The 203,437-nt window shown below is 72.8% G+C and carries 138 protein-coding genes and 3 pseudogenes (1 of these 141 running past the window's edge); 81 read left to right on the forward strand and 60 right to left on the reverse strand.

Annotated features, from left to right (window positions below):
* From V2S66_RS13805 to V2S66_RS13825, 5 genes are all read left to right on the forward strand, one after another.
* On the forward strand, nt 1-635 hold the final stretch of the coding sequence (locus V2S66_RS13805; protein WP_330795119.1) for an SCO2524 family protein. It extends 1,204 nt beyond the left edge of the window; the window shows 635 of its 1,839 coding nt (coding positions 1,205-1,839); its start codon lies beyond the left edge, outside the window; the stop codon is at nt 633-635.
* A 62-nt stretch (nt 636-697) separates the two neighbouring features.
* On the forward strand, nt 698-1,672 hold the full coding sequence (locus tag V2S66_RS13810; protein ID WP_330795121.1) for an SCO2522 family protein: 975 nt from the start codon (nt 698-700) through the stop codon (nt 1,670-1,672).
* Nucleotides 1,672-2,649 (forward strand): SCO2521 family protein, encoded by a 978-nt coding sequence (locus V2S66_RS13815; protein ID WP_330795122.1) that lies wholly within the window; start codon nt 1,672-1,674, stop codon nt 2,647-2,649. The genes V2S66_RS13810 and V2S66_RS13815 overlap by 1 nt, the downstream gene beginning before the upstream one ends.
* Nucleotides 2,650-2,707: 58 nt before the next feature.
* Nucleotides 2,708-3,352, forward strand: a complete 645-nt coding sequence (locus V2S66_RS13820) for a DUF6879 family protein (protein WP_330795124.1) — start codon at nt 2,708-2,710, stop codon at nt 3,350-3,352.
* The gene (locus V2S66_RS13825; protein WP_330795126.1) at nt 3,349-3,831 is read left to right on the forward strand and encodes a GNAT family N-acetyltransferase; all 483 of its coding nucleotides are present in this window, start codon (nt 3,349-3,351) and stop codon (nt 3,829-3,831) included. The genes V2S66_RS13820 and V2S66_RS13825 overlap by 4 nt, the downstream gene beginning before the upstream one ends.
* Here V2S66_RS13825 and V2S66_RS13830 read toward each other — a convergent pair.
* Complete coding sequence (locus V2S66_RS13830; protein ID WP_330795127.1) at nt 3,817-6,171, reverse strand: ATP-binding protein; 2,355 nt, start codon at nt 6,169-6,171, stop codon at nt 3,817-3,819. The genes V2S66_RS13825 and V2S66_RS13830 overlap by 15 nt on opposite strands.
* Before the next feature lie 216 nt (nt 6,172-6,387).
* On the opposite strand from V2S66_RS13830, the gene V2S66_RS13835 reads away from it, so the two are divergent.
* From V2S66_RS13835 to V2S66_RS13845, 3 genes are all read left to right on the forward strand, one after another.
* Nucleotides 6,388-7,344, forward strand: a complete 957-nt coding sequence (locus V2S66_RS13835) for an FAD-dependent oxidoreductase (RefSeq protein WP_330795129.1) — start codon at nt 6,388-6,390, stop codon at nt 7,342-7,344.
* A 13-nt stretch (nt 7,345-7,357) separates the two neighbouring features.
* Nucleotides 7,358-8,287 (forward strand): hypothetical protein, encoded by a 930-nt coding sequence (locus tag V2S66_RS13840; RefSeq protein ID WP_330795131.1) that lies wholly within the window; start codon nt 7,358-7,360, stop codon nt 8,285-8,287.
* A gap of 92 nt (nt 8,288-8,379) precedes the next feature.
* A complete protein-coding gene (locus V2S66_RS13845; RefSeq protein ID WP_330795133.1) occupies nt 8,380-9,405 on the forward strand; it encodes an NAD(P)-dependent oxidoreductase in 1,026 nt (341 codons plus the stop codon).
* A gap of 70 nt (nt 9,406-9,475) precedes the next feature.
* On the opposite strand, the gene V2S66_RS13850 is transcribed toward V2S66_RS13845, so the two are convergent.
* Genes V2S66_RS13850 through V2S66_RS13860 form a run of 3 tightly spaced genes read right to left on the reverse strand, consistent with a single transcriptional unit; the run spans nt 9,476 to nt 11,627 of the window.
* Nucleotides 9,476-10,468: a TauD/TfdA family dioxygenase gene (locus V2S66_RS13850; protein ID WP_330795135.1), complete on the reverse strand. Its 993-nt coding sequence runs from the start codon at nt 10,466-10,468 to the stop codon at nt 9,476-9,478.
* Nucleotides 10,469-10,474: 6 nt separating this feature from the next.
* On the reverse strand, nt 10,475-11,140 hold the full coding sequence (locus V2S66_RS13855; RefSeq protein WP_330795137.1) for a TenA family transcriptional regulator: 666 nt from the start codon (nt 11,138-11,140) through the stop codon (nt 10,475-10,477).
* A gap of 28 nt (nt 11,141-11,168) precedes the next feature.
* Nucleotides 11,169-11,627 carry a hypothetical protein gene (locus V2S66_RS13860; protein ID WP_330795139.1) on the reverse strand — a complete coding sequence of 153 codons (459 nt, stop codon included), beginning with the start codon at nt 11,625-11,627 and terminating at the stop codon, nt 11,169-11,171.
* 414 nt (nt 11,628-12,041) lie between these two features.
* On the opposite strand from V2S66_RS13860, the gene V2S66_RS13865 reads away from it, so the two are divergent.
* On the forward strand, nt 12,042-12,758 hold the full coding sequence (locus tag V2S66_RS13865) for a G1 family glutamic endopeptidase (protein WP_330795141.1): 717 nt from the start codon (nt 12,042-12,044) through the stop codon (nt 12,756-12,758).
* Between the two features lie 285 nt (nt 12,759-13,043).
* Nucleotides 13,044-13,589 carry a hypothetical protein gene (locus V2S66_RS13870; protein ID WP_330795143.1) on the forward strand — a complete coding sequence of 182 codons (546 nt, stop codon included), beginning with the start codon at nt 13,044-13,046 and terminating at the stop codon, nt 13,587-13,589.
* A 17-nt stretch (nt 13,590-13,606) separates the two neighbouring features.
* Here V2S66_RS13870 and V2S66_RS13875 read toward each other — a convergent pair whose 3' ends face one another.
* From V2S66_RS13875 to V2S66_RS13895, 5 genes are all read right to left on the reverse strand, one after another.
* Nucleotides 13,607-15,889 carry an ATP-binding SpoIIE family protein phosphatase gene (locus V2S66_RS13875; protein WP_330795144.1) on the reverse strand — a complete coding sequence of 761 codons (2,283 nt, stop codon included), beginning with the start codon at nt 15,887-15,889 and terminating at the stop codon, nt 13,607-13,609.
* 353 nt (nt 15,890-16,242) lie between these two features.
* Complete coding sequence (locus V2S66_RS13880) at nt 16,243-17,631, reverse strand: glycosyltransferase family 2 protein (RefSeq protein WP_330795356.1); 1,389 nt, start codon at nt 17,629-17,631, stop codon at nt 16,243-16,245.
* 153 nt (nt 17,632-17,784) lie between these two features.
* Entirely contained in the window at nt 17,785-17,961 is a 177-nt protein-coding gene (locus tag V2S66_RS13885; RefSeq protein WP_330795146.1) for a hypothetical protein, read from the reverse strand.
* Nucleotides 17,962-18,031: 70 nt separating this feature from the next.
* Complete coding sequence (wecB, locus tag V2S66_RS13890) at nt 18,032-19,144, reverse strand: non-hydrolyzing UDP-N-acetylglucosamine 2-epimerase (RefSeq protein ID WP_330795147.1); 1,113 nt, start codon at nt 19,142-19,144, stop codon at nt 18,032-18,034.
* Nucleotides 19,145-19,692: 548 nt separating this feature from the next.
* On the reverse strand, nt 19,693-20,073 hold the full coding sequence (locus V2S66_RS13895) for a transposase (RefSeq protein WP_330795148.1): 381 nt from the start codon (nt 20,071-20,073) through the stop codon (nt 19,693-19,695).
* A gap of 216 nt (nt 20,074-20,289) precedes the next feature.
* Here V2S66_RS13895 and V2S66_RS13900 point away from each other — a divergent pair, with 216 nt between their 5' ends.
* From V2S66_RS13900 to V2S66_RS13915, 4 genes are all read left to right on the forward strand, one after another.
* Nucleotides 20,290-21,639, forward strand: a complete 1,350-nt coding sequence (locus tag V2S66_RS13900; RefSeq protein WP_461949945.1) for a nucleotide sugar dehydrogenase — start codon at nt 20,290-20,292, stop codon at nt 21,637-21,639.
* Nucleotides 21,636-23,468, forward strand: a complete 1,833-nt coding sequence (locus tag V2S66_RS13905; protein WP_330795149.1) for a glycosyltransferase family 2 protein — start codon at nt 21,636-21,638, stop codon at nt 23,466-23,468. The genes V2S66_RS13900 and V2S66_RS13905 overlap by 4 nt, the downstream gene beginning before the upstream one ends.
* A gap of 123 nt (nt 23,469-23,591) precedes the next feature.
* Nucleotides 23,592-25,712: a polysaccharide deacetylase family protein gene (locus V2S66_RS13910; RefSeq protein WP_330795151.1), complete on the forward strand. Its 2,121-nt coding sequence runs from the start codon at nt 23,592-23,594 to the stop codon at nt 25,710-25,712.
* A gap of 1 nt (nt 25,713) precedes the next feature.
* Complete coding sequence (locus tag V2S66_RS13915; protein ID WP_330795153.1) at nt 25,714-26,586, forward strand: hypothetical protein; 873 nt, start codon at nt 25,714-25,716, stop codon at nt 26,584-26,586.
* A gap of 52 nt (nt 26,587-26,638) precedes the next feature.
* Here the strand turns inward: V2S66_RS13915 and V2S66_RS13920 are convergent, their stop codons facing one another.
* A complete protein-coding gene (locus tag V2S66_RS13920) occupies nt 26,639-27,202 on the reverse strand; it encodes a TetR/AcrR family transcriptional regulator (RefSeq protein ID WP_330795156.1) in 564 nt (187 codons plus the stop codon).
* A gap of 83 nt (nt 27,203-27,285) precedes the next feature.
* Here V2S66_RS13920 and V2S66_RS13925 point away from each other — a divergent pair, with 83 nt between their 5' ends.
* Both V2S66_RS13925 and V2S66_RS13930 read left to right on the forward strand, forming a co-directional pair.
* Nucleotides 27,286-28,170: an NAD(P)H-binding protein gene (locus tag V2S66_RS13925; RefSeq protein ID WP_330795158.1), complete on the forward strand. Its 885-nt coding sequence runs from the start codon at nt 27,286-27,288 to the stop codon at nt 28,168-28,170.
* A gap of 415 nt (nt 28,171-28,585) precedes the next feature.
* Entirely contained in the window at nt 28,586-28,789 is a 204-nt protein-coding gene (locus V2S66_RS13930) for a cold-shock protein (RefSeq protein ID WP_033176054.1), read from the forward strand.
* An 86-nt stretch (nt 28,790-28,875) separates the two neighbouring features.
* On the opposite strand, the gene V2S66_RS13935 is transcribed toward V2S66_RS13930, so the two are convergent.
* Both V2S66_RS13935 and V2S66_RS13940 read right to left on the reverse strand, forming a co-directional pair.
* The gene (locus V2S66_RS13935) at nt 28,876-31,842 is read right to left on the reverse strand and encodes a CBM35 domain-containing protein (RefSeq protein ID WP_330795166.1); all 2,967 of its coding nucleotides are present in this window, start codon (nt 31,840-31,842) and stop codon (nt 28,876-28,878) included.
* A gap of 306 nt (nt 31,843-32,148) precedes the next feature.
* Nucleotides 32,149-33,192: a LacI family DNA-binding transcriptional regulator gene (locus V2S66_RS13940; protein WP_330795168.1), complete on the reverse strand. Its 1,044-nt coding sequence runs from the start codon at nt 33,190-33,192 to the stop codon at nt 32,149-32,151.
* Between the two features lie 193 nt (nt 33,193-33,385).
* On the opposite strand from V2S66_RS13940, the gene V2S66_RS13945 reads away from it, so the two are divergent.
* The 16 genes from V2S66_RS13945 to fxsT all read left to right on the forward strand — a co-directional run bounded on the left by V2S66_RS13945 (nt 33,386) and on the right by fxsT (nt 56,464).
* Entirely contained in the window at nt 33,386-34,756 is a 1,371-nt protein-coding gene (locus tag V2S66_RS13945) for an ABC transporter substrate-binding protein (protein ID WP_330795170.1), read from the forward strand.
* 88 nt (nt 34,757-34,844) lie between these two features.
* On the forward strand, nt 34,845-35,801 hold the full coding sequence (locus tag V2S66_RS13950; RefSeq protein ID WP_330795172.1) for a carbohydrate ABC transporter permease: 957 nt from the start codon (nt 34,845-34,847) through the stop codon (nt 35,799-35,801).
* A gap of 94 nt (nt 35,802-35,895) precedes the next feature.
* Complete coding sequence (locus V2S66_RS13955; RefSeq protein ID WP_330795174.1) at nt 35,896-36,804, forward strand: carbohydrate ABC transporter permease; 909 nt, start codon at nt 35,896-35,898, stop codon at nt 36,802-36,804.
* 115 nt (nt 36,805-36,919) lie between these two features.
* Nucleotides 36,920-38,584 (forward strand): glycoside hydrolase family 13 protein, encoded by a 1,665-nt coding sequence (locus V2S66_RS13960; RefSeq protein WP_330795176.1) that lies wholly within the window; start codon nt 36,920-36,922, stop codon nt 38,582-38,584.
* 64 nt (nt 38,585-38,648) lie between these two features.
* Nucleotides 38,649-39,863 carry a LacI family DNA-binding transcriptional regulator gene (locus V2S66_RS13965; protein ID WP_330795178.1) on the forward strand — a complete coding sequence of 405 codons (1,215 nt, stop codon included), beginning with the start codon at nt 38,649-38,651 and terminating at the stop codon, nt 39,861-39,863.
* A gap of 67 nt (nt 39,864-39,930) precedes the next feature.
* Complete coding sequence (locus V2S66_RS13970; RefSeq protein WP_330795180.1) at nt 39,931-40,680, forward strand: phosphotransferase family protein; 750 nt, start codon at nt 39,931-39,933, stop codon at nt 40,678-40,680.
* 117 nt (nt 40,681-40,797) lie between these two features.
* Nucleotides 40,798-42,858 carry an iron uptake transporter permease EfeU gene (gene efeU, locus V2S66_RS13975; RefSeq protein WP_330795182.1) on the forward strand — a complete coding sequence of 687 codons (2,061 nt, stop codon included), beginning with the start codon at nt 40,798-40,800 and terminating at the stop codon, nt 42,856-42,858.
* A 71-nt stretch (nt 42,859-42,929) separates the two neighbouring features.
* The gene (gene efeB, locus V2S66_RS13980; protein ID WP_413966389.1) at nt 42,930-44,240 is read left to right on the forward strand and encodes an iron uptake transporter deferrochelatase/peroxidase subunit; all 1,311 of its coding nucleotides are present in this window, start codon (nt 42,930-42,932) and stop codon (nt 44,238-44,240) included.
* A gap of 290 nt (nt 44,241-44,530) precedes the next feature.
* The gene (locus V2S66_RS13985; RefSeq protein WP_330795184.1) at nt 44,531-45,520 is read left to right on the forward strand and encodes a GNAT family N-acetyltransferase; all 990 of its coding nucleotides are present in this window, start codon (nt 44,531-44,533) and stop codon (nt 45,518-45,520) included.
* A gap of 330 nt (nt 45,521-45,850) precedes the next feature.
* Nucleotides 45,851-46,339, forward strand: coding sequence for a CU044_2847 family protein (locus V2S66_RS13990; RefSeq protein ID WP_330795185.1), 489 nt, complete (start codon nt 45,851-45,853; stop codon nt 46,337-46,339).
* A 61-nt stretch (nt 46,340-46,400) separates the two neighbouring features.
* Nucleotides 46,401-48,317 carry a VMAP-C domain-containing protein gene (locus tag V2S66_RS13995; protein ID WP_330795187.1) on the forward strand — a complete coding sequence of 639 codons (1,917 nt, stop codon included), beginning with the start codon at nt 46,401-46,403 and terminating at the stop codon, nt 48,315-48,317.
* A 6-nt stretch (nt 48,318-48,323) separates the two neighbouring features.
* Nucleotides 48,324-49,373 (forward strand): AAA family ATPase, encoded by a 1,050-nt coding sequence (locus V2S66_RS14000; RefSeq protein ID WP_330795189.1) that lies wholly within the window; start codon nt 48,324-48,326, stop codon nt 49,371-49,373.
* Between the two features lie 29 nt (nt 49,374-49,402).
* A complete protein-coding gene (locus V2S66_RS14005; RefSeq protein ID WP_330795191.1) occupies nt 49,403-51,790 on the forward strand; it encodes an SAV_2336 N-terminal domain-related protein in 2,388 nt (795 codons plus the stop codon).
* Nucleotides 51,791-52,064: 274 nt separating this feature from the next.
* Nucleotides 52,065-52,238: a hypothetical protein gene (locus V2S66_RS14010; protein WP_330795193.1), complete on the forward strand. Its 174-nt coding sequence runs from the start codon at nt 52,065-52,067 to the stop codon at nt 52,236-52,238.
* Nucleotides 52,235-53,410 (forward strand): FxsB family cyclophane-forming radical SAM/SPASM peptide maturase, encoded by a 1,176-nt coding sequence (locus V2S66_RS14015; protein ID WP_330795195.1) that lies wholly within the window; start codon nt 52,235-52,237, stop codon nt 53,408-53,410. The genes V2S66_RS14010 and V2S66_RS14015 overlap by 4 nt, the downstream gene beginning before the upstream one ends.
* 24 nt (nt 53,411-53,434) lie before the next feature.
* Nucleotides 53,435-56,464 carry an FxSxx-COOH system tetratricopeptide repeat protein gene (fxsT, locus tag V2S66_RS14020; RefSeq protein ID WP_330795197.1) on the forward strand — a complete coding sequence of 1,010 codons (3,030 nt, stop codon included), beginning with the start codon at nt 53,435-53,437 and terminating at the stop codon, nt 56,462-56,464.
* 53 nt (nt 56,465-56,517) lie between these two features.
* Here fxsT and ypfJ read toward each other — a convergent pair whose 3' ends face one another.
* The 8 genes from ypfJ to V2S66_RS14060 form a co-directional block, all read right to left on the reverse strand.
* Nucleotides 56,518-57,423: a KPN_02809 family neutral zinc metallopeptidase gene (gene ypfJ, locus V2S66_RS14025; RefSeq protein WP_330795198.1), complete on the reverse strand. Its 906-nt coding sequence runs from the start codon at nt 57,421-57,423 to the stop codon at nt 56,518-56,520.
* Nucleotides 57,424-57,541: 118 nt separating this feature from the next.
* Entirely contained in the window at nt 57,542-60,031 is a 2,490-nt protein-coding gene (locus V2S66_RS14030; RefSeq protein ID WP_330795200.1) for a glycoside hydrolase family 2 protein, read from the reverse strand.
* Nucleotides 60,032-60,100: 69 nt separating this feature from the next.
* The gene (locus tag V2S66_RS14035; protein WP_330795202.1) at nt 60,101-60,988 is read right to left on the reverse strand and encodes a carbohydrate ABC transporter permease; all 888 of its coding nucleotides are present in this window, start codon (nt 60,986-60,988) and stop codon (nt 60,101-60,103) included.
* On the reverse strand, nt 60,985-61,902 hold the full coding sequence (locus V2S66_RS14040) for a carbohydrate ABC transporter permease (RefSeq protein ID WP_330795203.1): 918 nt from the start codon (nt 61,900-61,902) through the stop codon (nt 60,985-60,987). Before V2S66_RS14040 ends, V2S66_RS14035 begins: the two co-directional genes overlap by 4 nt.
* Nucleotides 61,899-63,209, reverse strand: coding sequence for an ABC transporter substrate-binding protein (locus V2S66_RS14045; protein WP_330795205.1), 1,311 nt, complete (start codon nt 63,207-63,209; stop codon nt 61,899-61,901). Before V2S66_RS14045 ends, V2S66_RS14040 begins: the two co-directional genes overlap by 4 nt.
* A gap of 292 nt (nt 63,210-63,501) precedes the next feature.
* Nucleotides 63,502-64,923, reverse strand: a complete 1,422-nt coding sequence (locus V2S66_RS14050) for a glycosyl hydrolase (RefSeq protein ID WP_330795207.1) — start codon at nt 64,921-64,923, stop codon at nt 63,502-63,504.
* Nucleotides 64,924-64,992: 69 nt separating this feature from the next.
* On the reverse strand, nt 64,993-66,429 hold the full coding sequence (locus V2S66_RS14055) for a glycosyl hydrolase (RefSeq protein WP_330795208.1): 1,437 nt from the start codon (nt 66,427-66,429) through the stop codon (nt 64,993-64,995).
* A 647-nt stretch (nt 66,430-67,076) separates the two neighbouring features.
* On the reverse strand, nt 67,077-68,078 hold the full coding sequence (locus tag V2S66_RS14060; RefSeq protein WP_330795210.1) for an ROK family protein: 1,002 nt from the start codon (nt 68,076-68,078) through the stop codon (nt 67,077-67,079).
* A 783-nt stretch (nt 68,079-68,861) separates the two neighbouring features.
* Here V2S66_RS14060 and V2S66_RS14065 point away from each other — a divergent pair.
* The gene (locus tag V2S66_RS14065; protein WP_330795211.1) at nt 68,862-69,914 is read left to right on the forward strand and encodes a LacI family DNA-binding transcriptional regulator; all 1,053 of its coding nucleotides are present in this window, start codon (nt 68,862-68,864) and stop codon (nt 69,912-69,914) included.
* 111 nt (nt 69,915-70,025) lie between these two features.
* On the opposite strand, the gene V2S66_RS14070 is transcribed toward V2S66_RS14065, so the two are convergent.
* The gene (locus tag V2S66_RS14070) at nt 70,026-71,465 is read right to left on the reverse strand and encodes an MFS transporter (protein WP_330795213.1); all 1,440 of its coding nucleotides are present in this window, start codon (nt 71,463-71,465) and stop codon (nt 70,026-70,028) included.
* 94 nt (nt 71,466-71,559) lie between these two features.
* Here V2S66_RS14070 and V2S66_RS14075 point away from each other — a divergent pair, with 94 nt between their 5' ends.
* Nucleotides 71,560-72,513 carry a helix-turn-helix transcriptional regulator gene (locus V2S66_RS14075; protein ID WP_330795216.1) on the forward strand — a complete coding sequence of 318 codons (954 nt, stop codon included), beginning with the start codon at nt 71,560-71,562 and terminating at the stop codon, nt 72,511-72,513.
* 64 nt (nt 72,514-72,577) lie between these two features.
* Here the strand turns inward: V2S66_RS14075 and V2S66_RS14080 are convergent, their stop codons facing one another.
* Entirely contained in the window at nt 72,578-73,888 is a 1,311-nt protein-coding gene (locus V2S66_RS14080) for a COG4705 family protein (RefSeq protein ID WP_330795217.1), read from the reverse strand.
* Nucleotides 73,889-73,936: 48 nt separating this feature from the next.
* Between V2S66_RS14080 and V2S66_RS14085 the strand changes: the two genes are divergently transcribed.
* Nucleotides 73,937-75,391 (forward strand): sensor histidine kinase, encoded by a 1,455-nt coding sequence (locus tag V2S66_RS14085; RefSeq protein WP_330795218.1) that lies wholly within the window; start codon nt 73,937-73,939, stop codon nt 75,389-75,391.
* Here V2S66_RS14085 and V2S66_RS14090 read toward each other — a convergent pair.
* Nucleotides 75,373-76,059 (reverse strand): response regulator transcription factor, encoded by a 687-nt coding sequence (locus V2S66_RS14090; protein ID WP_330795220.1) that lies wholly within the window; start codon nt 76,057-76,059, stop codon nt 75,373-75,375. The genes V2S66_RS14085 and V2S66_RS14090 overlap by 19 nt on opposite strands.
* Before the next feature lie 130 nt (nt 76,060-76,189).
* Between V2S66_RS14090 and V2S66_RS14095 the strand changes: the two genes are divergently transcribed.
* The 3 genes from V2S66_RS14095 (at nt 76,190) to V2S66_RS14105 (ending at nt 80,338) form a co-directional block, all read left to right on the forward strand.
* On the forward strand, nt 76,190-77,485 hold the full coding sequence (locus V2S66_RS14095) for a CaiB/BaiF CoA transferase family protein (RefSeq protein ID WP_330795222.1): 1,296 nt from the start codon (nt 76,190-76,192) through the stop codon (nt 77,483-77,485).
* A 118-nt stretch (nt 77,486-77,603) separates the two neighbouring features.
* A complete protein-coding gene (locus V2S66_RS14100; protein WP_413966390.1) occupies nt 77,604-78,542 on the forward strand; it encodes a bile acid:sodium symporter family protein in 939 nt (312 codons plus the stop codon).
* Between the two features lie 188 nt (nt 78,543-78,730).
* Nucleotides 78,731-80,338 carry an MFS transporter gene (locus V2S66_RS14105; protein ID WP_330795224.1) on the forward strand — a complete coding sequence of 536 codons (1,608 nt, stop codon included), beginning with the start codon at nt 78,731-78,733 and terminating at the stop codon, nt 80,336-80,338.
* Here V2S66_RS14105 and V2S66_RS14110 read toward each other — a convergent pair.
* The gene (locus V2S66_RS14110) at nt 80,319-81,200 is read right to left on the reverse strand and encodes an MmyB family transcriptional regulator (RefSeq protein ID WP_330795226.1); all 882 of its coding nucleotides are present in this window, start codon (nt 81,198-81,200) and stop codon (nt 80,319-80,321) included. The two genes, V2S66_RS14105 and V2S66_RS14110, sit on opposite strands and share 20 nt — an antisense overlap.
* Nucleotides 81,201-81,302: 102 nt before the next feature.
* On the opposite strand from V2S66_RS14110, the gene V2S66_RS14115 reads away from it, so the two are divergent.
* From V2S66_RS14115 to V2S66_RS14135, 5 genes are all read left to right on the forward strand, one after another.
* On the forward strand, nt 81,303-82,004 hold the full coding sequence (locus V2S66_RS14115) for an SDR family NAD(P)-dependent oxidoreductase (protein ID WP_330795228.1): 702 nt from the start codon (nt 81,303-81,305) through the stop codon (nt 82,002-82,004).
* A gap of 41 nt (nt 82,005-82,045) precedes the next feature.
* Entirely contained in the window at nt 82,046-82,906 is an 861-nt protein-coding gene (locus V2S66_RS14120) for an NAD(P)H-binding protein (RefSeq protein ID WP_330795230.1), read from the forward strand.
* Between the two features lie 148 nt (nt 82,907-83,054).
* The gene (locus tag V2S66_RS14125) at nt 83,055-83,990 is read left to right on the forward strand and encodes an SDR family NAD(P)-dependent oxidoreductase (protein WP_330795231.1); all 936 of its coding nucleotides are present in this window, start codon (nt 83,055-83,057) and stop codon (nt 83,988-83,990) included.
* A gap of 212 nt (nt 83,991-84,202) precedes the next feature.
* Nucleotides 84,203-84,853 (forward strand): TetR/AcrR family transcriptional regulator, encoded by a 651-nt coding sequence (locus V2S66_RS14130; protein ID WP_330795233.1) that lies wholly within the window; start codon nt 84,203-84,205, stop codon nt 84,851-84,853.
* A gap of 94 nt (nt 84,854-84,947) precedes the next feature.
* A complete protein-coding gene (locus tag V2S66_RS14135; RefSeq protein WP_330795235.1) occupies nt 84,948-87,737 on the forward strand; it encodes an AAA family ATPase in 2,790 nt (929 codons plus the stop codon).
* 376 nt (nt 87,738-88,113) lie between these two features.
* Here the strand turns inward: V2S66_RS14135 and V2S66_RS14140 are convergent, their stop codons facing one another.
* Nucleotides 88,114-88,572, reverse strand: coding sequence for an SsgA family sporulation/cell division regulator (locus V2S66_RS14140; protein ID WP_330795237.1), 459 nt, complete (start codon nt 88,570-88,572; stop codon nt 88,114-88,116).
* 178 nt (nt 88,573-88,750) lie between these two features.
* Between V2S66_RS14140 and V2S66_RS14145 the strand changes: the two genes are divergently transcribed.
* Entirely contained in the window at nt 88,751-89,395 is a 645-nt protein-coding gene (locus tag V2S66_RS14145) for a peptide deformylase (protein ID WP_330795238.1), read from the forward strand.
* A gap of 129 nt (nt 89,396-89,524) precedes the next feature.
* Here the strand turns inward: V2S66_RS14145 and V2S66_RS14150 are convergent, their stop codons facing one another.
* The gene (locus V2S66_RS14150; RefSeq protein ID WP_330795240.1) at nt 89,525-90,313 is read right to left on the reverse strand and encodes a TetR/AcrR family transcriptional regulator; all 789 of its coding nucleotides are present in this window, start codon (nt 90,311-90,313) and stop codon (nt 89,525-89,527) included.
* Between the two features lie 257 nt (nt 90,314-90,570).
* On the opposite strand from V2S66_RS14150, the gene V2S66_RS14155 reads away from it, so the two are divergent.
* On the forward strand, nt 90,571-90,930 hold the full coding sequence (locus V2S66_RS14155) for a hypothetical protein (protein WP_330795242.1): 360 nt from the start codon (nt 90,571-90,573) through the stop codon (nt 90,928-90,930).
* A gap of 218 nt (nt 90,931-91,148) precedes the next feature.
* Here V2S66_RS14155 and V2S66_RS14160 read toward each other — a convergent pair whose 3' ends face one another.
* Nucleotides 91,149-92,714 carry a ricin-type beta-trefoil lectin domain protein gene (locus V2S66_RS14160; protein WP_330795244.1) on the reverse strand — a complete coding sequence of 522 codons (1,566 nt, stop codon included), beginning with the start codon at nt 92,712-92,714 and terminating at the stop codon, nt 91,149-91,151.
* A 964-nt stretch (nt 92,715-93,678) separates the two neighbouring features.
* On the opposite strand from V2S66_RS14160, the gene V2S66_RS14165 reads away from it, so the two are divergent.
* The 14 genes and pseudogenes from V2S66_RS14165 (at nt 93,679) to V2S66_RS14230 (ending at nt 110,657) form a co-directional block, all read left to right on the forward strand.
* Complete coding sequence (locus tag V2S66_RS14165) at nt 93,679-94,818, forward strand: ricin-type beta-trefoil lectin domain protein (protein WP_330795246.1); 1,140 nt, start codon at nt 93,679-93,681, stop codon at nt 94,816-94,818.
* 230 nt (nt 94,819-95,048) lie between these two features.
* Nucleotides 95,049-96,233, forward strand: a pseudogene (locus tag V2S66_RS14170) (glycoside hydrolase family 64 protein); the annotation flags it as partial.
* A gap of 54 nt (nt 96,234-96,287) precedes the next feature.
* Nucleotides 96,288-96,704 carry an RICIN domain-containing protein gene (locus V2S66_RS14175; protein ID WP_413966394.1) on the forward strand — a complete coding sequence of 139 codons (417 nt, stop codon included), beginning with the start codon at nt 96,288-96,290 and terminating at the stop codon, nt 96,702-96,704.
* 316 nt (nt 96,705-97,020) lie between these two features.
* Entirely contained in the window at nt 97,021-98,418 is a 1,398-nt protein-coding gene (locus tag V2S66_RS14180; protein WP_330795247.1) for a ricin-type beta-trefoil lectin domain protein, read from the forward strand.
* A gap of 659 nt (nt 98,419-99,077) precedes the next feature.
* Nucleotides 99,078-99,935 carry a ricin-type beta-trefoil lectin domain protein gene (locus V2S66_RS14185; protein ID WP_330795250.1) on the forward strand — a complete coding sequence of 286 codons (858 nt, stop codon included), beginning with the start codon at nt 99,078-99,080 and terminating at the stop codon, nt 99,933-99,935.
* A gap of 236 nt (nt 99,936-100,171) precedes the next feature.
* Complete coding sequence (locus V2S66_RS14190; protein WP_330795252.1) at nt 100,172-100,636, forward strand: SRPBCC family protein; 465 nt, start codon at nt 100,172-100,174, stop codon at nt 100,634-100,636.
* 280 nt (nt 100,637-100,916) lie between these two features.
* Nucleotides 100,917-101,756, forward strand: coding sequence for an oxidoreductase (locus V2S66_RS14195; RefSeq protein ID WP_330795254.1), 840 nt, complete (start codon nt 100,917-100,919; stop codon nt 101,754-101,756).
* Between the two features lie 103 nt (nt 101,757-101,859).
* A complete protein-coding gene (locus V2S66_RS14200) occupies nt 101,860-102,717 on the forward strand; it encodes an SDR family NAD(P)-dependent oxidoreductase (protein WP_330795256.1) in 858 nt (285 codons plus the stop codon).
* A 198-nt stretch (nt 102,718-102,915) separates the two neighbouring features.
* Complete coding sequence (locus V2S66_RS14205) at nt 102,916-104,331, forward strand: FAD-binding oxidoreductase (RefSeq protein ID WP_330795257.1); 1,416 nt, start codon at nt 102,916-102,918, stop codon at nt 104,329-104,331.
* Nucleotides 104,332-104,478: 147 nt separating this feature from the next.
* Nucleotides 104,479-105,372, forward strand: a complete 894-nt coding sequence (locus V2S66_RS14210; protein WP_330795258.1) for a Bax inhibitor-1/YccA family protein — start codon at nt 104,479-104,481, stop codon at nt 105,370-105,372.
* Nucleotides 105,373-105,375: 3 nt separating this feature from the next.
* Nucleotides 105,376-107,586 carry an FUSC family protein gene (locus V2S66_RS14215; protein WP_330795259.1) on the forward strand — a complete coding sequence of 737 codons (2,211 nt, stop codon included), beginning with the start codon at nt 105,376-105,378 and terminating at the stop codon, nt 107,584-107,586.
* A 323-nt stretch (nt 107,587-107,909) separates the two neighbouring features.
* Nucleotides 107,910-108,887, forward strand: coding sequence for an NAD(P)-dependent oxidoreductase (locus V2S66_RS14220; protein ID WP_330795260.1), 978 nt, complete (start codon nt 107,910-107,912; stop codon nt 108,885-108,887).
* A 4-nt stretch (nt 108,888-108,891) separates the two neighbouring features.
* Complete coding sequence (locus tag V2S66_RS14225) at nt 108,892-109,824, forward strand: hypothetical protein (RefSeq protein WP_330795261.1); 933 nt, start codon at nt 108,892-108,894, stop codon at nt 109,822-109,824.
* Nucleotides 109,821-110,657, forward strand: a complete 837-nt coding sequence (locus tag V2S66_RS14230) for a prephenate dehydratase (protein ID WP_330795263.1) — start codon at nt 109,821-109,823, stop codon at nt 110,655-110,657. The genes V2S66_RS14225 and V2S66_RS14230 overlap by 4 nt, the downstream gene beginning before the upstream one ends.
* A 45-nt stretch (nt 110,658-110,702) precedes the next feature.
* Here the strand turns inward: V2S66_RS14230 and V2S66_RS14235 are convergent, their stop codons facing one another.
* From V2S66_RS14235 to V2S66_RS14245, 3 genes are all read right to left on the reverse strand, one after another.
* On the reverse strand, nt 110,703-111,398 hold the full coding sequence (locus tag V2S66_RS14235) for a hypothetical protein (protein ID WP_330795266.1): 696 nt from the start codon (nt 111,396-111,398) through the stop codon (nt 110,703-110,705).
* A gap of 544 nt (nt 111,399-111,942) precedes the next feature.
* A complete protein-coding gene (locus V2S66_RS14240; RefSeq protein WP_330795267.1) occupies nt 111,943-112,575 on the reverse strand; it encodes a TetR family transcriptional regulator in 633 nt (210 codons plus the stop codon).
* 323 nt (nt 112,576-112,898) lie between these two features.
* Nucleotides 112,899-113,099 carry a hypothetical protein gene (locus V2S66_RS14245; protein WP_330795269.1) on the reverse strand — a complete coding sequence of 67 codons (201 nt, stop codon included), beginning with the start codon at nt 113,097-113,099 and terminating at the stop codon, nt 112,899-112,901.
* 204 nt (nt 113,100-113,303) lie between these two features.
* Between V2S66_RS14245 and V2S66_RS34525 the strand changes: the two are divergent.
* Nucleotides 113,304-113,462 (forward strand): annotated as a pseudogene (locus V2S66_RS34525) (LuxR C-terminal-related transcriptional regulator); the annotation flags it as partial.
* Nucleotides 113,463-113,608: 146 nt separating this feature from the next.
* The gene (locus V2S66_RS14250; protein WP_413966391.1) at nt 113,609-114,631 is read left to right on the forward strand and encodes an ABC transporter ATP-binding protein; all 1,023 of its coding nucleotides are present in this window, start codon (nt 113,609-113,611) and stop codon (nt 114,629-114,631) included.
* A 37-nt stretch (nt 114,632-114,668) separates the two neighbouring features.
* Here the strand turns inward: V2S66_RS14250 and V2S66_RS14255 are convergent, their stop codons facing one another.
* The 3 genes from V2S66_RS14255 to V2S66_RS14265 all read right to left on the reverse strand — a co-directional run bounded on the left by V2S66_RS14255 (nt 114,669) and on the right by V2S66_RS14265 (nt 122,435).
* On the reverse strand, nt 114,669-117,494 hold the full coding sequence (locus V2S66_RS14255) for a hypothetical protein (protein ID WP_330795271.1): 2,826 nt from the start codon (nt 117,492-117,494) through the stop codon (nt 114,669-114,671).
* Between the two features lie 167 nt (nt 117,495-117,661).
* Nucleotides 117,662-121,015, reverse strand: coding sequence for an ABC transporter permease (locus V2S66_RS14260; protein ID WP_330795273.1), 3,354 nt, complete (start codon nt 121,013-121,015; stop codon nt 117,662-117,664).
* 178 nt (nt 121,016-121,193) lie between these two features.
* On the reverse strand, nt 121,194-122,435 hold the full coding sequence (locus tag V2S66_RS14265; RefSeq protein WP_330795275.1) for an ROK family transcriptional regulator: 1,242 nt from the start codon (nt 122,433-122,435) through the stop codon (nt 121,194-121,196).
* A gap of 234 nt (nt 122,436-122,669) precedes the next feature.
* On the opposite strand from V2S66_RS14265, the gene V2S66_RS14270 reads away from it, so the two are divergent.
* The 8 genes from V2S66_RS14270 to V2S66_RS14305 all read left to right on the forward strand — a co-directional run bounded on the left by V2S66_RS14270 (nt 122,670) and on the right by V2S66_RS14305 (nt 132,880).
* A complete protein-coding gene (locus tag V2S66_RS14270) occupies nt 122,670-124,052 on the forward strand; it encodes an extracellular solute-binding protein (protein WP_330795277.1) in 1,383 nt (460 codons plus the stop codon).
* On the forward strand, nt 124,049-125,008 hold the full coding sequence (locus tag V2S66_RS14275) for a carbohydrate ABC transporter permease (protein ID WP_413966392.1): 960 nt from the start codon (nt 124,049-124,051) through the stop codon (nt 125,006-125,008). Before V2S66_RS14270 ends, V2S66_RS14275 begins: the two co-directional genes overlap by 4 nt.
* Nucleotides 125,008-125,904, forward strand: a complete 897-nt coding sequence (locus V2S66_RS14280; RefSeq protein WP_330795278.1) for a carbohydrate ABC transporter permease — start codon at nt 125,008-125,010, stop codon at nt 125,902-125,904. Before V2S66_RS14275 ends, V2S66_RS14280 begins: the two co-directional genes overlap by 1 nt.
* 49 nt (nt 125,905-125,953) lie before the next feature.
* Nucleotides 125,954-129,010 carry an alpha-mannosidase gene (locus V2S66_RS14285; RefSeq protein WP_330795280.1) on the forward strand — a complete coding sequence of 1,019 codons (3,057 nt, stop codon included), beginning with the start codon at nt 125,954-125,956 and terminating at the stop codon, nt 129,008-129,010.
* A gap of 271 nt (nt 129,011-129,281) precedes the next feature.
* On the forward strand, nt 129,282-130,208 hold the full coding sequence (locus tag V2S66_RS14290) for an ABC transporter ATP-binding protein (RefSeq protein WP_330795282.1): 927 nt from the start codon (nt 129,282-129,284) through the stop codon (nt 130,206-130,208).
* Complete coding sequence (locus V2S66_RS14295) at nt 130,205-131,032, forward strand: ABC transporter permease (protein ID WP_330795284.1); 828 nt, start codon at nt 130,205-130,207, stop codon at nt 131,030-131,032. Before V2S66_RS14290 ends, V2S66_RS14295 begins: the two co-directional genes overlap by 4 nt.
* Nucleotides 131,033-131,048: 16 nt before the next feature.
* The gene (locus tag V2S66_RS14300; RefSeq protein ID WP_330795285.1) at nt 131,049-132,215 is read left to right on the forward strand and encodes a sensor histidine kinase; all 1,167 of its coding nucleotides are present in this window, start codon (nt 131,049-131,051) and stop codon (nt 132,213-132,215) included.
* Nucleotides 132,212-132,880: a response regulator transcription factor gene (locus tag V2S66_RS14305; protein WP_330795286.1), complete on the forward strand. Its 669-nt coding sequence runs from the start codon at nt 132,212-132,214 to the stop codon at nt 132,878-132,880. Before V2S66_RS14300 ends, V2S66_RS14305 begins: the two co-directional genes overlap by 4 nt.
* On the opposite strand, the gene V2S66_RS14310 is transcribed toward V2S66_RS14305, so the two are convergent.
* From V2S66_RS14310 to V2S66_RS14350, 9 genes are all read right to left on the reverse strand, one after another.
* On the reverse strand, nt 132,847-133,650 hold the full coding sequence (locus V2S66_RS14310) for an NAD-dependent epimerase/dehydratase family protein (RefSeq protein ID WP_330795287.1): 804 nt from the start codon (nt 133,648-133,650) through the stop codon (nt 132,847-132,849). The genes V2S66_RS14305 and V2S66_RS14310 overlap by 34 nt on opposite strands.
* Before the next feature lie 21 nt (nt 133,651-133,671).
* Nucleotides 133,672-134,547, reverse strand: a complete 876-nt coding sequence (locus V2S66_RS14315) for an ABC transporter permease (RefSeq protein WP_330795288.1) — start codon at nt 134,545-134,547, stop codon at nt 133,672-133,674.
* Nucleotides 134,544-135,470 carry an ABC transporter permease gene (locus V2S66_RS14320; protein WP_330795289.1) on the reverse strand — a complete coding sequence of 309 codons (927 nt, stop codon included), beginning with the start codon at nt 135,468-135,470 and terminating at the stop codon, nt 134,544-134,546. Before V2S66_RS14320 ends, V2S66_RS14315 begins: the two co-directional genes overlap by 4 nt.
* Nucleotides 135,467-136,633, reverse strand: a complete 1,167-nt coding sequence (locus V2S66_RS14325) for an ABC transporter ATP-binding protein (RefSeq protein ID WP_330795290.1) — start codon at nt 136,631-136,633, stop codon at nt 135,467-135,469. Before V2S66_RS14325 ends, V2S66_RS14320 begins: the two co-directional genes overlap by 4 nt.
* Before the next feature lie 14 nt (nt 136,634-136,647).
* Nucleotides 136,648-137,697 carry an extracellular solute-binding protein gene (locus V2S66_RS14330; RefSeq protein ID WP_330795292.1) on the reverse strand — a complete coding sequence of 350 codons (1,050 nt, stop codon included), beginning with the start codon at nt 137,695-137,697 and terminating at the stop codon, nt 136,648-136,650.
* A 275-nt stretch (nt 137,698-137,972) separates the two neighbouring features.
* Entirely contained in the window at nt 137,973-139,757 is a 1,785-nt protein-coding gene (locus tag V2S66_RS14335) for an IlvD/Edd family dehydratase (protein WP_413966393.1), read from the reverse strand.
* Entirely contained in the window at nt 139,754-140,683 is a 930-nt protein-coding gene (locus V2S66_RS14340) for a dihydrodipicolinate synthase family protein (protein WP_330795293.1), read from the reverse strand. The genes V2S66_RS14335 and V2S66_RS14340 overlap by 4 nt, the downstream gene beginning before the upstream one ends.
* Nucleotides 140,684-140,690: 7 nt before the next feature.
* On the reverse strand, nt 140,691-141,362 hold the full coding sequence (locus V2S66_RS14345) for a GntR family transcriptional regulator (protein ID WP_330795295.1): 672 nt from the start codon (nt 141,360-141,362) through the stop codon (nt 140,691-140,693).
* Between the two features lie 79 nt (nt 141,363-141,441).
* Nucleotides 141,442-144,246 (reverse strand): glycoside hydrolase family 2 TIM barrel-domain containing protein, encoded by a 2,805-nt coding sequence (locus tag V2S66_RS14350; protein WP_330795297.1) that lies wholly within the window; start codon nt 144,244-144,246, stop codon nt 141,442-141,444.
* A 397-nt stretch (nt 144,247-144,643) separates the two neighbouring features.
* On the opposite strand from V2S66_RS14350, the gene V2S66_RS14355 reads away from it, so the two are divergent.
* Nucleotides 144,644-147,358, forward strand: a complete 2,715-nt coding sequence (locus V2S66_RS14355) for an NPCBM/NEW2 domain-containing protein (protein ID WP_330795300.1) — start codon at nt 144,644-144,646, stop codon at nt 147,356-147,358.
* A gap of 140 nt (nt 147,359-147,498) precedes the next feature.
* Here the strand turns inward: V2S66_RS14355 and V2S66_RS14360 are convergent, their stop codons facing one another.
* From V2S66_RS14360 to V2S66_RS14375, 4 genes are all read right to left on the reverse strand, one after another.
* Nucleotides 147,499-149,010 (reverse strand): glycoside hydrolase family 28 protein, encoded by a 1,512-nt coding sequence (locus V2S66_RS14360; protein ID WP_330795302.1) that lies wholly within the window; start codon nt 149,008-149,010, stop codon nt 147,499-147,501.
* A gap of 46 nt (nt 149,011-149,056) precedes the next feature.
* Complete coding sequence (locus V2S66_RS14365; protein WP_330795304.1) at nt 149,057-151,150, reverse strand: PQQ-dependent sugar dehydrogenase; 2,094 nt, start codon at nt 151,148-151,150, stop codon at nt 149,057-149,059.
* Between the two features lie 115 nt (nt 151,151-151,265).
* Nucleotides 151,266-152,399 (reverse strand): ricin-type beta-trefoil lectin domain protein, encoded by a 1,134-nt coding sequence (locus V2S66_RS14370; protein WP_330795306.1) that lies wholly within the window; start codon nt 152,397-152,399, stop codon nt 151,266-151,268.
* 891 nt (nt 152,400-153,290) lie between these two features.
* Nucleotides 153,291-154,805, reverse strand: coding sequence for a GMC family oxidoreductase (locus V2S66_RS14375; protein ID WP_330795308.1), 1,515 nt, complete (start codon nt 154,803-154,805; stop codon nt 153,291-153,293).
* Nucleotides 154,806-155,047: 242 nt separating this feature from the next.
* Here V2S66_RS14375 and V2S66_RS14380 point away from each other — a divergent pair, with 242 nt between their 5' ends.
* The 3 genes from V2S66_RS14380 (at nt 155,048) to V2S66_RS14390 (ending at nt 162,041) form a co-directional block, all read left to right on the forward strand.
* The gene (locus tag V2S66_RS14380; protein ID WP_330795310.1) at nt 155,048-155,605 is read left to right on the forward strand and encodes a sigma-70 family RNA polymerase sigma factor; all 558 of its coding nucleotides are present in this window, start codon (nt 155,048-155,050) and stop codon (nt 155,603-155,605) included.
* Between the two features lie 278 nt (nt 155,606-155,883).
* Entirely contained in the window at nt 155,884-157,404 is a 1,521-nt protein-coding gene (locus V2S66_RS14385; protein WP_330795312.1) for a hypothetical protein, read from the forward strand.
* On the forward strand, nt 157,401-162,041 hold the full coding sequence (locus V2S66_RS14390; RefSeq protein ID WP_330795314.1) for an FtsK/SpoIIIE domain-containing protein: 4,641 nt from the start codon (nt 157,401-157,403) through the stop codon (nt 162,039-162,041). The genes V2S66_RS14385 and V2S66_RS14390 overlap by 4 nt, the downstream gene beginning before the upstream one ends.
* Nucleotides 162,042-162,108: 67 nt before the next feature.
* On the opposite strand, the gene V2S66_RS14395 is transcribed toward V2S66_RS14390, so the two are convergent.
* Together V2S66_RS14395 and V2S66_RS14400 are read right to left on the reverse strand one after the other, a co-directional pair.
* Entirely contained in the window at nt 162,109-162,423 is a 315-nt protein-coding gene (locus V2S66_RS14395) for a WXG100 family type VII secretion target (protein WP_330795316.1), read from the reverse strand.
* Nucleotides 162,424-162,467: 44 nt separating this feature from the next.
* Nucleotides 162,468-163,388 carry a hypothetical protein gene (locus V2S66_RS14400; protein WP_330795317.1) on the reverse strand — a complete coding sequence of 307 codons (921 nt, stop codon included), beginning with the start codon at nt 163,386-163,388 and terminating at the stop codon, nt 162,468-162,470.
* 188 nt (nt 163,389-163,576) lie between these two features.
* On the opposite strand from V2S66_RS14400, the gene V2S66_RS14405 reads away from it, so the two are divergent.
* Genes V2S66_RS14405 through V2S66_RS14415 form a run of 3 tightly spaced genes read left to right on the forward strand, consistent with a single transcriptional unit; the run spans nt 163,577 to nt 182,212 of the window.
* Nucleotides 163,577-178,426: a scabin-related ADP-ribosyltransferase gene (locus tag V2S66_RS14405; protein WP_330795319.1), complete on the forward strand. Its 14,850-nt coding sequence runs from the start codon at nt 163,577-163,579 to the stop codon at nt 178,424-178,426.
* Nucleotides 178,423-181,122 carry a right-handed parallel beta-helix repeat-containing protein gene (locus V2S66_RS14410; RefSeq protein ID WP_330795321.1) on the forward strand — a complete coding sequence of 900 codons (2,700 nt, stop codon included), beginning with the start codon at nt 178,423-178,425 and terminating at the stop codon, nt 181,120-181,122. The genes V2S66_RS14405 and V2S66_RS14410 overlap by 4 nt, the downstream gene beginning before the upstream one ends.
* Nucleotides 181,123-181,177: 55 nt before the next feature.
* Entirely contained in the window at nt 181,178-182,212 is a 1,035-nt protein-coding gene (locus V2S66_RS14415; RefSeq protein ID WP_330795323.1) for an RICIN domain-containing protein, read from the forward strand.
* 443 nt (nt 182,213-182,655) lie between these two features.
* Here the strand turns inward: V2S66_RS14415 and rph are convergent, their stop codons facing one another.
* Entirely contained in the window at nt 182,656-185,307 is a 2,652-nt protein-coding gene (gene rph / locus V2S66_RS14420) for a rifamycin-inactivating phosphotransferase (protein ID WP_330795324.1), read from the reverse strand.
* A 371-nt stretch (nt 185,308-185,678) separates the two neighbouring features.
* Here rph and V2S66_RS14425 point away from each other — a divergent pair, with 371 nt between their 5' ends.
* Nucleotides 185,679-186,356, forward strand: coding sequence for a DUF3761 domain-containing protein (locus V2S66_RS14425; RefSeq protein ID WP_330795326.1), 678 nt, complete (start codon nt 185,679-185,681; stop codon nt 186,354-186,356).
* Nucleotides 186,357-186,501: 145 nt separating this feature from the next.
* Here the strand turns inward: V2S66_RS14425 and V2S66_RS14430 are convergent, their stop codons facing one another.
* The 5 genes from V2S66_RS14430 to V2S66_RS14450 all read right to left on the reverse strand — a co-directional run bounded on the left by V2S66_RS14430 (nt 186,502) and on the right by V2S66_RS14450 (nt 193,038).
* Nucleotides 186,502-186,783 carry a hypothetical protein gene (locus V2S66_RS14430; protein WP_330795328.1) on the reverse strand — a complete coding sequence of 94 codons (282 nt, stop codon included), beginning with the start codon at nt 186,781-186,783 and terminating at the stop codon, nt 186,502-186,504.
* A gap of 324 nt (nt 186,784-187,107) precedes the next feature.
* On the reverse strand, nt 187,108-187,689 hold the full coding sequence (locus V2S66_RS14435) for a putative glycolipid-binding domain-containing protein (RefSeq protein WP_330795329.1): 582 nt from the start codon (nt 187,687-187,689) through the stop codon (nt 187,108-187,110).
* Nucleotides 187,690-187,743: 54 nt separating this feature from the next.
* Nucleotides 187,744-188,022 (reverse strand): hypothetical protein, encoded by a 279-nt coding sequence (locus V2S66_RS14440; protein ID WP_330795331.1) that lies wholly within the window; start codon nt 188,020-188,022, stop codon nt 187,744-187,746.
* A gap of 191 nt (nt 188,023-188,213) precedes the next feature.
* On the reverse strand, nt 188,214-189,773 hold the full coding sequence (locus V2S66_RS14445) for a hypothetical protein (RefSeq protein WP_330795333.1): 1,560 nt from the start codon (nt 189,771-189,773) through the stop codon (nt 188,214-188,216).
* 175 nt (nt 189,774-189,948) lie between these two features.
* Nucleotides 189,949-193,038 (reverse strand): AfsR/SARP family transcriptional regulator, encoded by a 3,090-nt coding sequence (locus tag V2S66_RS14450; RefSeq protein WP_330795335.1) that lies wholly within the window; start codon nt 193,036-193,038, stop codon nt 189,949-189,951.
* Nucleotides 193,039-193,244: 206 nt separating this feature from the next.
* Here V2S66_RS14450 and V2S66_RS14455 point away from each other — a divergent pair, with 206 nt between their 5' ends.
* On the forward strand, nt 193,245-194,381 hold the full coding sequence (locus V2S66_RS14455; RefSeq protein WP_330795337.1) for a hypothetical protein: 1,137 nt from the start codon (nt 193,245-193,247) through the stop codon (nt 194,379-194,381).
* A gap of 105 nt (nt 194,382-194,486) precedes the next feature.
* On the opposite strand, the gene V2S66_RS14460 is transcribed toward V2S66_RS14455, so the two are convergent.
* Complete coding sequence (locus V2S66_RS14460; protein ID WP_330795339.1) at nt 194,487-195,770, reverse strand: YhgE/Pip domain-containing protein; 1,284 nt, start codon at nt 195,768-195,770, stop codon at nt 194,487-194,489.
* Nucleotides 195,771-196,107: 337 nt separating this feature from the next.
* Here V2S66_RS14460 and V2S66_RS14465 point away from each other — a divergent pair, with 337 nt between their 5' ends.
* On the forward strand, nt 196,108-198,138 hold the full coding sequence (locus tag V2S66_RS14465; RefSeq protein ID WP_330795341.1) for a lamin tail domain-containing protein: 2,031 nt from the start codon (nt 196,108-196,110) through the stop codon (nt 198,136-198,138).
* Nucleotides 198,139-198,300: 162 nt separating this feature from the next.
* On the opposite strand, the gene V2S66_RS14470 is transcribed toward V2S66_RS14465, so the two are convergent.
* Nucleotides 198,301-198,726: an ester cyclase gene (locus V2S66_RS14470; protein ID WP_330795343.1), complete on the reverse strand. Its 426-nt coding sequence runs from the start codon at nt 198,724-198,726 to the stop codon at nt 198,301-198,303.
* 305 nt (nt 198,727-199,031) lie between these two features.
* Between V2S66_RS14470 and V2S66_RS14475 the strand changes: the two genes are divergently transcribed.
* Nucleotides 199,032-200,018 (forward strand): PLL family lectin, encoded by a 987-nt coding sequence (locus V2S66_RS14475; protein ID WP_330795345.1) that lies wholly within the window; start codon nt 199,032-199,034, stop codon nt 200,016-200,018.
* A 241-nt stretch (nt 200,019-200,259) separates the two neighbouring features.
* Nucleotides 200,260-200,724 carry a phage tail protein gene (locus V2S66_RS14480; protein WP_330795347.1) on the forward strand — a complete coding sequence of 155 codons (465 nt, stop codon included), beginning with the start codon at nt 200,260-200,262 and terminating at the stop codon, nt 200,722-200,724.
* Here the strand turns inward: V2S66_RS14480 and V2S66_RS14485 are convergent.
* From V2S66_RS14485 to V2S66_RS14500, 4 genes and pseudogenes are all read right to left on the reverse strand, one after another.
* On the reverse strand, nt 200,708-201,643 hold the full coding sequence (locus tag V2S66_RS14485) for an alpha/beta fold hydrolase (protein WP_330795349.1): 936 nt from the start codon (nt 201,641-201,643) through the stop codon (nt 200,708-200,710). The genes V2S66_RS14480 and V2S66_RS14485 overlap by 17 nt on opposite strands.
* 94 nt (nt 201,644-201,737) lie before the next feature.
* The gene (locus V2S66_RS14490; protein ID WP_330795351.1) at nt 201,738-202,676 is read right to left on the reverse strand and encodes an RNA polymerase sigma factor; all 939 of its coding nucleotides are present in this window, start codon (nt 202,674-202,676) and stop codon (nt 201,738-201,740) included.
* A gap of 19 nt (nt 202,677-202,695) precedes the next feature.
* Nucleotides 202,696-203,160, reverse strand: coding sequence for an SsgA family sporulation/cell division regulator (locus tag V2S66_RS14495; RefSeq protein ID WP_330795353.1), 465 nt, complete (start codon nt 203,158-203,160; stop codon nt 202,696-202,698).
* Nucleotides 203,161-203,332: 172 nt separating this feature from the next.
* Nucleotides 203,333-203,437, reverse strand: a pseudogene (locus tag V2S66_RS14500) (TetR family transcriptional regulator); the annotation flags it as partial.

Below are 203,437 nucleotides of genomic sequence, written 5' to 3' on the forward strand. Positions count from 1 at the left end.
CGAGTGAAGGGGACACCGCGATCCTGCTGCATGCCCCGGGCGTGGCGTTGCCGCTCATCGGCAGTGGCGACATCGGCCCTGCGATGCAGTGGAGGGTGGCCGACTTCTCCGCCCAGTTGCTCAAACGGACCATCCAGCTCTGCGCGCTGTCGCGGGATCCGTCCGCACATGACCGGCTGCTGAGACTCTCCGAGCAGATCTTCGACCACGTGTGGGAACGGCGCATCCACGACGGCAAGGGCGCGGGCCTGTGGGACGATGTCCGGGCGGTCTTCCCGGGTGCGCCGGCCACGCGCCAGCCGCCGTCCTGGACCTTCACCGCACGCGTCGTCGAGTGCATGGTGGCCGCCCGGAGGATGTACGGCGAGCTGCCGATCGCCGGCGCCGAACTGGGGCGTCTTGCAGCATCGCTGCTCAGCGAGGCGACCCACCTGCTCGGCAGGGAACTGCTCGAACCCGCCTCGGGCCAGGGCACCTCCCGCGGTCTCCGGCTGAAGTCCGTCGAGGCCGGACTGGCGCGGGCACGTGAAGTCCTCGATCGGCAGCCCGGCACCGCGATGACGCTCACCACGGAAGCCCTCGCCGAGCTCGACGGCCTCGCTCGGGGCAGGCGTGCCGCCTGCCCGGAGGAGTGAGCGGTGCTCGTCCATGCCGTCGAGGCCGAGAAGCTCACCGACGACGATGTCCGGAGTATGCCGTGACCGGAGAGCGAACCGGCGGCGTTTTCCGCGAGACGACCGCGGAGCCGCGCACCCGGGCTGTGCCGCTCGCGCATGTGTCCCTGGAACTGGGCCACTTCGCCACGGAGGACTTCAAGGCCGGTCCGGAGCGGCTGCGCGCGCATTTCGCGCGGATCCGCCCGTGGGCCGACGCGGCGCGCGCGGTCGCCGCCGCCGGCGCGCGCAGGCCACGCGTCAGCACCTGCTTGCTGGTGGACGATTACCGCGCCGACCTCTCGCCCCCCGCCGCATTGCTTCCCGTCCTCATCGCCGAGGCCGGACGCGCCGGGCTCGTCATCGACTACCTGGCACGCGAGTCCGGCTGCGCCGTCGCGGACGGCGTGCGTGTCGCCGAAGAGGTCGAGGCCCGCCTCGTCGAGTCGCCGCCGCCCGGCAGCGACGGTTCCCGGCCGCCGGTCGGTCAGACCGGTTGGCTCGCCAACGGCCGCCGAACACCCGGCGTGCGGACGGTGGAGGCGATGGCCGACGCGCCCGGCTGGCGGCCGCCTGCCGAGACCGCCACCCGGCGGCACTCGATTTTTGTCGACGCGGAGCTCTGGGACGAAGAACCCGGCGCCAGGCGCCGCTGGTCGTGCGCGTTCCTGGCCGCGGTCTGGCAGTTGGCCCGGCTCGGCCTTCTGCGCCACTTCGGCGACCCCGTGCTCCAGCCTGTGCCGTGGACGGTGGGCGCGGACTTCCCAGGCGACTGGGACACGCTGCCGCCGCTGATCCGGATCAATCCGTCCGCCGCGCCCTTCTCCGCCTATCGCACCTGCTCCGTCCTGCCGTCCCGGCTCCTGCCGGTCGAGCATGCGGTGCGGGTCGTCCTCGACCAGGTGGACGTCGAGCCGCGGGCTCTCCACCAAGTCGCCGCCCGTGCCCTCGACGAGGGGCTTCCGGTACCCGAAGAGATCTCCGACCGCATCTCCTACGTCTTCCATGAGGGGCCCTGATGGCCGTCGTCCAGGACACCGGCGAGGTCACGGAGCAGAGCGATGAGCCGGTTCTGCTCATAGGTGAGGTGCGCACCTGCCTGTTGCCGCACTCCCAGGCGATGACCACGCGCGGTGCGGCCGACCTGTTGCGGCTGCGGGCAGGTGAGCAGGTCCGGCGTTCCGAAAGGCCCAACTCCTACGTCCGGTCGCCTCCCTTGCTGACCGGCGTGGACTGCCACCTGCCAACCGCCTCCGGCGGCAAGGTCCGCGCCGTCGGCACCGTCACCGCCCACGCCACCCTCACCGAGGGACGGCTGCTCCAGTCCGGCGCCTACTGTGCGGTCACCGCCCACGGCCCGCGCTCACGCCGCCGCTGGGGCCACTATCTGGCTCGTCCCGGCGTGGTCGAGCCGTTCGGCACGCTCTCCGAGCGGGACGTCGCCGACGGAAGTCTGGGCGAGGACCGCCGCCCCGGCGAGCTCGCCCTGGGAGCGATCGTCGACCGTACGCTCAGCCGGGTCCTGCGGGACCGGGCACTCGACCAGCGGCCGCCCTTCACGTCGCAGGCCACTGCGCTGCGTTGGGTGGGGCTGCGGGCCCCTGACGGTGAGGGTGCGTCTCTGACCAGCTTCACCCTGGCCGGGGACGGATGTCGAACGGCGGAACTCCGATTGCCGGCGGGAACCGCGGCAGAGGCTGCCGCCGGACTCTGCCACGACCTCTCCTTGCACGACTGGCTGCTCACGAGCCTCGTCAGAGTGGTCGAGCTCAGCCGGCTCGGTTCCACCGACGGACGGGACTCGCTGGCGGCGCTGAGACCCGCCGTCGATCACCTGATACATCTGTGGCTGCCTGGTTCACGCGTGGCGTCGGCCCTCCTGCCGCTCTGGGAGGCGCTGGAGCGGCACCCCGGATTCACCAGGCAGTGGTCGATCCTGGTGCAACGGATCCGCGACCAGCTTGCCCTGCAGACCGCTGTCCACCTGCTGCCCTGACCGCCCACGGAGGAGGGGTGCGGACGAGCGGTATCCCCCCGGAGGAGACCACGACCCCATGGCCGAATCGTCGAACACCACAGCGTCTTCCGCCCAGCACCGCTCGTCGTCGCCGGACGAGGTGACCGGTGCGGTCCGCGGTGCGACGACCGCCGGGACAGCCGCCCCGGCCGTCGTGCGGGACTTCGCCCGTGCGGAGAACCTACGGCTCACCGCACTGGTGGAGAGCCTCAGTGCGAAGCTCGTCGACTGCGAGGGCGAGGACCACGACTGGATGGTCGCCCTCACCGACCGCGCCGACCTGACCATCGAGGCCACCAGCACCTCGGTCGCCAGCGACCGCTGGTCGAGCGACCCCGGCCGGCGGTACCTGCGGGCGCAGCGCGACGCGGTCGACCGGGGTGTGCGGATCCGGCGGCTGTTCGTCATCGGAGAACCGGGAGACCACACCCCTGAGCTGCACCAGCTCTGCGACGACCAGCAGAGCCTCGGCATAGAGGTGCGGGTACTGGCCCGCACTGAACTGCCGTCCGTCGCCGGCACGGTCGAGATCCGCGATCGCGTCGTCTTCGACGAGGCGCTCTCCTACGAGATCGTCTCCGACCCGCGCCCAGACAACGCCGGCGCGACCATCGACCTGCGCTCGCAACGGGTCTCCCAGCACGTCCGGCAGTTCAGGACGCTCTGGGAGGCCGGCCGGTGACGCGCGCGGCGGCGGACGTACGGCGGGCGGTCGAGGGCGATCTGGCGGCCATCGCGGCTCTGGAGGCATGCGCGTTCCCCGGCCTCAGCTATCCGTACTTCGTCCTGCGCCAGCTCTTCGACGTCCACAGCCACCTGATGCTCGTCACCGCCGGTGCCGAAGGACTCCGTGGGTACGTGCTCCTGGCCGGCGACGGAGGCGGACAGTCGTGGCTCCTGTCGCTCGCGGTCCATCGCTCCCACCGCCGTCAGGGCCACGGGCGTCGCCTGCTCGACGCCGTGCTGGGCCTGGCGGACGACCGGGGGCTCGGGGCGGTCCGGCTGAGCGTGGAGCCGGACAACCACCCCGCTCTGCGGCTGTACCACGCAGCGGGCTTCTGCCTCGTCGAGCGGCGCCCTGGCTACCTGGGGTCGGGCCACGACCGGCTGCTGATGGCCCGTGAGGCGCCCCGCCGGACCCCGTGCTCACCCGGCGGGTAGCCGGGCTGTCACCGTCGCGCACAGCGCCCGCGCCCGGGAGTCGGCGTAGCCTTGCAGGATGCCGATCGCCTCCCTCCGGAGCGACGCCGCCGACGACGGATCGCCGGTCGCGTCCATGGCCGCGGCGAGGTTCTCCAGCGCGCCGGCCACCCGCCACCCGTCGCCGAGTTCCCGGAACTCCGTGACGGCCATGCGGTGGAACTGCACGGCCTCCTGCGTCCGGTCCAGCGCCTGGTACGCCAGCCCGGTCATGTCGAGCGCCGTGCCCTCCATCGCCTGGTCGCCCAGGAGCCGGCCGATCGACGCGGCTCGCTGGAGTGCGGCCAGTCCGTCCTCCGCCCTGCCCGCGGACAGGCAGATCCGCCCGAACTCGGTTTCGCACTGGCCCTGGTAGATGACGTTGCGGGTCTCGTACGCCATGTGGAGGGCCTGGCCGATGTGCCGCTCCGCGTCGGCCAGCAGGCCGGTCTCCCGGTCGATCGTCGCCTCGACCCACAGGCATTCCGATCGGGCGCCGGGACTCTCCCCGTCGTGCAGCTCCCGCAGGGTCGCCGCCACGCACGCGCGGGCCTCGTCGTGGGAGCCGATGTCGACAAGCGCCTCGGCCTGGCCGATGAGCCCCCAGACGATCCACAGTCGCAGCCGCAGACCCCGCGAGATGTCCAGTGCCTCCTGGTACGCATCCAGGGCTTCGTCGAGTCGGCGCCCGAGGCGCAGCGCGTGCCCCAGCATGACCAGGGCGGCGATGGTCTGCCACGCGTCGTCCACCTCCCGGGCGGCGACCAGCGCGGCGCGGCTGTGCTCGACGGCGTCCGCGACGCGATGGGCCTGCCGATGCGCGATGCTCATGCCGAGGCGGGTCACGGCTTGCCCGAGGAGGTCGCCGGATCGCTGAGCGGCCAGCAGCGCCTGGTCGGCCATCGGCAGCCAGCCCTGCACGGGGTGCCGGTCCAGGAAGGGCGTACGCAGCAGGGCCGGGAGCTTCCAGGCCACCTCATGGAGGCCGGCCTCGGCTGCCGTCCTGCTCACCGCCACGAGGTTGTCGGTCTCGACGGTGAACCAGGCCATGGCCCGTTCGTAGTCCGAGACGTCCGGGAGCCCCGGCAGGTCGGCGCGCGCAGGGTGCACGTGCCAGTCGTCGGCGTACTGCGCGTCGTGCACCGCGGCGGCCGCTGCCATCGCCTCCATGTACCACTCGCACAGACGTCGCACCGCGGCTTCGCGGGCTTCCGGTGTCTCGTCGTTCACCGCCTGCTCGAAGGCGAACGCCCTGAGCAGATCGTGGAACTGGAAGCGGTCATAGGCCGAGGCGGAGATCAGGTGGGTGCCGGCCAGGGAGTCCAGCAGCCGCCGCGCGGCGACGGTGGAGACACCCGACAGGGCCGCGGCGGCGTGGACCGAGAAGTCCGGCCCGGGATGCAGCCCCAGCAGCCGGAACATCCGGGCGGCCTCGCTGCCCAAGGCGCGATATGACCAGGCGAAGACGGTGTGCACCGCGTCGCCGTCGTCCTCCTCGTCCGCCGACAGGGCTATCCAGAGGGAGGACTCGTCCTGCAGATCCCTGATCAGCTCGCCGAGCGGCATGTGCGGCCGGGCCGCCGCCCGTTCCGCCGCGATGCGCAGCGCCAGGGGGAGACGCGCACACAGACGGGCCAGCTGGATCAGTTCGGGCTCGGGGTCCGGCCCGCGGTGCCCTCGGGTGCTGTCCCGCAGCAGCCGGACGGCTTCGTCCTCGGCGAGGACATCGAGGTCCAGCCGGTGCGCGCCGTCCCGGGCCACCAGCCCGGACAACCGGTCCCGGCTCGTCACCAGCACCATGCAGGAGGCCGTCCCGGGCAGCAGGAGACGCACTTGGCGCACCGCCGCGGCGTTGTCGAGCACGATGAGCATGCGGCGCCCGGCCAGCAGCGACCGGTAGAGCGCGGCTTTGTCCTCGGGGTCGTCGGGAATCGCTCCCGGAGCGACCCCCAGTGCGCGCAGGAACCGCTCGAGCGCCTGATCCGCGGTGACCGGCGGTCCCGCGTCGTAACCGCGGAGGTTGACGTGCAACTGGCCGTCGGGGAAGCGGTCCTTGACGCGGTGCGCCCAGTGTGTCGCGAGGGAGGTCTTGCCGACGCCCGCGGTCCCGGCGATCGTCGAGATCACGACGGTCTGCGAGCCCTCGGCGCCACCGGCCAGGATGCCGTCGAGGCTGTCGAGCGCCGCCGCCCGCCCGACGAATCCCCTCACGTCCGCGGGGAGTTGCCGTGGACTCGGCCCGAAGGCCGGGTCCGCGTGGTGGAAGTGGATCCCCCCGGTGACGTCGCGCGCCTGGACCACGTCCCCGGCGCTCCCGGACAACTCGGAGCGTGTCGTCCCTGACCGGTCGGAACCGCGATCGTCCCGCCCTTCGGTGCCCCCCATCGGCACGGCCTCTCGGTCGCATGCTGCTGACCACCGCCCATGCGGCGCCCTCCTCCCAGTCAACCAGCTCTCGCGCCTGCCGGCGGCCGACTGGACAGCATTCGGCGAGCCGTCGGTCTGGCTCCGGTTCTGGCCACCCCCTAGTCTGGGGTGGTGGCTGTCTCAGCGGAACCTGAGGTCGTCGTCGTCGGATGCGGGGTGGCGGGGCTGACGACCGCGCTGGTCCTGGCCGAGGAGGGACGAGCGGTCACCGTCGTCTCCGACCGCGGGCCCCAGCGCACGACGTCCGCGGTCGCCGGAGCACTCTGGGGGCCGTACGTCTTCGACGATCCCCGGGTGCTGGAGTGGAGCCTGCACAGTCTGCCGGACCTGGCAGCAGTCGCTGCGGACCCGCGATCGGGTGTCCGCGTCACCCACGGGGTCGAGGCCTCGCGTGAGCCGGCGGAGCCTCCCGCCTGGCTGCGGTCGATGGACGGGTTCGCCACCTGTGGCCGGTCCGAACTGCCACCGGGCTTCGGATGGGGATGGACCTATCGGGCCCCGGTGTTCGACATGCCCGTATACCTGGACTACCTGCAGGGCCGCCTGGCCGCGTCCGGTGTCACCGTGCGGCTGCTGGACAGCCCGCTCCGCGACCTGGAGGAGGTGCAGGGCATCGCGCCGCTGGTCGTCAACTGCACCGGACTCGGAGCCAGGGACCTGGTGGACGATCAGGACGTGACAGCCAGTTGGGGCCAGTTGGTGGTCACCGAGAATCCGGGGATCGAGGGATTCTTCTCGGACTACCCGGAAAGCGAGGACCCGACGTACTGGATCGCCCACCCCGACCACGTCGTGCTGGGCGGGATGGTCCGACCCGGCAGGAGCGACCTGAGGCCGGACCCCGAGGGCGCCGCGCGGATGGTCGCGCGCTGCGCAGCCGTCCTGCCCGCACTCGGCCGGGCCGAAGTCAGGGACGTCCGGGTCGGACTGCGGCCCGCGCGACCGCGTGTACGGCTGGAGCGCGGCAGCCACCACGGCGCTGCGGTGGTCCACAACTACGGTCACGGGGGGTCAGGCGTCACGCTGTCGTGGGGTTGCGCACGGCAGGTCCAGTCCCTGGTCGGTTGAGGAGAGGAGTGCCGTGGCCCTGTCCCTGCCGTTGGACGCCGAGCGCTATCATCCGGACCCGCGCGAGCCCGTGGACCGCTGGTTCCAGGCGGCGAGCGCCTCCAACGTCCGTACGACGACGGCGGTCGTCGCCGACCTCGTGGGTCCTTCCTGCGGCGCCGTCGTCGATCCCTTCGCGGGCGGGGGCAGCTCCGCAGCGGCGGCCCGGCTGATGGGCCTGCCCTTCTTCGGGATCGAGATCGACCCCGTCCTGGCCTGCGTCAGCATGGCCAAGAGCCGGGCCACCGTCCGCCATGCCCGGATGCTCCAGGGCCTGCCGCCGATCCGCGATCTCGACAGCCTGCACCCGGTGCTGGCGATGCTTTCCACGTGCGGTGGCGCCGACGAGGTGACCGTCGCGTCGTGCCTGGCGGTCGTGCTGGCCCTGAGGGCCTCGCGCGGCGCCCCTCTCGGGTACGTGGAGGTCGCCGACGATCTCGCGCGACGGCCGCCCTCCGCCGCGGCCGGCCGGTTGGTCTGCGCCGACGCGACGGCGTCGGAGGGCTGGCGCGACCTGTCGGTCCCGCAGGAGCACGCCGTGCTGTACACCTCGCCGCAGTTCGGGCGACGGTCGCCGCTGCTGGGTGCGCCGGCGGGGCTGACCGTCGCCGCGCGTGGCATCCTCACCACAGCCGGGACCGACCACGACCGGGCTGCTGCCCCGCAGGATGCCGGGTTCGCCGGAACCACGGTGGCCATGCTGCGTCAGGCGGCCTCGCGGATGCGGCGTGCGACGGTCGTCATCGAGCACGAGCCCGACGACGAGGGTCACGACGCGACGCAGGAGGTGCTGGAACAGGCCGCCGCGGCCCTGCCGGGAAGGGTGCACGGCGCACGGGTCATCGCCTGCGGACAGTTCACCTGGCGCGGACCGCTGTCCCTCATCGTCTTCGATCTGCGCTGAGGATGCGATGACGTCCTCGACGGTCGGCGGTTGGCCCCGCCCGCGTTTGAGGCCATGCCGGCCACAAGGCCCGGCATCCCCCAGGAGGACCCATGAATGAGCAGCTCACCGTCCTGGTCACGGGGACGGCCGCGGTGCCGCACGATGCTCGCCGCCTGATCGCCGACCGTGGATTCGCACTGCGGGAGATCGCCGACGACCACGTGAGCGCGGAGGACCTCCATGGGGCGCTGGACGGCGTCGCCGGGTACCTCATCGGCGGATACGAGGAGCCGGAGGCCGCGCACTTCGAACGCGCCGCGGCTCTGGAAGCCGTCGCGTTCGTCGGCACCGACTTCCAGAGCTACGTGCCGGGCTGGCGCCGCGCACACGACCTGGGGATAGCCCTCGCGAACACCCCGGGCGAGAACGCGGCCTCCGTCGCGGAGTTCACCCTGCTGCTCGCGCTGACCCTGGCTCGTCCGTTCACCGCTTCCCTCCTGCACGCCCGGGATGCCGCGGCTGACCCGGTCGTGGCAGTGCCGCCGCCCGAGGGCCGCGAACTCGGCGGTCGCACCCTGGGCGTCATCGGGGCAGGCAGGATCGGGGCGCGCGTCGCCAGGTGCGCTCAGGCATTGGGCATGCGGGTGTTGTACACATCCCCGCGGCGCAACCGGGCGCTGGAGGCCGCTACGGGCATCGCGTACACGGACCTGCGCGGCATCCTCTCCCAGTCCGACGTGATCACCCTGCACCGCCCGGGGCCCACCCCGGACGAACCGGCGACTCTCGGCAGAGAGGAGTTGGCGATCTGCAAGGACGGCGCCCTGCTGGTGAACACCGGGCATCACGGTCTCGTCGATCCTCTGGCGCTCGCCTGGGCCATCGAGCACAGGAACCTGCGGGCGGCGTTCGACGGTCTCGGACCCGGCGACGCGTGGGCCGCACTCACGGCGTTCGGCCCGGAACGCTTCCTCGCCGTCCCCCAGATGGGCTTCCTCACCCGGGACGCGGGGCTGCGCGCCGGCCTGCGCGCCGCCTCCGCCGTGTGCGACGTGCTCTCCGGAGCCAGCTCACCCGACGTCACCAACCCCGGTTTCCGCGAACGTCGGGAAGCCGTGCGGCGCGGCGGCGAGTGAGGCCCAGGGGCTGAGCGAAGTCGAGGGGGCGAGCGAAGCCGGGAGGGCGGGACATACGAACCGGACGCGTTCAGCAGGGCGCGAACGGCTTGGTCTGAAAGTGCCGGGCCGCCCCCGCATCCGGGCGGCCTTCGCGGCCCAGCGGCAAGGACCTCGCGTACGCCCTGTGCAGCCACCGGTCGTGGCCGTCCCAGCGCGGCACGAACGTCGAACGGCCGTGGACGACGCGCGCGTTGTCGAGGATCAGCAGGTCTCCGGGGCGCAGGCGCACCGTTTCGGTGACCGCGTCCAGCGCCGCGGACAGCGCCCCCAGGGCGCGGCGCGCCGCGGGATCCCCCGGCTCCAGTAGATCGCGGTCGAAGGAGAGCCGGGGATCGGCGGGAGCACCCTCGACGACCATGACGTGGGCCTGCGGGCTCGATCCGTCCGCGTGACGGAAGGCCAGATCCGTGCCGCATGCCATACGGGTGCTGCGCAGGATGTCCCGATCGGTGGCGCCGAGCAGAGGCAGCGCGGCTCTGGCCGCGGCCACGGTCGTCCCGGCAGCGCCGTCGTGGTCCGGTCGTGAGCACGCGAGCAGCAGGAAATCGGGCCGCCACCGGTGGTAGAGCATTTCTGAATGCAGGGTCAGCGGAACCGCCGAGCTCTGCGCCGACAGCGGATGAGCGTGCGGCGACGGATAGACATCCTGCAGAAGGCTGCCCGCGTGCAGTTCGCGGTACGCGGTGGGGACGCCCACGGCCGTGCAGATCGCCAGGAGCCAGCCCTCCATGGACAGCAGCGGCCGCTCGGCCGGGGCGGGCCTGCTGTCCGGTGTGTTCGGCAGTGCGTCAGGAGTGTGTGGCAGATCCGTCACCTGCAGATAACCGTAGCCGTCCCGTCCCTCCCTCAGCGCCGCCAGCCGCTCCAGAAGCGGGCTCGGCAGTCGGGCGGCCACGTCCGCCGCCGAGCGGACGAACGCAGTGACGTCGCGACGCGGCACCGCGGGCAGAGCCGTCAGCAGGTCGACGAGACCGTCGTGCCATTCACGGCATGACACGTGTGCGGAAGGCCAGGTGTCCACGGCCCGTCACGCGCCTGTTCGAGGCGCCAGGGCGTCGTAGAAACGGCAGCGGGCATCGAGCGCCGCGCCGACCCCGTACAGGATGTCGGCCCGGTGGGAGGGGACTTCCGCCGCTGCGTCGATCAGGGACTCGAGGAGTTCGGTGTGGCGGGTGTCGGCCTTCATGTTCTCGGTGAAGTACGCGAGGTCCGCCGCCGGGAATTGTGAGCGCACGGCGTCCTCCAGCGGCCGGAATTCGGCGAGCGACAGGTATTCGTTCGCGTAGCAGAAGGCCCCGACGCCGCGCCAGGCGCTCGATGTCGTCAGTTCGCGCTGCGTCCTGAGGAACTCGAGTGTCCCCTCGGTCGGCGGACGATCCAGCCGGTCCTTCGCGACACCCATGGACACGAGCAGGTTGTCCAGCAGCACGGCGTGGGCCTGGTCGGGGTCCCCCTCGCCGAACTCCTCCCACAGGTTCTCGGCCAGGACGGTCCTCATGCGGAAGTCGTCGGAGCACGAGATGAGCAGTCCGATGGACCGCGGAAAGGCATAGGAGACGTGGCGCTCCTGCAGCCCCCAGGCGACGAGCTGCTCCGGCCCGGCCTCACCCGAGGTCACCAGGGCGAGGAACGGGTGCCGCAGCACCCGGTGTTGATCCACGAAGTTGCGCAGATGCTGCGACGTTGCACCCATGGTTCCCCCTCCGCACAATCCGATCGGCTCAGCCTGGTGTGGGCGGCGTCTCCGTCTCGGGAGCCCGTGGCGGCGCAGGCGGCGCGGGGGAGTTGAAGGTCACACCGGAGAAATCCCGACCTTGCACCACGTGCCCGTACTGGTTGCCGCCGCTGACCGTGTTGTGGACGTCGCCGTCGCCGGTCCGTATGTGTTTCGCCTGTTCATGCCACTGCCGCAGGTCTGTGGAGAACTCCGGGTCCGCCGCGGCGCGCATCGCCAGCACGTCGCGCAAGGCACGTGCGCGCACGGTATCCCCGGGCTCCTCCGCAAGCCTCATCAGCTCCGTCTCCCCGGTGCCTGCGGTCGGGGACTGCGCGGACTCGCCGTGGTGTTGCCCGAAGGGCCGGCGCACCAGCGAGGTGAGCCCCGCCCATGCCTGGCGCCCGAGCGCTCCGCCGGCGCCGCCCGCCAACTCCGCGAGCAGTGTCGCCGACACCGGATCCACGCCCCCACCGCCCTCGGCACGTCCTGCCCCACCAGGACTGGACACGTTACCGGCCTGATGGTGCCTCAGGGCGGACAAGTACGGGATTGGCGCATTCTGGGCGCTCCGTCCTGCGGCGGTCCCCAGCACCACGTCCTTGGCGGCTGTCGCCGGCCGGACGTGCGGCCTGGGTGGTCGACGCTCCCCGCGATCGGTCCGTCGGTCGCCAAGCGGGCCGGTCGGCCGTCCGCCCGGCGCGGACGCCGGCGCCCTCCACCAGCCCTTTGTACGGCAGGGACCGGGCGGAGCGGCGGCAGGAAATGCCATATTGACAGGTGCATGACGATCGGTGATTCTGTACTGCCGCCCCAAGTTCCTCACACGGCCCAGGGCCGGCGTATCGAGCATCCTGATCCCCCTCACGAAGGAGCCAGCATGCGCAGATTCCTGACAGGCCTCGCCACCGTCGCGGTAGCGGCGGCGACCCTTGCCGCTCCCGCCGTGCCGGCGGGCGCGGTGGCCGCATCGGGACTGTCCTTCCGCCCTCTGCACTACAACATCAACGGCTACAACTGGGGCGGGTACGCCGCCCAGGGGAGCGGCTTCACCTCGGTCTCGGCGACCTGGACCGAAGCGAACGCGACCTGCAACTCCACCAACGACCTCTACGCCCCCTGGGTCGGCATCGACGGGTACGGCTCGTCCACCGTGGAGCAGACCGGGGTGGCGACCGACTGCTCCAGCGGCAGGGCCGTGCACCAGGCCTGGTACGAGATGTACCCGGCGAACCCGGTCTACCTGAGCACCGGCTCGTACCCCGTCTCGGCCGGCGACCGCATAACCGCCTCGGTGACCTACGCCGGAAGCAGCAAGTACACCCTGAAGCTCACCGACTCCTCGCGTGGCTGGACCTACACCACGACCAAGTCCCTGTCCTCCCAGCGGGCCAGCGCCGAGGTCATCATCGAGTCACCGACCGGGGCGTACCCGAACTTCGGCACCCTCAACTTCACCTCGGCCACGGTCAACGGCAACTCCCTCGGAACCTACGGCCCGGTCGCGCTCGACCCGTCGAACGGCGCCTACGAGGCCCGGACGAGCGCGCTCGGCTCCGGCGGCACCAGCTTCAGCGAGACGTACCTGCGGGAGTAGCCGCACCGGCGCTGGGGCGCTCGCCCGCCCCAGCGCACCCGGGCCCGTGCGGCCCGGGTCGGCTCACGCAGATCGGCTCCGGGGCCCGCGCCGGTCGCCGGTTCACGTCACGGCGTCGAAGCCGGCGGCCGGCCGGCCCCGGCCCTCCCGCCCGGAGCCGGGCCGCTGAGGAAGGACGCCCGCCGCGGCTGTTCCTGTTCCTGCTCCGCGGTCGCGGACTGCTTGTACCGTGAGTGGCTGACCGAGCAGCCCCCGAGGGCGCCCGCCGATTCGCAAGAGGTAGTCGTGGACTCTCAGACCGTCGACCTTTTCGCCCGGCCCCGCTACTGGCTGATGTACGCGCTCCCCTGGCCGGAGCGCGGCGCCTCCGGCGGCATGGCCGAGGCCGCCCACGTGATCGCGCCCCCGACCGTCGACCGGCGCACGCGCGGGGCCATGTCCGGGCATGCGGCCGACATGCTCGACTACGTCGAGCTGTACGCGCGCGAGCACGACGGCCAGCGGCTCATCTGGTTCACCGACGTGACACGGTGGCTGGAGTGGGAGAAAGGCCGCAGTTGGGCCGACCTCGGAGTGGACTGGCAGCAGGCGCTGGGCGGTTTGCAGGGGCAGCCCCTACTCGGGCTGTACATGACGATCAGTCAGCGCGCCCACTTCCACCTCATCAACACCGCCGAGGTGTTCGAGCTGCACAGCCTCGACGGAACGTCGGAGATCCTCACCGACGAGGAGCGGGCCGCCGTCCGGGCGGACTTCACCCGCAAGCTGGACTCCGACTGGCCCCGGTACATACGCGACATGATCGCCCTCGGCCGCCTCCACGTCAGCTGACCGGCGGCACCGGCGGATCAGCGCTCCGCGGAACCGTCGGCCGCGCCGTCCGTTCCGCCGTCCGCGCCGGGTGCGTCCGGCTCCCCGGACCTCAGCTCCATCCACACCGTCTTCCCGCGGCCGTGCGGTGAACTGCCCCAGGTGCTCGCCAGGCTGTCGACGATGACCAGCCCGCGGCCGTGCTCGGCCTGCGCCTGCTCGTCCTCGTCGGAGACCGACATGGCCGAGGGCAGCGGCGGATGGGCGTCGGAGTCGCGGACCTCCAGCCGGACCCGGTCGTCGTACTCGCGCATCCGCACGTCGACGTCGCTGTCGGCGTGGATGAGGGCGTTGGTGACGGCCTCCGAGGTGATCATCTCCAGCGCCTCGGAGATCTCCGGGGTGTCCCACCGCTCCAGGCAGGTGCGGACGAACCTGCGGGCGTCGGCGACTCCGCGCAGGTCGTGGCGGGGGATCTCCAGCTGCTCGATCCGCCGGCTGGCGCCCGCGACGGCGCCTTCGTACCGCGCCAGCAGCAGGGCCAGGTCGTCACGGCCGTCGGCCGCCGCGGCCACCAGGCCGTCGGCGAGCTCCTCCAGGTCGCCGTCGGCGGACGCGAGCAGGCGCAGGGCGGCCGCCGGGACGTCGCCGGTGCCGGGCACGTGGATGCCGTCGGTGTAGAACATCAGGGTGGCGCCCGGCGGCAGGACCGTGGAGGAGTTCGTGCCGGACGCCGGAGTGATGCCCAGGGGCGCGCCGGCGACGACGTCGAGGGGCTCCAGCCGCCCGTCGCAGTGGCGCAGCAGCGGCGCGGGATGCCCGGCGCGCGCGGTCTCCAGGACCCCGTCCTCGACGTTGAGGAAGGCGATGCAGCAGCTGGCGATCAGCTCGGTGTCGAGATCGCCGAGCAGCCGCCCGGCCCGCCCGAGGACGGCGGCCGGATCGTGGCCCTCCTGGGCGTACGCCATGACCGCCGTGCGCAGCTGGCCCATGACGATCGCGCTGTCGGTGCTGTGCCCCTCCACGTCGCCGACGATCAGGCCGATCCTGCCGTCGGGCAGCTCCAGCACGTCGTACCAGTCACCGCCCAGACCGGTGTCGGTGCGCGCCGGGACGTAGCGGGCGGTGGTCACGACGCCGGGCAGCGCGGTCAGCGCCCGCGGCAGCAGCGTCCGCTGCAGGCTCTCCGCCAGCACGTGCTCATACGCCCCGAGCCGGGCCCGCTCCACCGCGCTGGCGAGCAGGTCCGCGAGCATCATCAGGGCGGCCTGCTCCTCGATGTCGAGGGCCCGCTCCTGCGCGAAGGAGAGGCAGCACACGCCCACCGCGCGGCCGCCGACGCTCAGCGGCAGGAACGCCCAGCCGTTCTGTGTGGGGTCGCCGTCGAAGGCGCCGGGGTAGCGGCGGCGCAGTTCGGCGCGGTCGGCGAAGAACCGCGGGAAGTGGGTGAGCGCCGCGTCCGCCCACGCCGTGCCGGGCGTCAGCGCGGCGCCGTGCAGTTCGCGGACGACACCGGAGGGCGCGGCGACGCTCCCGGTGATCCACAGCCGCCCGTCGGTGATCTGCCCGACGACGGCGCACTGCGCCCCGAAGGGCCTCATGATGCGCTCGGCCACCGCGGACGTGATCTCGGCCAGCCCCGTCACCCTGGTGAGCCCGGTGCTGAGCTTGTGGACCTGGTACATCAGCGAGAGCCCGCCCGAAGCGTCCACGCCCGCCACGCCCCAGTCCCGTGCGGCGCCCGCCGTGCCCGCGTCCCCGCGCGAGGAGGTCGGCACCAGGAGCGTGGTCGGGCCCGTCACGATCGCCGTTCCCCGTGCCGCAAGGACGTCCAGCCGGTCGGTGAGCCGCTCGCCGACCGCGCGCAGCCGCGCGCGCCGCGCGGGGCTCAGCGGCCACTCGTCGCCCGGCGCCGACAGCCGGACCAGGGTCAGCGCGCCGTAGCGGCGGTCCTCCCGCACCAGGGGCACGGAGGCCGCCGAGTACGGGAAGGGGATGACGTGGGCGAAGGTCGGGTCGCCGGGCTCCGGTGTGGGCTCGCCCACCACCGTCAGCTCACCGGTGCGCCAAGCCGCCGCGGAGGCGTGCGGGGCGTCGGTGGACATGCTGTCGGGCATGCCGAAGACGAAGGGGACGGAGCCCTGGATGACGGCTGCCCTCAGCCGGGTGCCGCCGGGCTCGGCGAGGTAGACGATGCCCGCCACGGCGTCCGCCGCGGTGACGCACTCCGCGAGCGGCGGCAGGAGCACCTCGGGCAGCCCTTCCTCCATGTCGGCCGCGCTGCCCCGCGGCTCCACTCGGTCGTTCGGAAGGTTTCTCATAGGCCGGGCGCCTTCCGCCCGGGGCGGACGCGCTCCGGCCCGCACCGCGCCGCTGACGTCGCGGATGAGCCGGTGGCCGCCCGGGTAGGGGGGTGGGCCGCCCCGCACGGGTGCGGGGCCGAGACCATCCGAGCGTACCTCCGTGGGGCGGAGGGCGCCGCGCGGAGAAGGCGGTCGCCTCGTACGCGCGCTCCGCCCACAGCGCCAGGTCGCGGGCCGGCGCGCGCGGGGTGAGGACGGGAGGGAGGTGGTCACGGCGGAGGCAGCCGTCTCCGCGGAGCGGCGGCGGGCGGGCCGGGACCGGGTGGGCGTCTCGGGGCGGTCCCGGCCGGTCCCGGGTCGCGCGCCGCGGCTCAGGCTTCCTTCGCCACCGGGCCGGTCGTCCTGCCCTCCGCGTTGCGGCGGGTCTTCGCCCAGCCGTTCCTGCCGGTGACGATGCGGGCGACCGCCCGCCAGGACACCACGTAGAGCGAGAGCAGGTAGAAGGGGTAGGCCAGGCCCCAGCCGATGGACTGCCAGAAGCCGCTGTCGCGCTCGCACTTGCCCCGGTAGATCGGTCCCCACACCACGAACTGGCCGACGGTCATGACGAGATAGGCCGCGATGCCGATCCAGCCGCCCGAGGCGAGGTAGTGCGCGGCCGCGTGCGGATGGCGGGCGTAGGAGGTGGCCAGGACCATCAGCGGCACCGGGTAGAGCAGGGCGCCGATCAGCTGGAGCCACGGCTGGGCGAGGAAGAAGGACAGTTCGAGGAAGCCGGTGTTGGGGATGCGGTCGGAGCGCCAGATCCTGACGATGTAGGTGAAGCACTGCATGACCCCCTGCGCCCAGCGGGTGCGCTGGGTCAGGAAGCGGCGCGGGTCGTACAGCGCCTCCTGCTCCACGTAGGTCTCGGCGCAGAAGCTGTTGATCCAGCCGGCCAGCAGCAGGTGCATGCCGAGTTCGAAGTCCTCCAGCAGCCGGCCCGTCCAGGGGCGGCCGCGTTCGGCGTTCAGATCGTCCAGGGCGGCCAGCCGGACGAACTGGCCGTTGCCGCCGAGGCAGACCGAGCGCGACGCCTTCCGTGCGTGCTGCAGCGCGGCGACCGGCGCACGGAACTCCAGGTCCTGCATGCGGATCAGCAGCCGGTCGGCGAAGTTCCGCAAGGCCCCGGCCTCGGGGTTCGGGTGGCGCTCGGTGCGGTTGAGCATGCGCACCTCGATCTGCACCCCGCCGACCTCCTGGCGTCCGAAGTACCGCCTGGCCGCCACGAAGTCGAGGCAGCCCGGCGCCGGCCGGCCGTCCGCGTCGAAGACGCCGACGATCACCCGGCGGCGGTCCGCCTGCGCGGGCAGCCACGCGCACAGCGCCCGGTAGGCGGCGTTGAGCGCCTCGCCCTTGCCCTGGCGGGCTTCCGGACGGCGCCGCTGCACCAGGTGGACCCCGGGATCGCGGATCGCGAACCGCCGGACGATGTCGCCGGTGCCGTCCTCGGAGTCGTCGTCGACGACCCACAGATGCGCGGTCGGGCAGGAGGCGCGCAGGTAGGCGAGGGTGTCGCCGATGACGGCCTCCTCGTCGCGGCAGGGGACGAAGAGGTGCCAGGCGTAGTCCTCGGCCTTGCCCGGCCGGCGCGTGCGGCGCACCAGGAGCGGGAGGACGAGGAGCAGCAGGTACGCCGGGAAGAGCACGCTGATGACGGCCGAGAACTCCGACAGCGCGTGCAGCAGGCCGGAGTCGTCCGGAGCGTCGGCGAGCAGCATGGTCACGGCCTTCCCTGGCGGTGCGCGGGGTGCGGTGCGGTGCGGTGCGGTGCAGTGCGGTGCGGGCTGAGCCGGCGTGGGCGGCGCGCGGGCCCCCTCAAGTGGCCGCCCGCGGCCGGCGGCGCTCGCCGTCGGCCGGGGGCGGCCTGCGCGTCAGCGCTTGGCGCGTGCCACGCGCGCGGACCGCATCATGAGCAGCCCGCCCATGATCAGCCCCAGCGACAGCACGGCCACCGCGATTCCGGGCAGTCCGAAACCGGTGTGGGCCAGTTGCGCGCCGGCCACCACGGTTCCGGTGGTCACCGCGCCCTTGCCCGCGTTTCCGTACATCCTCGTTCCCTCCCTTCCCTATGGTCCGGCACCGGTTCCGTCTCGCCCGGTGCCCGTCGGTGCCGCCGGCCTACGCCGCGCTGCCGAGCCGGCGGAGGGAGTCCGCCAGTTCCTCGGTGAGCCGGCAGATGCGCTCGGAGGCGGTGCCGTCCCCGTACGGTGAAGGCGTGTCGCGCAGTGCGGCCGCCGCCGAGGGGTCGGCCAGGACGCGCCGTCCCGCGTGCAGCAGCTGCGCGCCGGGCTCGACCAGCCGCGCGAAGCCCGCGTCGACGGCCTCCGGGCGCTCGGTGCTCGTGCGCACCACCAGGAGCGGCTTCTTCAGCACGGTGGTCTCCTCCTGCACGCCGCCGGAGTCCGAGACCAGCAGCCGGGCGCGTGCCGCGAGCCCCAGGAAGGTGCGGTGGTCGACCGGTTCGGCGAGCAGCAGCGGCGCGGCCGCCGCCTCCAGGCCGAACTCGGCGATCCTGCGCCGGGTCCTCGGGTGCAGCGGCAGCAGCACGGGCGGACCCAGAGCCGTCAGGGACTCCAGCAGGCGCGCGAGGCGCACCGGGTCGTCGGAGTTCTCCGGGCGGTGCACCGTGGCCAGGACGAAGTCGCCGGGCACCCCGTACCGCGCTGCCAGTCTCCGCTGCTCCCGCTCGTCCGGCAGCGAGCGGTGAACGGCCTCGACGACGGTGTTGCCGGTGAGGTGGATACGGCCGGCGTCGACGCCGGCGGCTCGCAGGTTGGCCACGGCGGTGGGCGTCGGCGCGCAGTGCAGGTCGGCCAGTGCGCCCACCACCTGGCGGTTGATCTCCTCCGGCATCTTCCGGTCGCCCGAGCGCAGCCCGGCCTCGACGTGGACGACGGGCACCCCGCAGTAGTGCGCCGCCTGGGCGCCCGCCGACGTGCTGTTGGTGTCGCCCTGGACGATCACCGCGGCCGGCGGGCGGGCGGTGAACTCCCTCGCCAGGGTGACGATCAGGCCGCCGATCTGGTGGCCGCGCCCCGCGCTGCCGCTGCCGGCGGCCAGGTGCACGTGCGGGCGCGGCAGGCCGAGGTCGGCCAGCACCGCGCCCGACATCTGCTGGTCGAAGTGCTGCCCGGTGTGCACCAGCCGGGCCCGTCCGGCGAGTTCGTGCGCGATGGCGGCGAGCTTGATGATCTCCGGCCGCGTGCCGAAGACCAGCGCTATGTCGTCCAACGGTCTTCCCCTGGTTCGTCCTGCCCGCTTCTGCCCGGTACCGCGTGCTGTCCCGGGCTGCTGCCGGTGCCGAACACCGTGAGACGCCGTCTGGGGAGCCGTGACCAGCGCACAGTAGACGGGCCGTGCGGGGTTTCCGTCATCGCCGATGGCCGTGTCATCGAATTGTGATGATCAGGTGAAGACGAACCACGCAAATAGGGACGGAGTGCGCGGGAGACGCCGGCGGAGCCGCTCGCCCGTCGCCTGTCAGCGGGTCGCCCGCGGCTGTCGCGCGGGAGGTCCGGAGCGTCGCGCGCGGCGATCGATGCGGCTGGGTTGCCCGGGGCGTATGGGGATATACGCAGGTGGAAGGGCCGGCCGGTCGGTCGGCGCGGCGGCGGGCGGTGGCGCGCGCCGCTCGCGTCCCTGAATTCCCAGCCGTCTCGCCCGGCTCATTACTGGAAACTTAAATCATCACATGTTCGTCACAGTGTGAAGCAAGCCGATCCACTCTTATAATCGGTCAAGTCCTCCTATAAGACGCGTACATACGTCTCGTCGCCGTCTCACGTGGCGGAGCGGCCGACGGCCTCAGCCGATCGCGTGGTCGCCGCGCCGACGATCGCGGCGACCCAGTCCCGGTCCGGCTGCCCCGCGATCCGCCGGTCCAGGGCCGCCCCGCGCAGCCGCTCCCACAGACCGGTCCGGGTCCAGGACGCGTACCGGCGGTGCGCCGTGGCCGCCGACACCCGGAACGAAGCGGGCAGTTGCCGCCACGCGCAGCCGTGCGTCAGGACGTAGACCACGGCGGTGAACGCCGCCCGCTCGTCCAGCGGCGCGCTCCCGCCGCCTTGGCGGCGCGGCTCGAAGCGGGGCAGCAGCGGCTCCACGACCGCCCACAGGGCGTCGGAAACCAGCCGCTGCGCCAGCGGATCCCCCTCGGACACCGTTACCTCGCAACCCCGGCCACATGAGACGCGGCCCCCATGTCGGACATCGGGAGATATTAAGCCATGACCATCGATCTTGACCACGCCGGGGGTCACCCCGGATGCTGACGCGGCCTGGTGGCAGTCGCTCAGGGGGGCGACGGGGGGAACGAGCCGTGTCCTGTTCCTGGAATGCGGCCGGGTTCTCACCACAGTCGTCCGTGCGGAGCATCCATGTCACTGCGCCTTCTTCGTCCTTCCGATGACCCGATAGCCCGGTCCGACGACGTCATGGTCGTCCACCCCGGCGCGCCGGTCGGGGAGGATCCCGCCCTCGGCGCCGTCGCGGTGGTGGGGCTCGGCTACGTCGGCCTGCCCACCGCGCTGGCCCTGCTGGCCGCCGGCAACGAGGTCATCGGGATCGACACCAGCGCCCACCGCCTCGACGCCATCCGCGGCGGGGACGTCGACCTGCTGCCCAGCGACCTGACCCGGCTGGCAGAACACACCGGCGACCCGCGCTTCACGCTCACCGACGACGCGTCGGCGATCGGCCGGGCCGACACCGTGCTGGTGTGCGTGCCCACCCCGGTTGACCGGCACCAGGTGCCCGACCTCACCGCGCTCACCGCGGCCTGCGCGGCCGTCGTGGCGCACGCGGTCCCCGGCCAGCTCCTCATGCTGACCTCCACGACGTACGTCGGCACCACCCGCGACCTGCTCGTGGCGCCGCTGACCGCGCGCGGGTTCACCGTGGGCGACGACATCTTCGTGGCGTTCTCCCCGGAGCGGATCGACCCCGGCAACGCCCACCACACGCAGGAGACCACCCCGCGGGTGGTCGGTGCCGCGGGCGCCGAGGCGGGCCGGCGGGCCGCCGCGCTGCTGATCCGCACGGCGCCGTCGATCCACCTGCTGCCGTCGCCCGAGGCGGCGGAGATGACCAAGCTGTGGGAGAACACCTTCCGCGCGGTCAACATCGCGCTCGCCAACGAGTTCGCGGAGAACTGCCGCACGCTCGGCATCGACCCGATCCCGGTGATCGAGGCCGCGGCGACCAAGCCGTACGGCTTCATGCCGTTCTACCCCGGCCCGGGGGTCGGCGGGCACTGCATCCCCTGCGACCCGCACTACCTGCTCTGGCAGCTGCGTGCCGAGCGCACCGCCTCCCCGCTGGTCGAGGCGGCCATGGCGGGCATCGCCGGCCGGCCCCGCCAGGTGGTCCGCCGGGTGCGGGAACTGCTCGGCGACCGCGGGCACGCGATCGCCGGCGCCCGTGTCCTGGTGGTCGGCGTCGCCTACAAGCCCGGGGTGGCCGACCTGCGGGAGTCGCCCGCGCTGGAGATCATCGAGGAACTCGCCGCGGAGGGCGCGGAGGTGAGCTTCACCGACCCCCTGGTGCCCACCGCGGTGATCGGCGGCGTGGTGCGGGAGAGCGTCACCGACCCGCACGCGCACGCCTGGGACCTGGTGCTGGTCCACACCGTCCAGCCGACCGCCGACCTGGGGTGGCTGGCCTCCCGGCACGACGTGCTGGACGCCACCTACCGGCTGGACACCGTCGCGGCGAAGGCGGTCCTGTGACCGACCCGCACCTCGGGGGCCCGCCACCCGGCACCCCCGACCGGCAGCAGCAGGCGGCCGACGAAGCGCCGTACGCCGACTGGCAGTTCGGCGCCGACCCGCTCTTCGCCCGCAACGACTTCCCCCATGAGTTCCCCCACGGCTTCCCGGCCGCCGACCCGCGGGCCGACGCAGCGCCGCGCGCCTACGACTGGTCGCCGTCCGCGGGCCACGACCTGCCGGCGGAACCGGCGTACGAGTGGCCGGCCTCCACGCCTGCGGCGGAGCCGGCGTACGACCTGCCCTACGGGCACCCCCCGCAGGGCGGTCCGGGAACCCGCACCGCGCGGCAGGAGCACGCGGCGGCCACCGCCGTCCTCGAACCGCCCGCCGCACGGCGGGCCCCGCGCCCGCTGCCGCCGGTGCGCTCGGCCCGGGTCCGGCCGCACGGGCCGCTGCGCCGGGCGCTGGACCGGATGCACCCGGCGGTGCGGCACGGCGTACGGCGCGTGCTGACGCTGCTGTGCCTGCTGCCGCTGCTGCTGATCCTCGCCCGCGAGGCCCCGCGGCTGCTGCAGAGCCCGCTGATCCTCGGCTACGGCTTCACCGTGCTGGTCGGCACGATCGCCATGCTCTTCATCGCCTACAGCCGCTACGACGACCCGTCGCAGCGGATGCTGCGCCGCCGTCCGCGCGACCTGGCCTCCTTCCCGGCCCTGCCGCCCGTCCCGCGGGTGAGCTTCCTGCTGGCGGTCAAGGACGAGGCCGAGTGCATCGAGGACTGCGTCCGCTCGATGGCCGAGAGCGACTACCCCGACCTGCAGATCATCGTGGTCGACGACATGTCGGTGGACGGCACCCGGGAGATCCTCCAGCGGTTGTCGACCGAACTCGGCATCACCGTGATCAACCTGGACAAGAACCTCGGCAAGAAGCACGCCCTGGTCCGGGCCTGCGAGATCGCCGACGGCGACGTCCTCGCCTTCACCGACTCCGACTGCATCATGGCGCCCGACGCGCTGCGGCTGTGCGTGCAGTCCCTCGTGGACCACCCCGAGCTCGGCGCGGTCAGCGGCCACTGCCGCGCGCTGAACGTCGGCGCCTCGATCTTCACCAAGGCCCAGGACGTCTGGTACGAGGGGCAGTTCCGGGTCGCGAAGGCGGCCGAGTCCACCTTCGGCTCGGTCTCCTGCGTCTCCGGCCCGCTCGCCGTCTTCCGCCGGGACGCCGTCTACAACTACATGCCCGCCTGGGCCGGCGACCGCTTCCTCGGCGCCCCCTTCCGCTTCGCCACCGACCGCCAGCTCACCGGTTACGTGCTCGGGCAGCACTGGCGCGGCAAGGCGCTGAAGCGGCGCTACGCCGACTCCCCGTTCGTCACCGCGCAGGACTACCCCGAGCGCAAGTGGCGGATCGGCTACGTGCAGGCGGCCAAGGTGTGGACCAACGTCCCCGAGCACTTCCGGCCGTTCATGAAGCAGCAGATCCGCTGGAAGAAGAGCTTCATCCGGAACATGTTCTTCACCGGGTCGTTCATGTGGCGGCGCGGGCCGGGTCCCGCCTGCCTGTACTACGGGCACGCCCTGTGGGTGGTGGCGGCGCCGTTCATGGCCTTCCGGCACATCATCTGGGCCCCGCTGCACGGCGCGGCGTTCCTGACCCTGCTGTACCTGTGCGGGGTGGTGCTCAAGGGCTGCGTGTGGGGTCTGGCCTTCAAGATCGACAACCCGGGCGACGCGCGCTGGCGCTACCGCCCGGTGATGAGCCTGCTGTCGGCGCTGCTGCTGGCCTGGCTGCTGCCCTACTCCCTCGCCACCATCCGGCGGGGTGTCTGGTCGAGGACGCTGTGACGCCGAGGAGGCCGTGATGAAGAACCTCGTACGCGGGACCGGCCGCCTGGTCGCCGCCCTGCTGTCCGCCGCCGTGGTGTGCGGCGTGTACGCCGTCGTCCTCTCCCGGGGGAGCATCCTGCCGTGACGTCGCTGACCTCCGTCGCCACCCGCCGCCCGCACCGGGGGCGGGGCGCCGGGCACTGGCCGGTGCGCGTGCTGCTGGTGGCACTCGCGCTGGCGGTGATCGCGCTGCCCTTCTACGCCGCAGCCGAGTACTACCAGTACCAGAAGTACATGAGCCCGCAGTCGGCGCTGCCCGCCGAGCACCTCAGCGGCGCCGAGGTCGCCGCGTGGACGCGGTCGGCCAAGGAGCTGCCGGCCACCGGTGCGCCGGTGGTGCTGACCTACCACGACATCAGCCCGCACAGCAGCAGCCCCTACGTCGTCACCCCGGCGGCCTTCGACGCGCAGCTCGCCGCGCTGGAGAAGGCCGGCTACCGCACGCTGACCGCCGAGGAGTTCGCCACCTACCTGCGCGGCGGGGTCGCCCCGCCGCGGTCGGTGCTGATCACCTTCGACGACGGCACCAACGGCCTGTGGGTGTACGGCGACCGCATCCTCGCGCGGCACCACATGCACGCCACGTCGTTCCTGATCACCGGGCGGGTGGACCACGACCGGCCGTACTACCTGACCTGGCACGAGATCAAGCGGATGGCGGACTCGGGGCGGTGGGACTTCCAGGACCACACCCAGGACTCGCACCGGCGCGAACCGGTGGACGCCGCCGGCCACCTCGGCTCCATGCTCGCCAACCGGCTGTGGCTGCCCGAGCAGCACCGGTTGGAGACCGTGACGGAGTACGAGGCCCGGGTCGAGCGCGACATCTCCGGATCGGTCCACGACATCACCGGCCACGGACTGCCCAAGCCGCTGCTGTTCGCCTTCCCGTTCTCCGAGGCGACCGACCGCGCCAACGTCAGCGCACCCGCGCTGACCGCCCAGCAGATGCTGGAGAAGCACTTCCTGGCCACGATGTCGGACGTCTCCAGCCGGCCGCTCACCGCCAGCCGCAGGGCCGCGGCCGCGCACACCGTCCAGCGCCTCGAAGTGCTCAAGAGCACCACCCCCGGCCAGCTGCTCGACCGCATCGCGGCCTGGCTGCAGGTGCCGCCCAGCGCCGCGGACCCGCTCTCGACCCCGACCCAGTGGGTGAACAGCGACCGCAAGCAGGCGACCAGCCTCGACGCCTTCACCGGCCGGGTCACGCCGGCGGCGGGCGCCCAGTACGTGGCGGCCGACTACCGCCCGCTCAACAGCCTTGACTGGACCGGCTACCGGGTCACCGCGACGCTCAACAGCCTCGGCAACGGCACCAACCAGGGCGCGGTCACGGTCAGGACCGGCAGCCTGGAGGCGGTGACCGTCAGCGTCAGCCAGGGCACCCTCAGCCTGCTGATCGGCGACCGGCGGGTGGCCGCCAAGTCCATGCCGGCGGCGCCCACGCACAGCCTCAGCGTCACCGTGAGCGGGAAGACGACCACCGCCACGGTGGACGACACCCACACGGTCAGGTGGACGTCGAAGCTGACCGGCGCCGACCTCACCGGCGGCGTCGGCATCCGGGTGGGCATCAACCGCAGGACGGCGGACTGGCCCTCCTTCGCGTCGCTGCGCATCGCCCCCGCGCAGAGCGACGCGGCGACGACCTGGCCGCGGAGCGCCTCCGGGCAGCAGCCGGTGTCGGACGCCGCGCTGCTGGACCCGGCGGGCACCTGGCTGAGCGCCCCGGGCGTCGCCGCCCCGTTGCGGGTCTCGGACAGCGGCATCGAGCCGCGCAACGGGCTCGACCTGTCCGCGTACGGCGCCTACGAGCCGGACCGGACCGGCGGCTGGACCGGGTACACGGTCAGCGCGACGGTCGGCCGGCTCACCGGCGACGGCGTCAGCGGCGCGGTGTGGGTGCGGGTGGGCAGCCCGCTGGCGATCAGCGTGCAGGTGGCGCGCGACCGGTTGCAGGTCTTCTCCGGCGACGCCGACGAGCAGCAACTCGTCGGCGAGCGGACCCTGCCGGAGGGCTCCGCGCACCGGCTGGCGGTCGAGGTGACCGGCAGCTCGACGGTGATCACCGTCGACGGGCAGCGCAGGATGACGCTGCTGGCCAAGGGGGAGACCGGCGGTGTCGCCTTCTCCGCCTACCGCGACCTGACCCGTCGCAGCTGGCCGGAGCTGACCGACGCGACCGTGTCCGAGAGCGTCTGAGATGGCGCCGGCGGACGTCCCCCGGCCGGACACGGACGGCCCCGGCGCCCGGCGGGCAGCGGCCGCGCGCCGGCCGCTGCCCAGGCGGCTGCTGTTCGCGGCCGGCGGCGTCCTCGCGGTGGCCGGGGGCGGCGCGGCCGTGCTCGGCCTGCGGGGACGCGGCGGCGGGGACCGCGACGACCCGCAGGCGCCGCCCTTCAGCGCGCAGTTCGGCGACTCCGGCCTGGTCACCAACGAGTACGCGTACCGCCATCCCGGCGCCGCCGGAGCCCGGGTCGACGCGGACTGGTCGGTGACCAGCGGCTCGCTCTTCGCCCGCGACGGCGACGGCTGGACCGGCCGGCCCGACACCGGCGAGACCGGCACCGACTCGCGGTCCGCCACCGACTCGGCGGTCTTCCGGCTGGTGACGCGCCGCCGCGACTTCGCCGACGTGACGGTGCGCAGCGCGATCCTGCTGCACCGGCCCGTCAGCACCCCGCGCACCCCGCGCCAGGACTACGACGGCGGTCACATCTGGCTGCGCTACCACAGCCCCGAGGAGCTCTACGCGCTCAGCTTCCGCCGCCGGGACGGCGTGGTCGTCATCAAGCGGAAGGTCCCGGCGAGCGACGCGGCCGCGGCGAACGGCGGTGACTACACCACCGTGGAGGAGGCCAGGCACGCCTTCTCCTACGACGCGTGGCACACCGTCACGGCCACCGCCCGCAACGAACAGCACGGCGTCCGGCTGCGGTTGGAGATCGACCGCCGGACGGTGCTCAGCACACTGGACACCTCGCCGGGCCCGCTGCGCCGCCCGGGCGGCGTCGGCCTGCGGGCGGACAACACCGAGCTGCTCTTCCGCGCCTTCACGGCCACGGCGGCGTCCTGAGCGGCGGTCCGCCGGACGCGGTCGAAGGCGGGGGACCCGCACCCCCGTCGGGTCAGCGTCCGCCCCGGCGGACGCCTTCGAGCACCAGCGTGACGTGTCGGCGCCAGTCGCCGGTGCCGCTCATGTTGGCCATGGCGCCGCGGGTGATGAGGACGAAGTCCGCGGCGTGGAAGTCCGCACGGAGGCGACCCGCGTCGACGGCGCGCAGCACGATGCGTTCGGTGATCGCCGAGAAGTCCGTCTTCTCGGCGGCGATGTCGTTCCAGCGCGGCTCCTGCGGGCCGAGGAGCGCGAAGCGGAAGGCGGCGTCGGCCGCCACGGACTCCAGGTAGCCGTACAGCAGCGTCTCGAACGCCGTCCAGGGGTCCTCGGTCGCGTCGGCGGCGCGGGCGACCGCGGTCATCGCCTCGAACCTGCGGCCGATGATCGCCGCGAGCAGCGCCTGCTTGTCGGCGAAGTGCCGGTAGAGGGTGCCGACGCCCAAGCCGGCGCGCTCGGCGATCTCGTCCATCTGCACGGCGTCGCCGCGCCGGGCGAACAGCTCGCCGGCGGCGTCGAGGACGGCCTCGCGGTTGCGCCGGGCGTCGGCGCGCAGCGGGCGCTCGGGTGCGGTCATGGTGGCACCACTGTAGTTGACGGTGCGCGGTGCCCGCCGTAGATTCGGAACCGGAGTTCAGGTTCATGTTATGGGGAGATCCGATGATCGTCGTCACCACACCGACAGGACAGATCGGCGGCCGGCTGGTCCGGCAGCTGCTCGATCAGGGCGAGGAGGTCCGGGTCGTCGTCCGGGACGCCTCGCGCCTGGACGGCCCGGTCCGCGAACGGGTCGAAGCCGTCACCGGCTCGCACGACGATCCGGCCGTGCTCGACCGGGCGCTGCCCGGCGCCGAGGCGCTGTTCTGGCTCGTCCCGCCGAACCCCGCGGCGCCGAGCGCCGAGACGCACTATCTCCGCTTCGCCCGGGCGGGCGCCGACGCCGTCGCCCGTCACGGCGTCGGCCACGTCGTCGGGGTCTCCAGCGCCGGGCACGGCTGGCCGGCCCCGGCCGGAGTCCTCTCGGCGGCCTTCGCCATGGACGCCGAACTCGGTGCGTCCGGCGCCGCCTACCGGGCCCTGTCCATGCCCTTCTACATGGAGAACCTCCTGCGGCAGCTCGACGCCATCCGCGAGCAGGGCGTGTTCACCCTGACCTGCGCGGGCGACCTGCCGCTCGCGTCGATCGCGACGCGGGACATCGCCGCCGCCGCCGCGGTCCTCCTCACCGATCCGTCCTGGACCGGGCAGCGGAACCTCCCGGTGTTCGGCCCCGACCGGCTGACCCCCGACGGCATGGCCGAGGTGATCGGCCAGGAACTCGGGCGTCCGGTCGCCTACCGCCGCACGAGCATCGAGGCGTACGCGTCGCTGCTCCGCTCCCAGGGCGCGAGCGACCAGGCGGTCGAGGACCTGACCGAGGCGTTCGCCGCGCAGGATCGCGGCATCTACGACGAGGACTGGGGGAGCGCCGAGCCGGCGGCCACCGGCTTCCGGACCTGGTGCAGGGAGGTGCTCAAGCCCGCCGCGGACGCGCGGACGCCGTGAGGGGGGCCGGCTGCCGCTGGACCGGGTGGCGCGGGCCTCACCGTCACACGGACGCGGGGACGGAATGCGGCAGGGCCGTGCCGACGCCCTGATCCGGGCAGCGGCAGGACCGGCGGAGAATCGCGAACGCGACCGCGCATTATCTGCTGCCGCGAGTACAGAATCTCCGTCGGATCGGCTTCAGTCTTTTTGTCTCCGGCGGGTTGACAATCGACGGTTCCGACATAATCGACGGCAGCGTGCTATGGTTTCCAGGAGTTGCAGTTGTGGTTCCCAAAGACTTCAAGTGCCCTCGTCGCCCGTGTGCGGTGGGAGCGCTTTTGTATTTCCGGTGTTTTCCGGACGGGGTAATCATCGCGGCGACGCGGAGCCCGCGCAGTGCGGACTCCGGGCACTGCCCCTGAAGGAGAATGACATGGCATCTGGCACCGTGAAGTGGTTCAACGCGGAAAAGGGCTTCGGCTTCATCGAGCAGGACGGCGGCGGCGCTGACGTCTTCGCCCACTACTCGAACATCGCCGCCTCCGGCTTCCGCGAGCTCCAGGAAGGCCAGAAGGTGAACTTCGACGTCACCCAGGGCCAGAAGGGCCCGCAGGCGGAGAACATCGTTCCCGCCTGACGCTGACGCGTACAGCAGGCCGGGTCCCGCACCGTTCGGTGCGGGACCCGGCCTGCTGCTTTTTCCGGCGAGCACGGATTCCTTTATCAGAATCCGGAGTTGCCCGCCCCCCGGTTGACGGTGTAGCCCCCGGGGTTGTTGAGGCCGCCCGAGGCGGCCCCGCTGACGGTGGTGTTGCTGACCGTCATGCTCCCCGTGACGTTGTTGATGTCGAAACCGTACGTGCCGGCGCCGGTGATCGTGTCGTGGTCGAAGGACAGGTTGCTGATCGTGTGGCCGTAGCTGAGCAGGACGGCCTGGTAGGTGCTGTCCTTGATGGTGTTGCCGGTGACCTTCACCGGCTGGGTGATGTCGCCCTGGTTCGCCGCGTAGATCCACAGCGCGCCGATGTCGGTGGCCCAGTTGGAGTGGTAGGAGCCGGTGCGCAGCAGCAGGTTGTCCCGGACGGTGGTGGGTCCGGAGAAGTTCTGGCCGAAGTAGGTGCTGACCGTGATGCCCGAGCCGAAGGCGACCGTGTCGCTGACCGCGTTGCCGGCCACCGTGTTGCCGCCGCCGCCGTAGACGCCGATGCCGTTGGCCTGGATGGGGCTCTGCGAGGTGTTGTGCGAGACGGTGCAGTCGGTGACGTTGCCGCCCTCGGTGTCCAGGGCGATCGTGTCGTCGCCGGTGTTGCGCACCGAGGACTGCTCCACCGTGGAGCCCGAGGAGCCGCCGTGGAGGTGGACGCCGTCGGCGAAGACGTCGCGCACGCGCAGACCTGCCGCGTCCAGACCGGTGCCGGGCACCGCCCACAGGCCGACCTTGGTGTGCTCCATCCACACGTCGAGGATCAGCGACCCTGAGGTGAAGGCCCCTTCGATCGCGGCCGCGCCCTGGTCGTTGTTGCGGAAGGTCTGGTCACCGGAGACGGTCAGGTCGGCGATCTGGTTGCGGCCGCCGGTCGCGTACAGGCCGCCGGAGCCGTTCTCCGAGGTGGACTGGATCGTGGTGTACCACTGGCCGGCGCCGCGCAGCGAGACGTTGCTCAGCGAGACCCGGCCCGAGACGGAGTAGGTGCCGGCGGGCAGCCACAGGCCCTGCCCGGTGCCGGAGAGCTGGCTGAGCGCGCTGTTCAGGGCCGAGGTGACGTCGCCGCCGCCGGGGGTGACGCCGTAGTTCGCCGCGGAGACGTAGCCGGCGGGCATCGCGTAGGCCGCGTCGACCTGCTCGGTGTCGACGGTGTCGAGGGTGAAGGTGCCGCCGGCGGTGCTGTCCTTCTGCAGCTTCAGCACGGTCCCGGCCGGCCAGGTCGCGGAGTTGCGGAAGCGGACCTCGTCGTAGAAGTGGTGGCCCGAGCCGTCGGCGGGGTTGTTGGTGTCGTAGTAGCCGGCGCCGTAGAGCCACGCGAACTTGTTGGTCAGCGTGAGGTCGGTGACCTTGGCGCCGCCGGCGTACAGGGCGAGCGGGGCGGTGGTGGGCGACCCGTTCGAGGTGTCGGGGATGGAGTAGCGCACGACCAGGGCGTTCGCCGGCTTGGCGAGGGTGACCTGGACGTACTTGCCCGTGCCGGCGAGCTGGACGGCGCTGCGGCCGGTGGCCTCGGAGCTGAGCGAGGGATAGGTGCGGCTGACCGGCAGCACCGTGCCGTTGGTGGCGGCGTCGGCCGCCCGGTACTCGGTGTACGGCGCGGTCGCGCCCTGGGCGGCGAGCGCAGTGCCGCCGGCGACCGACACGCCGTCGACGGCGACGTTGCCGCTGTCGCCCGCGTCGTGCTGCAGGCCGATCAGGTTCAGGCCCGAGCGCAGCGCCACCGTCTTGGACACGGACAGCCAGCCGCCGCCCGCGGGCAGGCTGAGCTGCGCGTTCCTGACGCCGTTGAGGTAGAGGGAGAGCGTCTGGGTGGCGCCGGTGGAGTTGGCGTAGGCGACGGAGACGGCGTAGTTGCCGGCCGCCGGCACCGCGGTGTCCACCTGGGTCTGGGCGCCCTGGGCGGTGAATCCGCTGAGGTAGCCGCTGCCGGCGTAGCCGGAGATCGACGTGCCGACCGAGGGGCCGCCGGTGAAGAAGGCGGTCGCGGCGTCGTAGACCTGGCCGCCGGAGGGCGGGGACGTCGGCGGCGTGGTGGGCGGGGTCGTCGGCGGGGTGGTCGTCGTGGTGCCGACGGTGATGTCGTCGAGGTTGACGTTGCCGTTGTCGGTGCTGTCGAAGCGGTAGGCGACGGTGTTGCTCCCGGCCTTCAGCGTCAGGTTCTCGGTGGTGGTGCCCCAGGTGTTCCAGTCGGCGGTGGCGGGCAGTGAGGTGGTGACCGCCTTCGTGCCGTTGGCGTAGACGGACAGGGTGCGGGTGCTGCCCGTGCCGTTGGCGTAGCGCAGTGTGACCGGCGTGCTCCCGGCGGTGGCGGCGGTCACCGTGAAGGTGGTCGCGGCGGCGCCCTTGGCGGCGTCGGTGTAGCCGCCGACGAAGCCGCTGCCGGTGAAGCCGGTGTGGTCGGAGGCGACGACCGCCCCGCCGGACAGGGCGGCCGACTCGGCTTCGTACTGGCCGCTGGGCGGGGCCGGGGCGGCGGCGAGGGTGATGTCGTCGAGGTTGACGTTGCCGCTGTCGGTGCTGTCGAAGCGGTAGGCGACGGTGTTGCCGCCCGCTTTCAGCGCGACGGCGGTGGCGAGGGTGCTCCAGGTGTTCCAGTCGGCGGTGGCCGGCAGCGAGACCTGGGTGGTCCGCGCGCCGTTGACGTAGACGGAGAGGGTCTGCGTGGCGGTGGTGCCGTTGGCGTAGCGCAGGGTGGAGACGTACGCGCCGGCGGTGGCGGCGTTCACCGTGAAGGTGGTGGCGGCGGCGCCCTTGGCGGCGTCGGTGTAGCCGCCGACGAAGCCGCTGCCGGTGAAGCCGGTGTGGTCGGAGGCGACGACCGCACCGCCGGACAGGGCGGCCGACTCGGCTTCGTAGACGGTGCCGGCGGCCGCGGTGGCGTGCAGCGCGGTCCAGCCGACGAGGGCGGCCAGCAGGGCGAGCAGCGTGAGGACCGCGGCCGGCGCTGTTCTGGGCAGACGGGTACCCCGGGGGGATTCGGGCATGGGTGGGCTCCGCAGCAGGAGGGGGGTGCTTGAGTGAGCGGCACCGTAACGCCGCGTCAATCCCGGTGCAATGCGCGGGGCGATTCCGCGGAAGGCCGCGGTGCCGGCGCGGAATCCGGCTGTCGGCCCCCGTCCGCGGCCTGACCTGCGGGAAAGTTGGCGGCGGCAGGTCAGATCGACGACAGGCTGTGCATGTGTCGAAGCTTTCCCGTCGACTTCTTGCTCGGAATCCGCAAGCCCTCGGGGCCGGTGCGCGATCTTCGCCCGGCCGGCGCGCCACGGCCTCCTGGCGTTGCCGCCCGCCGGCTACTGCCCGGCGCCGGCGCCCGGCGCCGGTGCGGTGGAGTGTCGGACGACGAGTTCGGGTTCGTGGAGGAGTTCTTTGGGGGTGGGGTTGGTGCCGTGGATCTGGTTGGCGAGGAGGGTGACGGCGGCGCGGGACATGGCTTCGATGGGTTGGCGCAGGGTGGTGAGGGGTGGGTCGGTGTAGTTCATGAAGGCGGAGTCGTCGTAGCCGACGACGGACAGGTCGTGGGGGACGGTGAGTCCTTGGCGGCGTGCGGCTCGGATGGCGCCGAGGGCGAGGATGTCGCTGCCGCAGATGAGGGCGGTGATGCCGGTGGTGAGGAGTTCGGTGGCGACGGCTTGGCCGCCTTCGAAGGAGAAGAGGGCGTGGCCGATGGGGTGGGTGCTGGTTCCCGTGCCAGTCGCGGTGGTGTTGCCGGTGGTGGTGTTGCCGGTGGTGGTGTGGCGGGCGAGGGTGGTGAAGGCGGCGGCTTTGCGGCGGGAGGGGGTGTGGTCGGCGGGGCCGACCATGAGGCCGATGCGGGTGTGGCCCAGTGAGGTCAGGTGGGCGTAGGCCTGCTGGACCGCGGCCACGTCATCGGTCGACACCTGGGGAAAACCGCCGTGGTCCACGGCGGCGTTGAGCAGGACGACGGGGACGCCGCGCTCCTTCAGGGTCGCGCTCTCGTCGGGGGTGAGCCCGCCGCAGAAGATGACGCCGGAGACCTGCTGGTCCAGGAGCATCGTGACGTACTCCGCCTCGGTGAGGCCGCCGGCCGACCGGGTGCACAGCACCGGGGTGAAGCCGAGCTGGACCAGCGCGCCGCCGGCGACCTCGGCCAGCGCGGGGAAGATCGGGTTCTGCAACTCGGGCAGCACCAGGCCGACCAACCGCGCCCGCACCCCCCGCAGTTGCGTGGGCCGCTCGTAACCCAGCACGTCAAGTGCCGTCAGCACCGCCTGCCGGGTGCTGTCCGACACCCCCGGCTTGCCGTTCAGCACCCGGCTCACCGTCGCCTCGCTGACGCCCACCTTCTGGGCCACCTGCACGAGTTTGCGCACCATGAGCGCACTATATACGGCATCGCCCGTAGATTTTGTGCGCGATTCTTGCACTCGTTTCGCGATGTGCTGAAGAATACGTGTTGTTTTTGCGTAAATGTGCTTCCGTATTGCATGCCTGGTGAGGGCGACGTAACTTGTGCGTCACCTCGGGGAGCGGCCGCCCCTCCACCACCCCCATGACCAGGGACGATCCATGACCGGTTTCCCGGCGGGCAGCAGAGCCCGCATCTCCCTCATCGTCGCCACGACGGCAGCCCTCGCGCTCACCGCGAGCGCCTGCGGCGGCGGTTCGGGCCCATCGACATCCGCCGACGGCACCGTCACCGTCACGGTGAACGACATGCCTGCCAAGACCGACCCGGTGAACCGGAAGATCTTCCTGCAGGACGTGTCGGCCTTCGAGAAGCTCCACCCGAAGATCAAGGTGGTGCCGCACGAGGGCCAGATGGACCCGCAGACCTTCTCCACCAAGCTGGCCGGCGGCCAGCTGGAGAACGCCTTCTACGTCTACTACACCGACCCCGCGGGTCTGATCGCCAAGCACCAGGCGGCCGACATCTCCCCGTACCTGTCGCAGTTCCCTGCCGTGAACCAGGTCAAGCCGCAGCTCCGCAAGGTGTTCCAGGACGCGAGCGGCCACACCTACGGCCTGCCCGAGGGCAACTACTCGATGGGCCTGGTCTACAACCGCGCGCTGTTCCGGCAGGCCGGACTCGACCCGGCGAGCCCGCCGACCACGTGGGACGAGGTCCGCGCGGACGCGAAGAAGATCGCCGCTCTCGGCCACGGAGTCGTCGGGTACGGCGACTACAGCAAGTCCAACACCGGCGGCTGGCACTTCACCGCGGAGATGTACTCCCGCGGCGGCGACGTCGCCAAGCAGCAGCCGGACGGCTCCTGGAAGGCCGACTTCGACAACGCCACCGGCAAGGCGGTCCTCCGGCAGCTGCACGACATGCGCTGGACCGACGGCTCCATGGGGCAGCGGCAGCTGCTGGAGTGGGCCGACCTGCTGCAGATGATGGGCTCCGGCAAGCTCGGGATGTACCTCGCCACCTCCGACAACATCCCCACCATCGCCGCGCAGTACAAGGGCGACTCCAAGGACTACGGCCTCGGCCCGATCCCCGACGGCAAGGGCACGCTGGCCGGCGGCGGCGGGTTCATGTTCAACCCGAAGGACACCCCCGACCAGATCAAGGCCGCCATGGCCTGGGTGATGTTCAAGTACGAGAACCCCGACCGGATCGAGATGGGGGCCGCGCGCGCTTCCCAGGCCAAGCAGCCGGTCGGCCTGCCGGAGCCGAACATCTGGACCGGCGCCGCCGCGGACGCCAAGGCCGCCGCCGACAAGAAGCACGCGAACGTGCCGGTCGCCAACTACGCGCCCTTCGAGCAGTCCCTGCCCGGCATCCCGCTGGTGCTGGAGCCGCCGAAGGCCCAGCAGATCTACGCCGTGCTGGACACCGCCATGGCCAAGGTGCTCACCCAGAAGGGCGCGGACATCGACGCCCTGCTGTCGGACGCCTCCCAGCAGGTCGACTCCCTGCTCGCGGCGCAGTAGCCGCCCGCCCGGAAGACCACCCTGCACTGCCCGCGGGCCCGTCGTGCCTCCACCGGCCGGCCCGCGGGCGCCGAAGAAGGAGTTCCCCATGGCCACCTCTCTGGCCCCCCGCCGTCCCGGCCCCCCCGCGGCCCCGGCCCGCGACCGTCCGGGCACCCGCACGGCGCGGCACGCGCGGCTGCGCCGCCGGGTCGCCGACAACGCCCTGGCGTACGCCTTCATGGCGGCCGGCATCGTCTGCTTCGCGGTCTTCTCCTGGTATCCACTGGTCCGGGGCATCATCCTGAGCTTCCAGCAGGACAACCTGATCACCGCGCCGCAGTGGGTGGGCCTGGGCAACTACCGCCATCTGTTCGCCGATCCGCTGTTCTGGACCGCGTGGAAGAACACCGCGGAGTTCACCGGCCTCGCCCTGCTCCTGGGCTACGCCGTGCCGTTCGCCATCGCCGTGCTGCTCAACGAACTGCGGCACTTCAAGGCGTACTTCCGCGTCGCGGTGTACCTGCCGGTGATGCTGCCGCCGATCGTCAGCGTGATGCTGTGGCAGTTCTTCTACGACCCCGGTGACGGCCTGTTCAACACCGCGCTGCGCGGCGCCCACCTGCCCACCTCGCAGTGGATCCAGTCGCCGCACACCGCGATGATCTCGCTGGTGCTCGTCTCGACCTGGGCCAACATGGGCGGCGCGACCCTGATGTACCTGGCCGCCCTCCAGGCCATCCCCGGCGAACTGTTCGAGGCGGCGGAGCTGGACGGCGCCGGGATCTGGGCCCGGCTGCGGTACGTCACGCTCCCGCAGATGCGCTTCATCATGCTGGTCCTGCTGCTGCTCCAGATCATCTCGACCATGCAGGTCTTCATCGAGCCGTTCCAGCTCACCGGCTTCACCGACCCGTCGACCATCACCGTGATGACGCTGATCTACCGCTACGCCTTCGCCGTCAACAACGACTTCGGGCTCGCCGCGTCCATGAGCGTGCTGCTGTTCGCCGTGCTCGGCGTCTTCGCCGCGCTGTACCTGCGGCTGACCCGCGAGGCGGACTAGGACGGCGCGCCGAGGACCGCAGGCGACCAGCGAGGACCGCCGGCGCCCGCCGAGCACCGACCGAGGACCACCGAGGACCACCGAGGACACTCCCATGACCGAACCCGCGTCCGCCGCGCCGGCGCCCCGCAGCCTGATCTCCGACCAGGAGCTGGCCAGGCCCCGCTACCGCGCCGTCTACTTCGCCGTACTGACCGCCACCACCGTGCTGTTCGCCGCGGCCTTCCTCTTCCCCTTGTACTGGATGGCGAGTTCGGCGCTGGAGACCCCGCGCGAGTTCGCCGCGCAGACCCCGACGCTGATGCCGAAGTCCGTGCACCTGACCGCGTACCGCGACGCGTGGACCCAGATGGACATCGCGCACTTCTTCCTCAACACCGTCTGGTACGCGGCCGGCGGCTGGCTGATCCAGATCTCGGTGGACGTGTGCGCCGCCTACGCGCTGTCCAAGCTGCGGCCGGTGTTCGGCAAGGCGGTCTTCGCCGGGATGCTGGCCAGCCTGATGCTGCCCGCCGCGGCCCTGCTGGTGCCGGCCTACCTGACCGTCTCCGACCTGCCGCTGCTCCACCTCAACCTGCTGAACACCCCCTGGGCGCTGTGGCTTCCGGGAGCGGCGAACGCCTTCAACATCTACGTGCTGCGGCGGTTCTTCGACCAGATCCCCGGCGAACTCCTCGACGCCGCCAGCATCGACGGCGCCTCCCGGCTGCAGACCCTGCTGCGGGTGGTGCTGCCGCTGTCGCGCCCGGTGCTCTCGGTGATCTCCATCTTCGCGGTGGTGGGGATGTGGAAGGACTTCCTGTGGCCGCTGCTGGTGCTCCAGGACCCCGACAAGCAGACCCTGTCGGTGGCGCTGCACCGGCTGTCGACCTCGACCACGCAGGTCCCGCCGACCGAGATGATCGCCGGCCTGTCGATCGCCGCGGTGCCGATGATCGTGCTCTTCCTCTTCTTCCAGCGGCACATCCTCGGCGGCCTCTCCGCCGGCGCCCTCAAGGGCTGATCCGGCCGCGACCGCCCGCACCGCGCGCGCCGGCCGTCCGCCTGTTCCACCCGTTCGCCCCTTCCCGCTCGCGCCCCCGCGCGACCCTCTCCCACCACACAAGGAGCCCGCCCCCGTGGCCGATCAGCACGTCGCAGCCGAACACGCCGCATGGTGGCGTGACGCCGTCATCTACCAGGTCTACCCGCGCTCCTTCGCCGACGGCGACGGCGACGGGATCGGCGACCTGACCGGCGTCCGTGACCGCCTGCCCTATCTGGCCGACCTCGGCGTGAGCGCCCTGTGGTTCAGCCCCTGGTACGCCTCCCCGCAGGCCGACGCCGGATACGACGTCGCCGACTACCGCCGTATCGACCCCGCCTTCGGCACCCTGGAGCAGGCCGAGGCGCTCATCGCCGAGGCCCACGCGCTGGGCTTGAAGATCATCGTCGACGTGGTGCCGAACCACGTCTCCGACCGGCACGCCTGGTTCCAGGAGGCGCTGGCCGCGCGCCCCGGCGCCGAGGTCCGCGACCTGTTCTGGTTCCGCGCCGGCCGCGGCCCGGACGGCGCACTGCCCCCGAACGACTGGCAGTCGGTGTTCGGAGGACCGGCCTGGACCCGTACGCGCAACCCGGACGGCACCCCCGGCGAGTGGTACCTGCACCTGTTCGCTCCCGAGCAGCCCGACCTGAACTGGAACAACGCCAAGGTCCGCGAGGAGCACGAGAGCGTCCTGCGCTTCTGGTTCGACCGCGGCGCCGACGGGGTGCGGATCGACTCCGCGACGATGCCCGCCAAGGACCCCGACCTGCCCGACTTCGCCCCGGACGCGCCGCCGGCGCCGCACCCGTACATCGACCGCGACGAGGTGCACGAGATCTACCGCGCCTGGCGCGCGGTCGCTGACAGCTACCCCCGGCCGCGGGCGCTGATCGGCGAGGTGTGGCTCGCCGACCCGGAGCGGTTCGCGCACTACCTGCGGCCCGACGAGATGCACAGCGCCTTCAACTTCGACTACCTCAACTGCCCCTGGGACGCCGCGGCCCTGCGCCGCGTCATCGACGAGACGCTGGCCGCGCACGCCTCCGTCGGGGCGCCCGCCACCTGGGTGCTCTCCAACCACGACGTCACCCGGCACGTCACCCGCTACGGCCGGGCCGACACCTCCTTCGGGCTGTCGCTGCGACAGCACAACGCCCCCACCGACCTGGAGCTGGGCGCCCGCAGGGCGCGGGCCGCGCTGCTGCTCGACCTGGCGCTGCCCGGCGCCGTCTACCTCTACCAGGGCGAGGAGCTCGGCCTGTGGGAGGTCGAGGACATCCCCGACGCGCTCCGTCAGGACCCGATCTTCCACCGCACCGGCGGCACGGACATCGGCCGGGACGGCTGCCGGGTGCCGCTGCCCTGGTCGGGCGATGAGCCGCCGTTCGGGTTCAGCCCCGCGGACGCCTCCGCGCCGCCGTGGCTGCCCCAGCCGCCGCAGTGGGCCGCGCACACCGCGCAGGCCCAGGACGGGGAGCCCGGCTCCATGCTCACCTTCTACCGCGACGCCCTGCGCCTGCGCCGCGGCGAACCCGGCCTGGGCGGCGAGGACTTCCGCTGGCTGCCCGGAAACGCTCCCGGCGTCCTGGGCTTCGCCCGCGGTGACGGCTTCTTCTGCCTGGCGAACCTCTCCGGCGCCGCGGTGCCGCTGCCGGCCGGCGCGGACGTCGTCTTCGTCAGCGACCCCGACCCCGGCGCCGGAGCGGCCGCCGGCGAGCTGCCGGCCGACACGACAGCGTGGCTGCGGCAGCGCTGAGCGGCGCGGCGGCCGCCGCGGAGAAGCAGAAGAAGACATCGGGCTAGGGAGCGGACGGCGAGCCATGACTCGGAGACTGGCGGAAGTGGCCAAGCGGGTGGGCGTCAGCGAGGCGACGGTGAGCCGGGTGCTGAACGGCAAGCCGGGGGTGTCGGACAGCACCCGGCAGGCGGTGCTGACGGCACTTGACGTGCTGGGTTACGAGCGGCCCACGCAACTGCGGGGGGTGCGGGCGCGGTTGGTCGGCCTGGTGCTGCCCGAGTTGCAGAACCCGATCTTCCCCGCGCTGGCCGAGGTCGCCGGCGGCGCGCTGGTCCAGCTCGGCTTCACCCCGGTGCTCTGCACGCGCACCGCGGGCGGCCTCACCGAGGCGGAGTACGTCACGATGCTCCTGGACCAGCAGGTCTCCGGCGTCATCTTCTGCGGCGGACTGAGCACCGACGAGTACGGCACGCTGCTCCAGCGCGGCGTACCCGTCGTGCTGCTCAACGCAGCCGTCGACTACGCCGCCGTCCAGGCGGGGCAGTTCGCCGACCGGTCGGCCGCGGCCGCGCCGGAGCAGGGCGTCTGGGACCCGGGCCGCACCCCGGGCCGGCTCGCCGGGCGCCGGCCCGACCAGCGGAGCTTCCGCACCCCGGGTTTTCCCCAGGTGTCGACCGATGACGTGGCCGCGGTCCAGCAGGCCTACGCCCACCTGACCTCACTGGGCCACACCCGCATCGGCCTCATGGTCGGCCCCGCCGACCACACCCCCTCCCGCCGCAAAGCCGCCGCCTTCACCACCCTCGCCCGCCACACCACCACCGGCACCACCACCACCGGCACCAGCACCGCGACCGGCACGGGAACCAGCACCCACCCCATCGGCCACGCCCTCTTCTCCTTCGAAGGCGGCCAAGCCGTCGCCACCGAACTCCTCACCACCGGCATCACCGCCCTCATCTGCGGCAGCGACATCCTCGCCCTCGGCGCCATCCGAGCCGCACGCCGCCAAGGACTCACCGTCCCCCACGACCTGTCCGTCGTCGGCTACGACGACTCCGCCTTCATGAACTACACCGACCCACCCCTCACCACCCTGCGCCAACCCATCGAAGCCATGTCCCGCGCCGCCGTCACCCTCCTCGCCAACCAGATCCACGGCACCAACCCCACCCCCAAAGAACTCCTCCACGAACCCGAACTCGTCGTCCGACACTCCACCGCACCCGCCCGCTCCCGCACCGCGCAGCCCCCCGTGGGCCTGCGCGCCGTCGGCGCCGACCGACCTGCCGGCTGAACCGACCGTGCCGCGGCGGCCGAAAACCCGGCGACGGGGACGGCCGTCCCCGGGATAGTGGTCGCCCATGGATGAGGTCGAAGTCGTCGTCGCCCATGCCGAGCGCGCGACCCTGCGCCTCGGCGACGTGTTCCTGAAGGTGGACGCCGACCAGGCGCGCATCGACGTCGAGGTCGAGGCGATGGCCCTGGCGCCGGTCCCGACCCCGCAGGTCCTGTGGCGCAGGCCGCCCGTGCTGGCGATCGCCGCGGTCCCGGGGACGGCGCTCGGCCGTCTCGGCGAGCCGTCGACCGCGTCGGCGGCGGCGTGGGCCGCGGCGGGCGCCGCCGTCCGGACACTGCACGAGGCGCCGTTGCCGTCCCGGACGGGCCAAGCCGGCCGGGGCCTGGACGAGTTGGCGGCGGATCTCGACGGCGAGTGCGCCCGGCTCGTGGACCACGGCGTCCTGCCCGCCGACCTGGTCGCCCGCAACCGCCGGGTCGCCGAGGCCGCGCTCCGGCCGTGGACGCCGGTGTTCACGCACGGCGACCTGCAGATCACCCACGTGTTCGTCGGCGCGGAGGACGAGGTCACCGGCATCATCGACTGGTCCGAGGCGGGCCGGGGCGACGCCCTGTTCGACCTCGCGGTCCTGACCCTCGGACACGAGGAGCGCCTCGGGGAGGTCGTCTCCGGCTACGGGGACGGTGTCGACCCCGACGTGATCCGCGGGTGGTGGTCGCTGCGGAGCCTGCTGGTGGTCCGCTGGCTGGCCGAGCACGGCTTCGACCCGTTCGCCCCGGGGTGTGAGGTCGACGTGCTGAGATCCCGGATGTGAGGCCGCGCCGGCCGTCTCCCGGCGAGCGTCGAGGCGCCCCGGCGTCGACAACTCTGTAGACCTTCACTAAGGTATGCCTTCGCTAAGTGACGTCGTGCAGAGAGAAGAGCCGGGCACATGTGGGACGACGCGTTTCCGAGCTTTCTGATCGGCCTCAGGGAAGGGCTCGAGGCGGGACTCGTCGTCTCCATCCTGGTCGCCACCCTGGTCCGCGCCGACGCCAGGTCGCGGCTGCCGCAGGTGTGGACGGGCGTCCTGGCGGCCGTCGCGGTCTCCATGAGCTTCGGCGCGGTGCTCACCTTCACCGCCGCCAACCTCTCCGCCACCGCGCAGGAGTCGTTCAGCGGCACGCTGAGCGTGATCGCGGTGGCCTTCGTGACCGCGATGGTCTTCTGGATGCGGCGCTCGGCGCGGAGCATGTCGGGCGAGATCAAGCAGAAGGTCACCGCCGCCCTCGCCATGGGCGGCGGGATGCTCGTGCTGACCTCCTTCCTCGCGGTCGGCCGCGAGGGCCTGGAGACCGCGCTGTTCCTGTGGACGACGGGACGCGCCGCGGGGGAGTCCTCAGGACCGCTGATCGGCGCCGCCGTCGGCCTGGTGCTCGCGGCGGCCCTGTGCTGGGGCCTGTACCGCCGGGTCCTGCGGATCAACCTGACGCGCTTCTTCACCGTCACCGGCATCGTGCTCATCGTCATCGCGGCAGGCGTCCTCGGCTACGGCCTGCGCGACCTCCAGGAAGGTGGCACCTTCCCCGGCAGGACCGCGTACGCCTTCGACCTGGGCGCGCACGTCGACGCCGGCTCCTGGTACGCGGCGCTGCTGCAGGGCGTGCTCAACCTGACCCCGGCCATGACCTGGCTGCAGGTCGCCGCGTACGGCTGCTACCTCGCCGTCGTCATGACGCTCTTCGTCCGCGGCGTCCGCGGTCCCGCCGCCACCGCGCCGAAGGCCGCGCCGCAGACCGCGGCGACGACCGCGGCGCACGAGGGGGCGCCAGACGCCGCGCGCCGCCGAGCCTGGCAGCGCCCCGGCTGGGTCCTGCCGGCCGCGGCGGTCGCGGTGCCCGCGCTCACAGCCGGCCTGGTCGTCGCCTTCAGCGGCGGCAAGCCCGCCGGCGCGCAGACCGTCGCCGTCTCCGAGACCGACTGCGGCAAGGGGTTCACCGCGCCCGCGCCCGGCCGCAGGACCTTCCAGATGCACAACACGGGCGGCAAGGCGTCCGAGGTGTACCTGATCGACCCGGCCACCAACGCCGTCTACGGCGAGATCGAGGGCCTGGCCCCCGGCACCACCCGGGACCTGGTCGCCAGCGTCGGCGACGGCACGTACGCCTGGCGCTGCGTGCCCACCGGCGGCAAGGCGGTCACCTCCGCGCCCGTACGGGTCAGCGGCGGTGGCGCCACCCGGGCGGTGCTGCCGCTCGCCGCGTCCGAACTGGAGCCGCCGCTCGCCGCCTACCGCTCCTACGTCGACCGGGGCCTGGGCACCCTCCAGGGGCAGACCGCCCGGCTGCGCTCCGACCTGGACAGGGGCGACCTGGCCGCGGCCCGCACCGACTGGCTCACCGCCCACCTGACCTACTCCTCGCTGGGGGCCGCCTACGGCACCTTCGCCGACTTCGACAGCCGGATCGACGGCCGCGCGGACGGCCTGCCCGGCGGCGTGCGCGACCCGGGCTTCACCGGCTTCCACCGGATCGAGTACGGCCTGTGGCACGGCGGGTCCGCGGCCGCCCTGCGGCCCTGGGCCGACCGGCTGGCACGCGACGTGACCGGACTGCGCAAGGCGTTCCCCACCCAGGACTTCGACCCCTCGGACCTGCCGCTGCGCAGCCACGAGATCCTCGAGAACACCCTCCAGTTCGAGCTGACCGGCGACACCGACGAGGGCAGCGGCAGCAACCTGGCCACCGCGCAGGCCAACCTCGCCGGCACCCGCGAACTGCTCACCGTGCTGCGCCCGCTGATCGACCGGCGCGCGCCGCGGCAACTGGCCGCGATCGACGCCGACGCCGCCCGCCTGGGACGCCTGCTGGACGGCGCGCACAGGGGCGCCGCCTGGACGCCGGTCGGCGCCCTCGGCGCGACCGACAGGGCCAGGATCGACGGCGCCGCGGGACAACTGCTGGAGGACCTCGCGCCGATCCCCGACCTGCTCGAGATCCGGAAGTCCGCCTGATGAGCACCCGCGACCAGGCCCCGTACCCCCGCACACCCGCCGCACCGCAGCACACCGAAGGGACCCCGCCCATGCCCGCCGACCTCCCCCGCGCCGAAGACCCCCGCAGCGCGCAGGGCAGTTGCCCGATGGGCCACGGCCGCAGGTCGTTCGTGAAGAGCGCCCTCGGGGCGGGCGCCGGCGCGGCCGCACTGGCCGGCGGCGGCTTCGCCCTCACCAGCGCGGCCGGCGGCGGCGCGGCGCAGGCGTCGGACAGCGCGGCGCCCGGACAGGCCCCGGCGGTGCGCTTCCACGGCGCGCACCAGGCGGGCGTCACGACCGCGCCTCCCGCCGCCGCGACCTTCGTCTCCTTCGACGTCATCGCCGACACCAGGGCCGAACTCGCCGACCTGTTCAAGACCCTGACCGAGCGGGTCCGGTTCCTCACCGCCGGCGGCGCCCCCGTCGACCTCGGCGTCGGCGCCCCGCCGTCAGACAACGGCATCCTCGGCCCGGTCGTGCCCGCCGACGCGCTGACGGTGACGGTCGGCGTCGGGGCCTCGCTCTTCGACGACCGGTACGGACTGGCCGCCGCCAAGCCGCGGCGCCTCGCGCCGATGCGCACCTTCCCCAACGACAACCTGCGGGCGCCCGAGTGCCACGGCGACCTGAGCCTGCAGATCTGCGCCGGCAGCACCGACACCGTGCTGCACGCGCTGCGCGACATCGCCCGGCACACCCGCGGCGGCATGCAGATCAAGTGGCGGATCGACGGCTTCCAGAACGCCCCGCGGCCCATCGGAGCGCAGCGCAACCTGCTCGGCTTCAAGGACGGGATCGTCAACCCCGACGTCGGCTCGGGCCGCGAGATGGACCGCCTGGTGTGGGTCACCGACGCGCTCGGCGAGCCGGCCTGGGCCACCGGCGGCAGCTACCAGGTGATCAGGATCATCCGGATGCTGGTGGAGTTCTGGGACCGGGTCTCGCTGACCGAGCAGGAGAAGATGTTCGGCCGCCGCAAGGACACCGGCGCCCCGCTGGACGGCGCGGCGGAGACCGACGCGCCGGACTACGCCAGGGACCCGCACGGCGAGGCGATCCCGCTGGACGCGCACATCCGGCTGGCCAACCCGCGCACCGCCAGGACCGACGACTCCCGCATCCTGCGCCGCGGCTACAACTACGACCGCGGCGTCGACGCGGTCGGCAACCTCGACCTCGGCCTGGTCTTCTGCTGCTACCAGCAGGACGTGGTACGGCAGTTCGAGGCCACCCAGACCCGCCTGATCGACGAACCGCTGGTCGACTACATCTCCCCGACCGGCGGCGGCTACTTCTTCACCCTGCCCGGCGTGCGCGACGCCGCGGACCACTACGGCCGGGGCCTGCTGGCGGCGGTGTGAGGCGGGCGCCCGGCGCGATGACGCAGCCGCGGGGCGGTCTCCTCCCCCTGGAGCCGGCGGCGGCCGGCGGGCGTCCAGCCGACGAGCCGGCGCAGCGCGGTGTGCCGGGGCGTGCCGGGCGCTCCGCGGCGGCGCACCATCGCGTCGACGGCGCGAAGCGGTTCCAGACGGCCGGCGCTTCGTTCACGGCCGCGGCGTCGGCCGTCCGGCTGACGCCCGCTCACGAGGCACCGTGGTGCGGCGGGCGGCCCGGACGGTATGTTCGGCGCGCCGAGGGCAGGGGGACGCACATGGCCGGGGTACCACCGCGGGTCGAGATCGCGCGGGCGGGCGAGGAACACGTGGAGCAGATCGCCCGGCTCGCCGAGTCACGGAGTCTGACCGGGCCGGACGGCGCCCGCAGGCGGGTGGCGGGCGGCTTTCTGGTCTCGGCGTACGCGGAGGCCGACTACCGCGCCCGGGTGGAGACCGCCGAGCACTTCTATGTCGCGGTCAAGGGCGGGCGGGTGTCGGCGTTCCTGATGGCCTACAGCTCCGACCGGGTCGAGCCGGACGAATGGCTGAACCGCCGGATCAAGACGGCGCTCGGCAGCTTCCTGGTGGTCAAGCAGATCTGTGTGGCCCGGGAGGAGGCGCGGACCGGGTTGGCCTCGATGCTCTACTACCACGTCCTCGATCAGTGGGACGAGAGTCCTGTGATCGCCGCCGTGGTCAACGAGCCCCCCAACGACGCGTCCGCGCGCTTCCACCGCAAGCTCGGCTTCCAGCAGCTGACCCGGCTGACCCCGCCCGACGGGATGCCCCGGGTGGTGTGGGTGTGGCGCAAACCGCGCGAGCCGATTCTGCATGCCCAGTACCAGGTCGCGGTGGACCTCTACAAGCACGAGGACAACCTCAACTGGCAGAAGCTGAACAACTTCTTCTACATCACCGCGGGCCTCGCCGCGGCCACCGCCTTCTTCCTCGGCAAGGAGGGCGCGGGCGGCACCCTGGGCAAGGGGCTGTCGATCATCGTCGCGATCATCGGCGTCGGGGTGTCGCTCGGCTTCTCACTGATGCTGCGCTTCGGCCGCCAGTACCTGCTGGCGCGCAAGGAGGCGGTGATCGAGCTCGAGGAGTACATGGCCTGGCACGGCGGCGAGCGGATAGTGAACCGCCGCACCGAAGACCCCGGCTCCGCCTATCTCAAGGTCTCGCCGACCGGCGCGATCATGGTCCTCCTGCCCGTGCTGGTGGCGGTGTGCTGGCTCGCCGTGCTCGGGGTGCTGATCGCCGACTGAGCGGCCGCACGTCTACCGGACGGCTTCCCGCAGCCGGCGAGGAGATCGCGGCCGTCGCCTGGTGGGATCTCCGGGAAGCCCTGCCCGGATACGTCCAGCCGCTGGACGCCCGTCTCGCCGCGCTCACCCGATAGCGCGGTGGGTCCAGCTCGCGCGGTGCGTCCGGCTCGCGCGGTGGAGGACGAGGCGGCCGGCACGTAGGAGTCCGGGGCTGGTCCCGGTTCGACCAGGCCGGCGCCCGCCCCCGCAGAAGCGGCGAATCCGTTCCCACGGGTGGCGCGGCCCTTGTATGTTGGAGCCCGATCGGGACGGCATTCGCCTGGGGGGGCCATGAACGAGTCGCGTCGGGATTTCGTCAAAGCGGAGTTACCCACCGGCGAGACGATCTGGGTGAGGGTGGCGGTCCCGCGGGGCGGCGACGGCAGCGGTCTCGCCCGGGACACCGGTGGCCTCACCGACCGGCTCCGGCGCCGCGCGGACCCGGACGCCCCCGTTCCGCTGACCGGATTCACCGAGGCCATCCACGGCATCGCCCGTAGCGTGCACCGGGGGCTGCAGTCCATCGCTCCGGACACCGTCGAGATCGAATTCGGATTGGACGTCGAGTTCGCCTCCGGGGAACTGGTCAGCATGCTCGCCGACGTGCACGCGACGTCGTCCATCCGGGTCACCATCGGCTGGGAGCACCACTCCTCCACCACGGGAACGACAGCGGGCGACACCGTCCCCGCAGACGCCGAGGGCCCGGCGGACGCCGTCGGAGCGAGCGATGGCGGCGTCAGCGCCGGCGGCTCCGACGGGAGGGCGGATGACCTCTAGCGCGCCAGGTTCCCTCGGGGACGACGTGCAGGCCCGCGCGATGGCAGCGAGCGTCCCCCTGATGACCGACGAGGAGGACGCATACGGGCAGTTGCTCGGCTCGGGATTCTTCGTCGCGCCCGGCAAGGTGCTGACCTGCGCGCACGTGGTGGGGGGCCTGGAGCGGCTGCGGGTCCGGGTCGGGGACCGAAGTCTGCCGGCGACCGTGATCACCGCGTCGCAGCCGGGCCGCGACGCCTCCGGCGGTGACCCGCCGTGGCCCCTGCCCGACCTGGCGTTGCTGGACGTGCCGGCCGCGGGCGACGTGCAGGTCGCCTGGCTGGACACCGCTCCCGGCCCTCGTACCTGGGACACGGGAAAGCTCATGAGCTGCGGATTCGACATGAAGGGTATCTCCACCGTCCCCACGGTCGGTTCGCGCGCCTACACCGGAGGCGGCATCCGGCAGGCCCCGGACGGTCGGCTGGAGGTCGTGGAACTCGCAGGGGAGAGCGTGCCGTTGTACCGCTCCGGCAGCATGGTGTGGGATCCGGACACCGGCCGGGTCGTTGCCGTGCTCAAGGCCGCGAGAGCCGAGGACGACGGGCTCGGCGGCTATGCGATCCCTCTGGTCACGTGGTTGTCGCGGGCGCTCGAACCCGAGGTCTACGAAGCGCTGATGTCCGCGCACGACCGTTTCCACGCCAGGGACCGGGCCTGGCCCGCCGCCGCGGGCCGGGGAGGGGTCCAGGCCGAATGGGCCGGTGAGGTGCGCGCACGGCCCCTGCTGGAAGCAGCGCTGCTCGGCCTGATCGCGGACGTGCGGTCCCAGATCCCGCCGGGGGAGATCGACGACGTGGTGGGCCCGCTGCTCCGTGTGTACGTGCAGCCGGGCGCGCAGGTGCCTCTGCGGAGGGCGGCCCAGCTGCTGGCCGGTCTGGTGTCGCCGTCGGCGACGTATCTCCACGACGCGCTGCGGTTGGTGGAGGAGTTGTCCGTGGCCTTCGGAGACCGGCTCGGCGCCGACTGGGTCCGCTCGGCCGCCCAGTGGGCGGAGAGGTGTGCCGACGAACTGGGGCAGACCACCCTCCTGCGGGCGTACCGCCACCAGCGGGAGCGACGGACGGTCACCGCCCCGGACCGTGCAGACCCGGTGCTGCGCGTCCACGTGCAGCCGGATCTGCGCCCGCGGCGCGGGTGGGAGTTGAGCATCAGGCTGCACTACCCCGACGGCCAGGTGACCCCGGTTCTGGTGAGCGAGAAGCCCTTGCAGACCGCCGCGCTGTGGCGGCTGCTGCGCGAGGAGTTGCAGCGGTTCATCGCCGGGCTGCGCGGCACCGAGACCGTCCTGCTCGACCTGATCCTGCCGATGGACCTGCAGGATCTGCCCGTGCACGCGTGGCCGACCACGGAGAACCGGGAGTCGATACCCATCGGGCACCGGCTTCCCGTGGTGGTCCGTGCGCAGGAGCGCTGGCAGCAGCCGGACTACCAGCGGAGCAGGGCCGCGCTGCGGACCCGGTGGCAGCGCAGCGCGCACCGGCCGGACCTGCCCATCCACTGGGTGATGTGCGAGGACGCCGGACCAGCCTGGCTGCTGCAGACCGGCGCGGACGGCGAGGACCTGGAGCGGGAAGGAGCGAGGTACGACATGCTGGGCGTCACCAATCCGCCTGGGGCGCGCTTCCGGCGCACCGACAGGTTGATCCGCGCGGGCGTCACCCTGGGTCTTCCGGCGCTGATCTGGCCTACGGGGGGATGCGGAGTGGACCACGACAGTCCGCACGCGGCGGGCAGCAGATGCTCGGGGCAGAACTTCCGTGAGCAGTTCCACGACGTGCTCGGCGCCGCTCCGCTGGCCGAACTTCCACGGCGCATGATGGCGTTGCGCCGCAGCGGCACCGCCCCGGTGGCCGACCGGGTGGTGCTGTTCTGGGACGACCCCGCGCAGGCGTGCGATGACGGCGAGCTCCACGAACCGACGGCCCCGAGGAGCTGAGGCGGCGTGGCCGACTGGTGGATCTTCAGGGGTGACGGCGAGCCGCACGACGGCGTCGCCCGGTTACCCGCGCCCCTGCACTCCCGGCTCTTCGACGGCGGACCTCCGATCGAGCCGCAGTTCGGCACCGCGCGGGCGACCGAGCAGCACCTGGGCTCGCCCACCCAGGGGCAGGCACTGCTGCTGTCCGCCAAGGACATCGACTTGATCAACGCGGCGATCTACTGGCGCCGTCCGCTGCTTGTCTCCGGCAGTCCGGGCACGGGCAAGTCGACCATCGCGCACGCCGTCGCGCACGAGTTGCGGCTCGGCTCGGTGCTGCACTGGCCGGTCACCAGCCGCTCCACTGTGCAGGACGGCCTCTACACGTACGACGCGCTGGCGAGGCTGGAGGACGCCAACCTGCTGCGTGCCCATGGAGGCGGTGGCGGTGGGGCGGATGCCGCGGACCCCCCGGGTGGTGGCCCTGCGACGCCCGGCACGGACATCGGCCGCTACATCCGGCTCGGCCCGCTGGGCACCGCCCTTCTGCCGCACGAGCGCCCGCGGGTCCTGCTGATCGACGAGTTCGACAAGGGCGACTCGGATCTCCCCAACGACCTGCTGCACGTCTTCGAGAACGGCGAGTTCGCCCTGCCGGAGCTGCTGCGGCTGCGCCAGTCGCGGCCGCGCACCGACGTAGGAGTGACCGGCGGGGACGAACCGGTGACGGTCCAGGACGGCCGTGTGCGATGCCGGGCCTTCCCCATCGTCGTGATCACCGACAACGCCGAGCACGACTACCCGGCCGCGTTCCTGCGGCGCTGCGTTCGGTTGCGGCTGGAGGAGCCCTCCCGTGAGCGGCTTGCCGGGATCGTCGCGGCTCATCTGGGCCCGGCGGTGGCAAGGCAGAGCGATGACCTGATCGACGCGTTCCTCGACAGCCGGCAGGACGGCACGGTGGCGACGGATCAGTTGCTGGGGGCCGTGTACCTGGCCAGTGCGGCCCGGCTGGGGGTCGAGGACCGCAGGGAACTCGCACAGTCGATCCTTGCCCCCCTCGATCCGGGCCCGTGAGCGGGGGTCCGTCGGGGCGTCTGGAGCGGTTGCTTGACGCACTGGCCCCGCTGGAGCTGACCGAGCAGGAGATCGCGGAGGCGCTGTGGCTCGCCTCGCATGTGCGGGGCCTGGGCCAGGAGGAACCGCCCCCGATCGCCGCGCCCGCCGGGGACACGACCGCACCCGCCCTCCCGCCGTCCGCGGCCCTCCCGCGGACGGCGCGCACCCCGCGCAGGCCGCAGGACGGCCGCGACCGGGTGCCGGTCTTCACCGCTCGCGGCCGGGCGCCGGGGGACCGCTCGCGCACCGCGGACGTGCCGTCCGGAACGGTGCCGGTCCCGCTGCCGCCGAGTGCTGTCGCCCGGGACGTGACGAGGGCGCTGCGGTCGCTGCGGCGCCCGCTCGCGGCGCCGCGGGCGAACGCGGGCCTGGACGAGGCGCGTACCGTCGAGGCGGCGGCCAGGACCGGCATCCTGTGGCCGGTGCCGCTGCCTGCGCGGTCGCGCCGCATGGACGTCGAAGTGGTCACCGACACCTCGGTCTCGATGGAGATGTGGACAGGTCTCGACGCGGACCTGCGGGCCGGCCTGCGGGGGAGCGACGCGGTCGGCCGCGTCCGGGCCTGGTGGCTGGAGTCCCGCGACGGTCTTCCGCTCCTGCGGGCCCGCGGCAGCGTGGGGCGGGGACCGCGTCCACTGCGCCGGATAGGCGACTCCTCGGGACGGTCGGTCGTGCTGGTGGTGACCGACGGGGTGTCCCGGCTGTGGCGCGACGCCGGAACCGCCGCGCTGCTGGATCTGGCCGGCCGCTGCCCGGTGGCCGTGGTCGAGCCGTTGCCGAGTCGCATGTGGCGGCGTACCGCCCTGGGCCCGCGGTCCGAGGAGGTGGCAGCGGTGCCGGCCCTGGCCGGGGGGATGCGATTACGCACCACGGCCGCCGGCAGGGCGGGGCCGGCCGTCCCGGTGCTCGAGCCCGAACGGGGGCCCCTGGCAGAGTGGGCCGCCCTAGCCGCGGGCGCGTCCCGGACGGCGGAGATGATCGTGCTCACCGCGCCGCCGCGCCGGGCGGTGGAGTTGGTCGACGACTCCCGGGAGCCTCAGCTGACGGGACGTCAGCGCGTGCAGCGATTCCGGGCGACGGCGAGCATGACGGCCTGTGATGTGGCGGTGGCCCTGTCCGTGGTGCCGCTGAGCATGCCCGTGATGCAGGCGGCCGTGTCGGTGACCGTGCCCGGGGCCCGGCCGGCCCACCTGGCCGAGGTGATCACGGGCGGACTGATGCACCTGGACGCGGCCGGGCGCGCTCGTGGAGCGGCCCCGTCGTTCCAGTGGATGCCGGGCGTGCGTGAGGAGCTGGGCCGGCTGGTCACCCGCGGACACGAACCGGAGATGGTCGCGGCGCTGTCCTCGTACCTGGATCGCAACCTCGGCATCCAGACCGGCTCGCGGCAGTTCGAGGCGATCATCGCGCTGCCGGGTCCCGGCTCCGGCAACTCCGTGACCGAAGGTCAGCCGTTCGCGTACATTCTGCCGGAAACCACCAGGAGGATCCTGGACCGGCTGCCCGGCTACGATACCGTCCGCTCCGGAAGTCGGCAGCAGGCAGAGATCATCTTCCGTGATCGCGCTCTGGACCTCGCCCGCCGGGTCGAAGCAGGTGATCGGGGAGCGGAGATCGACGAGGCCATCCGGAACCTGCGGCAGGCCGGCGGAGGATTCGCCCCGGACGGTCCGCGGAGCTGGGAGACCGTCAGCGCGCTGGCAAAGCTGCTGCTGCTGCGTTTTCAGGCCACCCGCCCCGAGGCCGGCGGCGGGGTCGCGGCACTGGACGACCTCGACGAGGCGGTCTTCCTCCTGCGGGAGGCGACCACCGCCGAGATCACGTCCGGCGAGCGGCTCGCGGAGGGCCTGAGCCTGCTGGGCGAGTGCCTCACGGCCCGTTACGAGGTGACCGCGTCGCCGGAGTATCTGGACGACGCGGTCCGCACCTTCCGTGCGGCGCTGACCGCGGGCGATGCGGCGGACGGAGCGCGGGCCCGGCGGCAGACGGCCCTCGCCGGGGTGCTGCTCCGGCACTACGAACTGTCCGGCAGCAGCCTGTCGGTCTTCGAGGCCGTCGATCTCCTCGCCGCGGTGCTGGACCGCGGGGAACTCGGTGAAAGCGAGAGGTTCGAGGCCGAGCTGACACTGGCGCGCAGCCTCGACCTGCTCAGCCGCGACACCCGGACGCCGGAGGACCTCGACGAGGCGGACCGCCAGTGGGTCACGGTGGCCGGCCGGGCCGGGGCCGCCTCTCCGCGGACCCGCGACACCGTTCGTACCGCACTGGCCGCCCGGATCACGTTTCTGCGGCGGACCGGGCGATCGGCGCGTACCGGACCCCTCATCTCGGCACTGGAAGGGCTCGGACCGCGGGAGGGCGAGGGTGACGGATGACGCGACATCACCAGGCCCGGGATTCCGGGTCTCGTGGGTGGGGTAATTGGACTATTCGGGCCATAGGCGTTGGGCCGGTAAACGGCTGTTCCGCACAGGGTCACGCCAGGTTGCGGCGCGGAGACAGCCACCAGTCTGGGAGGGACGCTCAGTGGAACGCACCATCGAACGCGCGGCCGGGCGCGCCGCGCACGGGTCGGGCGCGGCCGAGGCCGCTGTGGACCGTGTCGGGCGAGCGCGGGGGGACGACTCGGGGGACCGCAGACCTGGCGCCGTGCGGAAGGCGACCCGGGCGGCGGAGATCGCACTGCTCGAAGGGCGCGACGAGGCGCCGACGGCGCTCGGCCACGCCCTGCGCCGGCTCCGCGCCGAGCAGGCCGGTGGCCCCGCCCGCGTCGTCACCTGGGCTTCCTGCCTGGTCAGCCCGCCCCCTGGGCTGGAGCCGTGACCCGGTCCGCCGCCGGGGGAGCCGGAGCGTCCGGAGCGGCGCAGGCGCCGGCCGCTCCGTCGTCGTACGGTCTGCGGCAGTTCGTCCTGAAGATCCACGGCCGCTGCAACCTGGCCTGCGACTACTGCTACGTGTACGAGGCCGCCGACCAGAGCTGGCGGACCAAGCCGGCGGCGATGAGCCCCCGTGTCGTGGCGCAGGCCGCGGCGCGGATCGGCAGCTACGTGCGGCGGACCCGGCCGCCCTGGGTGGAAGTCGTCCTGCACGGGGGCGAGCCGCTCCTCGCGGGCATCGACACCATTGCCCGGGCGGTCACGGGCGTACGCGACGAGGTCGGCGACAGCACCACGGTGCGATTCGTCCTGCAGACCAACGGAGTGCTTCTGACCGGCCCGGTACTGGACGAACTGGACCGCCTCGGTGTGATGGTGGCGGTCAGTATCGACGGTGAGGCGGCGGACAACGACCGGCACCGGGTGTTCCGTGACGGCAGGGGGAGCCACGAGGCGGCGGCGGCCGGTCTGCGCCGGCTGACCTCACCGGCCTACCGGCATCTGTTCGTCGGGCTGCTGTGCGTGGTGGACCTGGCAGCTGATCCGCTCCGCACGCTGGCGGCGCTGGAGTCGTGGCGCCCGCCGACCGTCGATTTCCTGCTCCCGCACAGGACGTGGGCCGATCCGCCGCCGCAGGACGCACGCTTCGGGGCGTGGCTGGCCACCGTCTTCGACGCGTGGTTCCCGCGCAATCCGCGCGACATGTCCATTCGGGTCTTCGACGAGATCATCGCCGTGGCATTGGGCGCGCGAACCGGCACCGCGTCCATCGGGGCAGGCCCGGTGGAATACGTCACGGTGGAAACCGACGGTACGATCGAGTCCGACGACACGATGAAGGTGGCATTCCCCGGAGCGCCGCGCACCGGACTCGACATCGCGGTGAACGACTTCGCCGACTTCCTCGCGTCGCCCGGGATACGTGCCCGCCGCCCGGGAGTTGCGGGACTATGCTCGCAGTGCCGTTCGTGCGCAGTGGTTGACGTGTGCGGCGGCGGCGCCTACGCGCACCGGCACCGCCCGGGATTCGGATTCGCCAATCCCTCTGCTTATTGCGCAGATCTGTTCCATCTCATAAGCCACATCCGCAACACGATATTGGATGAGCTCGCATACTGAGCACCAGCAGCCGAAGAGGAATTCGTGAGTAATGTGCCTGACGAGCCGTCGGCGAGTCCGCACGCCGTCCTCATCGTCCACTGCGAGGCGGACGAGCCGTGGGCCTCGTGGATCGCTGAGACCCTTGAAGACCACGGGCTGTCGGCCCGCCTGTTCTCCTGGACCGCGGTGGGTTCGGATCTCGCCGGTGCGGTGGCCCAGGGGCTGGCCGCATCCGACCGGTGTGCGGTGATCCTCAGCCAGGCGTTCCTGACGCTCACCGCGTACTCGGCCTCCGAATGGCGGGCCGCCCTGGAGGACAGCGAGCACCTTCTGCATCGCCTCGTACCGGTGGTGGTGGACCGGGCCTCGATCCCGGAGCTGCTGCCCGTCTCGCTGCGGGAGAAGATCGTCGACCTGTCCGAGGTCGGCGAGCAGGCCGCCCTGGGGCGGGTCGTCCCGGCGTTCACCGGGAAGGCCCCGCGGCGCACTGTCGCCGCCCGCACCGCGTGGGGTCGGGCCAGGACCCGTTTCCCCGCGGACGAGCCGGCTGTCTGGAGTCCGTGGATCCCCAAGCGCAACTTTCTCTTCACCGGGCGGGAGCGTGAACTGCAGCGGCTGCGCGACCAGTTGTGGTCAGCCCCGGCCGGCGCGGGCACGGTCGCGCTGACCGGTCTCGGCGGCGTCGGAAAGTCCCAGATCGCGCTGGAGTACGCCTACCGGTTCCAGAGCGAGTACGAAGCGGTCTGGTTCATCCGCGCCACCAGGTCCGCCCAGGCGCGGCAGGACCTGCTGGCGCTCAGCGGGGAGCTGGGGTTCCCCACCGGCGAGGCGCTCCACTCCGACCTGGAGGTGGCGCGCGAGGCGCTGCGCAAGGACGCCGCGGGCCGGCGCTGGCTGATCATCGTGGACGACGCCCGATCCCCGGACTCCGTCGAGGCCGTGCTCCCGAGGTTCCACGGCCGCACCGGGCATGTGATCATCACCTCCACCGACGAGAACTGGGCCGGGACGGCAGCGACGCAGGGAATCGAGCCGATGGACGGCGCCACCAGCCTGCGCTACCTCCAGGCCCGGCTGCAGCACCCGGACGAGGAACTGGAGACGCTGGCCGAGTTCTGCGCCGGCCTGCCGGCCGCGATGGAGGTCGCGGCAGCGCATCTGCGCGAGTCCCCGCAGGCCATCGAGACCTACCTGCGCCGGGTACGGGAGAACACGCTGGCTCCGTTCGGCTACCGCCCCACCGGATACCCGCAGCCGCTCGACCGTACCTTCGTGGCCGCACTCGACGACGTGACCGCCGCCTCCCCGGCGGCCGGTGAACTGCTCAAGCTGCTGTCGCTGATGGCCAGCACCCCGCTGCCGGTACGCCTGTTCGGCAGCCTGCCCCGACTCGGCGCGGACCTGCCCAGTCCACACCTGGCCAGCCTGCCGGGGATGCTGGACAACGCGAGCACCGAACGGGAGATCGTCAACATCATCCGCAGCCACTCGCTGGCCCGGGTGGGGCTCAGCGAGGACGAACCCACCATCGAGATGCACCGGGTGCCGCAGCGCGTGATCGAGCACTGCATCCCGGAACCGCAGCTGACGGTCTACCGCCATCTGATCCACCTGATGCTCCGCGACCGTGACATCATCGCGGCCCGTACCGCCGCCGACTGGCACGTGATGCTGGACATCTGGCGCAACCTGGAGAGCTCACAGGCCTGGTCGTGCCTGCGCTGCGCGCAGGACCAGTCCACTCGCTCGCTGATGCTGCACGTCATCCGCGCGTTGATGATCTGGGGCGAGTCCGCGCACAGCGAGCACGCCGCCCGCGCGCTGCTGGACACCTGGACACCGGTGCTCGGCGAGAAGCACACCGATGTCCACGAGGCCACCCTCGAACTGGCCAACTGCCTGCGCAACCAGGGACGGGCTCGGGAGTCGCTCGAACTCGACCGCCGCCTGTCGGACCAGATCGGCGCCTTGCGAGAGGCCCGTCCGGAGACGCGGGTGCGCGTCGGCCTGAACCTGGGCGGCGACCTGCGTCGTCTCGGCCGCTTCGCCGACGCCCGTGAAGTGGACGAACGCACACGGGACCTGGCGGTGGACACCTTCGGCCCGGCCGACCGGCTGTCGCTGATGGCCAGGAACAACGCGGCGCTCTCCAGCCTGCTGCTGTGGGAGCCACGGCAGGCGCTGGAGCAGGACGAGGCGCTGTGGCGGGACCAGCGGCGGGTGCGGGGGGACGCAGACCGGGCCACGGTGTCCACCCTCGTCCGGATGGCGCGCGCGCACCAGGACCTCGGCGAGTACCGGCAGGCCGTCGAGATGCAGGAGCAGACGCTCCAGCGCTCCCGCAGGCTCTTCGGCCAGGACAGCGTCATCGCGCTCTTCGCCACCGTGCACCTGGCCTCCGCCCAGCGCGTCGTCGGGGACTTCACCGCGGCGTGGCGGAGCATGCAGACGGTCGTCGAGCCGATGCGCCGGGTGCTGGGCGCGGAACATCCCGACCGCATCATGGCACTGGCCGAGCTGACCTCGGCGCTGCGGTGCCTGCGCCGTTACGAGGAGGCACAGGAGACCGGTGAACGCTCGGTCGCGATGTCCGTCGCCGTCAACGGCGAGCACCACCCGGCCACCGCCATCTGCCGGAACAAGCTCGGCCTGGTCCATCTGGCGCGGGCGGACGGATTCGCCGCCTTCCCGCTGTTCGACGCGGCGGCGACCACCCTGGAAGCGGCTCTGCCCGAAGACCACCCGCATACGCTGGTGGCCCGGATCAACCGCGCGTCCGCCCGCTGGCAGAACCAGGAGCTCACGCTCGCCGACGAGGAGGAGCAGCGGCTCCAGGGACCGGTCCTGCGAAGCCTGGGCGCCAATCACCCCTGGGCCCTGGCCTGGGCGGCCAACCGTGTGACGACCCTGGACGCACTCGACCTCCCGGCTCAGCGGATGAGGGCCAACGCCCAGTGGCGGGAGACGGTGGACGCGTACGCCCGCACCCTGGGCAGGCAGCACCCGGACGCGCAGGTGGCCGAAGCCCGCAAGGACCGGGTCTTGGTCGACGTGGACGTGCCGCCCATGTGAGCCGGGGGAGGCCGAACCGGGGCGCCGGAACCACCCCGCCGCTGCGACAGGTCCTAACCGAAGGTGTTGCAGGAGGCCGTCCGGCCGGAGCGGTAGCCGGTGGTGAACCACTGCTGGCGCTGCGCGGCCGAGCCGTGGGTCCAGGTGTCCGGGGTGACCTTGCCCTGGTACTTCTGCTGGATGCGGTCGTCGCCGACCGCGGCGGCGGCGTCCAGCCCGTCGTTGACGTCCGCCTGCGTGAGGTCGCTGATCAGCGGCTTCCCGCTGCCGGGGTCGGGGGTGGTGGTGGCGTGGTGGGCCCACACCCCGGCGTAGCAGTCGGCCTGGAGCTCCAGTTTGACCGAGCCGCTGTCCTGGCCCTGGCCGCCGCCGCGCGCGATGGTGCCGCTGAGGTCCTGGATGTGGTGTCCGTACTCGTGCGCGACGACGTAGGCCTGCGCGAAGGTGCCGCCCTTCGCGCCGAACTCGGTGCGCAGCTCGTCGAAGAAGCCGAGGTCCAGATAGACCTTGTCGTCCGCGGAGCAGTAGAAGGGCCCGACCTCGGAGGTGGCGTTCCCGCAGCCGGTGTTCACGCTGCCGGTGAAGAGGAAGGTGGGGGCCTGGGTGTAGGACTTGCCGGCCGCCTTCTCGGTCTGCTCCCAGAAGGCCTGGACGCTGTCGACCACGGCCACGATCCGGCAGTCCTCCTTGCTGTTGGCGTCCGCGCCGGTCCTGCACTCCGAGGCCAGGTTCGATGCGCCGGTCCCGCCCGAAGCGGCGCCGGTGGCTGTGCCGTTGCCGGAGCCGCCCGAGCCGAGCAGGCCCGGGTTCACCCCGAACACCACCGAGGCGATCACCACCAGCAGTCCGATCACCCCGCCGCCGACGGTCCTGCCGCCACCGGGGATGCCGCCCAGCGCGCCGCCCCGGTTGTCCTGCACCTCGGAGGTGTCCAGGGCGGCGTCATCGTCGAATTCCACTCGCTGCACTCTCCCTCGAACCGGGCGCGGGCCGCCTCGCCCTCCTGTCCGTCCCGCCTACCCCTTCGGGAGCCCGCCATGACGGGTGCGCCGGGGATTTCCCGGGGGAGTGCGGCGCTCACCGCACCGGGTCGCCGACCGGGCCCGCCACCCCTGAGGCGTTGACGCAGTGCAGCGGTACCGCCGCCGCCTCCGGGCCGCCGCCGGTCCAGCCGGACACGGTGAACTCGACCGTCTCACCCGGCAGAAGCGTCACCAGACCCCGGTCGGTGCGCGCGTCGGGGTGCAGCCGGTCGGCCTGGAGCAGCAGGTCCCGTACGAGGGTGTGCGCGGTGACCGTGATCCGGGCGCCGTCGGCGTCCGGGGTGACCTGGGTGGTCATCTCGGCGACCGGGTAGGCGAACGCGTGGTCGGGGACCGCGAAGTGCACGGCGCGCAGCCCGTCCGCGTCGGCGACGAGGAACTCGCGCCGCGGGTCCCCTGGGGTCACCACGTGGTCGGGCAGGTCGAGGAGCGCGACGGACCGGGCCGCCGCCCGCACCGGCAGGAGGTGCTCCGCGACGAGGCCGCCGTAGGCGTCGAGCCGGCGGACCCGGGCCTGGCAGCTCCACGGCTCGCCGCTCTGGTTGACGGCGGCCAGGACCAGGCGGCCGCCGCGGTCCTGCAGCGTCAGCAGCCGGTCCGCGTAGAGGCGTTTGAGCTCGTGGTAGAGCGGCTTCTCGCGTCCGTCGCCGTCGACGGCCGCCCAGGAGGTGACGGGCCAGCAGTCGTTGAGCTGCCACAGGATCGTGCCGGCGCAGCGCGGCCAGTGCGAGCGCCAGTGCTCCACTCCGGTGGCGACGGCGCGGGCCTGGTTGAGCTGGGTGAGGTAGTGCCAGGTGTCGAAGCCGGTGGGCGGCGCGAAGTGGTGGGCGAGCCCGCGGTCGAGCTTGCCGTTGCCGTCCTCGGCCTTCTGGTGGTGGAGCATGCCGGGGGACTCGGGGGCCAGCGGGCTGTCGCTGAGCGCGCGCCGCAGCGTGGCGTACGCTGGCGGGGCCTGCCAGCCGAACTCGGCGACGAACCGGGGAACGTCCTTGAGGTACCCGGTGTAGTCCTCGCGGTTCCACACCTCCCAGGAGTGGGCCGTGCCGTGGCCGGGGTCGTTCGGGTGGTGGTCCCACGAGCCGGACCAGGGGCTGCCCGCCCAGTAGGGCCTGGTCGGGTCGGTCTGCGCGACGACACGGGGCAGCAGGTCGAGGTAGTACGCCTCGCCCCACGACGCGCCGGCGAGCGCCGGCTCCCAGTCCCAGTCCCTGAAGCCCCACAGGTTCTCGTTGTTGCCGTTCCAGAGCACCAGCGACGGGTGCGGCATCAGCCTGACGACGTTCTCACGCGCCTCGGACTCGATCTCGGAGCGCAGCGGCTCGTCCTCGGGGTAGGCCGCGCAGGCGAACAGGAAGTCCTGCCACACCATCAGCCCGAGTTCGTCGCAGGTCTCGTAGAAGTCCTCGCTCTCGTAGAGGCCGCCGCCCCAGACCCGTACCAGGTCCACTCCGGCCGCGGCCGCCTGCTCCAGCCGGCGCCGGTAGCGCCGCCGTGTGACCCGGGAGGGGAAGACGTCCTCCGGGATCCAGTTCACCCCCCTGGCGAACAGCGGCGTCCCGTTCACCACCAGCGTGAACGCGCTGCCGTGCTCGTCCTCCCCGGTGTCGAGCCGGACCGTGCGGAAGCCGACCGCGCGCTCCCAGGTGTCCAGCGGCTCGGCTCCGTCCGCGCCGGCGAGCGCGACCGTGCAGGGGTGGCGGTGCTGCTCGCCGTATCCGCGCGGCCACCACAGCGCGACGCCGGGCACCTCGGCCCGCAGGGTCACGGTGTCGGCGCCGGGGGGCAGTTCGGCGTGCACGCGGGTGCCGGCGACGTCGAGGCCGACGCGCAGGGTGCGGCCGGCCCCGCTCGCGGCCCGCTCCACGGTGACGTGGGCGGAAACGATTCCGGTGCCGTCGTCGAGGACCGTGACCTCCGGGCGCACCTCGGCGAGCCGGGCCGTGGACCACTGTTCGAGTCGCGGCTGCCGCCACAGGCCCGCGGTCACCAGCGTCGGCCCCCAGTCCCAGCCGAACGCGCAGGCCATCTTGCGGATGAACGGGAAGGGCTCGGCGTACGGCCCCGGCCGCTCGCCGAGCAGCCCGCGGACCCGCTCGGCCTCCTCGTACGCCGAGGTGAAGGCCACCGTCAGCGGCGCCGGGCCGGCGCCCAGCGCCTCGGTCACGTCGAAGCGGTACGACCGGTGCATGTTGCGGGTGCGCCCCAGCACGCCGCCGCCGAGGCGGACCTCGGCGACGGTGTCCAGCCCGTCGAAGACCAGGTCGGTGCGCTCGTGTCCGGCGGCGGCGGGAAGCTCCGTGTGGTAGTCCCAGTCCGCCCGGCCCACCCACGCCACGTCCACCTCGTTGCGGTCCACGAAGGGGTCGGCGATCACGCCCGCGGTCAGCAGGTCGGTGTGCACGCAGCCGGGCACGGTCGCGGCGACGGGGAGGCCCACCAGGGCGTCCGGCGCCTGCGGGGGGCGGTGGCGTGAGGTGTTCAGGCGCAGGGTCCAGCCGCGGGTGAGCGGCGTGCTGACCTTCATGCGGTCTCCTTGGGCCCGAAAGGGCTCGGCAGTAGAGGGACGACCACGGTGATCGCCCGGCGGGGGGCGCTACTTGGTCGCACCGGAGGCGAATCCGTTGTAGATGAAGCGCTGCAGTGCCAGGAAGACGGCGAGGCTGGGGAGGATCACCAGTGCGGCGCCGGCGGAGATGACCTCCCAGTGGGCGCCGTACGGGCCCTTGAAGCGGAACAGCGAGGTCGAGACGGTGCCGAGGCTGTCGTCCGGCATGTAGAGGAAGGGGATGTAGAAGTCGTTGTAGATGGCGACGCCCTTGATGATCACGACGGTCGCGATGGCCGGCTTGAGCAGCGGCACGATGATGCGCCAGTAGATGGTGAAGGAGTTCGCGCCGTCCAGTCTCGCCGCCTCGTCGAGCGAGACCGGAATGGACCGGATGAACTGCAGGAAGATGTAGATGGACACGATGTCGGTGCCCATGTACAGCATGACCGGCGCCCAACGGGTGTCCATCACGCCCAGGCTGTTGACGATCTGGTAGGTGGCGACCTGCGTGGTCACGCCCGGCACCAGCGAGGCGATCAGGAACAGCGCCAACACGAGCTTCCTGAAACGGAAGTGGAAGCGGTCGATCGCGTAGGCGGTCATCGATCCGATCAGCACGGTGCCGAGCACGGAGAACACCAGGATGAACGAGGTGTTCTCCAGGGCGCGCAGCATGTGGCCGTCGGTGAACGCGACCGCGTAGTTGTGGAGGTTGAACCAGTGGTGCGGCGCGGCGAGCGCTCCGCCGTCGGCCATCTCCCTGCTGGTGCGCAGCGAGGTGAGCAGCACCGCGGCCAGCGGGACCAGCACGACCGCGCCGGCCAGCACGAGCGAGAGGTACTTCAGGAACACGGCGACACGGCCGCGGACCGGCGTCGGCCGGACGAGGGAGCGCGGCACCCGTGAGACGGCCGGCCCGTCGAGCACGGTCATGACTGCTCCACCCTCTCGTCGGGGAACAGCAGGCGCTGCACCCAGGTCACCAGCAGCACGATGAGCAGCAGCACCACGGCGGCGGCGGACGCGAGCCCGGTCTTGTTGAAGTCGAAGGCGAGCTTGATCGTCTGGATGACGAAGGTCTCGCTGTTGTTGGAGCCGCCGGTCATGATGAACGGGATCTCGAACACCGACAGCGAGCCGGAGATCGCGAGGATCACGCTGAGGCTGATGATCGGCCGGATACTGGGTGCGATGACATGGCGGAACTGCTGCCAGCGGCTCGCGCCGTCCAGCGCCGCCGCCTCGTACAACTGCGGCGGAACGGACTGGATGGCGCCGATGAACAGCACCATGTTCAGGCCCATGAAGCGCCAGACCGACACGCCCGCGAGCGAGGTGTTGACCAGGTGCGGGTTGCCCAGCCACAGGTGCGGCCCCGCGCCGAACCAGTGCAGCACGGTGTCCAGGGTGCCGCCGGGCTGGAAGAAGTACAGGAACACGAAGCCGACCGCGACCCCGTTGATCAGGTACGGGAAGAACAGCAGGCCCTTGAACAGGTTCCGCAGCCGGGTGTCGAAGCTGAGGACGGTGGCGAAGTACAGGGCCGCGCCGATCTGCACGACGGACGCCCCGAGGTAGAACAGGCTGACCCAGAACACCTGGAAGAGCTGGGGACGGGTGAACAGGTCGGTGTAGTTGGCGAACCCGACGTAGTCGCGGCTGGGGCTGATGCCGTCCCAGTCGGTGAAGCTGTAGGAGACCATGTCCACCACCGGCAGCAGGGTGAAGGTCACCAGCAGCGCGAGCGGGACGAGCAGGTACAGCCAGGGGGTGACCCACCAGGTGCCTCCCTTGCGCCGCAGGGCCGGGGCGGGAGGAGTGCGGCCCGCGGTCCGTGGTGCGCTCATCGGGCGCCCTGGGCGTCGGACCACTTCTTGTCGAGGTCCTCGAAGACGCCGTCCTTGTCACCGCCGGCCGCGCCGCGGGCGACGTCCACGATGTGCTGCGGGTAGTCCTGGTTGTTGATGCCGATCTCGGAGGCCTTGTCGATCTCGTCCACCTCGGCGGTCCTGTCGTTGGTGAGGTGGATGAACCTCACCCCGGCGTCCTGGAAGGGCTTGAGGTCGGCGGGCAGCGCGGTGCCCTTCACCGAGGAGATCGACAGCGCGGCCTGGGCGTCGCCTGACCTGTTGATGTACCAGTCGAGCCAGGCGCGCGCGGCGGGCTTGTTGCCGGAGTGCACGTTGACCGCGTACTGGTAGTCCGGTCGCACCACCGAGCAGAAGTGGCCGTCCTTCTGCGCGGGGAAGGGCATGAAGCCGATGTCGTCGGGGTTCTGCCCGGCCTTCTTCGCGGCGTCCCGCATCTGGACCACGGCCCAGGAGCCGAGCCACATCGTGGCGACCTTGCCGGTGCCCAACAGCGCCTTGGAGCCCTCCCAGTTGGTGGTGTTCGGGTCGGCCTCGGACAGCTTGTCGTGCACGGTGTCGTACAGCAGCGAGTCGACGACGTTGAGGTCCTGTCCGGGAGCCCAGGGCTCCTTCGTGTCGGCGAGCTTGTCGCTGGCGGCCGGGTCGCAGCTCGGCGAGCCCAGGGCGTTGCCCCAGTTCGTCAGCGGCCAGCCGTCGTGGTAGTTCGTGTAGTACGGGGTCGCGCCGGTCCTGGCCTTGATCGCCTTCAGGTCGTCGATGAACTGCTGCGGTGTGGTGGGCCATTCGGTGACGCCGGCCTGCTTCCAGACCGCCTTGTTGTAGACGAAGCCGTTGGCCGTACCGATGTTGGCGATGCCGTAGACCTGGCCGCCGACGGTCGCGTGGTCGGTGAAGTCATACGTCTTCGACAGGTCCGCGGCCGGGCCGAGCGGTGCGAAGAACGTCGGATACTGCTGGAGCGGAACCGAGTTGGGGATCGACAGCACGTCGCCGTAGTTCTTGCTGTTGAGCCGGATCCTGACGTCGCCCTCGTAGTCGGTGAGGCCCTGGAACTTCACCTTCACCTGCGGGTAGATCGCGTTGAACGCCGCCGCGTAGCGCTTCAGCGTGCCGTCCTGCACCTGGTCGGTGCGGTTGGTGAGCACCGTGATCGTGCCCTTCACCGTCGACGGGTCGGTGGGAGCCTTCGCTGTTTCCGAGGACGGACCGCCGCTGCTTCCGCCGCAGGCGGCCAGGCCCAAGGCGAGCACGACTCCGGTGGCCGCAAACGCTGTTCTCCGCATGCCGATCCCACTCCCTTGTTGCTGGACGGAACACGCCGCACTGCATGCCGCGCAGCGACGGACGTCTCGTCGTCGGGGCGAAGCGGCTGTTGGCTGCTTAACGTAGACGGAACACAGAGCCGTGTCCATAGAACGGTCTAGCTCCGTGCGGGCGCGGTATTTCGGTCCGACGATCACCGCATTACTGGTTCTTTACTTAACTTCTGGTCGGCTGACTGGCTGGCTGGGTCGAGGCGCGGCCCGGGGCCGTCCGGCGGGGTGTGCGGACGGCCCCGAGGTGGTGCGGGTGCGGTCAGGTGGGGAGGTGCCAGGTCTGCCAGGGGTTGGTGTTGCGGTCGTAGATCTGGAGGCGGGTGGCGTTGGTGGTGGTGCCGGCGGGGTCGTCGAGGTAGCGGCCGGACTGGGGGTTCTTGAGGTGTCCGTCGGTTTCGGCGGTCCATTGCTGGGCGCCGGTGCCGTTGCAGTCCCAGATCTGGAGCTTGGTGCCGTTGGCGGTGCCCTGTCCGGTGACGTCGAGGCATTTGCCCAGGGCGCGGATGGTGCCGTCGGTGCCGATGGTCCAGGACTGTGCGGTGCTGCCGTTGCAGTCGTAGAGCTGGACGGCGGTGCCGTTCGTACTGCTGGCCGCCGCGACGTCCACGCACTTGCCGCCCACGCCCGTGATCGCGCCGGTGCGCGACCCACCCGGCGGCGTGGTCCCCCCACCGGTGGGGATGTGCACTTCCCCCTGGTTGTAGGTGCGGGCGTCGTAGTAGCCGGCCTTGATCGAGTCGTTGGTGTTGTAGGCCGGGTCGGTCAGCCAGTTCATCCAGACGTTCCAGTAGGTCCACTTGGGCTGCGCGGCCATCTGTGCGGGCTGCGGCACGCTGCCGACCTCGGCCAGCGCCATGGGCTTGGTGCCGGCGATGGTCTGGAGGGCCTGGTACCAGTCGCCTGAGGGGAACTTGTTCACCCAGACGTCCAGGCCGACGACGTCCACGTAGGCATTGCCCGGGTAGTAGCTCGCCGCCTGGGAGGCGCCGCCGGCGACGTCCTTGGGAGCCCACACCCAGATGATGTTGTCCAGGCCCTTGGACTCCAGGTAGTCGTGGGTGATCTGGAAGAGCCGCGCGCTGCCGTTGGCGCCGGGGCGCCCGCCCCACCACGCCCAGCCCTCGTTCAGCTCGTGCTGCGGCCGGAACAGGACGGGGACGCCGGCGTCCTTGAGCTGCTGGAAGTACGGGACGAACTGGTCGAGTTTGCGCTTGTAGTCGTTGTTGAGGGTGCTGCCGTCGGTGATGAGCTGACTCCATTCGGCGTCCGACAGCTTGCTGCCCTTCACCGGGTTCGAGCCGCCCTCGAAGGAGCAGGTGGCCACGTCGGGGCGGCAGGCGTGCATCATCAGACCGGGGATGGTGCCGTTGGCCCATTCGGTCCTGGCTTCGTCGACCACCGTCTGCCGGTTGTTGATGTCGTCCTGGCTGAACCCGAAGTCACCGTTCCAGACGCCGGGGTACAGGCCGGTGATGTCGTGGGCCTTGCGGACCCACTGGGCCGGGTCGCTGTTCGCGCCGCCCTGCTGGCCGGACAGGACGTGGTTGCCGGTGAGGCTCCTTAGGTACGCGATCTCGTCGGCTCGGGTGACTCCGGCCGCTCCGGGCGGAGCCGCCGAGGCGGAACCGCCGGTGACCGTGAGGGCGACACCTGCGACCGCCGCCACCGATGCTGCGGCCACAAGTGCGCGTGTTCTGGCACGGAGGGACATGAGCGAGTGCCTTTCGTAGGCGTCGGACGTCGGGTGGGGTCAGGTGGGGAGGTGCCAGGTCTGCCAGGGGTTGGTGTTGCGGTCGTAGATCTGGAGGCGGGTGGCGTTGGTGGTGGTGCCGGCGGGGTCGTCGAGGTAGCGGCCGGACTGGGGGTTCTTGAGGTGTCCGTCGGTTTCGGCGGTCCATTGCTGGGCGCCGGTGCCGTTGCAGTCCCAGATCTGGAGCTTGGTGCCGTTGGCGGTGCCCTGTCCGGTGACGTCGAGGCATTTGCCCAGGGCGCGGATGGTGCCGTCGGTGCCGATGGTCCAGGACTGTGCGGTGCTGCCGTTGCAGTCGTAGAGCTGGACGGCGGTGCCGTTCGTACTGCTGGCCGCCGCGACGTCCACGCACTTGCCGCCCACGCCCGTGATCGCGCCGGTGCGCGACCCACCCGGCGGCGTGGTCCCCCCGCCGCTGGGAACCGTGAACTGGCCCTGGCTGAGCACCCGGGAGGAGTTGAAGGTGGCCTGCAGGCCCGAGGCGGTGTTCGCCGAGGTGAGGTAGTCGGACCAGATCATGAACCAGGCCCACTGCGGCTGTGCGGCGAGCTGCGCGGGCGTCGGCACCGTGCCGACCTCGGCCAGCGAGACGGGCTTGCCGTGCGCGACGTTGAGCATCGCGTTGTACCAGTCGGCGCCCGGCCAGGAGTGCACCCACGGGTCGAGGCTGGCGACGTCCACGGAGGCGTCACCGGGGTAGAAGCCGGAGACGCCTCCCGAACCGCCGTTCTGGTCCGTGTCCTTGACGTTCCACACCCAGATGATGTTGGTCAGGCCCTTGGAGACCAGGTAGTCGTGGGTGATCTGGAACAGCTTGGCGCTGCCGTTGGCGCCGGAGCGGCCGCCCCACCACGCCCAGCTCTCGTTCATCTCGTGCAGCGGCCGGAAGAGAACCGGGACTCCGGCGTCCTTCAACTGCTGGAAGTACGGCACGGCGGTGTCGAGCTTGGCCTTGTACGCGCTGTTGAGCGAGGTGCCGTTCGTGATCAGCTGACTCCAGTCGGAGTCGGACAGGCTGGCGCCGTTGATGCCGCCGTCGAAGGCACAGGTCGCCACGTTCGGCTTGCACATGTGCCAGGTCAGGGCGACCAGCGAGCCGTTGGCCCACTCGGTCTCGGCCTGGTTGACCATGGTCTGGCGGTTGGCGATGTCCGCTGCGGTGAAGCCGAGTTCGCCGCCCCACAGGCCCGGCCACCTGCCGGTGATCGCGTGCGCCTGCGCGGTGTACTGCGACGGGTTGCTCAGCGGCTCCTTGTTGTGGACGCCGCTGATCACGTGATTGCCGCTGATCTGGTGCAGGTAGTCGATGACTGCCGCGGGTGTCGACGCACCGGTCGCGGACGCCGGTGACGGCGATGCGGCCAGCCACGCCGCCGCGGCCAGCGGCAGCGCGGCCAGCAGGGCGGCCGTCCTGCGGCGGAGGATCTTCGGTCTCAAGGGAGAGCCCTCTCATGCGTGGTGCGCGGAGTGGAACGCTGCATGCGCGGCCTTGCTCGAACTCGCGAACCCGCTCGGCCGACGCCACTGTCACGCTCTATTCGGGTCGGAATTCGACGTCCTGGAAGTTAGAGCGTGTGCATGACAGTGTCAATGGACTGGACAGCATCGACATAAAACGTGCCAGTTGTCAGCGTGAGCTTGACCGCGTGGCGCGGACGCGGGCGAGTGAGGGATCGGACTGGAGCGCTCTATGCGTGACGTGCTCGCCGGGACGTTCACCGAGAGGCCGGGCCGGCCTACGGGAGCAGGGCCCGTGTCTCCCGGGCCGCCGGCGCGTCCGGAACCCGCCGGGGCCGGCGCTTCCTGGCCGTCGTGGGGGAGGAGCACGATCGGGCCGCCGGGCCGCCGGGCCGCCGACGCGCTCGACCGCGGCATCCGGCCCGCCCCGCCCCGCGCGGCCGGGCCGCTTCGGGAGCGCCGCAGCCGCAGCGCACACCCGAGGGACTCCTGATCGGCCCGGGCGCCGGCGCGGCCGTCGGATCGCTTCTGCGCGGCCGGCGCAACCGAACGATGGGCGGGGCGGGTTCGCCTCCGGTGCAGCGGCGCGCCCACCGGCAGGGACGAACGGCCCCGCCGTCACCCGGTCACGTCCAGGAGCGGATGCCGCTCACCGTGCGGTCGGCCGCGATCAGGCCGGCTCCGATGAGGCCGGCGTCGGCCCGCAGCGCGGCGCGCTCGACGCGGACCCCGGCCGCGAACGGCAGCACCGCGTAGGACGCGAGGTGGCGACGCAGGGGCGGGAAGAGCACGTCGTGGGCCTCGGCGACGCCGCCCCCGATGACGGCCACCTCGATCTCCACCAAGGTGGCCACCGCCGCGACGGCGGCCGCCAGAGCGCGCGCGGAGGTGTCGAAGGAGGCCAGGGCGACGGCGTCGCCCGCGCGGGCGTCAGCCGCGAGCGCCGCGCCGTCCGTGGCGGCGCCGGAAGGCTTCCAGCCGTTCCGCAGGGCCCGCCGGGTGAGGGACGTGCCGCTGGCCAACTGCTCGACGCAGCCGCGGGACCCGCACGCGCACGGATCTCCCAGAAGGTCGACGGTGATGTGGCCGAGGTGTCCCGCGTTGCCGGTGGGGCCGTTGCGCACCACACCGTCCAGGACGAGTCCGGCGCCCACTCCGGTCGACACCACCATGCACAGCGCGTCCCGGCAGCCGCGGGCTGCGCCTATCCGGTGCTCCGCGGCCGTCATGGCGACCGCGTCCCCGCACAGCGTCACGGGCAGCCCGGCCACGGCGGGCAGCTCCGCGACCCGCGCGACGATCGGGAAGTCCCGCCACCCGGGGATGTTGACGGGGCTGACCATGCCGCGGGCGATGTCGACCGGGCCGGCACTGGCGATGCCGAGCGAGACCACACGCGTCCACTGCGGTAGGGCCGCCAGCTCGGCCAGCACCGCCCGCACGGCCGCGAACACCTCCAGGGGCCCGCCCGCGGGCGGGGTGCTCCGCTGGGCGCGGTGCAGGACGCCGCCGTGTCCGTCCAGCACCGCGCCGGCGATCTTGGTGCCGCCGATGTCGAGGGCGGCCAGAAGCCGGTCGCCGGCGCCCGCGGGAGGCGGAGACGACACCTCGGAGGATCGAGTGACCATGACTGTTCTCCGTCCGGACGATGAGGGCCAGGGAAGGCGGCGCGCCACGCCGGGCGCCGGTGGGTGATGCCCCTGCGCCCGGTCAGCTGAGCCGATCAGGTGCGTGCTGATCAGGCGGTGCCGGCAGGGAGGCTCCGGTCGGGTGCGGACCCGTCAGGGAAGCGGCGCGAGGGCGTACAGCGCGAGGATAGTGCATCGTTTTAGGTTCGTTCCGTCTTTGGTCTGACCCAGCCCGAGAGCGCGGACATGAACCCGGGGAAGTCGTCGCGGTGGATCGAGCGGCCCGCGCCGGGCACGGTCCTCAGCTCGAACCCGCGGGCGCGCAGGAGCTCCTGACGGTCGGGCGGAATCCGCTCCCCGGGGTCGGCGAGGAGCACCGGGGAGGGACGGACGGCCGCGGCGGGGAGTCCGGGCGCGGGCGGGGGAGAGGTCGTGCGGCTCACTGCGCCCGGCGGGGTCGCCGCAGACGGCCCGGTCGGCGGCCAGGCCGCGGTCGACCGCCCGCACCAGCACCAGGGCGGCCAGGGTGTGCCCGATCGCCACCTCGGCGCCGTCGGCACCGTCGGTATGGTTGATAAAACCTTCCAGTCGCACCTCCGGTGGAGCGCGCGACGCGGCGCCGCGCACCATGAGCGGGCCTGCGGGCAGGCCGTGGCGCTCCCACCAGGCGAAGGCTAAGGTGAGCGGTGTGGTATCGGGCCGGCGGCTTGGGCATGCGGGTACTCGCGCGCTCTATCCGGTCGGAGCCCGGTATTCCGGCAACGACCTGAAGGTGGACATCCGGTGGCGCGCACGGCAACGTCGGGGGAGGGCCGCAAGGCCACGATCAAGGATGTGGCGAAGCTCGCCGGGGTGTCGCCGTCGGCGGTCACGATCGCGGTCCACGACAAGCCGGGTGTCTCGTCCACCACCAAGGAGCGGATCCTGCGGGCGGCCCGCGAGCTGGGCTGGAGCCCCAACCAGGCGGCGCAGTCGCTGTCGGGCCGCGCGCTGCACACGGTGGGGCTCGCCATCGCCAGGCCGGCGCGGATGCTCGGCCTCGAACCGTTCTACATGGAGTTCATCTCCGGCATCGAGAGCGTGCTCGGCCGGCACTCCTGCTCGCTGCTGCTGCGGCTGGTCGAGCCGGAGGAGGAGGTCGAGGTCCAGCGCGGTTGGTGGCAGGGCAACCGGGTCAACGGCTCGATCCTGGTCGATCTGCGCGCGGACGATCCGCGGATCCCCGCCCTGGCCGGTATCGGGCTTCCCGCGGTCGTGGTCGGGCATCCGTCGCTGGCCGGTCCTTTCACCTCGGTGTGGACCGACGACGCCGCGGCGACCGCGGAGGCGGTGCAGTACCTGGCCGCCCTCGGCCACCGCCGCATCGCCCGGGTCGGCGGCCCGGCGGAGCTCGGCCACAGTGCCATCCGCACCAAGGCGTTCACCGACACCGCGGAGCAACTCGGCCTGTCCGCACGCACCGTGGCCGCCGACTTCTCCGCCGACCAGGGCAGCCGCGCCTGCCGCAACCTCCTGCTCTCCCCCGAGCGTCCGACGGCGATCGTGTTCGACAACGACCTCATGGCGGTCACCGCGCTCGGCGTCATCGCCGAGTTCGGCCTGTCCGTGCCGCACGACCTGTCGGTACTGGCCTGGGACGACTCGCAACTGTGCCAGTTGACCCGCCCCACGCTGTCGGCGATGCAGCACGACATCTTCTCCTTCGGCGCCGACGTCACCGAGACCCTCTTCGACGTCATGATGCACCGCGAGGCGGTGTCGCACGCCGCTCAGGTCCCCAGTCTCGTCCCGCGCGGCTCCACGGCGCCACCGCCGGCGGACCAGCGCCGCCACTGAGGTGGCCGTGAGCCCGCGGTGGCCGGGCCGGCGCCCGTACGCCGCGGACTGACGGGTCGGCCGCGGCCGGGAGATGCCCCCGGCCGCGGCCTCTTCGACTCCGCGTGCGCGTCATCCCGCCAGCGCGGGCGCCTTCGCGGGCCGGGTGCCGTGGTCCGCGGGCTCCGCGGTGCGCGCCGCCCGCCGGGGGAGGGCCGTCATGAGGGCGGCGGTGACCGCGAGCGCGCCGACCATCCAGAGCATCGCGTGCTCGAAGGCGCGGACCGGGGTCGGGCCGGTGAAGGCGACCGAGACCAGCGCCAGGCCGAACGCGTTGCCGAGCTGGTTGGTGGTGTTGATCAGGCCGGACGCCGACCCCGCGTGCTCCTGCGGCACGTCGGACAGCACCGCGTCCGTCAGCGGGGAGAAGATCATGCCCATCCCGGCGCCCATCACCAGCAGCGGCAGCGCCATCTGCCACGAGTGGACCGTGTGCCCGTAGCGGGCGGCCTCCGCGATGTAGAGGAGCGCGCCGGCGGCCGTGATCAGCGCCCCGGCCTGCAGCACCATACGGCCGAAACGCGGGACCAGCAGCTGGACCGACAGGCCCGCGGAGGCCGAGCACGCGACGGTGAACGGCAGGCCGGTGAGCCCGGCGTGCAGCGGGGTCCAGCCGAGGGCGATCTGCATGTAGAGCGTCCAGACCAGGAAGAAGATGCCGCACGCGACGCCGAAGAGCAGCTGGACGCCGATGCCCGCGGCGAAGCTGCGGGCGCGGAAGAGCGCCAACTCGACCAGCGGCGAACCGTCCTTGGCGGACTTGGCCCGCTCGTAGCGGACGAAGCCCGCGAGCACCGCGGCTCCGCCGGCCATCATCGCGTAGCCCCACAGCGGCCAGCCGTTCTCCCGGCCCTGGACCAGCGGGTACATGATCAGCAGCAGGCCCGCGCTGGCCAGCGCGACACCGTTCAGGTCGAGCCGGAGCGCCTGCGGGGCCTTGGACTCCTCGATGAAGCGGCGGCCGAGGAGCAGCCCGGCGATCCCGACCGGCAGGTTGATCAGGAAGATCGGCCGCCACTGCAGCCCGAGGATGTCCCACTGGGTGAGCAGCGCGCCGAGCAGCGGGCCCGTGACGGCCGCCAGGCCGATGATCGCGCCGAACATCCCGAAGACCTTGCCGCGCTCCTCGCCGACGAAGGTCGCGTGGATGATCGACAGCACCTGAGGCACCATCAGCGCGGCCGCCGCGCCCTGCAGCAGACGGGTCGCCACCAGCATCTGCGGATCGGCCGCCGCCCCGCACAGCAGCGACGCGACGGTGAAGCCGGCGGTGCCGATCAGGAACACCCGCTTGCGGCCGTAGATGTCGCCCAGTCGCCCGCCGGTGATCAGGCCGACCGCGAACGCCAGGGCGTAGCCGGCCGTGATCCACTGCACCGCGCTGAAGCCGGCGCCGGTGTCGCGCTGGATGCTCGGGACGGCGATGTTGACGATGGTCGCGTCCACCAGGTCCATGAAGCTGGCCGTCATCACGACGGCCAGGGCGATCCAGCGCCTGCGCTCGGTACTCATTCCTGGGCTCCTGCCTGCCTCGTTCGCTGACAGGCCCCACGCTAGGGGGAATATAGGACAGGTATTGTCCTATACAGCGCCGACCCTGGGACGCATGACGGACACCCCGGCCCGCATGCTGCGCCTGCTCTCGCTCCTTCAGACCCCGAGAGACTGGTCCGGCACGGAGTTGGCCGAGCGGCTTGCGGTGACCACCCGGACCATCCGCCGCGACGTGGACCGGCTGCGCGAACTCGGCTACCCGGTCGAGGCCACCATGGGCTCGGTCGGCGGCTACCGCCTGGTCGCGGGCAAGGCGCTGCCACCGCTGCTGCTGGACGACGAGGAGGCGGTCGCCATCGCGGTCGGCCTGCGCGCGGCGGCGGGCAGCGCGGTCGACGGCATCGAGGAGGCGTCGCTGCGCGCGCTGACCAAGCTGGAGCAGGTGCTGCCGCCGCGACTGCGGTACCGCGTGGGCGCGTTGGGCGGCGCGGTGGTGACGATGACCGGTGGCGGCCCGCGCGTCGACCCCGCCACGCTGACCGCCCTCGCCGGTGCGATCGCCCACCACGAGCGCGTCCGCTTCGCCTACACGGCGGGTGACGGCGCCGAGACCAGCCGCCACGCCGAACCGCAGCGGCTGGTCGCCAGCGGCCGCCGCTGGTATCTGGTCGCCTGGGACCTGGCGCGCGAGGACTGGCGCATCTTCCGGGTCGACCGGCTCGCCGGCGTCACCGCGACCGGCGCGCGCTCCGCGCCGCGCCCGCTCCCGGGCGCCGACGCGGCGGAGTTCGTCGAGTCCAAGCTGCGCGACCTGTGGCCGCTGGCGGCGGCCGTGGTGGACTTCGACGCCCCGGCCGACGTCGTGCGGTCGAGGCTCGGTCAGGCGCCGGGTGAGGTCGATCCGCTGCCGGACGGCACGTCACGCTGGCGCGTCGAGGCGGACCGCGTCGACTGGATGGCCGTTCGCCTGCTGATGCTGGACCTGCCCTTCCACGTCCGGTCCCCCCAGGCCCTGATCGACCGCCTGCGCACCTTCGGCGAGCGCGCACGCGACGGGACGGCGTGACAGGCCGGTGGGACAGGCCGGCGTGAAAGGGCCGGCGTGCGGTGCGTGCCGGCGCCGCGCCCGCTCAGAAGTGCCGGCTCTCGAAGTCGTGCAGCAGGACGGTGAGTTGCTGCTCCTGCCGGGCTGCCGGAGCCGGCTGCACGCTGCCGTGGTCGATGGCGTACGTCTCGAGGACCGCGTCCATCTGGTCGTCGAGCAGGGTCCAGGTCGTGTGGTCCACCGCCTGCAGGGAGGTGGCGTCGGCGTCCCAGTCGTCACGCATCCTCTGCACGGTGGCGTGGGAGGCCGCGGCCGTCCCGGCGCGGTCCTGCGCGATCGCGGTCCGCGTGAGCGCCTCGTACTTCGCCACCGCCGCGGCGGTCTGGGTGCTGGTCAGTGCGGCCTTCTGGCACGCGGGCAGCGTCTCGCTCCGGCCGGTCGGGTCGCAGGTGACGTGGGGCTGGTGGTGGGCCCAGACCAGCAGCGTGACGGTGGCGGCGGCGACCACGCCGAAGGCGCCCAGGGCGACGTGCTCCCTGCGCGTGCCGGTGGCGACCGACGGCTCGTCGGTCCGCTGCCGGGACGGCTGCTGGATCTCGGCGACGTCCCTGCGGCTGATCGACAGGTAGACGACGGTCGCCAGGATGGCGCTGAGGAAGATCAGGCTCGTGGCGAAGGTGCCCAGGCCGAGCCCGACGGGCTCGCCGGGGCTGGTGGCGGTCTTCGGGGAGGCGAGCCAGTCACCGATGTTGGCGCCCAGCGGGCGGGTGAGGATGTAGGCCAGCCAGAACGACAGGACCGGGTTGGCGCCGAACCTCCACAGGACGGTGATCGACGCGATGAGGCCCAGCGGCAGGAACACCGACTGGGCGGGCGTCCAGTTGGTCAGCTCCAACGTCCAGTCCCCGGTGGCGGTGCCCAGCGCGAAGGTCACCAGGACGGTCAGCCAGTAGAACGCCTCACGCGGGAAGGTCGTGATGCTGTGGATCGACAGCGTCCGCTCGCGCAGCCACCAGATCCCGAAGACGAGGGCCAGCAGCGCCGAGAAGACCGTCGAGCTGAGCCACAGCGGGACGTGCAGCTGATCGGTGAGCATGTCGGTGTAGAGGGTGCCCGCGACGCTCACCACGACGACGGTGAGCCAGTAGGGGAAGGGGCTGTAGCGCTCGGTGCGGAACTGGACGGTCAGCACCACCGCGAACACCGCGGTGAACAGCAGCATGGTGTTGGTCAGGCCGAAGCCCAGCGTGGTGTTGACGTAGTCCGCGAAACTCTCGCCGACGGTGGTGCAGAGGATCTTGATGATCCAGAACCAGAGCGTGACCTCGGGCACCTTGTTCAGCAGGCGGCGTCCCGTGGCGCTGTGCGCGGTCGCGACGGTCGTGGGAGGTGTCATGCCGCGACACTGTAACGTCTACAGCGCTGTAGACGGTAATCTCGCAGCATGTCCCACGGCCCACCCGCGCGCACCGGCGGGCACCACCAGCGCGACGCCCCGCGGCGACGTCGTCAGCGGGCGCAGGCCCGCGTCACCTCCGTGCACAGCAGGGTGCTGGGCTCGATCGTCGCGGTGACCGGCTGCGCGGTACTGGTGTTCACCGTGCCGCTGGCCGTCGCGGCGGACCACATCCACCGCGAGGACGCGGTGGCCCGGGTGCAGAGGGACGCCATCTGGGCCGCGGCCGGACTGCGCGGGGAGGCCGTCCGCGCGCCCGTTCCGGCCGGACTCCGTCCGGCGTCGCGCGGAACCGGTCTCGGCGTCTACGGGCCGTCCGGCCGTCTCGTGTACGGCTCCGGTCCGCACCTCTCGCCGGTGGCGGGCCGGGCACGCGACGGCGAACTCCACCAGAGCATCGAACGCGGCCATCTGGCCGTCGCCGTACCGGTGTTCGACGCCGGTCGGGTCCGGGCGGTGGTACGGGCGTGGACGCCGTGGGATCCGGTCGCCGACAGCATCGCCTTCGCCTGGCTGGTGCTGGCCGCTCTCGGCCTCGTCGTGGTGGCCTTGTCCGTGCTGCTCGCCTGGCGCCTTGCCCGGCGGGTGGCGACCCCGCTGGAACGGCTGACGGCGACCGCCCGCGCGCTGGGATCGGGGGACTTCGGCGTCCAGCCGGAGCGCACCGGCATCCGGGAGGCCGACGCGGCCTGGCAGGCTCTCGCGGCCACCGCGAGGAGGCTCGGCGATCTCCTGGAGCGCCAGAGCCGTTTCAGCACGGCGGTCTCCCATCAGCTGCGGACACCGCTGACCTCACTCATGCTCGGGCTGGAGGCGGCGCAGTGGCTCGACGACGCCCACTGCCGGCAGGCGCTGGCCACCGCCATGCGCCGGGCCGAACACCTCGGCGACACCATCGACGACCTGCTGCGGCTGGCCCGCGAAACCCATCGCCGCGACGAGCCCACCCGCGTCGCCGACGTGCTCGACCGGATCGCCGAGCGGAACGGCGAGGCCGTCCGCGAAGCCGGGCGGGTCCTGGCCGTCCGGTGCCAGGACGGCCTTCCGGCGGTGAGCGCGTCGCAGGCGGCGGTGGTGCAGATCCTGGACACCCTGGTGGACAACGCCCTGGTCCACGGGCGCGGCCGGATCACCCTGACGGCCACGGACGTGGGCACGGGCGTGGCGTTGGAGGTCGGCGACGAGGGCCCCGGCCCGGCCCGCGCGGGCGACGGCGTCTTCGGCTCCACGCAGCACGACGGCCATCGGCACGGCATCGGGCTGCCGCTGGCCCGTTCGCTCGCCGAGGCGGAAGGGGGCCGGCTGCTGTTGCGCCGGCCCGGCCCCCGGCCGGTGTTCAGCCTCATGCTCCCGGCGCACGCGGCGACGGCCGATCCGGGAGACCGCCGGGCCGGATCGGCCGGGGCCGCGACGCAGGTGGCGGGTCAGGGCTGCGCCTCGTAGCGGTATCCCTTGCCGCGGATGGTGGTGATACGGGTCCGCCCGTCGTCGGCGTCGGCCAGTTTGCGCCGCAGGGCGGAGACATGGACGTCCAGGGTCTTGCTCGCCGCGAGCCATGGGTCGTCCCAGACCTCGGCCATCAGACGGCTGCGGCCGACGACGGCGCCGGCGGACCGGGCGAGGACGGCCAGCAGTTCGAACTCCTTGGGCCGCAGCCTCACTTCGGTGCCGCCGATGTGCACGCGGCGGGTGTTCATGTCGACGGTGGTGGCGCCGGCGCGGATGACCGGCGGCCCGGAGCTGGTCGCCCTGCGGCGCAGATGCGCCCGCAGCCTGGCCAGCAGTTCGGTGAGCCGGAACGGTTTGGTGAGGTAGTCGTCGGCGCCCGCGTCGAGAGCGACCACCACCTCGAACTCCCGCGTGCGCGCGGTGAGGACGACGATGACCGTCTCCACCGGAAGGAAGGCGCGCAGCCGGCGGCACAGGTCCACGCCGTCGATGTCCGGCAGCCCGAGATCGAGCAGCACCAGGTCGGGGGGACGGAGCCGGGCCCGCTCGGCCGCCTGCCGGCCGTTCTCGGCGCGGACGACCGCGTAGCCGTGGCCGACCAGCGCCCGGTGGAGTTCGTCCGCGATCGCCGCGTCGTCCTCCACGACCAACAACTCCGCCATTGCCATGCGCACATTACACCGCATGGCAGGTAAACCATTTTTTGGATCTCCCGGTGATTCCCCTGATATCGGCCTGCCTACGGTGGGATCGACCTCGCGCCCGACGTGCAGAAGTGAAAGGGATTATCCGATGAGCGAATCCGATCCTGACCGCAACGGTCCTCTCGACGGCCGGCTGGTGATCGATCTGTCGCATGCCCTGGCCGGCCCGCACGCCGCGATGATGCTCGGTGACCTGGGAGCGCGGGTGATCAAAGTGGAGCTGCCGGACGGCGGCGACGAGACCCGGGGATGGGGACCTCCTTTCGTCGGTCCGCCGCAGGCGCCGGAATCCACCTATTTCCTGTCCTGCAACCGCAACAAGGAATCGGTCACCGCCGACCTCGCCGGCGAGGAAGGCCGTGACCTGCTCCGCCGGCTGGTCCGCCGCGCGGACGTGCTCGTCGAGAACTTCCGTCCTGGATCGCTGGACCGGCTCGGCCTTTCACCGAAACAGCTGCGCGCGTGGAATCCCGGGCTGATCGTGCTGTCGATCAGCGGGTTCGGCCACGACGGCCCGCACGGCGACCGGGCCGGCTACGACCAGATCGCCCAGGGCGAAGCCGGACTGATGAGCCTGACCGGCGCTCCGGGGAGCCCCACCAAGGTGGGCACACCGGTCGCGGACCTGCTGGCCGGGATCTTCGGCGTCGTCGGGGTGCTGGCCGCACTGCTGGAGCGCGGTACGAGCGGACGCGGGCAGATCGTGCGCACCTCGCTGCTGTCCTCGGTCGTCGGCATCCACAGCTTCCAGGGAACGCGGTGGACGGTCGCCGGGCAGTTGCCGGAGGGCAGCGGCAACCAGCACCCCTCCATCGCCCCCTACGGCCTGTTCCCCTGCTCGGACGGCCACATCCAGGTCGCCGCCGGGAGCGAGCCGCTGTGGCGGTCGGTCGCCGCGGTCACCGGTCTTGACCCCCGCGATCCGCGCTACGCCGCCAATGCCGACCGGGTGCGCAACCACGCGGCGCTCACCGCGGACCTCGAAGCGGTGTTCGCCCGCGACACCTGCGCCGCGTGGAGCAGCCGGCTGGACGAGGCGGGCGTCCCCGTCGGCCGGGTGCGCGCCCTCGACGAGGTCTACGCCTGGGAACAGACCCGCCAGCAGGGCCTGGTCATCGAGGTCGGCCACCCCGTCCTCGGCCCCATCACCCTGCCGGGCCCGCCCTGGAGGTTCGAGGACGGCGACGCAGGCCGTGACCGGCACACCGCGCCGCCCACACTGGGCCAGCACGACGCCTCCGTACGCGCCTGGCTCGCCCAGGCCGAAGCGGACGACGCCCAAGCGGACGACGCCGAAGCACACGCCGCCGAAGCGGACGGTGGCGAGGCGGAATCCGACCGCATCGCGGCGGGGCACGGGGCTGCCGATGATCCCGGACGGTGACCGTTCCCGCCGCGGGCCGGCGGACTCGGCCGCCCCGCCTGCCGCCCCCGCGCCCCGTCCTCAGGGACGGTTCCGGAGTCCGGTCGATCCGTACGTCGCGGCCCTCGCCGGCACCGTCGTGCTCGCCACGCTGCTGCCCGCCGCCGGCCCCGCCGCCGCACCGGTCGGTTCCGCCGCGAACGCCGCCGTCGCCCTGCTGTTCTTCCTCCACGGGGCGCGGCTGTCCACCCGGCAGGCAGGGGACGGGCTGAGGCACTGGCGCCTCCACCTCACCATCGTGACGAGCACCTTCGTGCTCTTCCCGCTGCTCGGCCTGGCCGCGCGCGGACTGGTCCCGTACCTGGTCGCGCCACAGCTGTATCCGGGACTGCTCTACCTGTGCGTGCTGCCGACGACGGTCCAGTCGGCGATCGCGTTCACCGCCATCGCCCGCGGCAACGTACCCGCGGCGATCTGCGCGGGAACGTACTCCAGTCTGCTGGGACTCGTCGTCACCCCGCTGCTGGCCGCGACGCTGCTCGGCTCGGCCGCCGTCTTCTCCGCCGGCCGACTCACCGCCCTGGTTACCCAGTTGCTCCTCCCGTTCCTGACCGGACACCTCCTGCGGCGGTGGGTCGGCCCGTTCGTCGACCGCCGTCGCGACGCCCTTGGCCTGGTCGACCGCGGCTCGGTCCTGCTGGTGGTGTACACGGCGTTCAGCCAGGGGATGGCCGGGGGCATCTGGCACCGGGTGAGCCTGCCGCGGCTGGTCGAGCTGCTGGCGGTGGAAGCGGCGCTGCTGGCGCTGGTGCTGGCCGCAACGGGGGCGAGCGCCGCCGCCCTGGGGTTCGGGCGGGACGACCGGATCGCCATCGTCTTCTCCGGGTCGAAGAAGAGCCTGGTCAACGGGCTGCCCATGGCCGCGGTGCTCTTCGGCGCGAAGGCCGGCCCGACGGTCCTGCCGCTCATGCTCTTCCACCAGATGCAGTTGATCGTGTGCGCGGTCATCGCCAAGCGCTGGTCGCGCCATCCCGTGGAGCCGCCGCGGCGGCGGGACGCCGCCGTCCCCGTTCCCTGACGTCGGGGATCTTCTGCGGCCGCCGTCCGCGAGACCGCCGGGGCCGAGGTCCGCCCCTTCGCCCCGTCCGGGGCATTCGGGAAGGATCTCGGCGCGGCGCGCCGTCGCGTTCCCCGGCAAGGGCAACCATGAGGGTCCCTTGGGGTTCCGCAGGGACTCACGGGAGCGGCGTGCGGCGGAGGTGCGCGGTGGGACGGTGGCGGCCGCTGGCGGTACTGGGGACGGCGCAGTTCCTGATGGTGCTCGACACGTCGGTGATGAACGTGTCGATCAGCCAGCTGGTGAAGGACTTCGACACCGAGGTCACCGCGATCCAGGGCGTCATCACCCTCTACACCCTGGTCATGGCCGCCTTCATGATCACCGGCGGCAAGCTCGGTGACATGCTCGGCCGCCGCCGCGTCTTCGGCATCGGACTGGCCGTCTACGGCGTGGGCTCGGCTCTCACCGCCCTGGCACCGGTCCTTTGGGTGCTCACGTTCGGCTGGTCGATCATCGAGGGACTGGGCGCGGCCCTGGTGCTGCCCGCGCTCGCCGCGCTGGTCGGCAGCGCCTACCAGGGCCGTGACCGGGCCGTGGCCTACGGTGTCATCGGCGGCCTGGCCGGCGCGGGCATCGCCGTCGGCCCGCTGCTGGGCGGCTGGCTGACCACGTACGCGACCTGGCGGCTGGTGTTCGCCGGCGAGGTCGTGCTCGTGCTCGCCATGCTGGCCGTGCTCCGCTGGATCGCCGAGGACCCGCCGCGCACCGGGCGGCGGCCACGCCTTGACGCCGTCGGCACCGTGCTGTCCGCGGCCGGCCTGGCGCTGATCGTCCTCGGCGTGCTGCAGAGCAGCTCCTGGGGCTGGCTCAAGCCCCGCAACCCGCCCTTCACCCTGCTCGGCTTCTCCCCGACCGTCTTCGTGATCGCCGCCGGCGGGGTGCTGCTGGGCCTCCTGCGCGCCTGGGAGAACCGGCTCACCGGACGCCGCGGCGCCCGCGAACGCGACCCCGAACCGCTGATCAGGTTCTCGCTGTTCGGCATCCCGCCGCTGCGGTCCGGCCTGATGATGCTGCTCGGCCAGAACCTCATCCTGCTCGGACTGTTCTTCGTCATCCCCCTCTACCTCCAGGTGGTGCAGGGGTTCGACGCCTTCCAGACCGGGCTGCGGCTGCTGCCCGTCTCCGTCACGATGCTGCTGTCCGCGATGAGCGGCCCGTTCCTCGGCCGGTTCGCGAGCCCGCGCACCGTGGTGCGGATCGCTCTGCTGGTGCTGCTCGTCTCGATCGTGTGGCTGCTCGGCTCCATCGACCCGCACATCGACGACGTGTCCTTCGGCTTCGCCATGGCGGTCCTCGGCCTCGGGATGGGACTGCTCGCCTCACAGCTCGGCAACGTCGTCCAGTCCAGCGTCGGCGACGGCGAGCGCAGCGAGGTCGGCGGCCTGCAGTACACGGCCCAGAACCTCGGTTCCTCCCTGGGCACCGCCCTCATCGGCTCCCTCCTCATCAGCGCCCTGGTGACCGCCTTCACCAGCGAGATCGAGGACAACCCGAAGATCGCGGCGGCGACCCGGGAGGAGGCGGGCATCCGGATGGAGGCCGGAGTCAGCTTCGTCAGCGCCGACGAGGCAGGGGCCGGCGCGCGCAAGGCGGGACTGCCGCCCGAAGAAGCGGCCGCCGTCGTGGACTCCTACGCCAACGCCCAGCTCGACGCCCTCAAAGCCGCCATCCTGGCCGCCGGCGGGATCACCCTGGCCAGCCTCGCCTTCACCCGCAAGCTGCCCGCCGACCGCCTCACCGGGAAGCAGCCGTAGCCCCGGGCGCGGTCATGCGCCGGGTGCCTGCGGTGCCGACGGAGCCGATGGTGGCGAGCAGGGCGAGTCTGCTCTCGGAGTCGCTGCCGGGCTCCGCGGTGTACGTCACGATGCGCAGGTCGTGGCGCTGGGTGGTGAGGATGTCGCAGTCCAGCTCAAGGGGCCCGACCTCGGAGGGGACGATCCTCCTGATGGTCGGGCCGTGCTCGGCGATCTCGTGGCGCCCCCAGAGGGTGCGGAACCGCTCGCTCGCCTCGTTCAGCCGCGCGACGAGCCGGTGCAGCTGCGGGTCGTCCGGGTAGCGCCCGGCACTGCGGCGCAGGTCGGCGACCATCGAGGCGTCGAGGGCCTCGGCGCTGTCCGGGCCGTGGAGGTGGCAGTCCGAGGCGCTGGTGAACTGCAGCCACAGCAGGTTGCGGTCCGCTTCCCGCAGTTCGGAGGGGTCGTCCGTCAGCGCCGCCCACATGCGGTTCCAGAGCAGGAGGCTCCACATCGCGTCGAAGACGGCCACGGGCCGTTCGCCGGTGCGGTCCACCAGGCGGCGGACGTTGGCGGGCACCAGCCGGCTGACGCGTCCGCCCCCGGTGGCGTGCCCGGCCAGCCGGAACAGGTGCTCCTGCTCGGTGTCGCTGAGCTGCAGAGCGCGGGCGAGCGTGGCGCACACCTGGGCCGAGGGCGCGCCGGCCCGTCCCTGTTCCAGGCGCACGACGTAGTCGAGGGAGACGCCGGCCAGCACGGCCAGCTCCTCGCGCCGCAGCCCTTTGGTGCGCCGGGCGGTGTTCGCCGGCAGACCCGCCGCGTGCGGGGCCAGCCGCTCACGCCACCCCCGCAGGATCGCGGCCAGCTCACCGGATGCGCTCATGCCCTCCATCCTCGCAGGCCGCACCGTGCACAGCCTGGTACTCCCGATACCAGGAAGAAGCCTCCCTGGCCCGGGTCGGCGGGGTGCCGCAGAGTCGAGAACATGACCATCACGCTGATCACCGGGGCCAACAAGGGCCTGGGTTTCGAGACCGCACGCCGGCTGGTCGCCGCCGGCCACACCGTCTACGCCGCCGCCCGCAACCCCGACGACGCCCAGCGCGCCGCAGCGGAACTGGGCGCGCGGCCGCTGGTCCTGGACGTCACCGACGACGCCTCCGTAGAGCGCGCGGCGGCCCGCGTCAGCGAGGAGCACGGGGTGCTCGACGTGCTGGTGAACAACGCGGGCACCAACGGCGGCGGGCGCAAGCCGCTCGCCGCGTGCACGGGCGCCGACATGGCCGCGGTGCTGGACACCAACGTGGTGGGCATCGTCCGCATGCTGCACGCCTTCCTCCCGCTCCTCGAGCGCAGCGACAACGGCGTCGTCGTCAACGTCGGCAGCGGCATGGGGTCCTTCGCCCGGGTCCACGACCCCGAGCGGGCCGAGTCGCGGGTGCCCGACCTGCTGCCCTACCCGGTCTCCAAGGCGGCGGTGTCCATGCTGACCGTCCAGTACGCCCGCGCCTACCCGAACCTGCGCGTCAATGTCGTCGACCCCGGCCCCACCGCCACGGACCTCAACCGCTTCCAGGGCTCCCAGACCGTCGAGCAGGGCGCGGCCCCCATCGTCGCTGCGGCGCTGCTGACCTCCGGCGGGCCCACCGGCGCCTTCCTCGGCGCCGACGGCGTCAGCCCCTGGTGACCGAGCCCGCCGCCACCCCCGCTGAGAGAAGGAGCCCCTCCATGCTGGTCATCACCGGAGCCACGGGCCAGTTCGGCCGCCAGGTCGTCGAGCACCTGCTCCGCCGCGGCGTGCCGGCCGGCCAGGTCGCCGCGGCCGTCCGCACCCCCGCCAGGGCGGCCGGCCTGGCCGCCCTGGGCGTCGAGGTCCGCCTCGCCGACTACGACCGGCCCGAGACCCTGCGGGCAGCCTTCGCGGGAGCCGGGAAGGTGCTGCTGGTCTCCTCCACCGGACCGGACGCCACCCGTACGGCCCAGCACCGCGCCGCCGTCGACGCCGCGGCCGTGTCGGGCGTGGGCATCCTCGCCTACACCTCGGTCACCCGCGCCCCCACCAACCCGATGGGCCTGGCACACGTCCACCGCGCGACCGAGCGGTACCTCGCCGGCGCCGGCCTGCCCGCGGTCGTGCTGCGCAACGGCTGGTACACCGAGAACCACACCGCCGCCCTGCCCGGAGCCGTCGCGCGCGGCAGCCTCACCGGCAGCGCGGGCACCGGCCGGATCGCCTCCGCGGCCCGAGCCGACCTCGCCGAGGCCGCGGCCGTCGTCCTCACCCTCGACGACCAGGCCGGCAGGACCTACGACCTCACCGGTGACACCGCGTGGACGCTGCCCGAACTCGCCGCCGAGGCCGCGGCGCAGACCGGTGAGCCGCTCGCCTACACCGATCTTCCCGCCGAGGAGTACCGGCGCATCCTCCACCGGGCCGGACTGCCCGACCCGGTGGCCGACCTCATCGTCGACGCCGACGTGCAGATCTCCCACGGCGCCCTGGCCCACGTCACCGGCGACCTGGCCGCGCTCCTGGGCCGGCCCGCCACACCGCTGTCCGCCACCGTCGCCGACGCTCTGCGCGGCTGACCCCGAGCCTGCGGGCCGCCGCGCGGGCGGCCGACCTCCGTGTCTGAACACGCTGTATGGTGTGAGTGGGCCGAGGTCCACGCGAGAGCGCCGCGAGGACCTCGTCCCGTCGGGAAGCACCCACTCGTTCTGAAAGACAGGCACGGTCATGGCACTGACAACTACGCCATTCGGGATACGCACCACCGCCGCGGAGGTACTGGAGGGCGTCGATCTGAGCGGCCGCCGGCTGATCGTCACCGGAGGGTCCTCCGGTCTCGGCGCCGAGACCGTCCGCGCGCTGGCCGGCGCCGGCGCGCAGGTGACCGTCGCCACCCGGAACCCCGCCGCGGCCCAGCCGCTGCTCGACGAGTTCCCCGGCACCCTGGCCGCCGCACTCGATCTTTCCGACCTCGCGTCCGTCCGCGCGTTCTGCGACAGCTGGCGCGGACCGCTCGACGGTCTGGTCGCCAACGCCGGAGTGATGATGCTCCCCACCCGGCAGGTCACCGCCGAGGGGTGGGAGACGCAGCTCGCCACCAACTACCTCGGCCACTTCGCGCTGGCCGTCGGGCTGCACTCCGCCCTGCGGGAGGCAGCCGACCCGCGGGTGACCGTGCTCAGCTCCGGCGCCCAGCTCCGGGCCGGGTTCGACTTCGAGGACCCGCAGTTCGAGCACCGTCCGTACGACCCGTTCGTCGCCTACGCGCAGTCGAAGACCGCGGACGTCCTGCTCGCCGTCGGCATCGACCGGCACTGGGCGCAGGACGGCATCGCCGCCAACGCGTGCGCGCCCGGCTGGATCCACACCAACCTGACGCGCCACCTCGACCAGGCGACCATGCAGTCCCTCGGCGCGATGGACGAGCAGGGGGATCTCGTCACCCCCGACTACTTCAAGACCCCGGCCCAGGGCGCCGCCACCACCGTGCTGCTGGCGGCATCGCCGCTGGTCAAGGGTGTGACCGGGCGGTACTTCGAGGACAACCAGGAGGCTGAGGTCGTCGACGGAGGGCCCGAGGTGATGGCGGGCGTCGCGAAGTGGTCGGTCGACCCCGACGCCGCGGACCGGCTGTGGGACCACGCCCTTTCCGTGGTGCGCTGACGCGGCGACCGCCGAGGCGCGCGGCCGGCCGCGCGCCTCGGCGGTCTGTCGTGCGAGCCCCCGACCGGGGCCGACCGGGACCTGCCGGGACCGGGGGTTGGCGGGGAGCGGAGGACGGGCTTCTGATGAACTGACACCGCGGGCCGCACCTCCCCGCCGCCGGTGCGAGGCCGCGAACCGGTCCGCGTGAGACGACAGAGAGAAGGCGCCCGATGAGACCGGTGACCCGACGCCAGGCCGATCATCACGCCGCGCGCTCGGCCGCGACCCGGGCCCAGGTGATCTCCGCGCTGCAGCGGCTGCTCGACTCCGGCGAGGCGTACTCCGAGATCAGCGTCCAGCGGATCCTGGAGGAGGCGGGCGTGTCCCGTGCCACCTTCTACGCGCACTTCCCCGGCAAGCCGGACGTCCTCGTCTGCCTCACCGACGACCTGCGGGCGTCGCTGCTGGCGCTGGCGCGGCTGTGGGAGCCGGCAGGCGAGGTGGAGGGGGCCGAGCGGTTCGCCGGGTTCTTCGAGGAGGTCATCAAGATCCACCGCGCCCACCAGGGCGTGCTCACGGCAGTCCGGGAGGCGGCGGCCTACGAGTCCGCGGTGGGCGACTTCTACACCGCCGACCTCGAAGGGTTCGACGAGACGGTGCTGCGCACCCTCCTCTCGGAGCAGGCCGCCGGTTCGGCCCCCGCCGACCTCGACGCGGTCGCCGCGAGCCGGATCATCGTCTGGGGAGGCGCCCAGGCGATCGCCCACCACATCCGGGTGGACGACGGCAGCGGCGACACCGTCTTCGCCCGCGAGCTCGCCCGGATCTGGTGGTACGGCGCCTACCGCCGCCCCGCCGGACCCGCCGCCTCAGAGCGCTGAGGAGAGCGCCAGGCCTCCCGCCGGCCTCCATGTCGGCAGCACGGAACGGACGTCTGCGTTCCTACAATGGCAGAGCACTCATGGAGGAACGCAGATGGCACACTTCGCTGACCCGCCGGGCACGGGCTCCGCCGACTCCCTGGTGGGGCGGGACCGTGACCTCGGACGTGTCCGGGAGTTGCTCGGCCGGCAGGCGGACGGCGCCCTCCTGCTCTCCGGGGACCCCGGCGTCGGCAAATCCGCGCTGCTGGACGCCGTGGCCGCGGCGGCCGCCACGAGCGGAACGTGCGTGCTGCGCGCCGCGGGCGCCGAGTTCGAGGCGGATGTCAGCTACGCGGCGCTGAACCAGATCCTGCTGCCCCTGCACGGCATCCTCGACCGGCTGAGCGCCCACAGCAGGGAGGCCATGAGCGTCGCCCTGGGGTTCGGGGCCGGTCCGCCGCCGGAGCGCCTGGTCGTCTGCAACGCCGCACTGGCCCTGCTCCGGTCGGCGGCAGAAGACAGCCCGGTACTGCTCATCGTGGACGACCTTCCCTGGGTGGACCGGGCGAGCGCCGCCGTCTTCGGCTTCGTCGCCCGGCGGGCGTCCGGCGACCGCGTCCGGTTCCTCGCGGCCTCCCGCACCGGCGTCGGCAGCTTCTTCGACGGCAGCGGAGTGCCGTCCTACGTGCTGCCCGCCCTGGACGCGGAAGCCGCCGCCCACCTCGTCGACCTGCGCTTTCCCGATCTGGCGCACCCGGTGCGCCGCCGCCTTCTGGACACCGCGCGGGGCAACCCGCTGGCCCTGCTCGAACTCCCCGGCGCGCTGCGAGCCGACCAGCGCCGGGCCCGCGAGGTGCTGCCGGCCGTACTGCCGCTGGGCGAACACCTGCAGTCGCTGTTCGTCTCCCGCGTCCGTTCGCTGCCCGCCTCGACCCGCACCCTGCTGCTGCTCGCCACCCTGGACGGCACCGGCAACCTCGGCGTGCTGTCCTCGGCCGCGCGGGAGATGGACGGCGAGACCGACCTGCGCGATCTCGACGCCGCCGAGCAGGACGGGCTCGTGCGGGTGGAGGAGTCCCCCCGCCGCCTGGTGTTCCGGCACCCCCTGATCATGTCGGCCGTCGTCGAGACGGCCACCAGCAGCAGCCGGCGCGCGGCGCACCGCGCCCTGGCGCGGGTCCTCGGCGACAAGCCGGAGCAACGGGCCTGGCACCTGGGAGAGGCGACGCTGCAGCCCGACGAGGAGGTGGCCGTCCTGCTGGAGCGGACGGCGCGCCGCATCCTCGACCGCGGCGACGCGGTCGCCGCGATCGCGGCGCTGACCCGGGCGGCGGACCTCAGCCCGCTGGACACCGACCGCGCGCGCCGGCTGTCGGAGGCCGCGTATGTGGGCGCCGAGGCGATCGGCGCGCTGCGCAGCGCGTCGCTGCTGCTGGAGGACGCGTGGCGCGCGGACCCCGGGCACGGTGCCTCGCTGCGCTCCGCGACCGCCGCGGTGCAGCTCGTGCTGAACAGCGACGGGGACCTCGCGACGGCCCACCGCCTCCTGGTGGGCGCCATCGAGCAGGGCGACCACGGCTACGACGCCGAGGACCCGGCGCTCCTCGACGCCCTGCACTTCCTGCAGCTGCTGTGCAACTACGGTGCGCGCGAGGAGCTGTGGACGCCCTACTACGCGGCCGTCTCCCGGATGCGCCCCGCCCCTCCGCGGCTGCTGCTGGTGGCGGCCGGCACCTGGGGCGACCCGGCCCGCGCCGACCCGGCGACCCTGCGCGAGCTGGACGAGATCATCGACAGCGCGACGAAGGAGACGGACCCCGCCCGCGTCGTCCGGGTGGGCACGGCCGCGCTGTACCCGGACCGGTTGTCGGCGGTCCGTGAGGCGTCCTGGCGGCTGGTCCGGCAGGGACGCGAGGGCGGCCCGGTACGCCGGCACATCGGCGCACTGCTGCACCTGAGCGTGGACGACTACCACCGGGGCAGGTGGGACGAGGCCCTGGAACTGTCGGACGAGGGTCTGACGCTGTGCGCGGAGTCCGGATACACCGTCTGCACCTGGTTCTTCCAGTACTCCAAGGGCCTGGTGACCGCGTCCCGGGGCGACACCGACACCGCCCACGCGCTCGCGGACGCGATGACGAACTGGGCGGCGCCCCGCGGCATCCATGAGGCGGTCCACGGCGCCCGCGAGGTGCACGCCCTCGCCGACATCGCCGACGGCGACTTCGACGCGGCGTTCGGCCGTGTCAACGCGGTCAGCCCGGCCGGCGTCTTCGCGCCCTACGTCGCCCACGCGACGTGGGTGTTCTTCGACCTGGTGGAGTCCGCGGTGCGCACCGACCGGCGTTCTCAGGCGGTCGCACACGTGCGCGCCCTGCGCGAGAGCAACGTCGCCGGGCTCTCCCCCCGCCTCGGGCTGCTGGCCGCCGGCGCCGAGGCCCTCGTGACGGAGGACGACGCCGAGGCGGCCCGCCTGTTCACCGAGGCGCTCGCCGCACCGGACACCGACCGGTGGCCGTTCGCCCAGGCACGGGTGCGCCTGGCCCAGGGTGAACGGCTGCGCAGGGCGCGGGCGCTGTCCGAATCCATGGGCCCGCTGACAGCCGCGATGACGACCTTCCAGACGCTGGGGTCCTCCTCCTGGGCCGAGCGCGCACGCAAGGAGCTGCGCGCGGCCGGGCGGGTCGTCCCGCACGCCGACGGCCCCACGGCAGCCCTCACCGCGCAGGAACGCGAGATCGCCGAGCTGGCCGCGACCGGTCTGACCAACAAGCAGATAGCCGAGCGCCTGTTCATCTCGCACCGCACGGTCGGCACCCACCTCTACCAGATCTACCCGAAGCTCGGTATCGCCTCCCGGGTGGCCCTGCGCGACGTGCTGCGCCGGACCGGCCAGGACTGACGCAGCCGGACTGACCCGGCCGGACTGACCCGGCCGGACTGACCCGGCCGGACTGACCCGGCCGGACTGACCCGGCCGGACTGGCCCGGCCGGACTGGCCCGGCCGGACCGACGCGCACCGACGCCGGACCGATCCATGCGTTCCGCGGCGTAGCAGTCCTCGATCTTCCGCGAGAACCCCATGGAGCGGCTCTTCCGTGACGGCATGGTGGCACTCCAGCACGGCAACCACGCCGCCGCCCTCTTCGAGGTCGTCGGACGGGTGCGCTTCGGGTTCGATCCCGGTGTCCCCCTCTACTGATCCGCCACACGCTCACGCTCAGGCCGTCCGGACGCGTCCCTCGCGTCGGCCGGCCGGCCGGACCGGGTGGCGGCCTCAGTCAGGATCGGTGTCGGTGCCGGGTGCGGGGTGCTGGAGGAGGTCGGTGGTGGCGAGGTCCCAGTCGATCGCGGCCAGTGCGTGTTCGGTGGTGACGGCCTGGTAGGTGTGCTCCAGCCACTGTGCGAGCGGGGGGAGGGGGAGTTCGAAGAGGGCTGCCATGTCGCCTGAGGTCAGGCGGAGGCGCGCGGTCGTTCTGCGGTGGAGGCAGGAGGGCCAGATCTGGACGTCGCCAAGTCCGCTCATGGAGTGGAGCCCCTGGGTGAGGAGGTCTCGTCCGATGCGCCACAGGACGCGTGGTCCGCCCTCGACGAGGAGTTCCGCGGTCACGATCAGGGGGTGGTCCGGATCGAACCGGAAGGTGGCCCTGACCGGCTGCCGGGCGGAGACGCCCAGGACGCGCTCGATGTCCAAGGTCAGCTCGGCGGTGCTCTCGGCCAGGCGCGAAGCGAGCACGCACCCGGCCGCTCCGCCGCCGCTGACGATGCCGTCGTCAGCAGGTTTCCGTGAAGACACGGGTCATCCCATCGTTTGCGAATCGGCGATCCGCAACTGAGCGTACCAGCGATCGAATCAACGATCCGAAATCTTAGATACCGTCGAACTAGGGTGCGGCGGCTGGCAGGCTTGCCCCATGACCGACTCACAGACACACACGCACCTGGCCGAGCGCGTCGAGGAACTCCTCGCGGCCGACGGCCCGCTGCCCATCGTCGCCGCGGGCGATCCCGTGCTGCGCGCCGGCGCCGCGCCGTACGACGGGCAGCTCGGCCCCGCGCTGCTCAGCCGGTTCGTGGCCGCGCTGCGGCAGACGATGCACGCGGCCCCGGGTGTGGGACTGGCCGCGCCGCAGGTCGGAATCCCGCTGAGGATCGCGGTGGTCGAGGACCCGGCGAGCGGGCCACAGGAGGTGATGGACGCGCGAGGGCGCACCCCGCTGCCCTTCCGGGTGCTGCTCAACCCCGTATACGAGCCGGAGGGCGAGGCGCGGGCCGCGTTCTTCGAGGGCTGCCTGAGCGTGCCCGGCTGGCAGGCGGTGGTGGCCCGCCACGCACGGGTGCGGCTGCGCGGGCAGGACGAGCACGGGCGCGCGCTCGACGAGGTGCTCACCGGCTGGCCGGCGCGCATCGTGCAGCACGAGACCGACCACCTCGACGGCACCCTCTACCTGGACGTGGCCCGGCTGCGCTCGCTGTCCAGCAACGAGGCCGTGGCGGAGCGCTGGTCACACCCCACCCCCGAGGAGGCCGCCCGGGAACTGGGATTCGAGCTGTCGTGAACGGATGCCGGTTGACATACGTGTGAGTCGTGGGGTGCCTCTACGGCTCCCGCCGGGAGGCGGAGGGGACCGCCCCGGCAGGCGACCGCGCCCCCGACGCCTCGCTGCGGACCGCGGACGGCGCCGCGGCTACCGGACCGCCGCGTCGCCGGGTCCCCGGACAGGGGCCGGCCGGTCCGGCACGGTGTCCGCGAGGCGGTTGAGCCACTCGACGAGCAGAGGCTGCTCCGCGGTGCTGAGGGCGGGTGCGCCGCGGCGGTCGAGCGCCGCGCGCAGCTCCATCGCGCTGCTCGCCAGGGCGGCGTCCTCCTCGTCCTTCCCGGCGGGGGGCCCGTCCCCGGGCGGGGTGGTGAGGGCCGCGATCACGAGTTCGCGGGCGATGTCGAACACCACGAGGTCGCGCGACTCCTCGGGAACGCTGATCATCGTGATGATGGTGCCGACACCCACGGAGTGCATGACGTCGGCGGCTCGTTCGACACTCATCCGCAGCCGCCCCGCGGCGGCCACTCGCGTGACCATACGCCGCAGTTCGTCGACGGCCTGCCGGCCGGCTCGCGGCAGGTACCCGGAGCGCGCCTGGCCGTAGACCAGCGTGTAATAGCCCGGATGTGCCAGCCCGAACCTGACCTGCAGGTCCCAGGCCGCGCGCAACTGCTCGACCGGGTCCTCGATGGAGGCGAGCCGCAGCTTGGCGTCCAGGTACATCCGGAAGCCGTGTTCGCCCACGGCCTCCAGCAGTCCGTCCTTGTCGCCGAAGGTCCGGAAGATCGTGGGCGGCGGAACTCCCGCGCGCGCCGCGACCGCGCGCGTCGAGACCGCCTCCAGCCCGCTTTCCTCCAGCAGTCCTGCGGCGGCCTGGATGATCCTCTGCCGCAATGTCGCGGGCACCTGTGCCGGGTCAGACTCGTCAACCATGATGTGACGGTACCAAACGGGACGGATCGCCGATTCGCGCATCCTGCGGCATGGGCGCGCGCGGGTTCGCACCCCGGTACGAGCTGTCCGACACGTATGTGCATGCCCCCGTGGGCGGGTACCGGCATGTGTGTGGCCGGATTGGCACTTCCGACGCTTGGTTGACGATGCAAATATCTCATCCGGGCGCGGTCGCCGCACATGTCGTGGACCGCTGCCTCCTCCGATGCCGCCACGCACAGAAGAAGGTGGGTAGCATGCGCACACCCAGAATCGCCCCCCGAAGCGCGGCCGCTGTCGCCGTCACGGCCGCAGCCCTGATCGGCCTGGGCGCCGGGACGGCGGACGCCGCGGGGTGGCCACCGCTGCAGGAAGGTGCGTTCCTCTACTCGGGCACCACCGGCAGCGGCACGGTCACGCGGGTCGACCTCGGCGACCTCGGCTCCTGCCACACGCCGGCGAGTCCGGCCCGTTCGGTCCAGATCGTCTCGGGCTCGGCCTCCCTGGAGCTCTACTCCGGGGCCGGCTGCAGCGGCCCGACCGCGTGGCGCACAGGGTCGCTGGCCCAGGGCGATCTTCCCTGGGCGATGCTGAGCTATCGGGTGGTCGCCGCGTAGCGACCCGCCGGCGGACCCGGAACCCGGAACCCGGAACCCGGAACCCGGAACCCGGGACCCGGGACCCCGGTTCCACGGCTGCCGCGGCCTGCCCGAGGTGTGTCCTCGGCCGGGCCGCGGCGCACACCGCCTGTCCGCCGTTCGCCGTCCGCCGCCCGCCGTCCGCGCGCCGGTCGAGTCGGTGGGGGACCCCGACCGTCGACGACGGGACGACCGTCTCACCTGCCGGACAGCGCCCACTGCTGGTTGGCGCCGCCGTGGCAGTCCCAGATCTCCAGCTGGGTGCCGTTGGCGGTGGAGGTGTTGGGGTCGTCGAGGCACTTGCCCGACGCCGGGTTGACCAGCGTGGAGTTCGCGCCGGGCTGCCAGGTCTGGTTGGGGGTTCCGCTGCAGTCCCAGAGATCGACGAGAGTGCCGTTGGCGGTGCCGGCGCCGACGACGTCGAGGCACATCCCGCTGGCCTGCACGACGCCGTTGTGCACGACCCACTGCTGGGCCGCGGTGCTGTTGCAGTCCCACAGGTCGGCCTTGGTGCCGTTGACGTTGGAGTCGGCGTTGTCGTCGAGGCACTTGCCCGCCACGCTCGACGTGACCGGTCCGACGCCGGGGGGAGCCCACTGCTGGTTGGCGCCGCTGTTGCAGTCCCAGAGCGCGACCTGGGTGCCGTTGGTGGTGGAGGTGTTCGGGTCGTCCAGGCACCGGCCGGAGGCGAGGTTGACGAAGCCGCCACTGTACCCCTGCCAGACCTGGCCGCCGGTGCCGTTGCAGCTGTAGAGCTGCGCCTTCGTGCCGTTGGCGGTGGCGCCGCCGGTGGCGTCCAGGCACTTGCCCAGTGCCCGCAGCGTGCCGTCGGAGTACACCGTCCAGGTCTGTGCGCCGGAGTGGTTGCAGTCCCACAGCTGGACGGCGGTGCCGTCGGCGCTGCTGCCGGCGGCGACGTCCAGGCACTTGCCGCTGACGCCGGAGCCGATCTGACCGGTGGCGCCCGCGGCGGGAGCGCCGACGGAGGCGGGAGGAGCGATCCAGCCGGCCGCGGCCGCGGCCTGGATGCCCTTGTTCCAGGCGTCGGCCATCTTCTGGTAGCCGGGGTCGCCGGGGTGGTAGGGGTCGGCCAGGTCGGACGTGGTCACGGCGCTCATGTCGGCGAACCCGACGTGCTTGCCGGCGGCCTGCTTCGACTGGACGAGAGCGGCGACGGCCTTGTTGTAGGCCGGGACCGCGGCTGCGACGTCGGCGTCGGTGGAGGTGATGAGGTTGGCGACCACCACGGTCACGCCGGGGTCGTCGGACAGCACGGTGTCGATCAGAGTGCTGAGCCTGGCCGGGGCGCTTGCCACATCGTGGTTCTGGACCAGGTCGTTGGTGCCCGCCATCAGCGTCACGACGTTGGGCCGGTTCGTGGTCACCGTTGCGGCGAGGCCCTGGATGGCGTCGATCCGCCAGCCGGGGTGGCCCTCGGTCTCGGGGTCGGCCATCGTGCCCTCGCGGACCGAGCCGACGAAGTCCAGCCGGTAGCCCTCACCGGTCAACTCGTTCCACAGCGGGCCCCGGTAGCCGTTTCCGGTGCTGCTGTGGGAGCCGTAGGTCAGCGAGTCCCCCAGCGGCTCGACACGCAGCGGGATGCTCTGCGCCGCCGCAGCGGCGGGTACGGCGGCTGCGGCCTGCGCGTACGTCGACGACGCTGCCGACCGGCCGTCCGTCGCGTGTGCGGGCGACGTGCCGGCCCAGGAGCCGCCCAGGGCGGCCAGCAGCGCCAGCGCCGGAATTCCGCTCGATCTCCTCATGAACCTTCTTCACCTTCCTGATGCGCGAGGGGCCGGCGGGCGCCGCGGTGGGTGCGCCCGCCGAGTGGGGGAGTGCCGAGGCCGCGGAGCTGCCGGTGCCGGACCATGCCGCCGAACGGGAGCGCCCGGCGGGAGTCCTGACGTCGCGACAGCAAGGGGAACGGGGGAAGACATCGTTGTCAGAATGAGGGCATGGGCAGCGGTGGGGAAACGAGGGGCGGGGCATCTCCGGCCCTTTCGGCGCGGGGACCCGGCCGGACCGGAGAGCGCTCTCACAGGAAGTTAGCGAGGGCCCGGGAATGCCGTCAATGGTCTGGACTATGGTCGGATCACTCGGTCGCACCTGCCGGTTCCGGCCGCGCCGTCCGCGCGCCTGCCGCGCCGGCCGGGGGACGTGCGGCCTCCGGCGGCCGCCTCCTCGGGCGCGGTGCGGTCCCTCCGCTGGTGGAGCGAGCCGGCGCCCGCGGTGCCGGCCGGCGAGACGTGGAGGCGGGGCGTCCGGCGTACGGGGACCGGCGCCGCCCCTCGTTGCCGGAGTGCGGCCGCGCCGTCTCCGCCGTGTTGCTCCGATGTCTGTTTGCATCTGTTCGCAACTTCGGTCGATTGCGTTGACAGATGTTGGAGAACTCCCCTTTGCTAGGCGTCACTTGACCCCCACCGGTCCCGTGGCAGCGCCGGCGACCCCCATCTGGAGCTGTGATGACGAAACGGCGGCGCCTTCCGCCGGCGGTCCTCCCGCCGCGCCCGGGGCCGGTCACGCCCGGCCTCGTGGCGCCCGCCGCCGCGCCGGCCGGCACGGTCGCGTGGCGTCCAGGTGCGCCCTCGCGGCCGCCAGGGGGTGACTGCTCCCACTTTTGACAACGTTGTCTCGGGTCTGTGCCTCGACGACCCCACCGAGGTCATGGCGCGAGCCCGGACGACCGACTCCCGCACCCTCCCACCCCCCACCCACGAGGACGGACAGATGAGGATCTACAGAGCAGGACTGATCGCGGCGATGGCAGCCGCGCTCGGCCTGGGGGCGGCGCTGCCCGCGGTGGCCGCCGCGGCGAACGCTCCGGCCGCCGGGGCGAGCACGCCTGCCGCCGCGGCGCCCGCGACCCTGCGGGTGATGCCGCTGGGTGACTCGATCACCTGGGGCGTCGGCAGCCCGTCGGGCAACAGCTACCGGGGCTTCCTGTGGAACCAGCTGGCAGCCGAGGGGCACGCCCTGGACTTCGTCGGCTCCGGCCGCAACGGCCCGATGTCCGACCCGGACAACGAGGGCCACTCCGGCTGGCGGATCGACCAGATCGCCGGCATCGCCGATTCGGTCCTGGCCCAGTACCGGCCGAACGTGGTCACCCTGGAGATCGGCACCAACGACCTGAACGGGCTCTACCAGACCCCCACCGCCCCCGACCGGCTCAGCGCCCTGATCGACCAGATCAACCGTGACGCCCCCGACGCGACGGTGCTGGTCGGCACGCTGATCGTCTCCACCAGCGGCAACGAGGAGCCGCTGCGGCCGGCTTTCAACGCCAAGCTCCCCGGCATCGTCCAGGCCAAGCAGGCGGCGGGCAAGCACGTCCGCCTCGTCGACATGAGCGCCCTGACCGCGGCCGACCTCTCCGACGCGCTGCACCCCAACGACAACGGGTTCAGCAAGATGGCCGACGCCTTCAACGCCGGCATCCAGGCCGCGGACAGCGCCGGGTGGCTCAAAGCCCCGGTCGCCGTCGGCGGTGCGGTCAGGTCCGGCGTCGCCGGCAAGTGCCTGGACGTCAACACCGGCAGCAGCGCCAACGGCACCGCCGCCCAGATCTGGGGCTGCAACGGCACCGGCGCCCAGTCCTGGACGGCGGTGCCCGACGGCACCCTGCGCGCGCTGGGCAAGTGCCTGGACGTGACCGGGGCCGGGACGGCCAACGGCAGCAAGGTCGAGATCTGGGACTGCAACGGCGGCGGCAACCAGCAGTGGCAGCCGTACAACGGCGGCTACCGCAACCCGGTCTCCGGCCGCTGCCTCGACGACCCCGCCGCCTCCGCCACCGACGGCACGCAGGCGGTGATCTGGGACTGCAACGGCGGCGCCAACCAGCAGTGGTCCACCCCGGGGGCGTGACCGGCACGCACCCACGGCACACCTTGTGCCGCACGCCACGGTGACACGGCGCGACGCTGACCCGGCGCGGCTGTGACACGGCTCCCCGCCGGCGTGCGGCACCCCCTCCGGCTCCCCCACGGCGCCGGACGCGGCATGCGGTTCGGCCCGGACGGCGGGCGTGCCCCGTCCCGGCCGGCCCGCATCCGCGGAAGAAGCCCCATCCCCCCACCAGGAGGAGAAACGTGCTCATGGCACGGAGAACTCTGACAGCGTTCCTCGCGGCGGCGCTCGCCGCGGCCGGAGTGACGGCGCTCGCGGCCGCACCCGCGGCGCACGCGGCGGTACCCGACACGATCCCGCTGACCTACACCAACAACTCCGGTCGCAGCGACCAGATCTACATCTACGACCTGGGGACCCAGCTCTCCAGCGGCCGGCAGGGCTGGGCCGACGCGGGCGGCGCCTTCCACGCCTGGCCGGCGGGCGGCAATCCGCCGACCCCGGCGCCGGACGCGTCGATCGCCGGCCCGGCGAACGGGCGGTCCATGACCCTCCGGATCCCGAAGTTCTCCGGCCGGATCTACTTCTCCTTCGGCCAGAAGCTCGACTTCCGGCTGACCACCGGCGGCCTGGTGCAGCCCGCGGTGCAGAACCCGTCCGACCCGAACCACAACATCCTCTTCGACTGGACCGAGTACACCCTCAACGACAGCGGGCTGTGGATCAACAGCACCCAGGTCGACATGTTCTCGGTCCCCTACACCGTCGGCGTCTCCGGCTCGAGCGGCACCAAGACCACCGGCACCCTCAAGGCCGGTGGCTACAACGCCTTCCTCAACTCCCTTCGGGCGCAGGCCGGCGGCTGGGGGAACCTCGTCCAGACCCGCTCGGACGGCACGGTGCTGCGCGCCCTGAACCCCGGCCACGGCATCGAGAACGGCGCCCTGCCGGCCAGTCAGATGGACGACTACGTCAACCGCGTGTGGTCGAAGTACAGTTCCTCGACGCTGACCGTCACGCCCTTCACCGACCAGCCCAACACCCGTTACTACGGGCGGGTCTCCGGCAACACGATGAACTTCACCGACGGCTCGGGCGCGGTCGTCACCAGCTTCCAGAAGCCCGACTCCGACAGCATCTTCGGCTGCTACAAGCTCCTGGACGCCCCCAACGACCTCGTACGCGGCCCGATCTCCCGCACCCTGTGCGCGGGTTACAACCGCACCACGCTGCTGACCAACCCCAACCAGCCCGACACCGGCGCCGCGGGCTTCTACCAGGACGCGGACACCAACTTCTACGCCAAGTACCTGCACGCGCAGATGGCCGACGGCAACGCCTACGCCTTCGCCTTCGACGACGTGGGCAACCACGAGTCGCTGGTCCACGACGACAGTCCGCAGTCCGCGTCGATCACCCTCGACCCGCTGACCGGAGGCGGGGGCACCGGCCCGTCCGGGCCGGTCGACACCTCGGCCTGGTACAAGCTGGTCAACGCCAACTCGGGCAAGTGCGTCGACGCCTCGGGTGCCGGCACCGCCAACGGCACCCCGCTGCTGCAGTGGACGTGCGGCGGCCAGGCCAACCAGCAGTGGCAGTTCAGCCCCACCGACAGCGGCTACTACGTGATCACCAACCGCAACTCCGCCGCCGCCAACCAGGTCATCGACGACCCGGCCTCCTCCACCGCCGACGGCACCGCGCTCGACACCTGGAGCCGGGACGGCGGCGCCAACCAGCAGTGGCAGCCGGTGGCGCAGTCCGACGGCAGCTACCGCTTCGTCTCCCGGGCCAGCGGCAAATGCCTGGACATCACCGGCGCTTCCACCGCCGACGGCACCCTCGTCGAGCAGTGGGCCTGCAACGGCGGCTCCAACCAGTCCTTCCGGCTGACCGCCGGCTGAGCGTCCCCCCGCTTCCCCCATCCCCCCCAGATCCGGGGAGTTCGCCGCGCACCAGCCTCCCCTCGCGGCTGGCGTGGCATGCCCCGGTCATGATTTGCCGACAGGCGGAAAACTCATGCGACACCTCCTCAGAAGGGCGGCGGCATCGGTCGCGGCGGCCGGGATCGCCCTCGTGATCCCCGCCGTCGCCCACGCCGACGCCTCTCCCCAGGCTGCCACGGGCGGCCGGGCGACGAGCACACCGGCATCGTGTGCGAAGCCACTGCACCCGGGATCGCCGGTCTGCCTCTCCCTGATACGCACGGACGTCCACGCGGTGCGCGAGAACGCGCTCGCCCCTCTCGCGACCCCCTCCGGATACGGCCCCTCGGACCTGCGCAGCGCCTACGCCATCGCCTCGGCCGCGGCGTCGAAGGGAGGCGGGGCGACGGTCGCCGTCACGGAGCTGGCGGACAACCCCAACCTCGAGTCGGACCTGGCCACGTACCGGTCGCAGTACGGACTTCCGGCCTGCACCACCGCGAACGGCTGCTTCCGCAAGGTCAACGGCAGTGGTCAGCAGGGCAACTATCCCGCGCCGGACTCCGGTTGGGGCACCGAGGCGTCGCTGGACATCGACATGATCTCGGCGGTCTGCCCGCTGTGCCACATCCTGGTGGTGGAGTCCGGAGACCTGGACGGGGCGCAGAACACCGCGGTCTCGCTCGGCGCGCACTTCATCTCCAACAGCTGGAGCACCGGCGACAGCGCCGGCAACGCCGACTCCTACTACAACCACCCCGGTGTGGTGGAGGTCGCCAGCTCCGGCGACGACGGATACGGGACGGGCTTCCCGGCCACCTCCCGCTACGTGATCGCGGCGGGCGGCACCTCGCTGAGGAAGAGCTCCGCCGGCGGGCGAGGGTGGTCGGAGTCGGCATGGTCCGGCGCCGGCTCGGGCTGCTCGTCGTACGAGGCCAAGCCGTCCTGGCAGCACGACACCGGCTGCGCCGGGCGGAGCGTCTCCGACGTCTCGGCGGTCGCCGACCCCGGCACCGGAGTCGCGGTCTACGACACCTACGGGGCCGGCGGCTGGTTCGTGGTCGGCGGCACGAGCGCGTCCGCCCCGATCATCGCCTCGGTCTACGCGCTCGCCGGAGCCCCCTCCGACCCGGCGGCGTCGGTGCTGTACGCCCACGCCGGAAGCCTCAACGACATCACGTCGGGCTCCAACGGCTCGTGCGGCGCGTCCTACCTGTGCAACGCGGGGTCGGGCTACGACGGCCCCACCGGCCTGGGCACGCCCAACGGCCTGGGCGCCTTCACCGGAGCCGGCAGCGGTGGTTCGTCCGGCGGGACCGGTCCGGTGACCTCCGGTGTGGCGGGCAAGTGCCTGGACGACTTCGCGGGCAGTTCGGCGAACGGCACCAAGGCCGACCTGTGGGACTGCAACGGCACCCCGGCGCAGCAGTGGACCGGCAACGGCAGCACCCTGACGATCAACGGCAAGTGCCTGGACGTGACGGGCGCCGGTACGGCGAACGGTTCGCTGGTGGAGCTGTGGGACTGCAACGGCGGCGGCAACCAGGTCTGGCAGCCCGGCGCCAACGGCAGCCTGCTCAACCCGGCCTCCGGCAAGTGCCTGGACGACCCGGGCTTCAACACCACCAACGGCACCCAGCTCGACCTCTGGACCTGCGACGGCGGCGCCAACCAGCGCTGGAACCTGCCCTAGCGGCACGGTGCGCCGCCGGGGAGCGGCCCGGACACTCCCGCTCCCCGGCGGATCGAGCGACGACGGGCCCCGCCCGGTCGCGGCAGTTCCAGAAGTACACCCCCCCACGAAAGGGAGAAGCAGATGGCCCTGAGACGAACGCCCCGGCACCGTCGCCGGCGTGGCTGGACCGCCCTGGCGGTGGCAGCGGTGACGGCGGCGACGCTGGGCATCGCCGGTGGCGCGAGTGCCACCAGCCCCCAGGCGTCCTCCTCACCGGGAGCGGGCGCCGCTGCCCGCGGCGCGGCGCCCGCCGCGGTGCCGGGTCCGCCGGCCGGCTTCACGACCACGTGGAGCGACGACTTCAACGGAGGTGCGGGCAGCGGGGTCGACGGCGGGAACTGGAAGTACGACACCGGTCCTGGCAGCAGCTTCGGCACCGGTGAGATCGAGACGATGACCAGCAGCACGTCCAACGTCTACCAGGACGGCAGCGGCCATCTGGTGCTCAAGGCGCTGCACAGCGGCAGTGACCCGCGTGCGGGCTGGACCTCGGGCCGGATCGAGACGCAGGCCGCCACGTACGGGGCACCTCCCGGCGGCGTGGTCATGATGCAGTCGTCGATCCAGCAGGCAACCTCAGCACGGGCAACGGGGCCGGGTACTGGCCGGCGTTCTGGATGCTCGGCTCCACGCTGCGGACCGGCACCACCTGGCCGGCCTCGGGCGAGGTCGACATCCTGGAGGACATCAACTCCCGCAGCTCGGTCTTCGGGACGCTGCACTGCGGGGTCAACCCCGGCGGCCCCTGCAACGAGTCGACCGGCATCGGCAGCGGCGAGCGCGCCTGCGGCGGCTGCCAGACCGGTTACCACACCTACGCGGTGCAGATCGACCGGTCGGTCTCGCCCGAGCAGATCCGCTGGTACCTCGACGGCACCAACTACTTCACCGTCAACGCCAACCAGGTGGACGCCACCACCTGGGCGAACGCGGTGGACCACCCGTTCTTCATCATCTACGACCTGGCGATGGGCGGCGGCTTCCCCGACGCCTTCGGCGGCGGCCCCAACGCCGCGACCGTCTCCGGCGGGCAGATGAACATCGACTACGTCGCCGTCTACAACAAGGGCCCCGGCAGCGGTTCGTCGGGTCGTACGGGTCCGGTGACCTCCGGTGTGGCGGGCAAGTGCCTGGACGACTTCGCGGGCAGTTCGGCGAACGGCACCAAGGCCGACCTGTGGGACTGCAACGGCACTCCGGCGCAGCAGTGGACCGGCAACGGCAGCACCCTGACGATCAACGGCAAGTGCCTGGACGTGACCGGTGCGGGCACCGCGAACGGCTCGCCGGTGGAGCTGTGGGACTGCAACAGCGGCGGCAACCAGGTCTGGCAGCCGTACGGCGGCGGCTACCGCAATCCCGCCTCCGGCCGCTGCCTCGACGACCCCGGCGCCACGAGCACCAACGGCACGCAACTGGAGCTGTGGGACTGCAACGGCACCGCCGCACAGATCTGGTCGCTCCCCGGCGCCTGATCCCGCCACGGCGGCGCCCACAGGACGGCGTGCTGTCCGCCCAGACCCGTGGGGGGCGGGCGGGCGGCACGCCCCAGCCGTACCGCGACGGACCTGCCCCGGGGGAGCGCGCCGCCGAAGGCCGCCGAGTCTCCCACCCGTCGCCTGCTGCGTCACATGACGTAAGCGGACGCACGAGTTCCACCGCAGACTGGGGTCAGACCGCAGCTGACCAGCAGCCTGAAAGAGAAGCTCCGATGCGCGAGACGCGAGACCACCATCCGGATATCCACTGGCCGGCTGGATTCTCACCTGCCGACGGCCACAGTTTCCACCGGGTCCAAGCCGTCGTGCACGGTCCGCCGGAGCGGGCCTTCGCCGTGCTCACCGACGTGACCCGATGGACGAGTTGGGTTCCGGAGTGCCGAGAGGTGAGCACCGACGCCTTCGTCGAGACCTTCGAGGCGCACTGGGCCGGCCACCCTTTCGAGGTCTTCGTGGGGGAGAACGAGCCGCCTCGCCGGCTCGGCTGGCTGGGGATCGGCGGCGGGGTGCAGCTGTACCAGGCGTGGCTGCTCACGGCGGTCGAGGACGGTACCCACATCGTGGTCGAGAACGTGGTCCGCAGCTCCACGCCGAAGACCTTCGACGCGCTGTCGCTGGCGTGGACCCGGCGGCTGGACGAACTGTGGCCCGCCCAGCTCAAGAAGCTGTCCGAGTAGCCTCCCGCCGACACGTGTCGCGTGCCGCGCGCACCTCGTCACTCCCTGAGACCCCGCTGCGGCACACATGTCGATGACTGAGGCGTGTCAGCGCCTTCCACGGTCGACTGAGTGACGTTGCTCCGTGACATCGCCAGTCAAACGACTGTCGTGTCCTGTTCGCCGCGAGGCAAGACTGAGACACATGCCCCGCTCGCCGAGTGCAGGTCGCAGAAGTGCGGCTCACGACCGCGGCGTACGAGTGCGGGTTCATGACGCCAGTGACGAACAGAGGACAGTGATGGTCAGTACTTGGTTGATTACCGGTGCGTCCCGGGGTTTCGGGCGGGCTTTGGCGGAGGCGGTGCTGGAGGCGGGGGATCGGTTGGTGGCGACGGCGCGTCGTCCGGAGCAGTTGGCGGATCTGGTGGTCCGTCATGGTGAGCGGGTGCGGGCGGTGGCGTTGGACGTGACGGATGCGGGGGCGGCGCACAGTGCGGTGCGGGTGGGGGTGGAGGCGTTCGGGGGGCTGGATGTGGTGGTGAACAATGCGGGGTTCGCCAACAGCGGTCCGATCGAGGAGATGGCCGAGGAGGATTTCCGGGCGCAGTTCGAGGCGAACTTCTTCGGGGTGGTGAATGTGACCCGGGCGGCTCTGCCGGTGTTGCGGGGGCAGCGGTCGGGGACGTTCGTGCAGTTCTCGTCGCTGGGCGGGCGGGTGGGCGGTACGCCGGGGATGGGTGCGTACCAGAGTGCGAAGTTCGCGGTGGAGGGGTTCTCCGAGGTGCTGGCCAACGAGGTCGCGCCGTTCGGGGTGAAGGTGGTCATCGTGGAGCCGGGGGCTTTCCGCACGGACTGGCAGGGCTCGTCGATGGAGCTGCACGCGGTGGGTCCCGACTACGAGCGGACCGTCGGCGCCATGAACGCCTACCGGGCGGAGAACGACGGCAACCAGCCCGGTGACCCGGTGCGCGCCGCGCAGGTCCTCATCCGCGCCGTCCGCGACCAGGACCCGCCGCGGCGTCTGCTGCTCGGCGCCCAGGCCGTGACCATGGCGCTGGAAGCAGGCGACGCACGCGCCGCCGAGACCCGCAAATGGGCCGAGGCCAGCGCCGCCGCGGACTTCCCGGCATCGGCGTAGACACACCCGCCGTGCGTCCCGACACGCTCCGGCGCCTCTGAGCAGCGAACACGAGCAACACCACCGAGCAACACCGCTCACCTGACACAAGGAGATCCACCTCATGACACGCAAGACCTGGCTCATCACCGGCGCTTCCAGCGGACTGGGCAAGGCCCTCGCCGAACACGTCCTCGCCAGGGGCGACCAGGCGGTGGTCACGGCAAGCTCCACGCAGGCCACCACCGAGCTGGCGTCGCGCTACCCGGAGACCGCGTTGGCGGTCAGGCTCGACGTCACCGACGCCGCGGACCGCGAGGCCGCGGTGCTCGCCGCCGAGAAGCGCTTCGGGTCCATCGACATCCTGGTCAACAACGCCGCGATCGACTTCGTCGGCGCGCTGGAGGAGCAGGAGGAGGACGACTACCGCAGGCTGTTCGAGGTCAACTTCTTCGGCGCGGTCGCGCTCACCCGGGCGGTCCTTCCGGGCCTGCGCCGGCAGCGCAGCGGCGTCATCGTCAACGTCTCGTCGATGGACGGGCTGGCGAGCCTGCCCGCCAACGGCTTCTACTCCGCGAGCAAGTTCGCCCTGGAGGGATTCACCGAGGCGCTGTGGCAGGAGATCGAGCCGATCGGCCTGCACGCGATGATCATCCAGCCCGGTTCCTTCCGAACCGGCATCGAGAACCGGACGAGGGTCTCCGGAGAGGCCATCGGCGACTACGCGGCCACGGCCGGCGCCTTCCGCTCGATGATGGGCAGCCTCACCCCGGAGATGTTCCCCGGCGACCCGGACCGGGCCGCCGAGGCCGTCTACGAGGCCGCCACCGCGCCGGAGCCCCGCCACTGGGTGGTCCTGGGCAGCGACGCCCAGCGTCGCATCGGCGTCAAGCTCGACGAGCTGCGGACGGAGTTCGACGCCGGCCGGGACATCGCCTTCAGCACCGACTTCCCGGGCGCCGCTGACAACGCCGTGCTCTGAACCCCGCGGGCCGTCTCCGCGCGCGAGTCCTCCGGCGGCCGCGAGCACGCGGCCGCCGGTTCCGGTGAACGTCGGGGTGTGTCCGGCTCGTTTCCCTGTCGTCAGGGTTCGTCGCCGGCCACCCGCCTTGTTCCGCTTCGTGGAACGGCGCCGCGCGTCGCAGGGCGGGCCTCGTGTGCGAGTGAGGTTGTGATCAGAATGAGTGCGGACGTGTCCGGCATGGCGGGCGTGAAGCTGCGGCAGGAGGATCTCGCGTCTCTGCGGCGGTCGGTGCGGGGACCGGTCCTGGAGCCGGGGTCGGACGGGTACGAGGAGGAGTGCGCCACGTACAACCTGGCCTGCGCGCTTCGGCCGGCCGTGGTGGTGGGGGCGGGCAGCGAGGAGGACGTTCGTTCCGCGGTCCTGTTCGCCGGGCGGCACGGGCTGCCGGTCGCGGTGAAGTCCGCCGCCCACCAGATCGTCTCGCCGGCCCGGGACGGACTGCTGATCACGACGTCGCGGATGCGGGACATCTCGGTCGACCCTCGGCAGCGCACCGTGCGGGTCGGGGCGGGGGCGCGCTGGCGCGAGGTGCTGGCGCGGACGGCGGAACACGGCCTGGCGCCGATCGTGGGTTCGGCGCCCGACGTCGGGGTGCTCGGCTACACGCTGGGCGGCGGCCAGAGCCCGCTGCTGGGGCGGACGCTCGGCTACGCCGCCGACCACGTGCGGTGGCTGGACCTCGTCACGGCGGACGGCGAACTGCGCCGCGTCACCCCGCGGAGCGAACCGGACCTGTTCTGGGCGCTGCTGGGCGGCAAAGGCAACTTCGGTGTGGTGACCGCGGTCGAGTTCGAGGTGTTCCCGCACTCCCGCTTCTACGGCGGCGGAGTCTACTTCGCGGGTGAGCACCTGGCGGAGGTGCTGGACGCCTGGCGCGCCTGGCTGCCGGCCCAGGAGGAGGCGATGACCTCGTCCCTGGGCATCCAGCGCCTGCCCGACATACCCTCGCTGCCCGCCGCGCTGCGCGGCGCCTTCGTGGTCCACCTGCGGATCGGCTACCTGGGCACGGCGGCCGACGGAGAGCGGCTGGTCGCCCCGCTGCGCGCGGCGGCGCCGGTACTGCTCGACCTGCTGGGGGAGAAGCCGTTCACCTCGATCGGCGAGATCCACCTGGACCCGGTCGACCCGCTGCCGTACGTCGACCGCAGCGTGTGCCTGGACGACTTCACCGAGAAGACGGCGCACACCCTGGTGGAGCTGACCGGCCCGCGATCGGGGTGCACCCTGGCGAACGTCGAGATCCGCGCGCTCGGCGGCGCGCTCGACCGGGAACCGGCGGTCCCCAACGCGGTGCCGAGCCGCGGCCTGCCGTATGTCGTGTTCGGGTTCGCGGTGGGCGCTCCCGACCAGGCGGAGCAGCTGCGGGCCGACCTCGCGCGGGTCGTGGACGGCCTGGCGCCGTGGGCGGCGGAGCGGAACATGGTCAACTTCCTCTCGCCGGACGAGGCCACCGACGCCGCGGGAGTGCGCGCGGTGTACGGGGCGGAGCGTTACGACCGGCTCGCCGCGGTGAAGAAGCGGTACGACCCGGCAAACGTGTTCAGGTTCAACCACAACATCACACCTGCCTGACCGACCGGTCGCACACCTCGGTCTTTCCACCGTCAAGTGACTGATGCGCGAGGTGTGTCAGCCAGGGGAGTCTGAGACAGCCGGCAGCTCCGGCGGGGTCCGGTCCCCGGCTGCGGTATCCGACACGGAGAAGAGGGATCTGGCGTGATGCCGGTCGAACAGCAGCGTTCGCTGACGAGCAGCAATCCGATACTCTCCCGGCCGCAGTTCCGACGGCACGGCGGGGAGAAGACGGCTGCCAGGGACCCGAGAGCCGGCGTCGCCGCCGCACGGGACCGGATCAGGACCGGCGTGGACCTCGATCCGCTCTACGCCCACGACGAGCCCCGCGCACTTCCGTACGCGGTGGGCGACCTGATGACGATGGACGACGTGGTGGCGCGGGCGGCGGCGGCGCTCGGGGTGACCTTCCTCGTGGCCGCGCTGTCGTGGACGGTGCTGCCGGTCTGCCTGCCGGGCATCGCCACGTCCTACGGCATCGCCGCCGGCACCGGACCGGCCGCCGCGGTGGCGGTGGTCATCCAGCGCCACCGGAACCGTCCGTCCGCGGCCCGGACGCTGCTGTTCGCGGCGTTGCAGGGGCTGTTCCTCGGCGTGCTGTCGAGCGCGGTCTCCAGCGCGCTCTCACCGGGTCTCCTCGTCGAGACGGTGCTGGGCACGATGGCCGTCTCCGCCGGAACCCTGCTCGCCCACCGACTGCACTGGATGCGGGTCGAGCGCCGCTTCCGCGGCTTCGTCGGGGCCGCGGTGCTCGGACTGTGCCTCCTCGCCCTGGCGGACTGGATGCTCTTCCCCTTCTTGGGCGCGGACGGCCTGGGCCTGCGCGCCAACGGACTCGGCGTCATCACCGGCGTCGTCGGCGTCGCCATCGGGGCCTGCTTCCTGTCCCTGCACTTCCGCCAGGTCGAGGAGGGCATCAGGCACGGAGCGCCACGCGACCGGTCCTGGCCGGCCGCCTTCGGGCTCACCCTGACCCTGACCTGGACCTACGTGGAGTGCGTGCGGATGCTCACCCTGTACCCGGCCGAAGAACTCTACTGAGACATGCCGCCCGCCCTCCGGCCCGCCCGCGCGTGGGACCGTCTCCTGGCCTTCGACCCGGGCCTCCACCGCCTCCAGGTCGCGTCCTCGGCGGCCGTGGTCCTCGCCACGACGATCGGCGTCGAGTACGCCTACAGCCGGGCGGTGGGAGCCGGCGCGCAGGACACCCTGATCGCCATGCTGCTCGGCACCGTCGTCGCTCTGACCGGGTGGACGGCGCTGGGCGAGCCGCACCCCCTGCTGAAGGCACGCACCGCCGCCTTCTTCCCGGTCGCCATCCTCGCCGGCATGCTGCCGAGCACCGCCGTCAGCGGACACAGCGGCCCCACCCTCGCCACCCTGGTCGCCCTGCTGTTCCTCTCGGTCTTCCTGCGCCGCTTCGGCGTGCGGTTCTTCTTCTACGGCAACCTGGCGTGGATCGGCTTCCTGTTCGCGGCCTTCCTCGGCCGGACGGTCGAGCAGATCCCGTCCCTGATCGCCACCGTCGCCGTCAGCTCGGCCTGGTCGCTGCTGCTCTCCCTGACCGTGCTGCGCGTACGGCCCGACCGCGTGCTCGGACGCATGCAGCTGACCTTCGGCGCCCGGTCCCGGGCAGTGGCACGGGCCTGCGCGGTCCTGCTGCGCGCCGAGCCGCCGTACGAGCGAAGCCTGACCTCGTTGCGCTCCCGCCAGCTGCGCCTGGCCGAGTCGGCGTTGCTGATCGACGGCTGGTCAGCGGTGCCCGGCGCGCTGCCCGGGGACTGGACGGCCGGCGTGCTGCGCAGGCGCACACTGCAGGCCCACCGTGTCGTCGACGATCTGGCCGACGCGGCCCAGGCGCTCGCCCCCGGTGGCGGCGCCGAGGCGCGCACGGCCGCGCACATCGCCCGCCACCTGGCGCGGCGCGAGTACCGGAGCGCCCGGCTGCTGGCCGCGCGGGTGCGGGCACCGGGCACCGCACCCGACGGCGCGGCCCGCACGCGCGCGCTGACGCGCTTCGCCGAAGCCGCCCTTCGGTTCGCCGCCTTCGCCGCCTGGGAGCGCACCGCGCCGCCCTCCGACGACGCCCTGGACTTCTCGCCCGCCGCGCCCCTGGTGCTCGGCGCGCTGCCCGGCTCCTCGGCCGTGGCGCGCGGTGTCGCCGCCCGCAGCCGCTGGGCCCGGCTGCGGGGTCTGTCGCTGCCGAGCCGGCAGGCGGTGCAGGTCGCCGTGGCCGCGACCCTGGCCGTCGTCCTCGGCCGGTTGGTGTCCCCTGACCACTACTACTGGGCGGTGGCCGGCGCCCTGCTCGCCTTCGCCGGCACGGCCACCAGCGCCGAGTCCGTCACCAGGGCGGGCAGCGCCGTCCTGGGCACGCTCCTCGGCCTCGGGGCCGGTGTCGGCGTCGCCGGACTCATCGGAGGACAGCCGGCGCCGGTCCTCACCGCGATCGTGCTGTGCCTGACGCTCGGCATCTACCTCGCCCAGGTCTCAGCCGGCTTCACCGCGTTCTTCACCACGACCGCGGTGGTGCAGCTCTACGGAGTGCTGCACGAACTCTCCGGCCGCCTCCTGCTGCTGCGCCTGGAGGAGACCGCGCTGGGAGCGGCGACCGGCGTGCTGGCCTGCCTCCTGGTCCTGCCGACCGGCACCCGCGACACCGTGCACACCGCACGCGGCCGGTACTTCGCCGCGGCCGCCGCCGCGCTGCGCGCCGCGACGGGGCACGGTGCCGGCCCGCCGCCCGCCGGCGCCCCCGCCGGCCTCCACGCGCAGCTGCGCCTGCTCGATCTGCGCACCCAGCAACTCGCCCTCGCGTCGCTGCCGTTGACAACGCCGCTCGGATACCCGCTGCTGCGGGGGAACGATCCGCGCCTGGGCCGCGGCCGGATGGCGCTGCACACGGCGCTGAGCCGCCAGGTCCACAGCGTGGCCGCGGCGATGGGACGTGCGGGGCCGGCGCCGTCCGGCTCCCCGCTGGTCCTGACGGCCGGCGTGCTGGCCGACGCCGCCGACGCGCTGGGTGCGGCGGCGCCGGTTCCGGGGGCGCCGTCGGCGGCCGTGGAGCGGCTTCTGGAGGCGGCGGAGAGCCGGTTGTCGTCGCTGCCGTCCGTGCCGCTCCGGCCGGTGGGCCCGGACCTGGACCTGGGCCCGGACCCGGAAGCGGTACGCGCGCTCACCGGCACCGCGCAGCTCCTCGGACGTCTCGCGAGACTCCCGGCACCCGTCTCCCGGGCCGACGGCCGACGGCGGTGACACGGTCTCGACCAGGACCGCGGCCGGCGCCGGAGCCCCGCGTGAGGTCCCGCGGCCCGGTCCGGCCCGGTCCGGCCACGCCCGCGGCGAGCGGAAGAAGTGGCGATCGTCACGATGGGGGTCGACATGTGAACCTCCTCCCGACATGTGCTCGTTCACCAAGTGGGGGAACGACCACGGGCCGACCGGGGCGGTCGGGACGTCGCCCGCCGCGTCGACGGGGCCCGGCAGGACCGGGTCCCGCCCAGACGCCCGACGCCCACCGCTCCGCGCACGGCGGCACCCGCCGCCGGCGCCCGCGGAACCAGAGCGAGAAGAAGCTGATGCACGTGAACGACGGCAAGACCGTCTGGCTGCCGTACCACCGAAGCCGGATCCCCGGCCTTCCTGACGGGCTCGCCTACGCCTTCTGGGACGGGTCGAACCCGCTCCCCGGCGACCCCGCGGACGTCCGCTTCGTCGTCGGTCCGCCGGCGCCCGGCGCGGAGCGCGTCCTGGGTCCCGTACTGCCGGGCATGCGCAACCTCGAGGTGCTCCAGCTGCTCAGCTCCGGCTATGACCACATGACCCCGCTGCTGGGTGCGATGCCGCCCGGAACGCGGCTGGCCACCGCGCGCGGAGTGCACCGCGAGGCCACCGCAGAGCTGGCCCTCACCCTGCTGCTGGCCCTGTGCCGCGGGCTCGACCGGTTCGGGGCCCAGCAGGCAGGGCACAGGTGGGAGCCGCGACTCCACCCCACGCTGGTCGGCAAGCGCGTCATGGTCGTCGGCCATGGCGCCGTGGGGGCGGCCGTCGCCGCCCGGCTCGGCGCGTTCCGGTGCGAGACGGTCCTCGTGGCCCGGACGGCGCGCGCCACGCCGGACGGCCGTGTCCACGGGGCGGCGGAACTGCCCGCGCTGCTGCCCACGGCGGACGCGGTGGTGCTGTGCGCGCCGCTGACCGACCGGACCCGCGGGATGTTCGGTGCGGACGCGCTGGCGTCGCTGAAGGACGGCGCCCTGCTGGTGAACGTCGCCCGCGGCGAACTCGTGGACACCCGTGCGCTGGTCCGCGAGGTGGAGGCCGGCCGCATCCGGGTCGCGCTCGACGTCACCGACCCGGAACCGCTGCCGCCTGGCCATCCCCTCTGGGAGCTGCCCGGCGCGCTGATCACCCCGCACGTGGGGGCCTTCACCGAGGCGTTCCCCACGATGTCCACCGGGTTCCTGCGCCGGCAGCTGCACCGCTACGCACGAGGCGAGGAGCTGGACAACGTCGTCCTGACGACCACGGGAACCGAGGCCGGTGAGCGCGCTGCCTGAGCACATGACGACCTCCACCCACGGTGACCGGCGGACCTCGGTCGGGCCCGGCACCGCCCTCGCGACGGTGCTCGCGTTCTTCGAGGCGGACGGCTGTCGCGACCCCTCGGCGGCCTGGCAGGCGTTCACCGGTTCCTGGAACTGGGCCGCGCCGCTCCCCGCCGCCGTCCCCGCCGCCGTCCCCGCCGCACGGGTCGGCCAGGGTCCCGTGGTCCGGCCGGTCGACGGCGGCTTCCGGCTGTCGGGATCGTGGCGCCTTCCGGCGTACGGCGCCCGGGGACCCTGGCTGGTCCTTCCGCTCGCCCCTGCGACGGCCGCCGGTCCCGACCTCTTCGTGGTCTCCTCGAAGCTGCTCCCGGGCACGGCGCACCCGGGCGCGGTCCGCGACCGTACGGGTCAGGACGGGCCGGGGGAGCCGTTCCGTCTGGACGACGCGTACGTGCCGGCGGGCTTCGCCACCCACGCGGCGGGCACACCCCTGCGGCCCGGGGACGCGGCCTTCCACTGGACGGCGAGCGCGGCCCTCGCGCTCGGGGCGGCCCGCCGGCTGACCGACCTCCGGGGCGGCGCGGCGGCCGGTACGGTGGGGGAGGCGGCGTCGCGGGCCGCCGCCGCGGCGACCGGACTCGCCGCCGTCCTGCACGACGAGAGGACCAGCCTGGCGGCAGCCCTGCACGGCGCTCCCACCGCGCGCCAGGGCGTACCGTCCCCCTTCGGGGAGCGGCTCGCCTCCCAGCTCCGGCGGACCGCGGCCACGGTCCACCAGGTGGTCATGTCGGTGTACGACCACGCACTGGCGGCGCGTGCGGGCGACGGAGCACATCCCCTGGTGCGTCTGATCGAAGCCAGTGCACCGATACTGCTGCAGGCGCGGTATTCGATGGAGCTTCTTCCGCCCGACGACAGAACCTCCCCGCAGGAAGGCTTGACACGGTGACAACCGTCGCATATCAGGGTGAACCGGGATCCAATTCGGCGACCGCCGCGCGAGCCCTGTACCCCGAGCGCAGCGAGCTGCCCTGCACGGGTTTCGAGCAGGCCCTGGACGCGGTGGCGCTCGGCGCCGCCGACGTCGCCGTGATCCCGATGGACAACTCGGCCGCGGGCCGGGTCGCGGACGTGCACCATCTGCTGCCCGAGTCCGGGCTGTTCATCGTCGCCGAGCACTTCCTCGCGATCCGCTTCGACCTGATGGCCGTGCCCGGCACGTCCCTGGAGCAGGTGGAGTGGGTGCGGAGCCACACGCACGCCCTCGGCCAGTGCCGCAAGGTGCTGCGCGAGGGCGGCTGGCGCACCCTGGTCAGCGACGACACGGCCGGAGCGGCGCGCGAGGTGGCGGAGCTGGGCGACCCCCGGCACGCGGCGCTCGCGCCGCCCGCCGCGGCCGCGCTCTACGGCCTCGACGTCCTGCGCCCCGAGGTCGAGGACGACCCGGACAACACCACCCGGTTCGTCGTCCTGTCCCGGGACGCCGCCCCCGCCCCGAACACGGGCGAACCGACGATGACGAGCCTGTTCTTCTGCGTGCGGAACATCCCGAGCGCCCTGTACAAAGCGCTCGGCGGTTTCGCCAGCAACGGTGTGAACCTCACCAAGATCGAGAGCTACCAGCTGGGCGCCGGGCTCAATCCCAGCCGCTTCTACGTCGAGGTCGAGGGCCATCCGGACGAGCGGCATGTCGCACTCGCCCTGCACGAGCTGCGTTTCTTCTCCTCGGAGGTCCGCATCCTGGGCGTCTACCGCGCGCATCCGCACCGGCTGGAGGGCTGACCTCCGCGGGGCCGCGCCGCGACGAGCGCGGGCCCGCGTGCGTCCTCAGCCTCCGGCGCCCTGGTGCCACCGCATGCCGAGGTCCGTCAGGACGGACCGCTGCGCCGAGGTCACCGGGGAGCGGCCGCCGCGGACACGGCTGACCCAGCCGCCGAGACGGAGCCCTACGCCGTCCACGTCCACGACGGTGTCGTGCCGGACGCCGGCGAGGGAGCCGTGCGCGGCGGCGTAGGCGCGCGCGCCGCGGAGGAAGTCCTCGCCCGCGGGGCGCTTCGCGACCTCCCAGCGCATCCCCAGTGCGGTCAGAGCCGATCGGACGTCGTCATCGACCGGGCTGCTCCCGGAGCGCACCCGGTCGAGCCACGCGCCGAGCCGCTCGGGCGTCCCGTCGACGGCGACCCTGGTGTGCTGCCGTACCGCGCCGAGGCCGCCGTGCGCGTCGGCGTACTGGCGCGCGGCCCGGAGTCGGCGTCGCGCGGCCGCCTTCCCGTGCGGCTCCCAGCGCATCCCCAGCTCGGTCAGCTCCTGGCGGGTCCTCGTGTCGATGCGGACTCCGCCGTCGCGTATCCGGGCCAGCCACGGGCCGAGGCGCACCTCGTCGCCGTCGACGGTCACCGTCGTCCGCGCCGCGATCGCCGCGAGATCGCCGTGCCCTCGCGCGTAGGCGCGGGCGGCCCGCAGGTGACGCCGGACGCTCCGGCTCCGCGGCGACATCAGATCGATCGGGACACGGTGCTGCACGGGGGAGCCCTCCCTGGCTGGTGGCGGCCGCACTCCTGGGGCCGGCGTCCTCGGCCGGAGCCGGGCCTCCGGCGGACTGCCGGGCGGCGGCGGACCTGTCCCCCGGGGGGGATGTGTCCGTACCGGACCGCCAGGAGACCGCCCCGGCAACCGCGCACGGGGGAATGCGGCTCTTGCCGGGGCGGGGCCCGTCGGCCCCGCGTCCCACCGGGACCGGCGGGACGGAGGACGAGCGTGCCGCACCCGCCGCCGGGACCGGCGACAGGTGTCTCGAAGAGGTAAACGGATGTCCGGCCCTCCAGGTTCACCTCTGCCGGGGTGTCACAGGAGGTGGGGGCCCTTGGTGGCGGTGGCGAGCACCGTCCGGGTGAGCAGGTCGACGAGTGCGTCGTACGACCACGGGCCGGTCTGCTGCTGTTCGACGCGACCACGCCGGTCTGGGCCCTGACGCTGAGCATCATGGTGTTCGGCGTGGTCTCGGGTCTGGGGGTGACCGGGAACCAGGCCGCCCTGTACCGTCAGGCGCCGGCTGCGGCGCCGGCCGTCACCCCGTCGGCGGCGCGCCATCGGAAGCCGTCCTGACGGCGCCGGCCTGCGCCGCACCGGCCCCCCGGGTGAGGGGTTCGAGCATGGCGGCCAGAAGGTCCGCGAGACGGCCGTCGTCGGCCGACGCGAGCGCGGTGGTGCCCACGACCGTGCGCAGCAACCAGGTTCCGGCGATCAGCGCGAGCCCGAGCTGGGCGCGGACGTCCGCGTCGGAACCGCCCAGCAGTCCCGCGAGGCGGGCGCCCGGGTGGGCCTCGACACCCCGCTTGAGGATGCCCGCCGCCTCCGGGTCGGCTGCCGAGCGGAGCAACAGCAGGAACGGGTCGAGGAGTTCGGCGTCCGGCGCGGTGCTCTCGGCGAGCGTGAGCGCGAGGGAGTGCGACAGACCACGGCGTTCGTCGCCGACGATGGTCGGCGGGCCGAAGGCGCGGTCCACGGCCTCGGCGAACAGGCGCTCCTTCGAGCCGAAGTAACGGTTGATCATCATGGCCGTCACACCCGCCCGTTCGGCGATCTGCCGGACTCCGGCCCGCGCGTATCCGTTCTCGGTGAACTCCACGACGGCCGCGGCGAGGATCGCCTCACGCGTCGCGGCCGCGTCACGCTTGCGGGCGGGCTGTGCAGCACTCATGCCCAGGAGCATACGGGGGCTGTCCCGCGGGCCGTCCGAGGTGTGCGGACCGGTTCCGCCGGTGCCCGCGGCCGACCCGTGACATGCAGCCCGGACCCCGCGGACGGCCGTCGGATGCTCGTCACGGCCACGCAGCGCGGGCGGGAGGAGGCGGAACGTGCGCCCTGCCCGCGCGGCGGCCGCCCCGCGCCGGGGGAGGGCGCGAGGCGGCCGCCTTGTCCTGCTGCCGAGGGCCCACCGGCTCCTCGCGGTGGCAGCAGGGGTCTGTCCTTCGGGTCAAGACGCCCGACCGCCCGGCGGGATCGCCCGCCGGGGTCGGAGCCTCAGAGACCGAGGTCCACGGCCAGGCAGTTGAAGTGGTTCCACGACGTCTCGGCGTCGTAGGTGCGGCGCACCGCGTCGCTCGCGGCGACCTGCTTCTCCCCGACCGTGTCCTCGATCCGGACGCGCTCGGGCAGGTGGCCGAAGCGTGCGGTGCGGGCTGCCCCCGCATCGTCCGTGCTGACCTTGACGGTGATGTTCATGGCCGACCTCCGCTCGTTCGGTGGCTGATCGTGCTTCTACGGAGCCACGTGTGCACACTCGCATCCCCATCCGTCACCTGTCAAGACGGTGATGTCGCGTCGATGTCCTGCCGAGTCCGCTGCGGGCCGGCGGGCAGGAGGAGGAGCTATACGAGGAGACGGCCAGGTCGAGATCCAGACACTGCTCCGCGTCCGTGACGGCATGAGATCGCGACGCCGGCGGCCACCGGGCCGACGAACAAGCAGATAGCCGAGCGGCTGTAGCTGTCGCACCGGACCATCGGCGCTCACCTGTACCAGATCTACCCGAAGCTCGGCATAGCTCCCGAGCGCCTGCGCGACGCCCTGACCGACCTCGATCTGCGGGAGGCCGGCGACCGGGACGTGTTCCCCCCGCCCGCCCCCGGCCCGCACGGACCTGTGCGTCCGACCGCGCGGTGACCGTCCCGTACTATCCTGGCGGCTGTTCGCAGAGTGATCCGCAGACTTTCACCTCCTCGGGGGGTCGCGTGACAGTCCATGAAGAGCCGACCGGGGCCCCGGACCTGGACGAGCTGAGCCGGCGAGCCGTCGCCGCCGCCCGACCGCGGCGGGAGGAGGGGCTGGTCGTCTGCGAGAACCTGGTGCGGATCTACCAGACCGAGGGCGTCGAGGTGCAGGCCCTCCAGGGCCTCGACCTGGCCGTGGCGCAGGGCGAGATGATCGCCGTGATCGGCGCCTCCGGCTCCGGCAAGTCCACTCTGCTGGGCATACTCTCCGGCCAGGACGCGCCCACCGCGGGCGCCGCCGAGGTCGCCGGGCACGACCTGCTCGCCATGAAGCGCCGCGAGCGGCTGGAGTACCGCCGCGGCACCGTCGGCTTCGTCTGGCAGCAGACCTCCCGCAACCTGCTGCCCTACCTGACGGCGGCCGAGAACGTGATGCTCCCGATGACGTACACCGGGATCAAGCGCTCCCGACGCCGGGCCCGCGCCGAGGAGCTGCTCGACCTGCTGTCCGTCGGCCACTGCCGGGACCGCACCCCGGACACCCTCTCCGGCGGTGAGCAGCAGCGGGTCGCCATCGCCGTCGCCAACGCCAACGAGCCCCGGGTGCTGTTCGCGGACGAACCCACCGGCGAACTCGACACCGCCACCAGCGACGAGGTCTTCGCCGCGCTGCGCCGCGCCAACGAGGACCTGGGCGTCACCGTCGTCGTGGTCACCCACGACGCGCTGGTGTCGGAGCAGGTCCAGCGCACCGTGCGGATCCGCAACGGCCGCACCTCCACCGAGGTGCTCCGCCGGGTCGCCACCGGCGAGGACGGCGTCGAGGTGCACACCGCCGAGGAGTACGCGGTACTGGACGGCAGCGGCCGGATGCAGCTGCCGGGCGAGTTCACCCAGCGCCTGCACATGCGCAAGCGGGTGCGGCTGGCCCTGGAGAGCGACCACATCGGCGTCTGGCCCGACGAGGCCGCGCGGCGGGCGAGGTCCGACGCGGAGGAGGCGGAAGCCGCGGGCCGCGGTCAGCAGGCCGAGGGCGGCCGCTGAGGGCGTCGCGCGGCGGCCGCCGCCCGTACGCGGGTGTTCACGCGAGCCGCAGCACGGCTCCCAGACGGCGCCGGCGCGCGAGGACCGTCTCGGTGGCCGCGGCGGCCAGGATCAGCGCGGTCACGCCGAGCACGAGGGCGAGGGTCAGCGAGTAGTCCGTCCGCAGCGCCGGTTGGGCCGGGCCGCCGGTGAACTGCCGCAGGTCCAGCGTCCCCGCCATGAGCCGCGGTACGAGCAGTCCGAGCAGCGCGCCGCCCACCGCGGACGCCACCGCGAGCGGCAGCAGTTGCAGGAAGTGCAGCGTCGCGGCCGCCCCGCCGCCCAGTCCGAGCGTGCGCAGGTACGAGGTCGTGCGGCCGCGCTCCGGTGACGTGAGGGTCAGTTCGAGGGCGAGCGCGAGCAGTCCGAAGAGCGCGGCGAGGATCGAGCCGGTGGTGTAGATCGTGGCGAGCCCCCGCGTCAGGCCGTCCTCGCGCAGGGTGCCCAGAGCAGCCGAGCGCACCTGGATCCGGGCCAGCGGCCCGAGCGCCCTGGCCGCCTCGGCACGCAGCGCCGGGGCCCCGGCGGCGGCCGGCCCGCCGCTCTTGAGGAGCAGCACGGTGGTTCCCGAGGACTGGTCGGGCATCACGGGCTCGGCGGCGGCGGTGGTGATCAGCAGCGGCGTCCCGGCCGGGAGCCGCGCGGTGACCGGACCGAGGAGGGGGTCGCGCAGCTCCGCGGCGGTGAGGGTGGCGACCGGCTTCAGGACCAGGTTCACCGAGCGCTGCCCGGGGGCCAGAACCGTGGAGGTGAACCCCCCGGTGCGCTCGCTCGCCCGCAGGTCGGGCGAGAGGAAGGACGGCAGCGTGGCGTCCGCGCCGATCCGGCTGCCCGGCGGCACGGCCAGTTTGGACAGCAGCGCGCCGGCGAGCGGCGACTTCGGGGCGACGGCCGCCAGTTGCCGGGGATCGACGGTGACCACCGCGACCGGGGCGACCACCGCGCCGTCGGCCTGTCCCACGAGTTCGAAGGTGCGCAGCCGCTGGACGGCGGTCCGTATCCCGCCGGAGGTCCCCCCGGAGGTCGCGTCCCCCGGAACCGGGGCGACGGTCCCGGCCACCGTCGCGCTCGCGTCCGCGCCGGCGGTCCAGGCCGCCCCGGTGGCCGCGCCGTCGCCGATGGTGCGCTGGACGAGGCCGCCGAACACGGCCGTACCCAGCGTCAGGACCAGCACGAACAGGGCCAGTCCGGTCGCCGGCGCGTCGTGCGCGGCCCGAGCCGTGCCGACGAAGCCCACCGTGCCCCGGCCGCGCCGGATCTGCCGCAGCACCAGGCGCAGCACGAGCGGGTAGACCCGCAGCAGCACCAGCACGACGGCCAGCGCCACCAGTACCGGCACCGCGCCCAGGATTCCGTCGGGGCCCTGCGAGCGCAGCGCGACCACGCCTGCCGCCGCCGCGAGCAGCACCGTCGACTCCAGCACCACGCGCCGGCCGACGGCGGTCCTGCGCCGCGAGCGCCGCAGCCGGCCGGGCCTGCGCGGCTCGCGGACCGCGGACCAGGTCATCAGCGGCACCACCAGCGCCACCACCGCGGCGGCGACCGCGGCGGGCACCGGCAGCGGCGCCCCGGACGTGCCGGCCGGAGCGAGGGCCCGGCCCGCCGCCCAGCCGAGCGCGGCGGCGATCAGCACCACCGGCCAGGCCACGGCGCACCGCAGCAGCACCAGCCGCGTGGTGGAGGCGCCCCGCGCGCGCTGCAACCGCAGGTGCGCGTGCCTGCGGCGCAGCAGCAGCCGCACCGCGACGGCGACGGTGGCCAGCGCGACCGCCGCCAGCGCGTCGACGGCGAACGCCGCCAGCGCCCTGGCCTGGTGGTCCTGAGCGGTGAAGGTCGTCAGCAGCGGTGTCAGGAAGTCGGTCACCAGCAGCGGCCCGGTGGCCTGGCCGCCGACGTGGCAGCTGATGTCGCCGGTGATCCAGTCGGCCCCCTGGCACCGGTCCCCGCTCAGCTCCGCGCTGTAGTGGGACAGCGGCCCGGCCAGCGCGCGGGCCTGGTCGAGCGCCGCCCCCGACAGGTCGGCGCGCAGGTGCCAGGTCACCCGCGGGCCGCCCACCCCGGCGCCGGACAGCAGGTCGGCGGCGTCGAGGCCGACCAGGCCGCGGACGGCGAGGACCGTGCCGGCCGAGCGCTCCGCGGGATGGCGCAGCGGCTGGTCCAGCGTCTCCCGGCCGGCCCAGAAGCCGTCGTCGGCGGCGGACGTGGGGCGGTAGACCCCGCTCACCAGCAGCGTCGCGTGGGGCGGCGCGTCCTGCACCGCGGGTGTGGCGGGAAACTCGAGGGTCAGCCGGCTGCCCACCCGGACGCCCAGTGCCCGCGCGGTGGCCTGCGACAACCCGATCTGCGGAGCGGTGCCCGCCGGTGTGAGGTCGGCGGGTGCGTGGCCGCCGACGTAGCGCACGTGGGCGCCCGCGGACGGCAGGTAGCTGATCGCCAGTTCGGTGCTGGTGTGCGCGGGCCCCGGCGGCTGGGGCGCCGTCAGGGACGCCTGGTTGTAGTCGTAGCCGGCGCCGCCGGCGAAGGTCAGGCGCCGCGCGGCGGGCCCGTGGAGCTGCTCGGTGAAGGTGCCGCCGGCGGCGAGCAGTCCGGCCATGTCCACCGCGGGCGGGGTGGTGTTGAAGACCTCGGGCGTGGCGCTCAGGCTGATCAGCGGCGCCTGGGCCTGCGCGGCGTCGACGCGCTGCTGCAGCGCGCGGTCCTCCTGGCGGCCCGCGACGGCGGGTGCCCAGGCGCACAGCGCGGTCAGCACCAGGACCAGCACCGCCAGGCAGGCCAGCAGCGGCAGGTCACCGCGCGCCTCGCGGCGTATCAGGCGCAACGTCATCGCGGCGGCCGCGCCCGTTCCCCCGGCCCGGCCCCGGCCGCCGCCCACGTCCCCGCCCGCGTTGCCGCCGCCACTACCGCCCACGCCCGCGCCCCCGTCCGCGCCGCTGTCCCGGCCCGCGGCTCCCGTCACCGTCCGCTCCTCCCGCTCGTGTCCGGCCGCCCGGCTCACCGGTCCTCCCCGGCCCGCAGCACCCGCACCAGGTCCACCCGGGCCAGCAGCCTGGCCAGTCCCAGCACGACCGCGCTGACGGCCACGGCGGTGGCCACCGCGGTCAGCGCCACGGTGGCCCAGGGGATGACCAGCGGCAGCGGCGGATAGGGTGCATGCCCGCTGTCGTCCACGGTGACCAGCGGCAGCACCGCCGACGCCAGGGCCATGCCCATCAGCGCCCCCGGCACCACAGCGAACAGCGCGAGGCTCAGCTGCTCCGCGCCGAGCAGCCCGGACAGGCTCACGGAACGCACGCCGATCGCCCGCAGCAGCGCGAACTCCTTGCGGCGCTGCCGGGTGGAGACCACCGCGTGCACCGTGAAGGCGATGACCGCGAACCCGGGGGCCAGGTACCGGACGAGCTCCAGCCCCCGGCGCAGCCCGCTGCGGAACGGGTCCTCCTGCAGGGACGCCGCGGTGCGCGCCGTGGTGGTCACGACGCCCAGCGCGGGCTGCGCCTGGGCGGCGGCGGCCGTACGGGCACCGTCGGTGCTGCCGAGCCACCAGAAAGCGGGGTCGTTCCGGTCGGCGCCGGCCAGCGTCATCGCGCCGGCGAGCTGGCGCTGGTCGGCGATCAGGTGCCCCTGCCCGCGGCCCAGTCCCGGCAGCGGGCCTGCGCGGCCCACGATCCGGGCGGTGACCGGGCCGCCGTCGCCGAGGTCCAGCGTGGTGAGGCCGCCCACCGCCAGGTGCGCGTCGCGAAGCGCGGCGTCGTCGGCGCGCACCGGCAGCGGTGCGGACCTGCCCGCGGGGCCCGCGACGAGCCGCACGCCGGCGCCGGGCGTCGTGTCGTAGTCGCCGCCGGCCAGCCCGCCGAAGATGTCGCTGGTCGCCTGGGAGGGCCGCATGCCGGTGCTGACGGTGGTCCTGAGGACCTCGCCGCCGCCGCGGACGATCCGGCACACCCCGGGCGTGCCGGGGGAGTAGCCGCCGGCCAGCTGTCCCCTGCAGGCCCCCGCGGTGGCGTCGCCCGCGTGGACCGTGCCGTCGGCCCACGCCTGCCCGCCGGGCATCGAGGCGGCCCAGCTGTCCGCGGTGCCGGCGGTGCCGCGCGCGCCGATCCTGATCAGTTCCAGGTCCAGCCGCGCGGGATGCACGTTCTGCCGCGGCAGGACGCTGACGGCGGTCACGGTCAGCGGATACGCCCGCTGGTGGCCGCCGTTCAGGGCCACGTCGAGCGGGACCACGACGGTGTGCCGCGCGCCGTCGGCGGCGGGCAGGGGCGTCGACACGGCGCTGTCCAGGCCGGACGCGTCCTGCACGGTCAGTTCCAGGTTCGGCGCCGCCTGGCTGCCGTCGCTGCGCAGCCGCTCGTCCAGCAGCAGCGCGGTGGGACGTCCGGGGACCGGTATCCCGAAGACCACCGGTGACGGTGACGCGGTGCGCGGGGCGGGCCCGCCGATGGTGCCGACGAGGTTCTCGGTGGCACCGCCCGGCAGGTTCACCGTCGCCTGCGTCACCGGGGTCGCGCCGGTCACCGACGGCAGCGCGCGGTAGGCGGAGGCGAGCACCGAGGCGGGGTAGCCGTCGTCCGCGGACGGGGTGATCCGCACGTCCGCGCCGACGGTGAACGCGGCCTGCTCCGAGGCCAGGCCGCCCAGACAGGCCAGTGCGGTGGTGGCGAAGGCGCTCACCGACACGGCCAGGCACATCAGCACGACCGGCCCGGCGTTGCGCGCGGCGCGCCGGCTCAACTGCCAGCCCGCCAGGGCGAGTACCAGGCCCCTGCCGCGCCGGCCGGAGGCGTCCAGCAGCAGCGAGGTCAGCGGCAGCAGCCGCAGCAGGAGGAGTGCGGCCGCGCCGGTCACCACAGCGGGCACCAGGACCAGCACCGGGTCGGCGGACGTGCTCGCGGTGCCCACGCCGGCCATCAGCGAGTGGTGCCGCCGCAGCTCCAGATACCCCAGGGCCGCGATCGCCAGCAGCGCCAGGTCGGCGCCGAGCCGCTGGGCGGCGGCGGCCCGTGCGCCGCGGGGCGGCCGCGTCCGCCCCGACGGCAGTACCGGCAGCAGGACCGCCGCGGCGTGCACCAGCAGGGTCAGGCCCACCGCGGCCCGCGCGTCGGAGCCCCTGCTGCCGGGCTGCAGCAGCCCGGCCAGGAAGGGCGCGGCGGCGGCGGCCGGGACACCGGTGAGCGCCCACTCGGCCGCGGCGCCGCGCAGCAGCCGCGGCGTGCCGGCGCCTCTGGCGTGCTGGAGGGCCAGCTCCCCGCGCCGGCGCACGGTCAGCTGGCGGGCGGCCAGCACCAGGGTGGCCAGGGCGAGGACCGCCAGCATCACGCTCGGCAGGTACAGCGAGGACCGGGCCGCCACCATCGGCACCGCCAGGTCGTCGATCGCGCCCGGCAGGCCGGAGGCCACCGTCAGGTCGTCGAGCGACGGCTGCCGCCCGTCGAACACCGACACGCCGCTCTGGCTGCCGGAGAAGGAGTGCAGCCGGTCGCGCAGCCCGGCGAGGCTGCCCGCGTCCAGCCGGGAGAGGTCGGGCTGCGTGCTCCAGTGGACGGTCAGATGCCCGTTCAGGACGGCGCTGCCGTTCAGCGCCGACGCCGCGACCACCAGCAGGTGCTGGTCGGCGGTCTCTCCCTGCGTCAGGTCGCCGGCCATGGCGGGCCAGAACCCGACGGCGCCGGACGCCCGGAAGACGCCGGTGATCCGCAGCGTCATCGCGCGCTTGAAGCCGTCCTGCACCCGCAGGCGGGAACCGGGGCCGACGCCCAGGCGCCGCGCGAGCGCTTCCGGCACGGCCGTGTCGACGGGGGAGGTGGAACCGGTGGCGACCCGGACGTCGGGCAGCGAGGTGAACGCACCGGCCGGGGCGTGCGCCGTGCCCGCGGGCCACCGCCCGGAGACCAGCCGGCCGAAGTCCGCCGCGTCCTGCACGGCGACCGGGTGCAGCCCGTTCCCGCCGGGGCCGGCCGGCGGGCCCGCGGTCCCGCCGGTCCCGCCGATTGCGGTCACCGAGACCGGTGACGTGCCCAGCAGCCCGACGTAGGTCCGGTGCGGCACCCCGGCGAACACCCGGTCGTCGGCGGCCCGCACGTCGCGGTCGGCGGCCGCCATCCCCCCGGCCCGGAAGGACGCGTTGACGGCCACCTGCGCGTCGGGGTCGGCGGCCAGCCGCCGTACGGCGCCGGCCTGCACGGAGGTCCCCGTCAGCGCGGCGAGCGCGGCGAGCGCCGTGGCGCACAGCAGGACGGTGACCGCGACGGCGGCCAGCACCAGCCCGTGCTGAGTGGCCCGCCGCGCGAGCGCGGGAAGTCGGCGCCGAGCGGGTCGCGGCGGGGTGACCGGGTCCCGTGGCGACATGGTGTGGGCCGTGGCGACCACATGAACCCCCGCGGTGTCGAACATGTGACGGTGACGGCGCCCCAGTCCTATCAGGCGTCCCCGAACGGCGCAAGGAGCAACGATCTTGACCGGGGGAGCGGGACGGCCACCGGCGCGGGAGCGGTGCGCGCGCTCAGCGGGGGCCGCCCTCCGCTCCTCACGCCGGCGGCCGCGTCAGCATCTGCCACCCGGGTGCGTAGGTGCCGTGCAGGATCAGCGAGGCCGCGCCGACCGCGCCCACCGCCTCGCCGATCACGCTCTTCTCGACGGTGATCGGGCGGATCACCCGGGCGACCGACGTGCTGTTCACCGCCGCCTCGATCTCCTCGCACATGATCGACTCGATGCCGCGCAGCGTCTCCCCGCCCAGCACCACCCGGCTCACGTCGAGCAGCGCGACCGCGCCCTTGGCGGCCTGGCCGACCCGGCGCGCCGCGTGCCGCACGACGTCCTGGGCCGCGGGGTCGCCGCGGCGAACGGCCTGGCGCAGCGCCCGCCAGTCGTCGTGCACGGACTCGGGGGTGCCGGTCAGGCCGGCCCGCTCGGCCGTCTCCTTGCCGTGCCGGTCGTAGAGGTCGGCGATGATCGCGGCCGGACCGACGTACGGACCGAGGCAGTTGGTGCCGCCGCAGTCGCAGGTCAGCTCGCCGGGCTCGACGGCCATGTGGCCGAACTCCCCGGCGTTGCCCGAATCGCCGCGCAGGACGGTGTTGTTGAGGACGATGCCGGCGCCGACGCCGGTGCCGAGGTAGATGAACAGGAAGCTGCCGGCGCGCTGCCGGCCGCCGATCCAGCGCTCGCCGATCGCGGCGGCGGTGGCGTCGTTGTCCATCGCCACCGGCATGCCGGTGGCCTCCGCGAAGAGTCCGAGCAGCGGAACCCGGCCCCAGCCGGCGAAGTTGGGGGGCTTGACCACCGCGCCCGCCGGGCCGTCGATCGGGCCGGGGGCGGCGATGCCGGTGCCGAGCACCCGCGCCGGGTCGACCCGGGTGCGCGCGGTCAGCCGCTGGGCCGCGCCCGCCACGCGGGCGACGACGGCGGCCGGGTCGCCCGGATCGGGCAGCCGTACGCGCCTGCTGTCGAGCACCTCGCCGGCCAGGTCGACCACGACGATCACGGCGGCGTCCGGGTCGAGTTGGATCCCGACCGCGTAGGCGCCGTCCGGGCGCGGGGAGAGCAGGGTGCGCCGCTTGCCGCCGCTGGACGGCGCGAAGCCGGACTCCGAGACGAGGCCGGCGGCGAGCAGCCTGCGTACCACGTTGGAGACGGTCTGGCTGGTCAGACCGGTGAGCGGAGCCAGTTCCACCCTGCTGACCGGGCCGGCGGTGCGGATCGCGTCCAGCACGACCGCCTGGTTGTAGTCACCGACCCGAGGGAGATTGGTCCCACCCTGCGTCATCGCCGCTCGCCCCCTGTCCGGCCTGTCGTTACGGCGTTCCCACGCGCCGGGGTGCCCGGCTCGGCCCGAAGTTTACATGTCATGAGCGTTGACTTACTCCATCCATTGGATTTAGCTTCGCCGACATGTGAGGGCCGCTGGCGCCCCTGCTGTTCGGGGGTGTCCCGGGTGGGCCACCTTCGGCCTTCCGCATTCCGTGCGGGCCCGTTCGGGTCCCTCTCCGGAGGTTTTGGCGTGAGACAGAGACTGCTCGCAGCGTCCGGCATCGCCGTCGTGTCCGCGGTGCTGGCGACAACCTTGTCCGGCTGTGGTTCCGGGTCCGGGAGCGACAGCAAGACGATCAAGGTCGTCTACCAGCAGGTCCTCAACAACAGCAACAAGGTGCAGGCCACGTATCTGGCTCCGATGGTCGAGGCGTTCGAGAAGGCCCACCCGGGCACGAAGGTCAAGCTTGTGCCCGTCACGGCCAGCGAGAACGACTACTACACCAAGATCCAGCTGATGATGCGCTCCCCCTCGACCGCTCCCGACCTGGTCTACGAGGACACCGCCACGATCAACTCCGACGTGGCCGGCGGCTACCTCAGGCCGCTGGACCCCTACCTCTCCTCGTGGGCGGACTGGAGCCAGTACGCGGCGCCGTCCAAGGCCGCGATGAAGTACGCGGAGGACGGCAAGACCTACGGCGTTCCCGACAACACGGACACCCGCGGCATCTGGTACAACAAGACCGTCTTCCAGCAGGCCGGCATACCGGTCCCGTGGCAGCCCAAGACCTGGGACGACGTGCTCGCGGCGGCCAGGACCGTCAAGGCCAGGCTTCCCGGCGTCACCCCGATCAACGTCTACACCGGAGTCGCCGGAGGTGAGCAGTCGTCCATGCAGGGCTTCGAGATGCTGCTCTACGGCACCCCCGCGGCCAACAACGCGCTGTACGACACCACCCAGAAGAAGTGGGTGGTCGGCAGCAAGGGATTCAGGGACGCGCTCGACTTCGTCCACACCGTGTACAGCACGGGCATCGGCCCGACGGCGCAGAAGGCCCTCGGCGCCAACTTCACAGCCGAGGTCGGCACCGAGCTGCTCCCGCAGAACAAGCTGGCCATCGACCTGGACGGCTCCTGGATGCCGAACAACTGGATCCGCACCGGCCCCAAGCCGTGGCCCGAGTGGCAGAAGTCGATGGGCATGGCCGCCATGCCCACCCAGAGCGGCCAGGGCAGCGGCAAGGTCAGCATGTCCGGCGGCTGGGCCTGGTCGATCCCGGCCAAGTCCGGGAACCCCGACCTGGCCTTCGCGTTCCTGAAGTCGCTGGAGACCAAGGCGGCGTCCTCCCGGTGGAACAGCGTGAACGCCACCATCCCGGTGCGCAAGGACGTCGCCAGCGATCCGGCGTACCTCAAGTCGCTGCCCACCAACGCGTTCTTCGCCGCGCTGGTCCCCGACACCTTCTACCGCCCGGGACTGCCCGCCTACGCCCAGGTCTCCAGCGCGATCCAGAAGGCGATGGAGGCGGTCACCACCGGTCAGAGTTCGGTCGACAAGGCCGCGTCGCAGTACGACAGTGATGTGAAGACCGCGGTGGGCGCCGACAAGACCGTCCAGGGCGCGCAGTGACCAGCAGCGCCAACACGGCGGGCCTGTCCGGCGGCGCGGCGGGCGGCAGCCGGAGGGCCGGCGGAGTCAGCCGCCGGCCCTCCGGCCGTGCGGCCGCGGCGAACGGACTGCTCAGGGGCCTGCCGCTGGTCCCCTCGGTGGTCCTGCTGGCAGTCTTCCTCGCCGGCCCGATCGGCTACTGCGTCTACTACGCGTTCACCGACATGCAGTTGACCGGCGCGACCGGCACCTCCTTCGTCGGGTTCGACAACTTCACCCGCGCGTTCAAGGACTCCGACTTCACCAACGCCGTCGAGCTGACCCTGATCTTCGTGGTCGGCTCGGCCGTGATCGGGCAGAACACCCTCGGCCTGGCGCTCGCGGTCCTGATGGAGAAGGCGTCCAAGCCGGTCAGGTCGGTCACCAGCACCGTCGTCATCGCCGCGTGGGTGCTGCCCGAGGTCGTCGCGGGCTACCTGATGTACGCCTTCTTCTTCGACCAGGGCTCGCTGAACTCGATCCTGCACGCCCTGCACCTGCCGCAGCAGAACTGGCTGTACACGCTGCCGATCCTGGCGGTGTGCATCGCCAACGTCTGGCGCGGCACCGCGTTCTCGATGCTGGTGTACTCCGCGGCGCTCAACGACGTGCCGCAGGAACTCGTCGAGGCCGCCGAGGTCGACGGCGCCGGGCCCTGGCAGCGGCTGTGGCGGGTCACCCTGCCGGTCATCCGCCGCTCGATCATGACCAACCTGATGCTGATCACCCTGCAGACGCTCTCGGTCTTCGGCCTGATCTACACCATGACCCGCGGCGGACCGGGCAACAAGACCGAGACGCTGCCGATCTTCATGTACCAGCAGGCGTTCCAGAACAGCCTGATCGGCTACGGCACGGCGATCGCGCTGGTGCTGCTCGTGGTGGGGGCGCTGTTCTCGTTCGTGTACATCCGGATGCTGAAGGTGGAGGAGTTCTGATGGCCGTCACCGAGAGCCCCCGGGCGGTGGACCTGGCACCTCCGGCAGCGCGCCCGGCCGGCGGCCGCAGCCGCGGGAGCCGGGCCAGGGCGAGCCGCATCGTCGTCAACGCCGGCCTCCTGGCGTTCTCCGTGCTGTATCTGGTGCCGCTGGTGTGGATGCTGCTGGCGGCGGTCAACCCGCACGCCAGCTTCCGGATGGCGGTGCCGTCGCCGACGACGGAGAACTTCCGGCACATCCTCAACAAGGACACCACCTACCGGCCGATGCTCAACGGCCTGCTGCTGTGCGGCGGCGGCACCCTGCTGTGCGTGGTGTGCTCGGTGCTCGCCGCGTATCCGCTGTCGCGGTTCAGGTCCCGGCTGCGGCGCCCGTTCCTCCTGACGATCCTGTTCTCCACCGGGCTGCCGATCACCGCCGTGATGATTCCGGTCTACAGCATGTTCGTGCAGGTCGACCTGATCGACTCGATGCCCGGCGCGACGCTCTTCCTGGCCGCGTCCGCGCTGCCGTTCGGGATCTGGCTGATGAAGAACTTCATGGACGGCGTGCCCGTGGTGCTGGAGGAGGCCGCGCGAATCGACGGGGCCAACTCCCTGCAGGTGCTGCGGCGGATCATCCTGCCGCTGATGTGGCCCGGGGTGATCGTGGTGACGATCTTCACCTTCATCGGCATGTGGGGCAACTTCTTCGTGCCCTTCATCCTGCTGCTCTCGCCGGAGAAACTGCCCGCGTCCGTCAGCGTGTTCACCTTCCTCAGCGCGCACGACCAGACCCAGTACGGCCAGTTGTCGGCGTTCTCGATCACCTACTCCATCCCCGTCGTGTTGCTGTACCTCGTTCTCGCTCGCAGGCTCGGCGGCGGATTCGCCCTGGGCGGCGCCCTGAAGGGCTGACCGACCGCCCGTCCGCCGACGCCCCACCCACCTCGCGCAGGAGGCCCCCATGCACAGCGACCCCGCTGTCACCGAAAACCGGCTCGACCGCGTCCTCACCCAGCGCATCAAGCCTGCGGTGCACGCAAGGTCGACACCCCTGACGGTCGAGATCTGGAACGTGCGGGGCGAACCCGTGCCGGTCGCCGACGGCATCAACGCCGCCTACACGCCCGCGCGGGTGGGCGACCGCTGGGGCCCCGCCTGGTCGACCAGCTGGTTCAGGGTCAGCGGCACGGTGCCGGCCGAGTGGGCCGGGCTGCCCGTGGAGGCCGTCCTCGACCTGGGGTTCGGCACCACAGAACCCGGCTTCTCCGCCGAGGCGCTGGTCTACCGGCCCGACGGCACCGCGGTGAAGGCGCTCAATCCGCGCAACACCCATCTGCCGGTGGTCCAGTCGGCCCGCGGCGGTGAGCGGTTCACCGCGCACATCGAGGCCGCCGCCAATCCGGTGGTCCTGCACAGCGGCCCCCGCGTCCTGCACTTCGCGCCCACCGAGGTCGGCGGCCGTGCGCGGTGGCTGGCCGACACGGACGCGCCGGCCGGTGAACCGCTGTACCGGCTGCGGCGGTTGGACCTCGCGGTGTTCGACGCGGGGGTCTTCGAGCTGGCCCAGGACCTGGAAGTGCTCGGCCAGCTGATGGGGGAGCTGCCCGCCCAGTCCACCCGCCGCTGGGCGCTGCTCCAGGCGGTCGAGCGCGCCCTGGACGCGATCGACCTGCAGGACATCAGCGGTACCGCCGCCGCCGCGCGGGAGATCCTCGTCCCGGCGCTGGCCGCGCCCGCGAGCACCGGTGCGCACCGGATCTCCGCGGTCGGCCACGCCCATATCGACTCGGCGTGGCTGTGGCCGCTGCGGGAGACCGTGCGCAAGGTGGCCCGCACCGTCTCCAACGTCACCCAGCTGATGGACGACCACGCCGACTTCAAGTTCGTGATGTCCCAGGCCCAGCAGCTGGCGTGGCTCAAGGAACACCGCCCCGAGGTGTACGCCCGAGCCCAGGAGAAGACCAAGAGCGGCCAGTTCCTGCCCGCCGGGAGCCTGTGGGTGGAGCCGGACACCAACATCACCGGCGGGGAGTCGCTGGCCCGGCAGTTCGTGCACGGCAAGCGGTTCTACCTGGACGAGTTCGGCATCGAGACCGAGGAGATGTGGCTTCCGGACACCTTCGGCTACAACGCGGCGCTGCCGCAGCTGATGAAGCTGGCCGGGGTGCGCTGGTTCCTCACCCAGAAGATCTCCTGGAACACCACCAACAAGTTCCCGCACCACACCTTCTGGTGGGAGGGCATCGACGGGACCCGGATCTTCAGCCACTTCCCGCCCGTCGACACCTACAACAGCGAGCTGTCGGGCGCCGAAGTGGCGCACAGCGAGCGGAACTTCCAGGACAAGGCGGGCACCAACCGGTCGCTGGTCCCGTTCGGGTACGGCGACGGCGGCGGCGGGCCCACCCGGGAGATGCTGGCCCGTGCCGCCCGGCTCGCCAGCCTGGAGGGCTCACCGCGGATCTCGATCGAGGGACCCGCCGAGTTCTTCCCCAAGGCGCTGGCCGACTACCCCGACGCGCCGGTCTGGGTGGGCGAGCTGTACCTGGAGTTCCACCGCGGCACCCTGACCAGCCAGCTCGCCACCAAGCAGGGCAACCGGCGCAGCGAACACCTCCTGCGCGAGGCCGAGTTGTGGGCGGCCACCGCCGCGCGGCGGACCGGTGCGGCCTATCCGTACGAGGCGCTCGACCGGTTGTGGAAGACCGTTCTGCTGCACCAGTTCCACGACATCCTGCCCGGCACCTCCATCGCCTGGGTGCACCGCGAGGCGGAGGAGACGTACGTCGCCGTGGCACGCGAGCTCGGGCAGCTGATCGGCGACGCCCAGCAGGCGCTGGCCGGCCCGGCCGGCGGCGACGGCGGCGGTGTGGTCTTCAACGCCGCCCCGCACGCCCGCGGCGGCGTCCAGGCGATGGGTGCCGCCCCCCGGCCGCAGGGCCCGGCCACCGTGCCGCCCGTCGCCGAGGACGGCGGATTCGTCCTGGACAACGGCCTGGTCCGGATCGTGATCGACGCACGCGGCCTGATCACCTCGGCCTACGACCTCACCGCGGGCCGGGAGGCGCTCGCCCCCGGTGCGCCGGCCAACCTGCTCCAACTGCACCAGGACTTCCCCAACGCGTGGGACGCCTGGGACATCGACGCCTTCTACCGCAACACCGTCCGCGACCTCACCGGGGCCGAGTCGGTGGAGGCGGTCGACGGCGGCGTCCGTGTGGTGAGGGTGTTCGGCGCTTCACGGATCGAGCAGACGCTGACCCTCGAAGCGGGCGCCCGGCGGCTGGACATCGACACGCTGGTCGACTGGCACGAGCGGGAGAAGCTGCTCAAGGCGGCCTTCCCGCTGGACGTGCGGGCCGCGCACTCCACCGCGGAGATCCCGTTCGGCCACGTGGAGCGGCCGACGCACACCAACACCAGTTGGGACGCGGCCAAGTTCGAGGTCTGCGCGCACCGGTTCCTGCACGTCGGCGAGCCCGGCTGGGGCGCCGCGCTGGTCAACGACTCCACGTACGGCCACGATGTCACCCGTGACGTGCGCCCCGACGGCGGGACGACCACCACCGTGCGGCTGTCGCTGGCCAGGGCGTCGCGCTTCCCCGACCCGGAGGCCGACCAGGGCGAACACCGGCTGCGCTACGCCCTGGTGGTCGGCGTACCGGTGGCCGAGGCGATCCGGGAGGGCTACCACCTGAACCTGCCGGAGCGCACCGTGCCCGGCTCGGCCGAGGTGGCGCCGCTGGTTACCGTCGACCAGGACGCGATCGTCGTGTCGGCCGTCAAGCTCGCCGACGACCGCTCGGGAGACGTCGTGGTCCGCCTCTACGAGGCGCACGGCGGCCGGGCCAGCGCCACCCTGACGCCCGGCTTCGGCTTCGCCGCTGCCGCGGTCACCGACCTGCTGGAGCGGCCGGTGGCGGACGAGGGCAGCCACCAGGTGACGGAGGGCGGGGTGCGGCTGACCCTGCGGCCGTTCCAGATCCTCACCCTGCGGCTCACCCCGCGCCGCGACTGACCGCCGCTGCCCAGGGGCCGTGCACGGCCCCTGCCCGTGACCCCGGCGGCGGTGTCCCCGCCCCGCCGCCGGGTGCCCGCCGAGGCGTCCCGCCCGACGGGGCAGACCGTGCGGCAAGGAACGGCCCACGGCCCCACCGGTCCCGGCCCGGCCGCGGGGGTCCTCCGATCGGATGACCCGGCGGGCCCGTAAGACACCTCGCCCGGAGGACTTCCGGACGGGACCGTCCTCCTACGCTGAAAGCGCAGATCGCACCAGTTCTGGAGGACGCGTGATCAAGGCCGAGGGTCTGACCAAACGCTACGGGGACAAGCTGGCCGTCGACGGGCTGACGTTCACCGTCGAGCCGGGTGTCATCACCGGCTTTCTCGGCCCCAACGGCGCCGGCAAGTCCACGACCATGCGGATGATCATGGGGCTGGACGCGCCCACGTCCGGATCGGTCACCGTGAACGGCAAGCCGTTCGCCGCGCACCGGCGCCCGCTGGCGCAGGTCGGAGCGCTGCTGGAGGCCCGCGCGGTGCACACCGGCCGCTCGGCCCGCAACCACCTGCTGGCGATGGCGGCCACGGCGGGGATCGCCGACCGGCGGGTCGACGAGGTGATCGCGATGGTCGGACTCGGCGAGGTCGCGGGCCGCCGCGCCGGCGCCTTCTCCCTCGGCATGGGGCAGCGGCTCGGCATCGCCTCGGCGCTGCTGGCCGACCCGCAGACGCTGATCCTCGACGAGCCCGTCAACGGGCTGGACCCGGACGGGGTCCGGTGGATCCGCAACCTGCTCAAGGGGCTGGCGGACCAGGGCCGCACCGTGTTCCTGTCCTCGCACCTGATGAGCGAGATGGCGCTGACCGCCGACCACATCATCCTGGTGGGCAAGGGCAGGCTGCTGCGGGACCAGCCGATGGCGGACTTCATCGCCGGGGCCTCCGCCGACCTGGTCACCGTCCGTTCCCCCGAGGCGAGCCGGCTCGCCCAGCTGCTGGCCGGCCCCGAGGTGACCGTCCGCGACGTCGCGGACCAGACGCTGGAGGTGCAGGGCCTGACCAGCGACCACATCGGCAGGACCGCCGCGGCAGCAGGCATCACCCTCCTGGAGCTGGCCACCCATGCCGCGTCCCTGGAAGAGGCCTACATGGCGCTGACCGACGAGTCGGTCGACTACCGCTCCACCGTCGAGTACACCGAGGACGCCGCATGAGCACCACCACCGCCGACGCCGGCGCCGCTGTGCGCGGCGCCGCCTCCCGCGTCGACAGCCAGCCGGTCTCCCTCGGCAGGGCCGTCAAGTCCGAGTGGATCAAGTGGCGCAGCCTGCGCTCGACCTGGGCGGTGCTGGGCGCGGCCGTGATCGGGATGCTTGCCATCGGACTGGTCATCGGCTTCAACACCCGCCATCTCACCGGCAACCAGGACGCCAACGACCTGGCGTCCTCGGCGCCGCTGCAGGGCTTCTTCCTGGGACAGCTGCTGATCGGCGCACTGGGCGTGCTGTTCGTCTCCAGTGAGTTCAGCACCGGCATGATCCGTTCGACCTTCGCCGCCGTCCCCAAGCGCCAGCCGGTGCTGTGGGCCAAGCTCGCGGTGTTCTCCGTGATCACCGCCGTGGTGATGACGGTGGCCACCGTCGCCACCTTCCTCATCTCCCAGGCCGTGATCAGCCAGTCCCGCCCGGGGTTCTCGCTGGCCGACCCGGGAGTGTGGCGGTACGTGCTCGGCACCAGCCTGTACATGGTCCTGGCCGGCGTGGTCGGCGGCATGATCGCCTGGATGGTGCGCTCGACACCCGGCTCCCTGGTCAGCTTCTTCGCCCTGATCTTCGTCGTGCCCCAGCTGTTCGGCCTCTTCGGATCGGCGGGCAAGCACATCGCGCAGTTCTTCCCCTCACAGGCAGGGGAGGCCTTCACGGTGGCCCAGCCCGAGGCCCCGCACCTGTCGCCGGGGGTCGGCCTGCTGGTGCTCTGCGCCTGGGCCGTCGCCGCCATCGCCGCCGCCTCCGTCACGCTGCGCCGCCGCGACGCCTGAGTGAGACGCTGAGACCATGCCCGCCGACCGCAGCAGCGCTCCGCCGGCAGCACGTCCGCTCGTCCCGGACGCGCTGCTGGCCTGCGGCGTCGCCCTCGCGGCGGCGCTGGCCGACCGCTACGGCCCCGACTACCGCAGCACCCTCGCGCCGTACTGGGACGTGGCGCTGGCCGCACCGCTGGCCCTGCGCCGCACCGCCCCGGCGACCGCAGCCGCGCTGGTCGCCGGGGTCTGCTTCGCGACGTGGCTGACCGACGTCGTGGCGATCGCCGCCGTCGGGGCCGTGCTGATCATGCTGTACTCCCTCGGCGCCTGGGAACGACGCCGCTGGCTGCTCGCGGCGGCCCTGGTCGTGGGCGAGAGCGGCGTCATCATGGCCGTCGCACGGTGGACACCGCAGGGCCGCCAGTGGCTGACCGCCCTGATGGCCACCGGCACCGTCACCGCCGCCCTCGTGATCGGCCTGTACGTCCGCACCCGGCGGGCCTATCTGGCATCGATGATCGAGCGGGCCGAGACCGCGGAGCGGGACCGCGACCACCAAGCCCGGATCGCGGTGGCCGAGGAGCGCACCCGGATGGCGCGCGAGATGCACGACGTCATCGCGCACAGCCTCGCCGTCATGATCACCCTCAACGACGCCGCCGCCGCGACGAGCCCCGAGGGCCCGGTGCGCGAGACCGTCGTCCAGGCATCGGAGGCCGGGCGCCAGGCGCTCGCCGAGATGCAGCGCATCCTCGGCGTCCTGCGCGGCGCAGGACCGGCGGACGCGGCGCCCCAGCCCGGCGTCGCGCAACTGGCGGACCTGATCTCCATCGCCCGGTCAGCCGGCCTGAGGGTCGAGCTCGCGGTCTCCGGCGAACCGGGGGACCTGGCGCCGACCGCGCAGCTCACGATCTACCGCATCGTCCAGGAGAGTCTGACCAACGTGCTCAAACACGGCCGCAACGTCCGACGCGTCGTCGTCACCCTCGACCACCGCGAGGACCGTGTCCGCATCCGGGTCGGCAACGACGGCGAGCCGGGCGCACCGGCGAACGCCGGGACGGTCGGGCACGGACTGGTGGGCATGCGCGAACGCACCGCCCTCTACCAGGGCGAGTTCCACGCGGGCCCGACCCGCGGCGGCGGCTGGGAAGTCGTCGCCGACCTCGCGGTGACCGACCCGGCAGGTGCCGCGTGACGATCCGGGTCCTGCTCGCCGACGACCAGGACCTGCTGCGCCACGGCTTCAAGATGATCATCGACGCGCAGCCCGACATGGCCGCGGTGGGAGAGGCGGCGAACGGCGTCCAGGCCATCGCCCAGGCGGCGGCGCTCCGGCCGGACGTCGTCCTGATGGACGTCCGCATGCCCGGCACGAACGGGATCGAGGCCACCCGCCACATCGCCGCCCACCTGCCGGAGGTCAAGGTGCTGATCCTGACCACCTTCGACGTCGACGAATACGCCTTCGCCGGCCTGCACGCCGGCGCCAGCGGCTTCCTGCTCAAGAACGCGCGGACCGAGGAGCTCATCGCGGGCATCCGTACGGTGGCCGCCGGCGACGCGATCCTCGCCCCCAGCACGACCCGCCGCCTGCTGGACACCTACGCCGGCACCTTCCACGCCGCCGGCGGCGGCGCGCCCCCGAAGGACGTCCTGGCACCGCTGACCCAGCGCGAGCGGGAGGTGTTCACGGAGATGACGGCCGGCCGCACCAACCAGGAGATCGCCGACCGCCTCGTCCTGTCGGAGACCACCGTCAAGACCCACGTCGCCCGGGTCCTCGCCAAACTGCGACTGCGCGACCGCATCCAGGCGGTCATCTTCGCCTACGAGAACGGACTCACCCCGCCGAACCGCTGACCGGCCATCCGGCCGCCCACGTAGCGGGCGTCGGGATCGCCCAACGGCAAGGGGCCGCAGGCCGCGAGGACGTCGGCGGCGTGCACTTCCGCGTCGTCCCGCGGGCGGTAGCCCAGCCGCCGGGCCGGGGCCAGGTCCCACCAGCCTCGCGAGTTGGCGGAGACGCCGTACAGGATCTCGTACCGCAGGCCGGTCGCGGTCAGCAGGGCGTGGGTGAGCCCGACCGCGTCGCCGGGGCTGAGCCAGGTGGAGAGCATCCGGACCGTGGTCGGCCGGGGGAAGCAGGAACCGATGCGGACGCAGGCCACCTCCATCCCGTGGCGGTCGGCGTACAGCGACCCGAGGGCCTCGCCGAAGACCTTGGTCACGCCGTAACAGGTGTCAGGTCGGGGGCGGACCTCCACCCCCAGGGAGGACTCGCGGGAGTGGAAGCCGACGGCGTGGTTGCTGCTCGCGTAGACGACGCGGCGTACGCCCGCGCGGCGCGCCGCCTCGAAGACCTGGTAGGTGCCGTCGATGTTGGCGTGCAGCAGGTCCGCGAAGGCCGCCTCGCCGGGGATTCCGGCGAGATGGACCACCGCGTCCACCCCGGCCGCCGCGGCGGCCAGCGCCACGGGGTCGGTGATGTCACCGACCGTCCAGTCCGGGCCCGCGTCGGGCGGCGCCGCCAGGTCGAAGCCCCGCACGTGCCAGCCGAGTCCGGGCAGTCCGGCCCGCAGGAACCCGCCCACCCCGCCGGCCGCGCCGGTGATCAGAACGGTGCGCGGCACCGTACCTCCCGATGGTTGGGGTCAGTTGGTGTTGCGTGCGACGAGTTGGGTGGGGTTGATGAAGCGGAGGGCGATGAGGAGGAGGAGGGCCATGGAGGCGGTGTAGATGACGGCCATGGCGTCGATGGACTGCGGGCTGCGGATGCCGGCGGAGAAGACGGCGGAGAAGAGGGCGACGATGAGGGTCTGGCTGTCGGGTCCTGAGGTGAGGAAGGTGAGTTCGAACATGCCGAAGGTGCGGACGGTGACGAGGATGCCGGCGGCGAGGATGCCGGGCAGGAGGAGGGGGGCCAGGATGCGGGTGAGGACGGAGTGGGTGGGTGCTCCGCACATGCGGGCGGCGGCTTCCAGGCGGGGGTCGATCTGTTCGATGAAGGGGGTCATGGTGAAGATGACGAAGGGGATGGAGGGGACGAGGTTGGCCAGGACGACGCCGGTGAGGGTGCCGGCGAGGTGGAATTTGTACAGGACGGTGGCCAGGGGGATGCCGTAGGCGATGGGCGGGACGAGGATCGGGAGGACGAAGAGGGCGGTGATGATCTTCTTGCCGGGGAAGTCGCGTCGGGCCAGGGCGTAGGAGGCGGGGACGGCCAGGAGGAGGGAGAGGGCGACGACGAGGAGGGTGACTTCGAGGGTGGTGACCAGGACGTGGCCGAGGTTGAACTCGTTCCAGGCCTGGGTGTACCAGGTCGTGGTGTAGCCGTGGGGGGTCCAGCCGGTGAACCAGGTGCGGCCGAAGGAGTTCAGGAGCACCGAGCCGATCACGCCGAGGAGGTTGAGGAAGAAGAAGGCGAGGGCGGCCCAGATCAGCCAGGTGCCGGGGTGCAGGCGGATGCTGCGGCGGGCGGCCCGGGTCTGGGGTGCCTTCGTGGTGGGGGCGGGTGTGGTGGTGGTCATCCCTTGCCTCCGGTGGCTCCGCGGTAGAGGCGGGTGCGCAGTGCCATGGTCAGCGCGATGACGGTGAGCATGAGGGCGGTCATGATCATGGCGATGGCGCAGCCCTGGGAGTAGTTGAAGCGTTCCAGGGCTGTTTCGTAGGCCTCGATGGAGATGACGTGGGTTCTGCCGTCGGGGTCGCCGACCATGATCGCGGAGGGGAAGACGGCGAAGGCCAGGACGAAGGTGAGGACGAAGGTGGTCATCAGGCCGGGGAGCAGGAGGGGGAAGGTGATGTGGCGGAAGCGTTGGCGCCAGTCGGCGCCGAGGGTGGCGGCGGCGCGTTCCAGGGCGGGGTGGATGCCGGAGAGGTAGGAGTGGGTGAGCAGGAACGCGAAGGGGAATCCGCTGATGACCAGGGAGAGCAGGACGCCCCAGTAGTTGTAGGTGAGGGTGAGGGGGGTGTGGATGAGGTGGAGGGTGCGGAGGGTTTGGTTGAACCAGCCGACGGGGCCGAAGAACTCCACGATGCCTTCTGCGGTCAGGACGGTGCCCAGGGTGATGGGGACGACGAGCAGGGCAAGCAGGAGGCGTTTGCCGCGGAAGTCGCGGCGCATCCGGTACGAGATGGGGACGGACGCGCCGACGTTGATGAGGGCGGCGGGCAGGGCGAGTTTGAAGGTGATGGCGATGGAGCCGACGGCGTAGGAGTTGTCGAAGAACGCGCGGTAGGAGCCGAGGGTGCCGCCGGTGGTGGGCTGGAAGGAGATCTGCAGCCCGTACAGGAACGGGTAGCAGAACAGGGCGACCACCGCGAGCAGACCGGGCAGCAGCAGGAGCAGGGTGCGGTCGACGCCGCGCTCGGCCAGCCGGTGACGCAGCGCGACCCGCTCGGGTGTGGAAGGACCCGGCCCGGCTCCGGGCGGTGACAGGGTGCTGGTCATCCGGTCGCCTCCTGCAACTCCTCGGGCTCGCGCGGGAAGACGAGGGCGCGGTCGGCGGGGACGGTGAGGCTGAGGGTGTCGTTCGGGTGGACCGGGCTGGTGGATGTGAGGTGGATGCGGTCGCCGGCGCCGGTGAGGGCTTCGACGTGGAGTTGCCGGCCGTGGTATTCCACGACCTCCGCGACGGCCTCGATGCCGGGGCCCGCGGCAGCGTCGTCGTGCTGGGCGAGGTGGATGTCTTCGGGGCGGATCGCGACCACGACGTCCTGGTCCGGGCTGAGGGGGTGGTCGGTGGCGGGGGTGCCGCGCAGTTCCAGGCCGCGTCCGCGGGCGTGGACGCCGGTGGTGTCGGTGGATGCGATGGTCAGGTTCAGGAGGTTGCGGTAGCCCATGAACGCAGCGACGTGGGGGTTGGCGGGGTGTTCATACAGGTCGGCGGGGGTGCCGATCTGACTGACCCGGCCCTCGTGGAGGACGACGAGGCGGTCGGCGAGGGAGAGGGCTTCTTCCTGGTCGTGGGTGACGTAGAGGGTGGTCAGGCCGAACTGCTGGTGGATGCGGCGGATCTCGGTGCGCATCTCCAGGCGCAGCGCGGCGTCGAGGTTGGACAGCGGTTCGTCCATGAGCACCAGGGGTGGTTCCAGGACGATCGCGCGGGCGATCGCGACGCGCTGCTGCTGCCCCCCGGACAGCTGACCGGGGTGTTTGCGGGCCTGCTCGGACAACCGCACCAGCCGCAGGACCTCGTCCACCCGGTGTCCGATCTCCGCCTTGGGGAGCTTGCGCATCTTCAGGCCGAAGGCGACGTTCGCCCGCACGGTGAGGTGGGGGAACAGGGCGTAGTTCTGGAAGACCATCCCGAAGCCGCGTTTTTCCGGTGGGAGGGTGTCCACCCGCTGTCCGTCCAGGGTGATCCGGCCGCCGGTCAGCGGCAGCAATCCGGCCAGACAGTTCAACGCGGTGGTCTTCCCGCACCCCGAGGGGCCGAGCAGCGCGACGAACTCCCCGCCGTGCACGGTCAGATCCAACGGGTGCAAAGCGGTGTGGGCGCCGTAGTTGCGGGTGACGCCCTCCAACCGCAACTCACGCACCTGCGAGCCGGTTCGCCCCTCGTGGGGCGCTGGCTGCTGGGTGGGCAGGGGCTGCCCGGCGGTGGGATTCATCGAAGGGGCCGTTCTCACTTCGTCGATCCGATCCTGCGGTCCCACAGGTCGAACGCGGTGACCTGGGTGAGGGCCGGCAGGGAGTTCTTGATCGGGTACTGCGTGATCCACGCGTCGAACTGCGGCTCCCCGTACTGCGCGACGACCTTGCGCGATGCGGCCGGCGCCTTGCTCAGCGGGACGTCCTTGACCGCCGGGCCGGGGTAGAAGTACCCGTCGTCATAGGCGAACGCCTGCTGCTCGGGGGTGAGCATCCACGCCAGCAGCCGCAGCCCCGCACTGAGCACATCGGGCGAGACCCCCTTGGGGATCACCCCGTACTGCGCGTCGCAGACCCACGTGAACGAGGAGAACTTCGCGATCCTCATCCGCGGCGGGACCGTCCCCAGCGCCCGCGGGTTGACATACCAGCCCGTCGTGGAGGCCAGCATGTGCACGGTGCCCGCCGCCAGGTTCTTCATCGTCGCACTCGTGCCCGCGGGATAGGAGTCGACGTACTTGTTCAACTCCGTCAGATACGCCCACGTCTTGGACCACCCCCCGCTGGGATCGGTGGGATCGGCATCGCCGAGGAGGTAGGGCAGGCCCATCAAGAAGGTACGGCCCGGACCGGAGTTCGCCGGGCGCGCGTACTGGAACTTCCCCGGGTTCGCCTTCGCCCAGTCCAGCAGCGCGTCGGTGGTCGCCGGTGGAGTGGCGACCCTGTCCGGGTCGTACTCCAGCAGCGGACCCGACGGATACCACACCAACTCGATGCCCTGGTCCTGCGCCAGCGCCGTCATCGCCGCCGCCGGCGGCTGGTAGTTGCCCATCAAGCCGGGGAAGAATCCGTCGTAGTACGGCTTCAACCCCGTCCACAGGCCCTTTTGGATCCCCGCGGCCAGACCGTCCGTCCCGGTCAGCACCAGATCGATCTGCACGTTGCCGGCCTGCTGCTGCGCCTGCACCTTCGACGCCAGCTGCGGCGCGGTCCCCGTGGTGTACGTGACGTGCGAGACCACCTCCGGATGCGCGGCCTTGAACGCCTCGATCATCGGCTTGGTCAACGCCAGATTCCCCGCCACGTCAAGGATGTTCAACGTCACGGGCTTGCCAGGAGTCGCGGCCGGCGACACCGGCGCCACCGACGTGCCCCCACCACCGGGACCACTGGGCGCCGAACACGCCGACAACAACGGCGCCGCGACCCCGGCCACGGCAAGCGTCGACAACACCCGACGACGCGAAGGAACAGGAATGCTCGGGACGGATCTTCCAGGGACCTGAGGCATGACGGATAGAGCCCTTCGCTGGTGGGTGCCAAGACGGGCGTGCGGTGTGCGGTTGCGGTTGTGCCGGCTCAGTGCGGATCGGGCACCGGGTTGAGGCCCGGCGAGGCGAGGAAGTCGAAGTCGCAGCCCTGGTCGGCCTGGGTGACGTGCTCGCTGTAGAGGGCGCCGTACCCGCGTGTGGACACCGGCTCCGGCGGGCGCCAGGCGAGCCGGCGCTCAGCCAACTCGGCTGGATCGACGTTCAGTTGCAGAAGGCGCTGCTGGACGTCGAGGGTGATCAGGTCGCCGGTGCGGACCAGCGCCAGTGGGCCGCCGGCGTGTGATTCGGGGGCGATGTGCAGGACGCAGGTGCCGTAGCTGGTTCCGCTCATCCTGGCGTCGGAGATCCGCACCAGGTCGGTGACGCCCTTCTCCAGCAGGTAGGCGGGGATGGGGAGCATGCCGTACTCGGGCATGCCCGGCCCGCCGAGGGGGCCTGCGCCGCGCAACACCAGAACGGTGTCCTTGGTGATGGCGTGGGCCGGGTCGTCGATACCCTCCCTGAGCTGGGTGTAGGAGTCGAAGACGACGGCGGGGCCGGTGTGGCGCAGCAGCTCGGGGGCGGCGGCCAGGTGTTTGATGACCGCGCCCCCCGGGGCGAGGTTGCCGTGCAGGACGGTGACGCCGCCTTCCTCGTACAGGGCGTCGTCATGCCTGCGGATGGCCGGACCGTGGATCTCCGCGTCCGCGAAGTACCCCGCGAAGGAATGACCGGCCACGGTTGGCCTGTCCGGGTGCAGTGCTCCCGGGATCTCGTTCAACTGCCGCAGCAGGGACGGCAGTCCGCCCGCGTAGTAGAAGTCCTCCATCAGGTGGGCGCCCACCGGGCGGACGTCGGCGAGTACCGGGACGCGGCGGCCGATGGCGTCGAAGTCCTCCAGCGAGAAGGGGACGCCGAGCCGTCCCGCCACGGCTATCAGGTGGATCAGGGCATTGGTCGAGCCGCCCAGGGAGAGCACGGTCGCGGCGGCGTCCTCGAACGCCTCCCGGGTCATGACCGCGGCCGGCGTGATGTCCTCCTCGACCAGACCGACGATCCGCAGCCCTGCCGCCGCGGCCATCCGATGGTGGGCGGAGTCCACGGCGGGAATGGCGGAGGAGCCGGGCAGTGCCATGCCCATGGCCTCGGCGGCAGCGGTCATCGTGGACGCGGTGCCCATGGTCATGCAGTGGCCGGGTGAACGCGCCAGGCCGCATTCCACCTGCGACATCTCGCACTCGCTGATCCGCCCTGCCCGGAACTCGTCCCAGTAGGCCCACAGATCGGTGCCGCTGCCCAGGGTCTTTCCGCGGTGGTGGCCGCGCAGCATGGGCCCCGACGGGACGACCAGGGCCGGCAGCCCGGCGCTCGCGGCACCCATGAGCAGCGCGGGGATCGTCTTGTCGCAGCCGCCCATCAGCACCGCGCCGTCCACCGGGTACGACCGCAGCAGCTCCTCCGTCTCCATGGACAGCAGGTTGCGGTACAGCATGGGCGTGGGCTTCTGGAAGGTCTCCGAGAGGGTCGCGACGGGGAACTCCAGCGGGAATCCGCCGGCCTGCCACACGCCGCGCTTGACCTGCTCGGCGCGCTCCCGCAGGTGCATGTGGCAGGGATTGATGTCGGACCAGGTGTTGAGGATCGCGATGACCGGCTTGCCCAGATGCTCCTCCGGGAGATAGCCGAGCTGCCGCATCCGCGAGCGGTGGCTGAAGGCGCGCAGTCCGCCGCCGGTGACGTCGTCGGGGCTGCCGAACCAGGCCGCGCTGCGCAGCGGCTTCGCCTGCCCGTTCGCACCGCCGGCGGCAGGCCTCGCGTCCGGTTGGCTCGTCACAGCCAGTCCTCCGTCCGCCACCGCGCGATCAGTTCACCGATGTGGTCGCGGACCGCCTCGGGCAGGACCCGGGACGGCGCACGCACCGCCCGTGGGCCCAGGCCGAGTTGGGCCAGCGCCTCCTTGACCACGCTGACGTTGTCGGCGGAGGCGTCCGCAGCGCGCAGCTCCTCGAAGGCCCGCGCCGACTCCCACACCCGCATGGCCTTCGGGTAGTCACCGCCACGCAGTGTCTCCAGCAGTGCCAGTGAGAGCCGCGGGACCACGTTGACCAGGCCGGAGGTGAAGCCGACCGCGCCGGTCGCCCAGTAGCCGGGGGCGTGCAGCTCGGCCAGCCCGGCTATCCACGCGAACCGCTCCAGACCCGCGTCCCGTGCCACGCACGCGAAGCGCACCGGATCGGGGACGGCGTACTTCACGGCGACGACGTTCGCGCACTGGTCGGCGAGCGTCCGGATCTGCTCGCCGCTCACGCGCTCGTCGCGGACGTAGAGGACGACCCCGAGGTCGGGCACCGCCTCCGCGATCATCCGGTGGTAGTCGATCCAGCCCTCCGCGGAGCGGTAGGGGTGGACGGGCTGGTGCACCATGATCGAGCCCGCGCCCGCCTCGCGGGCGTGCAGGGCCGCGTCGACCGCCCGAGCCGTGTCCAGGCCGACGCCCGCCACCACCTCCGCCCGGCCTGCGGCCGCCGCGACGGTCGACTCCACGGCCCGCCGGACCTCCGCCTCTCCGAGGGCGTAGAACTCGCCGGTGTTGCCGTTGGGCGTCACCACCCGCACACCGTGGTCGACCAGCCGGCGGACCAGCGCCGCGTGGGTGTCCCAGTCCGGTGTGCCGTCCGCGGCGAACGGTGTCACCGGAATCGCGATCACCGTGGCCAGCCGGGTCCGGAGATCGTCGAAAGGTGAGGTTCCCAGTGCCATGTCGGCCCTACTCCGCTGAGATCTCGGGGAAGTTGCGTGCCACGAACGCGCTGATGTGGTCGCGGAGCAGGTCGCCCACCAGGTCCGCATTCCCGCTCTGCGCGGCGTGCAGGATCGCCCGGTGCTCCTGTGCCTCCATCTCCCAGGAGGGCCGCACGGCCCAGGCGGCACTGGACACCAGTGCCGTCTGGTCGCGCAGTTCGTCCAGCGCGCTGACCAGCAGCGGGTTTCCGCAGCCCGCGTACAGGACCCGGTGGAAGTCCCGGTTCGCCAGGGAGCGCTCGGCGGAGTCGGCGGCCCGGTCCGCGCGGTCGAGGGCGGACTCCGCCGCGGCCCAGGAGGAGCGGGCCTCCACCGCCGTGCGCACCGCGGCCACCGGCTCCAGCAGCAGCCTCATGTCGTACACGCTGCGCGCCAGCGCCTGGTCCACCTCGCGCACCGAGGCGCCCTTGTACGGACTCATGATGACCAGGCCGGACCCCGCCAGCGTCTTCAACGCCTCGCGCACCGGCGTCTTCGACACCCCCAGCCGCGCGGCGAGTTCGGTCTCCACCAGCGGCTGCCCCGGCTTCAACTCGCCTACCAGGATCCCGTGTTTGACCGCGTCCAGCACCGCCTCGGTGCGCGAGGGCAGCGAGCCGGGACGGAACTTGCTCGAGTGGGTGAGCGCATCGGACACAGGGCGGTCTCCAAAAGAGATCTCATATATGAAGTGCGAACGACGCTAGGGCTCCGTCCGATCCCGGTCAAGGCTTCTGTCAGTTCCCGAAGCGGAAGTACAGGGTGCGGGTGTACGTGCCCGCTGCCGTGTTGGGCTGGCCGGCGGGTCCTACGGAGGTCGCGGCGTGGAACTTGTTCCCGATCGCCGGGATTCCGTCGAGGAAGGAGATGTTCCCGCCCGGGAAGGGGGCGGCGGCGGTGCCCGAGTCGGCGGGCTGCGTGGGGGTGAACAGCCGCAGGAAGACGTCCTCCTGGGCGGACGCCACGGTGATCGTCCCCTCGGTGGTGAGCAGCGAGGCCCAGTACAGTCCGGCGTGGTAGCCCTTGAACTCCGGGTAGGCGAAGCCGGTCCGGCCGGTGGCGGTGTCGTTGTAGCTCTTGGTCCACACGTCGGTGGTCACCCCGCGCAGCCGGTTCTTCCAGACCCGGTACGGGCCGCGGCCCAGCCAGGTCACGCCGGTGACCCGGGACTCGGGGTAGTCGAAGTTGACGCCCAGGAAGTCGTGCGTGCCGGTGAGGTTGTAGGTGTAGTCCAGGCGGAGCCACCCGTTGCTGTCCAGCCGCCACCGTACCGACGTGAGATTGCCGGAGTAGGTCGCGGTGACGGTGTGCGCGGCGCCGTCCTGCGCGTGGGTCAGGCCGGTCAGAGTCGACGATCCCACCGCGGGCGCCGGTCCGTTGGCCAGTGAGACCGCGGTCCCGTTCCTGGTCACCCCGCTCAGCCGGCCGGTGGCACGCGCGATGCGCACGGTGGTCGGGCCCGCGGTCATCGTGACCGTGTCGCTGCTCTGGGTCCCGGTGACCGACGGGGCGCCCGAGACGGGGACGACGATCCGGGCCGTGTGGTCGGCTGCCTTCTTGATCGTCCAGACCCAGGTGATGAGTTCGGCGCCCGAGGCGTCGGCGGCCGTCACGCGCAGCGCGTCCGCGCCCGCCCAGTTCCCCGGCAGCCCGAGGGTGAGCTTCCCGGTGCCACCGGGGGCGATCCTCGGACTGGTGCTGGTGCCCTGCGCCGTGACCGTGTGCCCGGTGCCTCCCGGGGAGGCGTAGCTGACCAGTTGCCAACTGAACCTGCAAGTCGAGGTGTTGGTGAAGGCGTAGCGGTTCGTCAGCCCGACGGTGCCGTCGAACGCGGCCGGGAAGGTGTTCTCGTAGTACGACCGGCTGGTCAGCTGGATCGGCGACCAGATGTCCTTGATCGTGTAGAAGCTGCCCTCCTTCTCGCGGAACGGGCCGAGGATGCCGTCAGGACCGCGGTTGCCGTTCGTGTCGATGGCGCCACCGCCGTCGTCGCGGCGGATGCCCTCGTCGATGAGGGACCAGATGAACCCGCCGGCCGCGTGCGGGGCCGACGCCATGAGGTTCCAGTAGTCGTCCAGGCCCGCGCCGGCGCCGCCGTCGTACAGGCCGTGCAGGAACTCGGTCGGCATGAAGACCGTCGAGCCGGCCAGTTTGGACTTGACCGCGTCGTACGTCGGGTAGTGGTTGGTGTCGATCCCGCCGAAGTTCGCCCAGGGGTGCAGCACCGCCCGCTGCTGCGGGTCCCAGCTGCCGAACAGGCCGTCCAGCGCGGTGTTCCAGCCGCCCTCGTTGCCGTTGTCCCAGAACAGGATCGACGGGTGGTTGACGTCCCGGGTGACCATCGCCTGCACCAGGGGGGTGCCGGCGGCGGTGTCGTAGCTGTGCTGCCAGCCGGCGAGTTCGTCCAGGACGTACAGCCCCAACTCGTCGCAGAGGTCGAGGAAGTAGGCGTCCGGCGGGTAGTGGGACATCCGGACCGCGTTGATGTTCATCGACTTCATCAGCAGGATGTCCTCGCGCGCCAGGCGAGGGCTGGAGGCGCGGCCCAGCGTCGGGAAGAAGGTATGGCGGGTCACACCCTTGAGGAGGACCCTGACACCGTTGACGTACACCCCGTCACCGCTGCGGACCTGCACCGTACGGAAGCCGAACCGCTCGGTGATCCCGTGCACCTGCGCGCCCGAGGAGTCGGTCAGCACCACCTCCGCCTGGTACAGGTCGGGGGTCTCGGCGGTCCACTGCTTCGGGCTGGGCACGCTCGTGGAGACCGTGACATGGGTGGCGCCCGCCGGGACCGCGGTCGAGACGGCGCCGCCGACGTTCGTGCCGTCGAGCGTCTTGATCTGGACGGCGAGCCTGCCGCTGGCCACGTTCCCCGCCAGGTAGACGTCGGCGGCGAAGGCGCCGCTCGACTCGGCCCTGACCGCGATCCGGTCGACGCGCGCGGTCGGGAAGGCCTGCAGGTACACCGGCCGGAAGATGCCGCCGAAGTTCCAGTAGTCGCCCTCGCGTTCGGCCTGGTTCACCGAGGTCTCGGAGGAGTCCTTGTCGACGGTGACCTCCAGCAGGTTGCTCTGTCCCAGGAGGACCAGGGACGTGACGTCGTACCGGAAACGGTAGAACGCGCCTTGGTGCTTGGGCCCGGCCGACCGGCCGTTCAGCGAGACGGTGGTGTCCGTCATCGCCCCCTCGAAGACCAGGAAGACCTGCCGGCCCGCCCACGACGCGGGCGGCGTGAAGCTGTGGCGGTACTTCCCGCTCTCACCCGGTGTCAGCGCCCCGCCGTAGTTGTACGTGCCGTAGCCGGAGAACTCCCAGTTCGACGGGGTCGGAACGGTGCCCCAGACGCCGCTCCTGCGGCCGGCCGTGCACTGGAAGTCCCACGGCACGGTGCTGTCCGCGTCCGTGCCGGTGAGGTACATCGTCTGCGTCGCGGCGCCGTCCGACACGCTCGCCGACGCCGGGACGGCCCGCGCCACCCCCACCGCCGACAGCCCCATCGTCGCGCCCAGGGCCAGGAACCTGCGTCGTTGCACGTCCATCGGAATCCTCCAAGGAAGGGAGGGCACGCCGTTCAGGGCATGCCTATGACAACGTTGTCAGTGGTTCTTCCCGCCGGGCCGCCGCCGGGGGAGTGGGGGGGCGTGTGGGCCCCGGCGGTCCGGGAGTGCTGCTGATGGGGATGCGGCCGAAGGGCCGCCAATGAAGCTAGCGAGGGGTCACGGTCGCGTCAATGGTCCGGTCCGGCCGTCGGGCGGACGCTCTCCTCGATGTTTGATTATGTTTCCTTGGTTCGGAGCATTGACGGTTATTTACACAGGACACCACACTTAGCGTCAACTTCTTCGGTGAAAGGTGCCAACCATGCCCCGTGCGATGGCGCGCGTGTGGAGACTTGCTCCTTTGTGGGCGCTTGCGGTGCTTGCCGCGTTGCTCACGGTGAGCAGCACACCGGCGCATGCCGCTCCTGACACGTCGATCAGTGTGGACGGCGGCCAGAGCGGCCGGACGTTCGACGGGATCGGCGCGATCAGCGGCGGCGGCGGCAACTCCCGGCTGCTGACCGACTATCCGGCCGCCCAGCAGAAGCAGATCCTGGACTACATGTTCAAGCCGGGCTACGGCGCGAACCTCCAGCTGCTGAAGCTGGAGATCGGCGGCGACGCCAACTCCACCGACGGCTCCGAGCCGTCGATCGAGCACTCCAAGGGCGTCGTCAACTGCAACGCCGGGTACGAGTTCTGGCTGGCCGAGCAGGCCAAGGCGCGCAACCCCGATATCGGCCTGTACGGGCTGGCGTGGGCGGCGCCCGGCTGGATCAACGGCGGCTTCTGGTCGGACGACACCATCGACTACCTGATCTCCTGGCTCGGTTGCGCCAAGCAGCACGGACTGCCGATCAGCTACCTCGGCGGCTGGAACGAACGCGGCCACGACGCCGACTGGTTCGTCAAGCTGCGGTCCGCACTCGACGCGCACGGCTACTCGGGGATCAAGCTGGTCGCCGACGACTCCGGGTGGAGCGTCGCCGACGACATGGCCAAGGACAAGGCGTTCAACGACGCGGTGTCGATCATCGGCACGCACTACTCGTGCAACGGCGGTGACGGCGGTGACGCCAAGACCTGCCAGTCGACCGAGGCGGCGCGCGCCAGCGGCAAGCCGCTGTGGGACAGCGAGAACGGCTCGCAGGACATGAACACCGGTGCGCCGGCGCTGATCCGGGCGATCACCCGCGGCTACATCGACGCGAAGATGGTCAGCTTCTTCAACTGGCCGCTGATGGCCGCGATCTACCCCAACCTCCCGTACGACACGGTCGGCCTGGCCACCGCCGGCTCGCCCTGGTCGGGCAACTACACGATCGGTGCGAGCACCTGGGCGACTGCGCAGGTCACCCAGTTCACCCAGCCCGGCTGGAAGTTCATCGACTCCGCGTCGGGCTACCTCGGCGGGGACGAGAACAACGGCTCGTACGTGTCGCTGAAGTCGCCCAACGGCAAGGACTACTCCACCGTTCTGGAGACGACGACCGCCACGGCGTCGCAGACCGCGAACTTCACGGTGGCGGGCGGCCTGTCCACCGGCGCGGTGCACGTCTGGGCCACGGACGTGAACGCTCCCGGCAGCGCCACCTCCTTCGTGCACACCCAGGACATCACGCCGGTCGACGGCGCGTACTCCCTGACCATGCAGCCGGGTTACGTCTACACCGTCTCCACCCTGAACGGCGCCGGCAAGGGCACCGCGACGGCCCCGGCGGCGCACGCCCTCAAGTTGCCGTACAGCGACAGCTTCGACCGCAACACGGCCGGCACCGAGGCGAAGTACGTCTCCGACATGCAGGGCTCGTTCGAGGTGCAGAAGTGCGCCGCGGGCCGCCACGGGATGTGCCTGCAGCAGATGGCGCCGGTCAAGCCGATCGAGTGGCAGGAGGACAGCGACGCGTTCACCCTCGTCGGCGACCCGACGTGGACGAACTACACGATGCAGTCCGACGTGGAGCTGGCCAAGCCCGGCACCGTGGAGCTGATCGGGCGCGCGGGCACCCAGAACCGGCCGCAGTCCCACCAGCAGGGCTACTCCTTCCGGATCAGCGACACCGGGGCCTGGACGATCGTGAAGACCGACGCGGGCGGCAACCGCACGGTGCTCACCCGCTCGGCCACCACTGCGCTCGGCACCGGCAGCTGGCACCGCCTGGGGCTGTCCTTCAGCGGCGACGCGATCACCGCGTCCGTCGACGGCAAGGACATCGGCGTGGTCCACGACAGCACCTACACCGCCGGCCAGGGCGGACTCGGCCTGACCTCGTACGACACCGACCAGTTCGACAACCTGTCGTTCACCGCCGACAAGGCGTCCTCCGCCACGGCGGCGCTGGCGGTCACCCCGGCCACCAAGACCGTGCAGCGCGGCAAGACGGTGACGGTGACCACGACCGTGTCGGTCCCCCAGCACGCCCCCGCAGCCGAGGGCGTCAACGTCACGCTCGTCGCGCCCAAGGGGTTCACCTTCGACAGCCAGGCGCAGGTGTTCGGGGCGGTCAAGCCCGGCCACAGCGCCGTCGCCACCTGGGAGTTGACCGCGCCCACCGACGCGGCCAGCACTGCGACGCTCACCGCGACCGCCACGTTCGCACAGAACGAGGTGTCACAGTGGCTGCGCCAGGACGCGCAGGTGCAGGTGACCAACCTGCCGCCGCCGACCGGCGTCAACGACGTCAGCGACCTCGACTTCGTCTCCGCGACGAACGGCTGGGGCCCGGTCGAGCGGGACCAGTCGGTGGGCGGCCAGAACGCCGGTGACGGCACTCCGCTGACCATCGACGGCACGGTGTACCCGAAGGGCCTGGGCACCAACGCGGTCAGCGACGTCGACATCTACCTCGGCGGCAACTGCTCGACGTTCACCACCACGGTCGGCAACGACGACGACGCGGGCAACTCCGGCACCATGACGTTCAGCGTCCTCGGTGACGGCAAGGTCCTCGCCTCGACGAAGACGATCAAGGGCGGCGACCCGGCGCAGCAGCTCACCGCGGACCTCACCGGTGTGCAGTCCCTCGACCTCGTCGTCGGCGACGCGGGCGACAACAACGCCTACGACCACGGGGACTGGGCGGCGCCCAAGCTGACCTGCTCCTCCCCGTGAGGCCACGGGTCGGCTGAGCCCCCGGCGCGTGCACCGCGGGGCCGGCGGCACCCGTTCGACGCCAGGCGCCCGTGCGGTTCCCGCTCAGCGGGGACCGCGCGGGCGCCTCTCCTTTCCACCGCGTCAGCGGCCTGCGGGGGTCAGCATCTCTGGGTGGAGTTGGTGGTGTTGACGCGCAGGGCGCCGCCTGCGGTGTCGGTGCTGCTGGTCGCGCAGTAGCCGGCGACCGCCTGGAAGCCGAGGTCGTAGGAACTGCCGCTGCCGCGCTGAGCGGTGAAGTGGTCGAGGGTGACGGTGCTGTCCCCGTTGGCGATCACCGCGGGGCGGTTGTCGTTCGCCGCGAACCTCACCGACGAGTCGACGAAGTGGATGCTGTCGGCGTTGTGCAGGTACCAGCCGTAGGAGGGCCTGGTGCCGATGCTGGTCGGGTTGTAGCTGATCGCGTCATTGCTCGGCACGGCGGGGGAGAGCGCAGAACTGCCTCCGGGGACGGTGATGTCGACGTGGGTGAAGGTCACGCCGGTGATGTGGTTGCCGCCCGACTCGCCCCACAGGGTGGGGGTGACGCCGGGGCTGTTGCCGGTCGCGGTGATGCCGTCGTAGGTGACGTCGCTGATGTGCCCGACGCCGGGGTTGCCGCCGCACCGTTTCCTCGTGCCGATCTTCTGGAAGATCGGCGAGTGCACGTTGGTCATGGTGATGTCGCGGTAGTGGACGTCGGAGATGTTCGCACCGTCCATCGAGACCATGCCCAGGCCCGACTTGTTCGCGCCGTTGATCGTGATGCCCTGGAACTGGTAGTCGGTGAAGTCGCCGCAGGTCTCCGAGCCGAACATCAGCGCGTTGCAGCACTTCGCCGAGAGCGTGGAGTCGGTCACCGTGACATGCCCGCTGGGCAGTTTGGCGCCGAGCGCGTAGTCGCTCTTGAAGACCAGCGCGTCGTCGTTGGCGGAGATGTTCGCGTGCGTGACGGTGACGTCGGTGGTGGAGATGATGTTCCAGCCGTCGCGGTCGCTCGCCGTGTCGATGGTGAGGTGGTCGGAGACGACGTGGTCGCAGTCGTTGACCAGCGCGGCGAAGTGGCCGCCGCGGCGCAGGGTGATGCCGCTGAGGGTGAGGTGGTGGCACCGGGTCAGCGAGATGATCTTGTCGGCCTGACCTGCACCGGGGTCGACGCTCGCGGTCAGGTAGCCCATGCCGTCGATGGTTCCCGACCCGGTGAAGCCGATGTCGGTCAGGTTGTCGCCGTAGAACATGGCGTCGTGGAAGTGGCTGTGCCCGTAGTCCTGGTAGGCGTCGTACGGGTTGGGCTCGGCGGCGTCGTAGGTGTCGGCGGTCGAGCCCATGACGGTGGAGCCCGCGTCCAGTTGGATCGTCACGTTGCTCTTGAGGTGGACGGTGTTCTTCGACTTGAAGCTGCCGGCCGGGAACTCCACGATCCCGCCGCCCGCCGCGTTGGCAGCGGTGATCGCCTTCTGGATCGCGGGGCTGTCGTTGACGTGCCCGTCGCCCACGGCCCCGTAGTCCTTGACGTTGAACACGGCCGCGGCCGCCGCCCGCGGCAGCGGAGCCCCGGCGTGCGCGGCGGTCGACCAGAACAGGCCGATCACCACCGCCACGACGACACCCACCAGCGTGGTGGTTCTTCTCATGTCTCCTCATCTCCTCGATGGTCCGTCAGCGGCTCCGGGCCGCGCGTCAGCCGAGGGCGACGTGGAAGATCCTTTCGTTGCTGTTGTTCGGAATGCTGTCCTTGTCGCCGTCGTTGCTGGTGGTCAGCCACAGGCCGCCGTCGGGGGCGGGTTCGACGGTGCGCAGGCGGCCGTAGGTGCCGTTGAAGTACGTCTGGACGTTGGTCAGGTCGCTGCCGGAGATGACTTCGCGGTACATGCGGGTGCCGCGCTCGCAGGCGATGTAGAGGACGTCGTGGACGATGGCGATACCGGAGCAGGAGCCGTCAGCGGTGGGGTAGGTGTGCTTGGGGGCGATGTATCCGGCGGTGCCGCAGGTGCCGCTGGTGCCCTCGCAGGCCGGCCAGCCGTAGTTGCCGCCCTTGGTGATCAGGTTCGTCTCGTCCATGACGGCGTTGCCGAACTCCTGCTCCCACAGGCGTCCTTGGGAGTCGAAGGCCAGGCCCTGCGGGTTGCGGTGGCCGTAGCTCCAGACGTAGTTGCCGAAGGGGTTGTCCGAGGGGACGGTGCCGTCGGGGTTCAGGCGCAGGATCTTGCCGTTGAGGCTGTTCTTGTTCTGCGCGTTGTCGCCGTTCTGGGCGTCGCCGGTGGAGGCGTAGAGCTTGCCGTCGGGGCCGAAGCGCAGGCGGCCGCCGTTGTGGAACTTGTTGCGGCCGATGCCGGTGAGCAGGATCTGCTCGCTGCTGAGGTCGAGCTTGTCGTTGGTCAGCTTGATCCGCACGATGCGGTTGTCGGTCGGGGAGGTGTGCATGATGTACAGCCAGTGGTCGCTGGCGTAGCTCGACGAGATCGCCAGGCCGGTCAGGCCGCCCTCGCCGTCGGTGCTCTGCACGTTGGGCACGGTGCCCACGTCGGTCTTGGCGCCGGTGGCCGGGTTGAGGTGGATGATGTTCTCGGCGTCACGGCGGTTGTACAGGATCGTGCCGTCGGGCAGCGTGGCCAGGCCCCACGGGATGTCGGTGTCGGTGGCGATCTGGGTGACCGCGCAGACCGGGCTGCCGCACGCGGAACCGGTGGTGAGCGAGACGCTGTTGCTGTGCGCGGAGACGTTGGCCTGGGCGTCACGTGCCACGACGTAGTACGTGTAGCCGGTGTTGGAAGTCAGTCCGCTGTCGGTGAAGGTGGTGGGCGGCGGGGTCGTGCCGTTGGCGGTGACCGTGCCGGCCTTGGTGCTGCCGCGGTAGATGTCGTAGAACTTGACCGCGATGTTGTCGGTGGACGCCGACCAGTTCAGGGTGACCGTGGTGCCCGAGACCGACCCGGTCAGCCCGCCGGGGGCGGTCGGCGGCTGGGTGTCGACCTGGCACTGCGGCGGCGTGATCGACACCGTCGCACTGGCCTGCGAGACGTTGCCCGCGGCGTCACGGGCGTTGACGTACAGCCCCCAGGTCACGCCGGGGACGACGGTCAGGCTGGTGGACAGCGTGCTGCCGCTGACCGACTTCATCAACTGCCCGTCGTGGTAGACGTCGTAGAACGCGACCCCGGTGTTGTCGGTCGCCGCGTTCCACGCGAAGGTCACCGAGTCGCACAGCAGATTGCTGACCCGGGCGTTGCCCGGCACCGTCGGCGGCTGGGTGTCGCCCGCCGTGGTCTTCCACTGCTGGTTGCCCCCGCCGTTGCAGGTCCAGAGCTGCACCAGCGTGCTGTTCGCGGTGCCCGCGCCGACCACGTCCAGGCAGAGACCGGACTGCACCCCGGTGATGGTGCCGTTGGTGTTGATCTTCCACTTCTGGTTGTCGCCGCCGTTGCACGTCCAGATCTGCACCGTGGCGCCGGGCGTGGTGGCGCCCTTGGCCACGTCCAGGCACTTCGGGCTGTCGTAGACCCGCAGCTCGCCGGCCGTCGTGAGCGTCCACGCCTGGTTGGCCTGGGAGTTGCAGTCGTAGATGTTGACGCCGGCGCCGTCCGTGGTGCTCTGGCCGATCACGTCCAGGCAGCGGCCTGACGCGGTACCCGTGATGTGGGACCCGGTGGCCGCCGACGCGGTGGTCGCGCTGGTCGTCAACGTGGCCACCAGGGCCGCGATCGCGGCCAGCGCGGCGACGGCGACGGTGAGCCATCGACGGCGGTGCCGCCTGTGCGGGGATGTACCGAACACGGAGGTCTCCTTGCGGATGATGAGGGTCGGATCGGGGGTCGGGGGGGGTCGGAGGACTGCTTCAGCAGCCCGTGTGTGCCCGGCGGCCTGGGGTGGTGGGCCGCCGGGTGGCGCCTCACGCGCCGGGCGCCGACCACTTCTGGTTGGCGCCGCCGTTGCAGTCCCAGATCGCCAGCCGGGTCCCGTCGGTGGTGGCGGAGGCCGGGTCGTCGAGGCAGCGGCCGGAGGCGGGGTTGCGGTAACCGCCGTTGTAGGACTGCCACTTCTGGTTGCCGCCGCCGTTGCAGGTCCAGAGCTGGACCTGGCTGCCGTTCGCGGTGCCGGCGTGGGTGACGTCCAGGCATTTGCCGAGCGCGTGCAGCGTGCCGTCGGAGGGCGCGGTCCACACCTGCGCGTTGGTGCCGTTGCAGCTCCAGAGCTGGACCGCAGTGCCGTCGGCGCTGCTCGCCGCGTTGACGTCGAGGCACTTGCCGGCGATGCCGGAGCGCACCGGGCCGCTGCTGACGGCGACGGGCGCCTTGATCCAGCCGGCCGCGTCGGCGGCCTGGATGCCGGCGTTGAAGGCGTCGGACATCTTCTGGTAGCCGCTGTCGTTGGGGTGCAGCTGGTCGGAGAGGTCGGCGGCGGTCAGCGCGCCCATGTCGACCAGGCGGACGTGCTTGCCGGCCGCCTGCTCGGCCTGGACGATGCCGGGGATCTTCGCGTTGAACGCGGGCCTGTTGGGCTCCTCGGTGGGGTTCGTCGACACGATGAGCGTGCCGACCAGCACGGTCGCGTCGGGCGCGTCGGCGGTGATCTGGTCGATCAGCGCGTGCAGCCGGTCGGTGGCGGTGGGGACCTGGTAGTTCTGGTTCAGGTCGTTGGTGCCGATCTCCAGGGTGACCACGTTGGGCCGGTACTGCCCCAGCGTCGCGTCGGCGATGCCGGCGATCTGGTCGATCCGCCAGCCGGAGTGGCCCTCGTTGTCCGGGTCGGACATGGTGCCGTTGCGCTGGGTGCCCACGAAGTCCTCGGCGTGCCCCTCGGAGGACAACGCGGCGTACAGGTCGCCCCGGTAGCTGTTGCCGGTGCTGCTGCCGATGCCCCAGGTGATCGAGTCGCCCAGCGGCATCACCCGCAGGGTGGCCGGCGCCGCCGCGGCCTGGGGAGCGGCGCTCGGAGCCTGGGCGGCGGTGGCCGCCGCCGGTAGAGCGAGGGCGACGCCGAGGGCGCCGGTCGCCAACGCCGCAACCGCAGAAGTGCGATACATCATATATCTGTCCTTCGCGCGTGGGGGGGAGGGGAGGGTGCTGTCAGTCGCCCTGAGGCCGCCCGTTGGGGCGGTCGGGGGCCGGCCGGGCGCTCCGGGGTGGGGAGCTACGCCCGGCCCGGGTTAGCCGTGAGCCGGGAGCGCGGAACGGCTCCCCGCAGGCGGCCTCACGGGTGGGTCATGACGCGGCGGGGAGGGTCCGTCTCCGGCCGGCGCCGCCGCTGACCACGCCGATCCCGCCGGACGTCCGGCCGCGCCGCGTGCCGTCCGCGGTGACGGTGGCCGTGGCGGCGGCGTGCGCGGGAGCGACTGCCACCGCGAGGAGGGCGGCCGGTCCGGCCGGTACCCACAAGGGGGTGAGTCGCATGGTTCGTCGCATGAGCGGGGCCCTTCACCGTGGGGAGCGGGCCGGCGCGCGGCTTGTGGGAGTGCGCATCACGTCCCGCTGGGGAAGATGGTGCACAGTGTGCTGTCGTGTTTCTTTTGGGGTCAACCCTCCGAACAAAGAAACAACTCCCAACAGAAACTTGCGACGGAGCGCCGCAGGTCCGAGCCCCGCGGGGGAAGAACCGGTTTGCTGCGGGCGAACGCGGGCACCGGCCTGCGGTCTTCGCCTCCGGCCCGGAAGCCGACCGACGCCCTGACCGGTGCGCGCCGGAGTCCTGACGTCGGTCACGGACCGTATACGAGGTGTCCTGCACCGCGAGCGGCATTGTCGAAGCAGCCGGGCTCGTGACCGCACGCGCACAGAACGGCGAACTCCCCGTGGCCGGGGAGGCGCACGGGGAGTTCGCCGGCCGCCGGCAGGATCGGCTGCCGGCTTCGGCCGGGGTCGGCCGGGGTCGGGTGCGGGGCTTCGGGGAAGGCCGTCCGCGGCGCCAGGTGTCCGGATCAGGAGCGGGCCAGCAGGTCGGCGGCCCGCTCGGCGATCGCGTACACGGTGGCATTGGTGTTGTTGGAGGGGATGGCGGGGATGACGGAGGCGTCGGCGACGCGCAGCCCGTCGAGCCCGTGCACCCGCAGCGCGGAGTCGACGACGGAGACCTCGTCGTCGCCCATCATGCAGGTGCCGACGGGGTGGCAGTACGAGCCGAAGTACCTGCGGGCGTAGTCGGCGATCGAGGTCTCGTCCGCGGCGGCGGGCCCCGGAGCGACCTCCTCGATCCCCCACCCGGCCAGCGCGGGCGACCGGGCGATCTCGCGCGCCGCCGCGATGCCGGACAGCACCGCCCGGAGGTCCTCCTCCTCGGTGAAGTAGCGGGGATCGATGACCGGCGCCGCGTAGGGGTCCGCCGAGCTGATCCGCAGGGAGCCGCGGCTGGCCGGCCGCATCGGTGAGACCCCGATGGTGAAGCCGTTCCGCACCGGGGCGACCGGGTTGGGCAGCGGGATGTCGATGAAGATGAGCTGCACGTCCGGTCCGTCGGCGGCGGGCGTGCTGCGCAGCAGCCCCAGGATCTCGCCGTGGTTGTGGCTGGCCGCGGGCACCGGCTGCCGGGTCTGGTGGACGAGGTTGGCGCGCGGGTGGTCGTGCAGGTTCCGTCCCACGCCGGGGAGTGCGTGGCGGACGTCGACCCCGGCCTGCCGCAGGTCGTCCTCGGAGCCGATGCCGGAGCGCTGGAGGATCAGCGCGGACCCGATGCTTCCCGCGGTCAGCACCACCTCCCGGCCCGCCGCCGCGGTGTGGGTCCGGCCCCCGGCGCCGTACTCCACGCCGACGCAGCGGCGGCCCTCGAAGAGCAGCCGGTGCGCGGTCGCCCCGGTGACCACGTCGAGGTTGGGGCGTCCCAGCGCGGGGGCGAGGTAGGCGTCGGCGGCGCTCTGGCGGCGTCCGCCGACGATGTTGAGGTCGACGGGGGCGAAGCCCTCCTCCAGGCCGCCGCTGATGTCGAAGGCGCGGCGGTGGCCCGCCTCGACGGCGGCGTCGAGGCAGGCCGTCAGCACCTCGTTGGGCTGCTGGGCCGGTCCCACGGTCAGCGGGCCGCCGGTGCCGCGGCCGGGGGCGCCGCTGACGGCGGTCTCGGTGCGCTGGAAGTACGGGAGCAGGTCGTCGAAGGTCCACCCCCTGGCGCCGTGGGCGCTCCAGCTGTCGTAGCTGGTGCGGTGGCCGCGGGCGAAGACCATGGCGTTGATGGCGGAAGAACCGCCCAGGCCGCGGCCGCGGGGGAGGGGCACGGGCGCGCCGGACGCCCGCTGGACCACGGTGCTGTCGCCCCAGGCGGCCTCGGAGGCGACGAGCGAGGGCCAGGCCGGCGGATGGGCCACCGATTCCGGCAGCCTGGCCGAGCCGGCCTCCAGCAGCAGCACACGGACCTCGGCGTTCTCGGTCAGGCGCGACGCGAGCACGCACCCGGCCGATCCGCCGCCGACCAGGATGACGTCGTAAGCGGGCTTCGGTGAAGACATGATCGTCCAATCTGGTGTGAATCATCGATCCGTAATCAACGGTACCAGTGATTCGAATCAATGGTCCGCTTCGTCTGATACCGACGGTTTGCCTCGACATACGTGTGCGCCGTAGGATGGTGCGAGGTGCCCGTCCCCGCGCAGATGTGACCGATGGGTCCGCGTGAGGCGAACGGCCCTCACCGTGCCGGGCGCACCCGCACATGTATTCACCACAGAGGACCAGGACGGTTCGGAACGCTATGGCCACGCCCCCCACGGAGACCTCACGGTCCGAGCTGCTCGGCACGATCATGAGGGAACACCGGGACGGCCTGCTCGCGTACGCCGAGAGGATGCTGGGCGACCGCGCGCTTGCCGAGGACATCGTGCAGGAGGCGGTCATCCGGGCCTGGCGGAACATCGACCGGCTGCTCGGGATGGACGGAAGGGTGCGGAGCTGGCTCTTCACGGTGACCCGGCATCTGGTCGTCGACTGGGTGCGCAAGCCCCATGCCCGCAGGGAGGCCGTCGGAGTCCACCCCGACCACCCCGTGGCCGGCGCCGACGGCACCGAGGCGGTGCACGACGTCCTGCTGCTCGGGCGGCTGCTGCGCCAGTTGTCCCCGGAGCACCGTGCGGTGCTGGTCCACACCTACCTCTGCGACCGCAGCATCGCGGAGACCGCCGGCATCCTCGGAGTGCCCGCCGGAACGGTCAAGAGCCGTCAGCACAACGCCCTGCGCAAGCTGCGTGCGGCGGCCCGGCCCGAGGTGGCCCGCCCCGAGGCGGCCCGGGGTCATCAGGCCCCCTGCGCCTGAGCGGAGGGCGACACACATGTCCCGCGTCGAGGCCGGCCGCAGGCGGCCGGCCAGGCGTCCGGACGAAGGCAGACACGTTTGCGTTTATACTCGGCTGCGACGGCGGTGGGGAGGCGTCCGCAGTCACCTCCGCGTGGCCGGTTCGGTCGTGTGGCCCGGTGGGTCCACCTGACACATGTGCGGTATCACGTTCACCACGGCCTCGTCGGCCCGCGCGATGTGAGCTGGCGGCGAGCGCCCCGGCCGTGCTCCGGCCGGCGACCTATCGAGGGGTTCTCGTGCACATCCATCAGGCGGTGCCGGTGGAAGGCTGGACGCCGTTGGCACAGGCCGACCGTACGCTCGCCCTCTCCTGGAACTCCGGTGCGAGCGCGCTGACCCTGGCGCTCGCGGAGCTCCTGCTGCTGGTGGGGCTGTTGCTGCACTTCCTGGTGCGCAGACAGGGGGGCCGGCGCAGGGCCTGGCGCCGGCTGAGCCGCCATGTCCGCCTGACCCGCCGGGCGTTCTCGGACCCGGTGCGGGAGTTCCTGCACTTCCGCGCGGCCGTACGCCAACTGACCCGGCTGCTCGGCTCGGAGGGTGCGGCGACCGTCGCCCACCGCGCTCTCGACGCCGCCGACGCCGCGGTCCGCCCCGACGCCGCCGAGGCGTTCGGTTTCGCGGTCACCGTCCGCCTCGCCACCCGGCGCGACGACGGCGAGGTCACCGTACGCCTCGCCGGCCGGGACGTGCCGGCGCCGGAAGGGCCCTGGCGTACCGACCGCGACCCGCTCGTCCGGTACGCCTCCGCCGCCGACGCGGGCAGCGCCGCCACCGAGAGCCCCAGCGCCGGGGACCGTACCGCCGGGAAGCTCGACGCCGGGGACCCCACCGCCGGGGACCCCGGCGCGGAACCGCCCGCCACCCCCAGGGTGCTGGTGCCGCTGGGCCTGGCCGACGACGGCGCCGCCTTCCTCGACCTGACGCGCGGCCCCCGCATCCTGAACACCTACGGCGAGCGCCGGGCCATCGGTGCGTTCGTCCAGGCGGTGGCGGCCTACCTGGACCTGCCGGGCGGGGCTGCCGAGGTGCGGGTGGCACGCGGCGTGCTCCCGCGCTTCGACGGTCCCGACCTGGACGCGCTGCTGGACGCCCTGGCCGCGCCGGCGCCGGAACGCACCCGGCCGGTGGTCGTGGTGTGCGCCGCCCCGGACGACGAACAGGCGGCCCGGCTCTCGGAGATGGCCGGCGCGGGACTGCTCTGCGCCGTGGTCGTCGGTCCGATGCCCGCGCACCGCTGGGAGGTCCGGGTCGACTCCCGGGGCCGCACCGAGACGCCCGGCCTGGGCATCGAGACCGACGCCGCGCCGCTCGGTCCCGCGGTCGCCCGCACCGCCCGCAGGAGCGGCGCGCGCCGGCGGCGAGGGGGGCAGCCGAAGGGCCTGCCGGCGCGTCCGGCAGGGCCGCGGCCTCCGGCCGGCGGACCGGACCCCCGTCTCCCCGCGCCGAAGCCGGACACGTCCGCCTCCCGGCAACCCCCCATCCCGGCAGCCGGATCGGCGGTCCCCGCGGCCGCCGCCCGGACCGCCGCGCGAGCCGTACCCGGCGCCCGCGGCGCCCGGCCGGCCGGCCCGGCGGCGACACCGGACGTGCGGCGCACCGCCGCGGCCGGAGCGCCCCCCGCACGCCTGCCCGAGCCCCTGGCTCCGGCCGTCCGCGACCTGTTCGCAGAACCCGAGATCACGGGCGTCTCGGCGGCGGCGACCCCTGCCACCGAGCCCTTCGAGACCCCCCGAACCGAAAGGCGGAACGAGGCGTGAAGCTCCTCGTCACCACCGTCGACGAGCAGCGGGAGCAGCGCGACGTTCTCGTCAACGCCGCCGCGACCACGCCCGTGCGCAGGCTCGCCCCGCACCTGCTCGCCGCCCACCGGGGTACCGCCCCCGTGGCGCCGGACGCCGCCGAGGAAGAGGACGTCCCGCTCTACCTCGGCGACCGGATGCTCGATCCCGACGCCGTCCTGGCCTCCTCCGGGATCCGGGACGGCAGCACGCTGGGCCTGGGCCTGCCCGTGGACGCCGTGGACGCCGCCGGATCGGTGTACGGACCCGGCCGGCACGAGATGCCCACACCCCGGGCCCCCGGCTCCGCCCCGGTGGCGGAGATCCAGGTGATCGGCGGTCCGGAGGCCGGACGGGTGCACCGGCTCGGCGTCGGCACCCACCTGATCGGCCCCCGGCCGGGCAGCTCCGTACGGCTGACCGGCAGGGGCGTCCCCGAGGACGGCCTGCGCCTGACGGTGCGTCCGGACGGCACGGTCCTCGCCGTACTGCCCGAGGACTCCGGGCAGGTGCGGCTCTCCCTTCCCGAGGCGCCGCCGCCGCGCCCGCGCGCGGACGTGACGGCGCTGCCGCCCGAGCCCGACCCCGACGAGGACGGGCCCCGCACGCTGCCACGCGGCTGGACGCCCTGGCAGACGGACGGTGAACTCGTCGTCGGCGAGCACCTCCTGCGCGCGGCCCGGCCCACCCGGGCCGACGCCGCGGTGGTCGCGTCGCCGAAGGCCGGCCTGGACTTCAACCGGCCGCCGCGGCTGCTGCCCCCGCTCCAGCCGGAGACCTTCCGGCTGCCCGGCCCGCCCGAGCCCCCCAAGCGCCGCCCCCTGCCCTTCCTGGTGATCATCGCGCCGATGTTCCTGGGCGTGGCCATGGTGTGGTTCTTCAACTCCTTCCTCTACCTGATGTTCATGGTCCTCAGCCCGATCCTGGGCGTCGGCAACTGGATCGGCGGACGGCGCAGCGGCCGCAAGGAGTACCTCCAGGGCGTCGCCAACTACCGGCTGCGCCGCGCCTCCCTGGAGGCGGACGTACGGGCCAAGGTGGAGCACGAGCGGCGTGTACGGGTCGCCTCCGCTCCTGATCCGGCGGTCGTCGGCCTGATGGCCGTCGGCCCCGGCGCCCGGCTGTGGGAGCGCCGCCCGTCCGACCCCGACAATCTCGTCCTGCGCATCGGCACCACCCAGCAGCAGTCGCTGCTCCAGATCGACGACGGCTCCCGCGAGGACAACCACCGCGCCGCCGGCTGGCAGATCCCCGACATGCCCATCGGCGTGGACCTGGCCGGCAGCCAGGTCGTCGGGGTCGCCGGACCCGAGGAGCCCGCCCGGTCGCTGGCCCGCTGGGCGGTGGCCCAGGCCGCGGTGCTGCACAGCCCGCGCGACCTGAAGATCTGCGTCCTCACCGACAGCAAGGCCGCCGACGCGTGGGAGTGGGCCCGCTGGCTGCCGCACGCCCGCTCCGGGCTGGCCGCGTCCCAGGACAACGCCCCCGTCATCCTGCTCGGCAACGACCCCGAGACCGTCGCCAACCGCGTCACCGAGCTGATCAACGTCATCCGCAACCGCAACCAGGCGCGGCAGGCCACCCTGCGCGGCGCCCTGCTCAGCGAACCCGACATCCTGGTCGTGCTGGACGGAGCGCGCGAGCTGCGCGACGTCCCCGGCATGGTCCAGGTCCTCAAGGAGGGCCCGCTCAGCGGCATCCACCTGCTGTGCCTGGACCGCGAGGAGCGGATGCTCCCCGAGGAGGCCAGCGCCGTGGTGGCCATCGCCAGGGACACGCTGACGCTGCGCCGTACCGGACTGCCCGACATCACCGGCATCCGCCCCGACTTCGTCACCTCCGCGTGGGCCGAACGCGTGGCCCGCGGTATCGCCCCGGTGCACGACGTCACCCCCGACGCCTCCGGCGGACTGCCCGACAGCGTCTCGCTGCTCGACCTGCTCGACCACGAGCCCCCCACCGCCGAGGAGGTGCTCCGGCGCTGGGAGCGCCGTCCGGCCTCCACCTCCGCGCTCGTCGGCCAGGGCTTCGACCGCCCGGTCGCCTTCGACCTGGTCAAGGACGGCCCGCACGCGCTGATCGCGGGCACCACCGGCTCCGGCAAGTCCGAGCTGCTGCAGACCTTCGTCGCCTCGCTGGCCGCGGTCAACCACCCTGACGAACTGACCTTCGTGCTGGTCGACTACAAGGGCGGCAGCGCCTTCAAGGACTGCGTGCGGCTGCCGCACACCCTGGGCATGGTCACCGACCTGGACAGCCACCTCGTGCAGCGCGCGCTGACCTCGCTGACGGCCGAACTGGTCCGCCGCGAGCACATGCTCGCCGCCGCCGGCGCCAAGGACCACCCCGAGTACCGGGCACTGCGCCGCCGCGACCCGGGCCTGCCGCCGATGCCGCGACTGCTGCTGGTCATCGACGAGTTCGCCACCCTGGCCCGGGAGATCCCCGACTTCATCCCCGGCCTGGTCGGCATCGCCCAGCGCGGCCGCTCGCTCGGCCTGCACATGGTGCTGGCCACCCAGCGGCCCGGCGGTGTGGTCACCAACGACATCCGCGCCAACACCAACCTGCGGATCTCGCTGCGCGTCACCGACGCCGCCGAGAGCACCGACGTGCTGGACGTGCCGGACGCGGCGAGCATCTCCACGGCCACCCCCGGCCGCGCCCTGGTGCGGCTCGGGCACCGCTCGGCGATGAGCTTCCAGACCGCGTACGTGGGAGCCCCGCGCCCGCAGGCCGAGACCGTCCCCGCCGCCGGCTCCCCGGACGACCCGGGGGAGGAACCCGCCGGGCCGACCGGGCCCGCGCCGGAGTTCTTCGACGAGGACACCGGACTGTGGATGACCCCGCTGTCCTGGCAGCGGCTCGGCCGCCCGGTGGAGGCCCCCCAGGAGATCGAGGACGAGTTCGCGCACCTCGACGACGAGGAGGGGCCGACCGACCTGATGGCGCTGGTGGACGCGCTCGTGGAGGCGGCGAGGCTCTCCGGCCACCGGCCGCACCCCAGCCCGTGGCTGCCGCCGCTGTCCGGCAGCCTGACCCTGTCCGACCTGCCGGAGCCCGCCGCTCCGGCCGCCGAAGGACAGCTGGTGTGCGCCGCGTGGGCCCGCGAGGATCGGCCGCAACTCCAGGCGCAGCCGCCGGTGTTCCTTGACCTGAACACCTTCTCGCACCTGTTCGTGCTGGGCATGCCGCGCTCCGGCCGGTCGCAGACCCTGCGCACCGTCGCCAGCGCGCTGGCCCGCGCCAACTCCGTCGCGGACGTGCACTTCCACGCCATCGACGCCGGCGGCGGCGCGCTGACGGCGCTCTCCGCGCTGCCGCACACCGGCGCCGTGGTGCCGCGGGCCGACGTGGAACGCATGGGCCGGCTGCTGAACCGGCTCACCGCAGAACTGGTGCGCCGCCAGGAGCTCATGACCGCGCACTCGGCCGCCACCGTCACCGAGCTGCGTGCGGCCCTGCCGCCGAACCGCCGCCCGGCGCACGTCGTGCTGTTCATCGACGGCTGGGACACGCTGAGCGCGTTGATCGGCGAGATCGACGAAGGCCGCATGGTCAGCCAGGTGGGGATGCTGCTGCGGGAGGGCGCGGCGGTCGGGGTGCACGTCGTCGCCACCTCAGAACGGGCCCTGATGGCCGGGCGGATCGCGGCGCTCAACGACAACAAGCTGCTGCTGCGCATGAACGACTCCGGCGACTACACCATGAGCGGCATCCCGCGGGACCAGGTTCCCTCCGTGATCCCGGCCGGCCGCGGCTTCCGCACCGACACCGGCGGCGAGCTGCAGGTCGCCGTGCTGCCGGGCGGTCTCAGCGGTCCTGAGCAGGCCGAGGCGCTGCGCCGGATCGGCACCGAGGCGGCCGCCAGGGACCTGGGCGTGCCGGCCTCGGCACGGCCGTTCCGGATCGAGACGCTGCCGACGACGATCCGCTTCCAGGAGGCGTGGGGCCGGGCCGGCGCGGCGCGGCCCGCACCGCTGAGCGCGATGCAGGGACTCGGCGGCGACGAGGTGGCCCCCGTGTGGGTCGACTTCGCCGGTGTCGCCTCGACGTACACGATCGTCGGGCCGCCCGGGTCCGGCCGCAGCACCGCGCTGCTGTCCCTGGCGGCGTCCCTGCTGCGCTCCGGGACCGCGGTGGTGGCCCTCACCCCCCGCGAGTCGCCGTTGCGCGGGCTGGAGGGCCACCCCCGGGCCGTCGTGCTGGCCTCGCCCGCCCCGGGCGAGCAGGAGCTGCTGACGGCGCTGGAGAGGGTCGGCGGCGCCGCGGTGGTCATGGTGGACGACGCCGACCTGCTCTCCATGTCACCGGTGGACGCCGTGCTGCGGGACATCGCCTCCTCCGGCCGCGACCGGTCCCTCGGCCTGGCCGTCGCCGGTCCCGCCGACGCCCTGGTGTCGCCGCTCAGCAGCTGGATCGGCCAGGTCCGGCGGTCCCGCAGGGGACTGCTGCTGTCCCCGCAGACCATCGGCGAGGGCGACGTGCTGGGCCTGCGGCTGCCGCACAACGTGGTCCGGGTGAACCGGGTCCCGGGACGCGCCTTCACGGTCGACGACGAGGGCGCGCTGATGACCGTCCTGGTGCCGGAGACCGAGGCCGCCGACGCGCGCTGAGCAGACACGGGAAAGGGGCGCCGCGTCGAGCGGCGCCCCTTTCCCGTGTCCGGCGGCCGGGCCGGCGCTACTTGCCGCCGGCCCCCTCGATCTGCGCCTTCATGGTCCGGTCCATGTCGTCGATCTGGGTCTTGATCGACGTGAACTGCTTGGCGAAGTCCTCGATCTTGGCGACGATGTTCGTCAGCTGCCCGGTGAACTGCTGGTAGGCGTGCTGCATCGCCGGGCTGGTCTGCTGCAGGAACAGACCGTCGCCGAGCAGGTTCTCCACCGTCCCCTGCAACTGCAGCAGTTGCGGGTTGATGTTCGTCACGGCGTTGTTCAGCTGCGTGGCGACGGTGTCGATCTGGCTGTACTGGAGCTGGATGTTGTTGCTGGGCATGGGGGCTCCCTGGGTCCGGGTGTGCGAGATGGGCTGCGGGTCGGTCAGGCCTGGCTGCCGACGCCGGTGTTCGAGTGCTGGCTGCCGCCGGGGTCGTTCTTGTCGTCCGTTCCGTCGCCGTCGGTGTCGGTGGCGTCCGGGTCGTCGTTCGTCCACTGCGGGTCGTCGGTGCCGAGACCGGAACCCGTGTAGCTCGACGTGTCGACGGTCTTGCCGTCCTTGTCGGTGTCGGTGATGCTCCGGGTGCCGTTGCCGCTCGCGTCGCCGTGCACCTCGATGACGGTCTTCGACCCGTCGGTGTGGGTGATCGTCGTCGTGTAGCTGTGGTTGTCCCCGTAGTCGGTGTGCTCCTGGTACTTCAGGCCGCCGTCCCCGTCGTCGATCGTGGTGTCGGTCGACTTCATGGTGCCGTCGGCGTCGTACGTCGTCTGCGTCGAGTGGTGGACGTTGTCGGTGCCGTCGCCGTCGTCGTGGCTGTACTCGTAGCCGGTCGGCTCGTACCCCGGGGGCTTCGGGGCGTTCGGGTCGTCGGGGTCGGCGAGCTTCTGCTGCTTGGTGTACTCGTGGCCGTCCTTGTCCCAGGCGTGGACGGTGACGGTGTGCTCGGTCAGCCACTTCCAGTCGTCGTAGGACTGCTTGTCCATCTCCCACTGGCGGTGATAGAAGTACGCCGCCTCGGCGTTGGCCTGCCCGGCGAGGCTCGCGTCCATCTCGAACATCTTCTGCGCCGCGACCCGGTAGGTGCCGCTCAGGGACTCCAGCAGCTGCCGGGCGTTCTCCCACGGACCCACCCACGCCCAGAAGAAGTGGTTGACGGCCTGGAACGCCCCGCCGAGTTCGCCCGCGTCGTAGGAGGACTCCCGGCCGAAGAGCCTGGAGTCCGCGAGCCGGTCCTTGAGCACGTCCGTGTCGTTGGCCAGCTGGTTCAGCAACTCGTAGTCGATCGCTACGTCGAAGTCCGGCATGTCGTCTCCCTCCGCCCGCCCGGCCGACACCTCGCCGCCAACGGATACGTGTGTTGATGGCCACATGTCCCGCCACATGCTGAGGCACAGGGCGCGGCTGTACTCACACTACGCTGGAGTGGTACGTGTGAACCAACCACCCCGGCACACCTTGCGCCACGGGTGGTTCGACTGTACGGAGGGCACGCATGGGGCGGCCGGCGGACTGGAGCGCGCTCGGGATGCACGACGACCCCACACCCGGGGACGAGTCCGTCCTGGCGGACTTCCAGTCGGCTCTGCACGACACCGAGGAGCTGGGCCACGAGATCACCAGCGGCCTGAACCGGGTCCTGGACAGGACCGGCTCGGGCAACGGGTTCGTCGGCAGGGCGGCCGACGCGCTGCGCGAGAAGATCGACGGTCACTTCAAGCAGTTCATCGACGCCATCGGCCGGTCCTTCGCTCTCGCCGCGGACGCCACCTCGGCCTACAGGTCCGCGGTCGCGGAGGCCCAGGCGAAGGCGGACCAGGCCCTGTCGGCGGCGCAGGGGCTGTCGAAGGACGACCTGCAACTGGCCGCCCACAAGGCGCAGGCGCACACCGCGCAGGACGAGTACCGCAGCGCGGTCAGCACCTACCGCAGCCGGCTCAGGGATGCCGAGGACCTGATCCGCCAGCCCATCAGCGGCTGGCAGCTGTTCCTCAACGCCATCGGCATCCTGGAGATCATCCTGGCCATCGTGGGCGCGATCTTCGGCGGCTGGTTCGGCCTGCTCGCCTTCGGCCTCGGCATGGTCGTCTTCATCGGCACGCTCGTCGAGTTCGCCGAGGGCAAGGCGAGCGCCCTGGACGTGGCGCTGGCGTTCATCGGCATCCTCTTCCCCTCCACCAAGGGCATCGGAGTCGGCGGTGTCGCCAAGGGCGTGTTCAACGCGCTGAAGAACCTGCCCGCGTCGCTCTCCGAGGGCTTCGGCAAGCTGGGCGGCACCCTCGGGCACCTCCTGACCGGCGGCATCACCGTCAAGGGCGTCCACAGCGCCGTGACCGCGCTGCCCGGTCTGGTCCTGCGCGGGCTGGCGGGCCTGGCCGGCCTGGCCATGAAGGGCGTCAGGATCACCGCCGCCGGCCTGAAGATGATCGCCGGCACCTTCCGCACCGACTTCCAGGTCGCCACCGCGGGCGTCAGCGGCACGATCGGCAAGGTGGGCGTCTACGCCGTCAGCTTCGGCGGCCGCCTGCTGCTCGGCGCCACCCTGCCGGTGGACTTCTTCGAACTGGGTGTCGGCCTCAAGGGCGCCTTCACCATGGGTTTCGGCACCCGTCTGCTGACCCCGACCGCCCACCTGTCGCAGACGGCGATCGGCGGCGGCCTGCACATCGGCGGGCTGACCGGCGGACTGACCGGTGGGCACGGCGGCCTCGCCGGGGCGCCGACCGGCGCCGCCTTCGACGGCCTCGGCCACGGAGCCCTGCACGGCATCGGCATCGGCGTCGGCAACGGCATCGGCGGCATGAACAGCGGCCTCACGTCCCTGCATGCGCTGAACCTGGGCAGCGCCCCCGGCTCCGTCGGCAACCTGATGGCGAACGCGGGCGGCCTGGACGCCGTCGACCACCTGGCCGCCTTCGACCACTCCACCGGCTTCCAGCGCACCGCCGGGGGACTGCTGGAGCCGCTGCCGACGAACCCGGGCGGGACCGCTCACGCCGGCGCGCACGACCTGTCGGATCCCGGCTCCGGCCTGCACGCCCTGCGGGGAGACCTGACGCCCTCCGGGTCCGGCCTGCACGCCTCCTTCACCGACGCCCTGTCCTCGGTGCGGGTGGCCACCGGCCACGTCGAGGACTTCCACGCGCTGGGCATCCCCGAGCTGCGGAGCATCGTGGACGGAGACGTCTCCGGCATCCGGATGACGCAGGACGGCATCACCCTGCAGGTCGGCGCCCAGAACGGCACGCCGACCACCTTGCACCTGGACTACCGAGGCCCGGGCCTCACCGACGGCGAGGGCAGGCGGGTCGTCGTCGCTCCCGAGGTGCACGAGGCGCTCGGCACGGCCGACCCCGCGGCGGCGCCCGGCGCCGCCCACGGCCTCCAGGCGCCTCCCGCGGCGGCCCCGGCCGGCCACGTCACGGCTGACGTCAAGACCGCTCCCGCCGCCGCCACTTCGCTCACCGGCGACGTCAGGGCCGGCTCGGGAGACGTCGCGTCCGGCGGCGCGGGCAGGACCGCCGGCACGGCAGCGCCGTCCGCCGGCGGCGGCGCCACCAGGGCCGCCCGGGACCTCGACGACCTCTCCGGCGGTGCCACCAGCCTCAACGCCCCGGAGCGGCTGGCCGAAGAACCCGAGAGCGCCGCGGTCACCGCACAGGCCGACCACCTCGGGGTGTCGGCCCGCGAGGGCCTCGACCTCCTCGGCCGGCGTGAGGGCGGCGCCGGCGACGCGGCCGGCGCGGCCCACGCCACGACCGCACCCGACGTACACCTGACCGGCGTCGAGCGCGCGCCGGTCGACGGCGCGGGCGCCGCCCCGGCCGGCGAGCACGTCGCTCTGCGTCCGACCCCCGCCGCGGCCCCGAAGCCGCGCCCGCAGGCGGCCGGCGGCAAGCCGGCGCCGCTGAGCAGGTTCGAGGCGGTCACCGGCGGCGTCACCGGGAAGACCGGCAGGGAGCGGCTGACCACCTGGGACGACTACGAACTGTCGAGCGCCGAACTCGCCGCCGCCAAGCACCGGCTCGACCGCACGGGCGGCGGGCTCGGCCGGCCCTCCGAGACCGTCGACCAGGCCGCCGCCAAGCTCGACGTCCAGCGGGCCGAGGTCGCCCTGGACGTCACCGAAGGCCGGATGTCCACGCTCGGCATGGACATCGGGACCATCGAGGGCCACCTCGACGCGCTCGGCGTGCCGGGACCGCGCCCGAGCCGGATGTCCGGCTCCTCCGCCGGGCAGGGGATCGAGCCGGGCGGGAAGCCGGGCGGGAAGCCGGGCGGGAAGTCGGGCGGCGCCACCGCGGTCCCCGCGAGGGCGGGAACGTCCCTGCCGTTCTCGCCCGGCGAGATCGAACGGTTCTGGGGGCTGGACGCGGAGCGCGTCGACGCGCTGTTCGGCGGCCCGCACGATCCGCTGCGCGGTGACCGTCGGGAGCTGTGGCGTCGGTTCACGCAGGCCCGGTACGACGTGGGCCGGATCGAGGGGCAGATCCGCGCCGATCAGCCGCACGCCGGTGGATCGAGCGGGCCCGGCGCGCACCAGGTGAGGCTCCGGCAGGACCTGTCCGCGGCGAGGAGCGGCCTGGACGACCTGCACCACCGGCTCGGCGAACTGGGCCTCGCCCCCGCGGACATGGACCGGCGGCTGTGGGAGCTGCACAGCCAGGGCCTGAAGGACCGTCCGCGGCTGGACGGCTCCGGCGTGCAGCGGCCGGCGCCGCGCGGCGCGGGGGAGCCGGCGACGCTCGACGACCTGATGGCGGCGCAGGAGAAGGCCCTGAAGGGCATGCCGGGCGCCCACTCGAAGGTGGGCCAGGCGCAGAAGTCGTACGACGCGAACGCCGCCAAGATCGCGCCCCTCCAGGAGAAGCTCGCCGAGCGCCAGGCGGGCACCAACAAGGGTGCGACGGAAAAGGCGGAGAAGGACGTCCTCAAGGCCCAGGCCGCCCTGGACAAGGCCGGCACGACCCTCGACGCCGCCCAGGTCGAGCTGAAGAAGGCCCAGGACGCCCTCGACAAGGCCGCCGGCGATCTGGCCGCCGGTGTGCACGCCCGTGTGGCCGCCGGTGATCTCGCGCAGCGGGAGCTGCACCGGTACGTGGAGAAGTTCGCCTGGGCCGGCCACCTGGACCTCGCGGACGTGCTGCGGGCGCACGCGGACGACCTGCACCGGGTGACGCAGGCCCGGCGGGACGCCGGGGGTGCCTTCCGCTGGGATCAGACGGCGCTGTCGGGCGAGGACGTGAAGCGGCAGGCGGAGACCGTCCTGTCGCAGGCCGAGGCGCTGGAGGATCTGCTCGGGCCGGGGGCGGCGTCGGGCCGCACGGGCTCGGCCGACGTGACGGTGACGGCGGAGCTGAAGAACGCCGTGAAGGCTCTGAAGGGCTCGGCGGAGAGCCTCGGGTCGATGCTGGAGAAGGGGTTCATCAAGGACGCGGCCAAGGTCGGCGGCGTCTACGGGTTGCGTGCCGAGCACGGTGCGCTGTCGTTCGCGGCGGGCAAGCTCGCCCAGCGGGTCGACGACGCCGTCGGAGCGAACGCCACCGGCACGGTGGTCCACGTCTCCGACGTCTTCAGCACGCGGAAGGCCGTCGGCGGCTTCCACGACCTGGCCCAGGTGGTGCGGAGGTTCCGGTCGGACAAGGCGTACGCGGACGTCCCGACGGGGACGCAGTGGAAGTCCGTCCTTCCGGGCGGCAAGGGGGACTGGGACGCGCTCTTCGGCGACCTGGACAAGCTGACCGCCGACCAGCAGAAGACCTTCGTGCGTGACCTCTCACGGCAGAACCTGGAGCGCCTGACCTCCGACGTCGAGCGTCTCCTCCAGGAGATGCCGGACGGTCTCCGGGAGGATCTCCGTGGACTCGTGGGCAGACTGCGCGATCTCGACTACCGGGTCAAGCACGCGACACCCGCGTACCACGCGATCGCGAACAGCGGTCTGATGTCGTCGCAGGGCGACCTGGCGCGGCGGGACGTCAAGTTCCTCGCGTCGGGGAAGAGTTCGGCGAAGAACACCTCGAACCTCGGGAACGACGACTTCGTGTTCTTCCGGATGGACGTCGGCGACGGGCCGATGGCGACCCGTTACGGCCCGACCACGCTGGTGTTCGACGCGAAGGTGCTGGAGGAGCACGGGGGCTGGGTCTCCCTGCACGACCAGCTGCAACCGCTGGACCGCCCCGCGATGCAGAAGTTCGAGGTGAGGCAGCCGGCGGCGCCGGGGTCCGCGCCGACGGCGAAGGTGTTCCGCAGCGCGGAGTACGACGAGGGATTCGCGGCGATCGGCAAGCACGCCCAGTGGACGTACAGGTATCCGCAGAACGGTGACCTCACCCGGACGGTCACGTTCGAGAAGGAGGTGTTCCACGGTGCGGACGTGACGCACGCTCTCGCGTTGTCGGTGGTCCGCGAGGTGATGCACATGGGCGCGGAGTACACGCAGCTCGCGCTGAAGATGTCGGCGGACGACCTCGGCCGTCTGGTGTCGAAGCTGTTCCGCCCGGAGGCGAAGTTCGGTTCTGGCCTTCCGATCACGCCGAAAGCCGTGGAGGCGTGGGAGGCCGGCGGGCAGGCCGTGCTCGGTGTCGGTCCCAAGCCGCTGCATGTCCATGATCCGGATGGCGACGGCCGGTACTTCAGCGACGGCACGATGGACCCGATCGGGCGGTTGGCCGGCAAGCACTTCGACGCCGCGGACGACGCCTTCCGGTCGGCTGAGCACGGCGTGCAGGGGAACAGCACCGACAACCTCGACCAGAAGCTGAAGGCCGCGAAGGCCTCCCTCCAGGAGTCGCTGAAGCTCACGCACGCGTGGAGGGCCGGGAGCAACGAGGATCGCCACAAGCTGATCGACGGCCTCATCGCGAAGCGCACCGCACTCCTGGAGAAGATCGAACACCTGCAGGAGAACCGGCCGTCGGCCGCCAAGGACGCGCACGGCCCACGCCCCGGCAAGGCGGCCGCCCCCGGGCCCGAGGAGACGCAGCAGGCCAAGGGAGGCGCCCCGAAGGGAGGCGCCCCGAAGGGAGGGGCGCCGAAGGGGGCGAAGCCGAAGGGGGCGGAGGCGAAGGCCCCGGCCCAGCCGGAGGTGTCGTCCGCCGTGGACAACGGGCCGGCCGACGCGCTGACGACGAGCGACGGCGCCGGCCCCGAGCCGAAGGCGTCCGGTCCCGCCCGGCACGCCGACGTCCCGGCGACCGCTGCGCGGTCCGGCACGGCGCCGACCGGGCCGCAGGCAGCCGAAGGCCCACCGCCGCACGAGGCCGGACCGGAAGTCCCCACCCACACCGAGCCGCAGCCGGAACCGGGGCCGCAGCCGGAGCGGCAACCGGAGCCGGAGCCGCAGGCCGGGGGCGACCCCGGCACGACCCCGGTCCGCGACGCCGCGCCGACCGGCGCACCGCAGGGCACGGCGGCCGCCCACGACGTCCCGAACGCCGCACCCACCGAAGCGCTGCCGTCCGGCGCCGGCGCGGGCCGGCACGACATGCTGGACCCGGCCGTCTTCAAGAAGCACACCGCGACGCAGACCGGCATCCGCTCGCGCTCCCGTATCCACGTCTTCGACGACCTGCTGCGGGTCTACCAGGCCACTCCCGGGTCCGAGATCGCCAGGCGATCCGAGATCCTCCGCCAACTCGCCCAGGAGGCCCGCCAGTACCTGGACCACGCGCCCAACCTCCGGCGCGTCCCCGGAGTCGAGCGCCTCCTCGCGCAGGCCGAACGCGAGGCGGGCGCGCTGCCGGTCCCCGGGCCCGGCGCACACGACTCCGCGCCGTCCGGGGCCGGCGCGGGCGCGCCCATCCCTTCCGCGGCTGCCCGCACCGACCTCGATCCGCCCTGGGCGGCGCAGTACGCGCAGGCCGAGACGATCCTCGGGCCAGGCGGTGCGCCCCTGCGGCAGGCGTGGGCCGAGCTGACCCGGGCGCGGCAGGTCCTCCGCGACGTCAGGAACCTGCGTCGCGCGCCCGGCGCCGCGAGCACGTCGCAGGGTGTGAGCGCCGTCGACCTCGAGATCGCGAGGCGCCTGGAGTCGGCGGAGGGGGACTTCGCCACCGCGTTCCGGACGGTCCAGGACCTCGGCCTGGAGCCCAGGGCGATCGAGGAGCGGCTGCGCGGGCTCGACCAGGACGCCGTCGACGCGCGGGGGGCGACGCTGGGCGCGGGGCCGGCGGACACCCTTCCCGCGTCGGTCCCGGTGCCGCTGGACACGGTGAAGCTGAGCGATTCGGGCGTCGCCGACATCAACGGCCTCGTGATCCGCACGACCAGGGACGCGGACGGCACGATCGGGCACCAGCTGCTCGACCTGTCGGGCCGGCCCGTGCCGGACCGTACGGTCACGCCGGTGGCCGGCGGCGGCCATCGCGTCCACGACACCCGTTCGGGAGCCGCGACCACGTACAACGCCGGCGGTGTCCGCGTCGCCGACGAGATCCCGCTCGCCGGCGTGGGCGGACCGGGAGACGGCCCGACGCTGCATGTCGGCCTCGACGGGCGGGGCCGCCCCGACGCCGTGCGCGTCCTCGGCGACCCGGACGCCGACCGGTTCTCGGCCACCCTGCTGCCCGACCGCACCGTGCACGTCACCGACCACCGCTCCGGCGGCGTCACCCACGTCGACGCAAAGGGCCGCCCCCTCGGCGACGTGCCCGACCGCGCCGCCTCCGTCCCGCACGACGGCGCGCGGCCGTCGACGCACGCCGGCCGGCCCACGGACGGCGGCGGCGGGAAGCCGCCGGGGGCCAAGCTGTCGAAGCAGCAGAAGGAGGCCCTGCACGCCCCGAAGAGCGGCCCCGACCCGCGGCTGCGGAAGCTGCTGGCCCAGAACGGGTACGCCACCGGCGACCAGTTCGGCGTCGCGGCGGCCCTGCACAGCGACCCCGGCCTCCATGTGCTGCTGATCCGCGACCGGCGGGACCACCGTGACCGCAGTGCGGCCATCCGCGACTTCTACGTGGACAGCGGCATCGACCCCGGCCGCGTCCTGGTGAAGGAGGTGGCGCGGGGCCAGAACGCCAAGGCGCTGATGAGGGAGCAGTGGCGGGAGGTCAACGGCGCCGTGCTGAAGCTCGACGACGTCGAGGAGCCCGCGAGGACGGTCGTCGAGAAGGACCTCATCGTCCCGGTCGGCGCCGCCACCACCTGGGTCGGGCAGCGCTTCAGCCCCGAGCTGCGCGACACCCTGCGTGCCGGGTGGCGGCTCGACGACGCCCACTTCACCACGGAGGCGCAGCAGGAGGTCGGCGCCTGGCTGCACGGCAGGGGCGTACCCGAGGTGACCGGGCGCGACGTCGTCGTGCTGTGGACCCGGTTCAGCGGCAAGCGCGGAGAGATCCACGTCGAGCACGACACCAGCCACACCGGCACCCGGCAGATCCTGGACGGCCTGCACCGGCGCACCGCGGACCGGCCGCGGGGCCCCCTCGTCCTCCTCGTCGGAGACGCCTCCCCGCACGCCGGCCGTCCGGGCAAGTTCCCGGCCATGGCGAGCGAGTTCCGGGACAGGGGCCTCCAGGTGCACGACCTCACCGAGTTCTGGAAGGGGTCCCCTGGCGTCCACAGGTGGGGCGGCGACACCCGCATCGGCCAGATGAGGCTGTTCGAGTACCTGAACCGGGCGAGCGACGGGCGACTGAAGCACCTCGGGTTCCGCAGCGGCAATCTCGAGGCGATGGCCCTGTCCGGCCACCAGGTCCGCTACCTGGAGGAGGCGGGGAGCATCGGCGGCGACCGCATGGCCAAGTGGCACGCGGTCGACGGGACCGGTCGGACCGCAGCCAACGCGCTCGCGCCCGGCTACACGCGGATCGTCATCAAGCACCCGCCCACCCGTTCCGGCCGGATCGCGGTCGAGCTGCGGGACCTCCGGAACGCCAAGCAGGACGCGTACAAGGGGAGGATCCCCGCGCACGCGCAGCAGGACATCAACGACCTCACCGACTCCTTCGAGCACCCGAGCTGGGTGCCAGGAGGCGGCGACCGCCCGTACGTCAGGAACCTCAAGCCCGTCGGGGCCCACCACACCAAGGGCTTCGACGCGTCCGACGTGGACAAGGCCCTCGACTACCTCACCGCACCCGACGCGGTCAGCGTCCGCGGGGGCACCGGAGCGCCGCTGCCGCCTCCGGCCCGTATGACCGCCGCGGGTCAGATCGGCGGAGCCGACCGCGTGTTGCCGTCCCAGGAGGCCGTCACCGCCGTCACCCGGGAGCTCGTCGCGCACTTCGGCGACGTGCTCACCCAGGCCCAGCGCGACACGCTGCGTGCCGACCTGGAGGCACAGGTCGGCAGGGAGGTCTGGCCGTCGCTGTCGGCGATGACCCGCGGCGAGTCCCGGGTCCTCACCGTGGACGCGGCGGGATTCAGCGGCGACGTCACGGTCCGCGCGAAGGTCACGGCGGCGCGCACCGACGGGGCTTTCGCGAGCCTGGAGTTCGAGGACGGCAGCGAGTCGCTCGTCCGCGACGGCTTCCAGCGCGAGACGCGCTCCGCCGTCACCGTCGGTGTGCTCGTGAAGGGCAAGGCCGCCGCCAGGACCGATCTGACGGGACACCTGTCCTCCCTCTGGTCCCGCTCCGCGTCGCACCGCACGACCTCCGGCGGACGGCTGTTCAGCCGTACGAAGACCCCCGAGCCGGCGCTCGGGATCGACGTCGAGGTGCGGCTGGAGTTCGACTTCTCCGCGGTCGGCGGCACCTTCGGCGAGCGGCTGCCGGCCGGTGCCGCCGACGGCGGTCGCGGCGGCCGGATCGAGGTGTCGACGAGGGTGCCGGTGGCCGCCGCCGAGGGCGACCTGCGCCCGCTGTCCTCCGTGGAGCGGCACTACCTCCCGCCGGCGCGCGTCGAGCAGACCCTCGCGCTGGGCGGCATGGACACCGTCCGCGACCTGTTCGTCGTGGACGCCGGCGGCGAACGCGCCGCCGGCACCGTGCACGACGCCCTCCTCGGCGGGACGGACGACCCCGACTCGCTGGAGTCCTACGGCAGTCGGGTCTTCGGCGACGGCTGGCCCGCGGTCCGGGAGCTGGTCCTCGACCGCATGGGCTCCCTGGACTCCCTCCAGTACCGGCTCAGGGGCATGACGGCGGGGGAGCCGCTGGAGGTCGACCTGGGACCCGATTCCGGGAGCCTGCTCGTCACCGCCGAGGTCTCGACGATGACGCACCTGCGCAACACCGCCGCGACCGAGTTCAACACCGGCTCGGACGTCACCCGGGTCTACACCCGTGTGCGGAGTTCCGAGCACGGCGTCCGGGCGGCGATGACCGTCCAGAGCGCCGACCTGCATGCCGGACCGGTCTCCCTCACCGGCCTCGCGCACGGCGAGTTCGAACGCGAAGGCGCCCTGATCCGCCAGGAGTCGGTCAGGTCCGGCACCGCGGTCAAGATGAAGGCCCCCGGCGCCGTCTTCGACGGCGTCGCCACGCTCTCCTTCGTCCACCGCCCCGCGGTACCGGCGGTCCCGGGCGCGCCGGCGGCCCACGAGGTCACGCCTGACGCGGGAGGCGCGTCGGCCGCGTCTGCGGCGTCGGCCGGTGCCGCGCCCGGCGGACGGGCCCGGCTCGGCTTCCAGGTCCTCGTCGACGCGGCGGACGCCCGCCCGGTCCCCGGGCCGACCGCCTTCTCCGCGGCCGGCCGGCCGCCGGGACCGCGCCGGACGGCGGCCCCCCTCCTCCAGGAGGGCGACCACGCCTGGCGGCCCGCAGCGGCGGTGTGGGACGGGCTGCCGTCCCACACGGTCGTCATCGACGTCCTCTCGGGCGAGGAACGGGCCCTCGACGCATCCGGGTCGCCCCGGCTCGGCGACCTCGTGGACGGCCTCGGCCGCGACTACTTCGGCCGCGACTGGGCCGCCGTACGCCCGGCCGTGCACGACCTGGCGACCCGTGAGCAGCTCGCGGCGACGCTGCCCCCGCTCACGCGGGGCGCCACCGCGCGCAGCACCCCGCTGCCCGTGCCGCTGCGCTCCGACGCCCGGTTCGCCCTCGACGGGCGGCTGGAGTCGCTGGCGTACGTGCGGAATCTGGACGCCGCCGAGGTCAACCTGCTCAGCGACCTCGCGGACGAGACCGGCGGCCGGCTCGGTTCGGGGTGGAGCCACGGCCAGTGGGCCCAGGGCGGCGTACAGCCGGAGCTCGCCGGCGACGTCACCCTCGCCGTGCAGGCCCCGGGCGGCGCTGTCGCGCACCGGTACCGCACGGGCACCGGGGTGTCCGGCGGGCACAGCAGTGTGGCCGGCGCCAAGTACCCCGAGCCCATGGCGGTGTACATCGCCACCGCCGGCGTCGACGTCCGCCTCGGTCGCGTCGGGGAGACGGCGGCGCACGGCGGCCGCACCGAGGTGCGCTTCGTCGTGGCCCTCCCGCAGAGCCACGCCCAGCGCTACGAGGTCACCGCGCAGGGCGCGGGCGCCCAGGTCTTCCACCGCCCGGCCGCCGCCCCGGAGCCCGTACCCGCGGCCCCGGAGCCCGTACCCGCGTCCGCGCCCGTACCCACGCCCGTACCCGGCACGCCCGCTGCCCGCTCCGGCCCCACCGTGCGGCCCCCGCTCCGGGTGACCGGCTCCGGCCGGATCGGCGGCGGCGACATCGTGCTCGAACTGCCCGGCGACGGCGTGGTCAAGGCGATCGAGCAGCAGCTCTCCGGCGCGTTCGGGGAGCGCTGGGACCAGGTCGAGGGCGAGGTGGCCCAGTTCTTCGACTCGATCGCCCTGCGGCCCAAGGCCGCGGGACTCACGTCCGGTGACACCTGGGGCGGCACCTTCCGCGCCGGTCCGGTGACCGCCGAGATCCACATCACCGCGGCCGCCGCCACGATGACCGGGTTCCTGCGGGTCGAGGAGAAGTTCGAGTTCGAGCAGGGCACCGAGTCCGCCACCGCCGCTGCCGTGCAGAGGGCCGCACACGTACGGCGCACCGTGTGGGGGCGTGCCGGCTTCAAGGCCCCGCACGTCTCCTTCACCCTCGGCCACGCGCGTCACAGGGAGTCGGTCAGCGGGCACGGCGCCGACGTCCGCGGCGGTGTCGTCTCGAAGAACAAGACCGTCGAGCCGGCCGCCCTGTTCGACGGCCGGGTGACCTACACCGTCCACGCCAAGGTCTCCGGCGCGCTGCCGGGCCGCGGCGGCGAGCGGACCTTCACCGTCGCCCAGCACGGGCGGTTCGCCTTCCCGGTCCGGGACCTGCCCGCCGACCCCGTGACCGGCGCGCCCCACCGGCTCGAACAGCACTACCGGGTTCCGGACCGCATCGCCGACTCGCTGCGGCTGGGCGCCGAGGACGTCGTGCTCGACACCCACCCGGTGCGGACCGGCCGGACACCGGCGGCGGACGCGACCCAGGGCGCGCCCGCCGCACACCTGGCGGAGGACGTCCTGCGCCAGCTTGACCCGATCGGACCGAAGGTGTTCGGCTCCGCCGCCGAATGGAGGTCGGCACGGGCCAAGCTCCTGGAGCGCCTGCCCGCGTCGGAGTTCCAGCGCCGGCTCAAGCCGATGATGTCCGGTCAGCCCTGGGTGGTGCGGGTCGGCGGCCGGCAGGTGGTCATCCACGCGAGCGTCAAGGAGATGACCCACACCGCCAACACGAAGGCGACCGAGTTCCACTCGGCCACCATGGACAGCTCGGGCAGCGGCCGCACGCGGACCGGCCCGAACGGACCGCAGATCACCTCCGACGGAACCAACGTGACCGTCGTCGGCACCTCCGACCCGGTCGGCGCCTCCCCGGCCGAGGTCTTCGGCGGGGCGACCCTGGCGCACACCACCCAGTCCGAGCACCTGGTCGACTCCTCGTCCGGCGTCCGCTCCGCCGCCGGCACCAAGACCAAGGTCCCCGGCAGCGTCTTCGACGGCGTGGCACGCCTGCACGTCGAGTTCCGCGACCGCTGGCGCCCCTTCGGGCCCGGGGTCGACACCCGCGTGCCGAAGGAGGCCGTCGAAGGGCAGGCCCGCTTCAAGGAGCTGCGCGACAGGGTCCGCGAGCTCCAGCAGCGGCACGACGACGCCCTCGGGAGCGACCGTCCGCACCGCGGGGCCGATGAGCTGAAGACGCGGCTCGACCAGGCGAAGGCCGAGTTCGACCGGGCGCTCGTGGAGCAGAGCGTGCGCGTCCGCGAGGGGGTCGACGCCAGGCGGAGCGGTCAGGGGACACTCGGGCTCTCCCCGATGACCAGGCGGACCTTCGGTGTGCGGGCGCGCAGGATCGGCGAGGCGGAGATCGGCTTCCAGGCGCTGCTGCCGAGCGCCGATGCCGTCAGGGTCTCCGGCCCGGACCTGGCGCGCTTCGAGGCCCCGGCGGTGGGCGCCGGACGGCCCCGGCCCGCGCGGCGCCCCGGGGAGCGGCCACGCAGGGCCGCGGTGCCCAGGCCGCCGGAGTCACTGCTGACCGGTGGCATGTCGGACGGCCAGCTCGTCCGGGACCTGCCCGACGTCCAGTCGCTGCGGGGCCTGCTCGACAGCGAGGGCGGCAGGGCGTTCGGCGGCAGCTGGTCGCATGTCACCCGCGCCGGCAAGGAGCGGGGCGAGCTGGTCATGGGCGAGTTCACCAAGGACCGGCTGATGGCCGCGCTGCCGCGGCTGACCCGCGGGGGCGAGCTCAAGGGGGAGACGTTCCGGGTGAACGGCCGTGAGGCGTGGGTGTCGGCCACGGCGGAGATCGTCGACCTGGCGCACGCGCGCCCCGAACCAGGAGCCGAGGTGGTCCTGGCCGGCGAGACGTTCTCCGCGGTGAGCCGACGCGGCCTGCACTCGCGGCAGTTCTTCGTGCTGGGCCAGCTCGGCGCGGCCGCCGGCGCCATGGAGAACAAGCTCGGGGCGGCGCTGACCTTCGGCGGCGGCTTCCGGCGCCGGACCCGCGGCGACCAGGTCGGGGGCGGGCGTACCTTCGGCAACGCCAAGATCCCGAACCCGCTCGAACACTACGACGGCCACGTCAGGTTCACCTTCACCTTCCACCACGGCGGGACGGACACGCGCGTCTCGGGTGTCGTCCCGATCGGCGTCTCGGTGCCGTCGTCCCAGATCACCGGACACGTCCTGGCCGAGCGGGGCCATGTCTTCACCCGGCCGGGGACTCCCGCCCACGAGACCGGCGCTCCGGCCACCGCGCACGCCGGGCGGGCCGATGGACCCCGGCCGGGGACCGCGACGGCGCCCGGGACACATGTGACCGAGGGCGGTACGACCTCCGCGACCGGGACACCCGGCGCGGGTGAGGCGCCGTCAGCCGCCACGGAGGGCCGGGCAGCCCCGAGCCCGATCTCCGTGGCGCCGGCGCCCGGAAAGGATGACACACTGGAGTCAACACGTGTCGACGGCACCGAGCCGGTCGGCGTGGTCGTGACACGTACTCTCCCTGAGGCGTCGACACCCCTCGCGGAGCCCTTCACGGCCGGAACACGTGTCGTCGAGGAGGAGGCCGTGATCGAGGCACCCGCAGGCGTCGGGCCGATCCCGCCCCCGGCACCGACCCCGCCACCGCCCTCGATCCCGGCACCCACCGCCCCGGACGCGGCCTTCGACGCCGTCCGGCAACGGCACCCGGACCCCCTGGGGCACACCGGCCGCTGGACGCTGTGGGGTCACAACGGCGACACCCCCCGCACCTGCGCGTACGCGATCGAGAACAGCGCACTGGGCCTGCGCGGTGTCTTCGTGCCCCCCGGCGCCGGGGGAGGTCTCGGGGCGTGGCACTGGCATCTCCCCGGCGGGACCGAGCCGTTGGGTGCGACGCCGCTGAAGCTGCCGTCGCCGCCGGCCGCCGCGCCCGCCGACGCCGCGCCTGCGACGCCGCCGCGGATCGCCGCCGGGGCCGCGGCGCCGCACGTCGGGCCGGCGCTGGAGGCCGCCGCCTGGAGCGGCGGTCTGCACTGGCGCGCCGACAGCGCCGAGCTGTACGTCTTCGGCCCCGCGGGAGCCGAGCGCCCCGCCGCCGTCTTCGCCGACGGCCTGCGCCCGGCCGGCGACGCGCTCGTCCACGTGGCCGCACACGTCAACGGGACCGGCGCGTCCGACAGCGCCTGGCTCACCGCCACCCGCACGATCGGCTGGCTGCGCGACCAGGCCGCCGCCGGGGGCGGGCGCGCGGCCGGGCTGCTGGGCCGGTACGGCTGGCGTTACGACATCGCCGCGCCGGGCGGAGTCGACGTCGACCGGACCCTCGACCTCGCCGGGCCGCACCCCGAGCGCGAGGAGGTCCTCTACCCGGGCGGGGTGGACGGCCGCCACGTCCTCGGTGCGCAGCGCCTGGAGGAGGGCCGCCCGGTCGGCCCGTACCTGGCCAACCCCGGGTTCGTGGAGCCCGGTGACCACCGCACGCCCACCGAGGGGACCCGAGGGTGACCGTCATCCATCACGTGCGGCCGCACGCGCGCCGCGGCGCGTTCCGCACCCTCGCCGAGGCGCTGCGGGCGGCGGACCACCAGGACGAGATCCGCGTCGCCGCGGGCGAGTACCCCGAGCGGCTGCTGATCGACCGCGCGGTGACACTCGTCGCCGAGGAGGGACCCGGCACGGTACGGCTGACTCCGGTCACCCCGGGGCTGCCGGCGTTGGAACTCTCGGCCTCCGCCACGCTGAACGGCGTCACCGTGCTGGGCGCGGACCCCACCCGGCCGCTGCTGCTGGTGACGGCCGGCACCACCGACCTCCGGGACTGCGACATCGCCGGCGGCCGGGTGGAGGTCGTCCGCGCGGCGTCGCTTCGTGTCACCCGCAGCGTGGTCCGCGAGGCGGCGCTGGCGGGCGTGCACGCCGACACCACCGGCACCGTGTGGCTGGCCGACGCGCTCGTCACCGACGTCGAGGGGACCGGCATCGTGCTGTCCGGCGCCACGACCGCGCACCTCACCGACTCGACCGTGCGCGCGGTCGGCGGCTCCGGCGTCCGGGTCCGCGGCGAGGCCACCGTGACGATGCGCCGCTGCGCGGTCGACGGGCCGGGCCGCAACGGGCTGCTCGTCGAGGAGCGGGCGGCGGTGCTCGTGGACGGGTGCCGGGTCAAGGACGCGGCCGCCGAAGCCGTACGGGTGCTGGGCTCGTCCCCGCGTGCCGCGGACGACGGGACCGGCGGTGTGCGCATCACCGGTGGCGAGGTGAGCGGCGCCGGAGCCGCCGGAATCCTCGCCGCCGGCACCGCGGACGTCCTGGTGTCGACGTGTTCCGTCCACGACAGCGGCGCGGCCGGGGTGTCGGCCGACGGCGGCGCGCGGCTGGAGCTCGTCGACTGCCGGATCGCCGACTCCCACACCTCGGGAGTGGTGGTGCGCGGCTCCGCCCGCGCGGTCCTCGCCGACACCACGGTCCGGGGCGCGGAGGGCAACGGCATCCTGGTCGGCGACCGGGCCGAGGTGCGCGTCACCGGCGGCATCGTGCGGAGGACCGCCTACAGCGCCGTCCACGTCGCCGGTGAGGCGACGGCCGAGATCATCGCCCTGCGGGTGGAGGACACCCCGGAGCACGGCATCGGCGCCACCGAGCGCGCCCGGCTGACGGTGGAGGACTGCCGGCTGATCGCCTGCGGGCTGTCCGGCCTGCACGTGGACGGCTACGCGGCGGCCACGGTCGACGGCATGACGGTGCGGCGCGGCCGCAACGGCGTGACCGCACAGTCCCAGGGCGGGGTCACGATCCGCCACGCACGGATCGTCGACGTCGAGCGCGCCGGCCTCACCTGCGGGCCCGGGACCAGCCCCGAACTCACCGGCTGCCAGGTCAGCGGCGCCGGCACGGCCGGGTTCGTCGTCGCCGAGAGGGCGGCGCCGACGCTGCACGACTGCTCGGTGTCCGGCAGCACGGGCTCCGGGATGGTGGTGGCCGAGGGCGGTGACCCGACGGTGGTGCGGCTGACGGTGCGGGACACCGGGAAGAACGGCCTTTTCGTCGGGGAGGGCGGCAACGGCCGGTACGCGGACTGCGTCCTGTCGGCCACCGGGTACCCGGCCGTCTACGTCGGCCGCGGGGCACGGCCGGTGCTGCGCGACCTGCTGGTGACGGACGCCGGCGAGGACTTCAGCGCCGACGAGGGCGCCGAGCCCGAGGTGGAGCGCTGCGCCTCACGGGGCGTCGAGAAGGCGGTGTGGCCGGCGGCCCGCGCGTCGTCCGCGCGGGCCGCGTCCCCCTCCGGCGCGGCGCGCGGCGCCGCCGGCGTCGACGGTGCCGCCGAGGTCGCCGCCGTCACCGCCGACGGGTCCGTCGACGTCGACGGCCGGGAGGCGGTGCCCGTGGAGAACCTGGAGGACCTGCTCGCCGAACTGGACGTGCTGGTCGGTCTGGAGCGGGTCAAGCACGACGTCGCCTCGCTGGTGAAGCTCATGCGGATGGTCCGGCGCCGCGAGGACGCGGGACTCGCGGCGCCGCCGCTCAGCCGGCACCTGGTCTTCGCGGGCAACCCGGGGACCGGCAAGACGACGGTGGCCCGGCTCTACGGCCGCATCCTCGCGGCGGTCGGCCTGCTCGCCCGGGGACACCTCGTCGAGGCGGACCGGTCCTCGCTGGTCGGCGAGTACGTCGGCCACACCGGCCCGAAGACCCAGCGGGTCTTCGAGGAGGCGATGGGGGGCGTGCTGTTCATCGACGAGGCGTACTCCCTGACCCCGGCGGCCGGTTCCAACGACTTCGGCCACGAGGCGATCGCCACCCTGGTGAAGCTGATGGAGGACCACCGCGACTCGGTGGTGGTCATCGTGGCCGGCTACCCGGAGGAGATGGAGCACTTCATCGACTCCAACCCCGGCCTGGCCTCCCGCTTCAGCCGGACCCTGCTCTTCGAGGACTACGACACCGGGGAACTGGTGAACATCGTCGAGCACCAGGCCGAAGCCCATCAGTACCGCCTGACGGACCCCGCCCGCGAGGCGCTCATGGCGTACTTCGAGGCGACGCCCCGCGGCGAGCGGTTCGGCAACGGCCGTACCGCCCGTCAGACCTTCCAGTCCATGACCGAACGCCAGGCGTACCGGGTCGCGGAGATGACGGCGGTCCCGGACGAGTCCGACCTGATCACCCTGCGCCCGCAGGACCTTCCCGAATGGCCCTGACACGCCGGGCCCCGTCCCAGCCCGCCCACGACTCCTGGTATCCGGAGAGAGCTACATGACGACACCCTCCCCCTTCGACGGGTCCGAGCCCACGAGGCCGCCGTCGCCCGCGGACGACGAGGAAGCGCTGCCGCCGGCCGGTGCGGACCGGACGGGCGGCGAACTGCCGCTGGTCCGACAGGTCGCCGAGCCCGCCGCACCGGGCGGCGCGTCCTTCGCGGAGAGCTTCGCCCGCCGCCACTACTTCTCCGGCGCCCGCCTGCTCATGCCCGGACGCCGGGTGGCGGTCGCGGTCGCCGGTGTGACGGGCCTCGCGGTCGTGGGCGTCGGCGTGGCCGCCGGAGTCTCGCGGCTCGGCGGTGACGACACCGTGCAGGCCGCGGTGACGGTTCGGTCCACCGCCGGGGCGTCGGCGCCGCTGACGCACCGCCCGTCCGCGAGCTCCGGGCCGGCCTCGCACCGGCCTTCCGCCCCGCCGAAGTCCCGCGCCACCGGGAAGGGGGGCGGAGCACCGGCGGCCGGTGGTGCCCCCGCGCTGCCCCCGCAGGGCGGGGGAGCACCGGTCGCCGGGGCCCAGAGCGGCGGCGGCGGTGGCACACCGGCCGCAGCGGCCCAGGGCACCGGGAGCGGTACGTCCGGCACCGTCCAGAAGCCGGCCCCGCCGCCGCCCAAGGCGACCACCGCCCCCGTGGTGTTCACCGGCAAGCTGCTGTTCAACTTCGCCGCCAGCCGGTGCCTCGCCACCCAGCACCGTTCGCGGGCGGCCGGCACCCAGACCGTACTCGCCGACTGCGACAGCAGCGACCCGTCGCAGGGTTGGACGTTCCGCTCCGACGGGACCGCGCGCGACTTCGGCGGGACGATGTGCCTGGACGTCTCCAACCCGGGCGACTACGCGCCGGTCCGCGTGGCGAAGTGCTCCGCGTCGCGCGCCGCGAACCAGAGGTTCGTGCTCAAGACGTCCTACGACCTCGTCGACGTCGCTCCTGACCTGTGCGTGGACGCCAAGGACAAGAACACCGCGGCCGGTACCGTGCTCCAGCTGTGGACCTGCGCGGGCACCGCGAACCAGAAGTGGCGTACGGTCTGACGCGCGGCGCCCGCGATCCGGACGGCAGACCCCGCTCGGCGGACGCGGGTACGGGCCTCAGCGCGACGCGCCGGCCCGTATCCGCCGCACGTGTGCCGCGCTCCTCCGGGCTGGAGTCCACGATCCTCCAGCCCGCCAACTCCATGGTGCGCCACCGGCTGCGGCCCGTTCTGGAGCGTGGCGTCCTCCTCCTGTCGTGGTCCCTCGACCGGCGCCGGTCGAGGGTCGACCTGAGCGACGTGGCCGAGGTCGCGGTCGCTGTCCTCGCGGACGGCGACCGCCACGCGGGGGCGACCTACGAGCCGGCCGCCCCCGGCCGCCACCTCCTCACCTGGCTGCTCGGTCGGGAGCCGACGTCGTTCGCGCCGTTCGTGCGGCGGGAGGTCGAGGCTCTCGGCGGTGCGTGGGGAGGCCGGGACCGGCCTCCTGCCCGGTGGGGCCGGTCAGGGCAGGAGTTCGACGTAACCGTCGGCGCCGTGCACCCGGATCCGCTGACCGTCGCGGATCAGCCCGGTCGCCTGCTCCACGCCCACGACGGCCGGCAGGCCGTACTCCCGGGCGATCACCGCGCCATGGGTCATCAGGCCGCCCACCTCCGTCACCAGCCCGGTGATCCCCACGAACAGGGGCGACCAGCTGGGGTCGGTATGGGCGGTGACCAGGATGTCGCCCGGTTCGAGATCGGCCCGCGCCATGTCGAGGATGACGCGGGCCCTTCCCTCGACGGTCCCGGCGGAGACCGGCAGACCGACCAGGGCGCCGGCCGGCACGTCCTCACGCCGGTACGAACCGGTGACGGCCTCGCCGTCCGAGGTGAGCACCCGGGGCGGCCGGAGCGACTGGTACGACCGGAAGGCGTCCTTGCGCCGCTGGAGGAGCCGGCCGTCCACCCGGTTCGCGCGCACGACGTCGTGGAACTCCTGGAAGGTGAGGTAGAAGACGTCCTCCGCGTCAGGGAGCACGCCGGCCCGCACGAGGCGCCCGGCCTCCGCCAGCAGGGCCTGCTTGTAGACGAAGTAGCGCGCGACGATGCCGTACTTCGGGTACTCCCGGTACCCGATGAAGGTGCGGACCCGGTCGATCATCGCCTTGGCCTCGTCGGCCTTCCGGTCCCCGTCGGGCAGGGCCCGCAGGCGTGACAGCACGTCCTGCTCCTTCTCCAGCGCCCGCTGCCGCCCCTCCTCGAAGCGGCGTGCGGCGGCGCCCGGTGCGAAGTTCCTGACGTTGTCGAGGATCACCGGCACGAGGGTGGCGGGACGCTCGCGCCACCGCGGCCTCGTGATGTCGATCTCGGCGACGCAGCGCATGCCGTAGCGGTCGAGGTAGGCCCGGATCGCGTCCCGCGCGGCGGTGCCGCCGGGCACCTTCGCCAACTCGTCCAGGAAGCCCCCGCCCTGGACGTCCCCGCCTTGGACGCCCTCGTCGTGGACGCCCTGGAGGAACGCCACCACCTGCGGCAGCGGGCGGATCACGTCCGCCACGTCGAGCAGCGCCAGTCCCATCTCGGAGGTGACGTTGCCGGGGGCGGACAGCGTGAGCGTGTCAGCCGCGTTCTTCTCGCCCAGCCACTCTCGCAGGTTGTCGTTGAGCCACCAGGTGGCCTCCATCCCCGCCATGATCGCCTGCATGTTCAGCGGATCGGCGAGGACCCGCTTGTGCTCGTCGAAGGCCTCCAGCAGGAAGTCGAAGAGCGCCGGTCCTGTCTTCGTCCGGATGTCGCGCTCCAGCGCGGCGACGGACGCCTCGCTGCGCTCGACCAGGCCGGTGACCACGGCCGGATCGGTGGCGATCGGGGTGGGCGCGCCGCCGGACGGCGCCCCGCCGGGACGCGGACCGGGACGCGCGCCGGGAGCGGCCTCGGGCGGCGTGGGGACGAAGTCGCCGCGGCCGAGGACGGTTTCCAGCGCGTCCCTGGTCAGCGGATCGGACCTCCCGACGAGGTCCAGGAGGGCGGCGCGGCTCGCGGGCGAGGCGAGGCGCGCGGTGGAGTCGACGAAGAGCCTCCCGCCGGCCTCGAACATCGGCGCCATCGCGGTGAGCCGCCACATGGAGAGCCCCAGCGGCTTCATGGCGTCGGTCATCATCTGCTGGTGACCGACGGAGAGGTAGACGCGGTTCTCCCGGTCGTCGCGCTCGGGAACGGGGAACAGCGTGGTGATCGGCCGGCTCTGGACGATCCTGAACCCGTCCTCCACCAGGCACCACTCGATGTCCTGCGGGCAGCCGAAGTGCGCTTCGATCCGCCGGCCGAGCCGTACGAGCCGCAGGACCTGCGCGTCGGTCAGCGCGGGCTCTCCCTGCCGCCGCGGGTCGACCGGCACGTCCCGGGTGCCGCCGCCCGGGAGGGCGTGGACGGCGCGCTGCTTGGCCCTGATCGTCCTGGCGACGACCTCGTCCTCCCGCACCGTGAACACGTCCGGGTCCACCAGGCCGGAGACCAGCGCCTCGCCGAGGCCGAAGCCGGCGTCCACGGTGGCGGCCTTCCGGTTGCCCGTGACGGGGTCGGCGGTGAACAGGACGCCGGCCGCGTCCGGGAAGACCATCCGCTGCACGACCACGGCCATGTCGACCGCGGCGTGGTCGATGCCGTGCCGCCGGCGGTAGGCCACGGCGCGCTCGGTGAACAGCGAGGCCCAGCACCGGCTGATGTGGCGGAGGACGGCCGCCGGGCCGATGACGTTCAGGTACGTGTCCTGCTGGCCGGCGAAGGAGGCCGTCGGCAGGTCCTCCGCCGTCGCGCTGGAGCGGACCGCGTAGGCGCCCTGCTCGCCGAACCGGACGAGCGCGCCGGTGATCGCCGCCGCGAGACCCTCCGGGACGGGAGCCTCCTCGACGGCTTGGCGGAGCCGCGCGCCGAGCGTGCGGGTCCCCTCCCGGTCGCCCGCGTCCACCCGGGCCAGCCGGTCGAGCAGGTCGCGGACCGACGGCACATGGTCCGCGACCAGCCGGAAGGCGTCCGTCGTCACGCAGAAGCCGTCCGGGACGCTGATGCCCTCGATCCGCGACAGCCCGCCCAGGTGCGCTCCCTTGCCTCCGACGAGCGCGACCTGCGTCTCGTCGGCCTCCCGCAGATCCACGACATACCGCTCGCTCATCGCGACACCTCCCGATCGGTCGACGTTCTCGCGGGGCGCGGTCCCGCGTACTGATTCGACGTCACCGCGTCCCCCGTGGGCCGGCTCCGACACACGCACGTAGTGGCCTCATTTCCGCAGGTGGTGGCATGAGTCGACGATTCTGCGCCACGACCGGGGCCTTGCCGCAAGCCCCCCCTTGCGCTATAAGTTGAGACAGGCAAGGAGAGAGGACTCTCCTTGCCTTTGTGTTTCCCCCGGCCGAAGGCGCGGCCTCCGCCGGGGCGCCCCCCGGCACTCGATGTCAGTAACGACTGGGTCACTTCGAGCCCCCGGCGGTGATCGCGCTGCGACGATCGCCCGCACGAACAGCACCAAAGGGGGAGGGACCCATGCACGTCCGCAGAATCGTGGCGATCGTCGCTTTACTCGCCGCCGGTACCGCAGGAGCGGCCGCCTGCGACCCGGACACCGCGACCAGGAGCGGCCCGACGACCAGCGTCGCCGCCCAGCCCGCCACGAGCGCCACCGCCGACCCGGGCACCCCGGTGCCGAACTTCGTCGGCATGGGCCTGCAAGCCGCCCAGGACGCCGCGCAGGCCAAGGGCTTCTACGACCTGCACTCGCACGACGCGAGCGGTCAGGGCCGCCACCAGATCTGGGATCGGGACTGGACCGTCTGCGACCAGACACCCGGGGCCGGCTCCACCGCGCCCGCCGGCGCGAAGATCGACATGGGCGCGGTCAAGACCGACGAGACCTGCCCCGGCGCGTCCGCGACCACGGCGCCTTCGCCGTCCCCCTCGCCCACCCCGGCGACCGCCTCGCCGCGCCCGAAGCCCCACCCGACACCGACCCACCACACGGCCACCCACCACGCCGCCGCCGTCACGAGCGGTGCGGGCGGCGGCGGCTCATCGTCCGGCGGCGGCAGCGACACCTCCACCGAGCCGCCGGTGGACGACCACGGCGGGGCGACCGCCCTGTGCAACGACGGCACGCTCTCCTTCTCGGCCCATCACCGGGGCACCTGCTCCCACCACGGCGGCGTCGCCGAGTTCTACCAGTAGGTTCCGGCGTTTCGAGCTTCGCCGTTCGGAGCGCCGCCGGCTCGGTCGCGGCGGTACGGTCCTGCGCGGCGGTCGATCGTCGCGTGCGCGGCGCGGTCGAGGTGACCGTGCCGCGCACGCGGCTCGTCCGGCCGGTCGGCGCAGGTCAGTTGACGGGGCCGGCCACCTCGTGACCGTTCCTGTCCCAGACGAGCACCTCGGCCTTCCAGCCGGGACCGTCGTAGAACCAGCCGCCGGAGTCGGTCCCGGTGGTCAGGATCGTGACGTCCTCCTCCGCCGACCAGGTGCTGCCCTTGTACGAGCGGTACAGCGCGACCTCGCAGCCGTTGGAGGCGCCGCTCGAGTACCAGCGCATGTAGTCGTGCGCCGGCGACCCCTGGAGCTGGACCTGCTCGTACACATGGCAGGTGATGTCGTAGTTGATCACGTAGCCGGCGGCGTGTGCCGGCGCCAGCGCCGCCGCTGTCGCATACCGACCCCCGCGACCAGCACTCCGGTCCGCTTCGCCACGCGTGACGTGATGGACATGGATAGCCCTCCCCTCAGAACGGCGCATCGCGCCGGGCACGAAACGTGCCTGATCAGTGCCGCTCTTTCCCCCACGGCACGAACACGGCCGCCACGCTATGTTCCGTGGACGGCGGAGGGATTTCGTCCGCCGGGCGCTGTCCCGAACTCGCCGCACGATGACCAAAGATCGCCGCTGACGCACTCGTTCCGCACAGGCCGGGCCGCGAACGGCTCCCGGTGGTCAGCGCAGGCGCGCAGAGGAGGCCGGGAGGGGGCGGCGCTCGACGCGGGCGGCCATCCCGGGGTACTCCACGACCAGTCCGTCCTCGTCCAGCACCAGATCGGCGCGGTAGCCGCCCGACGCGTACCGCACATGCCGCGGGGCCAGGTGGGTGTACGTCTGGACCGACGGGAGCACCGTCAGGTCGGGCACCCGCACCCAGGCCATCAGGAACGTCCGCTCGCTCCCACCCTGGTGCAGGCCGTGCCGGAGCACCGGCATCGTGTTGGTGACGGGACACAGCCCGAGATCGCAGTCGAGGGCGCCGTCCAGTCCCTCCAACGGCTCGGCGCCCGCCGTCCAGCCGCCGTCCGGCGCGCGCCGCAGATCCAGCTCGCGCACCCCGGCGGCCGTCTCGGCGGTCACCCGCAGCCGCCGGGTGACGAAGTCAGCCCCGGTCTCCAACTCGTAGGACAGCCAGTACGGTTGCGGCAGCAGCCCGGCCGCGCGCCCGCGCGCACGCAACGTCCCGCCGCCGAGGTCGAGCCACGCCGTCTCCAGCCCGTCGCTCTCCGAAACCCGCCAGGTCAGCATCTCGGCCATCACCCCACCCTACGGGGATCCGGCCGTGCGGTGACCCCGGCCGGGGGCCGCCTCTCAGTGGTATCCGGCCGCCGCCTTGTCGCAGCGCGCGCAGAGCTTGTCCTTCAGGTGATCGCCCAGGGGGTACCAGGTGTCGAAGGAGTCGGTGGGGATGTCGCCCTGGACGTGCAGGAGGTCGTCGGTGGCCATGTCGCACAGGGTCCGGTCCGCCGACAGACCCGCGGCGTCGATCTCCGCCGCGTGCACGGTACCGATGCCGGCCGCGGCGCCCACACCCCCCATCGACTGGTGCGTGTCGACGGCGTCTTCGTATAGGGCCGCGAGTCCGTTCATGATCCGAGGCTAGGTTCCCCGGGCGCGGTGCGCTCGCCGGGCGGGCCGAACAGGGGACTGCCAGGACGAGGCGCGGGCGCCCCGGGGCCATGACCAGGCCGGGGGCGGCTGGCGCTGGGGGACGGAGTCGGCCACGGCGGACGGCGCCGTGGCCACCGCCCGCCGTGGCCGCGGCACCCGGCTGCCGTCGCTCAGTCGCTGATGAAGGCGCGGTAGACGGTGCTGACCGTCTGGTTGCCTCCGGTGTCGGTGACGCGGGCGCTGAGGGAGATCTCCGTGTCGGCCTTCTGCGCGGGCAGGCTGGTGGCCCATCCGGCGGCCGTGCGGGTGACGGTCAGCGGATGCCAGCTGCGTCCGCCGTCGGTGGAGGCGAAGACCTCGACCTGCTGCACGGTCGAGGGCCACAGCGGCACGCCGGCGCGGGTGGCGGTTCGGTCGAGCGTCAGCGGGATCGCCGTGGCGCGGCCGGTCATGGTGCGGTTGTACAGGTCGAGGCCGGCGGGCAGGAAGCGCGTCAGGAAGGCGGGCGGCACCGCGTTCGAGGTGGGTCCGGCGTGGAAGGAGAAGGCGGCGTCGGTGGCCGTCGACATCATCCCGGTCGGCAGCGACTCGCCGTCGACGTGCCGGAAGGCGTGGACCTTCAGCGTGTACGCGGCCGAGGCCGTGACCGGCGCGGTGAAGGTCGCCGGGCCCTTGACGGACGGCGAGGTGCCCAGACCGGTCCCGGTGGCCACCTGCTTCCCGTCGCGGTAGAGCGTCGCGGTCGCGTTGATCGTGTTGTCGCCGCCGGGGACGATCGGGTCGGCGACCATCCCGGAGGTGTCGAAGCCGAGCCGGCCCTTCTGCACCCACGGCAGGTAGCGGACCGGACCCCACACGGCCCGTCCGAACTCCAGCGTGGTGCTGCCGCCGGACGTGACGGTCGTGGTGGCGCGCCAGTAGTCGCCGGTGGAGTCGTCGCTGAACTCCCAGGCGCCCGGCGTGGTGCGGGTGACGCGCTCGAAGGGGACGTAGCCGGGCTCCGGCGGCGCGTACAGGTTCTGCTCGCACCCGGAGCCCTGCGGCCGCGGCAGGAGGCGGACGACGCTCGCCTCCTGCGTGGACGGCCCGTACAGGACGGTGGCGGTGACGGTCCCGGTCGAGGCGACGGGCACGGTGACCGGGTCGCCGGTCAGCGGGACCGTCCCGGCGGCGGCGTACGCGTCCCCGGCCGAGTCGCCGCCCGGCGTCCAGTTGGAGAGGTAGCCCAGTGCGACGTGCGGGTCGTCGTTCGGGATGACGAAGACCATGCCCTGACCCGCGTTGCTCATCGCGAAGTCGTCGGTGTTCCGGCCGTCGACGCAGACGCGCCCGGCGATGGCCTGCACGTGGTTCCCGCCCGAGACACCGGTGTCGGTGTCGACCTTCAGCTCGCGGCCCTGGCGGGCGTCGACGGTGACCGCCGTGGTGGCGCCGTCGGTGACCGTGACGACGCGGCCTCCCAGGGTGACATGGACGGGGTCGCCGTCGAAGGACCGGGTGAGCAGCGCGTACCGGCCGGCCGGCAACGCGGCGGGACTGCCGCTCATCACCTCGCGGGCCGCGGCCCCCGGGGCGTCCAACGGAACGGCCGCCACCTGCACGTCGAACGGCTGGCCCTGCCGGTCGAGCATGGTGACGTCGAGCGATCCGGTGGCCGCGGCGGCCGGTCCCGCGGTGCCTGCGATGACCGCGGGCACGACCACCGCGAGCGCGGCGGCGAGCGCCCCCACGCGTCCTGCACCTGTTCTGCTGCCTGGAATGTCTCTCACGACAACCCTCCCCCTCGACGGTTCGTGTCCGTTGAGACAGCCCAAGGGCCCGCAGGGTTGCCCTGGGGAGCGGAACGGGCACGCTCCGCGCCGAGCGGGCTCCGGCGAGGGCGCGTACCGGCGGTGACCGCGGCCCTCACCGGCCTCGCGCACCCGGCCGCACCGGGCGACCTGACGGATCGCCCGACGGATCGCCTGACGGATGGGCGGCCAGGCGGGTACGGATCTCGGCGGCCAGCGGGGAGTTCAGCTCCTCGGCCATGGCCAGCGCCTGGTGCCAGCAGGCCACCGCCGACTCCGGCTCCGCGCGGGCGAGATGGATCTGGCCGAGCAGGTCCAGGGTCTGGGCCTCGCCCGAGCGGTCGCCGCTGGTCCTGCGCCGCTCCAGTGCCTGCCGTCCATGGGCCAGCGCCTGCCCGGTGCTGCCGGCCGCGAGGTGGGCGCGGGCCAGGGACTCCAGCACGCTGCCCTCCGCTCGGCGCTCGTCCCAGCCGCGGAACATGGCGAGCGCCTGCTTGAGGGCCGCCATGCTCTGCGGCAGCATGGCCGCGTCGCAGTACAGCTCGCCGAGGTTGGCCAGCGCGATGGCCTCGCCCTGCGCGTCCGCGGACTCCCGGCAGATCCCCAAGGAGCCCTGCTGGCAGTGGATGGCCTCATCGAGCCGGCCCATCCGCCGGTAGGTGTTGCCGAGGTTCGTGAGCACGCCCGCCTCCCCGCTGCGGAACCCGGTCTCGCGCATCAGGTCGAGCGCCGCACGGAAGTGGCCGACCGCTGCCGGGTAGTGCCGCAGGTCGTGCTCCGCGACGCCGAGGCCCACGAGCAGCCGCGCCTCGGCCAGCCGGTCGCCGAGCAACCGCGCGCTGGGAAGGGCCAGTTCGAGACAGGCGATCCACTCCGCCCAGTGCCCGCGGGTCTCGTAGAACCCCCACAGGAAGCGGGCCAGCTGCCAGGCGTGCCGGTGCCGCCCGGCCCGCGCCGCCGCCTTGATCAGCGGTCCGAAGCTGCCGCGTTCGGAGTCGAGCCACTCCAGTGCCGCGTCCCGGTCCGCGAACATCGGTGCCGCGCCCTGTTGTTCGGCAAGGGGCTGTTCGGTGTGGTGCTGTTCGGCGTGGTGCTGTTCGGTGCCGGGCTGCCGGTCGCCGGGCTCTCCGCTGCCGGCCGGTCCGGTGGCCCGGTCGAGCCGCTGCGGGCGCAGTCGCTCCTCCGCGCCGTCCACCGCCGCCAGGTAGACGTCCAGCAGCCGGTCCAGGGCCGCGCCGCGGTCCGTGTCGTGCTCCGTCCGCCGGCACTCGCGGGCCGCGTACATCTTGAGCAGGTCGTGCAGCCGGTAGCGGCCGGGCCGGGGCGCGTCGAGCAACTGGCAGTCCACCAGCCCCTCCAGCAGCCGGTCGGCCGCGGTCGGCGCGGTTCCGGCGAGCGCGGCCGCGGCGTGCAGCCCGATCTCCGTCCCGGGGAAGAGGCCGAGCAGCCGGAAGGTCCGCTGCTCCGCCGGTTCCAGCGAGCGGTAGGACAGCGCGAACGCGGCGGCCACGCTGCGGTCCTCCGCGGCGAGTTCGTCCAGCCGCCGGTCCTCGTCGTCCAGCCGGTCCCGCAGGTGCGCCAGGCTCCACGCGGGCCGGTGCCGCAGGCGGGCCGCGGCGATCTGCACGGCCAGTGGCAGTCCGCCGCAGGCGCGCACCACCTGGTCGGCGGCCGCGGGCTCGGCGGCGACCCGGTCGGCGCCGGCGACCGCGCCGAGCAGGGCGATCGCGTCCGGCCGCGACAGCATCTCCAGGCTCAGGACCTCGCCGGCGTCCAGGCCGGAGAGCCGGCGCCGGGAGGTGACGAGGACCAGCGACGCGGCGGCCCCCGGCAGCAGCGGCCGCGCCTGGCGGGCGTCCACGACGTTGTCCAGCACCAGCAGGCAGCGGCGCCCCACCAGCAGGGACCGCCAGAGCGCCGCGCGGTCGTCCAGCTCGGCCGGGACGCGCTCGCCGGGGACGCCCGCCGCGAGGAGCAGCTTCTCCAGCGCCTCGGCCGCGGTCAGCGGCACTCGGCCGGGCGTGTGTCCGTACAGGTCGAGGTAGAGGCGGACATCCGGGTAGCGCGGCTCCAACTGCCGTGCCGCGTGCACGGCCAGAGTGGTCTTGCCGACCCCGGCCATGCCGTCGATCACGCACACCCCGGCCCGCTCGGCGACCGAGGCGATCCGGCGGATCTCGGCCTCCCGGCCGACGAAGTGGCCCGCGCCGCGGGGAAGGTTGGCCCATGGCGCCGCCAACGCCCTCTGGGCGAGAGCCGCTTCACTCCCGGGCCGGGATCTGAGGCGGGCGGGCCCGCTCCCCTCGTCCCGCACCGCGCGCATATCCTCGTCCCGTACCGCGCGCATGCCCTCGTCCGGCACGGGACGAGGTCCGCCCGACCACGGTCCGGCTCCCGCGTGCCCGCCCGGCGCCGCGTCGTCCAGCAGCGAGGGGTCCGACGCCACGATGCGCTGTCGCAGCGAGCCCAGGTGGGGCCCGGGGTCGAGTCCCAGCGCTTCGGCCAGCGCGTCCCGGGCACGGTCGAAGGAGGCGAGCGCGTCGGCCTGGCGGCCGTCCCGGTAGAGGGCCAGCATCAGTTGGGCCCAGGTGCGTTCGCGCAGCGGCTCCTCGTCGGCCAGCCGGCGGGCCGCGTCGGTCGCCTCGTCGTCGCGCCCCTGGGCCAGCAGGACGTCGATCCGGTCACCGGCGACCGACTGGCGCTGCTCGGTGAGCCAGGAGCGCTGTGTGCCGGCGAACGGCCCCGGCACCCCGCCCAGCGGCGGCCCCTCGAACAGGTCGAGCGCCTCGCGGAGCAGCCGCTCGGCCGACGCGTTCCGGCCCGCTCGCCACTCCGCACGCCCTCTGTCCCTGAGTTGTTCGAAGCGCGCGAGGTCCGACGCCTCGGGGAGCAGCAGCAGCCGGTAGCCCGACGGATGCGACTGCAGGTGGCGGCCCGGCGAACGGCGCGGCCTGCCCGGGTCCAGCACGCGGCGCAGCCCGGCGACGTAGGTGTGCAGTCCGCCCGCCGGATCGCTCGGCAGGTCCTCGCCCCACACGGCGTCGATCAGGTCGCCGCGGTCGACGATCTGGTTGCGGCGCACCGCGAGCACGGCGAACACCGCGCGCTGAAGCGGCGGTCCGAGCGACGGCTCGCGCGCACCGACGAACGCGCGCGCCGGCCCCAGCAGCCGGACCGACAGTCGTGGCTCCGCCTCGTCGCCCACACCACCCCACCCCCGCCCCCGAGTTCGCGGTACGCGCAGACCGCGCGGCTCCCGCGCCGTCCGCGCGGGCGTCATCCAGACGACGTCCAGAGCGCCTTGCCAGGATGCCCGCCACATGGGACGAGTGGAAAGTCAGGAGCGAGATGGTGTTGATCAGACTCCCGAAGACGGCAGGGCGGCGGACGGCGGGGCGTGCACGGCGAGCCGTGCGGCTGCTGGCGTCCGCGGTGTCCGCGGTCGCGCTGGGGGCCCTGGGGGTGGCCGGTGCGCCGGCCGCGCACGCGGGACCGCAGCCCGTGCCGTGGGTGTACTACGCCGGTGACGACGGCGCGCTGTGGGGCTTCACCCAGCAGGCGAACGGCAGTTGGACGACCGCCGCGCCCCAGGGGCCGACCGGCGCGACGCTCGCGGGCGCCCACCTGGCCGCGGCCCGGATCGACGGCGGCTCGCCGTCGGTGTTCTTCGTCGGCGTCGACGGGGCGATCTACCAGGACTGCCCGCTCCTCGCGCGGCCGCTGGCGATCACCGCGACGGGTCAGGCCCCGGCGGGAGCGGCGCTCACGGCCGAGGCGGCGGGCCAGCAGATATCCGTCACCGTCGCGCGCCAGCGCGCGCAGGGCAAGACCGCCCGGGCGGCGGCGCCGCTGGAGATCAGCAACCCGTGCTCGCCGCCGGTGCACATACGGTTCAACACGTCCACGGCGTACGCGGGCGGCGCGATGGCGTCGGTGGGCACCTCCGACGGTTATCACGACGTGTTCTTCGTGGACACCGCGGGAGCGGTGCGGGTGCAGTCCCAAGGGCCGCAGAGCGGCACCGTCACCGAGAAGGCGGTGATCGCGCCGGGCACCGCCAAGCCGGGCGGCGGGATATCCGTGGTCGACACGCAGGCGCTGGGCGTCCCGAACAGCGCCCTGACGCTCTTCTTCACCGGGCATGACGGCCGGGTGCAGGTCGCCCACCTGACGGAGCAGGGCGTGCTGACCGGCTCCCCGAAGCCCAACACCACCGGGCCGGCGGACGTCCCGGACGGCGCGCCCCTGTCGGCCGCCGTCGGCGCCAAGGGCCTCGCCGTCGGGTACGCGACGACCGACGGCGCGTTCTCGGTGGCCTACCTGTCTCCGACGGGCGCCTGGCAGAACACCTACCGGGCCGGGCAGGCCGGCGACCTCGCGGCGGGCGCTCCGTCAGCGGTCACCGCCGCCTCCGACGGCGACTACGACTGGTACTGCGGCAACGGGATACGGGTGCCCGTCCACCTGCACGGCCCGCTGCCGGGACCGAAGTGGGGGTCGGTCGGCCAGCCCAACGTGGTGATCGGCGCGTCCTTCGCCGCGGCCTGACCCTCCCTCGGCGCGCCGCCCCTCGACGCGCCGCCACGGCCGCGCACCACGCCGTGGCGCCGGCGGCCACCCGCCCGGGACGGACGTACCCGGGCGGGTCGGCCTTCAGGTCTCCTTGGAGACCAGCCGGTGGAGGCCCTTGCGGTCGTAGTACCGGGTCAGGGCGAACCCGAAGGCCAGCGCGACGGCGAAGCCGACGCCGATCATGGCCCAGCCGCGGGCGAGGCCGGCGTCGGCGCGGGCGTCGAAGTAGAGGATGGCCCGCACGCCGCCGGTGACCTGGCGGAAGGGTTCGAAGAGGGCGAGAAAGCGGTAGAAGCCGGGGACGGCCTGGAGGGGGACCGTCGCGCCGGAGGACGGCAGGGCCAGGGCGATGAACACGAACATGGACACCACCTGGCCGATTCCGCCGAAGGCCGCGTTGATCGCCTGCACGCCCAGGCCGACCGTCAGGCTGGCGCAGTACGAGAAGATCCACAGCAGCGGGATGTGCGAGGCGTCCATGCCCAGGACGGCGATGGTGGCGATCATCGTCAGGCCGGTGGTGAGCAGGACGATGCCCGCCGTCATGATCATTTTCAGGAGGAGGGTCTGCGTGCGGCTGATCGGGACCGTGGGACGGCGCGAGTGCCACGGCCCGATCTCGTTGTCGGTGTAGCCGAGACCGGCGTCGACCCCGTTGTTGATGATGTTCCCGCCCACGAACGCGGTGAGCACCAGGAGCAGGGTGTAGTAGAAGGCCGTCAGGCCCAGGCCGCTGTGCCGGCCGATGGGGTGACCCGGCCGGACCACGACGGCGACGGGGTCGGCCAGCAGCGCGCGCAGCGTCGGGTTGGCGCCGCCGGCCGCCGCGCGGGCCGTCAGCTGACGGCCGATCATCAGGGAGCCGCGGCGCGCCGCGCCCTGCGAGATCTGACTGGCCAGCGACGAGCCGAGGCTGCCCAGCCCGGGATTGGTCAGGACGGTGAGGGTGGGCCGCGCGGTGGCCAGGGCGGTCGTCAGGGCCCTGACCGACCCGCTGAAGCCGGCCGGGACCACCAGGGCGCCGTAGACCTTGCCGGAGGCCAGTTCGTCCTGCATCCGGGTCTGGTCCAGCCGCCGCCACCGCACCGCCGTCGACGGGGTCGACGCGGTGATCGCCCGGCTCAGCTGCTCGCCCACCGGCTGCTGCTGGCCCGGCAGCGGCGGGCCCTGGTCGTCGTCGACCAGGGCGATGGGCAGCCGGTGCAGGCTGTCGTCGGGATGGACGATGCCGCCCATGTAGAGCAGCGAGAGGAACAGCGCCACCAACGAGGCCAGGACGGCCGGCACCAGCCAGAGCCTGGCGTGGCGCGCCACCACGACCGCGCGGGCGCCCGACGGTCGCTGCCCCGAACCCGCTGCGGTCATGGCACTCCGTCCGGCTCCGAGGCAACGGCCCACTGGTCTGCGCTGAGGTCGACGGCAGGGCGCCGCCGCCACCGCGCCCGCAGCCCACCTCCAGCCCACCTCCGTCGGCAGGCCGGCGCACCGGAGGGCTCCGCCGCCGACGATAGCCCTCCCGCCACCGGCCTCCCCGCCACGACACGGACGCGGCGCGACCGGGACCGGGACCGGGACCAGCACCTCTCGCGGTACGCGCGCTGCGGCAGACGCGCGCGATCGAGCCTGGCGTTCGGTTGGTCAGCAGGCGGCGTTCAGCCGGCGGACACCCTGTTTCCACGTTCTGTCAGCAGAGTTCGACCTCGTGCCTACTTCTACTTCGCGCGCCGGCGTCGGCTCCGTGTGCGCCGCGGTCCTGGCCGTCTCGGGACTCCTCTTCACGGGGCTGCTCGCCGCGCAGCCGGCAGCGGCCGCGGATCCGGCCGGCTACCAGAACGTACGGATCAACGAGGTCACCTCGTCGAACAACGACACGGTGGAGCTGTACAACACCGGCGCGACGGCGGTGAGCGTCAGCGGCTGGAAGATGTCCGACGACGGCTTCTCGCCGCAGTCGTTCAGCCCGTCCGCCGGCACGATCGCGGCCGGCGGGTTCGTCACCTTCAACTCGCCCAAGGGTCTGGGCGACTCGGACAAGCTGGTGATCTACACCTCCGGCGGCACGGTGGTCGACCGCGTCGACTGGGCGACCGGCAAGGCGAAGCCGGCGATGGCGCGTTGCGGCGGCGACGGCACCGGGGCGTGGGTGACGACGACCGCGGCGACCACCTTCGGCGCCGCGAACGCCGCGGGCTGCCCCTCCTCGATCCCCGCGGCGAGCAAGGTGCGGATCAACGAGGTCACCTCGAACGGCTCGGACACCGTGGAGCTGTACAACGGCGGGACGAGCGCGGTCGGCATCGGGTCGTGGAAGTACGTCGACGGCGACACCGGCCACTCGGCGGCCTCGATCTCGTCCTCCTCGCCGAGCGCGACGACCATCGCCGCCGGCGGCTACGCCACCTTCGACTCCACCCTCGGCCTGGGCGACAACGACTCCGTCGTCCTCTTCGACGACAAGGGCGACACCGTCGACTCGGTGACCTGGGCAACCGACGGCGCCATGCCGTCGGACGAGCGCTGCGCCGACGGCGCCGGCTGGTTCAGGACCGCCACGACCGCGACGCTCGGCGCCGCGAACTCCTGCTCGGGCAGCGGCGGCGGCACCGGCGGCACCGGCGGCACCACCGGCGGCGGCACGGGCGGCACCACCGGTGGCGGCGGTGGCGGTCAGCCCGGCCAACTGCTGGGCGGCGGCGGCTCGCTGACCAGCGGCTGCACCCCCGAGGCGCCGGGCGGTACGGGTTCCACCCCGGCGGGCACCCTCGCCTGGCCCGGCGGCCAGGACGTCACGATCGCCGACAACGTCTGCGCGTTCACCACGTCCACCGGCCCCGAAGGCCGTGACCTGAGCGGTCTGGCGTTCGACCCGGCGCACCCGTCGACGCTGTGGGCGGCCAAGAACAAGAACTGGCTGTACAAGCTGGTCAAGAGCAACGGCAAGTGGGTCCCCGACCCGTCGTGGAGCGCGACCGGCAAGCAGATCCGCTTCGCGGGCGGCTCCGGCGAGCCGGACTCCGAGGGCCTGACCGTCGGCGCCAACGGCCACGTCTACGTCAGCTCCGAGCGTGACAACACCAAGAACACGGTCCCCAAGGACACGATCATGGAGTTCGACCCCGCCGCGACCGGATCGACGCTCACGCCGGTCCACCAGTGGGACATGACCTCGCAGTTCCCGCAGCTGAACACCGGCAGCAAGGACGACGCCAACCTGGGCTTCGAGGGCGTCGGATACGTGCCGGACAGCTGGCTGACCGCGGGCGGCTGGGTCGACCCGCTCACCGGCGCCGCCTACAACCCGGCGAACTACCCCCTGCACGGGTCGGGCCTGTTCTTCGCCGGCCTGGAGTGGGACGGCTCGCTGCACGTCTACGGCCTCAACTCCGACGGCTCGTTCACCACGTTCGGCGCGATCACGACCGGCGAGCGCTCGGTGATGGACGTGTCCTTCGACGCCGTGACCCAGCGCCTCGTCGCCAGCTGCGACAACACCTGCGGCGAGACGCACACCTTCCTGAAGGTCAACGCCGCAGGCGCGATCGCTCCGGACGTCACCTACACGAACCCGGCCGTCATGCCGACCGACAACCTGGAGGGCTTCGCGATCGCGCCGGCCTCCACCTGCGTCAACGGTTCGCGGGAAGCGGTCTGGAGCGACGACGGCATCTACGGATTCGGCTCCAAGACCTCCTCCTGGGGGCACGCCCTCTACAGCGGGACGTTCCCCTGCTGATCCGCCGCCGGAAAGGCCGCGCCGATGGCCTGCCCCGTCCGGACACCGGACGGGGCAGGCCATCGGGGGCATCCGGCGCTGCCGGCGCCGGAGGTGAAGCTGGTTCGCCCAGGCCGGTGATCATCCTGATCGTCCGGGTCGCGGGCGACCCGCTCCGGCAGGTCAGAAGGGCGGGATCTGCTCGGGTACGAGTCCGGCCTGGCGGAGCAGGCCGTAGAGGTCGGTCTCGCCCCAGAACTCGACGATCCGTCCTTCGCTCAGCCGGTAGGACTTCACTCCCGTCATCGTGAGGTCCCGGCCGCTGCGGTCGTGGGTGTAGGTGAGAGTGAAAGCCGCGGTCACCCGGTCGCCGGCGGCGAACAGGTCGTCCACGCGCACGCGGCAGCCGGACAGCCCAGGAGTCAGCGCCGCTCCCTCGGGATGGTGCCGGCCCCGGCCGTGAAAGCCCGCGCCGTGCACGAGGACGTCCTCGGCGACCAGCTCTTCGAGTGCGGCGACGTCCTTCGTCTCGAAGACCCGAAGGTAGCGGCGGACGACCTCGGCGTTGCGCTCTTCGGCGGCTTCGGCGGCTTCGGCGGAGTCGGACATGGAGGAACCGTATCGATCGGCCGGCCGGACCGCCACCGCACTCCCGCCTGCCGCTGAACCTTTCCGGGTCTCGTACCCGTTGTGAGGGGTGGAGCCCGCGCCGCGACCGACCCAGACGCGCACACCTCACCCGTCCGTGGCGGGGCTTCAGGACGCAAGTCATCGACGGGGGACATCACTTGACCTGTCATCAGGGCATGTCACCGTTCCGATGCCGGCGTCCGACCAACCTCCCCCGTCGGACACGTCATGACCATCCGCGGCCGGGCTCCGGCCCGTCATGACTCCCCTGAAAGAGAGTTTCGATGACATCTGTGCTGAAGCGCTCACGCATGGCCCTCGTGGCCATCGCCGCGGCGTTGTCGGTGTTCGTCTTCACGAGCGGTACGGCCTACGCCGCGCAGCCCGGTGAGGAGAACACGTGGCACGCCGAGGGGGTCACGTCCCACGGTGACATGACCGACGCCCGGAACCAGCACGGCGACCACGTCCAGGTGTGGCGGGGCCTCGACGACAACCTGATCCACATCCGCGTCAACAGCGGCCCGCAATACGTCCTCCCCGACGCGCAGACGGACGCCACCCCGCAGGTCGTCACCACGGGCACCCAGCTCTTCACGGTGTTCCACACCGGGACGAACGGCTACGTCTTCGAGATGCCCATATGGGTGGACCTGGACTCCCAGGAACCGCTGATCATCTCAGGGTGGAACCAGATCCCGCAGGGCGTGCGGACCACGGCCGACCGCTCCGTGTCCGTCGCCGTGCTGGGCGGCGCCGATCTGTACATGGCCTACCGGAGCGCCACCGACAACCAGCTCTACGGCGTGTACTACAACAGCGTGAACGGCGGATGGTGGGCGCCGGCGCCGATCACCGGCGCGACGAGCACCTCGTCTCCCTCGGTCGCCTTCAGTGCGCCGGCGCAGGCGATCGTCGTCGTCTACCGCGGCGCCACCACCAACCTCGTCTACCTGACCCGGCAGACCTACGGCGACCCCGCCGGCGCCTGGACGCGGAGCGTGACGGTGGGACAGGCGACGACGGACGCGCAGCCCGCGGTGGCGTTCGCCTCCGACGGCGCCGGACAGGTCGCCATTCGCGCGCTGCGCGACCACCGGATCCAGCTGGTTCCCGTCAACGAACGCGGTGCGACCGGAGCGTGGACCGACGCCGTCGGCGACATCATCGCCGCCTACGGGCCCTTCCTCGTCGCGCTCGGGACCGCCTTGTACATCCACGCCACGAACGACGCCTACTTCGACGTGTTCTACAAGCGGACCCGCCGGTGACCCCAGCCGTTCGGCGCTGAGCGCGGCCTTCCGCGCCGGCTGCCGCCCGCGCACCCCCGTCCGCTGCCGCGGGCCGACCGGCTGCTCTGCGGTCGGCCCGCGGCCGGTGCCACGCGGTCACGACGCCGGCGGGCCGTGCCCGGCGATGCCCGCGCGGCGTCCACCCGCTACCGTGAGGGCATCCGGGAGAAACCGGGCCCGGAGGCCCGATCTGCTGGGCGGATCGTCCCTAGGAGCACGCATGCCGTACACCGTCGACTTCGAGAACGTCTCCACGACCGGCCTGGAGTCGAGCCCGGTCGCGGAGAGCCTCGCGGGTCTGCGCGCCAACGAGGCGCGCTATCTCCGGAACAAGTTCGCGCACGTGTTCACCGTCAGCCCGGCGGCCGAAGCGCCGGAGGTGGTCGACTGGGTGCACGGCATCCTCGCCGAGGAGCGCGACCTCGTCATCTCCTCCCGTCCGCTCGAGGCGACGTCCTTCGAGGTGGACGGCATCCGGATGGCCTACGTGTTCTACGAGTCCGGCCTGTCGATCAACGTGATGTACACCGTCGAGGACGGGCAGAAGCGCGCCGTCGGCTTCAAGCTGTCGGAGGGCATGGAGGTGCCGGAGGAACTCGCCTCCCGCTTCAAGTTCGCGCGCCAGAAGTCGAAACTGGCGGGCGTCATCCGCGGCTCCTACTTCGTGATCAAGGGCGAGCACTGACCGCGCGCCCCAGGACGAAGTCGCGGACGCCGTCCGCGAACGCCTCGGGCTCCTCGACATGTCCCATGTGGCCGCTGTCCTCCAGCACCAGCAGCCGCGCGTCGGGGATCAGCTCGTCCAGTTCTCGGCCCCACCGGATGCCGCAGATCACGTCGTGCCGGCCCACCACGACCAGCGCCGGGACCGTCAGTCCCTTGAGCGCGGTGCGATCGTCCACGACGTCCGGGGTGAGGTCCTCGTCCAGGCCGGAGATGTACGAGGCCCGGACCGCGTCGCGGAACGGCGCGTACCGCTCCTCGTCGCCCCAGTAGTCGGCGAAGTACGAGGGCAGCACGCCCTTGGCGACCGCCTCGGTCTGCTCGTCGTTCGTCATGCCGGACATGGCGCCGAACGCGGCCATCACCGCGGGCAGCCCGGGGTGGCCGGCGTGCCGCGCGGCGAAGGCCTCGACCATGCGGCCGGCCTCCGCGGCGTGCTCGGGACCCGTGACGGGCGCGCCCTCGTACAGCACGACACCCGCCACCTGCTCGGGGCGGTGCACGGCGTGGTAGGCGGCCACGAACGCACCGTGCGAGTGTCCCAGCAGGTGGACCCTCGCCAGGCCGAGCCGGTGGATGAGTATCTCCAGGAACAGGCTGTAGCGCTCCCGGGTGTACCCGTGGGGGTGCGAGGGGAGCCGGCTGTCGTCCGCGGTGCCGATCGGCTCGACGTACACCATGGTCAGGTGCTCTTCGAGGAGGGGTGTGCGCAGGTACTCCCAGAAGATGCCGGGCCCGCCGGGGAGGGCCACGCAGACCGGGCCGCTGCCGTGGACGTGGTAGCGCTGGACCAGACCCTCCACCCGGTAGGTGTGGACCCCGGGGGCCAGCGGGCCGGTGCCTCGTACCGGGCCGTCGCCGGACACGCTCGACGTGCTCATCGGAACCTCCATGTGGTGCGTTCGTGGCAGTGACACCGACAAGACGCCGCGCGGGGGAGGAAGTTCGATCGCCCAGGTGTGACCTGGGGCACCTTCACGGACGTGGTGTGTGCACCAGCGAGATCCGGTCGACGCGGCCGCCGGCCAGCGTCATGATCCAGGCGACGCCCGGGGGGCAGTGGTCCGGACGGTCGGGCGGGTTGACCAGGTCCATCTCCCAGACGAGCAGGGACCGGCCGGCCACGATGTGCACGGGTCGCTGACGTATCCCCAGGGCGAGGTCGCCGTCCATGCCCGCCAGCAGGAGGCCGGCGCCGCCGAGCCGTTCACCGCCGGCCAGCAGCGCGACGTCGGGGGAGTAGCGGTCCTTGAGCACCTTGCCGAACTCGCCGCGCTCGGCGGCCGCGAGGGTCGCGTACGCCTCCTGCCAGCTGTCCTCCGTACGCCGCAGCGCGTCCTCGTGCCGGGTGTCGGCGGTGGCGGCCAGCGCGCCGGCCAGCGTCGCGCGGGCCTGGCTCAGCCGGCTGCGCACGGTGCCGACGGGAACCCCGCAGGCTTCGGCGATCTGCTGGTAGGAGGTGGTCCCGGTGGCGAAGTAGCGCAGGACGACGGGCAGGCGCAGCGTCGGTGTCAGGGACTCGACGGCCTCCCAGATCCAGTCCCGCAGGGCGTGGTCCTGCAGCGCCCGCTCCGGAGTGGCGCGGTCCGGCGGCAGCGGCACCTCCGCCACGGGCTCTGCCCGCCGGGACGCCCTGAGCAGGTTCCGGCAGCTGTTGCGTACGACCATGCGCAGCCACGCACCCGCGGATGCGGGGTCCCGGACGTCGGTGATCCGCCGCAGCGCGACCAGCGCCGCCTCCTGCAGCACGTCGTCCACGTCGGGGCCCGGCCCCAGCACGCCGAGGGCCACCGCCCGCATACCGGGGCGGTGCCGCTCCAGAAGCAGCCCCAGGGCCGACACGTCACCCGCCTGCGCGGCCCGGGTCAGCGCCGCGTCCTGCGCCGGCCCGGCGTCTCCCGACATCGCGCTCATGCCCGCTCCCTCCCTGCGCTCACGCCTCGGGGCCGCCGAGTACCCGAGCGGCGGCGGCGTCCCAGTCGACGCCGGCGAGTTCGGCTCCCGCGGGGACGGCCTCGTAGACGCGCTCCAGCCACCGTGCCAGCGGCGCCGCGGGCAGCTCGAACAGGGCTGCCATGTCGCCCGAGGCGAGCCGCAGCCAGGCGGTGTCCCGGCCGGCCCGGTTCGACGGCCACATCTTCACGTCGCCGAGGCCGCTCATCGAGTGCAGCCCCTGTTCGAGGAGGTCGCGCCCGATGTGCCACCGGACGCGGGGGCCGCCGTCGACGACGAGGTCCAGGCAGACGGTGAAGGGCGACCGCGCGGCGTCGAACCGGAACTCCGCCCTGACCGCCTGCCGTGCGGTGATGTCCAGCAGACGCTCGATGTCCAAGGTCAGCCGGGAACGGCCGTACGAGGCCGGACGGCGGTCCCGGACTCCTGATTTGTCGACGCTCATGTCGGGTGGGTCCTTCTCTGTGACGGAGTTCGGTGCGCCCTACTGTCGTCGCCGCGGGGCCGCGGCACATAGGTAAGTTGACTGTCCGGCTGGACGTGCCGCGACGGTGCTCCGGCCGCCGGCTGCGTCATGCACGCCGGTCCGCCGCGCCGACCGACCGCCGCGCGCGGCGTCAGGACGACGTGCCGACCCCTCGCAGCAGCGTGTCGACCACGACGTCCGCCGCCTGCCCGGCGCTCAGCTCGGGCATCTCCCGCGACACCAGGTGCATCAGCTG

Origin of the sequence: Actinacidiphila polyblastidii (assembly GCF_036353415.1) — a bacterium.
Taxonomy (GTDB): domain Bacteria; phylum Actinomycetota; class Actinomycetes; order Streptomycetales; family Streptomycetaceae; genus Actinacidiphila; species Actinacidiphila polyblastidii.

Coding starts and splice junctions, on each gene's coding strand:
- V2S66_RS13880 (WP_330795356.1), bottom strand. CDS start 17,631: ATGCTGCTCGCCGACGCTCCGGACGACTCCGGCCTGCTGCACGCGCTG.
- V2S66_RS14200 (WP_330795256.1), top strand. CDS start 101,860: ATGACACGCAAGACCTGGCTCATCACCGGCGCTTCCAGCGGACTGGGC.
- V2S66_RS14265 (WP_330795275.1), bottom strand. CDS start 122,435: ATGACGCAGGGTGGGACCAATCTCCCTCGGGTCGGTGACTACAACCAG.
- V2S66_RS14470 (WP_330795343.1), bottom strand. CDS start 198,726: ATGTCCGACTCCGCCGAAGCCGCCGAAGCCGCCGAAGAGCGCAACGCC.
- V2S66_RS14145 (WP_330795238.1), top strand. CDS start 88,751: ATGACCGACTCACAGACACACACGCACCTGGCCGAGCGCGTCGAGGAA.
- V2S66_RS14340 (WP_330795293.1), bottom strand. CDS start 140,683: ATGGCACTGGGAACCTCACCTTTCGACGATCTCCGGACCCGGCTGGCC.
- V2S66_RS14185 (WP_330795250.1), top strand. CDS start 99,078: ATGCTCGGCTCCACGCTGCGGACCGGCACCACCTGGCCGGCCTCGGGC.
- V2S66_RS14205 (WP_330795257.1), top strand. CDS start 102,916: ATGAGTGCGGACGTGTCCGGCATGGCGGGCGTGAAGCTGCGGCAGGAG.
- V2S66_RS13985 (WP_330795184.1), top strand. CDS start 44,531: ATGGCCGGGGTACCACCGCGGGTCGAGATCGCGCGGGCGGGCGAGGAA.
- V2S66_RS14090 (WP_330795220.1), bottom strand. CDS start 76,059: ATGGCGGAGTTGTTGGTCGTGGAGGACGACGCGGCGATCGCGGACGAA.
- V2S66_RS13930 (WP_033176054.1), top strand. CDS start 28,586: ATGGCATCTGGCACCGTGAAGTGGTTCAACGCGGAAAAGGGCTTCGGC.
- V2S66_RS14360 (WP_330795302.1), bottom strand. CDS start 149,010: ATGAGAAGAACCACCACGCTGGTGGGTGTCGTCGTGGCGGTGGTGATC.
- V2S66_RS13885 (WP_330795146.1), bottom strand. CDS start 17,961: ATGTACGGAAACGCGGGCAAGGGCGCGGTGACCACCGGAACCGTGGTG.
- V2S66_RS13955 (WP_330795174.1), top strand. CDS start 35,896: ATGACCGAACCCGCGTCCGCCGCGCCGGCGCCCCGCAGCCTGATCTCC.
- efeB (WP_413966389.1), top strand. CDS start 42,930: ATGCCCGCCGACCTCCCCCGCGCCGAAGACCCCCGCAGCGCGCAGGGC.
- V2S66_RS14070 (WP_330795213.1), bottom strand. CDS start 71,465: ATGAGTACCGAGCGCAGGCGCTGGATCGCCCTGGCCGTCGTGATGACG.
- V2S66_RS13970 (WP_330795180.1), top strand. CDS start 39,931: ATGGATGAGGTCGAAGTCGTCGTCGCCCATGCCGAGCGCGCGACCCTG.
- V2S66_RS13875 (WP_330795144.1), bottom strand. CDS start 15,889: ATGAGAAACCTTCCGAACGACCGAGTGGAGCCGCGGGGCAGCGCGGCC.
- efeU (WP_330795182.1), top strand. CDS start 40,798: ATGTGGGACGACGCGTTTCCGAGCTTTCTGATCGGCCTCAGGGAAGGG.
- V2S66_RS14130 (WP_330795233.1), top strand. CDS start 84,203: ATGAGACCGGTGACCCGACGCCAGGCCGATCATCACGCCGCGCGCTCG.
- V2S66_RS14165 (WP_330795246.1), top strand. CDS start 93,679: ATGAGGATCTACAGAGCAGGACTGATCGCGGCGATGGCAGCCGCGCTC.
- V2S66_RS13915 (WP_330795153.1), top strand. CDS start 25,714: ATGGCGCCGGCGGACGTCCCCCGGCCGGACACGGACGGCCCCGGCGCC.
- V2S66_RS14280 (WP_330795278.1), top strand. CDS start 125,008: ATGGCCGTCACCGAGAGCCCCCGGGCGGTGGACCTGGCACCTCCGGCA.
- V2S66_RS14095 (WP_330795222.1), top strand. CDS start 76,190: ATGAGCGAATCCGATCCTGACCGCAACGGTCCTCTCGACGGCCGGCTG.
- V2S66_RS14415 (WP_330795323.1), top strand. CDS start 181,178: ATGACGACACCCTCCCCCTTCGACGGGTCCGAGCCCACGAGGCCGCCG.
- V2S66_RS13925 (WP_330795158.1), top strand. CDS start 27,286: ATGATCGTCGTCACCACACCGACAGGACAGATCGGCGGCCGGCTGGTC.
- V2S66_RS14125 (WP_330795231.1), top strand. CDS start 83,055: ATGGCACTGACAACTACGCCATTCGGGATACGCACCACCGCCGCGGAG.
- V2S66_RS14120 (WP_330795230.1), top strand. CDS start 82,046: ATGCTGGTCATCACCGGAGCCACGGGCCAGTTCGGCCGCCAGGTCGTC.
- V2S66_RS14210 (WP_330795258.1), top strand. CDS start 104,479: ATGCCGGTCGAACAGCAGCGTTCGCTGACGAGCAGCAATCCGATACTC.
- V2S66_RS14255 (WP_330795271.1), bottom strand. CDS start 117,494: ATGACGTTGCGCCTGATACGCCGCGAGGCGCGCGGTGACCTGCCGCTG.
- V2S66_RS14480 (WP_330795347.1), top strand. CDS start 200,260: ATGCCGTACACCGTCGACTTCGAGAACGTCTCCACGACCGGCCTGGAG.
- V2S66_RS14375 (WP_330795308.1), bottom strand. CDS start 154,805: ATGTCTTCACCGAAGCCCGCTTACGACGTCATCCTGGTCGGCGGCGGA.
- V2S66_RS14325 (WP_330795290.1), bottom strand. CDS start 136,633: ATGAATCCCACCGCCGGGCAGCCCCTGCCCACCCAGCAGCCAGCGCCC.
- V2S66_RS14225 (WP_330795261.1), top strand. CDS start 108,892: ATGACGACCTCCACCCACGGTGACCGGCGGACCTCGGTCGGGCCCGGC.
- V2S66_RS14035 (WP_330795202.1), bottom strand. CDS start 60,988: ATGACCGTGCTCGACGGGCCGGCCGTCTCACGGGTGCCGCGCTCCCTC.
- V2S66_RS13965 (WP_330795178.1), top strand. CDS start 38,649: ATGACTCGGAGACTGGCGGAAGTGGCCAAGCGGGTGGGCGTCAGCGAG.
- V2S66_RS13845 (WP_330795133.1), top strand. CDS start 8,380: ATGAATGAGCAGCTCACCGTCCTGGTCACGGGGACGGCCGCGGTGCCG.
- V2S66_RS13855 (WP_330795137.1), bottom strand. CDS start 11,140: ATGGGTGCAACGTCGCAGCATCTGCGCAACTTCGTGGATCAACACCGG.
- V2S66_RS14080 (WP_330795217.1), bottom strand. CDS start 73,888: ATGACACCTCCCACGACCGTCGCGACCGCGCACAGCGCCACGGGACGC.
- V2S66_RS14195 (WP_330795254.1), top strand. CDS start 100,917: ATGGTCAGTACTTGGTTGATTACCGGTGCGTCCCGGGGTTTCGGGCGG.
- V2S66_RS14030 (WP_330795200.1), bottom strand. CDS start 60,031: ATGAAGGTCAGCACGCCGCTCACCCGCGGCTGGACCCTGCGCCTGAAC.
- V2S66_RS13995 (WP_330795187.1), top strand. CDS start 46,401: ATGACCGACGAGGAGGACGCATACGGGCAGTTGCTCGGCTCGGGATTC.
- V2S66_RS14370 (WP_330795306.1), bottom strand. CDS start 152,399: ATGTATCGCACTTCTGCGGTTGCGGCGTTGGCGACCGGCGCCCTCGGC.
- V2S66_RS14380 (WP_330795310.1), top strand. CDS start 155,048: ATGGCCACGCCCCCCACGGAGACCTCACGGTCCGAGCTGCTCGGCACG.
- V2S66_RS14460 (WP_330795339.1), bottom strand. CDS start 195,770: ATGACCGCAGCGGGTTCGGGGCAGCGACCGTCGGGCGCCCGCGCGGTC.
- V2S66_RS14300 (WP_330795285.1), top strand. CDS start 131,049: ATGCCCGCCGACCGCAGCAGCGCTCCGCCGGCAGCACGTCCGCTCGTC.
- V2S66_RS13935 (WP_330795166.1), bottom strand. CDS start 31,842: ATGCCCGAATCCCCCCGGGGTACCCGTCTGCCCAGAACAGCGCCGGCC.
- V2S66_RS14110 (WP_330795226.1), bottom strand. CDS start 81,200: ATGAGCGCATCCGGTGAGCTGGCCGCGATCCTGCGGGGGTGGCGTGAG.
- V2S66_RS14135 (WP_330795235.1), top strand. CDS start 84,948: ATGGCACACTTCGCTGACCCGCCGGGCACGGGCTCCGCCGACTCCCTG.
- V2S66_RS14495 (WP_330795353.1), bottom strand. CDS start 203,160: ATGAGCGTCGACAAATCAGGAGTCCGGGACCGCCGTCCGGCCTCGTAC.
- V2S66_RS14315 (WP_330795288.1), bottom strand. CDS start 134,547: ATGACCACCACCACACCCGCCCCCACCACGAAGGCACCCCAGACCCGG.
- V2S66_RS14040 (WP_330795203.1), bottom strand. CDS start 61,902: ATGAGCGCACCACGGACCGCGGGCCGCACTCCTCCCGCCCCGGCCCTG.
- V2S66_RS14085 (WP_330795218.1), top strand. CDS start 73,937: ATGTCCCACGGCCCACCCGCGCGCACCGGCGGGCACCACCAGCGCGAC.
- rph (WP_330795324.1), bottom strand. CDS start 185,307: ATGAGCGAGCGGTATGTCGTGGATCTGCGGGAGGCCGACGAGACGCAG.
- V2S66_RS13865 (WP_330795141.1), top strand. CDS start 12,042: ATGCGCAGATTCCTGACAGGCCTCGCCACCGTCGCGGTAGCGGCGGCG.
- V2S66_RS14475 (WP_330795345.1), top strand. CDS start 199,032: ATGACATCTGTGCTGAAGCGCTCACGCATGGCCCTCGTGGCCATCGCC.
- V2S66_RS13900 (WP_461949945.1), top strand. CDS start 20,290: ATGTCACTGCGCCTTCTTCGTCCTTCCGATGACCCGATAGCCCGGTCC.
- V2S66_RS13815 (WP_330795122.1), top strand. CDS start 1,672: ATGGCCGTCGTCCAGGACACCGGCGAGGTCACGGAGCAGAGCGATGAG.
- V2S66_RS13920 (WP_330795156.1), bottom strand. CDS start 27,202: ATGACCGCACCCGAGCGCCCGCTGCGCGCCGACGCCCGGCGCAACCGC.
- V2S66_RS14395 (WP_330795316.1), bottom strand. CDS start 162,423: ATGCCCAGCAACAACATCCAGCTCCAGTACAGCCAGATCGACACCGTC.
- V2S66_RS14115 (WP_330795228.1), top strand. CDS start 81,303: ATGACCATCACGCTGATCACCGGGGCCAACAAGGGCCTGGGTTTCGAG.
- V2S66_RS13950 (WP_330795172.1), top strand. CDS start 34,845: ATGGCCACCTCTCTGGCCCCCCGCCGTCCCGGCCCCCCCGCGGCCCCG.
- V2S66_RS14245 (WP_330795269.1), bottom strand. CDS start 113,099: ATGAACATCACCGTCAAGGTCAGCACGGACGATGCGGGGGCAGCCCGC.
- V2S66_RS13990 (WP_330795185.1), top strand. CDS start 45,851: ATGAACGAGTCGCGTCGGGATTTCGTCAAAGCGGAGTTACCCACCGGC.
- V2S66_RS13820 (WP_330795124.1), top strand. CDS start 2,708: ATGGCCGAATCGTCGAACACCACAGCGTCTTCCGCCCAGCACCGCTCG.
- V2S66_RS14220 (WP_330795260.1), top strand. CDS start 107,910: ATGCACGTGAACGACGGCAAGACCGTCTGGCTGCCGTACCACCGAAGC.
- V2S66_RS14350 (WP_330795297.1), bottom strand. CDS start 144,246: ATGGACGTGCAACGACGCAGGTTCCTGGCCCTGGGCGCGACGATGGGG.
- V2S66_RS14435 (WP_330795329.1), bottom strand. CDS start 187,689: ATGGCCGAGATGCTGACCTGGCGGGTTTCGGAGAGCGACGGGCTGGAG.
- V2S66_RS14215 (WP_330795259.1), top strand. CDS start 105,376: ATGCCGCCCGCCCTCCGGCCCGCCCGCGCGTGGGACCGTCTCCTGGCC.
- V2S66_RS13940 (WP_330795168.1), bottom strand. CDS start 33,192: ATGGTGCGCAAACTCGTGCAGGTGGCCCAGAAGGTGGGCGTCAGCGAG.
- V2S66_RS14060 (WP_330795210.1), bottom strand. CDS start 68,078: ATGGTCACTCGATCCTCCGAGGTGTCGTCTCCGCCTCCCGCGGGCGCC.
- V2S66_RS14190 (WP_330795252.1), top strand. CDS start 100,172: ATGCGCGAGACGCGAGACCACCATCCGGATATCCACTGGCCGGCTGGA.
- V2S66_RS14440 (WP_330795331.1), bottom strand. CDS start 188,022: ATGAACGGACTCGCGGCCCTATACGAAGACGCCGTCGACACGCACCAG.
- V2S66_RS14160 (WP_330795244.1), bottom strand. CDS start 92,714: ATGAGGAGATCGAGCGGAATTCCGGCGCTGGCGCTGCTGGCCGCCCTG.
- V2S66_RS14285 (WP_330795280.1), top strand. CDS start 125,954: ATGCACAGCGACCCCGCTGTCACCGAAAACCGGCTCGACCGCGTCCTC.
- V2S66_RS14425 (WP_330795326.1), top strand. CDS start 185,679: ATGCACGTCCGCAGAATCGTGGCGATCGTCGCTTTACTCGCCGCCGGT.
- V2S66_RS14295 (WP_330795284.1), top strand. CDS start 130,205: ATGAGCACCACCACCGCCGACGCCGGCGCCGCTGTGCGCGGCGCCGCC.
- V2S66_RS14405 (WP_330795319.1), top strand. CDS start 163,577: ATGGGGCGGCCGGCGGACTGGAGCGCGCTCGGGATGCACGACGACCCC.
- V2S66_RS14045 (WP_330795205.1), bottom strand. CDS start 63,209: ATGCGGAGAACAGCGTTTGCGGCCACCGGAGTCGTGCTCGCCTTGGGC.
- V2S66_RS14155 (WP_330795242.1), top strand. CDS start 90,571: ATGCGCACACCCAGAATCGCCCCCCGAAGCGCGGCCGCTGTCGCCGTC.
- V2S66_RS14075 (WP_330795216.1), top strand. CDS start 71,560: ATGACGGACACCCCGGCCCGCATGCTGCGCCTGCTCTCGCTCCTTCAG.
- V2S66_RS14400 (WP_330795317.1), bottom strand. CDS start 163,388: ATGCCGGACTTCGACGTAGCGATCGACTACGAGTTGCTGAACCAGCTG.
- V2S66_RS14240 (WP_330795267.1), bottom strand. CDS start 112,575: ATGAGTGCTGCACAGCCCGCCCGCAAGCGTGACGCGGCCGCGACGCGT.
- V2S66_RS14490 (WP_330795351.1), bottom strand. CDS start 202,676: ATGAGCGCGATGTCGGGAGACGCCGGGCCGGCGCAGGACGCGGCGCTG.
- V2S66_RS14320 (WP_330795289.1), bottom strand. CDS start 135,470: ATGACCAGCACCCTGTCACCGCCCGGAGCCGGGCCGGGTCCTTCCACA.
- V2S66_RS14260 (WP_330795273.1), bottom strand. CDS start 121,015: ATGTCGCCACGGGACCCGGTCACCCCGCCGCGACCCGCTCGGCGCCGA.
- V2S66_RS14485 (WP_330795349.1), bottom strand. CDS start 201,643: ATGAGCACGTCGAGCGTGTCCGGCGACGGCCCGGTACGAGGCACCGGC.
- V2S66_RS14150 (WP_330795240.1), bottom strand. CDS start 90,313: ATGGTTGACGAGTCTGACCCGGCACAGGTGCCCGCGACATTGCGGCAG.
- V2S66_RS13945 (WP_330795170.1), top strand. CDS start 33,386: ATGACCGGTTTCCCGGCGGGCAGCAGAGCCCGCATCTCCCTCATCGTC.